Genomic DNA, 225,612 nt, shown 5'->3' on the forward strand with positions numbered 1-225,612 from the left:
GGCATTGATATTGTGAAGGAAGAATTGGTCCGGCCCCTCATAGGCTTTGAGGACCTGTTCGAGAGAAGACATTGTCTGACAAAAATCAGGCAGGGACCCGCCGGCATTTCTTTCCAGTCGGCTGGAACATCCCTGCATGAGTTTTGCTGAGAAACGATCAAGCGTTGAAGGGCTTCTGACGGATGCCTTGGCGTAGAGAGGCGATGAAGGACGTGGCAAGCTGCGATAAGAACCGGGGAGGCGCTAGCACCCTTTGATCCGGTTATTTCCGAATGGGGAAACCCACCTTTACAGTCTTCCAACTTTGCTTTCCCTCGGGAGGGCGAGGATTGGCGGATTGTTCAAAGGTATAATGACCTGAATACATAGGGTTCATTAAGCAAACCCGGGGAACTGAAACATCTCAGTACCCGGAGGAAAGGACATCAACCGAGACTCCCGTAGTAGTGGCGAGCGAACCGGGACCAGGCCAGTGCTCTTGTGATATAAAGCCGAACGATCTGGAAAGGTCGGCCATAGCGGGTGAAAGCCCCGTAGGCGTCAAATAGCAAGAGACTCGAGTAGGGCGGGACACGTGAAATCCTGTCTGAACATGGGGGGACCACCCTCCAAGCCTAAGTACTCCTCTACGACCGATAGTGAACAAGTACCGTGAGGGAAAGGTGAAAAGCACCCCGACAAGGGGAGTGAAACAGATCCTGAAATCGGAAGCCTACAAGCAGTCGGAGCCCCCAAGCGGGGTGACGGCGTACCTTTTGTATAATGGGTCAGCGACTTCATGTGTCGAGCAAGCTTAAGCCGTTAGGTGTAGGCGCAGCGAAAGCGAGTCTGAACAGGGCGCTAAGTTCGACGTATGACGACCCGAAACTAGGTGATCTATCCATGAGCAGGATGAAGGTAAGGTAACACTTACTGGAGGTCCGAACCCGTGAATGTTGAAAAATTCTGGGATGACTTGTGGATAGGGGTGAAAGGCCAATCAAACCTAGACATAGCTGGTTCTCCGCGAAATCTATTTAGGTAGAGCGTCCGACGAATTCCTCAGGGGGTAGAGCACTGGATGGTTGCGGGCTGCGCGAGTGGTACCAATACTAACCAAACTCCGAATACCTGAGAGAACTATCGGGCAGACACACGGCGGGTGCTAACGTCCGTCGTGAAAAGGGAAACAACCCTAACCATCATCTAAGGCCCCCAAGTACTGGCTAAGTGGGAAACGATGTGGGATTGCTTTGACAATCAGGAGGTTGGCTTAGAAGCAGCCATCCTTTAAAGAAAGCGTAACAGCTCACTGATCAAGCGATCCTGCGCGGAAAATGTAACGGGGCTCAAGCCAGTCGCCGAAGATATGGGTTCACGTAAGTGAGCGGTAGCGGAGCGTTCCGTAAGCCGGTGAAGGACAGGCGTGAGCCTGGCTGGAGGTATCGGAAGTGAGAATGCTGACATGAGTAACGATAAGGAGTGTGAGAGACACTCCCGCCGAAAGACCAAGGGTTCCTGCGTAAAGCTAATCTGCGCAGGGTTAGTCGGCCCCTAAGGCGAGGCTGAAAAGCGTAGTCGATGGGAAGCAGGTAAATATTCCTGCACCAGCCAGAAGTGACGGATGGCGTAACTTGTCAGGGCTTATTGGATTGTCCTGGCAGGGAAGTTGTCCCTGGAAATAACTCTGGCAGAGACCGTACCCGAAACCGACACAGGTGGTCAGGTAGAGCATACCAAGGCGCTTGAGAGAACTGTGCTGAAGGAACTCGGCAAATTGCACGCGTAACTTCGGAATAAGCGTGACTCTGCTTAGGGCAACCTTTGCAGAGTGGCACAAGCCAGGGGGTAGCGACTGTTTAGCAAAAACACAGGGCTCTGCGAAGCAGCAATGCGACGTATAGGGTCTGACGCCTGCCCGGTGCCTGAAGGTTAAAGGGAGTTGTGAAAGCGACGAACTGAAGCCCAGGTAAACGGCGGCCGTAACTATAACGGTCCTAAGGTAGCGAAATTCCTTGTCGGGTAAGTTCCGACCTGCACGAATGGCGTAACGACTTCCCCACTGTCTCCAGCACAGGCTCAGTGAAATTGAATTCCCCGTGAAGATGCGGGGTTCCCGCGGTCAGACGGAAAGACCCTATGAACCTTTACTATAGCTTCGCCTTGGCGTTAGCGACCGTATGTGTAGGATAGGTGGGAGGCTATGAAACCGGGGCGCCAGCTCTGGTGGAGCCATCCTTGAAATACCACCCTTACTGTCGTTGACGTCTAACCGAGGGCCGTTATCCGGTCCCGGGACATGGCGTGGTGGGTAGTTTGACTGGGGCGGTCGCCTCCTAAAGTGTAACGGAGGCGCGCGATGGTGGGCTCAGACCGGTCGGAAATCGGTCGTCGAGTGCAATGGCATAAGCCCGCCTGACTGCGAGACTGACAAGTCGAGCAGAGACGAAAGTCGGCCATAGTGATCCGGTGGTCCCGCGTGGAAGGGCCATCGCTCAACGGATAAAAGGTACTCTAGGGATAACAGGCTGATTTTGCCCAAGAGTCCATATCGACGGCAAAGTTTGGCACCTCGATGTCGGCTCATCACATCCTGGGGCTGGAGCAGGTCCCAAGGGTTCGGCTGTTCGCCGATTAAAGTGGTACGTGAGCTGGGTTCAGAACGTCGTGAGACAGTTTGGTCCCTATCTGCCGTGGGTGTTCGAAGCTTGAGAGGATCTGTCCCTAGTACGAGAGGACCGGGATGGACATACCTCTGGTGGACCTGTCATGACGCCAGTTGTGCAGCAGGGTAGCTAAGTATGGAATAGATAACCGCTGAAAGCATCTAAGCGGGAAACTAACCTCAAAACAAGGCTTCGCTGAGGATCGTGGAAGACTACCACGTTGATAGGCCAGGTGTGGAAGCGCGGCGACGCGTGAAGCTTACTGGTACTAATAATCCGATCGGCTTGATCGTTTCTCAGCAAAACTCATTCGATTTTTCGAATACGACAATGTCTTCTCGTCACAATCTACATATCCGCTTGGTTGACCTGGTGGTTATGTCGGAGGTTCCCCACCCGATCCCATCCCGAACTCGGTCGTTAAGCCCTCCAGAGCCAATGGTACTATGTCTCAAGGCATGGGAGAGTAGGTCGCCGCCGGGTCTACCAAGCGGATATGTGGATTGTGACGTGTTTTCCGGGCTAACGCGCTTTGCGCTGCTTGAGCCTGGGTCTTCTCGAACATCTTCCTTCACAAAGCCGCTCTTGCCGCGGGATGGAGCAGCCCGGTAGCTCGTCAGGCTCATAACCTGAAGGTCGCAGGTTCAAATCCTGCTCCCGCACCCAAGATCTCAAAGCCCCGTCAGCCCCGCTGCGGGGCTTTTTGATGTCTGGAGCGCCGCTCTGAGGCGGCCCTAGCCGGGGGCCCGTGCCCGGAAATCGCCCGGGCGCAGGCCGTGCCGGCGGAATTTGTCGTAGAGGGTCTTCCGCGGGATCCGCAGGGCGTCGGTCATGGCGACGATGTCCCCGGCGTACCGATGCAGCGCCTCCTCCAGCACCGCCTTCTCGAACCGCTCAAGCCTGTCGACCAGGCCGGATGCCGTTTCCTCGGCCGATCCAGGGACAGTCGGTGCGTCGATATCCAGGGCGACCTGATCGGCGAAATGCGCCAGTTCCCGCACATTGCCCGGCCAGTCGTGCTCCAGAAGCGTTCGGCGCACGGCAGTGCTCATCGGCGGCGGCGTGCGCTGACGATCTCCCGACGCGCGGGCCAGGAAGTGGGCGAACAGCAACGGTATATCCTCGCGACGTTCCCGCAGCGGCGGCACGCGCAGCTTCAGGACATTGAGCCGGTAGTACAGGTCCTCCCGGAACTGGCCGCGTTCGACCGCGAGTTTCAGGTCTACCTTGGACGACGCGAGGATCCGCAGATCCAGCTGGCGCGGCCCTGGTCCGCCCAGAGGCTGGATCTCCCGCTCTTCCACAACCCGCAACAGAGCGACCTGGGCGGGCATCGGCATGCTCTCGATCTCGTCGAGGAACAGGGTGCCGCGATGGCTTTGTTCGACCAGACCGACCCGCCGCCTGACCGCGCCGGGAAAGGCACCGGGCTCGTGGCCGAACATCTCGCTCTCGATCAGGCCGGCCGGCAGGGCGCCGCAGTTCACCGGAACGAACGCATGCACCCGCCGCCGGCCGCTGTTGTGCAGGGCCCGGGCGACGACCTCCTTGCCGACGCCCGTCTCGCCCTCGATCAGGACATCCATTCCGGCGTCCGCGACCTGTTCGATGACGGTCCGCAAGCGGGCGATGGTCGGACTGGACCCGAGCAGGGGCAGGTCGGGGGTCACCCGGCCGACCTCTGCCGCCAGGGCGCGGTTGTCGAGCACCAGACCCCGCTTCTCCAGCGCCCGGTTAAGGCTGTCGGCCAGGCGGCCGAAGTCGAACGGCTTGGCCACAAAATCATAGGCACCGTTGCGCAGCGCATCGACGGCGTCGGCGATGTCGCCGTGGCCGGTGATCATGACGACCGGCAGCCCCTCGTCGAGCCCCTGAAGCCGCGCCAGCAAACCCCGACCATCCATACCGGGCATGCGCAGATCGGAGACGACCACGCCCGCATAGTCGGCACCGAGAACCTTCAGCGCGGCTTCGGCCGAGGCAAAGGCCTGGACGTCCAGATCCTCGAGCTGGAGCCGCTCCAGCAGCGCGCCCCTGAAATCATCGTCGTCGTCGATCAGGGTGACGCATCGGGGGCGGGAGAAGTTCACGCGGCGGCCTTCAGGGAAATCACGAACCGGGCCCCGGACTTGGCCGGACGCAGGCTCAGTTCACCGCCGAACCCGGCGACTATATCTCGGCAGATGACGAGGCCGAGGCCCAGTCCTGCGGACTTGGTGGTGACGAAGGGCGTGAACAGGGTCGCGGCGATGGCCGGATCGACGCCGGGGCCATTGTCGCCGATGACGATCTCGACCCGCCGTAACTTGCGCGCCACGGAGATGGTCAGCCGGGGCGCCGGCGTGCCCGCGTCGGTCATGGCCTCGAATGCGTTCTGGATCAGGTTGACGATGACCTGCTCCAGCCGGATCGGCTCGGCCTGAACCTGCAGATCGGTCGACCCGGTGCGGACGAGTTCGATGTCGCCCTCACGCAGCCGGCCTCCGATCAGCAACAGCGCGCCGTCGATTGCGGCGGCGGGTGAGACGGCGGCCACGCCCTGGGTGCTCTTGCGCGAGAAGGCGCGAAGTTCGTCGGTGATGGCGCCGATGCGGCCGGTCAGTTCGGCCACGCGGCCGAGGCAGCGTCGTGCGGCCTCGGGATCGTCGCGGTCCAGATAGGCCGCCGCGGTGTCGGCGTGGGTGCGGATGGCGGCGACCGGCTGGTTGATCTCGTGCGCGACGCCGGCGGCGATCTGGCCGAGTGTGGCCAGCTTGTTGGCCTGAACCAGTTCTTCCCGGAGCACCTCCCGGCTGGCCTCGGCGCGGCGGCGTTCGTCGATCTCGCGGTTCAGCTGGCCGTTGGCGGCGCGCAACTCCCGGGTGCGTTCATCGATCCGGCGCTCCAGCTCGGCACGGGCCTGTTCCTCGGCCTCGGCGCGCGCCATCGCCTGCTGTCGCCGACGCAGCAGGACGCCGGCACCCACGGCGAGCAGGGTGACGAGGAGGCCTGCGACGGCCCGTGCGCTGAGCACATTCGCGACGATGGCGCCGCCGATCGGGTCGAGCAGATGCAGGGTCCAGCCCGGGGTATCGGTTCCGGTATGGGCGAGGATCCATTCGCTCGAGGGTCCGCCGGCGGCGGCCCGGACGATCCGGTGCGTGCCGGTCGCCCCGCTTACGAAGGGCAGGGGGGCGAGCGCCTGTCCCGTCAGGGTCTGGTCGTCGAGGATGGCTTCGCGCTCGGCGTCGGTCAGGTCGCGGCTGCGGCGGAACCGCCATTCCGGTACGCTGGTGATCAGGACAACGCCACGGGAATCCGTGACATAGGCGGGCTCACCCGAGCCGCGCCAGTCGGCTTCGAGCGCATCGAACTCGACCTTCACCACCACGACGCCGATCGGTGATGCGGCCGTGCCGATGCGACGGGCGAGGTACAGGCCGGGACGTCCGCTGACGGTGCCGAGGGCGAAGAACTCCGCCTGTCCGTTCAGCATCGCGCCTCTGAAATAGGGGCGGAAGGCGTAGTCGGAGCCGACGAAGCTGGTCGGCTGACGCCAGTTGCTAGCCGCGCGGGCGACGCCGTCCTGGTCGAGGACATAGATGGCGGCGGCGCGGGTCTGGGCGGCGAGTGTTTCCAGCTTGGCGCTGACGGCGTCGGCGGACTGGCGCCCGGTGCCGCCGACGAGGCCTGCGACTTCGGGATCCCGGGACAGAACGACGGGAAGGGAGCGGTGCTTCTCCAACTCGCTCCGGAGGACGGCGGCGTGCAGGGCGGCGGCGGCGTCGGCCTGGCGCGCGAGGTCGGCCCGGGCGTCGCGCCGGGCCAGTTCTCCGGCGGCTGTCATGGCCAGGGCGCAGGCGATCACCCAGCACAGCATGAGGACCAGCCACGGCCGGGAGGACCGGGTGGAAACAAGATTGCGGAGCCGATCAAACGGTGACGCTAACATCGGCAAAGCATGCGGAATTCCGCACGAAAATACCAGATCAGTGGCCGGATTTCCGGACAAGACCTTCGCGTTCTGAGGGTAAAATCAGGAAAAACAGTCGCTTGAACCCGTTCGGCGACGGTTTGTCTGCCGGGCCAATCGCGGCCAAACTGGGGCCTTGAGACGCGGCGTCAAACCGTGCGGAAACAGCGCCATGAGCGCAGGGGGAGGTCGAGTGCAGCTTTCGAGCGATCAAGGTCATGCGTCTGGCGCACATCGCGCCTGGTACCGGCAGATGTATGTCCAGGTTCTGGGCGCGATCCTGCTCGGCGGGCTGATCGGTCACTTCTGGCCGGCCTTCGGCGAGAGCCTGAAGCCGCTGGGCGACGCCTTCATCAAGCTGGTGAAGATGGTCATCGCCCCGGTGATCTTCCTGACCATCGTCACGGGCATTGCCGGCATGCGGGACCTCGGCCGCGTCGGCCGGGTCGCCGCCAAGGCCTTCGCCTATTTCCTCGTCTTCTCGACCCTGGCCCTGATCGTCGGTCTGGTGGTCGGCAATGTGGTCCAGCCCGGCCGGGGCCTGAACATCGATCCCGCGAGCCTCGATCCCGCCTCCGTCGCCCAGTACTCGACCGCCGCTCACGAGACGACCATCATCGGCTTCCTGATGAGCGTGATCCCCGACACGATAGTCAGCGCCTTCTCGACCGGCAACATCCTGCAGGTCCTGTTCGTCTCGGTGCTGTTCGGCATTGCCCTGGCCTCCATCGGTGACGTCGGCAAGCCGGTCCTGACCTTCCTCGAGTCGGTCAGCGCCGCCTTCTTCAAACTGGTCGCGATCGTGATGAAGGCCGCGCCGATCGGCGCCTTCGGTGCCTTCGCCTTCACGATCGGGGCCTATGGTATAGCCTCCGTCGTCAATCTGATCGCCCTCGTCGCCACCTTCTACCTGACGGCTGCGATCTTTGTGATCGGGGTGCTAGGCGCGGTCGGGATCGCCAACGGCTTCTCGATCTTCAAACTGATGCGATACCTCAAGGAGGAGCTGCTGCTGGTGCTCGGCACCTCCTCTTCGGAAGCGGCTCTACCCAGCCTGCTGGAAAAGATGGAACGCGCCGGGGCGTCGAAGTCGGTGGTCGGACTGGTCGTGCCCACCGGCTATTCGTTCAATCTGGACGGCACCAACATCTATATGACGATGGCGGCCCTGTTCATCGCCCAGGCGCTGAATATCGAGCTCAGCCTGCAGGACCAGATCCTGCTCTTGCTGGTCGCGATGCTGAGCTCCAAGGGGGCGGCGGGCATCACGGGTGCCGGCTTCATCACCCTGGCGGCGACGCTGGCCGTCGTGCCGACCGTGCCGATCGCCGGCATGGCCCTCATCCTCGGCATCGACCGCTTCATGAGCGAGTGCCGGGCCCTGACCAACTTCATCGGCAACGCCGTGGCGACCCTCGTTGTGGCGCGCTGGGAGGGCGAGCTTGATCGCGACGCCCTGCGCGAGGCGCTGGATGGCTCGCCGCGTCCGCTCGCCGCCGAACCCGATCCGGCTGCCGGACCCGGCGATGATCTCGTGGTCGCTCGCGACTAGACCAAGGAACCAGGCGTCGAAACAGGCGCCGGACAATCAGAGAGGGAGGCTAACATGAGGAACTTCAGACGCACCGCGCTTCTGGGCGCAACCGCCCTGCTGGCCTTGCTGGCGAGCCAGGCCCAGGCCCAGACACCGTATGTCGCGGCCGCACCCCAGGAGGCCGACAGCAGCGTCGATGACATCGTCGTCGTCGGTTCGCGCGGCCGGCCCCGCACCGATGTCGAGCGTCCGGTGCCGGTCGATGTCGTCGGCGCGGAGGAACTGTTGTCGACGGGCCAGACGGACCTGGGCCAGCAACTTCAATTCACTTCGCCGTCCTTCAACTCGACCAAATTCGGGATCAACGGCGCGACCAATTTCGCCGATCCGGCGTCGCTGCGTGGCCTCTCGCCGGACCAGGTGCTGCTGCTGATCAACGGGCATCGCCGCCACCAGTTCTCCGGCCTGAACCTGAACGTCTCGCCTGGCCTGGGCACGGTCGTATCGGATCTGAACAGTATCCCCTCCGCCGCCGTCGAACGGATCGAGGTGCTGCGGGACGGCGCTGCAGCCCAGTACGGCTCCGACGCTATTGCCGGCATCGTCAATATCCAGCTGCGCCGCGGTTTTGGTGAAACGAACGTCAGCGGCACCCTGGGCATCAACGGCGAAGGCGATGGTTTCACCCGCAAGATCGCCCTGAACCAGGGACTGCCGCTGGGCAGCGACGGCGGCTTCTTCAACTATACGCTGGAGTATTTCTCCACAGATCCGACGAACCGTTCGGACCCTTATACGGGCATTCTGTATCCAGCGACGCCGGCCACTTATGGCGTGACCGGTCCCACGGCCGCCTTCCCCTACACCACCGCCAACCCGCGGGTGGATCGTGGCGTCTATCCAACGACGCCGTTCGTCATAGGAACCTACGGGTCCAACGAGAACGAGACCCAACAGGCGTTCATCAACTCCGAACTCCCCCTGTCGGGTGGCGGGACCCTCTATGCCTTCGGCGGCTATTCACAAAAGGACGTGATCGCGGCGGGCTTCTTCCGCGCACCGGCGACCTTCGCCAACTCCAACCTGTCGATCTATCCGGACGGATACATCCCGGTCCTGCCCGGCCAGGCCATCGACTATTCGGGGGTCGGCGGCATCAAGGGAGAACGGGCCGGCTGGGACCTGGATCTGTCCTACAGCTTTGGCCACAACCATCTGGACCAGTGGGCCAACAATACGACCAACGCCTCTCTGGGGGCCGCCAGTCCGCGTGACTTCTACGTCGGGCGCACGGCCTTCGAGCAACAGATCGTCGATTTCACCGCGGCGCGCGACTTCGGGCCGGTCGGCTTCCTGCAGAACCTGAACGTCGCTGTGGGGGCCCAGTGGCGCGAGGACCGGTTCGAGGTGTCGCGCGGCTCACCGGAATCATACGCGGTGGGTCCGCTGGCGATCACGGGCAAGAGCCCAGGATCTAACGGTCGTCCCGGCTATGCGCCCGCCGACGAGATCGACATCACCCGCACCAACGTGGGTGCCTTCATCGACGTCGAGGCCGACGTCAGTGAGGCCCTGCTGATCGCCACAGCCCTGCGCTACGAGGAATACAGCGACTTCGGGGGCAGTCTCGCCGGCAAGTTGGCGGCCCGTTACAAGTTTAACGACGAACTGGCCGTGCGCGGCTCTTACAACCGGGGCTTCCGGGCGCCGTCTCTCGCCCAGATCGGCAACCGGGTCACGACCTCGACCGTCCAGAACAATCTGATTTTGCAGACGCAGCAGATTTCCAGCGACAATCCCCGGCTGGCGACGCTGGGCATTGAAGATCCGATCGCCGAGACGTCCGACAGCTTCAGCATCGGCCTGACCGGGAACTACCCCGACGTTCTGGGAGGTCAGGTTTCCTTCACGCTCGATGCCTTCGCCATCGACATCGAGAACCGCATCGCCATCAACGACGGTCTTTTGACCGCCAGCTTCCCGGCCGTGGCGGCCCTGTTCCCCGGCGTGCGCGAGATCCGTTTCTTCACCAACCAGATCGACACCGAGACTCGCGGCATCGACGCGGTCGTCACCTATCGCACCTCGATCGGATCGGACGATCTGCGGATCACTCTGTCCGGCACCAATGCGAGCACCGAAGTGGTCTCGCAGCGCGCTACGCCGCCGCAGATTCTGGTCGGTGCATCGGCTGCGAACCAGAGCCGCCTGCTGCTGGGAGAGACCGCCATCGAATTGATCGAGGTGGCCCAGCCGCGCGTGAAGATCCTGTTGTCCGGCAACTACACCCACGGGCCCTGGACCTTTGGCGCCAATGCGACCCATTTCGGTACGGTTGAAGCCAACAGCAATGGCCTGAACGCCGCAGACGGCAATGTGGCCTGCAACACCGTGAACCGCTGCGTCCAGACGTTCGAGGCCAGGCAGCTGGTCGACCTCAACGTGACCTATGCGTTCGACAACGGCGTCACCCTGACGGCGGGCGCGAACAACGTCTTCGACGTCTATCCCGACAAGTGGAACAATCTGGCGGACGGCAATGTCGGTCAGGCCGCGTCCTATTCCGATGGCCAGACGCCCTACACCCGCAACGCCGGACAGTTCGGTTTCAACGGCGCCTACTACTACGTCACAGCCCGTGCATCATTCTGAGCGACGGCACCAGGGCAAGGCGGTGGCGACGCTTGTCGTCACGCGGCGGGAAAGCGAACTCGACCGTGACGCCCTGCGAGAAGCCCCGGCCGGTTCACCCCGGGTGCCGGACCCGAAGATGATGCGGTGCTCGCCGCCGACTGACCTTGCCGTGCCTGAAAACAAAAAAGACTTTGGGAGAATGAGATGAACTCGACGAAGACCGCGATGCTGGCGACCACCGCCGCAGCCGCCCTGCTGACCTTCGCCCCTGCCGTCTGGGCCCAGACGACGCAGCAAAACCCTGCGCCGGTACCCTCGACGACCCAGCTGTCGCAGGCGGCCCAGTCAATCGCCGATCAGGCCAGCCAGAACGGCGAAGACGCCTCGTCGGTCGACGACATCGTCGTCGTCGGCTCCCAGATCCGGGGTGCCGACGTCACCGCCGCCCTGCCGGTTACGGTGCTGAGCGAGGAACAGATCCTGGCCACCGGCGCGGTCAACGGCGACGACCTGCTGCGGTCCATCCCCCAGATGGGCGACGTGCTGTTCAGCGCCGCCAACAACGCCCAGACCTCCAACGCGGCGCGGGGCGACGTCAACTCGGTCAACCTGCGCTCGCTGGGCGTCGGCAACACCCTGGTCCTGCTGAACGGCCGCCGCATCGTCCAGCACCCGACCAGCCAGGGCACGACCGATACGGGGACCGTGCCGGTGCTCAGCTATAACTCCAACGCCATCCCGGTCTCGGGGCTGGAACGTCTGGAAGTCCTGCTGGACGGCGCGGCCGCCATCTATGGTGCCGACGCCGTGGCCGGCGTCGTCAATACGGTGCTGCAGGACGACTTCGACGGCCTGAAAATGAACGCCCAGTACGGCGGGGCCGAGGGCACCAACCTGCGCGAGTTCAACATCGGCGTCTTCGCCGGCAAGGATTTCGAGCGCGGCAACATCTCGGGCTTCTTCGACTACACCAACCGCACCGCCCTGAGGGCAGAGGACCAGCAGTTCACCGCGACCGACAATCTCCGCTCGCTGTTCGAAAACGATCCGGCCTTCTCGTCCAGCCTGACGCCGGACGCCCGCAACACGCGCGGGGCATGGGCCAACCTCGCGGTGGTCGGCGCAACGACGGCGATCCGTCGCGGCACGACCTCCCTGACCACGGCGGCGGGAGCCTTCCACATCCAGCCCACGGCCCTGACCGGCTGTCTGGTTCCCACCGGCGACATCTGCCTGGGGTCGGGGGCCCTGAACTTCAACGGCGTCCAGCGCGACCTGCGCTTTGACACCGCGCCTGGCACCACGATCCTGCCCGACACCCAGCGCCTGAACCTGTTCCTGACCGGCCACTATGACATCAGCGACAGTGTCACGGCCTTCGGAGAACTGGGCTACTACAGCGCCGACACCCAGCGCATCCAGCCGCCGGTGATCAACCTGAACACCCTGACCATTCCGGCCCAGAACTACTGGAACCCGTTCGGTCCGGTGACCTTCGCCGACGGTCGGGTGAACCCGAACCGCATCTCGGGACTGACCAATGTTCCGACCACGGGTCTGGCCATTACCCTGAACCAGTATCGCTTCGTCGATGCCGGCTACCAGACGGTCGATGTCGCCAACTATCAGGCCCGGGCCCTGGCCGGACTGCGGGGCGAGTGGCGCGGCTGGGACTGGGAAACGGCCCTGGTCTATTCGGAGGCCGAGGCAGTCGATGAATCCGATGCGGTCAATACCACGGCGCTTCAGGCCTCGCTCGCCCTGTCCACGACGGACGCTTACAATCCGTTCAACGGCGGCTGCGTGAACCAGACCAGCTTCGGTGACTGCACCCCCAGTTCCCGCACCGCACTCGACGCCATCACCTTCCGGCTGAAGCGTGAATCGCGCACCACCCTGTCCATGTTCGACTTCAAGGTCTCGCGCCCGGACCTGTTCAGCCTGCCGGCCGGCAACGTCGGCCTGGCCTTCGGCTTCGAGGCGCGCAACGAGACCCAGCGGGACAATCGTGACGCCAACCTGGACGGGTCCAACCCGTTCCGCGATTCCGTCACCGGCGCGGTCCAGCTGTCGAACGTCATCGCCGTCAGCCAGAACCCCGACACATCCGGCGAACGGACCGTCACATCGGCCTATATCGAGTTCGCGGTGCCGGTCGTGTCGCCGGAAATGAACATCCCGCTGGTTCATAATCTGGAGTTCCAGATCGCCGGCCGGGCCGAGCACTATTCGGACTTCGGCGATGTGGCCAAGCCCAAGGTCGCGGCTGCCTGGGACATCTTCGACGGTCTGCGCATCCGGGGCTCCTATTCGGAAGGTTTCCGCGCCCCCAACCTGGAACAGGTCAACACCGCCACCTACGGTCGCCTGTCCACCAACCCCGACTATATCCGCTGCGAGGCGGACCTGAGGGCCCGGCGCATCGCCACCTTCGGGGCCTGCTCGCGCTCGATCGGCGCCTCCCTGTTGGTCTCCGGCAACCCGGACCTGGAGCCGGAAGAGAGCCAGAACCAGTCCTATGGCGTGGTCTTCCAGCCGCAGTTCCTGCCGGAGGAGTGGGGCGACTTCACCTTCACGGTCGACCGCTGGCGCATCCAGCAGGAGAAGATCGTCGGCCTGTTCGGCGGCCCGAACGCGGTGGTCCTCGACTACGCCGAGCGCGTCCAGGGTCGTTCGAACCCTCTCGTGACGCGCGCTGCGGTCAACGCCGACGACATCGCCCTGTTCGCCGGTACGGGCCTGACGCCGGCGGGTGTGATCACATCGATCAGCGACCGGTTCGTCAACCTGCTGCCGCAGGACGTCGAGGGCATGGACATCGGGTTCAACTGGCGTCTGCGGAACACGCCACTGGGCAGCTTCCGGGTCAATATCGACGCCGCCAAACTGATCAAATTCGGTCGCGAGGCCGGTCCTGCCGTTGACGCCCTGTATGACGCACGCACGGCCGGGGTGATCAATGCCGCGACACCGCTGCCGGATTCCAGCGATCTGCTGGCCCGGAACGGGAGGCCGGAGTGGCGGCTGTCCGGGTCCCTGACCTGGAGACAGGGGCCGTGGCAGGTCGGGGCCTTCACCCAGTATATCTCGGCTGTTGACGAGACCGGCTTCCTTGACGCTGCCGGCAATCCCTGGGAGGTCGAAAGCCAGGTGACCGGCAACCTCTACCTCCAGTATGAATGGGAGGACACTGCGGGCCTGGACTCGAACGGCCGCCTCCGGGTGGGCGCGCGCAACATCACCAATGAGGCGCCGCCGCTGGCCTCCTCCGGCTATCTGGGCTCTCTCTACCGGCCCTACGGCCGCTACTGGTATGTCAGCTTCTCCAGCGAGTTCTGAGCCACTTGGACGGAGAGGGACGATGCGAAATCTAACGCTCCTCACCGTCGCAGGCCTGATCTGGACCGGGACGGGAGCCATGCCCGCCTCGGCCCAGGCCATTGCGCCGGAACGCGCGACCTGTCCCGCAGACCTGCCGGCAGGGACGACCTGTTCCTCGGGCCGGTCGGCAGACGGGGCCTGGTTCTGGATCGCCCGGCCGCGAGACTGGAACGGGACCCTGATCGTCCACGCCCATGGCGGCCCGCGCACGGCCGAGCCCCGGCGGGACGACCCGGTCGAGGATCTCGAGCGGTTCTCCGTCATGGTCAGCGAGGGCTACGCCTGGGCGGGATCGACCTATCGCCGGGGCGGCTACGGCGTCCGTATGGCCGCGCGCGACACCGATGATCTGCGTCAGATCTTTCGGGATTCGTTCGGCAAGCCGAAACGCACCCTCCTTCACGGCCAGTCCTGGGGCGGAAACGTCGCGGCCAAGGCGGCGGAGCTCTATGCCGTCTCGGCGAACGGCGAGCGCAACTATGATGGTGTCATCCTGACCAGCGGCCTGCTGGCCGGCGGCACGCGCGGATACAGCTTCCGGGCCGACCTGCGCGCCGTCTATCAGTTCTACTGCCGCAACCACCCGCGCCCGACCGAGACGCAGTATCCGCTCTGGCAGGGCCTTCCCAAGGGCGCTTCGATGCCCCGCGCCGACATCGCCGCGCGGGTCGAGGACTGCACGGGCCTCAGTCTCGCGCCCGAAGCCCGCACCGGCGCCCAGGCCGACGCGCTGAGGAACATCCTGTCGGTGGTCGGGGTGACGGCGGACAGCCTCGTCGCCCACCTGGCCTGGGGCACCAGCCTGTTCCAGGACATGGTCTGGAACCGCCTGGACGGGGCGAACCCCTTCTCCAACGCGGGCATGACCTATCAGGGGTCGGACGACGACGTCGCCCTGAACCAGGGCGTCGAGCGGTTCGAGGCCGATCCGGCGGCGGTCGCGGCCCTGGCCTATGACGCCGACCTGACCGGGAACATCGTCCTGCCGACCCTGACGCTGCACGCCCGCTACGACCCGACGGTCTTCGTGGGGCACGAGGCCGTCTACGCCCGCACGGTCGCCGAAGCCGGTCGGTCGGACCTGCTGAGCCAGGTCTTCACCACCGAGGCCCTGCACAGCCAGCTCAGCGTCCCCCAGTATGCCGCCATCCTGATCGCCATGACCCACTGGCTCGACACGGGCGAGAAGCCGGACGCGGAGGATGTGCTGGAGGCCTGCCGGTCGCGGGCGGAGGCCTACGGGCAACCGTGTCTGATCGACCCGGACTTCGTGCCGAGCCTGTAGCTGTCGCTCTCCCTCCGGGAGAGGGAGATCAGTTCCGGTTGTTCACCAGGTCATCGACTACCGACGGATCCGCCAGCGTCGACGTGTCCCCGAGCGACCCGAGGTCGTTCTCCGCGATCTTGCGCAGGATCCGTCGCATGATCTTGCCCGAGCGGGTCTTCGGCAGGCCGGGGGCCCACTGGATCACGTCGGGTGCCGCGATCGGCCCGATCTCGCGCCGCACCTGGGCGACGAGGGCCTTCTTCAGGTCGTCGGTCGGCTCGATCCCCTTGTTCAGGGTGACATAGGCGTAGATGCCCTGACCCTTGATGTCGTGCGGGAAGCCGACGACGGCGGCCTCGGCCACGTCCTCGTGCAGGACCAGGGCGCTCTCGACCTCGGCCGTGCCCATCCGGTGGCCTGAAACGTTGATCACGTCATCGACCCGCCCTGTGATCCAGTAGTAGCCGTCCTCGTCCCGACGGCAGCCGTCGCCGGTGAAATACTTGCCGGGATAGGTCGAGAAATAGGTCTCGAAGAACCGATGATGATCGCCCCAGACGGTCCGCATCTGACCCGGCCAGCTGTCGGTGATGCACAGGTTGCCGCTCGCAGCCCCCTCCAGCACCCCGCCCTCCGCATCCACCAGCTGCAGCTCCACCCCCGGCAACGGCCTGGTCGCGGACCCCGGTTTCAGGTCCGTCGCACCGGGCAGGGGGGCGATCAGGGCACCGCCCGTCTCGGTCTGCCACCATGTGTCGATGATCGGCAGGCGACCGTCGCCGACGACCTCGTGATACCAGCGCCAGGCCTCGGGGTTGATCGGCTCGCCCACGGTGCCGAGCAGGCGCAGGGATTTACGGCTCGACGCCTTCACCGGCGCGTCGCCGTCGCGCATCAGGGCGCGAAGGGCCGTCGGCGCGGTGTAGAAGATCTCGACCTGATGCTTGTCCACCACCTGCCAGAAGCGGCGGTTGTCCGGATAGTTGGGGACCCCCTCGAACATCAGGGTCGTCGCCGCGTTGCAGAGCGCGCCGTAGACGACGTAGCTGTGGCCCGTCACCCAGCCCACGTCGGCCGTGCACCAGAAGACCTCGCCCGGTCGATAGTCGAACACCAGTTCGTGGGTATAGCTGACCCAGAACAGATAGCCCCCGGTGGTGTGCAGCACCCCCTTCGGCTTACCGGTCGATCCTGAGGTGTAGAGGATGAACAGGGGGTCCTCGGCGTTCATCGGTTCGCACGGGCAGTCGTCGGAAACGGTCGCGACGGCGTCCTCGAACCGCACGTCGCGGCCCTCGACGATCGGCACATCCGCCCCGGTGTGCCCGATGACCAGAACCCGGTCGACCGCGACCTTGGTCAGGGCGACGTCGACATTGGCCTTCAGCGGGATACGCTTGCCGGCGCGCAGGCCTTCGTCGGCGGTGATGACGAACTTCGAGCCGCAGTCCTCGATCCGCCCGGCGATGCTGTCCGGCGAGAAGCCGCCGAACACCACCGAATGCACCGCCCCGATGCGCGCGCAGGCCAGCATGGCCACCGCCGCCGCCGGGATCATGGGCAGATAGATCGTCACCCGGTCGCCCTTCACGACGCCGAGGTCCTTGAGCACATTGGCCATCCGGCACACCTGACGATGCAGCTCCGCATAGGTCAGTCCGCCGGACTGCGCCGGGTCGTCGCCCTCCCACAGGATCGCCGTCTGGTCCGCCCGCTCGGCCAGGTGTCGGTCGATGCAGTTGTATGCGACGTTCAGCACTCCGTCGGCGAACCAGCGGATGCGGAAGTCGTCCTTTGCGAAGGACACGTCCTTGATGACCGTGGGTGCCGTGATCCAGTCCAGCCGCTTCGCCTGTTCCGCCCAGAACGCTTCGGGCGTCTCCCGCGCCGCGACCCGCGCGGCCTCATAGGCGGCGGCGTCCATATGGGCGCGTTGGGCCCATTCGGGGGACACGGGATACAGGTCAGGGTCGGTCATGGAAGTCTCCTGAGCCGGACCCTAGCGGGGCGGCGGGCGGCTCGCCAAGGTGGCAGGGAGCCAATCTCGAAGAATGGAGTTAACCTTGAGCATTCACCGGGGATCGACATGAGCCTGAACCACCTTCTGGTCGCCGCCGTGGTCGGCGCGATGTCCGTCTCCGCCTGCAGCCGTGAGGGCGAAGCACCCGCCGATCCGGTCAACCAGACCCCGCCCGAAGCCCGGCCCGCGCCACCGACCGCGCCCCCGATCGGTTACGCCTGCGAGAGCGGCCAGACGGTCACGGTCCAGTATCCGGACACGGCCACGGCCAGTGTGGCCTACAAGGGCCAGACCTACGCTATGCGTCTGGTCCCGTCCGGCTCTGGTGCCCGTTACTCCGGCTCGGGCCTGGAATGGTGGATCGCCACCCGCGAGGGCTCCGAGAGTGCGACCCTGAGCCGCCTCGGCCCGAATGAGGATGTCGGGATCGCCGTGCTGGAACGGTGCAGCCGCCCGTCCGCAAACCCCGCGCTTCCGGTCCCCGCCGGCCCGGGAACGCCCCGGCCCGCGCCGGGCGGTGTCCTGCCTGTCTCTGCGCCGTGCCGCGCCGCTCAACTGCGCCTGAACAGCGAAACGGGCGACGCGGGCGCGGGCAACCGGGTCAATTTCTTCGGCGTCACCAATGCCGGGACCGCGTCGTGCAGCGTGTCGGGCTATCCGGCGGTCAGCCTGCTGGAGGCACAGGGCCGGGTGCTGACGACGATCCGTTCCGACCAGAACCCGAACACGGCGACGCCGGTCAGTATCCCGGCCGGCGGAAAGGCCTTCTTCGACATCGCCTGGAACGTCGTGCCCAACGAGGCCGCCGGAGAGCGGGTCTGTCCGTCGGTGACGCGGGTGCGGGTCCTGATCCCGGGCGATTCTGCGGCCCTGGCCATCCCGCTGGCCTTCACACCCTGCGGCGGCCGGATTCGGGTCAACCCGTTCCGGGTCGGTGTCGAGCCAGGGCAGGCTCCGGAGCCTGTCCGCGCCGCGTCGTCGACCTGACGCCTTCCCCCGGCCGGGGGGAGGGGGTAAGACCCCGCCATGCAAACCACAGGCTTTCATGACCGCGTCGCGGCCGAGCTTTCCGACATCGACGCCCAGGGGCTGACCAAGCCCGAGCGGGTCATCGAATCGCGCCAGGGACCGGTCATCCAGGTCGGGGGCCGCAAGGTCCTCAACTTCTGCGCCAACAACTATCTGGGTCTCGGCGGCGATGACCGCGTGGTCGCGGCGGCCAATGCGGCGACCAAGGCCCGTGGCGCGGGAACCGCCTCGGTGAGGTTCATCTGCGGCACGCTCGACATCCACAAGGAGCTGGAACGGGCCATCGCCGACTATCTGGGGTTCGAGGACTCAATCCTGTTCGCCGCCGCTTTCGACGCCAACGGCGGCCTGTTCGAACCCCTCTTCGGGGCCGAGGACGCCATCGTTTCGGACGCCCTGAACCATGCCTCGATCATCGACGGGGTGCGGCTGTGCAAGGCCAGACGCTACCGGTTCGCGACCTCTGACATGGCCGATCTGGAGGCCCAGCTGAAACAGGCGCGAGCCGACGGCGTGCGCGACATCATCATCGCCACCGACGGCGCCTTCTCGATGGACGGCTATATCGCAAAGCTGGACCAGATCCGGGCGCTGGCTGACCAGTATGGGGCCCTCATCATGGTCGACGATTGCCACGCGACCGGCTTCCTGGGTCCGCAGGGGCGGGGCTCCTATGCCCACCACGGGGTCAAGGTCGACTTCGTCACCGGCACCTTCGGCAAGGCCCTGGGCGGCGCCATGGGCGGTTTCATCTGCGCCACGACGGCGGTGGTCCAGCTGCTGAAGCAGCGGGCGCGCCCCTATCTGTTCTCCAACGCCCTGGCCCCCTCGATCTGTGGGGCCTCGCTCGAAGCCATCCGCATCGCTCAAGGCGAAGAGGGCGACAGGCTCCGCGCCCAGCTGACCGCCAACGCCGCCCGCTTCCGGGGCGCGATGGCCGAGGCCGGCTTCGACCTCCTGCCCGGTGAACATCCGATCGTCCCGGTCATGCTGGGCGACGCCAAACTGGCCCAGACGATGGCGGCGCGGATGCTGGAGCTCGACGTCTATGTCATCGGCTTCAGCTTCCCGGTGGTGCCGCGCGGTGCGGCGCGGATCCGGACGCAGATGTCGGCGGCGCACACCTTCGACCATATCGATCAAGCGGTCGCGGCGTTCACCACGGCCGGCAAGGAATTGGGAGTGATCTAGGCTCCCTCTCCCGGCGGGAGAGGGCTTGAGCGCACGGCGGCGAAGCCGTCGTTCTGGCGCGAAAGGGTGAGGGGTTACGGTGGGAGCCGGTGAGGGGATACCCCTCACCCTTTCGCCTGAAGGCGCATCGCTTCGCTCTGCGAGGCTCAAGCCCTCTCCCGATGGGAGAGGGGGATCAGATTGCAGGAGTGATCAAATGACCGACACCATGAAGGCCCTGGCCAAGATGCGACCCGAGGTCGGCCTTGAGCTGATTGACGCGCCGATCCCCGTCGCCGGCCCGGAGGACGTTCTGATCCGCGTCCACCGCACGGCCGTCTGCGGCACGGACATCCACATCTGGAACTGGGACGAGTGGTCCCAGAAGAACGTCCCGACGCCGATGATCACCGGCCACGAGTTCTCCGGCGAGATCGTCGCCATCGGCTCGGACGTGAACCGGCCGCTGAAGATCGGCCAGCGCGTCTCGGCCGAGGGGCACGTCATCGACCTGAATTCCGAAGCCGCCCGCGCCGGCCATTTCCACCTCGACCCGCATACGCGCGGGATCGGCGTGAACCGCCAGGGGGCCTTCGCCGAGTTCGTGGTGGCACCGGCCTTCAACGTGATCGAGCTGCCCGACGACGTTTCCTGGGAGGTCGCCGCGATGCTCGACCCGTTCGGCAACGCTGTGCACACGGCGCAACAGTTCGACCTGTTGGGTGAGGATGTGCTGGTGACCGGCGCCGGCCCTATCGGGATGATGGCGGCGGCGGTGGCGCGGCATGCCGGGGCGCGGACGGTGGTCCTGACCGACATCAACGACTTCCGGCTGGAGCTGGCCCGGAAGGTCGCGCCTGGCGTGCGGACGGTGAATACGACGAAGGAAGACCTGCGGGACGTGATGAAGGAGCTGGGCCTCAAGGTCGGGTTCGACGTCGCGCTGGAGATGTCGGGCAGCCCCATCGCGTTCAAGCAGTGCGTCGACACATTGATCATGGGCGGGGGCATGGCCCTGCTGGGGATTCCGTCAAAACCGATGGAAACCGACTGGGGCGCGATCATCCTCAAGGCCCTGACCATCAAGGGCGTCTACGGTCGCGAGATGTTCACGACCTGGCGCAAGATGCTGGGCCTGCTGAAGGCCGGGCTGGACCTGGAGCCCCTGATCACGCACCGGCTGTCCTATGCCGATTACCGCGAAGGCTTCGACGCCATGAGGTCGGGTCAGTCGGGCAAGGTTATCCTGAACTGGGACAAGGCTGCCTGATGGGGGCGGCTTGAGCAGCGCTGTCGTTGACTTCCTGACCGGTGCCGGGACTGACGGCGCGGGTCGGGACATCTTCGACGTCCTTGCGATGGACGATTCGGCTATCGAGCAGGGGCATGACTTCATCCAGTGGCTGTTCCCGCTGAGGGAACGGTCCGGAGCCAATCCGAACGCGCCGGTACTTACGGATGACGAGGTCGAGGAGATTCGAGAGTCGCCGGCAGCACAGGCTTCGCTGGCGGCCGGGACTGACCGGCTGGCGGTCTTCTACCAGCGCAACGGCCATTGGCTGACGACGAGTGACCACAACCACCTGAGGATCACCCGGATCATCAAGTCGCTGCGCCTGCTGCGCGGCGACGAACTGGCCGACGCCTTCCGGACGTTCATCCTGGCGCGGGTGGAGGAGGCGGGTTCGCCGATCGGCAAGCCGACGCTGGGGTTCTGGGCCCGGGCCTAGGCTTTGGACCGTCCGGTTCCCCTTGACCCGGAGCAGTGGGCAGAGGACGGAGCGACATGAACTATCGCCACAGCTTCCACGCCGGAAACTTCGCCGACCTGGTCAAGCACGCGCTCGTCCTTTGGCTGCTGAAGACGCGGCAGGCAGCGGGGCCGGTGGTCGTACTGGACACCCATGCCGGGGCGGGTCTGTACGACCTGACCGGCGACGCGACGCGGTCGCGCGAGGCCGAGGCCGGGGTCGAGCGGCTGATGGCGGCGGCGGACCGTCCGACCCTGATCGAGGCGTTGGCGGCGGAGGTCGCGGCGCTGAACCCTGAGGGCGGGGTGCGCTTCTATCCGGGGTCGCCGGTGCTGGTGGCGCAAAGCCTGAACCCGGCCGACGCCTATGTCGGGTTCGAATTGCGGGAGGAGGTAGCCGGTCTGCTGCGCGAGAGCCTGTCCGGTTTCGCAAACGCCCGGGGCGAGATCGGCGACGGCTATGATCTGGTGCTGGCCGAGGCGCGTCAGGCGCGCGGGTCGCTGGTCCTGATCGACCCGCCGTTCGAGCGGCCCGACGACTATCTGCGCGCAGCGGACACGGCGGCGGCGATCGTGAAGGCGGACCCGACGGCCATGGTCGCGATCTGGACGCCGTTGAAGGATCTGGAGACGTTCGACGGCTTCCTGCGTCGGCTGGCGTCGGGGACGGGTGCGCCGACCCTGGTGGCCGAGGCGCGGCTCAGGCCGCTGACCAATCCGATGAAGATGAACGGCTGCGCCATGGTCGTGGTCAATCCGCCGGAGGGCGCGGATGCGGCGGCGGCGGAGATCTGCGGCTGGGTGGCGGGCAATCTGGGCGACGCGGGCGCGAAGGCCGAGGTTTGGCAGGCCTGATCCGGACTCCAAAACACCGTCCGAAGCGTCCGAAGCGTCCGAAGCGTCCGAAGCGGTCGGACAGTCGATGTTGGATGGCGATGTCAAAGACCAGCAACGGGCCGTCTAGCACCCCGCTGCGCCAGATCCGGACACAGGCCTATTCGATGACTTCGCCGGCCTCGTAGAGGTTGGGCTCGAACGTCGCGATGGCCATGATGGGCAACATGGCGGCGGAGACGGCGGCGTTTCGCGTCATCGCCTTCCAGTCCTCGACCGAGCGCCAGACGGCCTGGTTGGCCACCGCCTTGCCGTTCAGGCCGCGGTGCAGGGTGGCCGAGATGAAGCCGGGCAGGTTGACCTGGGCGCGGGTCAGTTCTGCCAGCATGTCGAGCAGTTCGTCCTGCTTCTCGGGCTGGACCTTGAACACATTGATCAGAACCACGGGGGCGATGTCGGCGTCCGGATCGGTCATGATCGCGGCTGTAGCGCCTTTGCCCTTGTCCCGCCATCGCGGACCGGTCCCTATGGCGTCATGAAACCCATCGCGATCCTCGAGACCGGCAAGCCGCCAGAGGCGCTGAAGGATGCGTTCGACGACTATCCGGCGCGGTTCCGGGCCCTGCTGGGCGAAGGCGTGGCGACGGTGCGGTTTGACGTCCAGGCCGGGCGGCTACCGGAGGACCCGGGTGAGTTTCAGGGTGCGATCATCACCGGGTCGTCGGCCGGGGTCTATGACGACCTGCCGTGGATCGCGCCCTTGAGCGACTGGCTCAGGGCGGCGCGGGGCCGGACGCGGCTGGTCGGCATCTGTTTCGGGCATCAGGTCATGGCGCACGCATTCGGCGGCCGCGTGGAGAAGTCGGACAAGGGCTGGGGCGTCGGCCTGCATCGCTATTCGGTGGTCGGGGAAGAGCCGTGGATGTTCCCGCGCGCAGCCTCGATCGCCATCCCGGTCTCGCATCAGGATCAGGTTCTGTTCCCGCCCGCCGATGCGCGTGTGATCGCCTCCAGTGAGTTCACACCCTACGCGGGCCTGGCCTGGGGGGACGCCCGGATGGGGGCCATGTCGTTCCAGTGCCACCCGGAATTCCAGCCTCAATACGCCGCGGCCCTGGTCGAGAGCCGCCGGGGGACGCGCATTCCCGAGGCGCTGGCCGACGAGGCCCTGGCCAGTCTGGCGAAGGCGAACGACCGGGCGGTGCTGACCGCCTGGATCCGGGCCTTCCTGATGCTCACCCCGCCGCCCGTTGAGGGCGAGGGGAGCGGGATCTAGCCTAAGGCCACTTCACCACCGGCGGCATCGAACTGAGGATCGACTCGACGTTGCCGCCGGTCTTGAGGCCGAACATCGTGCCGCGGTCGTAGAGCAGGTTGAACTCGACGTAGCGGCCGCGACGGACCAGCTGTTCCTCGCGCTCTTCGGACGTCCAGGCCTCGGTCATGCGGCGCTCGACCAGGGCGGCGTAGGTCTCGAGGAAGGTCTCGCCGACGTCGCGGGTGAAGGCGAAATCCTTCTCGTAGTCGCCGCTGTCATGGTGGTCGTAGAAGATCCCGCCCGTGCCGCGCGGCTCATTCCGGTGCGGCAGGAAAAAATAGTCATCGCACCAGGCCTTGAACTTCGCATGCCAGGTCGGGTCGTGGCGGTCGCAGGCGGCCTTCATTCCGGCGTGGAAGGCGACGGTGTCCGGGGCGTCCTGACGACGGTCGATGTCCAGAACCGGCGTCAGGTCGCCGCCGCCGCCGAACCAGCTTCTGGTCGTGGCGATGAAGCGTGTGTTCATGTGCACGGCCGGGACCCGCGGGCTGACCGGATGGCAGATCAGGCTGATGCCGGTGGCGAAGAAGCGGGGGTCTTCGGCGGCACCGGGCACCGTCTTGGCATAGTCGGCCGGGAACTCGCCGTGGACGGTGGAGACGTGGACGCCGACCTTTTCGAACAGCCGGCCGTGCATCAGGCCCATGACCCCGCCGCCGCCGGCTGGCCGGTCCCAGGGCGTCCGGACGAACCGGCCTGGCTCGCCGGGAAACAGATCGGCGGGGGCCGCAACCTCCAGCGCCTCGAAGCGAGCGTGGATGCGGTCGCGCAGGGCCTCGAACCAGGCGCGGGTCTCGACCTTCTTCAGGTCCAGCGGATCGGCTTCGGGGAGGGGGGCCTGGCTCATGGGCCGCGTTCAATCACGTCTGGCGCGCGAGGTCACGGGGGGTGGCGGTTGAACGTAGGCACCGCCAGCGGCGCTTTACTCGCCCCCCGGGGTCGGCCACGGTCCCCGCTCAACAGCGAGTATCCTCCATGCGCCTGATCCTGCCTGCCCTGATCGGCCTCGTCCTGGCCGCACCCGCGATGGCCCAGACGCCGGAGGCCGAGCGGACGATCATGGCCGCAGTGGTCGCCGGGCATGACCGTCACATCGATCTGCTGGAGCGGCTGGTCAATGTGAACTCGGGCACGCTGAATCTGGCGGGCGTGACGACGGTGGGCGAGATGGTCCGCGCCGAGCTGGAGCCCCTGGGCTTCGACGTGCGCTGGGTGGACATGGCCGCGACAGGGCGGGCCGGGCATCTGATCGCCACCCACGACGGCGGCGGGCGTAACGTCTTGCTGATCGGTCACCTCGACACGGTGTTCGAGGTGGACAGCCCGTTCCAGACCTTCGTGCGGGATGGCTCGCAGGCGACCGGGCCGGGCATCGGTGACGACAAGGGCGGTGTGGTGGTCATCATCGCCGCGCTCCGGGCCATGCAGGCGGCCGGAACGCTGGAGGGGTCGAACATCACCATCGTCCTGACCGGCGACGAGGAACGGCCGGGTTCGCCGCTGGCGGTTGCGCGGCGGGACCTGATCGAGGCGGGCCGGGTCGCCGACTTCGCCCTGGAGTTCGAGGGTCTGGCCATCGAGGACGGCGAGGAGTTCGGCACCATCGCGCGGCGCAGTTCGTCCAGCTGGACCCTGACCACCGGCGGCCGGACGGGGCATTCCAGCGGCGTGTTCGGGGAGACTCTGGGCTATGGCGCGATCTACGAGATGGCGCGCATCCTCGACACCTTCCGGCGCGAGTTGCCGGAGCCGAACCTGACCTACAACGTCGGGGTGATCGCGGGCGGGACGCCGGCAGAGATCGATGCGGACGGCTTCCGCGTCCAGGCCTCGGGTAAGACCAATATCGTGGCCGAGACGGCGATCGCGCGCGGCGACCTGCGCACCCTGACGCCGGAACAGGACGCCCGGGTCCGCGAGCGGATGGAGGGGATCGTCGATGATCACCTGGCGAAGACGACGGCGGAACTGGAGTTCGCGGAGGACGGCTATCCGCCGATGGCACCGACCCCGGGGAACACAGCCCTCCTGGAGCGGCTGAACGCCGTCAACCGCGACCTCGGCCTGCCGGAGATGGCACCGTACGACCCGGCCAGGCGCGGCGCGGCGGACTCAGGTTTCGTCGCTGCGGACGTGGATACGCTGGGCGGGCTCGGCACGGCCGGGTCGGGCGCCCATGCCGTGGGAGAAGCGATCAATCTCGACAGTCTGGTGCGCCAGTCGCAGCGCGCGGCGGTCCTGATCGGACGACTCAGTCTCGGCGAATAGACAGGGCGGCCGATCGCCGATTTCCCTCGGACCCCGGTGTCTGCCAGTCTGCGCCCGTCATCGTTTTCCGGAGGTCGCCATGTTCCGATCCTGTCTTCTCGCCGTGTCCGCGCTCGCCCTTTCCCTGCCGGCGGTGGCCCAGGACGGAGAGGCGAGGGCGCGCGAGATCCTGCGGACCACGCCTCTGATCGACGGCCACAACGACCTGCCGTGGGCGCTGCGGCAGGGCTATGGCAACGATCCGCACGCTGTCGATCTGTCGACCAACCTCGACGCCTCGACGGCGCTCCACACCGACATCCCGCGCCTGAGGGCCGGGGGCGTCGGTGGCCAGTTCTGGTCGGTCTATGTGCCGGCGACCCTGACCCCGACCGAGGCCGCGCGAGAGACCTTCGAACAGATCGACACTGTGCGCCGCATCGTCGCCGCCCATCCCGACGTGTTCGAGCTGGCGACGACCGCCGACGACGTCGAGCGCATCCACGCGGCCGGCAGGATCGCCTCCCTGATCGGCATGGAGGGCGGCTATTCGATCGATGATTCGCTCGGCCTGCTGCGCGAGTTTCATCAGGCGGGCGCGCGCTACATCACCCTGACCCATTCGAAGACGACGACCTGGGCCGACAGCGCCACCGACGCGCCGAGATGGGGCGGACTGTCGCCGTTCGGCGGGGACGTGGTCCGCGAGATGAACCGAATCGGCATGATGGTCGACCTGAGCCATGTCTCGGAGGAGACGATGATCGACGCCATGCGGGTGTCCCGGGCACCGGTGATCTTCTCCCACTCCTCGGCGCGGGCCGTAACCGGCCATCCCCGCAATGTGCCCGACAGCGTGCTCCGCGCCATGGAGGAAGACGGCGGGGTGGTGATGGTGACCTTCGTGCCGGGCTTCATCTCCGAGGCGGTCCGGAGCTGGAACGCGGACCGGGGGGCCGAGGCGGCGCGGCTGCTGGCGCTTAATCCGGGCGATCCGGCGGCGGTGACGGCGGGCACGGCGGCCTGGGACGCCGCTCACCCGCAACCGACAGCGGGCCTTGCGGACGTCATCGCCCACATTCAGCACGTCCGCGACGTGGCCGGGATCGGCCATGTGGGTATCGGCGGCGATTTCGACGGCGTCACCAGCCTGCCGGTCGACGTGCAGGGCGTGGACGCCTATCCGCGGATCCTCGCCGCCCTGATGGCGGCGGGCTGGACAGAGGCGGACATTCGCAAGCTGGCGGGCGAGAACGTGCTGCGGGTGATGAGGTCGGTCGAGGCGGTGGCCGCGTCGATGTCGGGCGAGCGGCCGAGCCTGGCGGTGATCGCGGCGGTCGGCGCGCCGGAGTAGGACTCAGCCGCGCGGCGCGGAATCGGCGCCGCCGGTCTGTCTCAGGGATTCGAACAGGCCGATTCCTGCGCTGACCGACAGGTTCAGCGAGCGGGCCTCCGGGCGGATGGGTATGAAGACGCGCGCGTCGGCGGCGGCGTGCACGAAGTCGGGCGCACCCGAACTCTCCGAGCCGAACAGCAATGTATCGTCGGGCTGGAAAGCGAAGTCGGTCAGGGGCGTCGCGCCCTTCGTTGTGAACAGGACCAGCCGCCCCACGTCCCGCCAGGACTGGAATGCCTCCCAGTTCGCATGGCGCGTCATGAGGGACAGCGGGCCGTAGTCGAGGGCCGCGCGCTTCATCGCCCGGTCGTCGAACAGGAAGCCCGTGGGCTCGATAATGTGCAGCCCGACCCCGAAACACGCCGACAGCCTGATGCAGGCGCCCACGTTCTGGGGAATGGCCGGTTGAAAAAGGGCGAGACGCATTCTAAGGCCCTCATACGCGCGGGCAGGGGTCTTGTCGCGGTCAGTTCTGCGAGTGGTTCTCAAGTAACCACAGCGACTTGCGGCGATGAGCCGCAAAGCCTGACCGGGTCGAAATCCCCCATCCGCGCTAAGGACATTTCCTCGCACGCGGGTCGCCACATGGCCGCCCGCGATCCGGGTTTTACAGAGGTGAGACGTGGCCGAATCGGTCGTGACGAACGAACATTCCGAAGGTGACGCCACCCGCCGGGACTTCATCCATATCGCGGCCGGTGCCGCAGCCGCCGGCGCGGGCGTGATGGTGGCGTGGCCGCTGGTCAACTCCATGAACCCGGCCGCCGACACCCTGGCCCTGTCGACCGTCGAGTTCGACACCTCCAAGGTCGCTGAGGGGATGCAGATCGTCATCACCTGGCAGGGCAAGCCGGTGTTCGTGCGCAACCGCACCGCCGCCGAGCTGCAGCGTGTGATCGCCGACAATGACGCCTCGGATCTCAAGGAGCCGCAGACGGACCAGGAACGCACCAAGGTCGGCCACGAACCGATGCTGATCGTGGTCGGGTCCTGCACACACCTCGGCTGTATCCCGACCTTCGGATCGGGCGATTTCGGCGGCTGGTTCTGCCCCTGCCACGGCTCGCACTATGATGCCTCGGGCCGCATCCGTAAGGGGCCGGCGCCGAAGAACCTCGTCGTGCCGGAATACGAATTCACCGCCGGCTCCACCATTCGGATCGGCTGAGAGCAAACAAGATGAGCGGACACGAATCCACCTACGTTCCCAAGACCAGTATCGAGAAGTGGCTCGACACCCGGCTTCCGATCGTGCGCTTCGGCGCTGACTATTTGTCGCTGCCGACGCCGAAGAACCTGAACTACTGGTATACGTTCGGCGCGATCCTGACCATTTGCCTGGTCACGCAGATCGCCACCGGCATCTTTCTGGCCATGCACTACCAGCCGAACACGGCGATGGCCTTCGCCTCGGTCGAACGCATCATGCGCGACGTCAACGGCGGCTGGCTGATCCGCTATGTGCACCAGACCGGTGCCTCGATGTTCTTCGTGGCCGTCTATATCCACATGCTGCGCGGCCTCTACTACGGCTCGTACAAGGCGCCGCGGGAGATGATCTGGATCCTGGGCTGCGTGATCTTCTTCCTGATGATCGCCACGGCCTTCCTGGGCTACGTCCTGCCGTGGGGCCAGATGTCCTACTGGGGGGCCGAGGTCATCACCAACCTGATCGGGGCGATCCCGGTCATCGGCGAGCCGGTGCTGATCTGGCTGCGCGGCGGTCCGGCCATCGACAATGCGACGCTGAACCGCTTCTTCTCGCTGCACTATCTGCTGCCGTTTGTGATCTTCGGCGTCGTGGTGCTGCATCTGTGGGCCCTGCACACGGCCGGCCAGAACAATCCGGTCGGGATCCTGATCCCCAAGGACCGCGAGGCCAAGGACACCATCCCGTTCCACCCCTACTATACGGTCAAGGACGGCTTCGCCCTGCTGGTGTTCCTGATGATGTTCTCGGTGTTCATCTTCTTCATGCCGCACGCCCTGGGTCACCCCGACAACTACATTCCTGCCAACCCGCTGGTGACGCCGTCTCACATCGTGCCGGAATGGTACATGCTGCCGTTCTACGCGATCCTGCGGGCCATCCCGGACAAGTTCGGGGGCGTCGTCGCCATGTTCGGCGCGATCGGCGTGCTGTTCATCCTGCCCTGGCTGGACACGTCCAAGGTGCGCTCGATGCGCTATCGCCCGACGATGAAGATCTTCTTCGTCATCTTCGTGGTGGTCGGTCTGATCCTGGGCTGGTGCGGCGCCCAGCTGCCGGACGCTCAGGTGGTTCCCGGCATGCCGAGCTTCACCCTGATCGACGGCCAGCTGAACAGCTATCTGTGGCTGACCCGTCTGGCCACGCTCTACTACTTCGCCTTCTTCTTCGTCATCATGCCCTTCGTGGGCCTGAAGGAGACGCCGCTGAAGATCCCCGCGTCGATCTCCGAACCGGTCCTGTCGGGGCCGGTCGCGATGAGCGGTGCCGTTCCTGCCGACGCCGAAAAGAAGGGCTGATCGCGATGTCCGCCAAGAAAATCACCATGGATATTCGCAAACTGGCTCTCTCGATCGCGGCCATCGCGGCGGTCGGTGCGGCCTCTCCGGCGCTGGCCGAGGGCAGTTCCCATCACCCGCGTTCGGGCGGCTTCACCTTCGACGGTCCGTTCGGCACCTTCGATCAGGGCCAACTGCAACGGGGCTACAAGGTCTATCGCGAGGTCTGCTCGGCCTGCCACAGCATGGACCTGATGCATTTCCGCACCCTCGGCGAGCGCGGTGGTCCCTTCTATGACCCGCACGCCGAGAACCCGGCTGCCAACCGCTACGTGCGGGCCCTGGCCGCCGAGATCGAGGTCGCGGATATCGACACCGAGACCGGCGAGGCGATCATGCGTCCCGCCACTGCGGCCGACAAATTCCCGAACCCCTATCCGAACCGTACGGCCGCGGGTGCCGCGAACGGCGGAGCGGCTCCGCCCGACCTGTCGGTCATGGCCAAGGCCCGCCACGGCGGCGCTGATTATATCTACTCCCTGCTGTCGGGCTATGAAGCGCCGCCAGCCGGACTGCGGATGACGGCGACCCAGCATTACAATCCGTATATGGCGGGCGACATGACCCCGTTCTGGGACGGCGATCCGGACCATGTCCCTGCCGGCGGCTTCATCGCCATGGCCGCGCCGCTGTCCAACGGCCAGGTCACCTATGACGACGGCACCGAGGCGACGGTCGACCAGATGTCCAAGGACGTCGCGGCCTTCATCGCCTGGGCGTCGGATCCCAAGGCGACCGAGCGGAAACAGTCGGGCGTGGGCGTCCTCGCCTTCCTCGCCATCTTCGCCGGCCTCACCTACGCCAGCTACCGTCGCATCTGGAAGGGCGTCGTCCACTAGGACCACGCCCCTGTTCGCGCCGAAGACATGAAGCCCGCCGGGTCCGCCCGGCGGGCTTTTTCATGCGTTGACAACAGAGCAAAAAAGGACTTTGTAATACAAAGCAAATGGGAGAACTGCTTATGTCCGTCGCTCGTCTGTTCGCCGCTTCGACTGCAGCCTTGGCTCTGACTCTCGCCTTACCGTCGCCGGGCCTTGCCCAGGCGCAGAATCCCGCGGGCACCCCGGCCCAGCGAGCCGCCATGGCGCGGCTGGACTTCATGGACGGCGAGTGGCGCGGCACGGCCGCGATCAACGGTCCCGGCGGTCGCACGACCCTGACCCAGACCGAACGGGTCGGGCCGCATCTGGGTGGCTCGATCCGCGTGGTCGAGGGGCGTGGCTACGCGGCCGATGGCACGACCCAGTTCAACGCCTTCGCCATCATCGGCTGGGACGAGCGGACACAGGCCTATACCTTCCACACCTACGCCCAGGGCTATCAGGGGGACTATCCGTTCGAGGCGACCGAGGACGGCTTCCGCTGGCAGACGCCGGCCGGACCGGGCGCGACCATCCAGTATGTCGCCACGATCAAGGACGGTCGCTGGCACGAGGTCGGCCACTTCGTCCGCGATGGCCAGCCGCCGCTGCCCTATATCGAGATGGACCTGCGCCGGATCGGCAACAGTGACTGGCCGGCCGCGGGGGCGGTGGCGCCGGAGTGAACCTTCTCCACCTGTGGGAGAAGGTGGCAGCCGAAGGCTGACGGATGAGGGGTCGTGCCGACGACGGAAGTGAGAGGGCCGGCGCCAGTCGTCGAGGTCAGCGAAATCCCTCATCCGACCTCGCTGTGCTCGGCCACCTTCTCCCGCAAGGGGAGAAGGAAGTCGCATCGACACCCATCCCTTCCCGACCTAACCTTCGACCAACAGTCATCCGAAGGTTCGTCCATGTGTCTGCATACCGCCGCTGCCGCGCTTCTCGCCGGTCTCGCCCTGTCGTCCGTGTCATTCGCCCAGGAGCCGACGTTCGACGGGGCCCGTCTGTCCGAACACATCCGCATCCTGTCCGCTGACGACTTCGAGGGACGCGGCATCGCGACCCCTGCCGAACAGAAGGTCATCGACTACCTGTCCGGCCAGTTCGAGGCAGCGGGGCTGGAGCCCGGCGGCGACAATGGCGGCTGGACCCAGGCCGTCGCCCTGAACCGGTTCACGGCGTCGGGGGTGCAGGCCCGGCTGACCGTCGGCGACTGGACCCAGCCGCTGGTCCAGGGCGAGCAGATCGTCGTCTCCAGCCGGCGTCCGCGCGAGAGCCACGTGATGCTGATGGACGCGCCGCTGGTCTTCGTCGGCTATGGCATCCATGCGCCGGAGCGGTCCTGGGACGACTTCAAGGGCCAGGACATGACCGGCAAGATCCTGGTCGTCCTGGTCAATGACGCGGACTTCGAGGATCCGGCGTTGAACACCTTCGGCGGCCGCGCCATGACCTACTACGGCCGCTGGACCTACAAGTACGAGGAGGCGGCCCGTCAGGGCGCGGCGGGCGTCATCATCGTTCACGAGACTGACCCGGCCTCCTACGGCTGGACCACGGTGAAGAACAGCTGGTCGGGTCCGAACTTCGATATCGTGCGGCAGAACGCCAATGAACGGGTGCCGATGGAGAGCTGGATCCAGCGCGACATCGCAGTCGAGTTGTTCCGGCAGGCCGGCCTCGACTTCGAGGCCCTGAAGGTCCAGGCGCGCAGCCGCGACTTCCAGCCGGTGACTCTCGCGGGCGCCGGGATGGACGTGATGTTCGACGTCGCCTCACAGGGGATCGAGACCCACAACATCCTCGGCCGCCTGCCGGGAACGACTCACGCGGACGAGACTTTCCTCTACACGGCTCACTGGGATCACATCGGGGTCGGGACGCCGGACGCGAACGGCGACGCCATCTTCAACGGCGCGATCGACAACGCCTCGGGCATCGCAGGTCTGATCGAGTTGGCCCGGGCCTATGCAGCCGGTGAGCGGCCGGACCGGTCCATCGTCTTCATCGGCTTCTCGGCTGAGGAGAGCGGCCTGCTGGGCTCGGAATACTATGCGGCCAACCCGATCTATCCGCTGGCGACCACGGTCGGCGGGGTGAACATGGACTCGGCCAATGTCTATGGGCGGACGGCCGGGTTCGGCATCGTCGGCTATGGCCAGTCGGACTTCGATGAGCGGATGGGTGCCCTCGCCGAGGCCCAGGGGAGGGCCGTCCAGCCGGACGCCAATGTCGCCGCCGGGATCTATTTCCGCTCGGACCATTTCCCGCTGGCCAAGCGCGGCGTGCCCATGGCCTACGCCAGGTCGGCCGGGGCCTTCGTCGATGAGCCGATCGCGGAGCGTGAGACGGCCCGCAGCGAATACGGGGCGAACCGCTATCACCAGGCCGACGACGAGTGGTCGGCTGACTGGGACTACGCCGGCCAGATCCAGGATCTGCAGGTCTACTGGTCGCTTGGCCAAGCCCTGGCCAACAGCCGCGACTGGCCGCAGTGGAAGGAAGGTTCGGAGTTTGGACCCGCGCGGGCGACGAGCGCGGCGGAGCGTGACTGAGCCGTTCATGACGAAACCGTAATGAGCCTCGCCACGGGCTCCGCCCTAATGTCCGCGTCGAAATGGCGAGGAGAGCCCTGATGTTGCGTGCGTTGTTCGGCGGTGCGACCGCTATGGCCGTGGTTTTGTCGGCGGGTCTCGCCTCGGCACAGGACTTCTCGGCCGAGCGGATCTCGCAGGATATCCGCCACATCTCGTCAGATGACTTCCAGGGCCGCTATCCGGGGACTGAAGGCGAGCGGATGACCCTGGCCTGGTTGCAGGCGCAGTATGAGGAAATGGGCCTGGAGCCGGGTGGGCCGAACGGACAGTGGCTGCAGGACGTGGTGCTGAAGCGCTTTACCCCCGTCGCCGGTGCCGCTTCGGCGAGTTGGACCGGTCCGGACGGGACGGTGCATCCGATGAGCGTCGGCACCGACATCCTGCTGCGGTCCGCGACCAATGATGGCAAGGCGGACGTGGCGAATGCCGGCCTGGTCTTCGCCGGCTACGGCATCAACGCGCCCGAGCGCGACTGGAACGACTACGGCGACATCGATGTGCGCGGCAAGGTCGTGGTCCTGTTGGGCGGCGAGCCGACGGCCGAGGCCGTCACCGCGCGTTTCAACGGCGCCTATTCGACCGCCTACAACAGCGGCGCTGCGAAAGCTGACGAAGCCTTCCGGCGCGGCGCCATCGGCGTGATCACCCTGGCCACGGTCCCCGCGACCGACGCCGGCTGGCTGCGCGGGGCCCAGTTCGCCGGCCGCGAGCGCATCCTGACCCCCGGAGCCGCGGATCTGGAGTTCTCCGGCGCCATCAACCACGACGTGGGTCTGGCCTGGGCCACGGCCGCGGGTCTGGACATAGCGACCCTGTCCACCGTGGACAGCGGATCGTTCAAGGCAGTGGCCCTGACCGGCGTGACCCTGTCGGTCGCCCAGGAAGAGACCTTCAACACCCTGACGACCCACAATCTGCTGGCCAGGATCCCGGGCACGGAGCGTCCGAACGAGACCATCATCTATTCGGCCCACTGGGATCACGTCGGCGTCGGCGCGGATCACGTCAGCCCGGTCTCGACCACCGAGGACAACATCTACAACGGCGCCTGGGACAACGCGTCCGGCACGGCCGGGATCGTCGAGATGGCGCGCCAGATCAAGGCGGCTCCGCGTCCGGAGCGCACCATCGTCTTCGCCCATATGGCCGCCGAGGAGATGGGTCTGCTGGGCTCCTACGGTTACGCCGCCAACCCGGTCTATCCGCTGGAGACGACCGTCGCCGACATCAACATCGACATGTTGCCCCTGTCAGGACCGACCCGCGACGTGGCCATCTTCGGCAAGGGCCAGAATACGCTGGAAGACGACCTGGCGGTGCTGGCGGCGGCCGAGGGTCGTGTGGTCACCGACGATCGCCAGCCGGAGCAGGGTTTCTACACCCGCTCGGACCATTTCCCGTTCGTCCGCATGGGCGTGCCGGCCCTGATGACCTGGCACGGCGTCGACTGGGACGAGGGCGGCGTGGCGGCCGGTCAGGCGGACTGGGACGCCAGGTTCGGCGCCGACTATCACCAGCCGTCGGACGAATGGTCGGCGGACTGGGACCTGCGTTCGGCGGTCGAGAACCTGACGCTGCTGTACCGGCTTGGGCTGCAACTGGCCAACGGCGACGAATGGCCCACCTGGAAGCCGACCTCGGAGTTCGGCGCGCGCCGGGCCGTCAGCGACGCGGCGCGGCAGTAGGGCGACTCCGGTCATCCCCGGACCGGATCCGGGCCGGGATGATGACCGGCCTGGCGTTGGCGGCGGCGCGGGAAAACAGTGTGCGTCCCCATGTCTTCAGGCTCGGAAGCATTTGAGGAACGGATGATGAAATCATGGCTGGGCCCTGAGGCATGGGCTGTGGGGCACCCGGGCAGACGGCACCCCGGGGCGTGGATACGGGTGTTCGCCCTCGTGGTCGTGTGTCTGGTCGCGGCCTGCGCGACCCCCGTCGCCTCCGTGTCAGCCGGCGCGGTTGTCGTCCCGCAGGACCCGGAACTGCGCCGTCTCGGTGAAGACTTCATCACCGCAGGCCGGGCGGACAGCCTCTCCATCGCGATCATCGACGGGGGGGAGATCCGGTTCCTCAACGTCGGCACGACTTCGACGTCCGTCGTTCGCCCACCGAACGAGAACACGGTCTATGAGATCGGGTCGATCAGCAAGGTTTTCACCTCGCTTCTGCTCGCTCATGCGCTGACCGAGGGCCGGGTCGATCTCCAGGACGACGTCCGGCGCTACCTGCCCGGACCCTATCCGAATCTTCAACGGGATGGATCGCCGGTTCGCCTCGTTCATCTCGCGGACACGAGCTCAGGGCTCCCGGACAATATTCCGGACCTCCAACCCTTTCTGGCGCAAGGCGGGGCGGAAGGTGCGCCGCTTCTGATTTCGGAGCGATGGAAGACCTATTCGACCGCCGATCTTCTCGTGGATCTGGAATCGGCCACCCTCGTCGATCGCCCCGGCGCGGCGTCGCGGCATTCGAACGTCGCCGCGAGCCTCCTCGGACACGTGCTGGAAACCGTCTACGGGGAGCCTTACGATCGCCTGATCCACCGCTACATCGAAACGCCCTACGGCATGGGCCGAGGCAGCGGAGGAGACCGCACGCGAGACCCGACGCCGGGCTTCAACGCAGACGGCCTGGCCATGCCGATGATCGAAGGGGCCTACATCCGCTCAGCCGGAGGCCTGCGGTACAGCAGCGCGGATATGGCGCGTTTCATTGAGGCCCTGCTGGAGTCGGACGAAGCCGCGATCAGACTGAGTCAGGAGCCGATCGCAGGCAGCGAGCATGCCATGGCGGGGTTCAACTGGTTCAGGTCGAGGTCCCCGAATGGCGGCCTCGTCCTGCGCGCCTCCGGGGGCACCTTCGGTTCGAGCAGCTACATCGAAATCCGGCCTCAGGAGGGTTACGGCCTCGTCCTCCTGACCAACCGGTCCGGCGCTGAAGGCGCCTTGTATGATCTTGCCGAGCAAGCCTGGCGGCAAGCCGCCCGTTTGCGCCCGTCGATTAACGCGCCCCCTGGCTGAGCGGAAAGGGGGACACACAACTCTTCCCGGCAAATGGTGTGTATCCTCACCTCGATCCGCCGCTTTGTCGGCCACGGCGGTGGGTGGAAGAGGATATCCAGCGGGTGGAGAAGATGGGGGTGTCCCCATTTCGGACGCCGTCAGTTGAACAGGAAATTCATCACGTCGCCGTCTTTGACGACATAGGCCTTGCCCTCGGCGCGCAGCTTGCCGGCCTCGCGGGCCTTCGCTTCGCCGCGAAGCGCAATGTAATCGTCGTAGGCGATGGTCTCCGCGCGGATGAAGCCCTTCTCGAAGTCGGTGTGGATGACGCCGGCGGCCTGGGGCGCGGTGTCGCCGATGTGGATGGTCCAGGCGCGGGCTTCCTTGGGTCCGACGGTGAAGTAGGACTGCAGGCCCAGTAGCGAATAGGCTTCGCGGATCAGGCGGTTCAGGCCCGGCTCGGCGAGGCCGAGGCTTTCCAGGAACTCGGCCTGCTCGGCGGCGTCGAGAACGGCCAGTTCGGAATCGATCTTGGCCGAGATGACGACCGAGTTGGCGTTGTCCTCGGCGGCGCGTTTGGCGACCAGGTCGGACAGCTCATTGCCCTTGTCGGCGGAGCCCTCGTCGACATTGGAGACGTAGAGGGCCGGCAGGGAGGTCAGCAGCTGGAGCATGTGCCAGGCCTTCTCGTCCTCCTTGGACACCTCGACGACGCGGGCGGGCTTGCCGGCGCGCAGCGGGGTCAGGGCCATATTGATCAGGCGCAGGGTCGTCTGGGCCTCCTTGTCGCCGCCCTTGGCCTTCTTCTCGACGTTGACGACCCGCTTCTCGAGGCTTTCAAGATCGGCCAGCATCAGTTCGGTCTCGATGATCTCGAGGTCACTGATCGGGTCGATGCGGTTCTCGACGTGGGTGATGTCGTCGTCGACGAAGCAGCGGGCCACGAAGGCCACGGCGTCGCAGTCGCGGATATTGGCCAGGAACTGGTTGCCCAGACCCTCGCCCTTCGACGCGCCACGCACCAGACCGGCGATGTCGACGAAGGTGATGCGCGAGGGGATGATCTCTTTCGAGCCCGCGATCTCGGCGAGGGCGTCCAGACGCGGCTCCGGCACGGCGACGTCGCCGGTGTTCGGCTCGATGGTGCAGAACGGATAGTTGGCCGCCTGGGCCGCCGCCGTCTTGGTCAGGGCGTTGAACAGGGTGGACTTGCCGACATTGGGCAGGCCGACGATCGCGACTTTCAGGGCCATGGGATTCCTCAGAGAAGGGGCGAGCCTTTAGACGGTTCGAACCGGTTTGTCAGGCTCGCCGCTCCGGAACCGGTCAGCCGTTGGGAAAGCCTTCGTTCGCCTCCGTCGGCTGGCCCACGCGCGCCGTGACCGTGATGTCCGGAGCCTTCTCGAATTTCAGGGTCAGTTCGACGGTGTCGCCCTCCACCAGGGGTTCCCTGACGCCGTTCAGCATGATGTGATTGCCCCCCGGGATGAAGTTGATCACCTGCCCTCCGGTAAGCGGCACGCCGCCCTCGATGGGCCGCATCATCATCATATTGCTCTCCATCTTCATCTCGTGGATCTGGACCAGGGGCGCGACAGGGCTCTCGATGGAGACCAGACGGTCATCCGCGGCGGCGACGAGGTTCAGGTAGCAGGCGGTGACCGGGCGGCCGTTGGGCGTCGGCCGGCAGACCTCGTCGCTGATGATGATCTGGGTGATCGTGTTCCCGTCGGCGTCCGTATAGGTGTTGCCGATGTTGGCGGGCTCGCCGCAGGCCGACAGGCTCAGCAGCGGCAGGACGGCGAGGGCGATGAGCCGGTTCATTCTTTGGGGTCCTTTCACGATAGGGGGGCGGGGTAGGGTCTCAAGGCGCGTAAGATCCGGTCCAGCACAAGGGCGGCGACCAGGCTGAGTCCGGTCAGGGGATACAGGATCGCGAGCGGGAGAACGATAGCCAGAACCGCGACCCTGGCGCGCGGGCCGTGTGGCGCGACGGGAGCGGCCGGAGCCGTTCCCGGGCTTTCGACGCCGGCCATCACAGGGCGAACCGGAGGCCGACGAAGGCGGAAGCAGTCGCGGCGGCGAGCAGCAGCGCGAAGGCCGCGGGCAGGAAGGCCATTGAGCGCGCTGTCGACCAGGATCCGGCCTGCTGACGGGTCACGGGGGGAGACCGGGATTTACTCCTGCCTGGTCGCCTGCGCCGCCTGGCGCGGGCTGAACTTGGGCGCTGGGGCCAGGCGCAGGACCTCGCCCTGATAGCGCTCATCTTCGCCCTTGATCGCGAAGGGCAGGGCATCGGCGCAAGCGTTCAGCAGGCCTTCGAGCCACGGCTGTTCGGCCTTGTGGAAGTCGCTCAGGACGTGCCCGTGGACCAGCGACGGCTCACCCGGATGGCCGACACCCATACGCGCGCGGCGGAAGTCGGCGCCGAGCTGGCTGATCAGGCTACGCACGCCGTTCTGGCCCGCCGCCCCGCCGCCGGTTTTCATGCGGAACCGGCCCGGGGCCAGGTCGATCTCGTCGTGGAAGATGATGATGTCAGCAGGGGGTATCTTGTAGAAGCGCGCTGCCTCCCCGACCGCGTTGCCCGAGTTGTTCATGAAGGTCTGGGGCTTCATCAGCAGGATCTTCCGGCCCTCGACCTCGCCCTCGGAGATCACCGACTGGAACTTCGCCCGATCGGAGCCGAACCGCCACCGGCGCGCGATCTCGTCCACGGCCATGAAGCCGATGTTGTGGCGGTTCTTTTCGTATCTGGTGCCCGGATTGCCCAGGCCGGCGATGATGAGCATGGCGGTATCCGGAAATGAAAACGGCCCCGTCCGTCGCCGGAGGGGCCGCTTCCGAAGGAGTGGATCGGTCGATCAGCCTTCCGACGTCTCGCCCTCTTCCGTGGCGGGAACGTCATCAGCAGCAGCCTCGGCGGCGGCCTGCTCTTCAGCGATCGTCCCTTCGTCATGGGCGGCCGAGATGCCGGCCGACGAGGTCTTGATCGAGGCGATCACGAAGTCACGGTCCGTGATGGTCGGCTTGACGTCAGCGGGCACCTTGACATCCGACCAGCGGATGGTGTCGCCCAGCTTGTGACCGGCCAGGTCGACGACCAGGTCTTCCGGGATGTGGTTGGCGGGAACCTTGATCTCGACCGTGTGACGGACGATCTCGAGCGAGCCGCCCTGACGGAAGGCCTTGCACTGGTCTTCGTTGATGAAGTTGACTTGGACTTCGATCTTGACGTCGGCGTTCTCGTCGACGCGCATCAGGTCGAAGTGCAGCGGGCGGTCCGACACGGGGTCGAACTGCACGTCCTTGGCGATGACCGGCTGGCTCTCGTCGCCGTACTTCAGCGTGACCAGGTGGCCCAGCAGCTTGCCGGTGTACAGGTTCTTGCGGAAGTCCTTCTCGTTGACCGAGATGGCGACGGGGGCCTTGCCGCCGCCGTACAGGATGCCCGGAACGGCACCCGAGCGACGGGCTGCGCGCGCGCCGCCGGTGCCGGTGTTCTCACGGACATCCACGTTCAGAATGATCTCGGCCATCTGGCTCGCCTCAACAACAAAAACGCCTGCGCCGACATTGCGGCCCGCGCGGCGGGGTCATGGACCCTCGAATTCAAGAGCGCGGGTCATTACACGCAAGAGCCCGCGTGTGCAACCGCGTCTGAACGGTGGACTCAGTTAGGCGCGGGCGAGGTCGCCGCAAGCGAGGCCGTCGTCGCCTCGACAGCGACGCCTGTGGGGGCCGGGGTGATGCCTGCGGTGGCGATCGTCGGGTCGATGGGGACGGGAATCGTCGCCGCCGTAGTGCAGGTCGCAAGGTCGCGGACGATGTGGCGGCCGACGCAGAACATGTCCTCGTAGCTGGGGCGCGAGGCGGCCAGGCACTGGAAAAGGTTCAGCTTGGACATGTCCAGGCAGAACTGGGCGTTATTCTCGATCGACAGGGCCTCGGTGTTGGTGCGGGCGTCGTCGCCGGCCGCACCCATGGCCGCCAGGGCCGCGATGGCCAGGGCGTTGACGACGGCGGGGGTGTAGGGCGGCGCATGGGTCGCGGCGGGCAGGTTGAGACCGGTTCCGCTATTGGCCGCGGTGAACAGCCGCGCGGATTCTTCCGCCGAAGGCAGCATCTGTCCGGCCGAGATAGTCTTGGCGGTCTCCAGTCGGACTTCGCGATTCGGGATCGGTGTAACGGCCCAGCGGCGGCGCGGATCGTTCCGCTCCTGGATCGTATAGGCGTCCTGCTCGATCGCGTCGGCGACGCCCGTCAGGGCGGCGATGTCCTGACCCAGGGTCGAGATGATCAGACCGGCGGCCACGTCGGCACCCGGCAGGTTGGCGGCGTAGGCGGGGTCGCGGATGATGTTGGCGATGACGTCGGCCCGCTGCTGCGGATCATTGGCGAAGGTGCGCACGCCCGCAACGAACTCCGGCGACTGCAGCGCGAGGATCGAGGCGTAGGCGATCATGCCGCGCGACAGGGTGGCCGGGTCATAGGCCGCGCCTTTGCGCATGGCGGCCTGGATGGACTCCGCGTCAGGGAAGCCGGCCTGGATCGTGCCGACGTCGCGGATGAAGGTGACATAGATCGATGCTGCCTGAGCCACGCCCTCGTTCAGGGTCACTGCCGGCGGCGGCGGCGGTGGCGGCGGCGGCGGGGGCGGGGGGACGACAGGTTCGGGCGTGCTGCACGAGGCCAGGATGGCGGCGGCAGCGGCAGCGGCGATAGCGAGGCCGCGACGCGGAAGGGCCAGGCGCATGGTGATTTTCCCCACAAGAATGCAGCGGCGCTCTCCCGGCACCGCAGTCATGACGCCTTATAAGCCTTCCCGAGGGTTTTCCGACCGTTAATCCCCGACCGATCGTTCAACTCTCCGGCGCCCCAAGGCCAGGCTAGCCGTTCGGGCCGGCGTTCAATCTCTGGGTCGGGGACTGCCCGGGCGGGGGGGCGACCGGGGCAGTCCGGGGTGCGGTCGCCGGCGTCGGTGCGGCCTGCAGCGGAGTCGGAACGATCGTCGGCTCCGGAGGCGTCGAGGGCTGAAGCGGCTCCGGCGTGATCGCGGGCGAGCGCGACGGTGCGGGGCTGCTGCGGCCGCTCTGGGTCGGGTTGCCCACGGTGATGATCGCGGCCGGCAGGGCGGCACCCCGCGCACAGGTCGACAGGTCACGGATGACATGGCGACCCAGGCAGAACATGTCCTCATAGGTCGGGCGGGCGGCGGCCAGACACTGGAACAGGTTCAGCTTGGAACTGGCCAGACAGTCCTGGCTGGCGCGGTCGTACTGCAGGGCGTCGGTGTTGGCCCGCGCGTTGTCCCCGGCGGCCCCCAGGGCTGCGAGGGCGGCCATAGCGATGGCGTTGGTCACCGAGGGGGCATAGGGTGCGCGCCGCGTGCGTCCGGCCGTCACGCCCAGGCCCGATCCGCTGTTGGAGGCGGCGTAGAGGCGGGCGGTCTCGGAGCCCGACGGCGCGACAGGTCGGGACAGGTCCTTGATCGCCTGAAGCCGGCCCTCGCGGTCCGCCGGCGTGGCGCGGCCCCAGCCGTTCCGCTGATCGCCCGCATACTGGATGTTGTAGGCGTCGCTCTCGACCGAATCCGCGGCCGAACTGAGCGCGACGATGTCGGCTTCCAGCACCGACATGACCAGGCTGGCGGCGGCTTCCGCGCCGGGAAGGGTCGAGGCGTATTCGGGACTGGCGACGATGCGGTCGATGATCTGGCGCCGTGCCGAGGGCTCGGCCCCGGCCTGACGGACGCCTGAAACGAACTCGGGGGACTGCAGCGCCAGGATGGAGGCGTAGGCGACCAGACCTCGCGAAATCTGGTTGGCGTCGTAGGAGGCGCCGCGACGCAGCGCCGCCTGCACCGCTGCGGGGCTCGCGAAGCCGGCCTGGATCGTCGCCATGTCGCGGGTGAAGGTCAGATAGACCGCCGCCGACCGGGCGACGCTGTCGTTCAGGGTGACGGGAGGCGGCAGGCGGGCGGCGATGGCCGCGGCCTCCTGTGCCGCCGCGATCGATGCGACACGCATTTCCTCGGCCTGCAGTTCCGCCCGGCTGGGACCGCAACTCGTCAGCAGTCCCGCGACGGCGAGGGCGGCAAGGGTCCGGCCCTGGCTAAGGAAGGAAAGGCGCATTGGAAGTCCCCGAAATCTTGCTTTGACTGAAACTTCCAGTCCGGCGGTTTTGAGGCAAGGCGAGCGACGTTTTCGTGATCAATCGAACAGTTTGGAGACGGATTCCTCGTTGGCGATCCGACGGATGGCCTCGCCGATCAGGGGCGCGACCGGGACCGTGCGGATCTTGGAGCAGGACAGCACCTCGTGCGGCTGCTCGATTGAATCGGTGATGACCAGTTCCTTGAGCGGCCCGTCGGTGACGCGCTGGACCGCCGGGCCCGAGAGGACGCCGTGGCTGATGTAGGCGGAGACCTCTGTTGCGCCGGCCGCGATCAGGGCCTTGGCGGCGTTGACCAGGGTGCCGCCTGAATCGACGATGTCGTCGAACAGGATGCACTCGCGGCCCGCGACGTCGCCGATGATGTTCATGACCTCGCTCTCGCCCGCCCTCGGACGGCGCTTGTCGACGATGGCCAGGTCGACGTTGAGGCGCTCGGCCAGCGACCGGGCGCGCACCACGCCGCCGACATCGGGCGACACGATCATCAGATTGCCGCGCGGGTAGCGATCCCTGATGTCCTGGGCGAGCACGGGGGTGGCGACCAGATTGTCGGTCGGGATGTCGAAGAAGCCCTGAATCTGGCCGGCGTGAAGGTCCATGGTGAGGACCCGGTCGGCACCGGCGCGGGTGATCATGTTGGCGACCAGCTTGGCCGAGATCGGCGTCCGGCCTCCGGTCTTCCGGTCCTGCCGGGCATAGCCGAAATACGGCATGACCGCCGTGATCCGCCTCGCCGAGGCCCGAACCAGGGCGTCGATGCAGATCAACAGCTCCATAAGGTTGTCGTTGGCCGGATAGGAGGTCGACTGGATGACGAAGACGTCTTCGCCCCGGACGTTTTCCTCGATGACCGCGAACACCTCGTTGTCGGCGAAGCGTTTCACCTGGGCCTTGGTGAGGGGCATATCGAGGTGATCGGCGATGGCCTGGGCCAACGACCGGTTCGAGTTGCCAGCGAGCAGCTTCATCCGGTCATCCTTTCGCCGTCATCGGGCCGCCAATGACGTCAGTTCCGTCTTGCGCGCTCTTTAGCAGCGCGCCGGCCCGTATCAAGCCGTGATTGCCTTATCCGGCGCATGGCGCGTTGCGAACGCCGATGTTAGAGAACGCGATCTTGAGACCCGGCGAGCCTTAAGGCCCCGTCCGGGCGGCGTGTGATGAGGTTCCAGGTTGCCGACTTCCTTCCAGTCTTCGTCCGTTTCACGCCCGGTCGGCGTTGTCCTGATCGCCCTGGCGGCGGTGTTGACGCTGTCGGCGTGCAACGGCGGTCAGAATCGTCCGCGCCTTGCCTATGAGGAGCGGCCGGTCGAACTACTCTACAACACCGGCTACGAGCGTCTGCAGCGCAGCCGCTGGGCCGATGCGGTCGACTATTTCCAGGAAGTGGAGCGCCAGCACCCCTATTCGGAATGGTCGCGTCGCGCGATCCTGATGCAGATCTACGCCTACTACCAGAACGGCAATTACGAGGAATCGATCGCCGCTTCGGACCGGTTTATCCAGCTGTTCCCGGGCAGTCCGTCTGCCGCCTACGCCTTCTACATGCGCGCCACCTGCCACTTCGAGCAGATCGTGGACGTGGGCCGCGACCAGAACCAGGCCGAACAGGCCCTGGCCGGTCTGCGCGACGTGGCCCGCCGCTATCCGGGCTCGTCCTACGCCACCGACGCGACCGTGAAGATCGACATGGTCAACGATCAGCTGGCCGGCAAGGAAATGAACATCGGCCGCTACTACCAGCGCGCCAACCAGCCGCTGGCCGCCATCGGCCGCTACAAGGCCGTCATCGACAACGAGGCCTTCCAGCGCACCTCCCACACGCCCGAAGCCCTGTACCGTCTGGTCGAGGTCTATATGACGCTCGGTCTCAAGGACGAGGCGGAACGCAACGGCGCCGTGCTCGGCTTCAACTATCCGGGCAGCCCCTGGTACGCCGAGGCCTATGCCCTGCTGACCGAGGACGGCCGCCAACCTGAGACGGCCCCGACCGGTGAGCGGGAAAGCTGGCTGCGCCGGATCATTCCGGGCTGACCGTTCCCGGAGTGTTCTGGTCTAGACTGTCGGCGATGACGAATCGTTGCGCCAAATGCTGACCAGTCTTTCGATCCGCGACGTGGTGCTGGTCGACGTCCTCGATCTGGAGGTCGACGAGGGCCTGACCGTGCTGACCGGCGAGACCGGGGCCGGCAAGTCGATCATCCTCGACGCCCTGGGTCTTGCGCTCGGCGGACGAGGGGAGGCGGGCCTGGTCCGCTCCGGCGCCAGACAGGCCGTGGCCACCGCCGTCTTCACTGCGCCTGACGACGCTGACCTGATCGAATTGATTCAGGAGAAGGGCTTCGACGTGCCCCCGGGCGAAGCGCTGATCCTGCGTCGCGTCCTGTCCGCGGATGGCCGCAGCCGGGCCTGGGTCAACGACCAGCCGGCGGGGGTCGCGGCCCTGCGCGAAATCGGCGCGCGTCTGGTCGAGGTGCATGGCCAGCATGAAACCGTCGGCCTGCTGGACTGGAAGACCCATCGCGGATTGCTGGACGCCTATGGCGGTCTGGCACCGCAATTGGGCGGGGTCGCCGCCGCGTCTGAACGGCTGAAGGCCGCCGAGGCGAAGCTGGACGGCCTGCGCGCCGCCGCCGCCGATGCCGCCGCCCGGGCGGAAGAGATCGCACTGAACCTCTCCGACCTCGACGCGCTGGATCCGCGCGAGGACGAGGAGACGGAACTGGCCGGCGAACGCGCCGTCCTGGGCGCGGCGGAAAAGGCCGTGGCGGATCTCGCCGATGCCCGCGCCAATCTCGGCGGCGACAAGCTGAGCCAGAAACTGTCCGCCGCCCTCCGCGCCGTCGAACATGCGCGCCAGCGGGCGACCCAGGCGGGTGTCGAGGCCGATCATCCGGTGCTCGTCCGCCTGACATCCGCCGCCGAAGCCATCGACCGCACCATGGTCGAGGCCGCCGAAGCCATCGCCGAGGTCGACGCCGCCGCCAACGCCTTCGACTTCGAACCCGGCCGGCTGGACAAGGCCGAGGAGCGGCTGTTCGCCCTGCGCGCCGCCGCCCGCAAGCTCAACACCACCGTCCACGCCTTGCCGGCCCTGCGCATCTCGCTGCGAGAACAGCTGCGGCTGATCGAGGACGGAGCGGAGGCGATCACCAACGCCGCGCGCGACGCCGCCGTGGCGCGCGAAACCTATGACGTCGCGGCCAGCCTCCTGAGCTCCGGCCGCGAGGCCGCCGCCGATCGGCTGGCCAGGGCGGTGATGGAGGAACTCGGCCCGCTGAAACTGGACCGCGCCCGCTTCCGCGTGGCTCTGGAGCCCGTCGCCGAGGGGCGTCGGGGCCCGCTGGGCGTCGAAACCGCAAGGTTCGAGATCGCCACCAACGCGGGCACGCCCTTCGGCCCCCTGGACGCCATTGCCTCGGGCGGCGAACTGGCCCGTTTCGCCCTGGCCATGAAGGCGGCGCTGGCGGGGCGCGAAGACCAGCGCCAGCCGGTCATGATCTTCGACGAGGTCGATCAGGGTGTCGGCGGCGCTGTGGCCGAGGCCGTCGGCCAGCGACTGAAGCGCCTCTCCAACGGCGCCCAGGTTCTGGTCGTGACCCACAGCCCCCAGGTCGCCGCGCGCGGCCACGCCCACTGGAAGGTCCGCAAGGCAGACGCCGCCGGCGTTACCACCACCACTGTCGACACCCTCGACGATAGGGCACGCCGTGAGGAGATCGCCCGGATGCTGTCGGGCGCGACCATCACAGACGAGGCGCGGGCGGCGGCGCGGGCCTTGATCGGATGACCCCTAGGCGCACGTCGAGCGTGTGTTAGGGTTTGCGCATGCTGGGGAGTTGTCATGTCCTACGCCGCCGCCTTCGCTGCCCTCGCCCTGATCGGAACGACCCAGCAGACGGTGCCGCCGCCGACGGACGAATCCCGCGTGGGCGATATCGAGGTCGTCGGCGGCCGGTCGTTGCGAGAGGCGATCGATGTCTTCACCGACACCGTCGTCGCACCGCCCCGGGAGCAGAACCCGGCCCGCTGGCGTGACTTCGTCTGTGTTGGTGCCATCAACCTGCAGCGCGATGCCGCGCAGGCAATCATCGACCGGGTCTCACAGGTCGCGCTCGACATCGGTTTGGAGATCGGGGAGCCGGGCTGCAGCGCCAACATCCTGATCGTCGGAACGGACGACGGTCCGGCGATGGCGACGGCCATGGTCGACTACCGTCCGGCGATCTTCCGGCCCGGCTATTCAGGCGCGGCCCGCAGTTCGCTTCAGCTTGCCCGTTTCCAGCGGAACGAGGCACCCGTCCGCTGGTGGCATGTCGCCCTGCCCGTGATCGCCGACACCGGCGCAATCGCCGTCCGCATGCCGGGTGAGGGTCCGCCCTTCATCCCCGGCGGGAGCCGGCTCAGGACCGAGGTCCGCAATGATCTCGGCCGCGCCATCATCATCGTCGATTTCGCCCGCGCCGGCAGGGTGACCTTCGAGCAGTTGTCCGACTACGTCGCCATGGCCGCCTTCGCCCAGATCGACCCCGACGCCGACATGAGGGCCTTCCCGAGCGTTCTGAACGTCTTCAACGATCCGGGCGCAGCAGCGGGCCTGACCGACTGGGACATGGCCTGGCTGACCGGCCTCTACACTGCCGAACTGAACCGGCGCAGTCCCAGCCATACGGCGAGCGCGATCGGCAACATTATGGCGCGGGATCTTCAGATCCCGGCGACCGGCCGGGGTGATTAGGCCCGGATCGGCGGGGGTCTGAAGCTCGCCAGCGAGGCTCCCAGGCTACCGCGCGCAGACCTTCGACGGCGCCGGAGTCTCTTCGTTGGCGATCCAGCAGGCGCGGTCGCGAGGATCGCGACGATAGGTGCCCCCGATGGAGACGCGCTCATCGGGGCCGAACACCTCGAACAGCCCGCCTTCGCCGTCCGAGATCACCATGCGCAGGGCGATGTCCGGGCCATCCAGCTGGAAGCTGCCGTCGCCGAACAGCGAGGTGAAGGTGCAGTTCGTTTCCGGGTCGGTCCCGACCTGACAGCGGACCTGGCGCGCGCGGCCGGGGCTGTCCTCGGCGCTGATCGGCACGGGGGTGTAGGCGGCGGCCTGGGTCGGCGACTTGGCCGAGGTCGGGGCGGATGCCGGCGCGACCGGCGCAGCAGGCTTGGCGGCCGGGGTTGTCGCGGGCGGCTCGACCTCCGCCGCCTTGGCGGAAGGTGCGTCGGCCGAACCCTTGGCCTCGCTGCAGCCGGTTACGGTGAGGGCCGCGAAGGCGGCGGCCGCCAGAATTGCCAGACGCATGTGGTGTCTCCCTGATCCCATCTAACGAGTCGACGCCCACTGTTCCCGAAGCGTGGCCGTGGGTCCAGAGCGCGAAACACCATCGAGGGCTTTCGTCAGACGCCCAGGATCCAGCCTTCTTCGTCCTGCACCTGGGCGATCAGGGCCTCGTCGGTTCCCTTTTTCGGTCCGAAGGCGGTCGACAGTTCGCCGCGCTCGTCCATCAGGGCGAGATGCTCTGCGGTGGTGCGGACCTGGGCCTGATCCTTGAACTCGCCCTCGGCGGCGATGGTCGGCCACATCGAGGGCCAGACCTCGGCGACCAGGACCGACAGGGGTTCCACATCGGCGGGGTCCAGCGTCCGCCAGCCGGTGCCCAGCGGCCAGACGGCGCCCGACGGCCCCAGGCTCTCCAGCAGGCGACGCACCATCGGAATGCCGACCAGGGTCTGGCCGCCCACGGCGCCGGCCCCATGCATCTGCCAGTTCGACTTGGGCTGCAGCTTGCCCTTGCGCACGGCGTTCTCGGTCGCGCGGAATTCAGGGATGTCGCCGGTCCCTTGCGGCGGCTTGGTCGTGGTCAGCCAGCGTTGCGCCTGTTTGGCCGGCGCGCCCCACAGGGGCCAGGCCTCGTCGGTCATCAGCCGGTTCATCTTGGCCGCGACCTGATAGCGGTTGTTGGTGTTGTCTTCCTTGTCGACGATGTTGGAGGCGATGAATTTCCACATCGCGGACCACGCCGGCGTCTCGGTCAGCTTCAGGCGCGCGGCCGTTCCGACCGGGTAACCCAGCGAGAAGTCGAAGCCGACGAAGACCCGGTCGCCGCGCTTCCTGTGGTCCGCCAGGATGGACTTCAGCAGGGCCTCGCCCTCGGCCCGCGTCGCGACATTGTGGGTCTCGGTATAAAGGCGGAAGCGCACGTCGCGCTTGGCCACGCCGATCCAGACCGAGTTCTCGCCCAGCTTCTTGCCTTCGGCGGCGGTCCAGTCGGCAATGACATAGGCGTCGAACAGGCGGGCCACGGCGGGCTCCTTTGGGATACGCGAACGGAAGGATTGGGGCTTCTACCTCTCCTCCCCGTTGCGCAGCAATGGGGGCCATTCGTCTCCTCCCTGTTCGCCGCTTGGCGAATGGGGAGGTGGATCCGGAGCGAAGCGGAGGAGACGGAGGGGTTCTTTCCGCGCGAAGAACCCCTCCGTCAGCTCGCAAGGGCTCGCTGCCACCTCCCCATGCGCAAGCGCGCACGGGGAGGAGACCGGCGATCAGCCTTTCAGCAGCGCCTCGATGTGCGACAGCCAGCGGCGGCCCAGCCTCATGGCCTCGGGCGGCGACCCGGCGTGGCCCGGCGCCATGGCGTTCCACAGGGCCAGTTCGAACTCCGGATAGCGGGCGTCGGCAAACAGCAGCCTCAGGGTCACCAGCTCCGCGTCCGGGGCCATGATGTCCAGTGCCTTGCGCGCTTCGCCGCGGCGGACGCGCGCCACGACATGGCCGTCGACGATGACCTCGCCGCCCTCGACCTCGTCGAAACTGTAGACCAGCCCGTGCGCACCACGGTCCCACAGGACGGCGATCTGGCCGCCCTGGAAATCCAGGCCGGCGGCGCGGCCCTCGTTCGCCGAAATCGCCTCGGCCTCGGCGACGGCGCCCAGGGACTTCAGCATCGCCCGACGCAGCCGACGCTCCGGCTCCATCCACCAGTTCAGCGTCAGGGCGGCGGTGGTCAGGGCGGCGGCGGCCAGCGACACCAGCAGGATGACGCGCAAAGCCTCACCCATTTTCGGCCTCGCCCATCAGTCGGCGAGCTCGATCACGACCGGCACGTGGTCGGACGGCTTCTCCATGTCGCGGACGTCGCGATGGGTCTCGACACCGACGAACCGGTCTGCGGCCTGGGGCGACAGCAGGTGGAAATCGATGCGGATTCCGTTGTCCCTCTGCCAGGCGCCGGCCTGGTAGTCCCAGAAGGTGAAGGTCCCCGGCGGCTGGCGGCCCAGTTCCCCGGCCTCATACAGCCCCAGCCCTTTCAGCGCCCGGAAAGCGGCGCGGCTCCCGGGCTGGAACAGGGCGTCGTTGACCCAGGCGGACGGGGTCTTCGCGTCCTCTGGCGTGGGGATGACATTGTAGTCGCCGCACAGGGTGAAGGGCTCTTCCAGCGCCAGCAGGTCCCGCGCATGGGCGTTCAGCCGCGCCATCCAGCGCATCTTGAACTCGAACTTTTCGGTCCCGACCGGATTGCCGTTGGGCAGGTAGATGCCGCCGACGCGAACGGGTCGGGGCGCCTCGATCACCGCCTCGATGTAGCGGGCCTGGTCTTCCGCATCCTCGGTCAGCAGGTCCTGGCCGGGCAGGCCGCGTCGCACGTCCGAGACCGGAAACTTCGAGAGCAGGGCGACGCCGTTGTACGACTTCTGGCCATAGACCTCGACGTTGTAGCCCAGGCTTTCGAACGGCTCCCTCGGGAATTTCTCGTCGACCGTCTTGATCTCCTGGAAGCAGACGACGTCCGGCTGCGCCGCCTCCAGCCATGCGAGCACGGTCGGCAGGCGGGCGTTGACCGAGTTGACGTTCCAGGTGGCGATACGCATCGGCCGGACGCTAAGCGGCGTCGCCCGGCCCGGCAAGCGCCGCGCGCCAGCCGGGCCGATCTAAAAAGGCCCGGCAAGTAATCTGTCTTACTGAGGCGCTGCCGCAGCCGCCGTGGTCAGCCGGCAACCGCCGCCGATCCGCTGGGCCTGTTCGCAGGGATAGACGTTCAGCGGCTCGAACCGGGGCGAGAAGATCACGACATAGCCGCCGCCGGCACCGCATTTGGCTTCATAGACCCGGTTGCCTCCGGCGGAGCCCATGTAGCGGCTGCCGGTCACGTCGCATTCCGAAGCCGGGCTGCCGACCAGACGCGCCTTCAGCGTCGCGGCCGCCTCCTCGGGTGTCGAGAAGCGGCAGGTCGAGTTCTGGCTGGCGATGATCGCGCATTCGGTGGTGGCCCAGCCCGTCGCTGTCTTCTCGATCCGGTAGCCGTCCAGACCGGCGCAACCGATCTCGTAGATCAGGGTGTTCTCGGCCGTGCGTCCGAGCGGGACGCCCTCATCCACGGTGCAGGCGATCCCGGCTTCGGCGGCGTAGCCGGCCAGGGCGCGGGCGACGTCCTTGTTCTGGGCGATGACGCACTGGACGCCGACTTCGGCATTGGGATTGGCCGCGCGATCCGCCTCGGCCTGTCCTGCCAGCAACACGCAATCACGGGCCTCAGGGGGAATAGAGTTGACCAGGATATAGCCCGGCCCTGCGGCGCAGGCCGCCTCATAGGTCACGCGTTGCCTGTCGGTGGTCTGGCCGATCACATTGGCCTCGACGACGCGGCAGGTCAGGCCGGCGGCGTTGGCGATGCGCTGGGCCGCCATGGCCGCGGCGGGCCCCGAGGTCGCCAGCGGCGCGGTGGCGCGGGGCGCGCCCTCAGAAGGCGCAGGCGTGGCACCGGGGTCCTGGGGCATGCCCGATGATCCCGTATCCTGAGCGGAGGCGGGGAGGGCGGTCAGCGTCGACAGGGCGACAGCGAGGGCGGCTCCGAACGCTGCGATGGGGGAAAACTTTGACACGGCTACTGCTCCTGATCGGCAGGCCGAGCGTTGGTCCGGCGCTCGGGATTGGTCAAGCCTCCTGAGGCCGGAATTCCGAACCGGCGGGCTTCGGCCCGCCGGTTCGGGTCTCGATTACTGCGGCGTCGCCGGCGGGACTTCTGCAGCCGGGGCTTCCGGCACGATGGTCAGACGGCAGCCGCCGCCGATGCGCTGGGCGGTTTCGCAGGGATAGACCTGCTGCACGGCGTACTGTGGGTTGAAGCGCACGATCAGGCCGTTGCCGGCGCCACATTTGGCTTCATAGAAGGCACCGTTGGCATTCGCGCCCATGTAGCGGCCCTCGGTCACCTCACAGGGCGCGGCCTCGCTGCCGGCCAGACGGGCCTTCAGGGTCGCCGCAGCCTCGGTGGGCGTGGTGTAGCGGCAGGCCGCGTTCTGCGTCGATATGACCGCGCATTCCGTCGTCTTCCAGCCGGTCGCTGCCTTCTCGATCCAGTAGCCGTCGGCGCCGTTGCAGCCGATCTCGTAGATCAGATTGCCTTCGCTCGACTTGCCGATGGAGGCACCCTGGTCGACGGAGCAGGAGACGCCGGCCTCGCGCGCATAGGCCGAGAGGACCCGCATGACGTCCGTGTTCTGGGGCAGGACGCACTGGGTGCCGACGGCGGCGAGCGGATCGCGGGCGCGGTCGATCTCAGCCTGTCCGGCCAGCAGGACGCAGTCGACGGCCTGGGGTGGAGCCGAGCCGATCAGGATATAGCCCGGTCCGGTGGCGCAGGCCGCTTCATAAGTCGCCGCCTGTTCGGCCGTCAGACCCAGGAGATTGGCCTGGATCACCTGGCAGGCGACGCCGGCGGCGGAGGCGATCTGCTGGGCCGCAGCGGCATTCGCTTCCGGGGTCGGGGCGGCCGGGGCTTGCTGCTGCTGCCGACGCGGCGATCGCGAGGGAGTCACGCGCGCCGTCGGGGCCGTGACGACCGGCTCGGTCGGCGCGGTGCCGTATCCCGTGCCCCTGTCGTTCGGGTCCTGGGCCGAGGCGGGCGATGCGATCGCCACGACCATCAGTGCGGCTCCGCCGATGGCGGCCAAGGTTTTCATGAACATGGCGGTCTCCCTGAACTGTCCCGAAAGCCTTGGCGGGCCACCGGGACGAGGTCAAGGCGGACACGCCCGCCGGGCGGTCTCCGGCGCCGGCCTCTAGGGCTGGGTCGGCGGGACTTCGGCAGCCGGGGCTTCCGGCACGATGGTCAGGCGGCAGCCGCCGCCGATGCGCTGGGCGATTTCGCAGGGATAGACCTGCTGTACGGCGTACTGCGGGTCGAAACGCACGATCACGCCGTTGCCCGCGCCGCATTTGGCTTCCCAGAAGCCACCGTTGGCGTTCGCGCCCATGTAGCGGGCCTGTATCACGTCGCAGGCGGCGGCTTCGGCATTCGCGGCGAAGCGGGCCTTGAGCGAGGCGGCCTGCTCCTGGGCGGTCGAGAACTGGCAGGCCAGCGTGGCGTCCAAAACCTGGGCGCATTCGGTGGTCTTGAACCCGCCGGTGGCCAGACGCTGAAGGACGTATCCGTCGACCCCGTCGCAGCCGACCTCGTAAAGCTCCTCGCCGCCGATCTGCTTGCCCGTGGGGCCGCCCTGGTTCGGCACGCAGGGCAGGTTGGCCTGGCGGCCGTAGTCCACCATAACCCGCATTACGTCGGTGTTCTGGGGCATCACGCAGGTAATCTCAGTGGCTCCGGAGGGATCGGCCGGGGCGGCCGGGGCACCGGCAGCGGCTGCGCGCTGTCGGGCCAGGGCGTCAGCCAGCAGCACGCAATCAAATGTCTGGGGCGGCGTCGAGGCGATCAGAATATAGCCGGGTCCCACCGCACAAGCGGTCTCATAGACCCGCGACTCTGCGGACATGACCGACAACAGGTTGGCCTGGCTCACCTGGCAAGCCAGGCCTGCCGAAGCGGCCAGTGTCTGGGCGGCGGCGAGGGTTTCTTCTGCCGTCGGGGCCGCGGCCTCCGCCCGGTTGCTGCGGTTCGGCTGGCGCCGGTCGCCAAAGGTGCGACGGTTCTGGTCCTGAATGGCGCGGCCGTCGGCACCGGGCGCCATGGTGTTCTGGGCCTGGGCCGGGCTGCCGGTCAGTGCGACCAGGGCGACCACCGCGCCGAGCGCGGCCATGAAGGTGGACTTGAACACGAGGGGGCTCCTGGATCGCTTTGACTTCCGTGCGAAGCCTTGGCGACGGCACGGGGCGAGGTCAAGACCGACATGCGGCCGAAGCTGGACGCCGCCGTCGGCTTGCGACTATGTTGGGCGCGTTGCGATTGGAGACGGACTTGGCGGACGGCGTTATCACCAGCGAAGGCGAGACCGGGACCGGCGGCGAGGGTCTGCGGGGCCTGACCTATCCGCTGGGCGCGCCACCGGCCCCCGGGGAGGCGATACAGGCGGCACCCGGCGTGCTCTGGCTGCGTCTGCCCCTGCCGATGCAGCTCAACCACATCAATGTTTACGCGATCGAGGACGGCGACGGCTGGGCCGTGGTCGATACCGGCATCCGCACCCCGGACTCCATCGCGGGCTGGGAGGCGGCCCTGACCGGCCCCCTGGGCGGCAAGCCGGTCACCCGCGTCATCTGCACCCACATGCATCCCGACCACATCGGCCTGGCGGGCTGGCTGTGTCAGCGGTTCGACGCGCCCTTGCTGATGACCCAGCTGGAATACGTCACCGGTCGGATGCTGGTCGCCGACAACGGCCCGGCGCCCGAGGCCGGTGCGATCTTCTGGCGCGCCGCCGGTTGGGACGAGGATCGTATCGAACGCTATCGTCAGACCTACGGCATGTTCTCCAAGGGCGTGGCCCCCATGCCCGCCGACTACCGGCGCCTGACCGGGGGCCAGGTCCTGTCCATCGGCGACGAGGACTGGACCATCGTCATCGGCAACGGCCACAGTCCCGAGCATGCCTGCCTGTGGCGCCGGTCGGACAATGTCTTGATCTCCGGCGACCAGATTCTGCCGCGGATCTCGTCGAACATCTCGGTCTGGCCCACCGAGCCCCTGGCCGATCCGCTGCATGACTGGATGACCTCGCTGGACAGGCTTGGCGACCTGCTGCCGGCCGAGACCCTCGTCCTGCCCGGCCATGGAGAGCCGTTCACCGGTGTTCTGCCGCGCATCGAGGCCCTGAAACGGGGCCACACCGTGTCGCTGAAACGGCTGGAGCGGACGCTGCGCGAGCCGAAGCGGGCCATCGACGTCTTCGCCTCCCTGTTCGCTCGACCGGTCGGGGACAGCCTGCTGGGCATGGCCACGGGCGAGGCCATCGCCCACCTCAACTATCTGGCCGGTCAGGGCCGCGTGCGCCGCGAACGCGACGCCGACGGCGTCGACTGGTGGAGCCTCACCCAAACGGAGACCGCATGAGCGACCCCATCCGCAGCGAACTGTCCAACGGCGTCCTGACCGTCACCTTTGCCCGGGCAGAGAAGAAGAACGCCATCACCCAGGCGATGTACGCCTTGCTGGCCGAGGCGACCAACCGCGCCCGCACCGACGACGCCGTCCGCGTCCTGTTGTTCAAGGCCGAGGGCGACAGCTTCTCGGCGGGCAACGACATCGCCGACTTCATCGCCATCGGTGCCCAGGGCGGCGGCGGGCAGGTCGTGGATGCGCCGGTGTTCCAGTTCCTGAAATCTCTCGTCGAGATGGACAAGCCCGTGGTTGCCGCCGTGCGCGGCCGGGCCGTCGGCATCGGCCTGACCCTGCTGCTCCATTGCGACATGGTCGTCGTGGCCGAGGATGCGCTTCTGTCGGCGCCCTTCATCAACCTGGCCCTGGCACCCGAGGCGGCCTCGTCCCTGCTGCTGCCGCTGGCCGTCGGCCACCAGCGCGCGTTCGAGATCTTCGCCCTGGGCGAGCCCATCGACGGCAGGACGGCCCTGGCCTGGGGCCTCGCCAGCCGCGCCGTTCCCGCCGCCGAGGTTGATGAGGTCGCCGACGGCCTGGCCGCGAAACTGGTCGCCCGCGCGCCCAATTCGCTGCGCAAGACCAAGCGGTTGATGCGTGACGCCGAGGCCCTGTGGGCCCTGATGCTGCGGGAGGGAGAGGCCTTCGGCTCCCAGATGTCCAGCCCCGAAGCCATGGAGGCCTTCATGGCCTTCACCCAGAAGCGGGCGCCGAGCTTCGGCTAGAGCATGATCGCTTGAGACAGAACCGCTTCGCGGTTCTGGCGAAGGCGTGAATCATGCTTTCGCTCATATCTGGAGCCCGATTCACCGCATCGGCGGAGTCCCGTAGCGATTCCTCCTCTACGGATCAGGCTCCAGGGCGGGTCTCGCGACCCTGTGAGGCGTGGATCGGGTCGAGACAGGCGGGTCCGTCCCTTGGCTCCCGGCTGTGGCCTCCGACAACCAGAGCAGGATCAGCCAGGACGTGGTTTTCTGGCAGGCGCGTTGAAAGCCGCTCTGGTCATTGGCTTTTCTTCCGGCTTTGACCGAACCGGGTCAGCGCTGGAATGGCCAGAAAGATGATCCACTGGTTCATCGGCAACACCGTTCCAAGACGCGTCAAGCCGTAGAAGACGAAGAGCGCTGCAAAGCCAAGCTGGAGGCCGGACAGGATCGCCTCAAGGGCCGGATCATGGCGCTGGGCCAACACCCACAGGCCGCCAGCCAGAACCACCAGGACCATTGTGATCATATGCCATAGGACTGCTGCAAATGCCGCCAGAAATGGATCACTCAACGCCGCCTGCAGCGGGTCGTGAACTTCGGGGCCGCCTCCGAACACATGAAGCAGAGTGGTCAGCCCCATCAGGGCGGCAGCAAGACGAGTCCAGATCATTTCATTCTCCATACGCTTGCGTATGGGCTAGGCGGTCCGCTTGCGCCTGTCAATACGCTACCGTATGGTAATGGCATGACGCCACGCTCCGGCCATCGTCTGACTCCTGAAGATTGGCTGATGGCCGGTTTTCGGGCCTTGGCGCGTCTCGGGCCCACTGCCCTGAAGGCAGAGGCCCTGGCGCGCGACCTCGGTGCCACAAAGGGGTCCTTCTACTGGCACTTTACGGATTTACCCGATTATCTGACCCGCTTGATCCGGCTCTGGGAAAAACGTGCTTTTGACAGCGTCATCGCGCAGCTCGACCCGGCAGCCCCGCCTCGATCGCGGCTGGAACAGTTGTGCTTTATGGCTGTCGGATTTCGTGATCCGTCCTATGGAGGTGCTGCACTGGAACCCGCGCTGCGCGCCTGGGGGCTGGGGTCACCGGATGTGGCGCGGGCCATTGCCCGAATGGATGCACGCCGCATTGCCTACCTCGGCAGCCTGTGCCGAGACGCAGGAATTGAAGACCCGGATGCGCCGTGTGCGCTCTATGCCATGACCATCGGGTTGGAGGTCCTTGACAAGAAAGACGCGCAAGGGAGCATGCGTTTGCTGCTGGCGGGCCTTTGAGGTTGGGCATGGTTCGTCCTGAGCCGCCTGAGCCACCCGCGTCTCTCTTCCTTCATTGGCCTGTAGAGAAGCGGGGACCCGGGCGGACGACGGATGCTTGCCTTGATCCCGCCGCCCATTGCCCCTAGGTGCGCGCGCCATGAGCGCCGAGCCCATCTTGTCGAACAGCCTCCGCATCACGCCGGAAACCGACGCCGACCGTGACGAGGTCGACGCCCTGGTGATGGCTGTCTTCGGCCCGGGGCGGTTCGCCAAAACCGCCGAGCGTATCCGCGAGACCGCGCATCTGGCCGCTGCCTTTACGGCCCGGGAAGGCGGCCGGCTGATCGGCTCGGTGCGCCTGTGGTCGATTACAGTGGACGGCCTCGACGCCCTGTTCCTCGGTCCCATCGCTGTGGCGAAGGCTGCGCGCAGCGGCGGCCTCGGGGCCGATTTGGTCGGCGTCTGTATCGGCGAGGCGCAGGGCCGGGACGTCGCCGGCGTCCTGCTGGTCGGCGACCCTCCGTATTTCCAGCGCTTCGGCTTCCAGTCTGCGCCTGACGTCCGCCTGCCCGGGCCGGCCGACCCGCGCCGGGTCCTGTGGCTATCGATCACCAGCGCCGCTCCGTCGGGTCTCGCCCTTCCGGCCTAGCTGTTGAGGCTCCACATCTAGGCGGCGAAGCTCACGACGTGGATCTGGTCTGCCCGCGCTCTGGCCTGCATCAGGTCATACGCCGCCTGCATTCGCATCAGAGTATCGGCCTTCAGGCCGAAGCCCTTCTCGAACCGGATGGCCATTTCTGCCGACAGGCCTGCGCGCTCGTTCAACAGACCACTCATCGCCTGACGCGTGACGCCGAGCCGTTCCGCCAGGTCCGTGACGCTGATCCCGCGCGGCTCGATGATCTCGGCGCGTAGCCAGGCTCCGGGATGAACCGCGAAGCTGGAGTGAAGGGTGATGGCCATCAATGCGCGTTCCCTCGGAAGGTCGTTGCGGGCCATGTATACCATGACCCGCCCATTCTTTCGTCATCCTCCGGCAAGCCGCCCCTTGGCGGCGCAGACCGGGGGACCCAGCGGCGCCGAAGGCGATCTGTTCAAGCGCGACGTCGGAAAACGGCTCAACCTAGCGACCGTTTCGCGCTCGCGCGCGCCTCCCCCGGTCCGATCTTCGATCGGCCGGAGGATGACGAGGCGTCCCCCGGTCTCCGCTTCGCTGCGCCGGAGGATGACGAAAGGGAGGTGTAACGGAAGTTCGGACCGCATCGTCGCCGCCGGAGTTTTCCATCTGGACCCCGGACCTAGTTTATCCTCGGGCCGGCATTGCCGGACCCGTGGGCAGGGGTGCACGGTGAGATGAATGAGCGCTTCCGAACCATCCCAGGGTCTCGCCGGAGTAACGGCCGCGGCGAAGCAGGCCCCCGGTCGCGGCCTGCCGCCGGTGCATCTGTGGCATCCCGACCATTGCGGAGACATCGATATCGTCATCCGCGCTGACGGCACCTGGATGCACGAAAACTCGCCTATCGGCCGGGCCGAGCTGGTGCGGCTGTTCTCCACCGTCCTGCGCCGTGACCCGGACGGCTACCATCTGGTCACGCCGGTCGAGAAGATGCGGATCGAGGTTGAGGACCTGCCGTTCCGCGCCGTGACGATGCAGCGTGACGGCGACGACCTGGTCTTCACCACCGACGTCGGCGACGAGACGCGCGCCGGCCCCGACCACCCTATCGTCGTCCAGACCGACCCGGCGACCGGCGAGCCCGCGCCCCGCGTCCACGTCCGCGCCGGCCTCGAAGCCCGCATCGTCCGCACCGTCTTCTACGACCTGGTCGAGATGGCCGAGGAACGCGACGGCCGGCTGCAGGTCCAGTCCGGTGGAGTCTGGTTCCCGCTCGGCCCGCCTGGAGCCGGCGTCGAATGAGCCATGCGACGCTGAGGGACCGGCTGGCCGAAAAACTGGCGCCGGTAGAGAGCTGGCGGGCGGAGACGCGCGCCGTCCGCTCCGACTTCGACCTCAACCCCGGTGCCTCGCGCTGGACGCCCGGCCCGCTCAAGCCCGCCGCTGTCCTGATCCCGATCATTGCCAATCGGGAAGGGGCCTGCGTCCTCCTGACCCGCCGCGCTGACAGCCTGAGCAAACACACCGGACAGGTCGCCTTCCCCGGCGGCCGGCTGGATCCGGGTGAGAACGCCGTCGAGGCCGCCCTGCGCGAGGCGAGGGAGGAGATTGATCTCGATCCCGCCGCCGTCACCGTGCTGGGTCTGTCCGACGCCTATGAGACCGGTACCGGCTATCTGATCACTCCGGTGATCGGCTGGATCGACGCCCTGCCGCCCCTGACCGCCTCGCCCGCCGAGGTGGCCGAAATCTTCCAGGCCCCCTGGGACTTCCTGATGGACCCGGTCAACCACAGCCGCGACCATCTCGAGGCCCCCGCCGGTGTCAAACGGTGGTTCTGGGCCATGACCTGGAACGAGCAGTATATCTGGGGCGCGACGGCCGGGATCATCCGGGGCCTGCGCGCGCGCCTCTACGGCGACGAGCCGAACCTGCCCGCCGCGGCGGCCGAGGACGCGGCATGACCCGGCTGGAGAAACAGCCCTGGCTGACCAGCCCCGCCACGGTCGCCGTGTTCGACGCGCTGGAGGCGGCGGGCGGCCCCGACTGCGCGCGCTTCGTCGGCGGCTCGGTGCGCAACGCCCTGGTCGGAAGACCGGTCGATGACTTCGACATCGCTACCCGGCTCAAGCCGCAGGACTCCATGGCCGCGCTGAAGAAGGCCGGGATCAAGGTCGTGCCCACCGGCCTCGCCCACGGCACGGTCACGGCCGTCTCCGGGAAGAAGCCCTACGAGATCACCACCCTGCGTCGCGACGTCGAGACCGACGGCCGTCGGGCCGTGGTCGCCTTCACCGACGACTGGGCCGAGGACGCCGCGCGTCGCGACTTCCGCCTGAATGCCCTCTACGCCGACCGCACGGGCGCGATCTTCGATCCGACCGGGCAGGGGGTGGCAGACGCCCTCGCCGGTCGCGTCGTTTTCGTCGGCGATCCGAAGACCCGGATCGAGGAGGACTATCTCCGCATCCTGCGATTCTTCCGCTTCTTCGCCTGGTACGGCCACGCAGAGCCCGACGCCGAAGGTCTCGCCGCCTGCGCCGCCCATGCCGATGGGTTGGCGCGGCTCTCGGCCGAGCGGGTGTCGAAGGAATTGGTGAAGCTTCTCGCCGCGCCCGACCCCCGCCCGGCCGTCCATGCGATGCGCGACGCCGGGGTATTGAACCGCCTGTTCCCGGCCATCGATGATCTCGGGGCCTTCGACGCCATCTGCGAGGCCGGCGACGACGCGGTCCTGCGCCTGTCAGCCCTGCTGCCGGACGATCCTCCCGCCGTGGCCGGAATCGCGCGGGGCCTGCGTCTGCCCAGGGCCGTGGAGATGCGTCTGGCCGCCGCTGCCGAAGGACCGCTCGATCCGGCGACGGGCGAGCGTGAACTGCGCGCCCTGACCTACCGCCTCGGCAAGGAGGCCGTCCGTGACCGCATCCGGCGCGGCGGGGCGATCCGGCCCGGCACGGACACCGCGACGCCGCTGGCCCTGATCGAGACCTGGCCGGTGCCTCGCCTGCCGGTCGGCGGCCGGGATCTCGCCCGGCTGGGCGTCGAACCCGGCCCGGAGCACGGTCGCATCCTGAAAGCCTTCGAGGCCGGGTGGATCGCCGACGACTTCCCCGCCGACGGCCATCAGCAACGGCTTACCCGCCTGCTGACGCATCCCGGACGAAGCGGGTGATGATCGGCCGGTGGTCCGATCCGGTGGGCAGTCCCAGCCTCCGCTCCACCAGCGCGAGATCGGGCGTGCGATAGACCTGATCGATGGTGATGCCGGCGAAGGCGGGCAGCCGCGTCGGCCAGGTCCCCGGCCAGCCCGGGGCCGGGATCAGCCCGCCGTCGGCCTTGATGATCCTGCCGATCCGGCCGCTCGAAACGCTGTTGAAATCCCCCGCGGCGATCACCGGTCCCTTGATCGACCGCGCCCACGCCGACAGCCCCTCCGCCTGACGGATCTGCTCCCACTGGATCTGATAGGGCCAGGGCCGGGTCATGTGCACGCCCGCGATCGTGACCGGGCCGAGCGGTGTTTCCGCCAAGGCGCCCACCACGTGGAGCGCGGGGACTCTCAGCCGAATGTCCCGCAAGGGCCGCCGCGAGGCGATCATCGACAGGGCGGGCCCGCTGGGTCGATCCAGCCGTCCGGTGGCGACGCGGTTCGGATAGCCGGCCAGCACCCGGTCGATGGCCGCCATCGGCGCATCGCCGACCTCGACCAGCACCACGACGTCGGCATCCGCCGCCGCGATGGACGTCGCGATCGCCTCCACATCCGTGTTCAGCGCGTGCAGGTTGGCGGAATAGAGGGTGAAGTCCGGCGATCCGCCCTCAGGCTCTCCGCGCGGCGCCGCCCACTGGCGAGATCCTGACGCCAGAACGAGCAGGCAGACAATCACCGCCGCTGCGAACAGCCTGCGCCCCCGCAAAAGTCCCGCGGCCGCCAGCCCGACAACCGCCGCGATCAGCGCCGGTCCGGTGAACTGCGCCAGGATATCGACCCACCGGTGCCCGACCCCGCTCAGACCCGCCAGCGCGATCCCGAGCGGGCCCAGCAGCGCCAGCCCAAGTGCCACGGCCGCGACCAACCGTGCATGCGAAAGGACTCTGTCAGTCACGAAGACTTGCTATCCATGGTGAACACGGGTCGATGTGGCGCGTTGACCGGTCGCTTGGAGGGCGAAATGGCGAAGCGATCCATCGGGGATATCGAGAAGATCTGGTCCAATGTCGAGGGCGTCAAGAAACTGTCCGACCGGGCTGTCGGCTTCGGTCCCTTCGGCATCGGTCTGGACGGCCTGCTGACCTGGATCCCGATCGTGGGCACGGTCTACAGCGTCGGTGCCGGCGGCTGGCTGCTGATCCAGGCGGCGCGGGCCCGGGCCACGCCCGGCACCCTGCTGCGGATGATCGGCTATCTCGGCGTCGACAGCGCCACCACCCTGGTGGGCGAGGCGGTGCCCTTCGCCCCCGATGTGGTCGACTTCTTCTTCCCCGGACACCTGATGGCGGCCAGGGCGCTGCAGAAGGACATCGAGTCGACGCACTGGGTCGAGGCGAATGAGCGCGACGCCCGCGCTTCCGGCGACCACGACCGGCACGTCGCCACGATGAGGGCCGATCCGGCAAAACGGCGTGTCGTCTATCTGCACGACTGAAGCCCCTGTTTCGCTTGACGGATCGGTCGGGGCCAGCCCTAGTCCCGACGATCGAGACCGCCCCGGACGCCCTGAATGACCCCGATGCTGACGCGAGACGAACTGGCCGTGGCGCTCGGCAACGCGGGCGGCGGCGACCGGGCCGCGTTCAGGATCGTTTATGAAGCGACCTCCGCGAAGCTATTGGGCGTGTGCCTGCGTATCTTGGCTGACCGCCAATTGGCCGAGGACGTCTTGCAGGACACCTATCTCACCGTCTGGAGGAAGGCTTCGACCTTCGACCCCGCGCGCGCGAGCCCGATCACCTGGCTGGTGACCATCGCGCGCAACCGGTCGATCGATCGTCTGAGGTCGGCCGCGCCGATGCGCCGTACCGCCCCGGTCGAGGACGCTCACGACCTGGCGGACTCCGCCCCCCTGGCCTCGGACGTGATCGAGACGGCCGATGAAGTGGGCCGTCTGAACGCCTGTCTCGACACCCTCGAGGACAAGGTTCGCAACGTGATCCGCACCGCCTTCATGGAAGGCGTGACCTATGACGCCCTGGCCAGCCGCGAGAACGTGCCTCTGGGCACGATGAAGAGCTGGATCCGCCGGGGGCTGCTGAGGCTGAGGAGCTGCCTCGAATCATGACCGATCTTCCCCAAGACGAAGACCGTGCCCTGGCCGGCGAACTGGCCCTGCGCGTCCTGTCGCCCGCCGAGGAGCGCGCAGCCCGGGCCCGCGAGGCATCCGATCCCGCCTTCGCCGCCGATGTCGAGGTCTGGAACGAGCACCTGGCCGGATTCAGCGCCGGGATTTCGCCCGTCCAGCCCTCTGTCCTTGTCTGGCCTCGCATCGAGGCCGGCATCGCCGCGCCTGCCGCCGCCCCCTCTGCGGCCAACGACAACCGCGCCGGCTTCTGGCGGGCCTGGGCCGTCGGCTCGACCGGCCTGCTGGCCGCCAGCCTCGTCGCCGTCGCCATCCTGGTCGCGCGCCCGGCCCCCGCGCCCATCGTGCAGCCGGCTCCGGCCGGCGGCGTGACCCGCGTCGCCAACATCGCCATGACCGAGGGCGGGGCACCCGTCGTCGCCCTGGCCTACGACAGTGCGACCGGCAATCTGTTCATCGCCCCCACCCAGGCCATGGATGGCGTCAGCGCGGTGCCGCACCTGTGGCTGGTCAAGCCGGGCGATGCGGGGGTCCAGCTGATCGGCGCCATCGACGGTTCGGCCGCGTCGCATCACCACCTGACCGACGTCCTGGCCTCCACGGCGGGTCAGGCGGTCGCCGTCGCGATCTCCATGGAAACGCCGGGCCACACCCCCGCCGGCGACAAGCCCGACGGTCCCGTCGTCGCCAGCGGCGAGCTTCAGTCTCTCTGAACCGCATCCGGCGGCCCCGGCCGTCCGTAGTGTCTTCTGACCGGGTCGCATCGGCACCGCCTTGCGCGATGCCGTGGGTCCTGACAGCCGCGATCTGGTCAGCGGGGAGGCCTCCCGGCCCCTCCATTGGTCTCCCCGCACGCCCGTTTCCGGTGATACCCATCAACGGATCGACCCAGGACCCCAATGAATTCAAGGGCCGGCTCTATTTAGAGCCTTTGAACGCGCGGGCCTCGGGGGCGCCCGCACACTGATCTCCGCATTCCAACGGAGATCGAAATGCCTTCGAACCACAGTGCGCGACTGGACCTGCCCTATCTGGCGGCCGGTCAGCAGCAGAAACACGTCACCGTCAACGAGGCCCTGACCCGGCTCGACGTCCTGGCCCAGACAGCGGTGGTCAGCCGCACGGCCGCGGCCCAGCCCATCGACCCTGACGACGGCACCCTCTACATCCTGCCCGCAACCCCGACCGGCCCTGTCTGGTCGGGGTGGTCAGAGGGCGATCTGGCCCGGGCGGAGCTCGGCGGCTGGACGCGCGTGCCGGCCCCGACGGGGACGCTGGCCGTGGTCCTGGACGAGGGCACCCTCGTCATGCGCGGCGAGGATGGCTGGAGCCCGTTCCCGGGCCGGCTTCAGGACATCAGCCGGTTCGGCCTGAACACCACTGGGGATGCCGACAACCCTTTCGCGGCCAGGCTGAACAAGGCGCTGTGGACGGCCCTGTCCACCGGCGACGGCGGCGACGGCGACCTGCGTTTCACCTTCAACAAGGACGGCCCCGCCGACGTCCTCTCGCTGATGTTCCAGAGCGGCTACGGCGGCCGGGCCGAGCTGGGCCTGATCGGCGACGACGACCTGCGTCTGAAGGTCAGCCCTGACGGCTCGGCCTGGAACGAGGCCCTCCGCATCGACAAGGATGACGCCCGCGTCTGGTTCGCCCACGGCGCGACCCGGGCCGAGACCGTCCGTCTGACGACCGGCGGAGCCTTCACCCCGCCCGCCTGGGCCCGGCTGCTCATCGTCACGGCGTTGGGGGGCGGAGGCGGCGGAGGCGCGGGCGCGTCCGGAACCAGCGGAGTCCGTCAGGGCGGAGGCGGCGGGGGCGGCGGCGGCCTGTCCCGGGCCATCTGGCGCGTCGAGGATCTGCCCGGCGATCTGGCGATCACGATCGGCGCGGACGGTGCATCCGGGGCATCGGGCGGCGACACCCGGATCACGTCGTCCGGCGTCACCCTGCTGACCGCGCGCGGCGGCGGCGCGGGCCAGTCCGGCGCCTCGGGCGGGGCGGGGGGCGCGGCCGGTCCCGGCGTGAGCGGCGGCAATAGCGGCGGCGCGGCCTCGGCGACCGCGACGGCGGGTGCGGGCCAGAGCCTGATCTGCGCCGGAGCCCCGGGTGGTGGCGGCGGCGGTGGCGGGCTCGACGCATCGAACGTGGCGCGGGCCGGCGGTACGGGTGGCTCCGGCGGGGTGCTGGCCTGCCCCGGCCACGGCGGCGCGGGCGGGGTCTCGGCGGCCGGTGCGGCCGGATCGGCCCCCGCCTCGATCCTCGGAGCCGCCGGAGGCGGGGGCGGCGGTGCAGGCGCGGCGACCTCTGGCGCGGGCCTCACGGGCGGCGCGGGCGGCAACTACGGCGCGGGCGGGGGAGGCGGCGGCGCAGGCGTTTCTGCCGGTGGCGCGGGCGGATCCGGGTCCGGCGGGATCGTCCAGATCCTGATCCAGGGATGAGGCCGATGCCGCGCCCCGACGTCGATCCCCTCTTCGACGGCCCCGCCCTCGACGGCCTCAGCCCGCTTCTGGATATCGACGCGCTGGATTTCCCGCGTCGCCTGTCCCGCGACGAAGGCCGTCGCGCCGCCGGGCCCGACTGGTTCTGGACCCATCCCACCCTCGACGAGGACTCCCACAATGATTGAGAACAACCCCCAAACGCCGTCCCAGCTCCCAGCTCCACCCCTGGCCGAGGGGCGATGGCTGTGGCGCCGGCTCTATGTCTTCGCCGCCAGCTTTGCCCTGTGGCGATCCCTGTCCGCCGTTGTCCACCGGACCGAGCCCGCCGCCCTCCCGGCCGTGGCTTCCGGCCTGATGTCTCTGCTGGCCCTGACCCTGGTCCTCTATCTGGTCGCGCCGACGGCCCAGCAGCTGGTCGCCCTGCTGGTCAATCTGCGCCTGCGCCTTGCCGACGGAGGGCCGCGATGAGCTTTCGTCTGTCCGCTCGCTCCCGCGCCCGGCTCAAGGGCGTCCATCCTGCCCTGACCGGGGTCATCGAGGCGGCCATTCTGATCACGCCGGTCGACTTCATGGTCACGGAGGGCCTGCGCACGAAGGAGCGGCAGGCGGCCCTCGTCCGCGCCGGTGCCAGCCGCACCCTGAGCTCGCGCCACATCACCGGCCATGCGGTCGACGTCGCGGCGAGGGTCGACGGCGCGATCCGCTGGGATTGGCCGCTCTATCCGCGCATCGCCGAGGCCATCAAGGCGGCGGCTCAGGCCAGGGGCGTGGCTCTGGTCTGGGGCGGTGACTGGCCGCGCCTGCGTGACGGTCCGCATTTCGAGCTGGATCGGAGGGTGTTTCCATGAGGCCTCCGGTCCTCGGAACCCTGACACCGCCGGGTTGGCTGGCGATCGGCATCGCTGCCGTCGCGGCGGCCGCCGTTGTCCTCGGCGGCCTCGGCTTCCGCTGGGATCCGTTCGACCTCGGTCGCCGACGCCTCGACCGCGCCGAAGCGTCCGCCGCCACGGCTGTCGAGGAGGCCGCCGCGCGGTCGGCCGAGGCCCACGGCCAGGCCGGTCAGGTCGCCCGCCTCGACGCCGCCGTTCAATCCGCCGTGACGCTGGACCGCGTCACCATCCGATCCATCCAGACTGCGAGAACCGCCGATGACGCCTCTCTTCCGCTGCCGGCCGATCGCGTTGATCGCCTGCGCGACCATGACCGCGAGCTGTGCCGGATCGCCGCCGACCTCATCGGTTGCCGCGCCCCGCCTGACCCTGCCGACGATCGCGAGCCGGCCGTGTGAGTTGCACCGCCTGCCGGACGCTCCGACCGTGGGTGATCTGGAGGCCGGCTATATGACCCGCGGCCGCCAGATCGCCGACTGCGATGCGGCCCGACGGCTGGCTGTGGAGACACTTCTGGCCGAACGCACCGCCGGGGAGAGGGCGCGAACGCCGTGAAGACGCTCCGATGTTGCACTGTCTTGCACTCTGGTTTGGCCGAAACAGTGCAACGCACCCGGCATTTCCTGCCGGGTGCCCGGCATTTCCTGCCGGACGGCCCCTGAAACGGCAAAATCTGCCGGGCAAGAGGCGTGGTTAAGGCAAGGTACCATTGTAATTTCAATGCGTTGCCTCGTTGTCGGAATTGCGACGGCTGGCCCGCCGATTGCTTCTGAGGCTCCTGAGCAAAATGCTCTCGACGGTCAAAATGACGGTCGAACACCTTGAAACAAGGACTTTCGTCATGGCGCTGAACAGCGTGAACACGAACTCGGGCGCCCTCGTCGCCCTGCAGAACCTGCAATCCACGAACGCCGAACTGGCGACCACCCAGAGCCGCATCAACACCGGCAAGAAGGTCAACTCCGCCAAGGACAACGGTGCTGTCTGGGCTATCGCCCAGGGCCAGCGTTCGGAAGTCACCGCCCTGGGCGCCGTCAAGGACAGCCTGGCGCGCGGCTCCTCGGCCGTCGACGTTTCGATTGCCGCGGGCGAATCGGTCTCCGATCTGCTCCTGCAACTGAAGGAAAAGGCCCTGTCCGCGACCGACAGGTCGCTGACGACTGCTGCTCGCAGCGCCCTGAACGAAGACTTCAAGGCGATCCGCGACCAGATCACGACCGTGGTCACCAACGCCAAGTTCAACGGTGTGAACCTGCTGGACAACTCGACCGGCACCGGCGGCTACAAGGCCCTGTCGAACACGGCCGGCTCCACCATCAAGGTGGCGGGTGAGAACCTGTCGCTGGGCGGGGCCAACGTGACCGTGGCCGCGGCCACCACCATCGGCACCTCGACCCTGGCCACCACGGCCCTGGGTCTGGTGAATACCTCGATCAACAACGTGTCGGCCTCCCTGGCGCGTCTGGGAACCGGTGCCAAGGCGCTCGATACCCATGCGACGTTCGTCGGCAAGCTGTCGGACGCGCTGGAAAACGGCATCGGCAACCTGGTCGATGCGGATCTGGCCAAGGAAAGCGCACGACTGCAGTCGCTGCAAACCAAGCAACAGCTGGGTGTGCAGGCTCTGTCGATCGCCAACCAGTCGTCTTCGATCCTGCTCGGCCTGTTCCGATAAGCATAGATGGAAGGGCGGGGTCTCGGCCCCGCCCGACCGTTCCCAGGGACGCCGGAGAAGCGGCGTGAGGAGCCATGGACACCAATGCAAAACCGCTAAGCGTAAGCGTCACTCCGGTGGTCGCCGTCCCGGCCGTCGTGGAACCGGCTGTCGCCGTCCCGCCCGTCGCGGTCTCGGTCGATACGGGCGAGACCTCGGATCGGAACCCCGCCTCGCAACAGGCTGAGGACACCGCCCGGTACCGCCTGATCATCGAGGAAGGCCCCACCAAAGGGACCTTCATCTACAAGACCCTGGACGGCGCGACCGGCGAGGTCGTCCGCCAGTTCCCGCGAGAGCAGGTCCTGCGAATGGCGGAAAGCGGCGGCTACTCCGCCGGGGGATTGATCGACACCAGCGCCTGATTCTTCGGACGCCGGACCAGCCTTCTGAACCGCTCGGCCCAGCCCGACGCGGTTAATCGTCGTGGTTTACCGCCGTTAACCATACGGTGACTGTTGCAGTCCTAGCCTGCCGGCAACATCCCGGGGCTAGAAGACCTATGACGACGAACAGCGTTCACACCAATGCCGCCGCCGCCGTCGCGCTGCAGAACCTGTCCCGGACCAACGACAACCTGACCGGAGTCCAGAATCGGATCTCGACCGGGCTGAAGGTCCAGGGGGCCAAGGACAACGCCGCCGTCTGGGCCATCGCCCAGGGCCAGCGCGCCGACCTCGGTGCCCTCTCCGCCGTCAAGCAGAGCCTCGACCGCGCCACCTCCATCGCCGACGTCGCCATGGCGGCGGGCGAATCGATCTCCGACCTGCTGAACCAGCTGAAGGAGAAGGTCGTCGCGGCCAAGGACGCGTCGCTGAAGACCCAGTCGCGCCAGCTGCTGGACGCCGACTTCAAGGCCCTTCTGCGCGCCATCAAGTCATCGGTTGACAACGCCTCCTTCGACGGCGGCAACATCCTGAACGGCACCCTGACCAACGGTCTGAGGTTCCTGGCCAACGCCGGCGCGACCCAGTTCATCACCCTGTCGGGCAAGAACCTCTCGCTGAGCGGCGCGATCATTTCGCTGAGCCTGACCGACAGCCTGCTGACGGTGACCGGCTCGACCACGGCCCTGACCAAGCTCGACGCCTCGATCAACAACCTGAACAAGTCGCTGGGCGACGTCGGTGCCCAGGCCAAGCAGATTTCGGCCCACAACACCTTCGTGTTGAAGCTCTCCGATACGATCGAATCGGGCATCGGAAATCTGGTTGATGCCGACCTGGCCAAGGAAAGCGCGCGCCTGCAGGCCTTGCAGGTGCAACAGCAGTTGGGGGCCCAGGCTCTGTCCATCGCCAATCAGGCGCCGCAGATCATCCTCAGCCTGTTCCAGGGCGGTTAAAAGCGGCCGCCGGGCGGGTGGCCGATCACGACGTGTGGTGGGCGACGGCGCGGCGAATGCGCCCTGTCTCCGAACCCGTACAACGCCAGAAGGGACTGGATAAGCGACTTCGGGAAGATCATGGCCTCGCTCCTGTCTGACAGGATCACAACACGATTCGCATTCCATCGTTCCCTGCGCGGACGTTAATCTCGCATTGAGCCCGCTCGACTACCCTTGCACGAGGAGGATCGAGTGGCGGTCAACAACAGCTATCTGATGGGTTTGTATGGCGGTTCCTACGACCCCTCGAGATCGGCTGCCCTGTCGAACCTCATCACGAAAAAAGCCCAGCCGACTGCGCCCTGGAGCACTTCGGCCCAGGCGACCGCGCCCAAACCTGACGCCCTGGTCCGCGCCGCGCTCGGCGGCCGCGCCTTTGTCAACGAGGACGCTGCCCAGCTCGACGTGAAGGGCGCCTCGGCTGACTACAGGAAGCTGTTCGCCCTCTATCAAGGGCTGGAGACATTGAACGCCCTGGCCAACCGCGCCTCGGTGAAAGGTCTGACCTCCACCGATCTGGCCCTGACCCAGAAGCGGTTCGCCGCGGGCCTCGCCGAAATCAGTTCCTACATCGGCAAGGCCGACTTCGACGCCCTGCGCCTGGTGCAGGGGACCTCGTCCTCGACGTCGAAGACCACGGCCGCTGTTCCCCGCGACAGTTCCAACTCCATCACCGGGCCGGTCCATGAGGGCTCCCTGGATGCTCCGGTAAAGGCGTTCGAAGGCGACACGAAGTTCAACATCACCATCAAGGTGCCGGCGGGCCTCGGCACCCAGACCACGGCCGTCCCGATCGACCTCAGCCAGATGGGAGCGACGCCGCGGACGATGGACAGCGTCACCGGCTTCATCAACGGCAAGCTCGAGGCCGCAGGCTTCCAGACCCGTATCGGCCGCGACCAGATCAAGGCGACGCCCCAGACCGTTCAGGTCGCGGGCAAGCCCGTGACCCTGCCGGCCGGTCCCGATCGATGGGCGCTGGCGATCCGGGGAACGTCTGCGGAAACCGTCGGTTTCACCGCTGCAGAGACATCCGACGCCGTCTATGTCGTCCAGTCCGCAGGCTCCCCCGCGACGACCGTGACGACCACGACCAATGGCGTGACGACGACAAAGACGACGGTCGCGGCCAAGACGACCAACCAGATCCTCAAGTTCCAGAGCGACGGCGGCACGGCCGCCCAGCCTGCCGGCGGCAATGTCGGCGAGACCCAATGGGTCAATGGCCGCATCTCGCAGGAGAAGATGCCCGAAGGCGTCTCCGCCGTGCGAGCCAGCGCCGTCGGTCCCGACGGCTCTCTCTGGATCGTCGGCGACGTGACCACAGGCGGGACCCACCAGCCGATCAAGGGCGTCCAGGACGTCGCCCTGATGAAGTATGACTCCGCCGGACGGCTGGTCGCGACACGCACCCTGGGCGCATCCTCGTCGGCCAGCGGCTATGCGATCGCAATCGACGACAATGGCGACGTCGCCGTCGCCGGATCAGTCACCGGCGCCCTGAACACCTCGACCACGGACGCCGGCAAGGCCGGAGAAGTCGACAACGTCGCTGACAGTTTCGTCACCGTCTTCAACAAGGACGGCGAGGAGCAATGGACCCAGCGTCGCGGCGCCCGCGCAGCCGACGAGGCGACCAGCGTCTCCTTCGGCGACGCCGGACTGGTCTATGTCGGCGGCCGGTCGAAATCGGCCCTTCCCGGCGCGGTCGCGGTCGGCGGCTGGGACGGCTATGTCCAGGCCTTCAAGGCGGGTGAGCCCTATCCGACGGCCGGCATCGTCGCCACGGCCGTGGGCCAGACCCAGTTCGGCACAGGCAGTGACGATAGCGTTGACGCCATGACCATCGACGGCTCCAGCCTTTACACCGCCGGAGTCGAGGACGGTCGCGCCGTGGTGCGCCGCTTCAGCCTGGATTCGGCCGGTGTGCCGACCCTGACCTCGACGCGCGATCTCGGCGTCATCTCGGGCGACATCGCCGGCATCGCGGTCGCCAACGGCAAGGTCATCCTGACCGGGACCAGCCGCGACAGCGGGCTCAGCGCCGGAACGACCACCACGACCCATTCGGGCGGCAAGGACGTCTTCGTCGCCGCCATCTCGACCGATCTGACCGCCGCCGGGACCGACCGTCTCAGCTGGTACGGCGACGCGGGCGAGGATACGGCCGCCGATGTGAAGGTCCATGACGGCAAGGTCTGGATCACCGGCATCGCCGACCGCGACCCTGCGGCCAAGGAAACCGACCCGACCAGGGCCTATCTGACCCGGCTCGACCCCCTGACCGGGGCGGTCGAATACACCCGTACCTGGTCCGGCGACGGTGACCAGGCCAGGCCCATGACCCTGGCGGTCGCCTCCGGCGGCGCCAGTGTGCTGGACCGGCTGGGCCTGCCCCAGGGCGAGATCGACCAGAGCGATTCCAAAAAGCTGATCGACGCCACCGCCCTGCGGGTCGGCGACCGCTTCTACATCAGCCCCGCCAACGGCGGCCGGGCCGCGGCCGTGACCATCGACGCCAAGGACACCCTCGCCACCCTGGCCCGCAAGATCAGCGTGGCTTCGGGCGGCAAGCTGAAGGTCACCGTCGCCTCCGAGGGCGGCGCAGTCACCGGCAAGGACGGCGAGACCACCACCACGACCGGCGGCGTCCAGCGCCTGTCGATCGTGGCCAAGGACGGCAAGACCGGTGCCGTCCTGAGCTCCGGCGAGACGGGCCGGGACGCCCTTCTGGGACTCGGCCTCTCGGCGGGCTACGTCGGCCTCGCCGCGGCTGACAAGTCTGTGAAGACTTTCGGCCTTGGCCTGCCCGGCAACCTGACCCTCAACAACGCCGCCTCGATCACGGCGGCCGGCGAGAAGGTCCAGGGCGCGCTCAAGGTCATCCGCGACGCCTATCGCGGACTGGCCCCGCAGGATGCGAGCGCGTCCGGCTCCGGACCCGTGCCCGCCTATCTGACCAACCAGCTCGCCAACTACCGGGCCGCGCTCGCCCGCCTCGGCGGATAGCCGGGGGCCGTTTTCGCTTGGCGGTTGACGCCACGGGGCGGGGCGGGGTTATTGAGGCCTTCAAGGCCCGATGCCCCGCGAGCTCCGCTTCATGCAATTTCCGACAGACAATCGCGTCATCATCGCCATCGGCGTAGGCCTTGCGGTCCTGGCCGCGGTCGTGCTGGCCCTGGTCTTCGGCGGCAGCCACGAACCGGCCGCGCCCAAGGCCCCCGGGACCGAGGAAGGCCCCGGCGGACTGCAGGTCGATCTGGCAGATGCGCCTACGCTGGAGCCGACACGCGAACTGCGTTGCTTCGTCGATGGTCAGTTCGTCGGCATGGCGACCCTGGCCGACTGTGCCCGTCGTAACGGTCTGGCGACCGACGCCCTCGACGTGGGGCTGGACGAGAGTGGCAACCTCGCCGCCGCCCCCACCGCCTCCTTCTCTCCGCCCCCGACCCTGCCGACGGCGGTCGAGACGGCGGATGTCGGCGTGACCGATCCCTATGACACCGGCGTCCCCGGCAAGCCCGAGGCGCAGGTCCCGCAGCCCGAACCCCGCGTGGAACGCGCTTCCGGAACGCCCTGCCTTCGTTACACCGGTTCTGACTGGCGTGAGCTGGGCCGCATGAGCCTCAACCAGTGCGTCCAGGCGCTCTATGCCGGCACCTGCGTCCGTCCCGGCGACGCCCAGTACGGCCGCCACGGCAATCTGACCCTGCGTCTGGTTCCGAGGCGCGTCGAGCAGTCCAACGACAACTCGCGCTTCCGCATCCTCGCCGATCAGGATCGCAGCTGCCAGTTCCCGAGCCTGAACGGATGATCCGTCCCATCCTGATCGCATCGATCCTGGCGATCCCGGTCATCGCCGGATGCACGGGGCAGGTGAAGGCCCCGACCGACGTCGGCGTCTGCTACGCCATCGAAACCCCGGACGGAGAGCCGGTCTTCAACGTCGTCGCGCGCGACCAGGTGCAGATCGAAATGTGCGCCGCGCGTCTGGAAGAGATGCGGCTCCGGTTCCGCAGCATGGGCAGCACGCGTCAGGAGATCACCGGTGCCTACCAGGGCCAGTTCGTCTTCGTCGATCGTCGCGGGGTCTCTTTCGGCCGGACGCTGGAAGGGTCGCGATTCTTCGCCCTGGCCAGAACCGGCGACGGTCGTCTGGCGGTGCCCGGTGCCATCGAGCGGGACGTCACAGAACTGGGCGTGGTGGTCGAGGAACGCGCCGCGCCTTCGTTCCCGGGACAGTAGAACAAACTCGGAACACGTGTTAACGGTTCCGCAGGCCCAGCCTGCGGGCCGAGAATTTCAGGCCCCGGTCGCGAATGGCGGCCCGGAGCGATCAGGGAAAGAATTTCATCATGGCGGGAAGCGTCAACAAGGTCATCCTCATCGGCAATCTGGGTCGTGATCCCGAGATTCGCTCCATGCCGAACGGCGACCGTATCGCCAACTTCTCGCTGGCGACCTCCGAAACCTGGCGCGACAAGTCGTCGGGCGAGCGCAAGGAAAAGACCGAGTGGCACCGGGTCTCGATCTTCAATGACAACATCGTCAAGGTCGTTGAAAACTATGTGAAAAAGGGCTCGACAGTCTATGTCGAAGGCTCGCTGCAGACCCGCAAATGGACCGACAAGGACGGCGTCGAAAAGTACACGACCGAGGTCATCGTCGGCCGCTTCAACGGCCAGTTGACCATGCTGGGCGGCCGTGACGGCGGGGGCGCTTCGCAAGGCGGCGGTCAGGGTTCGGGCGGTCGCGGCAATGACGACGACTACTCCTCGGGCTTCTCCACCGGCGGCGCCAACAAGCCTTCCGGCCCGCGCGAGAGCTACGACCTGAACGACGACATTCCGTTCTAGCAGGGGCCGTTCCGGACAGAGACCGGTTCACCACGATCGAAACGTCGGCTCATGCATTGTGAGCCGACGTTTTTGTTTGGGCATGCGATAGGCCGTCCGTGCCCGTAACTCCCGACAAGCCTCACAGCCCCCTGACCCTGCTGGAGATCGGCGCGATCGCCGCCATCGTGGTGATCTGGGGCGCGAACAACGCCGCGGCCAAGGTGGCGACGGAGGTCATGCCGCCGCTTCTGGTCGGGACCCTGCGCTTCGCCATCGCCGCGATCTGCCTGATCCCCTTCGTGCGGCCGCCCTTCCCCAACTGGAAAAGCCTGCTGCTGATCGTCATCCTGGGCGGCCCCTTGCACTACGGCCTTCTCTACCTCGGCTTCTCCCTGGCGGAGGACCTCAGTCCAGTCTCGGTGGCGTCACAGCTCTGGATCCCCTTCACCAGCCTGTTCGCCTTCCTGCTGCTGGGGGAGCGTCTGTCGATCCACGCCATGGTCGGCATGGCCGTGTCACTGATCGGCGTCGCCTGGATGTCCGCCGATCCTCATGCCCTGCACGACTGGCCCGCGATCCTCGTGATCGTCGGAGCCACCGCCTGCTGGGGGATCACCACGGTAATCGCGCGTCGCACGACGTCAATTCCGCCGCTGAAGATGCAGGGCCTCCTGGCCTTCGTGGCCCTGCCGACGCTCGCGTTCGGCTCAGCCATGTTCGAGACCGGTCAGGTCGAGGCTGTCCGGGCCGCGACCCCGCTGATCTGGGTCTGTATGCTGTGGGCCGGGATCATCTCGTCGGTCTTTGCCACCAGTATGGTGTTCTGGCTGGTTCAGAAACGCGAAGCCGGACGGGTGACGCCCTATTTCCTCGCCACGCCCGTGGTCTCGATCGCCATCGGATGGGGTTTCCTCGGCGATGTCCTGACGCTCCAGATTCTGACCGGGGCGGCCCTGACCATGGGCGGCGTGGCTGTGGTCGCGCTCGCGGAGCGGGGCCTGCGGGCAGGCGCGGCGAAGGCCTAGAGCAGGATCGGCTGAGGAGGAATCGCTTCGCGATTCCGCTGATGCCGTGACTCCTGCTCCAGATACCAGCGAGAGCCTGATTCACGCTTTCGACAGAAGCGCGAAGCGCTTCCGTCTCAAACGATCAGGCTCTAGCCCGCCGCCATCACGCCACAGGCTACCCGGTCGCCGGCGCCGCCGATCGGCTGGCTGACATGGTCATCGACCTTGGCGTGGATGACGATGGCCGAGCCGTCCGCATCCCACAGCCACTGACCCGGGCCTTCATCGGCGATCCGGGCGCGGCTGGTGAACAGCTCCGCCGAGACCGCGCCGTCGGGCGCCGCGAAGATGTTGGGCAGATCCCCGTCATCGGGCCCTTCTGCGTTCATCAGGCCGTGCGGGGCCTTCGGTTCGCCGTGGTTCACATGGGCTCCGGCCGAGGTGAAGGGCGCGGCGCATTCGCCGACGGCGTGGATATGCACCCCGTGCCAGCCCGGCGTCAGGCCGGTCGCCTCGATCCGGATCAGCAGGCCCGTCGCGCCCTGCGTCAGCACGGCCCGGCCGATTCGTGCGCCCGAAGCGTTGACGAGGGTCGCTTCACCGAAATCACCCGGGGGCGCCCGCATCATCGGGTGATCGCCGTAATCGTTGGTGGTCACGCTCACGCAGGCTCCGAGCGGCGCAGCGAGGAGGGCGGCGGCGAGGGCGATGGTGCGCATCGATTTGGTCCTTTCACGGATGGGCCGCGAGCCTGCGAAAAGGGACGCGAAACTTTGCCTCTCAGGCCCTCGGGTGATAGAAATCATTATAGCGGATCACGTTCCGATTCCGGCCAGCTAAAGCCCAAAATCCTTGACCGACGACAGCTACGAAAACGCCGCACCGCCCCCGGTCGGCGGCTCGGACATTTCCATCATCTCGATCGAGGCCGAGCTGAAACGCTCCTACCTCGACTACGCCATGAGCGTGATCGTCAGCCGCGCGCTGCCGGACGCCCGCGACGGCCTGAAGCCGGTGCACAGGCGCATCCTCTACTCGATGCACGACCTGAACATGACGCCGGAGCGGTCCTATTCGAAGTGCGCCCGCGTCGTCGGCGACGTCCTCGGCCGCTTCCACCCGCACGGCGACGCCTCGGTCTATATGGCCCTGGTCCGGATGGCCCAGCCCTTCTCGATGGGTCTGATGCTGATCGACGGCCAGGGCAATTTCGGCTCGGTCGACGGCGATATGCCGGCCTCGATGCGATACACCGAGGCCCGCATGGCCCCGGCCGCCAGCGCCCTGCTGGCCGATATCGACAAGGACACCGTCGATTTCCAGCCGAACTATGACGAGAAGGAGCTGGAGCCCGTCGTCCTGCCGGCGCGGATCCCGAACCTGCTGGTCAACGGCGCGGGCGGCATCGCCGTCGGCATGGCGACCAACATCCCGCCGCATAATCTGGGCGAGATCGTCGATGCGGCCGTGGCCTTGCTGGACGATCCGGACATCTCCGACGACGCCATCCTTGATATCGTGCCGGGCCCCGACTTCCCCACGGGCGGCGAGATCCTGGGCCGCACGGCGCCTCGCAACGCCCTGCGCGAGGGCCGCGGCTCGGTCATCGTCCGCGGGGTCGCCTCGGTCGAGACCATCCGCAAGGACCGTGAAGCGATCGTGGTCACGGAGCTGCCGTTCCAGGTCAACAAACAGACCCTGATCGAGCGCATCGCGGAGATGGTCCGCGAGAAACGCCTCGAAGGCATCTCCGACGTCCGCGACGAATCGGACCGCCAGGGCATGCGGATCGTCATCGAGCTGAAGCGCGATGCGTCCGGCGACGTGATCCTGAACCAGCTGTGGCGCTACACCGCCATGCAGTCGTCGTTCGGCGTCAACATGCTGGCCCTGAACCACGGCCGCCCGGAACAGATGGGCCTGCGCAAGATGCTCGAGGTCTTCCTCGAGTTCCGCGAGGAGGTCGTGGTCCGCCGCGTCAAGTTCGAGCTGGCCAAGGCCCGCGACCGCGGCCACGTCCTGGTCGGTCTGGCCGTGGCCGTGGCCAATATCGACGAGGTCATCCACATCATCCGCTCGTCGGCCGATCCGGCGGAGGCGCGCGAGCGGCTGCAGGCCAGGGCCTGGCCGGTCGGCGACATGATCGCCCTGGTCGAGCTGATCGCAGACCCGCGCTCGGTGCTGATCGATGGCGACAGCCTGAAGCTGACCGACGAACAGGCCCGCGCCATCCTGGGCCTGACGCTCAGCCGCCTGACCGGCCTCGGCCGCGACGACATCTTCGGCGAGGCCCGCGGCCTGGCCGACACCATCCAGGGCCACCTGACGATCCTGTCGGACCGCAAGAACATCATCGCCATCATCCGCGAGGATCTTCTGAAAGTGAGGGACGAATTCGCCGTCCCGCGCCGCACGACCATCGGCGAGGGCGACTTCGAGCTGGAAGACGAGGACCTGATCCCGCGTGAGGACATGGTCGTCACCGTGACCCACGGCGGCTACGTCAAGCGGGTCGCCCTGAACGCCTATCGGACCCAGCATCGCGGCGGCAAGGGCAAGTCCGGCATGACGATGAAGGACGAGGACGCCGTCGTCGGCGTCTTCTCCGCCTCGACCCACACGCCCGTCCTGTTCTTCGCCACCAACGGCAAGGCCTACAAGCTGAAGGTCTGGCGCCTGCCGCTCGGCGCCCCGACGTCGCGCGGCAAGGCCTTCGTCAATCTGCTGCCGATCGAGCCGGGCGATTCGATCATGAACGTCCTGCCGTTGCCCGAGGACGAGACGACCTGGGGCGACTACGACATCATGTTCGCCACCCGTTCGGGCGACGTGCGCCGGAACAAACTGTCGGACTTCGCCACGGTCAATCGCGCCGGCAAGATCGCCATGAAGCTGGAAGACGGCGACCACATGGTCGGCGTGGCCTTGTGCACGGCCGAGGACGACGTCCTGCTGACCACCGCCGGCGGCCGCGCGATCCGCTTCAAGGCCGACGACGTCCGCGTCTTCAAGGGCCGGGATTCGACCGGCGTGCGCGGCGTCCGCCTCCAGGGCGACGACGCGGTGATCTCCATGGCCGTTCTGGGTCGTGTCGACGCCACGCCGGACGAACGCGCCGCCTACGTCAAACACGCCAACGCGATGCGCCGCGCCACCGACGGTGAGGACGACACGGCCGTGGTCGAGGTCGATGATGAAGCCGAAGGCTCGGGCGACGCCGCCCTGTCCGTCGAACGCATCGCCGAACTGGGCGCCGCCGAACAGTTCATCCTGACCGTCACCGAGACCGGCTTCGGCAAGCGCTCTTCGGCCTACGAGTATCGCCGCACAGGTCGGGGCGGGCAGGGGCTGACGGCTCACGGCCTCGGCGGTCGTGCCGGCACGCGCCTCGCGGCCGCCTTCCCGGTCGAGGACACTGACGACCTGCTGCTGGTCACCTCCAGCGGCCAGATGATCCGCACCCGCGTGGGTCAGGTCCGCATCGTCGGCCGCTCCAGCCAGGGTGTGACCATTTTCCGCACGGCGGATGGCGAAAAGGTCGTGTCCGTCGAACGACTGGCCGACAGCGGCGGGGACGAACCCGAGGTCGAGGGTGACGGCGAGGACTGATCCCTCTCCCGGAGGGAGAGGGCTTGAGGCTCGCAGAGCGCAGCGATGCGCCCTGGCCGAAAGGGTGAGGGGTTACGCCCATACCGGTTCGCACCGTAACCCCTCACCCTTTCGCGCAAGTCTGATCGCCTTGCGGCTCTCAGGCGCTCAAGCCCTCTCCCCCCGGGAGAGGGCAGCATGACGACCGACTTCCTCATCGACGGCCTTCCCCCGACCGAGGCCGACCTCCGCTACCTCGCCATCGTCAACTACGGCGCCTACACCTCCTTCCGCTTGGAGGATGGCGGCGTGCGCGGTCTCGATCTGCACCTCGCCCGACTGGACGCCTCGGCGATCGAACTGTTCGGAGAACCGGTGGGCGAGGCCCGTCTGCGCGACCTGATTCGCATCGCGGTCGTCGACCGGCGGGACGCCTGGCTCCGCGTCAGCCTGTTCGCTCCGGAGATCCTGCCCCGCAGCCCCTCGGCGAAGGTCCGACCAAGGGTCATGACGACGGCCTCCGCCCCGCCGGCTCCGCTCGCGACCTCGGTGCGCGCCCAGCTCCGGACCTATGTCCGCACCGACGCCCACATCAAGCACACGGCCATCTTTCCCCTCATCCACGCCCGCCGGCTGGCGCGACAGGCCGGCTTCGACGACGTCCTGTTCGCCGACGCCGACGGCCTTATCTCCGAAGGGGCCACCTGGAATATCGGCTTCCTCGCGGGCGAAACGGTCATCTGGCCCGAGGCGCCCATGCTGGACGGGGTGGCCCAGAGTCTGATCCGGGCGAACCTCCGGCAGGTCGGCATGAGCGGATCGACCCGGCCTGTCTTCGTCCGCGATCTCGACGCCTTCGACGGCGCCTTCCTCTGCAACAGCGCCACCCCCGCCTGTCCGCTCACGGCCATCGGCGACCAGGTGTTCGGCGTCGCGCCGGAGCGGATCGAACGGCTCGCACTCGCCTGGTCGTCGAACGCACCTCAGCCGATCTAGGCCGGACCCGCGACGCCTGCTAATCAGGCCTTGCGGCGGGGAGAACAGGCATGCGGATCGGGCTCTACCCGGGGACCTTCGACCCCGTCACCAACGGCCATATGGACATCATCGGCCGGGCTGTGAAGCTGGTCGACAGGCTGGTCATCGGCGTCGCCCGGAACGACGACAAGGGCCCGATGTTCTCGACCGCCGAACGCGTCGAGATGGTCAAGGCCGAGGTCGCCCGGCTCGACGCGGACATCGAGGTCCGTCCCTTCTCGACCCTGCTGATGCATTTCGCCGAGCATCTGGACGCCAACGTCATCGTGCGCGGCCTGCGCGCCGTCGCGGACTTCGAGTACGAGTTCCAGATGACGGCCATGAACCAGCGCCTCAATGACGACATCGAGACCGTGTTCCTGATGGCCGATCCGCGCCACCAGGCCATCGCCTCCCGACTGGTCAAGGAAATCGCCCGGCTGGACGGAAACATCGACAGCTTCGTCAGCCCCGCCGTCGCCGCCGCCGTGCGCGACCGCGTCAAACGCTAGAACCGGACTATCAGTTGAAGATCACGCCCTACGTCCTCGCCGCCGCCCTGTCGGCCCTCGCGCCCGTCGCCTCGATGGCCCAGACGGCTCCGGTCCCCGCCGCTGACGACTGGCGCACGATCGCGTCGGAGAATCTGCTGGTCATCGATACGTCGAAGGGCCGGATCCTGGTCGAGCTTGAGCCGCGCGCCACGCCGCGTCATGTCGAGCGCCTCCGCACCCTGGCCGATCAGGGCTTCTACGACGGACTGAAGTTCCATCGCGTCATCACCGGCTTCATGGCCCAGACGGGCGATCCTCTGGGCACCGGCGCGGGCGGTTCGGAGCTGCCGGACATCGCCGCAGAGTTCACCTTCCGCCGCGGCCGTGACGCCCGGTTCGCCCCGATCGAGGGCGGCGCTCCGGCGGGCATTGTGGGCCTGGTCGGCTCCCTGCCGGTGGTGACCCAGCCGGACGCCCAGATGATGGTGACCGCCGACTTCAAGACCGACGCGAGCGGCCTGTTCTGCACCGGCGTCGCCGGCATGGCCCGCTCCGGCTCGCCCGACAGCGCCAACAGCCAGTTCTATCTGATGATGGCGACCAATCCGGTGCTGAACGGAAACTACACGGCCTTCGGTCGAATCGTGTCGGGGCTGGAGGTCGTCAGCCTGCTCAAGGCCGGTCCGGAGAGCGCCGACGGCGCGGTGACCGACAATCCGGACACCATGACCCGTGTCCGCACCGCCGCTTCGATGCCGGAGGGTCAGCGTCCGGCCGTGCGCGTGCTGGAGGCGCGCTCAGCCGCGTTCCGGGCCCATGTCGAAGAGGTTCGCGCGGCGCGCGGGGCTCAGTTTACGGTTTGCGACGTGCAGCCGGTGGCGGAAATTTCCGGGGGATGAAGATGCGATTGACGGCTCTGGCGATCGGTCTTGTTCTGGCGGGCGCGTCCGCGGCAACGGCGCAGGAAACAGCGGTGACCGCTCCGTCACAGTCGGCCTCCGCTCCGACGGACTGGCGCACGGTGCCCGCCGACAACCTGATGATCATCGACACCAATCGGGGGCGGATTCTGGTGGAGCTGGCGCCGGAGGCCGCGCCTTTGCACGTCGAGCGCATGCGGCTTCTGACCCGCCGGTCCTTCTTTGACGGCATCGTCTTCCACCGTGTCATCGACGGCTTCATGGCCCAGACCGGCGATCCGCTCGGCAACGGAGAGGGCCAAAGCCCTTACCCCGACATCAAGGGTGAGTTCACCTTCCGCCGGGGACCGGAGACGCCCTTCACCCCGGTCGCCTCTCCGGCCGGCGCCATGCTGGGCTTCCTCAACAGTTTGCCGATCCAGACCCAACCGACCGCGTTGATGGCCACGACCGGCGACGGCAAGGTCCACGGCTGGGGCGCCTACTGCCCCGGCGTCGCGGGCATGGCGCGAGACGATGCCCCGGATAGCGCCAACAGCCAGTTCTTCCTGATGCGCCAGCCCTATCCGGCGCTGGACAAGCGCTACACCGTCTGGGGCAATGTCGTTTCGGGCCTCGACATCGTGCGGGCCATCAAGGTCGGCGACGGTGACAATGGCGCAGTTACCGACGCGCCCGATCGCATGATCCGGGTCCGCATCGCCTCGGACCTGCCCGAGGCCGAGCGGCCGGTGGTTCAGGTGCTGGACACGGCCTCGGCCGCCTTCCGGACCCTGGCCGACGGTGTGCGAACGGGCCGCGGGGCGGACTTCTCGATCTGCGACATCGTTCTTCCGGTTCAGGTCTCCGGCGCAGCAGTCCCGGCGGTTTGACCCCCGCGTCCCCGGCCGCGACGCCGTCGCGGGGGCTTCCGGGCCTCGCGCATCTGCTGCAGCAACAGGCCTTCGCGCAGGCCCCGGTCGGCGACCCGCACGCGCTCGCTCGGCCATGCGCGCTGCACGGCGTCCAGGATCGCAGCCCCCGCCAGAACCAGGTCGGCCCGGTCCGGCCCGATGCAGGCTTCCGCCGCCCGACCCTTCGGACCCAGGGCCTTCAGCTTGTCGGCAGCCGCGTCGCATTCCGTCCGCGTCATCCACAGGCCGTCGACCCGGTCGCGCTGGTAGCGCCGCAGGTTCAGATGCACGCCCGCCAGACTGGTGATCGCCCCCGACGTACCGACCAGATGCCCCCGGCCCGTGGCGAACAGCCGCCGGAATTCCGCGTCGTCGAACTCACCGACCGCCAGGGCCGCGCCCATGTCGCCGACCATGGCCTCGTACCAGGCCTCGCCTGACCCCTCCGGCTCCGGGTGCCGCTCGGCGAGGGTGACGACGCCCAGCGGCGCAGACATCCAGGCAACGGTCTTCATATCCGCGCCCGATTTCCTCAGCCAGGACAGTTCGGTAGATCCCCCGCCGACGTCGATGACCAGCACGGCTTCGGCCCCTGGGTCGAACAGGTTGAGGCATCCCTCGACCGACAGCCGGGCCTCCTCGGCTGGATCGATGATGCGCAGCTTCAGGCCCGTCCCGCGTCGGACGCGGTCGATGAATTCCTCGCCGTTCTCCGCCTGACGGCAGGCCTGGGTCGCGACGGCGCTCAAACGGGCAGAGTCCACACCGCGCCGCACGACCCGCTCGGCGCACAGGGCCAGGGCGTCATAGGCCCGGTCCATTGCGGCGTCGCCGAGACGACCGGTCCGCGACAGGCCTTCGCCGAGGCGAACGATGCGGCTGAAGCTGTCGACCACGCGAAAGCTGGTCCGCGCCGGACGCGCGATCAGCAGGCGACAATTGTTGGTCCCCAGATCGAGAGCACCGAACACGGGACCGTCGCGATCCGACGAATCCCGCATCGACGCCCGTTGGACCCGGGACCGCTCGTCGCGCCTTCGCGGCGCGCCGTCGGGTTCCGGCATGGGCCGAACTTTCATGTGGGCGCAACCGAACCGGGCACCCGTCCGGATCAACCTAGCCCCGCCGACCCGTCCGCGCCAAGCCTATCTGACGCGAAGATGAACGACGCGAACGGCATCCCGCTCAGGCGCAGGGTCCTATCCGTGCATCATGACCCGGTCCCTGACTGCCAAATTCGGCCTCGGCCAGATCGTGCGTCACCGCGAGGCATCCTTTCGTGGCGTGGTCGTCGATGTCGACGCCACCTATGCGGGACCGGCCGGTGAGCCGGGGCCGGTCGACCGCGACCAGCCCTTCTATCGCGTCCTGGCCATGGGCGAGGGCGCGGGCTTGCTGATCTACGCCGCCGAGAATGTGCTGGAGCAAGACCCCGACGTCGCGCCCCTGTCGGCGGCTGATCAGGCCCATTGGTTCACCATGGACCACAACGGTCACATTGCGCCCCGGGCGCAGCCGATTCACTGATCCGGCCTGATCCGGGCGTTGGCTCTTGGCCGCCGGGGTTATAGACTGGCGCTTCAAGGAGCGCGTGATGGCTGATTTCGAACATGTCTTTCAAACCCCGCCCGAAGGCGCGGATGCGGACTGGACGATTTCGCAGAATTGGCGCGCCTATACCCAGGTCGAGCATGACACATGGGACACCCTCTACGCCCGCCAGATGGAGATCCTGCCGGGCCGTGCCTCCGACGCCTTCCTGAAGGGGTTGACGGCGCTGGACCTGAACACCGGCGGCATCCCCGACTTCGGCCTCATGAACCCGAAGCTGAAGGCCCTGACCGGCTGGACCGTCGTCTGCGTGCCGGGCCTCGTGCCCGACGACGTCTTCTTCGATCACCTGGCCAACCGCCGCTTCCCGTCGGGCCAGTTCATCCGCAAGCCCGACCAGCTGGACTACCTCCAGGAGCCGGACATCTTCCACGACGTGTTCGGCCACGTCCCCATGCTGACCGACCCGAATTTCGCCGACTACATGCAGGCCTATGGCAAGGGCGGCCAGCGGGCGCAGGGCCTCGGCATGCTGAAAAACCTGGCCCGCCTCTACTGGTACACGGTCGAGTTCGGCCTGATGGACGAGGGCTCGGGCCTGCGCATCTACGGTGCCGGCATCGTCTCTTCGGCATCGGAAAGCGTCTTCGCCCTGGACGACCCGTCGCCGAACCGCATCGCCTTCGACCTGGAGCGGATCATGCGGACCGACTACCGCATCGACGACTTCCAGCAGGTCTATTTCGTCATCCCCTCGATCGAGGCCCTCAACGACGCGACGCTCGAGGACTTCGGACCCATCTACGACCGTCTGAAGGGCGCGTCGGAGATCGGTATCGAGGCGATCCAGCCCTATGACCGGGTGATCACCCGCGGTACGCAGGCCTATGCCCACAAGGGCGGGAGATTCGCGGCATGAAGCGCACGACCACCATCCTTCTCGTCGCCGGCCTGGCCGTCGCCACGGCCGCCTGCACCGAGTCGAGGCGGGCCCGGAATGCCGCCACCTTCAGTGACCAGCCGGCGGACATCACCTGCTGGACCTATGGCACCGAGACCTTCGCCGGGCAGTCGACCGGCAAGGTCGAGTACAATGACGGCGGCCGCATTGCCTTCGTCGACGCCGCCAACGGCCGCTACACCACGATCGACGGCGAGTGCCGCGTGGTCTATCGGGCCGAGGGCGAGGAGGCTGCGACCGCGCCTGCGCCTGCGCCTGAAACTGCGCCGGTCCCGCCGCGAGAGCCCACCAGCATACCCGCTCAATAAATCACCGTGCACCCCGGCGAAGGCCGGGGTGCACGGATGAATTTCAGTCCTCCGCGATCAGGCTCTTCGCCCTGGTATCCCGCATCAGGACATAGGTGATCAGCGACAGACCGATCATCCCGGTGACGTACCAGAAATACAGGCTCTCGCGCCCGTCCAGCTTGAACCAGAGCGCGACGTATTCAGCCGTGCCGCCGAACACCGCATTGGCGATGGCGTAGGGCAGGGCGACGCCCAGGGCGCGGATGTGTGCGGGGAACAACTCGGCCTTCACCACGGCGTTGATGGCCGTATAGCCGGACACGATCACCAGGGCCGCCAGCGACAGGGCGAAGGCCGCGAACGCATCGGTGGTGACGGCCAGGGTGCTCATGATCGGCACAGTGCAGAACAGGCCCAGCACCCCGAAGGCGATCATCACGGGCTTGCGCCCGATCCGGTCCGACAGGGCCCCGACCAGCGGCTGGATCAGCATGAAGATCAGCAGGGCCGCAGCGCTGATCTCGGTCGCCTGGGCCTTGGAGAAGCCCGAGGTGTTGGTCAGGAATTTCTGCAGATAGGTGGTGTAGGTATAGAAGGCGAGAGTCCCCCCGGCGGTCAGGCCGATGACGATCAGCGCCTCCTTCGGGTGACGCAGCACCAGCTCCAGGGCGCTTGATTTCGGCGCCGACCGCGTCTCCTCCGACTGGAAGGCGCGGGTCTCGTCCAGCCCGCGACGCAGCCAGAAGACGACGACCGCCAGCGCGGCCCCGACGAAGAACGGGATGCGCCACGCCCATGCTGTCAGCGCCTCCTCGCCCAGTGTCCGCTGCAGGACGATCAGCAATGCCAGGGCGAGAAGCTGCCCCGAGATCAGCGTCACATACTGGAAGCTGGACCAGAAGCCGCGATGCTTCGCCGTGGCCATCTCCGACAGATAGGTGGCGCTGGATCCGTATTCGCCGCCGACGCTCAAGCCCTGCATCATCCGCGCGATCAGCAACAGGGCGGGGGCCGCGATACCGATGGTCGCATGGCCGGGTGTGCAGGCGATCAGCAGCGACCCCGCGCACATCAGGCTGACCGACAGGGTCAGGCCCGCCTTGCGCCCCTTGCGGTCCGCATAGACGCCCATGACCCAGGCCCCGACGGGTCGCATCAGGAAGCCGACGGCGAAGATGGCCGCAGTGGCGAGAAGCTGCGCTGTCGAGTCGCCCTTGGGGAAGAAGACCGGGGCGAAATAGACGGTGAAGGCCGCATAGGCGAACCAGTCGAACCATTCGACCAGATTGCCGGCCGATCCGCCGATGATGTTCTTCAGGCGACGGGCGGGCGTCATAGGAACCTGCATCATGCGGCTGTTTCCATGGGCCGGCGGACGGCCAGGGCGACGCCGACCGTCCAGGCGGCAAGAGCGATCTCGAGCACCCGCTGGGCTCCGCCGTAGAATTCGAACCCGGGGTGGATCAGCCAGATGGCGCCGGCGGCGGGCGCCCCGCAGACGATGGCCAGATGGAACAGGTCGCGCCCTCTGGGCCAGGACTTCGCCGCCAGTCCGACCAGGCCCAGTCCGGCCAGCCCGCACAGATAGCCGATGCCTCCCAGCACCTCATGCAGGACCGCGGCCGGGCTCGGGCTCGCCAGCGAGCATTGGAAATCGCAGGGAAAGACGCCGCCGAACATCAGGCCGAGCCCGTTCAGCGCGCTCAGGCCGAAGCCGATCATCGCCAGCGGGCCGCGTGGAAACAGCGGAATACACATCAGCCAGAAGGCGGCCAGCAGGACGCCCGAGGCCATGAAGGCATAGCTGACGCCCGGCCCCGTACTCGCGCCGGTCGCGCCGAGTTCGCTGATGTACTGGCGCAGATGGTCGTAGCCCGGATAGGCGAAACCGGCCGAGATCGCAGCTACCGCGAGGATGGCCAGGCTCAGGATTGCAAAGGCGAAGGCGAGTTGGCGCAAGATCACTTTTCCCCGAAGTCTGCGGCACCATCCTTCAAGGATTTGCCCATCCTGACCAGAGGCACGGGCACCCCGCCGCGATCGTCTTCGAACCGTTCGATCTCGCGATAACCGGCGGCCAGATACAGCGGCTCGCCGCCGAGGGTGGCGATCAGTTCGACCCGGTCATAGCCCTCGGCGTGGGCGGCCGCCTCGCACAGATTCAGGATCATCCGCCCGATGCCGCGCCGGACGAAGTCGGGATGGGTGTACATGGCCCGCACCCGCGCCGCGTCGACGCCTGGCGTCAGAAGCGCGGGCTCCCGGCCCGGTGTGTGGTCACCGCCATAGGCGGTGATCCTCCGGCTCCATCCCCCGCACGCCGCCGCGACCCCATCCGCCTCGATGATGAAATAGGTGCGGTCGGTCACCAGTTGGCTGTCCACGCCCATGATCATCCGGCTGGCCGCGATCTGGTCAGGCGTCAGGAAGTCCGCCAGCGGCCCCGAGATGGCCGCGTCCATCAGCCCATGCAGGGCCGGGATGTCGGCCTCGGTGGCGATACGGTGCGTCAGGCTCATCGCCCCGACAGCGCCGGCCAGGCGATCCAGGTGCCGACGGCGTAGCAGACGCCATAGACCAGCACGATCAGCGAGCTCCACAACACGAACGGCAGGACGCCGCCCGGGTTGACGATCAGGACCGGGATCAGCACCAGACCTCGCAGCAGATAGACCGCCGAGATCAGCACCAGGGCCGTCCGCATCAGCGGCAGGCGCGGAATCAGTCCTGCTCCGGCGAAGGCGTAGGCTGCCCACACCGCCAGCACGGTCGCGATCCCGATGGTGACCAGGGTCGGCGTCAGCGCGCCCTGTTCGGCCATCCGGGCCATCCCCTCGCCGGCACCGAAGAACCGGTACCAGGACGGCCCGCCCGCGATCACCGCCAGATGCAACAGCGACGCCGCGGCGCTCAGACCGCCACCGACAATCAGGACGGGGTTCTGCATTTTCGGTTCCGGTCAGGTCCGTTGGAAGGGATAGAAGTCGCCGCCCAGCCCGAGCAGGGTCGTCAGTTCGTCCAGTGCGCCCCGGCTCTCCTCGATCAGGGCCGGGTCGGCGAGGTCGGCGGGTGCCAGGGTGTCCCGGTACCAGCGGCCGGCCCAGGCGGCCAGACGCCCATGCAGGTCCCCGGTCAGTCGCATCGCCGGGTTTGTCGCCGCCAGCTCCGCCTCGTTCAGCGCCACCCGCAGCCTCAGGCACGCGGGCCCGCCGCCGTTCCGCATCGACTGGCGCACATCGACATATTCCACCCGCCCGATCGGCCCGTTGGAGGCGACCAGCCCCTGCGCCACCGCATGCGCCCGCGCATTGTCGCGCGTCTCGGTCGGACAGATCAGGGTCAGCCGATCCTCGCCGGGCAGGGAGACCAGCATCGAGTTGAACAGATACGACGAGATGGCGTCGGCCAGCGGCAGGTCCGCCGAGGACACCTCCACGAACACCGGCTCGAACCCGGTCGCCGCCGCCCGGATCGCGGCATGGGTCCCGGCCGTGTCCTCGAACGCCAGCTCATGGTGGAACAGGGTGTCCAGCGCTCCGACGCAGACCACGTCGTTGTGGAAGGTGCCGCCCGCGATCGCCGCCCGCGACTGCTGCGCCAGCACCGCGCCCGAGGCTCCATGCCGCCGCGCCACGGCCTCCGACGCCTGCCGCGTCTGCCGGGCAGGGTAGGGCCCGTCCCAGTGCTCGAACGCGTCCCGCCCCCAGACCAGCAGGTTCACCCCCGGCGCCCCATGATCGGCGCACAGCCGCACATGGTTCGCCGCCCCCTCGTCGGACAGATGGCCGACAGCGGGCAGGGCGTCGTGCACCGCGAACCGCGCCGGATCGGGGAACAGGGCGTCCAGCGCCCGTTTCGTCTGCGCATGCTCCAGCGAGCGATGCAGATTGGTGTGCAGGTTGGCCGGGGTGAAATGGACCCGCCCGTCGGCAGCGTCCGCGCCCGGCGTCACCGTCGCCGCATTGGCGGCCCACATCGGGCTGGCCGAACAGGCGGCGGCGGCGAAGGCGGGCGCGTCCTTCCACGCCTGCTCCAGCACCCGCGCGTCGGTGCCGGTGAAGCCCAGCGAGCGCAGGAAGGGGATATCGGGCCGCTCGTGCGGGGGCAGCACGAACTGCGGCAGGCCGAGGTCGGCGAGCCGCATCATCTTGTCGAGGCCCTGCAGGACGGCGGCCCGGGGGTTCGACGCCTCACCCTTGTTGAGTCCGGAGGCCAGGTTGCCGGGGCTCAGACCCGCATAGGAATGGGTCGGTCCGATCAGCCCGTCGGCATTGGCCTCGATCGCGACAGTCAACGCAGCCCCCTGATTTCGCCTTCGATGTTCTTCACCGCCCCGGCCTCGAAACTGGCCACCGGATAGGCGCAGTAGTCGGCGGCATAGTAGGCCGACGGCCGGTGGTTGCCCGACGCTCCGAGCCCGCCGAACGGCATGTCGCCCGCGGCGCCGGTGGTCGGCCGGTTGAAGTTGACCACCCCCGCCCGGATGCGCCGGATGAACCGGTCCCAGTTCGCCGGATCGTCCGACACCAGCCCCGCCGACAGCCCGTATCGCGTCGCATTGGCCGCCGCGATCGCCGCCTCGAACGAGGCCACGCGGGTCACCGACAGGAAGGGCGCGAACATCTCCTCGTCCGGCACATCGACCCCGGTCACGTCGAGGATCGCCGGCTTCACGAAGGCGCCCGGCAGGTTGTCGACCGGACCCGACGCCCGGATCACCCGCGCGCCCAGATCGATCCGCTGTTGCAAGGCCGCCAGGGCCTGCTCCGCCGCCCGCTGCGAGATCAGCGGCCCGGCATAGGGTTCCGGCGTCGAATCCCACGGCGCAAAGATCAGCCGTTCGACCAGGGCTTTGACCGCCTCGACGATCGCATCGCCCTGCGACCCCTCCGGCAAGATCAGCCGCCGCGCGCAGGAACACCGCTGCCCGGTCGTCACGAAGGCCGACTGCACCACGATGCCGGCCACGGCCTCCGCATCCGCCGCATCCCAGACCACCAGCGGATTGTTGCCGCCCAGCTCCAGGGCCAGAATCACATGCGGATCGTCGGCGAATTTCTTGCGGAAATGCGCCCCCGCCGCGCCCGAGCCGGTGAACATCAGGGCGTCGATCGGCTGGTCCAGCAGGGCCGCCCCCACGTCGCGCCCGCCCTGCACCAGGTTGAACACCCCGGCCGGCAGGTCGGCCTCCTCGAGGCATTCGGAGATCAACTGCCCGGCGTGCGGCGTCTCCTCCGACGGCTTGAACACCACGGTGTCCCCCGCCAGCAGGGCCGGCACGATATGGCCGTTCGGCAGATGGCCCGGGAAGTTGAACGGCCCCAGCACCGCCGCGACCCCATGCGGCCGATGCCGCAAGGTCGCCGTCCCGAACGCGGTTTCCGCCGTCCGCTCGCCCGTCCGTTCGTCATAGGCGCGGATCGAGAGATCGACCTTCCCCGCCATCGATCCCAGCTCGGCGGTGGTCTCCCAAGACGCCTTGCCGGTCTCGCGCGAGATCGCCTCGGCAAAGCCCGGTGCCCGCGCCTTCAGCGCCGCCTGATAGCGTTTCATCGCCGCGACCCGCTCGTCACGTGGCCGGTCGGCCCAGTCCGGGAAGGCTGCCCGCGCCGCCTCGACGGCCGCCCCGACCTGGGCACCCGACGCCTCGTTGCCGCGCCAGACCCGCGCCTCCGTCGCCGGGTCGAACGAGGCGAAGCCGTCGCCGGCGCCCTCGGCCCAGGCGCCGTTCAGATACAGTTTGCCGTCGGTCATGATTTTACCCTCACGATGTCGCCAGCGCGCACCTTCAGCGCCGCCGCCGTCTCTGCCGTCACGCGGACCGTGTCGCCCTCGATCGCTGCCCGCGCCCGCACGGCCCGGAAGGCCTCGACGCTGTCGGTCGAGACCAGGGCCGGCAGTTCGGCCTCGAACTCCTCCGACACCACGACCGACTGTCTCCGCGCGTCCCGCACCGTGCGGATATGATCCCTCGGACAGGTCACCGTCGGCCCCGCATCAAAGATATCCACCAGCCCGTTCGGCCGGAACCCTTCGCTTTCCAGCAGGGCCATCGCCGCCACGCCCTGCGGATGCACTTTGCCGATCACCGCCCGGGCCGGTTCGGGCAACAGGTCGACATAGATCGGATGGCGCGGTGCCAGGTCGAGGATGAATTGCTTGTCCGTCGATCCCGTCATCATGTCGGCCTGGTCGAACGGCATGGGGAAGAATTTATGCGCCACATGGTCCCAGAAGGGGCAGGCCCCGTCGGGTGTGAACACCCCGCGGAGTTCGGCCAGAATCGTCTCTGCGAACAGCTCCGGCTGGGCCCCGATCAACATATAGCGCGACTGGCTCAGCAACCGCCCGGCACCGCCCTTGCGCCGATCCGCCTTCAGGAACAGCGACCCGACCTCGGTCCAGCCCTTGCATTCGTGGACCAGGGTCAGGGTCTGGTGGTCCAGCCGGATGCCCAGGGACGGCGACTGGGCCGGAGTGTTGGAGATGCGGAACGAGAAGAACGGCCGCTTCATCCCGACCGTCGCCTTGACGCTGGCGATGCCGTCAACGTCGCCGGTGTCGGTCTCCTCCATCATCAGGGTGAACCAGCGGTCGGGCACGGGAATGGCACCGGTGAAGCTGTCACGGCTGACATCCAGCCGGTCCGACAGCTGGTCGGGATCTTCGGGCAGGCTGGTGAAGCCCGGACCCGACAGTATGGCCAGTTCCAGCAGGTGATCGAGGTCGGCGGGCCCGGCGGGACGGACGACGAGCATCTTAAATCCTCCCCCGTCTGGGGTGGAGGAAGGATCGCATGTGATCCGACGACGGGACCGCGAAGCGGTGGAGGGGGCTGGCCGCGGACACCGAGCGCGCGGTGAGCCCCCTCCGTCTCTCCGCTGCGCTCCGAGCCACCTCCCCCGACGGGGGAGGATTAGTTCTCGACAGCCTCATCACATCGTCTCCAAACGCAACTGCTTCAACTTCAGCGCATCGATCTCGCCGGAGGCGATCTTGCACAGCATCAGGGTCGACAGCTGCGCCCGCTCGACGAAACTGTCGGGCCAGGCGAACTCCTCGGATGAATGGATCAGCCCGCCGCGCACACCGAGGGTGTCGATGTTCGGCAGGCCGGCCGCATGCAGGTTGTTGCCCTCGCACACCCCGCCCGACGGCGACCACGCTATGGCCTGGCCCAGCAGGGCACCGGTCTCGCGCACCGCTTCGAACAGGGCGGTCTGGGAGGCATCCATCGGCTTGGGTGCCCGCGTCATCCCGCCGTGAAGGTCCAGCGTCAGCCCCCCGAACGGCGGCGTCGAAACGATCTCGCCGATCGCATCGGTGATCCAGGCCGAGGCCTGCGTATCCGGCACACGCACATTGAACCGCACCACGGCATTGTCGGCCACGACGTTCAACGCCCCGCCGCCGGAGATGCGCGCGACATTGACCGTCACCCCCTCGCGCCGCCCGTTCAGTCCATGCAGGGCCGCCGCGATCATGGCCGCTCCGGCCACGGCGTTGGCGCCCTCGTGGAAGGCGCGACCGGCATGGGCCGCCTTGCCGGTGACGATCAGGTGGTAATTGCCGCTGCCCTTGCGTGCCCCCGCCAGCGTCCCGTCCGCCAGCGCCGGTTCATAGGTCATGCCGACATGCCCGCGCGCGCCGAGCTCGGCCAGCAGCGGCGCCGAGGCCGGCGAGCCGATCTCCTCGTCGGGCGACAACAGGACGGTCCAGCCGACCCGTTCGCGCCCGGGGTGGGTCTCGAAGGCCGCCAGCGCGCCCAGCATGACGGAGATTCCGCCCTTCATGTCGGCGATGCCCGGCCCGTTCAGCGCGCCATCGGGACGCGTGACGACGCTCTGGAACGCGCTGTCGGCCGGATAGACGGTGTCATAATGGCCGGTCAGCACGACCTGGATCGGCGCCTCCGGTCGCGCGACGATCTTCAGTGCGTCCGCCTGCGCCTGCGGTCGCACCGTCCCGTCATCGCTGACCGTGGAGAAGCCCCGGGTCGGGATGCGCTCGCCCTCTGCCGGCAGTCGCGCCGCCACCGCTTCCAGCAGAGCGAGGGTCGCATTCAGACCTTCTGCATGATCGCTGCCGGAGTTGACGTTCGCCCATCGAACCGCGCGGTCGATCAGATCGGCCTCGCCCCGCCCGACCAGGTCGAGGGCGGCCTGATCCTGTGGGAGAATCCGCATGCCGGGTCTTCTAGCCGGGGCAGAGAGAAAGGTGAAGTCATGGGTGTTCCCTCTCCCGGCGGGAGAGGGCTTGAGGCTCGCAGAGCGTAGCGATGCGTCTTGGCCGAAAGGGTGAGGGGCACCCCCTCACCGGTGAGCGCCAGCCCCTCACCCTTTCGCGTTTCCAATCGCTGGCGCTCCTGGACGCTCAAGCCCTCTCCCGCCGGGAGAGGGTTCAGCCCCCCAGACCCATCAACACATCCGCCCAGGACCCCAACGATTTCAATGCCCGGGCCGATTTAGAGCCTTTATGTGCGCCCCCTCCCGAACCGCGCGTACACTGTGTCCGTCCCGTCGCGTGGGGAAGGCGTCCTGGGCCCAGGACCCGGACGTGCGACGGGGTCGATCGCGGGGCATGCCGGGGCGAAACCCCGGGTCCGGCGGCGCACTGGGTGCCGTCGCCCGTCGTGGGCTTCAAGCGGGTTGAGGACGAACCGGACTGACCAGGACCTCGGGAAGAGGAACCCGAGGTTGCCGGTGGAATAAGCTTCCCACCCCCGCACGCTTGCGAAAACCGGTCGAGCGGAGCCGAGGCGACCACGCCGAAACTCTACACACAGGCTGACGTCGGCGACGGCGTCCGCCACGGTCCCGGGCGAGATCGCCCACGGCTCCGCCGCTTCCCCGCCCCGTTCACAGCGGAAGAGCGATGAATCACGTCTCCTCCCCGTCCGAAGGATGGGGAGGTGGCAGCGAGCCTTTTCGCGAGCTGACGGAGGGGGCGACACGGCGATTGGAGTGAGGGCGGCCGGTGTTCGTCCGGTGAAACCCGGTCGCCCCCTCTGTCACGCCCCCAAACGGGGCCGCGCCACCTCGTCAGTGTCGCCGGGCGGCGAACAGGGAGGAGACAGGATCGAATCGACGATATTGCGCACCCCGCCGCCATCATGTAAAACGTGCTTGTCATTTTGGAGGAAAGACATATGAGCGACTGGCTGAAGGCGATGAACCCCGCGAGCCCGATCACGACCGAGGCGGAGGCCGAACGCGCGGCCAGGGCCAGCGCGATCGCGATCTTCATCGGCGTGGTGGTCGGACTGGTCAGCCTGGCCTGGACGATTGCCAATCCGGCCACGATGCAGGACGCCGTCGCGACGGCATCCCAGGGAGACGCGGCGGCCGAGGCCATGGCCAACGCCTCGCTTCAGGCCGGTCTCTGGATGGCGGGCGGGCTGGTCGCCGTCCAGTTGATCCTCGGCGTCGTCCAGTGGCGCAATCCGGGCAAGTTTATCGCCGTCCTGTTCATCGTCCTGATCGCCCTCGGCATAGCCATGTCGCTCGCCTCGCCCCTGATGACGGCCTCCATGCCGAACGTGCCGGTCACGCCCCTGTGGCAGATCGGCCTTTCGGTCGTGATCATGGTCGTCCAGCTCGTGCTCCACATCACCGGCCTCAAGGGTATCAAACAGCGGGACCGGATCCAGATGGAGCAGTCGCGCTAATCCGCGTCCGCTGAACTGTTGGGCCGTCGGTCCTCGGCTCCGGTTCCCGGAACCTGGGACTGGCGGCGCCAGCGGATGGACAGGGTCGCGTCGCCCTGTCCACCGAACTCGGAGCTGATGGCCAGGTTCCTGCGCACCTGCCATTCGACGTTGACCGCCGCCCCGCCTTCGCCGCCGCCGATGATCTCCAGATAGACGTCGTCGGTGATGTAGCGCCCGCCCGCTACGGTCAGGGCCGAGGCCTCGCCGCCGAAGGACAGTCGGTCCAGCCCGGCCAGTTCCCTCAGGTTGCCGATCACATCGAACCCGCCGCCGCCCGCCAGGGAGGCGACACCCGCCGCCAGCTGGGCCGCCTCGAACGGCGACAGCTGCGATGCCGACCGGCCGAACAGGACCTGCGAAAGGATTTCGTCCTGGGGCAGGGCCGGGGCCGAGGTCAGCAGGATCTCGGGCCGCGCCGCCGTCCCGGTGACCCGGATCGTCGCGGTCAGGGCCGGGTCCTCGCGTACCGCCGACAGGTTCAGGCGGATGCGCGCCGGATCAGTGGACAGGGAGACCGAGCCCCGGTCGTCGAAGACGAACCGCTTGCCCGCGAAATCATAGTCGCCGCGCACGACGGCCGCCCCTCCGGTCAGAACCGGCTGGGAGACGGTACCGCGCACGCGGGCGTTGACGCTGAGCAGGACGTTCAGGCCTCGACCCGCCACCCGGACGATGCCGCCGCGCGAGCGCAGACGGATGTTCATGCCGATCTGGGGCCCCCGGCTGGGGCCGTCCTCGGCCTCGACCGGATCGCCGCCGGGGCGGTTGATCTCGACCACATCCATACCGACGATGCCACTGGAACCCGGCGGATTGGCCTCGATCCGCGCCTCGTCGATGTTGATCTCCCCTGCCAGGGTGATATTGCCGTCGGCCGCCCGGACGACGGTCAAGGGACCCGAGGCGCGACCCTCGGCGATCTCGTTGTCGATGATCCTGAACCGGGTCAGGGCCAGTTCGAAATTGGACCCCGAGCCTTCCCGCAGGCCGATGCGGCCGTCGCCGGAGACCGTCCCGCCGGCACCGTCGTTGGCCGTGAAGGTCTGGATCAGGGCGGTCGTGTCATCGAACCGGCTGGCCAGGGTGATGGCGTCGAGCGTCAGGCCGATGCCGTTGTCGCGGAAGCGGCCGTTCTGCAGGTTCAGTCGGCCGGTGATCAGCGGCGCTGCGAGCGTGCCGTTCAACAGGGCGCGGCCATCCACCTGACCGGCCAGGGTCCGTTCGCCGCCGAAGAAGACGTCCCAGATCGGCTGGATCTGCCCCCGGACCATGACCTCGCCGGACATGGGTCGGGTCCGGGCGATGGCCAGACGCAGCGGCGCGGCCGAAGCCTCGACCGGCAGGGTGATGTCGGCGGTGGCGCGGACGGCGTCGGTTCCGGCCGCATTGGCCTGGATGCGCAGGATGTCATTGACCAGAGTCGCATTCACCGCGCCGTCGACCGACAGTCCCCGGGGCGCATCCACGCTGCGGAGCTGGGCCAGTGTGACGTTGGCGGACCCCGACAGGTCGTCGCCGGCCCCGCGCAGGGAGACTCGGCCTGTGACCCGGCCCCGCAGATCCGGCGCAATGGAACCCAGTTCGACACTGGTCAGGTCGGCCTGGACCACGACGGCATCCGAGTCCTGACGCAGTTCGCCGAGCAGGATGCCGCCTCCGATCGACAGGTCGACCCGGGCCACGCGGCCGTCTCCGGCCAGGGCGACCACGGCGGGATTGCGCGTCGAGAAGGCGACGTCGCGCACCCTGCCTGATCCGCTCAGCGTGACGCTCTGCGCCTCACCCTGCCGCGAATAGACGCCCGACCCGTCGAAGGAGACCGGCGTGCCGCCCCCGACATCGGCCTTCAGGGTGAAAGGCAGTCGGTTCAAGGTGCCGCGTCCGTCCAGCTCCAGCGAACGGATCACATAGGTCGAACCGGCGAGGCGAACGTTGGAGCCCGTGACGTCGAGGATGGCGGTGTCGTCGCCCGCCCCCTCGGTCAGACGAATGCGACCGTCCGCCGTTCCGGAGGCCAGGAAGGCACCGGGGCGGGCCGTGAATGTCAGGTCCGCGCTCGACGGCGTGTTGTTGGCCAGGGAAATGGCCCCCTGGGCCGTTATACCGCCGGCATTCAGGTCGACATCGGTCAGGCGGATGCGATTGCCGCCGAGGAAGAAGGTCCCGGCCGCTCTCGCCGGCCCGTAGTTCGATCCGGCCGTCATCACGATGCGACCATCGGAGGCATCCGCGCCCTGCCGGAAACTCAACACCATGTCGGCCTCGGTCAGGGTCAGGGGACCGGCCGCGAGACTGCCGAAGGCGGCGGTCAGGTCGACGCGTGGCTGGGCGAGGGTGCCGGTCAGGGCACCCTCGCCCGTCATCGCCCCATCGATGGCGACGGGTCCGACGCCGAAGGGGCCCTGCGCGTTCCAGTTCAGGGCAAGACGCAGCCTGCCCTGCGGCTCGATCAGGCCTCGGGCCGAGGCTGTGCCCGCCGCTCCGGTCAGGACGCCCTGTTCGACGGCGATGCGGCCGTCGTCGAGATTGCCGGCCAGTTGCAGCCGGGGCGTCGCACCCAGAAGGCGATCCAGTTCGGCCATGCCGGTGGTCAGGCGTCCGCCTCGACCGTCGAAGGTCAGGATCCAGGGCGCGCCGCTGCGGGCTGAGGACGCCTGGATCGGCCCGCCGAAGGTTCCCCGGGCACCGGTCCGGATGCGGCTGACGTCAGTGATATCGGCACGCCCCCGGAAGCCCAGCCCGCCGGTCAATCCGCGCCCGCCCGAACCGGTCACGGTGAGGGCCTGACCACGCACATCGACCTTCTGAAGCAGGATGGCCCCGTCGGCGAGCCGAGCGGCCTCGAATGACAGGCGCGGCGTCGCGCCGAGCAGGGCTCCGACGATGCCCAGGCTGCGGCCCCCCGCGACGGCCAGGTCACCGGTCAGGCCGATACGGCCGTTGTCGGCGGAAATGTCGAGCGGGCCCGCGATCGTCCGGGCCGCGTAGCTGGCGAGGTCGGCGTCCGCGAGGCGGAGATTCCCGTCCAGTGTCCAGCGTGCGGCGTCGCCCGTGAAGACGCCGGTGTAGGTGGCCGCCCCGCCGCTCGTCGCGCCGACGAGCCGGGTCACCGATTCGGTCGAGACCGTCAGCGCCACGCCGTCCGGCGCGCTGCGGTCGCCGAGGCGGATCATGCCCCGGGCGCTTGATTGAAGGTTCTCCGATGTCAGCCGCCAGGCCATGCCCTGAAGGGCCTCGTCGCTCGCGTCCGGCACGGAGGCGAAGCCGAAGCGGGCCGTGCGACCGATCCGCGCCACGAACGGCGCCAGCAGGTCCGAGCCGCTGAAGTCGAAATAGCCCGAGATTCGCGACCCCTCCGGGCCATAGCGGCCGCGAACGGTGAGGGGAGTGAAGTCGCCGGTCCGGACTGTGGCGTTGACGATGTCGCCGTTGATCAGGGCCGAGGCGAAGAAGGGTTCATCCGGCGAATAGCCGAGGGATCCGGCCAGCGGCCCGCCCTGGGCCTCGCTCGCCCGCAGGGTCAGGCGCAGATCCTCGGGCTTGGCGCCGAGCGTGGCGGCGACCCGCAGGAAGTCGCCCGGTCTGTTCAGGCTGTAGGCGGCGACGTTCGCGACCTTGTCTCCGGCGCGCGGGACCAGGGCGTCGCCGGTCAGCCGCCAGCGACCATACTCCTGCGAGAACCCTTCCAGCAGTTCGATGTCGGCGGTGAACCTGTCGATATCGACGCTGATCGGCATCGGCTGTGGGGGCTTGCCGTCCGGCGGGTCCAGCTCCGGCCGACGCAACAGCCGGATCGTCTTCGCCGTGATGTCCGTGGCGTGGAATCGGCGAGTGACCAGTGGCCAGTAGCTCCAGTCCACGCGGACATCGCGGGCCTCCAGCCAGACGCCCTTCTCATCGGTGATGGTGACGCGAGCCAGGGTGAAGTCGTCGAACAGGTCGCCTTGCAGACCCTCCACATTGATCCGGCCATACCGGGAGATTTTCTTGCCGGCGACAAAGCTGGTGACCAGGTCCCGCCCCGGTCCGGACACCAGATACATACGGCCGCCGAAGACCAGAACCAGGGTCAGGACAAGCAGGCCCATGAGAGCGAACCCGCCGAAGAAGGCGATGGCCTGAAGTCGGGTGCGGCGCCGCTTCTCAGCCTTGGCCGGGGCTTCGACGGTCGTTTCCGGCGCAACCGCTTCGACTGCTCGCTTCTTGCGCGGGGTCGGCGGGCGACGAGGGGGCTCGGGGGTCGGATCGTTCAAAACGCCTGACCGATGCTGAAATAGACCTGGAAGCCTGCGTCGCCTTCGCGCTTGTCCAGCGGGAAGGCGATGTCGGCGCGGATCGGGCCGAAGGACAGATTGTAGCGGGCGCCGATGCCGACGGCGTAGCGCAGATTCGAGAAGTCGGGCGTTTCCTCGAAACCGATGGCGCCGGCGTCCACGAAGCCGACGACGCCAAATCCCTTGCCCAGGTCGTGACGGACCTCGGCCGAGAACTCGAACAGGGAGATGCCGCCGCGCGGTGTGTTGTCGGGAAGGCGCGGACCGACACCCTGATACTCATAGCCGCGCACCGAACCGCCGCCGCCGGAATAGAACAGCCGGTCCGAAGGCACGCTGAGTTCGCTGCCGCCGATGATCGATCCCAGCCGCGTGCGGCCGGCGAGGACGGTGCGGGCGTTGTCCTGCACCGGCAAATAGGCCGTAAGCTGGGCCTCGGTGCGCAGGAACAGGACGGCGTCCTCGCCCGTGACTGCGGTGGGCTGGACGTTCAGCGTCATGCGCCAGCCGTTTGTGGGGTTCAGCGGGTCGTTCGACTCGTCGATATAGGCGCTTCCGCGGCCGGTCAGGATGGCGAGATCGCGGTCGAAGCTGATCGGCGCCTGGGTGACGGGATCGAACCGGTTCTCGCTATATCGACCGGCATCCAGACCGACGCCGTAGCTGTAATACGAGGTCTTGCCGATTCGCTGGCGCAGGTCGGCGGACAGGACAGCGGCGGTCCGGCGATAGGCGTCGGTGTCCTCGTTCACCACGGCGGCGGACAGGGCCAGGGCCTCGCCCGGCGTCCGCCAGTGCGGCAGGCTGAGGTCGGCGCCGATGCGACTGTCGATATTGGCGATCCGGGCCTGGAACCGCAGGGTGTCAGCGCGTCCGAAGCGGTTGTACCAGGTCCAAAGTCCCTCCACGCCCGAGCCATCGGCGGTGGAGAAGGTGGCACCCGCCTCAAGGATGCGGCGCGGCCGGTCTGTCAGGGTGATCACCACCGGACGGTTGCCTTCCGGCGTCGTCTGGTCAGCCGCCGTCAGGGCCACCGCGACTCCGTCATAGACCCCGGTCTCCAACAACCGCCGCTCGAGTTCGGCGACCAGTTCGGGATCATAGCGCTGGCCCTCGTTCCAGGGCGCGAGACCCGTGACCCAGTCCGGATTCGTCGGCCCCCTCGTCTCGACCCGCACGCCGTCGAGGCGAACCAGGGGCCCCGAGTTGATACTGAAGGTCGGAGCGACAGTCAGTGCGGCGTGGTCGACGACAACGCGGCGCGGTTCCGTCACGGCGTCGGGGTAGCCGTCCCGCGCCAGGCGGGCGATGATCCGGCCTTCACCGGCGATGACGTCGGCGGCCCGGCCTGGATTTCCGGGTTCCAGCCCGATCTCCGCCTGGGCAGTGCGGATGACTTCGGGTTGCGGTTCGGGTGCGACCCATCGGATCGCCGGATCCGTGAGCACGAAACGCGGGCCTGGCATGATCTCGACGATCGCCACCGGATTGTCCTCGCCTTCGACGACATCCGCCAGAACAGGCTGGTAGTAGCCTTCAGACCGCAAGAGGGCCTCGGCCGAGGCCATGGCGGCTCTGGCCCGTCGACGGGCGTCGAAGCCGTTTGTAGGCGGCCCGTCGGTCTCGCCGATGGCACGGACCAGGGCCGCGCGCAGTTCGACATCGAATTCGCCGCGAATCTGGGCGCGCGGATCAGCGGAAGCCGCGCCCGCGATGCCCGGAGCACCCAAGCCCAGCACCGCCGAGACGAGCACGGCAGAGATTCGGGGAAAGGAAGAAGACCTCGACTTCAATATGCAACCCTGTTCGGCGACCTGTTCCGGACCGGACCAGGCTCGCCAGAGGCCCCCCTCAATCAGCGAATCGGGACGACCTGGGGGCCGATCAATAGAACAGGGTTTCGCTCTCTGGCTTAACTGTCTCCTCCGAAGAGCGCTGTTCGGGCGGCAGGGTTGAGGTCGGCGGAACGTCGGTCGGCACCGTGGTGTCTGCGGCGGCGACGCCTTGATCGGTCGCCGCTGGCACCACGGGCGCCTCGATCGGCGGCGGTGCGGTCTCGGCCTGCCGGGACGCGGGGTCTTCGCAGCCGGCGACAGCCAGGCCGGCGACGCCCAGGGCCGCGAGCAACATCAAACGCTTCATTTCAAATCTCCCCCGGAGTGCGGCGTAAAAACGCGCCGTGAACAGGCCGGTTCCATAGCCTGTCCGTCGTTCCCGGTCACGCCGGATCAACGGCGTTGTGGCAACCAATCCTTCGTCTATTGGCGCGACACTCCGCTGAACGGGAGAGGGCTCAAGAATGACGGCGAACGGCTATGCCATGATCGCCCAGGTGCGTTTCCGCGAACTGAGGACGCGGATCGGCCTGGCGGCGTTCATCGCTGTGACCGCCTGGTTCCTGACGCACACCTTCTGGCCAGCCGTCTGGTTCGGGGCCGTCGTGGCGACGCAGGCGCTGGACTGGATCGTGTTTCGGCCATTGCGCCAGCGTCCCGACGTCGAGCCGTCGCGGGGCTACAAGATCGCCATGTGCGCCACAGCTTCGGTCAATGTGATCGTCTATTCCGGTATCGCCGCCTATCTGTGGGCCGCCGGCGGGGATGTGGGCCGGCTGTTCGCCACCGTCCAGGTCGCGGGCGGCCTGCTGCACGTCAGCCTGCACATGCACCACGTGCGGCCGCTGCTGTTCTCGGCGGTCATTCCCCACAGCCTATATTTCCTCGGCATGCCCATCGTCGGGGCGCTCGTCGACGGCAAGCCGCAGGAAATGCTGATCGCCATAGGGGGGCTCCTGTACATGATGCACCTGGTGGTCGCTGTGCGGCAGAGTTCCATGACCACGACGGCCCTGCAGACCGCGAACGCCGAGGCCCGTATGGAACGCCAGAAGGCCGAGGTCGCGAGCGCCGCCAAGTCCGACTTCCTCGCCGTGATCAGCCACGAGATTCGCACGCCCATGAACGCCGTCATCTCGGCGGCCAACCTGCTGCGCCGGACTCGGCTGGACCGGGAGCAACGCGAACATGTGTCGATGCTGCTGGACGCTGGCGACGTGCTGGTCGGCCTGCTGAACGACGTGCTCGACCTGTCCAAGATCGAGGCGGGCAAGATGACGCTGGAATCCTCGGTGATGGACCTGCGCGAGAAACTGGGATCGCTGGGCCGGCTCTGGGGGCCCAAGGCCGAGGCCAACGGCGTGCGCCTGAAGATCGAGATCGAGCCCGGCGTTCCCGACTGTGTCCGGACCGATCCCCTGCGTCTGCAGCAGATGCTGTTCAACCTGCTGTCCAACGCGGTGAAGTTCACCGATGAGGGTTCGATCGTCGTTTCGATCGACTGGCGTGCGGAAGACAACCGCTTGATCATCGCGGTGGCCGACACCGGCGTCGGCATTCCGACGGACCGGCTGGCGACCATCTTCGACAGTTTCGAGCAGGCCGACGCCGGCACGACGCGGAAATACGGCGGCACCGGTCTGGGCCTAGCGATCAGCCGTCGCCTTGCCGAAATCATGGGCGGTCGGCTGACCGCCGAGAGCGTCGAGGGCGAGGGGTCGACCTTCGTCCTGAGTTTGCCGATGCAGGCCGTGGCCAAGCCGGCACCCGAGACGCGCCGTCGCGTGGCCGAACAGACGGGGCTGCGGGGCAAGGTCATCCTGGCGGCGGACGACCACGCGGTGAACCGCCGCATCCTGTCCCTGTTGCTGGAGCCGCACGGCTGCACGATCCTGCTGGTCGAGAACGGGGCAGAGGCGGTGGAGGCGGCGAAGACCCAGCGGTTCGACGCCATCCTGATGGACATGCAGATGCCGGTGATGGACGGGCTGGAGGCCTCTGCGCAGATCCGGGCCGGCGGCCTGAACCGACGCACGCCGCTGATCGCCCTGACCGCCAATGCCATGGATGTGCACCGCGCCGCCTGGGATGCGACCGGCGTCCACGCCTTCCTGACCAAGCCGATAGACCCTGCGCTGTTGGCTGCGACCCTCGCCGAGGCCTGCGCCGAGGCCGTCGACGAGGACGAAGCCCGGATAGCCTAGCCCCAGCGAGCGAGGGCATCCGCCAGGGAGATCGCGCCCGCGGGCTCGATCTGTGCGACCTGACCATCGAAACGAGGGGCTGGAGAGGGTTGGGGCGGTGACCCGGCGAGGGTCTGGCGCGCCTTGTTGTGCGGATGATCGGCAGCCTCAGCGAACGTCAGGACCGGCGTGACGCAGGCTTCGGTTCCAGCGAAATGCGCGGCCCATTCGTCCCGGTTTCGAGTGGCGAACAGGGCTCCGAATGTCGCTTCGAGCGTGAGCCAGCCGCTGACCGGGAACTGCGGCGCTTCGGCGGGGTCGAGATCCAGTCCGGCGAGCAGGGCGGCGTAGAAACGCGGCTCCAGCGCGCCGACCGCGACGAACCTGCCATCGGCGCAGGCGTAGCAGCGGTAGAAGGGCGCGGCTCCGTCCAGCAGGTTCGAGCCACGGTCGCCCGACCAGTGACCGCTCGCCGTCATCGAGAAGAACAGTGAGGAGAGCAGCGCCGTGCCGTCGGTCATGGCGGCGTCGACGACCCGCCCCTGGCCGGTGGTCCGCGATTCGATGATGGCGGCGAGGACCCCCGTGACAAGCAGCATGGCCCCGCCGCCATAGTCTCCGACGAGGTTCAGCGGCGGCACGGGCGGGGAACCTGCCTCGCCCATGGCGTGGAGCGCGCCGGTCAGGCCGATGTAGTTGATGTCGTGGCCGACGGTCCGGGCCAATGGCCCGGTCTGGCCCCAGCCGGTGACGCGGCCGAAGACGAGTCTCGGGTTGCGCGCGGCGCAGTCCTCGGGCCCGAGGCCGAGGCGTTCCAGTACGCCGGGGCGGAAGCCCTCGATCACGGCGTCGGCGCCGGCGATCAGGTCGAGGACGCGGTCGCGGTCGCCGGGTGACTTCAGATCGACCACGACGGCGTTGCGGGCCCGGTGCATGACGTCGTTGCCGACATCGCCGAAGGCCCCGGCCTCCGCGCGGCATAGGCGCAGGACGTCGGCCCCCAGGTCGGCCAGGACCATGCCGGCGAAGGTCACGGGACCGAGGCCGTCGAACTCGATGATACGGACGCCGGAAAGAGGTTTCATCCTCGCTTGCTAGCGGCAGCTGGGAGCCCGGTCGAGTTCACGCAAGGGAAGCGGCAGAGGCTTTCTCGGGCCGTTGACGGCGGAGAAACGATGGTACGTCCTCTCGGGCTCGAACCGAGGACCCTCTGATTAAAAGTCAGATGCTCTAACCAACTGAGCTAAGGACGCACATCGTGGTCGCAGAACGGCTGGGCCGTTTCGCGGTTGCGCCTTCTGGTTCATCGCGCCGGTCGGGTCAAGGGCTGTAGGCCGTCTTCCTTTTCTGATGATGTCTTTTGGCTTCGTGGACTCCGGTCCCGCGCCCGGTATTGTGCGCCATCAAAAGGGGATGGACGGGCATGCGCGGTTTCGGATTCATGGCGGCTTCTGTCGCGCTCATCGGCCTTGCGGGCTGCAACCAGACCGAGGGCAAGGCGGACGCCGCCCCGGCCGTGGCGCAGGCCGCGCCGCAGCCCAGCCAGATGATGCAGGAGACCTTCGTCGACTGCACCTGGGGCGAGACCCAGGGCTCCGGGCTGTCGGTCTGGAGCTATGCCTGTCCGCAGGCCGGCAATACCCACATGGTCCATGACGCGAGCCTGCCGGGCTTCGCGCTCGAAGGGACCTATGACGGCCAGACGTCGCGCAGCCCGACGATTATCGTGTTCAAGAAGGCCGCCGACGCGCCGATCGACGCCGTCCTGGCCGAGATCCGGACCAAGTCGCCGGGGCCGCACACGGCCCAGTGCGTGCTGGCGCGCCCGACCTATGACGGCGTCGCCGAAGGCATCTACCACCTCGTTCCGCCGGCTCCGGTCAAGGCGCAATGGGAGGCCTTCTCCTCCGGCGAGGGCGACGCGGAGCCGATGGAGCCGCCGTGCGGCGATCTGGGCGAGCAGATGTCGGGTGACCACGTCTTCTATGTGCTGGACGGCGACCCGACGACGGTGCTGTGGGTCAACTTCGGCAGCGAGATCCAGCCGTTCGAGGCCGCCTCGATTCGCCCGCTGAACGCGGGCTAGGCTCTGGTGCAGTGGCGTGGCCTCCTCCTGTCGATCTCGGTACTCGTCCTGCTGGGCGGCTGTTCGGCCGCGCGGCAGGTCGGGGCGGGGTTCGGCGATGCGGCGACCCAGCCGCTGGTCGATCTGAACGTGCGTCGGGACCAGATCCCGACCGTCCTGCTACAGGCCCAGGCCAATCCGTATGACCGGCGCAATCTCAGCCAGTGCACGACCATCGGTGCCGAGGTGGCGCGGCTGGACGAGGCGCTGGGGCCGGACCGCGACGAGCCGACTGCGCCGGACAGCCCGACCCTGAACGAACGGGCCCAGGACGCTTTGGCCGAGGCCATGCTGGACGCGATCAGGAACGCGGCGACGGACTTCATTCCGTATCGCAGCTGGGTTCGGCAACTGACCGGGGCCCAGGCGCGCTCGAAGACGGTTCAGGACGCGGTCGAGGCGGGGCGGCTGAGGCGGGCCTTCCTGAAGGGACTGGGCATGCGGGCCAACTGTTCGCCGCCGGCTTCCCCCGCCTGGTTCCGGCCGACGGGGCGGTCGCAACGGTAGTCTTGTTCCTCCCCCGCTGGGGGAGGGGGACCGCGAAGCGGTGGAGGGGGCTAACCCCAGACGCTGTCGCTTGCGTCGGGTCCCCTCCGTCACGGCGCGAAGATGCGCCGCGCCACCTCCCCCAATGGGGGAGGATGGATCGCCGTCAGCGGCCACCCGGACGGCGCTTCTCGCTTCGGTCTCCTCTGATCTGCACCGTGCCGTCCTTCGCAAAAGCCTCGAACGACGGCTTGTCGATGTTGCGGAACTCGCCGGTCCGGTCCCAGTCCCAGTCGAAGGAGATGCGCTCGCCCTTGTGCGCGAACTTGCCGGACCAGTGGGCGAAGAAGGAATATTTGTCGCCGCCGATGATGACGACGTGGCGATGCAGCGCCGTCTCGTTGCCCTCGTCGCGGGGCGGTTCTTCCAGATAGGTGTTGTAGGCGTGGAAGCCGGACTTCTCGATGCGCATGATCAGTTCGACGTACGCCGGGCGTGGAAGTCGCGGCGGAAGGCTTCGAAGCGGCCGTGCTGGATGGCGTCGCGCATGGCGGCGGTCAGGGCCTGGAAGAAGGCGATATTGTGCCAACTGAGCAGGATCTTGCCGAGGATTTCGTCGGCCCGGATCAGGTGATGCAGATAGGCCTTTGAATATCGCGAGGATGGGCCGTCGATCGTGGGGTCCAGCGGATCCTGATCCTCGGCGAAGCGGGCGTTCTTGAGGTTCATCGGCCCGTCCCAGGTCCAGGCCTGGCCGTGGCGGCCGGCCCGTGTGGGCAGGACGCAGTCGAACATGTCGACGCCGCGCCAGACCGCCTCCACCAGATCGATCGGCTTGCCGACGCCCATCAGATAGCGGGGGCGGTCGGCGGGCAGCATGTCGGGGGCGTAGTCGAGGACCTCGCACATGGCCGTGTGGCCCTCACCCACCGCAAGCCCGCCGATGGCGTAGCCGTCGAAGCCGATCTCCTGGAGCTGGTCCGACGACTGCCGGCGCAGGTCCTCGAACGTCGAACCCTGCTGGATGCCGAACAGGGCCTGGGTTTCGCGGGTTCCGAAGGCGGCTTTCGATCGGGCTCCCCAGCGGACAGAGAGTTCCATCGCGGCCTTCGCGGCGGGTTTCTCGGCCGGCCAGGCCACGCACTGGTCGAGCTGCATCGAGATGTCGGCACCGATGCGGTCGGCCTGGATCTCGATCGACCGCTCGGGCGACAGGACGTGTTTGGAGCCGTCGATATGGCTGGCGAAGGTGACGGCGTCTTCCTTGACCTTCGAGATACCGGCCAGGGACATGACCTGGAAGCCGCCCGAGTCGGTCAGGATCGGCCTGTCCCAGCCCATGAATCTGTGGAGGCCGCCGAGCCGCTCCATCCGCTCGGGGCCGGGGCGCAGCATCAGGTGATAGGTGTTGCCCAGGATGATGTCGGCGCCGGTCGCCTTCACCTGATCCACCGTCATCGCCTTGACCGTGGCGGCGGTGCCGACCGGCATGAAGGCGGGCGTGCGGATGTCGCCGCGCGGGGTCTTCAGGACCCCGGTGCGGGCGCGGCCTTCGGTGGCGGAAATGTCGAACGGGAAGGGCAAGGGCGGGTTCTCGATGAGGGGAGGCGCGTCTTAGAGCGGGGGCGTGGCCTTGGGAAGGCGGGGTTCCGGACTTGAAAACACCGTCCGAAGCGTCCGGAGCGTCCGGGTCGGCGGGACTCTGAAATTGGAGTCCACATAGTCCACAGAGTCTACATCCGGGGATGGGGTCTGGGGCGGCGATGTCAAAGATCGGGCGCAGTGTCGCACGGTTTTGAGGGGCGCCTGCGATAAAGGCTCTCGTCAGGGCCGGACGTTGTTTTGAAAGGCGGATTCGGGGGATCCGCTGATGGGTATGGGGCCATTCCTTCTCCCCTTGCGGGAGAAGGTGGCAGCCGAAGGCTGACGGATGAGGGGTCACCCGGACCCTCGGAGTATTGGCGACAGGGATGATGTCTGACGTCGGTGTCACCCCTCACCCGACCGCGCCAGAACGACGGCTGTGCCGCCGTGCGCGATCTCCCTCTCCCGCAAGGGGAGAGGGACGCTAGGGGCGTGGCGGCCGGACCGGTGCCAGTTTCCGGCGCTGTCGCGACAGCGCCAGGGGCGTGCCGTCGGCGGCCCAGGCGGTGGCGTCGTCGACGGTCCAGCCGGAGCCGAAGTCGAGCATGCGGAACTCGAAGAAGGCCCAGCCGTCGGGGCAGTGTTCAGGCGTCGGGTCGGTCAGGATGTCGTAGCGGAGATCGACCGTGGCCATGCCCAGCGGCCTGTCCAGCGCGGTCCAGACCGGGGGGTAGAGGGCGTCCAGAAGGTAACACAGGCCGATGGCGTCGAGCGGTCCGCCGTCCCGGATCTTCATCCAGCAGCGCTCGATGATCGGGCGGCCCGGGACCGGCTGAAGGATGTGGGGGCCGGTCTCGAAGCGATAGTCGACGTGCTGGGAAAAGTGCGGGGCCATGGGGCCCTTGAGGTCGCGGCCGGTCTGGAGCGCGCCGAGCGGGGGCGGGGCGGCAAGCGGCGTCATGGTCAGACCGGGAACATCGTCGCCGAAGGTGGCGCTGGCGTGGTTGGTCAGGCGGTCATGACCCTCATTGTCCTTCTGGGTGACGTCGACCTGGGCGAAGGCGGCGCTGCGACCGCCACGCAGCAGGCGCGGCGTGAAATGGATCGGGTGACCGAAGCGGGCCGGGGTCATGTACTGGACCGACAGACTGCGCAGGGGAGCGGTGAGGCCGAGGCCGGTCTGCATCGAGGAGGCGCACAGGGCAGCGAGCAGACCGCCGAACGGAAAGCCGGTCTCGGGCGGAGCGTTGAGCCGGCTGTTGGAAAAGTCGCCATGCAGGTCGGCCGACAGCACGCCGTCCGCGTCGGGCGTGAGGGTCAGGGCTTCAGCGATCGTCTGTTCGGGCATGCGCGCGTCGTAGCTCGTGAAAAGAACGGGTGGCAAACATCTTGCCGCAACCTGGAAAGAACGGGCGGCGGACAAGCCGCCGCCAGAACGCCTGGAAAGAACGGGCGGCGGACAAGCCGCCGCCCGGGCAGTCGGGAATGCAGGAACGCAGCGAGGGCTGCTCGCCGTGTCCGTAGCGAAACAAGACTGACTTACTGCGTTCCTTTTGGCAACCCTCTTGCCAAACCTCTGACGCAGGGTCACTTTCCTTTTCTTGGTAGGGCGTCATTTTTTCGGAAAACCGCCCACACTTTTCCGGACGACGCCTATGGGACGCACCGCAGACTACTCAAAGCAAAGCTGTTCGATCGCTGCGACGCTGGAAGTCATCGGCGATCCGTGGACACTGCTGGTCATTCGCGACGCCTTCCAGGGCGTGAAACGGTTCGAACAGTGGCAGGAGCGGCTGGGCGTCGCCCGCAACGTGCTCGCCGCGCGGCTGAAGACCCTGGTGCAGCACGGGGTTCTGGAGCCGAAGCTCTATTCCGAACGACCGCCCCGGAACGAATATGTCCTGACGGCCAAGGGCCTGGCCCTGTCCGACGTGTTGATCGTCATGCACGGCTGGGGCTCCCAGCACCTGTATGGCGAGGCCGATTCCGGCGTCAGCTTCACCCACAAGACCTGCGGGGCCGAGCTGAAACCTCGCGTCGCCTGCGGCGGTTGCGGCGAGATCGTGAAGCGGCGGGACACCGAAATCCATTTCCACGCCAACCGGCCGACGGTCGCCGAAATCATGCCCAAGGAAGCCGCGACGGAAGAGGCGGCGTGAGCCAGCCGCCGGTCACCCTGATCGGCAATCCGGTCTCGCCCTATGTGCGCAAGATACTGGCGATCTGCGCGGTCAAGGGGATCGAGGTCGCCGTCGATCCGATCACCCCGTTCCGGGGCGACGAGACCTTTTCGAAGATCAGCCCGCTGAGGCGCATCCCGGTGTGGATCGAGGGCGATCTGACGCTGTGCGACTCCAGTATCATCGCCCAGTATATCGAGGACACGCGGCCCACGCCGTCGCTCCTGCCGGCCGATCCGAAGGACCGGGCGAGGGCGCGCTGGATCGAGGAATACGCCGACACCCGACTGTTCGACGTGCTGGGCTGGAAGCTGTTCTTCCAGCTGGCGATCAAGCCCCGGGTGCTGAAGGAAGAGACCGACAGCGATCTGGTCGAGCGGGCCCGGACGGTCGAGATCCCCGAGACGTTCGACTATCTCGAGACGGTGATGCCGGAGCGCGGCTTCCTGTTCGGGGACGCGGCGGGACTGGCGGATTTCAGCCTGGCACCGGCGTTTCTGAACGCACGGGTGGTCGGGGTCGAGGTGGATGCAGTGCGCTGGCCCAGGTTGGCCGGATGGCTGGGGCGGGTCGAGACCGAAACCCCGATGAAGGCGCTCAACGACGTGGCGATGGCCTTCATGACGACGAAGGTGGCGGACCAGCCGGGGATGATGGCCGAGCACGGCATTGTCCTGGCGGAACGGTCGCACGACGGCGGGCGGGCCATGCGCGGGCCGATGTCGCCGACCTAGCCTTTGAAAACGTCCGCGTGTCGGGTGATCAGGGGGACGACGATGTCCTCTTCGTCCTCCAGATGGCGGGCCAGCGCCGGCCGGCCTTGTCCAGCAGGGCGATGCCCGCGCCGATACGGCGATCCGCCCTCCATGGCCGGATATCTTTGCTCAACAGCATTCAAGGTCTCGGCACCGGCTCCGGGCCAGACCAGTCGAAACCCAGATATGTCGTCTCGTCGCGGGGGCTCCCATAACCAAGGAATACACGACCATCCAGGCTTCGGATCGTCACTTGCCGAAGTCCCTGTTCTCTGGCGAGACGATGGCCTGACCGAAAGAACTCCCGCCGCGACAAAGCTTCGTTGGCACCCCCGGGGCGAGGGATCCAAGCGAATAGACGGGTGCCGCGGACCACGCGGAAGCTGCTTACACCCAGAATTCTGCTCAGTTGTGCGTCTACCTGACCCAGGTCACTGGGCGCGGACACCCAGCACCATCGATAGAAGGTGCGGCCTTGATCTGGAACACGAACCCAAGTCGCAGCCATTATCACGGCAACCTGACCCCTCTCCTCGCCTCGGCGCAAGATTCTCACGCTCGCGTCAATCACGCCGGGAAGTCGGAGCGCGTCCAGTTCCGCCTGCGGCGCGGCCTGGAAACCATCCGACTCCGAAAGTTGCCAAGTCGCCCTGTGATCACCGTCGGGCCCCATGCAATAACGATCAAACATGGCGACGGGATCAGGTTCACCAATCGGCGCGGACCCCGACTGCAGAAGTATGGCGGCCAACAGTTGCGGATAACCATTTCGCATCATCGGCCGCCCTGAGACTGGATAAGTATTGTCCCGACCTAGCCTGGAGCGCCGACTTGGCAGAGTGTCCCGTCGCTATCGAGACAAGAGCTGACGCATTCACCGAGGAGATACTCGTCGCCTCCGTAGTTGTCGATGCAAGAGCCGTAGCAAGCGTTGCAGGTCGGGCTGCCGGCCCAGGCGTTGATCGGGGTCAGGGCGATCAGGGTCAGGGACGCGACGGAAGCGGCGATCAATTTAAGCTTCAACATTTCATATCCTCCTGGCGGACAAGCCCGCACGCAACCCTCGCTCGAAATGGGGGGGGTCAATGAGGGGGTCTCGAAGCCAAATCCCCGGCCGATGATCGAGAACAAGCCTGTGGCAAGGGGTTTTCATAGTCGAAACATGGCGCTACCGGAGCCAAAACACTCCGTATCCGAGCAATCTTTGGTTGATTTGGAAGTCATGCTCTCAAGCAGATGTGATCGGCCGACTGGCTCCGCCGCCGAAGGTGCCCGCGTGTCGGGTGATCAGCGGGATGACGATGTCTTCCTCGTCCTCCAGATGACGTAGGAGCGGCGGCGAGATCTGCTCAAGAAGGTCAGACAGGCGGGCGGCCGTGTCGGCGGCCTCGGGCGATCGGTTCGTGACTCCCTGGTGAAAGGCGAGGCCGGTCTGGAACAGGGTCTCGAGCTGGCCGTGGATGACGTCATGGTCGCGATCCAGAAGATCGATGCCGGCGCCGATGCGGGGCTCCACCTGACGCATGGTCGGAAAATAGTGGTGGGTCTCGATATCGTGGTGGCCATCCAGGTGCTGGAGGAACGCCTGCAGCGTGGGGATGAGCCGGCGGTGCAGGTCGGGCAGGGCGATCTGACCCGCGCGCCACTGGCCGGTCAGGGCGTCCATCTGCGCGACCTCGCGGCGGAAGCCGGAGTGCATCTGCAGCCAGAAGCGGGCCATGGCGGTGACTTCATTGCCGTGCCAGCGGTCGCGGGGGAGGCTGTCGAGCAGGTAGCGGTACGGTTCGGGCAGGCCCTCACGGGTCGAGAGGTCGTCAGACAACGCAGGCGGTCGTGGTCGCGATGAAGCCGCCGCCCAGCAGGCGGTCGGGATCGGCGGGGTCGTACAGGGCGCAGGCCTGGCCGGGGGCGACACCCTCTTCGCCGGTCTCGAAGACGATCGAGATCGCGCCGTCCTGCAGCGTCAGCCGGGCGGGCGACGGCGGGCGGGTCGAGCGGACCCGGGCGAGGACCGGCGCGTTCGCGGCGGCGGCGGCTTCGATGGAGGGTTCGTCACCCAGCCAGTTGGTCTCGCCCAGCGTCAGGGAGGCGGTCAGCAGGGCCTCGCGCGGGCCGACGATGACGCGGCGGTTCTCGGGGTCCAGCTTCGTCACGAACAGGGGCTCGCCGACGGCGACGTTCAGGCCGCGGCGCTGGCCGATGGTGTAGTCGGTGATACCGGCGTGGGTGCCGAGGACCCGGCCGTCCATGTGCACGATCTCCCCGGCCTCGCGGCCCTGGGGGCGCAGTCGGTCGATCAGGGTGCGGTAGTCGCCCGACGGGACGAAACAGATGTCCTGGCTGTCGGGCTTGGACGCGATCTTGAGGCCCAGCGACTGGGCGACGCCGCGCACGGCGGGCTTTTCCAGACCGGCGAGCGGGAAGCGCAGATAGTCGAGCTGGTCGCGGGTGGTGGCGAACAGGAAATAGGACTGGTCGCGCGAGGGGTCGATCGCCTTGCGCATCTGGGTCTGGCCGTCAGGGGTGACGGCGCGGCCGACGTAGTGGCCGGTGGCCATGGCGGCGGCGCCCAGGTCCCGGGCGACATCCAGCAGGTCGCGGAACTTGACCGTCTGATTGCAGCGGATGCAGGGGACCGGGGTGCGGCCCTGCAGATAGTCGTCGGCGAACTGGTCGATCACCGCGTCGCGGAAGCGGCTCTCGTAGTCGAGGACATAGTGGGGGATGCCCAGCATCCCGGCGGCCAGACGGGCGTCGTGGATGTCCTGACCGGCGCAGCAGGCCCCCTTCTTCTTCAGGGCCGCGCCGTGGTCGTAGAGCTGCAGGGTGACGCCGACGACATCATAACCGGCCTTGTGCAGCAGGGCGGCGACGACGGTGGAATCCACCCCGCCCGACATGGCCGCGACAACCCGCGACCCGACCGGCAGGCCGACCGCCAGACGCGCGCTCTCGACCGCCGCCTCCAGCTCGGCCGGAGACGACAGGGGGGCGATGTCGGGGATCGCGCAAACGGGCTCGCCCAGGAGCAGGGATGGGAGCGTCATGGCGCGCATATAGAGCCGATGGGGGACGATTTCGAGGCCGGAGCCTCGCTCGTCTCAGATCAGCGAGATCAGGGCACAGAGGCGGGCTTCGGTTTCTGACAGGAACCAGCCCCTGTGAACGAACAGCCGCCCGGCCCGATAGTCATCGTGAACGCGGGTTTTCAGCCGGCCGACCGGGCTGTCGTCGGTGGGGACGAGATCGGCGCGGAGGGTCGCGGCGTCGCTCGGGTGCACGGCCAGCCAGGCCCGGCCGATGTCAGAAGCACCGGCCGCGTCGATGGCGGCGATGCCGGGGGTGCGGGCGTGCGTGGCTCCAGCTGCGGAAGCCACGGCGATCCCGGCCAGGGCCTGAAGCAGGCCGCGTTTGCTGAGCATGGTCATCAGGCGATCCCCGTCGTGGTCTTCAAATGATCGGCCAGTCGAATGGCCAGGGCGGTCAGGGTCAGGGTCGGATTGACCAGGCCCGAGGTCGGGAAGACCGAACTGCCGGCGACATAGAGGTTCGGCGTGTCGTGCACCCTGCAATCGACATCGACGACGCCCTGGGCCGGGTCGGTCGCCATCCGGGTCGTTCCCATGTGGTGCCGTGAGGGGCGGAGGCCCTCGACGATGGCGTCGCTCTCGATCGGCCAGCACAGCCGGCCCAACCCTTGGGCTCCGAGCGCGCGGGCGAAGCCCGCCGCTGACCCGGACAGGCTGTCCCAATCCTCCTGGGTGTAGCGCCAGTCAAGGCGGGCGCGGGGCTGGCCCAGGGCGTCGGTCTGATCCGAGAGGGTGATGCGGCTATCGCGGTTGGGCGCCTCTTCGGACATGAAGAAATAGTCGAGCCGTCGGGCGGAGGGGCCTTCGATGGCCGTAGCCATCTGATCGACGGCGGCCAGGATCGTGCCCGGGGCCGCCGCGGCCTTGGGCTGGATAGCCAGGGTCAGGGTGCAGTTGCCGATCCCCAGATCCTGCTGCGCCTCCGGGCTGAGCACGAAGACAGCGTGGGGCCGGTCGCGCTGCTGGCTGTCGTAGAGGGACAGGTCGGCGTCGGTGGTGAAGGAGACCTCGGCCTCGCCGCGTGGATCGCTCTCACCCGTCGAGAGGGTGCAGTGGCCCTGGAAGCAGCGGCCGACCCAGTCCGAGCCGTTGCCGACGCCCTCGGGACGGTCCGCGCGGGAGGCCAGCATCAGGCGGGCGTTCTCGATCCCGCCGGTGGCCAGGATATAGACCGGCGACCTGGCGATGTGCCGTGTCCCCGTCAGGCAGCGGAGTTCCAGCCGGTCCACGGCACCGTCATCGCCGAGACGGATGGCGGTGCAGTTGATGTGGGTGTGGACGTGGATGTTGGCGGACTGGCCGGGGGCGTCACGGAAGGCGGCGAACTGGCCGGGGTCGACGCGGCCGGACACGGGGCTGTAGGCGCGGGGCGACGAGCGCAGGGGGGCGGAATGATCGGTCACGGGCGCCGGCGATGCCGGCGGCAGTCCGTCATCCTCGGGGAAGCGCGGCAGTTTCAGCCGGTCGCAGGCGCGGTCGTAGAAGGGCTTCAGCTCGTGCCGGCCGAACGGCCAGCCGCTGAGCGCCAACCACGGGCGGGCCGCGAAGTCGACCGCGTCCAGCGGGCCGCACTTTCCGCCCCAGACGTGCCCGGACCCGCCCAGGGCCCGGAGGCGGGACTGGGCCAGATAGTCGTTGATCGGCAGGTCGGGATTGCCGGGGCCGGACATCGTGCCGGGCCCCTGGTAAAGCGCCTGGATCTCTTCATCGGGGTCGGGGCCACCGCTTTCGAGGATCACGACCCGGGTCGAGGTCCCGGCGAATTCATGGGCGAGGGTCAGGCCCGCCATGCCGCCGCCGATGATGACGATATCGGCTTCGATCTGGCTGGCGTCAGGCAAGGTTCGAGCGTCGGTGACAGGCATGGCCTTCTCCGTTGACGAGGGTTTGGGGAAATCAGGAAGGAATCAGGCGCGGGCACCGCGGGCCGTCAGATAGTCCACGATGTCCGCCCGGCCGGCCCTCCGGGCCATGCCGAGCGGCGATCGTCGTTCGGGCGGCCGGCCGGCGCGGGGAGCGCCGACCGCGAGATTGACGTCGGCCCCGGCCTCCACCAGCCGGCGGATCACCGGCAGGTGTCCGAAGCGGGCGGCGTTAATCAGGGCGGTCTCGTCGCCCGGAACCGCAGCGTCGACCGTGGCTCCCGCCGACAGCAGGCGGTCGACGACGGACAGATTGCCGGCGGCGGCGGCGGCGATCAGCGGACTGCCGTCGCCCCGCACGGCGATGTCGGGATCGGCTCCTGCGCCCAGCAGCAGGCCGACCATGGCCATGTCACCGTTGTCGGCGGCAACGATCAGGGCGGCACCGTCGCCGAGGCTGGTCTGGTCGGGATCGGCGCCGGCCTCAAGCAGCAGGCGGACCAGGGCCAGCTGGCCATCACGCACTGCCAGGAGGAGGGGGAAGCCTTCGCCGCGGACCTCGCCGCTGACATCGGCGCCGGCGCGGATCAGGGCGGCGGCGCGCGGGTTGTCGCCCTGCCGGATCGCTTGGACCAAGGGCCGGGAGCCGACCGATGCGCGGGCAGGGGTGTCCGAGGGCCCGGCGGGCTGGGCCGCCCAGGCAGTGACCCCGCCGCCCGCCGCCAGGCCGGCGGCCAGTATCAGGCCGAGCGCGCGCCGCAGGCCGCTGGGCCGCAGGTTCAGCCGGGCGATGCGGTGACGCAGCGCCGAGACCCCGCCCGCCGGCCAGTGGCATCCCAGGGGCAGGGGTGCGGCCTCCATCTGAACTTTCAGCATCGCCTCGGCGTACAGGCGCCGCGCACCGGGGAAGCGGGCCACGACGGTCTCGTCGCAGGCCAGCTCCTGATCGATCCGCATCAGCCGGGCACCGAGATGCACCAGGGGATGGAACCAGAACAGCGCCTGCAGGCCCGAGGCGACGAGGTTGATCTGGGCGTCACCGCCGGTCAGGTGAGCGCGCTCGTGGGCGACGACGATCGTCTGTTCCTCGGGGCTGAAACGCTCCACGAAATCGCCCGGCAGGATCACGCGGGGCAGGAAGGCTCCGACCAGGGCCGGGCCGACCCCGGGACGCGTCGCATGATAGACCCGTCCATCGCTGCGGTGCTCGACGCGCAGGGGACCGATGCCGGAGAGGAAGCGCCCCTGACGCAGGACCAGCAGACCCGCGAAGACCATCACGCCCAGCAACCAGACCACGCTCAGGGGAACGGCGAAATCGCTCGGGTTCGGGATCGCCGCGGGTCGTGTCGGTGTCATCTCGACCACGGCGATCCGCACGGCCGCCAGCGGAGACGGGGCCGCGACCGGGGCGTCCGTGATCCGGGCCGGCGCGGACAGGGTCGGTTCCGGGGCGTGGGGCGGCCCTGGAAGGAGGACGGCCAGGGCGACGACGGGGACCAACAGCCACAGGCCGTAGGCCGCGCGGGCGCCGAACAGCGCACGAACCGGCCGGCGCAGCAGCATCACCGCCACCAGGCCGACTGTGAGGGCGACGACGATTTCGACACCCTGCTCCAGGAGCTCACCGGCCATCGTCGATCTCCGCGATCAGACGTTTCAGTTCGGCAACGTCGTCAGGGCTCAGCCTCTCGCGCTGGGAGAAGTGCGCCACCATCGGAGCCAGCCGCCCGTCGAAAAGACGGTCGATCAGCCCCCGGCTCTCCGTGTGGACATAGTCGTTACGGGCGATCAGCGGCCGATAGAGGTAACGCCGCCCCTGGGCCTCCGCCGCCACGGCACCCTTGGTCAGCAACCGGTTCAGCAGGCTTTTGACCGTGGCGGGCGTCCACCCCTGATCCTCGGACACCCGGGCCATGACCTGCTCGGCCGACAGCGGACTGTCGCGCCAGAGGGCCTCCATGATCAGACTTTCAGCAGAGCTAATTCGCATTCGATTGCACCTGTAATCGTCAAGATTGATCACATGTGTAATCGATGCTGTCAACGCGATGCCGGGCCGGTTCCCATGAATTCGCGGTAAGGGTCCGGGTGGCTCAAACGATGACGGCCGCCCCCGTCGCCGGGAGCGGCCGTCGCTTCGTTCGGGGGAGAAAATCTTAAGAGCGGTAGTTCTGGATCCGCGTCGTGCGCAGGCCCTGCATGCCCCATTTGTCGATCGCCTTCTGCCAGGCGAGGAATTCCTCGGCCGTCAGACGGTAGCGCAGAAGCGCGTCGTCCAGGCTGAGCAGGCCGCCGCGAACGGCCGCGACCACTTCCGCCTTGCGTCGGATGACCCACCGGTCGGTATTCTCGGGCGGCAGGTCACGCATCGTCAGCGGCGTGCCCGTCGGACCGACGACATACTGTTCGCCCTGCTTGTTCACTCGTCGCTCTTGCAACATGGGCTTTTGCCTCATTCACCACCACCAATTGATCGTGAAGTTAGCGTGGCGCCGCTAAGGCCGGGTTTAGCGTCGTGGTGAAGGAATGGATAAAATCCGATCCGTCCCCGAACGCCGTTTTGGCCTGATGTTGAGTAAATCTTCATCTAGTTGAACGCCGTGTTACCTGAAGATCAGCGTTTGATGCTGATGAGCTCTGCCAACATCTCATCTGCGGTGGTGATGATCTTGGACGAGGCGGAATAGGCGCGCTGCGTGGTGATCAGTCCCGTGAACTCCAATGACAGGTCGACCGTGGAGGCCTCCAGCTGGGACGCTCCGATGAGGCCCGCGCCGCCGCTGCCGGGGGCTTTCAGGTTGAAGGTGCCTGAGCCCTGGCTGACCCGATAGGCGTTGGCGTTGACGCTGGCCAGGCTGTCGGGGCTGGTGAAGGTGGCCAGGGCGACCTGGGCGACGCGACGGGTGACGCCGTTGTCGAAGATGGCGGTGACATAGCCCTCGTCGTCGATCTCGATGTTCGACAGGTTGCCGAAGGCCGTGCCGTTGGTGGTCACCGCCTGGACGATCGAGTCCGAGTCGTACTGGGTCAGGCCGCCGGCCGAGGCCGACAGGTCGAAGCTGATCGTCTGGTCGTCGATACCGAGCGAGTCTTTCCACTGCGGGGCCACGGCGGTGCCCACGGTAGCCGGGTCGGAGGCGCCCAGGGTCACCGTGGCGGCGGACGGATCGGCGAACAGCATCGTACCCGGCGCGGCGAGTTCCGCGGCCTTCATGCCGTCAACGTCAAGACGCCCGTCCTGCGTGAACAGGACGATGCCCGACTTCAGGATACCGTTGGCAGGAACGGAGCCGTTCTCGATGTCCGAGGCGGGGATCACGTGGACCTCGGCGCGCCATTCGTTGGGGTTGGCGGTCTTGAGGAACGAATAGGCGATGGAGCGCTGGCCGCCCTTGGAGTCCGAGGCGGGAACGGTGATCTGGAAGTCGGGTTTGAAGCCCGTTCCGGTCTCGGCGTCATAGACGGACATCGAGTTGTTGGTGGCGCCGGGCGCGATCAGATAGGTCGCGATGTCAGGCGAAACCGTTTGGCTGGACTTCAGATTGGCGTTCAACTGGGCGCGGGTGGTGGCCTCGGCCGTACCGCCGACCGAGCCGACGTTGATGGACTTCAGCTTGTTCAGGTCCGACGGGTCGCGCACGATTCCGCCCTCGGAGTCGACCGGCCAGCCTTGCAGATAGAGGCTGGCGGTGTTCTTCAGATAACCGAACTCGTCGACGCGGAAGGCGCCGGCGCGGGTGAACAGGCGGGCGTCGGTGGGGTCCAGGCCCTCGGATTTTTCTGTCGCGACGAAGAAGCCCGGACCGGCGATGCCCAGGTCCGTCGAGGAGGTCGTGCGCTGAAGCTGACCGGCCTGGGAGATGTAGTTGCGGGTCGAGCCTAGGACTCCGCCGGCGGAGTAGCCGGCACCCTGATTCTGGGCGTTGATCACGGTCGAGAATTCGACGGCCGTGCGCTTGTAGCCGACGGTGTTCACGTTCGCGATGTTCTGCGAGATGGCGGCCAAAGCTGCGGAGTTGGCGTTCAGACCGGACACGCCGGCCAGAAGGGCAGAGTTGATGCTCACGACGTGGGCTCCTTAGGAAAGCAACTTGAGGGGGTTCAGGGCGGAGGCGATACGGGCGGCGAGGCTGGCCTCGCCGTCGTCAGCGCCATTGATGGCAGCGTCTGCGGCGACGTGATCCTGCAGTCCGAAGACGCTGGAGACAGGCACGATCGAGTTGCCGATGGTGAGGTAGGGGACGCCGTCGGACATCTCGACGCCGGTGACGCGGCCGCGGGTCAGGACCTGGGAGTCGACGGTGTTCGTACCGTTCCTGGCGATGACCTTCAGCGAGTAAACGCCGCCGTCCGGCAGCTGTCCCCCGGCTGTTGTCTTGCCGTTCCAGACGAAATCGTGGGTTCCGGTGGTGCGGTCCGGCGCAGGGCCGGTCCAGACGACCTTGCCGGTCGAGTCCAGGACCTGGAGGGTCGCTTCCGACGCCGCCGCTCCGAGTTCGTAGGCCCAGGTGGCCGAGCCTTCGTCCAGCTTGGTGACAGCCCAGGCCGCCGTGGCGTCCTTGCCGATATAGTTGGATGCACCGCCCAGACCGCCGCCCTGCTGGGCCTCCAGCAGGCTGGTGAGCAGGTCGTTGGTCAGAAGCTGCTGCTCGACGCCCGTCATCTGGGTCAACTGAGCCGTGAACTCGTTCGAATCGAGCGGCGAAAGCGGGTCCTGGTTCTTCAGCTGGGCGGTCAGCAACTGCAGGAAGGTCTCGAAGTTCGAGACCAGGCTGGCGCGGCTGGTACCGGTGCGACTGACGGCTTCGTTGGCGGTGATCGCGTCGACCATCGGGTCAGACCTTCATATCGACGCGGTCAGGCGTCAGGGCGAGAGGGATCCAGGCGGCTGGCGTCGCCATACGGTCGGCGTCAGCCTCGAGGCGCGAGGCGGCACCGAAGGCGCGGGCATTGCGCGGGTCGGGCCGGCGATCGAACGCCGAGCCGCCCTGTTGACCGGCCGAGGTGTCGCGCTCGGCAAACGACAGGGCATCATCGGCGACCGTGAAACCGGCGTCCTGAAGCTGGCGTCGCAGTTCGTCGGCCCGACCGCGGAGCTCGGTCGCGGCCAACGGATTGTCGAAGGCCATACGGGCGACCAGCTTGCCGTCGGCGTCGATGTCGAGGCTGACGTCGACCTGGCCGAGGCCTTCGGGCGTCAGCGCCATCTCGAACCGGGTCGAGCGGCCTTCCAGCTTGCGCACGATCTGGGCGGCGATCTGGGCCGTTGTTTCGATAGAGGCGTGGGAGAGGGTGGAGAGTGCCGCAGACACGGCCGTCTCGGCAGGTCGCGCCTCCGTGGACTGGGTCGTCGTACCGAGCGGGGTCATCGCGGCTGTGTCGGCGCTGACGAGGACCGGAACCACGGCGGGTGCGACGGCCGGAGCGGGGCGGGCCGAGGCGGTCGGGATCGCGGCCGCACCGGCGGCGTCGGCAGCGTCCGGCGAGGGCGTAGCGTCCTGATCAGAGGCCGGTGCGGCCCGGGCTTCGGCGCGGGCGGGCTGGGTACGCTCGATCACGTCACGGATACGGGGCGTATCGACCGGGGCGGGGCGACCCTCGAGCGTTGCGTCAGGGGCTGCGACCGGGGCGTCTTCGGCCGGGGCGGCGTCGCCGGAGGCCGAGGCGTCCGTTGTGGGTCTGGCAGGGCGCGGAGCCTGCGGTGCCACGGCAGCAGCGACGGGAGCGGCAGAAGGGGTTGGCGGCGCGGCGGGCGTCGATGCCGGAGCCGGCGCGGCGGCCCTGGCCTGCTCCGTCTCAAGGCCGGCGAGATCCGGCACATCGGCCGGCGTGGGTGCCGGGGCCGTTCCGACCGCTGTGTCGGCGGGGTCGGTCGGCATGGGCGCGGGAGGGGCGATGTCGTCGGACGCGGCAGGCGGCTGCTCCGCCAGGGGGGCAGGAGCGGCTTCCGTCCTGGTCGCCTCGCCGGGGACAGGAGGCGCGGCGATCGCTAGCGGGACCGGGGCGGCGGTGATCGCGTCGTTCGTTCCGGGAATGGCATCGGTGACGGCTTCGGGAGCGGCTTCGGGAGCGGCGTCGGCAACGGCTTCTGCAACCGGCCCGGCTTCCATCCCAGTCTTCGGGGCGGCGGGAGCAGTCGCTCTGGCGGGGATGTCCGACGGGGCGGTCTCGTCCAGGATCGCGGCGAAGTCGGCGTCCGGGGCCACACCGCCACGCTTTGAAGCGGCGGCTTGGCCCGTGGAGGGCGCGGCAGGAATGGCGAGGCTGGGCGCGGACATGGGGCGGCAGGCAATTCAGGACTGGAGGACGGGGGCGCCTGCTGCGCCGGAACATTCGGATGAGCCGTCGCAAGGGCCGGGCCAAGCCTCACCGAAAGGGTCAGAGATCTGTAATTGATAGAAAAATACTCCGGATGGTGCCGGCGTCGGCAAGGTGATGACGACCATTCTTGCCGCGCAAAAGTCGCTTTTTGCCCGGCGCCTTTCCAAGACCTTTCCGGGTGGGGACCTTGCTTCCACGGCGTTGGCCCGATGTTTGCGACCTGAATTGGCATGAGCCAGTCGCGTCCAGTGATGTCCAAAAAAATCAAGGTGTTGCTCGCGCCGCATGCGCGCACGGCTGGGCAAGACACGCAACCTGCCGGGCAGGGCTTGCCGGGCGGAGGGTCAATCGGATGAGCCTGAACACCATCCTGAACATCGCCAACTCGGGCCTGCAGACGGCCCAGACGCAGTTGCGCGTGGTCTCGGACAACGTCTCCAACGTCAACACGCCCGGATACGTCCGCAAGATCGCAGACCAGGTATCGCTGACGACCCAGGGCGTCGGGTCCGGCGTCGAGGTGGCGCGCGTCCGCATCGCCACCGACCGGTTCCTGCAGGCTGCGTCGCTGAACGCCGGCGCCGATGCCAGCCGTCAGGGCGTGCGCTATGAGTTGTACGACCGCATCCAGTCGCTGTTCGGCGACCCGGGCGGGGACACCGGGTTCTTCTCCCAGATCGACGACGTCTTCTCGGCCTTTGCCGTGGCGGCCGAGGACGCGGTGTCGGCGCCGCGGCGCCAGGACGCCCTGTTCAAGTCCCAGGCGATCTTCGACGAGGCGGGCCGGATATCCGGCCAGATCCAGGCGGTGCGCGAGGACGCCGACGGCCGGATCCGGAGCGCCATCGAGAGGGCCAACGGTCTGCTGCAACAGATCGAGACGCTCAATGCCGATATCGCCAGGGCCACCGTACTGGACGGCGACGCCTCCGGTGCCCAGACACAGCAGGCGCGGCTGGTCGACGAACTGTCCAGCCTGATGGACGTACAGGTGTCGCAGCGGTCGGTGGGCGGGGTGTCGATCCGCACCGGAGCCGGCATCCTTCTGGCCGGGGCCGGCGCAGCGACGCTGCAGTATGATCGCGCGGGGACGGTCAATGCCGAAACCAGCTTCAACGAGATCTGGGTGACCGAACCGGGCGGGAGCAAGCGCGCCTTCGCCGAAGGATTGAAAAGCGGCGAGATAAAGGGGCTGCTGGAACTGCGCGACGTCGACGCGCCGCAGACGGCCGAGCGGCTGGCCGAACTGGTCACCCACGTCGCCGACGAACTGAACCGGGCGCACAACGCCAACTCGGCGGTGCCACCGCCCGTGACCCTGACCGGCAAGAACGTAGGGCAGGACCTGACGACGGCCCTGACGGGGTTTACGGGCGGGACGACGATCGCGGTCGTCAATCCGACGACGGGCGCGATCGCCACACGTGCGGACATCGTCTTCTCGGGTGCGACCTTCACCATCAACGGCGGCGCGGCCACGCCGATCGCCAATTTCCTGACCAGCCTCAACACGACGCTGGGCGCAGCGGCGACGGCGAGCTTCGCCGGCGGCAAGCTGAGCATCACCGCAGCCGGCTCCAATGGTGTCGCCATCGCCGACAGCGCGACGACGCCGAGCGCGAAGGCCGGGCGGGGCTTCTCCCACTATTTCGGGATGAACGACCTGATCTCGACCGAGCGGCCGGCGCTCTACGACATGGGGATGACGGCGACGTCCGCCCACGGCTTCACCGCGGGCGAGACCCTGAGCTTCCGCTTCACTGCCGAGAGCGGCTCCAGGGTGCGCGACATTCAGGTGTCGGTACCGGCCGGCGGGACGGTGGGCGATCTGCTGACCGCGCTGAACAGCACAGTGACCGGGGTAGGCCGCTACGGCAGCTTCGCTCTGGATGCGTCCGGCGAGATGAAGTTCACGCCGCTGGGCGATCCGGCACCGCGCATGAGTGTGCTGGAAGACACCACGACCCAGGTTCCCTCCGGCGTTTCGGCCTCTGAGTTGTTCGGCCTGGGCGGCGGGGTGCGGGCGTCGCGCGCGGACGGCTTCAAGGTGCGGACCGACATTCAGCAAAGCCCGTCGAGACTGGCGCTGGCACAGCTGAACCTGTCTGCCACGGCGGGGACGGCGGCGCTCAGTTCGGGCGACGGACGTGGGGCTCTGACCCTCGCCGATGCGGGTCAGAGGACAGTGAGGTTCTCGGCCGCCGGGGACAGCCCGGGCGGCAATCTGTCGGTCTCGCGCTATGCATCCGAGCTGTCCGGCGAGATCGGCGGCAAGGCCCAGGCGGCCAAGAGCCGTCAGGCGAGCGCCCAGGCGTTGGCCACCGAGGCCGACGCGCGTCAGTCCAACCATGAAGGCGTGAACCTGGATGAAGAACTGGTACTCATGACGACCTATCAGCAGGCCTTCAACGCCTCGGCCCGGATGATCCAGGCCGCCAAGGACATGTACGACACGCTTCTGGGGATGATCTGATGAGCCGGGTTTCGACGAACGGAAACTATCAGTCGGCGCTGCTGAACCTGATGCAGGCGCAGCAGGCCCAGAACGACGCGGGCGAAAAGGTCCAGACACGCAAGAACGCCACCGACATGGAGGGCTTTGGCCGCGGGTCCGAGACCCTGACGGCGTTAAAGGGCGCTGCGGCGCGGGTGCAGGGTTTCCTCGACACCGGCGAGGCCGTCGCCGCGCGGCTGGAGGCCCAGGACCTGGCCCTCAACCAGGTGGCCGATGCGCTGGGCGCGGCCCGCCAGGCGATCGGAAGCGTTCTGGCCTCGGATTCGCTGGCGACCCTGATGCTGGACCTCGAAGGTCAGTTTCAATCGGTGTCCAACGGGCTGAACTATCGCCACCAGGGCGGCTATCTGTTCGCGGGTGCCGACACGACCAATGCCCCGGTCGGGGTGTCGAGCCTGACCGACCTCGCCGCCGCACCGACCGTGGCCTCGACCCTGGGCAACGACCAGATCAAACAGGTGTCGCGCATAGCCGAGAACACCTCGGTGGAGACCGGCTACCTCGCTGACGGTTTCAACTTTACCGAGGCGGACGGGGTCACCCAGAGCCACATCTTCCAGATCTTCCGGGACATCAAGGCTTACAATGACAACCCGGCGACGGGACCGCTGACCGGTAAGCCGACCGAGGCGCAGAAGACCTTCCTGACCACCCAGCTCCAGCGGCTGGCCAGCGCCTCGACCGCGACCATCGATGCGGCGGCGAAGAATGGATCGCTGGCCAATCGGCTGGACCAGATCAAGACCAGCCATGAGGCGCAGCAGCTGTCGCTGGAGAGGCTGGTGTCCAGCCGCACGGACGCCGACCCGCTGAAGGCCGTGACGGATTTGCAATTGTCGCAGGTGGCGGTGCAGGCCTCGGCCCAGGTGGTCTCGCAGCTCAGCGAAGTCTCGTTATTGAATTTCCTGAGATAAGTCGGAGACCCGACTCCCATAACGCTACGCTGGACGGCGTTCCCGATGCCAGCGCCGGGGTGCGCGAGCGGGCGGCTCTGGTGCGGGATCTGAAGGCCGTGCGCGAACTTCCGGGAGGCCGCAGAACGGCTGTTGCCGAACGACTACGTCCCGTCCTTCATCCGGTCTGGACGCGGCGTTCGAGCATGGGCGATTCGCCCGGTCTCGTCTAAGGGTGGTCCTATGAGGACGGCCGATTTCCACATCGAGGACGCCAGGGGCGGGGCAACCGTGCTCAAGCTGACGGGCGACTGGACGACCATGGGGATCAACCAGGCCGCCATCCGCCTGGGCGACAGCCTGGAAGGGGTCAGTATCGAACACGTCGATCTGAGCGAACTGGGCCGGTTCGACACGGCCGGGGCCCTGGCCCTGGTGCAGGCGTCCAATTTCGCCATGCCCGCCAAAGCCTTCGACACACGGCCGGAGGCGGGTCGCATCTATGCCATGGTCGAGGCGCTGGAACGCCAGAGCGCCGAACCGCCGAAACGCACCGCATCGCTGGTGCGCATCTTCTCCAAGATCGGCCATGGCGTGCACGACGCCGCAGCCGAGATTCTGCTGTCGATGGCCTTCCTCGGCCGGTTGATGGGGGCGGCGGGCTCGGCCTTCCGTCATCCCGTCGCCATCCGCTGGCCGGCCTGGGTCAGCCAGGCGGAGCGATCGGGCCTGGACGCCCTGCCGATCGTCGCGGTGACGAACTTCTTCATCGGCTCCGTCATCGCCTTCCTCGGGGCCAATCTGTTGACCCAGTTCGGGGCCGGGGTCTTCACGGTCCAACTGGTCGCCGTGGCCGTGCTGCGGGAACTGGCGGTCCTGATCACCGCCATCCTTCTGGCCGGCCGGTCCGCCTCGTCGTTCGCGGCCGAGATCGGTTCGATGCGGATGAACCAGGAAGTCGACGCGATGCAGGTCATGGGCGTCAATCCGTTCCAGGCCCTGGTCATCCCGAGGCTGGCGGCCATGCTGGTGATGATGCCGCTGCTGACCTTCATCGGCATGGTGTCGGGCTTCCTCGGCGGACTGCTGGTGGTGTGGAGCCAGCTCGACTACGGCCCGGCCTTTTTCATTCAGCGCGTCAGCGAAGACCCGAACATGGGAACCCACCTCATGGTCGGTCTGGTCAAGGCACCGGTTTTCGCCGTGGTGATCGCTGCCATCGGCTGCCGTCAGGGCATGGCGGTGGCCGGTGACGTGGAGAGCCTGGGCCGACGGGTGACGGCGGCGGTGGTGCAGGCGATCTTCGCGATTATCGCCCTCGACGCCGTCTTCGCCCTGATCTTCCTGGAGCTGAACCTGTGAAGGCGACCCGGACGACAGGAAACGCGGCCACTGACGCCACCAGCGCGAAGAAGCCGGAGAACCTCATCGAGGTGCGCGGCCTGCTGAGCCAGTTCGGCGATCAGGTGATCCATCGCGACCTCGATCTGGACGTCGTGCGGGGCGAGGTGCTGGGCGTGGTCGGCGGGTCCGGCACCGGCAAGACGGTGCTGCTGAACTCCATCATCGGCCTCAAGGAGCCCGAGGGCGGGACCATCCGCATGTTCGGCCACGACACCGGCGACCTGACGTCGGCCCAGAGCGCCGACATCGAGCGGCGCACGGGCGTGCTGTTTCAGCAGGGGGCGCTGTTCTCGTCGCTGACCGTCCTCGAGAATGTCTCGTCGCCGATGGTTGAGCACACGAAGCTGCCCAAGGACACGATCCGCGAGCTGGCCGAGATGAAGATCGCCATGGTCGGCCTCAAACCCGAGAGCCACCACCAGAAACCGGCCGAGCTGTCGGGCGGGATGAAGAAGCGCGTCGGCCTGGCCCGTGCCCTGTCGCTGGATCCGGAGCTGATCTTCCTGGACGAACCGACCGCCGGGCTGGACCCGATCGGGGCGGCGGCGTTCGACGAGCTGATCAGGAAGCTGTCGGACGACCTGGGTCTGACCGTCTTCATGATCACCCACGATCTCGATAGCCTCTACGCCATCTGCGACAAGGTGGCGGTGCTGGCGGACAAGCGGGTGATTGAAAAGACCACGGTGCAGGAGCTGGAGAAATCCGACCACCCGTGGATCAAGGAATATTTCCTGGGGCCGCGAGGGCGTGCCGCCACCAAGGCTGCCTAGAGGACCGAGATGGAACGAGACGCACATTACGCCGCCGTCGGCATAGCCACCGTCGCCCTGCTGGCGGCGCTGGCGGTGTTCGCCATCTGGCTGGCCAGGCTGCAGTTCAACGACGACTACGACATCTACGACATCGTCTTCTACGGACCGGTGCGCGGGCTGTCTGAAGGCGGCGAGGTGCATTTCAACGGCATTCGCGTCGGAGAGGTCACCGACCTGAATCTGGATCCTGAAAAGGGCGACCAGGTCATCGCACGGGTCCGGCTGGACGCCACGACGCCGGTGCGGGTCACCTCGCGCGCCCAGCTCGAGCCGCAGGGCATCACGGGTCTGAACTACATCCAGATCACGGCCGGTACGGATGGCAGCGCCCTGTTGAAGACCCAGTATCCGGACAATGTCGTGCCGGTGATCCAGTCGCAGCCGTCGCCGATCGCTGAATTGCTGTCGGGCTCGGGCACGGTGCTGGCCCAGACTGTGGATGCGCTGAACCGGATCAATCGTGTCCTGTCCGACGACAATATCCGCAGCTTCTCGACCAGTCTGAAGAACGTCGAGGCGATCTCGACCGAGTTCGAGGCCCGCAAGGGGATGCTCGAGGACCTGGAGAAGGCGCTGGAGAACGCAAATGCCGCGGTCGCGGAATACCAGGCCCTGGGTGCCGACGCTCGCCGCCTGATCAACGAGGACGGCCGGGAGGCGGTCGGGAACATCAACGCCGCCACAGCAGATGCGCGCGACGCGATCGCCTCGATCAACCGCACGGCCAACGCCATCGAGGGACCGGCCGGAGAACTCGTGACGACCGGTGTGCCGCAGCTGCTGGAAGCGATCCAGGGCCTGCAGGACGCGACGGAATCCCTGCAGGGACTGGTGGATGACGTCCGGTCCAGCCCGCGTGACTTCATCTCCCGCCCGCCGTCCCAGGAATTGGAGGTCCAGCCGTGATCCGCACCCTCGCTCTCGCGGCCGTCGCCGCCCTTTCCCTGTCCGGGTGCGCGCTGCTGTCCACGCCGGACCCGGTGCAGCTCTATCGCTTCGGCGACGCCGGAGGGGCTTTGACGACCTCCGCCGCCTCGCCCGTTCAGGTCAAGCTGAGGACCCTGGAAATGCCCCAGGCGGCCGAGGGCGACCGGCTGCTGGGGGTGACCGGGTCGCAGGCCGCCTATATCGGCGGCGCGCGGTGGGTGTCGCCGGCGTTGATGCTGTATGGCGACGCGCTGGAGGCGTCGTTCGCTTCGCAGGCGCGGGCGGTGCGGCTTATCGGGCGAGGCGAGCTGACGCCGACGACGCGGCTGCTGGATATCGACGTCCGTGTGTTCGAGACGCGCTATGAGTATGCGGAGGGGATGCCGACGGTGGTGATCACGGCGCGGGCGCGCCTGCTGCGCTTCCCCGAACGGACCGTGGTGTCGGAGCAAGCCTTCACCGTCAGCCAGCCTGCAAGCGAGAATCGGGTGTCCGCGATCGTCGAGGCCTATGATGTGGCGACGCGGGACCTGAACACGCAGATCGTTGTCTGGACCGACGCCAACGCGGCGATCAATTAGTCGGCCCTGGATTCAGGCGGCGAGAGCGGCTGTCGGCCGAGCCGGAGCCGAGCGGGCGTCGAGTTCGGCGCGGCGGCCCTGGGCGGCAGAAAGCTCGCGACCGGCGGCCTCGATCCGGTCGGTCAGGGCGGACGTGGCGTTCGTCAGGCGGACCCGGTCCGGTGTGACCTTCTTCGGTCGTTTGCCCGCGAGACCGAGGGCATCCTGCCAATCGGCGCGCCAGACTTCCACGCCGTCACAGACCTGTTTGAGCACGGCAGGCGTCCGGCAGTCGGCATTCTGGGCCGCGCGAAGCAGGGGCAGGCGGCCGATGGCGGTGGCTCGAATGGCTTCGAGCGCGGCCAGCCGGGTTTCCAGCGGATGAGGCAGTGACGTGACGGGCGCCGGCGCGTGGACGTGTTCCGGCTCAGGGTCACTCTGAAGTTCGGCCTCAGGCTCGGGCGTGGTTTCGGGCTCTGGCTCGGCGGAGGATTCGGCCGTGATCTCCGATGGTTCGGAGACCCCGACGGGTCCGGCGATTTCCGTCGGGACGGCGACTTCGGATGGCGCGACCGCTTCTGAAAAGACCGGCGCGGGGAGGTCCCGTTCGGCCTCGGGTTCATCGTCGGAGGTCGCGGCCTCCGGGCGCTCGTCGGCCCCGTTTTCGGCGTGGGCCTGCAGCGCTTCGGCGTCGGCCTGGGCCTCGACCGTTTCGTGAGCCGCTTCGACAGCGGCGGGCGCGGCGATCGCCTCGACCGGGGCGATGGTTTCGGCGACCGGCGCGACAGCCTCGTCGGCCAGCCAGCCGCGGGCGGCACCGATGTGAGCGTCCAGTTCCGCGATGGCGTCGCGTGTCTCGGACCAGAGGCTTTCCAGCGCTGTCTCCTTGCGGGCGAGGGCGGCAGCGCGGTCGCCGATTTCGGTGGCGGATTGGGTGACGGCGGACGCGGCGGACGCGTAGCCGGCGCGGAAGGTCTTCAGCCGCTTGTTCCGGCTGTCGAACAGGCCGGCGAGGCCTCCGCGGGGAACCAGTCGGGCGGGGTCGAGGCCGGCGACCCGGTCGCGGACGTGGCCCAGCAGCAGGCTGCATTCGCCGAGGTCGCCGTTGCGTGTCTCGGCCAGGGCACGCTCATTCAGCGAGGCGAGGGTGGCGCGTGCGGTCTCGCCGAACGCAGCGCAAGTCTCGGGCTCGTCGACAATGGTGTAGCGGATCGTGGCCACGCGTGCGGGATCCGGCTTCGGCGCGCCGCCCGGCGGACTGATCGACCCCGCAATACCCATGTCACCCTCCACCATCCGGCCTCTTCGTGCCGGTCGGCGAGAACTATGCCGCAGCTTTGAGGGATTGGGAAACGGTGTCGTAGGCCCGGTTTTTGCCGGCACGGCGTCGAGCGCCCCGGCGTCAGTGCCCAAACGAACGAGCCGGGATGCTGAGATGAGCTGGCTTGTCCGGTTTGCCGAGCCAAGGACCAGAGAATCTGCTTGACGATTTAATTCGGAATAAATAAATCCGAATTATGAAAACGAACAGCACCCTCGAAGCTGCACTGCACATCATGCTGCTCCTCGCCGCCTTGCCGAAGGGCAGAGAGGTTGCCGCCGGAGACCTCGCCGCTTTTCATGAGTTGTCGCCGACGACCACAGCCAAAGTGCTGCAGCAACTGTCTGGCAAAGGCCTCGTTTCGGGATCGGCCGGTCGCTACGGTGGCTATCGCCTGGCGCGGTTGGCGACCGCGATCAGCGTCTATGACGTGGCCGATGCGATAGACGGGGTGGAGCCGCGTTTTCAATGCCATGAGATTCGACGGAAGGGGCCTTGCTCCGGCGTAGCTGGCCTCTACTCGCCTCAATGCGTGATTGCCCGCACCATGCATGGGGCGCAGCAGGCCTGGCGTGACAGCCTTGCCGCGACCTCGATTGCCGACCTCATGGGTATCGCAGCCACAGAAGCGCCGGACGCGGTGTTGGCCATGACAGGCGACTGGATCGCCGATCATTCCCGAAATCAGAGCAAAGGAACCATCTTGTGAGCGATCGCGAAATCAATGCGAGGATTCTCCGCCAGCACATGATCGCTGAAGCGGCGCACGACCTCGACGGCACGTTGGCGACGGTGCATCCCGACGCCCTGTTCGAGGATCAGCCTGTTGGGCTGGTGCTCAACGGGCGTAGCGCGGTGGCCAGACACTACGAGCTCTGGTGGAACGCATTCGGCCTGCAGACAGACGGAGGCAGCTTGCATTGGGTCGCTGACGACCTGGTTATCGGCGAAGCCGATTTCGTGGGTGCCCATACAGGCAATTTTCTTGGAATAGCTCCGACCGGCAGGACGATCCGTTTTCCTTTCATGGTCGTTGTGCGCTTCCGGGACGGACTCCTGTCTGGAGAAAAATTCTTCTACGATCTTAACAACATAATGGCTCAGATCGGCGAACCGAGCTTCGCCACCTCTGAATGACCGCCATGGCTTCGCCGGCACCGCAGTTCGATATCCTGGGCATCTGGCCGGAAGGTCGCAAGGCAATGATGGCGGTGGATGTCGTCTGTGACGAAGAAGCGGTTCCGGAACGACTTCTGGAATTGGTCAGGCTCTGGTGCTCGGTTCGGAACGGCTGCGGGTTCTGCGTAGCGATGCACCGGAGCGCCGCCATCGTTTGTGGTGTGGAGTTGGACTCCGTGGATCGCTTGGCAAACGGCGAACTGCCCAGGGCACTTTCGGCCGGCGAGTTGGCGGCGCTTCGGTTGGCTGGTGCATTGACAGGCGCAATCGACGCGCGGACCGTGACCGAGGCGGCCCGCGAAGTGGGCGAGCACTTTTCACCCCGACAGGTCGCGGTCCTGATCTACGTCATTGCCGCGATCAACGCATGGAACCGCATTGCGATCGCTGGTGGTTTCGCGGCCTGATCTCCCTTGCGGTTCGGCCGGTCAGCCGACGCCGGGGGCGATCGTGTAGCTGGCCTCGGTCTTGCTCTCGACTTCCTCGAGCGTGACACCGTCGGCCAGTTCGATCAGCTCAAGGCCCGCGCCGTCCGGTTTCACGTCGAAGACGGCGAGGTCGGTGATGATGCGGCTGACCACGCCCGTGCCGGTCAGCGGCAGGGTGCAGGCCTTCAGAACCTTGGACTGGCCGTGTTTGTTGGCGTGTTCCATGACGACCACGACGCGCTTGACGCCCGCGACCAGATCCATGGCACCGCCCATTCCCTTCACCAGCTTTCCCGGGATCATCCAGTTGGCGATGTCGCCGTTCTGGGCCACCTCCATCGCGCCCAGGATGGACAGGTTGATGTGGCCGCCCCGGATCATGGCGAAGCTGTCGGCCGACGAGAAATAGCTGCTCTCGGGGATCTCGGTGATGGTCTGTTTGCCGGCGTTGATCAGGTCCGCATCGACCTCGTCCTCATAGGGGAAGGGCCCCATGCCGAGCATGCCGTTTTCGGACTGCAAGGTGACCTCGATCCCGACCGGGATGTAGTTGGCCACCAGCGTCGGGATACCGATGCCGAGGTTCACATAGAAGCCGTCCTGAAGTTCGCGGGCGGCGCGGGCGGCGAGCTGGTCGCGGGTGCGGGGCATCTCAGATTACTCCGAAGGGGATTGGGGCAGGGGGCTGACGCCCCGGTCGGCGAAGACGCGTTTGGCGACGCGCAGGGCATTGGTGGCGGCGGGGAAGCCGGCATAGACCGCGACCTGCATCAGGGCCTCGACGATCTCGCGCGGTGTGATCCCGACCGAGAGAGCGCCGTTGATGTGGCCCTTCAGCTGGTCGACCGGATGGCCGAGGCCGGCGAGGATGCCGAGGGTGACGAACTGGCGGCTCTTCGGATCGAGGCCCGGTCGGCTCATCATCTCGCCGTAGCCGAACTCCACCATCATGTCGGCGAAATCGGGGGCGATGGGAGCCATGCCCTTGCGCAGGGCCGCTTCGAGCCCCGGATCCAGGGTCGCCATATAGACCGCGCCGCGTTCGGCGCGTTCGGCGTCAGGCATCTGCATGCTGGCGCACGGTGCGCTGTTCGATGCGCTTTTCGAAGGTGCCGAGGATCAACCGGTCGACATAGATGCCGGGGGTGTGGATGTGGTCGGGATCCAGGGTGCCGGTCGGGACGATGTGTTCGACCTCGACGACGCACATCTTGCCGGCCGTGGCCATCATCGGGTTGAAGTTGCGCGCGGTCTTGCGGAACACCAGATTGCCGGCCGCATCCGCCTTCCACGCCTTGATGATGGCCAGGTCGGCGACGAGCCCGGTTTCCATGACGTAATCGCGACCGTCGAAGTTGCGGACCTCCTTGCCCTCGGCGACCAGGGTGCCGACGCCGGTGGCGGTGAAGAAGGCCGGGATGCCGGCGCCGCCTGCACGAATGCGCTCGGCCAGGGTGCCCTGCGGGTTGAACTCCAGCTGCAGCTCGCCGGCCAGATACTGGCGCTCGAACTCCTTGTTTTCGCCGACGTAGGAAGAGATCATCCTGGAGATCTGTCGCGTCTCCAGAAGCTGGCCCAGGCCGAAGCCGTCGACGCCGGCGTTGTTGGAGATCACGGTCAGACCCTTGACGCCGATGTCGCGCAGACCGGCGATCAGGTTCTCGGGGATGCCGCAAAGGCCGAAGCCGCCGGACATGACGGTCATGCCGTCAAACGTCAGGCCCTCGAGCGCCGCAGCGGCGTCGGTGAAGATCTTGCGCATCGCTTCCTCATTTATTTCACCGATAGATGAATATCGGTGGCTTTCACGCTCCATACGGCGGTCGGGGCGCGGGGGCAAGGTAGCGAGGTGCGGCGTCGAGCGCCAACGGTAAGCGGGCCTGGGGGCACCCTGACGATTTCCGACGCGCGTCTTGCGCGTGGTTGTGGTCAGCGGATCAATGATCTTTGATGGGCCGGGGGGCGAGGGGCTCCGGGGGAAGCTGTAATGCGGATCATTCTGGCGCTGGGCGCACTGGCGATCATCGGCCTGTCGGGTTGCGCTGAGGATCCCTACGGCTATGGCGGCTACGGGCCGGGACCCGCCTATGGCGGCGGGAGCTACGACAGCGGAAGCTATGGCGGTGGCAATGGCGCGCCGGACCCGAGCGCGCGAGCCAACTTCGGCGAAGAGTATCTGGAATCCGGGTTCGACGACGATCCCTATACGGTTCAGGTGACATCCGGCGGCGAGCTGGATGCGTCGAGCCTGGGGGGAGAGTGCGTGGGCATGATTTCCCGGGCACCGGACTTCCAGCTGACCTATGACGCCGGCAGCCTGCCGTTGACGTTCGGGGTGTCGAGTTACCAGGATGCGACCCTGGTCATCAACGGTCCGGACGGCAGCTGGTACTGCGACGACGATTCCGGCGGCGGGACCGATCCGGAAGTCAGCTTCTATCGGCCGCAGTCGGGTGTTTACGACGTCTGGGTCGGCGCGTTCGGCGGTAACGGCGGAGACGCCGAACTGTTCATCACCGAGCTGAACTGAGCGCCAACCAGTCTGACCTGTCCTGACGATTGCCTCCTCGGTCGTTGCTATATGGCGGGCGATGATATCTTCTCAGGTCAAGGACCGGAGGGGTCCTGCGGGACGGAAACCATGCGCAACTCACTCATACTCAGCGTAGCCGGGATTGTTCTTCTGGCGGCAGGTGCGGCGGCGGCCGAGCCGCAAGGACGCTATCGCCAGCAGGGGGTCGACCCGAGCGCCAGCGCAACCTATGGTGAGGAGTATCTGGATTCTGGGTTCACCCCCGATCCGTTTCGGGTGTCGGTCTATTCCGGTGGCAACGTCGATGCCTCCAACGTGTCGTCGGGCTGCGTCGGGATGGTGTCGCAGGCCCCGGATTTCCAGCTGACCTATGAGGGCGGCAGCCTGCCGCTGAGTTTCGGCGTCAACAGCCGCAGCGATACGACCCTGCTGATTAACGGGCCGGACGGATCCTGGAGCTGCGACGATGATTCGGGCGGCAGCAACAATCCGCTGGTGACCTACCGCCGGCCGCAGTCGGGCGTCTATGACGTCTGGGTCGGGGCTTTCGGCGGCAATGGCGGATCGGCTGACCTGACGATCACGGAGCTGGGCGGCGACTATTACAACGGTGGCGATTACAACGGCGATTACAACGGCGATTACAACAGCAGGGATCGCAACGGCGGCAGTCGCGGGATGTATGACAACGGCGGCAGCTACAGCCGCGGCGATCGGTTCTCGGGCGGGGATGCGCCAGACTCGTCGTTGCCCGCGAACTTCGGCGAGCTGAACCTGAGGGCCGGGTTCAACGGCGATCCCCGCCAGGTGCAGATCTATTCGGGCGGTAGCATCGACGCTTCCAGCCTCGGCGGCCAGTGCGTCGGGCAGATCTCCCAAGCGCCCGACTTCCAGCTGACCTATGAGGCCGGCAACCTGCCGCTGACGTTCGGCGTAACGGCCGGGGGCGACACGACCCTGGTGATCAATGGACCGGATGGGCGCTGGTATTGCGACGACGATTCCGGCGGCCAGGCCGATCCCGAAGTGACGTTCCGCCGTCCGCAATCGGGCGTCTATGACGTCTGGGTCGGGGCCTATGGCGGCAACAGCGTCTCGGGCCAGCTGTTCGTCACCGAACTGGGGCGTTAGCCTTCCTGCTCGTGCGTGGCGCGTGCGGCATGGCGACGTCGCCAATAGCCGCGCTATAAGCAAGACCTGAGTTTCCCGGTCGAGGTGGGGCGTTTGCGCGCGGGTATAAATGCAGTGACGGCGGCCCTGGTTGTCGGGGTCCTGATCGGACTGGCGTTGACGCCGGACGGTCGCGGCTGGCTGCGCCGTCCGACCCTGATGCTGGGCGGAGCGGCCAGCGCCTCAGCCGGCCCCCCGACGACGACGGTTTCGCCCGCAGCCCTGCCGGTTGCTTCGATGGCGCCCGTCCTGACGCCTCTGGCCGTGCGGGCCGCGAGCGGACGTCTGAGAATCGGGGTGTTCGGAGATTCCATGGCTGACGGCCTGTGGACCGGCCTCTATCGCGAGATGCGCGACCAGCCGGGCGTGACGGTGACCAAGTTCAGTGAGGTCTCCACGGGTCTGAGCCGCTACGACTACGTCGACATCCAGGCCAAGACGGCTCGCCAGATCGCCGAGCAGCCAATCGACGCGGCGGTGATCCTGTTCGGCACCAACGACGCCCAGGGCATCAGCGTCGACGGAGAGATCCACGACTTCGGCACCGACGGCTGGAAGGCCGCCTATGCGAAGCGGGTCGACGATCTGGTGGCGATGCTGCGGGGCCAGAACGTCGCCGTCTACTGGGTCGGGTTGCCGACGATGAAGCGCGCCAGTTTCGACGCCAGGATGATGCTGATCAACGCGGTCGTGTCGGCGCGGATGCAGGCCCTCGGGGTGCCCTGGCTCGAAACCGGGAGCATTACGCAGAACGCGGAGGGCGAATACGACGCCTATCTGCCGGAGACCGGCACCGGCCGGCGGCGGCTGATGCGGGCGAACGACGGGATCCATATGTCGATGGCCGGCTATCTGCGCATAACCGAGCCGGTCGCCGCGCGGCTGAAGCGGGACGCGGGGCTGTCGAGCCCGGTCGCAGAACCGGCGGCGTGATCCGGGCTCTGGCCCTGGTTGCCGGACTGGCGCTGGCGGGATCGGCCGTGGCGCAGGAACGCCCTTATACGCCTATGCCTTCGCCGGTCAGCGCGACCTGCCCCGGCGGGCTGTGTCAGCCCGAGGGGCTGATCGCGGTCTTCGCCGCCTTCAGCCAGCGCCGGCCGGTGAACATCGTCCAGTTCGGCGACAGCCACACGGCGGGCGGCGACATCACCCGGTCGCTGTTGTGGCGGCTGCAGACGCGGTTCCAGGGCGTGCCGATCCGGCTTCATGCTCATGGCGTGGTCGGGGCGACGCTGAGCGGGATGGCCGGGCGCGAACACCTGTTCAACGACGGCGAGGCGGGGCCGGATCTGGTCATCATCGCCTATGGTACCAACGAGGGGTTCGACGAACTGCTCGACCCGCGCGCCTATGAGCGGCTGCTGCGGGGCCAGATCGAGCGGGTGCTGGAGACGTCGCCGGGAACGGCCATCCTGATCCTGGGCGCGCCCGAGGCAATGCGCGGAGACGGAGGCGGGCGCTGCCCCGGCGATACGGATCATCGCTGGAAGGCACCCGAAATGTTGTCGGTGGTGCGGGACGTGCAGCATCGGGTCGCGGCGTCGACGGGCGTCGCGTTCTGGGACTGGAGGGGCCGTATGGGAGGAGACTGTTCGGCCTTCGCCCTGACCCGGGGGGAGACACCCCTGATGCGCGGCGACCATGTGCATTTCACCGGGACGGGCGGCGACTGGATCGGGTCCTTGCTGGCCGCCGATGTTCTGGCCGCATACGACCGACGCCGGGGGGGGTGGTAGGGTGCTGTTCCCGACGCTGGCGTTCGGCGTGTTCTTCCTGTTCGTCTATTTCACCGCCTGGTCGCTGGACCGCGACAACGGGCGGCGGAAGCTGTTCCTGTTGCTGGCCAGCTGGTTCTTCTACGCCCAGTGGGACTGGCGGTTCGTCGCCCTGCTGATTGCCTCCGCCATCCTGAACTGGGGCGTCGCGGTTCTGATCGCACGGTCCGACGAGGGTGGGCGCAGGAAGTGGCTGATCGCGCTGGGCGTCGCCTGCAACCTGCTGATCCTCGGCTTCTTCAAATATTACGGCTTCTTCGTCGAACAGGCGGGCGACCTGCTGACGCGGTTCGGGTGGGAGCGGGACTTGCCGCTGCTGCAGATCGTGTTGCCGGTGGGAATTTCCTTCTTCACCTTCCAGGGCATTTCCTATGTCGTGGATGTGCATCGCGGGAAGACGCCGGTGGCGAAGTCGCTGCTCGACGTCATGCTGTTGATGAGTTTCTTCCCGCATCTGGTCGCCGGACCCATCGTACGGGCGTCGGACCTGTTGCCCCAATTCGACCGCGCGCCACGGCTGACGCGGGAGATGGCGACGCACGGACTGCTGCTGATCTGCTGGGGGTTGTTCAAGAAGACGGTGATCGCGTCGGAACTGTCGGTGCGACTGGTCGATCCGGTCTTCTTCGATCCGGCGGCCTATGGGACGCTGGACCTGATGGCGGCGGTCTATGGCTATGCGGTCCAGATCTATTGCGACTTCTCGGCCTATTCGGACATGGCGATCGGGATCGCGGCCCTGTTGGGCTATTCCTTCCCGCGCAATTTCGACCAACCGTATCGGGCCAGTTCGATGCAGGACTTCTGGCGGCGGTGGCATATCAGCTTGTCGAGCTGGCTGAGGGACTACCTCTATGTGCCGCTGGGCGGCGGCAAGAAGGGGCTGGTCCGGTCGTGCCTGAACGTCTTCATCACCATGCTGCTGGGCGGGCTGTGGCATGGGGCGGCCTGGACGTTCGTGGCCTGGGGCGCGCTGCACGGCGGAGTGCAGGTGGTCGAGCGCCTGGGTCGGGAGGTGATCGGAGAGGGCAGGGGACCGCCGGCCTGGCTGGGGGTGCTGGTCACCTTCCACATCGTTTGTCTGGGCTGGATCCTGTTCCGGGCGGAGACCTTCCCGATGGCGGTGGAAGTTCTGAAAGGACTGGGTCGTTTCGAGCCCGCCACCCTGGTGACGCCCTTCCTTCTGACCCTGATCGTCGGCGGCCTCGCCATGCACTGGCTGCCGCCCCGGGCGGCCGAGGGGATCGCGACCTGGCTGAAGCCTGCGCCTTCCGTGACGATGGGTCTGCTGGTCGGCGCGGCCATCCTGCTGGTCGAGGCGGTGCGCCCGGACGGCGTGGCCCCCTTCATCTATTTCCAGTTCTGAGGGGGGCGACATGAGCGACCATCCCGAGGATCCTGAAATCCCGCTGGCGCCCTTCCCGAGGGCGATCCCGGCCAATCCCTTTCCGCCGCTGGAGGGTGATACGGAGCCTTACCTGGACGATCCCGCCGAGGACGTCGGGCAGCATCCGCTCATTCCCGATTCAGGGAGCGACTGGATAGAAACGGCGGACGCGCATGACCGGGCGACCGCGCCGGAGCCGGTCAATCCGCTGTTGGCGCTGGGTCGGTTCGCCTTCCCGCCGGGAGAGCCGCCGGACGAGGAAGGCGTCGCCGCGCGCGAACGCCGCTGGACCAGCCGGATCATCGTGCTGGCGACCGTCTTCCTGCTGACCTTCAACGCCGTCTCGATCCAGAACTGGTCGCGCCAGCAGGCACCGGGCTGGGTGACGACGACGGCGCGGCGTCTGGCCGATGTCTGGGCGGAACAGATCGCCCAGCTGGGCGCGGATCAGCCGAGACAGGCCGTGCGGGACGGCTACGAGGCGGCGCGGGATGCGGAGTGGGCGGGACGCCCGGACTCTAGAGGAAGCCCAGGCCCCGGGTGACCATGTTCCGGAGGTTCGGGAAGATCAGGTCGAGGTTGGTTTCCGACACCCCCATCCAGCGGCCGAAGGTGGCGGCGTACTGATCCACCGAGGTGGTGGGTATTATGTAGGACGAGGTCATATCCGGGTTGCGGAAGGCCGAGCCCTCATCCCTGCCGATGGTCGGGAACTGGCCATAGATGTCGCCACCCCTGACCGCCCCGCCCATCACCAGATGGTGACCGCCCCAGGCGTGGTCGGTGCCGTCGCCGTTGGTGTTGAAGGTCCGCGAGAAGTCCGAGGCGGTGAAAGTCGTGACGGCCTCGCGCATGTTCACGCCGCCGATGTTGCCGAGCGCCTCGTCGAAATAGGCGAGGGCGGAGGCGACCTTCGACAGGTTGTTGGGTTGGGCTGTGTTCTGGACATCGTGGTTGTCCCAGCCGCCGATGCTGACGAAGAAGACCTGGCGCTTCAAGCCCAGGGTCGGGGCGGCAGCGATCATCCGGGCGACGGTCTGGAGCTGGACCGTCAGGGAGTTGGTCTCGGTCGCCCCGCTGATCGGGTTGCGATAGGTGGGCACCGCCATCACTCCGGTGACGGCGGACGAGGCGAAGGTGGTGTTCAGGGCCGTCGCCGCGCTGATGGAACGGTCGGTTGTGGTGGCATAGTCGGCGGCGAACAGGCTGGCGGTTGAAGTGTCCCGGATAACCTCTCGCACACGGCCGGGCGCGACGGTTGAGCCGAACAGGCTGGTTCCCGACTGGCCATTGATGACGACGGCCGGCTGGGCCCCCGTGCTTATCTGGTACTGGACGACGTCATTGCCCGACAGGAAGACGGCGTTGCCGGCCGTGGAGACGGCGCTGAACAGGGCGTTCGTGCCGTTCATGCCCGTGAGAAGGTCGCTGAACGCACCGCCCCAACCCAGCTGCGCGCCCTCAGTGCGGCCTGCCTGCCAGGTGGACTGCTGGTCGTTGTGCGAGAAGAGGTTGGTCGGCAGGGTGACGCTGCGCGCCTCGAACTGGGCTCGGGTGACCGGGCGGACCAGGGTGCCGATGTTGGCGACGACGGCCATGCGACCGGCGTCGAACAAGGTCTTCACAGGGCCCATGAAGGGGTGCAAGGCGAAGGTCCGGGTCCCGCCTGCGCCGACGGGAACGGTCTGAATGGTGCGTGGGACGATGGGCAGGACCCCGCCCCAGGCGTCGGGCGAGGCCGCAGTCGCCACGCGTCCGGTCAGCGGATTGGTCGCCCCAATCGCCGTAGGGGCTGTCCCGACCGGCATCAGGGCGATGGGATCGGCGCCGGTGTTGCGGGCGGTGAAATAGCGGGTCCAGGAATCCCGGTCGGTCGCCAGCACCATGTTGTTCGCATCATTGCCGCCGAACATGAAGACGCAGACGAGGGCCTTGTAGTCGGGCGCGCTCTGGCTAACGGCGGCTCCGGCGGCGGCGAGCTGGGCCGCGAACGGCGCCGCAGCGCCCAGGATGGACAGGCCGCCGCCGACACGCAGCAACTGACGGCGGGTGTGGATTCCGTGGCTCATCGCTGCACCAGATACTCAGGCGAAACCATCGTCATGTAGACCGCGAGCTTGGCCCGGTTGAGTTTGGCTGTGGCGATGGTCGCCGCGTTGTTGGCGGTGGGCGCGGGGATCACAATGCTGTTCACGCTCTCGATCAGGCGTGCGCGCAGGGTGGGGCTCATCTGTCCATAGAGAAGCATCCGATCCATGCGGTCGACCAGGGCGTCGGCGTCCTCGGCGAGGGTGATCTCGTTGACATAGGCCGAGCGGACATCCGAGCCGGAGCCGATGCCCGTGCCGATCGTGGTCTGCATCGTGTTGGCGTAGCCTGCGACCGTGACCTCGTCGACGATCTGGAACTCAGGCGCGGTCAGGCCCTGGGCCCCCAGGCGGGTGTTGGGCGGGACATAGCCCGGCCGGTAGAAGTTGAAGACCGAGGGCGAACTGAGCGCCGACTGACCCAGGGAGGTGTTCGCGCTGGTCGAAGTGATCAGATAGTTGCCGCTGATCGAGGTGGCCCCGAAGGCGCGCATCCAGTTGGTCAGGCGAATGATCGGCTCGCGCACCTTGCCGAAGCTCGGGGTGGCGGCGAGGGACGTACTGCGCGCCTCTGGATCCATCAGGATCGCCCGGATGACGGCCTTGAGGTCGCCGCGCACGCCCGAGCCGTTGTTGATGAACACCGCCGAGCAACGCCCGACATAGGCCGGTGTCGGGTTGGAGGTGACCAGCCGCTGGATGATGCGGTGGCACATGAACGGTGGAACGTTCGCGTGGTTGAAGATGGTGTCGAGCGCGACCGTCAGGTCGTTTGCGCTTGCGGCACCGGCCGGGATCGTGGTCCCAAGGAAGGTCTTGGCCGAGATCGAATGAAAGTTCGCATAGAAGATCATCGGCCGCACCGAGGCGTCGACGTTGCGCGACCCACCAGCGAAGGTGGTGTTCGTCGGCGCCGGGCTGTACCAGCTGTAACCGGTGAACACCTTGGCGAGGTTGGAGACGTCGTCCGCAGTGTAGGTCGGGATGGTTGCGCCGGCGCCGTCCCGGCGTGGCGTGCCGTCGTTGTTCATCTGGTAGGTGCCGATGGACATGAGCTGGAGGACTTCGCGGGCGAAGTTCTCATCCGGCGTGCGGCCTGACGTCGTGTCTTCCTTCTGATTCGCCAGATGAGTGAGGTAGCGACCCATCATCGGGTGCAGCGACACCTGCTCCAGCAGTGTGCGGTAGTTGCCGAAGGCGTTGGTGCCCAGCATGTCGTAGTAGGAGGCCGCACCGCGGACATCGATCGCGCTGTCCAGCAGGGAGATGACGAAGATCTCCGACAGGGCCAGCTTCATCCGTTCGCGCAGCTGGGCCGGGCTGGTTGCGGCGTAGAGCCAGTAGCTTTCGTAGAACTGGTTTGCGCTGAGCGTGGCCGTGGGATTGGTCAGCCGGATCTGGGCCAGGCGATTGTCCACATATGCCATATGGGACGACGAGACCGCGTTGAGCTGGCCTTCCAGATAGGCACCATAGCCCTTGGCAATGACCGTCTGGATTTCGTCGTCGGTCGGTCCGAACGTGACCTGGGTCAGGAAACGCGCCGCCGATTTGGCCGTGACCGAGTCATTCTCGGCCGGCGTCGTACTTTCGCGGGCGTCGCCAAAGACGGAGAACGCCCCACCATCGCCGCACGAGGCCAGCCCGACCAGCAGCAGCGCGGACAATGCGCCGGCTCGCAGGCTCTTCCATACAAATTCGGGCAAGAACGGTCCCCCGACCAGCGTCACAACATTGAAAGTAAAGCGACGATTTCTGACTGGACTACACTGACACGGTGAATTGTTCCCATATAGCGCCTTCACGTCTTCGTGCACAGCCTTGGGGGTTAACGGGCCTCTCGCCAAAGGCTGGCAGCCTGTCCTACAGATGCGGGAACAAGCGTTTGGGGGAACCGACCTATGCTGATGCGTATCGTGCTGAGCGCCGTAGTGGCGCTGTCCGTGGCCAATACGTCGTGGGCCCAGACGGCGACGCCTGCACCCGCGATCGCACAGGCTGCTCCGCTGGCGGAGGACGTCGAGGCCGAAACGCCGAAGTGGGACGTGCAGAACCCGCCGGGGCCGGCCAACGATGCCGCCATCGACGTCACCGAAGGCACCTGGATGGCGCTGGACGTCAGCCCGGATGGCCGTGAGATCGTCTTCGACCTACTCGGCGACATCTATGTCATGCCGATCGGCGGCGGCGAGGCCCGGGCCATCGCTTCAGGAGTCGCCTGGGACATGCAGCCGAAATACTCCCCGGACGGGACGAAGATCGCCTTCACCTCGGACCGCGACGGCGGCGACAACATCTGGGTCATGGACCGAGACGGCTCGAACCCTGCCCAGGTGTCGGACGAGAGCTTCCGCCTGCTGAACTCGCCCGACTGGTCGCCGGACGGTGAGTTCATCGTGGCGAGGAAACACTTCACCTCGGCCCGGTCCCTGGGGGCCGGCGAGATGTGGATGTATCACCGCTCGGGCGGCGGCGGGGTGCAACTGACCGAACGGCGGACGCAGCAGAAGGACTCGGGCGAACCCGCCTTCTCGCCCGATGGCCGCTATCTGTATTTCTCGGACGACAACACGCCGGGCGAGACCTTCCAGTACTCCAAGGACGTCAACACCGAGATCTATGTGATCCAGCGGCTGGACCGCGAAACGGGCGAGGTCGGGGAGTTCCTGGGCGGACCGGGCGGGTCGATCCGGCCGACGCCGTCGCCAGACGGCAGGAGCCTGGCCTTCATCCGGCGGGTTCGCTACCAGTCGACCCTGTTCGTGATGGACATCGAGAGCGGGCGCGAAACGGCAATCTACTCCGGTCTCGACCGCGACATGCAGGAGACCTGGGCCGTCCACGGCGTCTATCCGGCCATGAGCTGGACGCCGGACAATTCGGCGATCGTCTTCTGGGCCGGCGGCCAGATCCGTCGCATCGACGTGGCCTCGCGCGAGGTCGCTGACATCCCGTTCCACGTCGCCGACACCCGTCGCGTCGAGGAGGCCGTTCGCTTCCCCGTTGAGGTCGCGCCCGACACATTCGATGTGAAGATGATCCGCTGGGCGCGGACGTCGCCGGACGGGTCGCGCGTGGTCTTTGAGGCGCTGGGCAATCTGTGGATCAAGGATCTGCCCAATGGGACGCCGCGTCGCCTGACGCGCCAGACCGACCATTTCGAGCTCTATCCCAACTGGTCGCGGGACGGCCGGTCGATCGTCTACACGACCTGGGACGACGAGGCGCTGGGGACCCTTCGCGTGATCCCGGCCGGCGGCGGCGAGGGGCGGGTCGTGACCACCAACCCGGGCCACTACATCGAGCCGACCTTCTCTCCGGACGGACGGACGATCGTCTATCGCAAAGTGGCCGACGGCACCCTGACATCCGGCCTGTGGAGCCGCGAGCCCGGCATCTATCGTATCCCGACGGCGGGAGGCGATCCGACCTTCGTCACCGACGACGGAGCCGCGCCCCAGTTCGGGGCCTCGAACGACCGCATCTACTTCACCGGCCGGGTCGAGCGGAACTCCGCGCTGAAGTCGGTTGACCTCAACGGCCACGACGAGCGGGTTCATCTGACCTCGGAATGGGCGGCGGACTACGTCCTCTCGCCCGACGAGCGCTGGATCGCCTGGACCGAGCGCTTCAACGCCTTCGTGGCCCCGTTCACGCGGACCGGGCGGCCGGTGACCCTGTCGTCGGACGGCAAGGCGCTGCCGCAGACGCGGTTCACCCGCGATGCGGGCGACTGGCTGACCTGGTCGGGAGACAGCAACAGCCTGAGCTGGTCGCTTGGGCCGCAGCTGTTCAGCCGGGAGCTGAACCAGGGCTTCGCCTTCGTCGAGGGCGCGCCGGACGAACTGCCCAAACCGCCGGAGACGGGCATCAACCTGGGCTTCCAGCAGGCGGCCGACCGCCCTGAAGGGCGTCTGGCCCTGACCGGTGCCCGGATCGTCACCATGAACGGCGACCGTGTCATCGAGGACGGGGTCATCGTCACCAACGGCAACCGCATCGAGGCCATCGGCGCGCGCGGCGAAGTCACCGTTCCGGCCGGAGCCGTAGTCGTGGACGTGGCAGGCAAGACGATCATCCCCGGCATCATCGACGCGCACTGGCACGGCTCGATGGGGTCGGACGAAATCATTCCGCAGCAGAGCTGGGTGAACTATGCGGCGCTGGCCTTCGGTGTGACCACGATCCACGATCCGTCGAACGACACGTCGGAGATATTTGCCCATTCGGAGTTGGCCCGGGCCGGCCGGGTGGTCGGTCCCCGGATCTTCTCGACGGGCACGATCCTGTACGGCGCGAACACTAACTTCACGGCGGTGGTCAACAATCTGGACGACGCCCTGTCGACCCTGCGGCGGATGCAGGCCGTCGGGGCCTGGAGCGTCAAGAGTTACAACCAGCCGCGCCGCGACCAGCGCCAGCAGATCATCGAGGCCGCGCGCCAGCTGGGCATGAACGTCGTACCGGAGGGCGGGTCCCTGTTTCAGCACAACATGACGATGATCGTAGACGGCCACACCACGATCGAGCACTCGATCCCGCTGGCCCGGATGTATGACGACGTCCATGACCTGTGGCGTCAGTCGGACACGGCCTACAACCCGACCCTCGTCGTGTCCTATGGCGGATCGTCCGGCGAGAACTACTGGTATCAGGAGAGCGAGGTCTGGAACCACCCGATCCTGACGCAGTACGTGCCGCGTCGTCTGCTCGACGCGCGCGCCCGCCGTCCGGTGACCCAGCCGGCCAATGAGTGGAACCACATCCAGATCGCCGAACAGGCCAAGGCGCTGAACGACCTCGGCGTCGTCGTCGAGATCGGCGCCCACGGTCAGCGCGAAGGTCTGGGGGCACACTGGGAGATGTGGATGCTGGCCCAGGGCGGCTTTACGCCCATGGAGGCGCTGAGGGCCGGGACCCTCAACGGCGCACGGGCCCTGGGTCTGGATCGCGACATCGGCTCGCTGGAGGTGGGCAAGCTGGCCGATCTTGTGGTGCTGGACTCCAACCCGCTGGAGAACATCCGCAACAGCACCTCGATCCGCTACACCCTCGCCAACGGGCGGCTGTATGACGACCAAATGAACGAGGTCGGGCTGCGGACCCGGGCGCGTGCGCCCTTCTGGTTCGAGAACGAGGGCGACCAGGGCTTCGCGGTCGGGGCGACCGACGCCGAAGGACATGGGCACGGCGGGGACTGACCCGCAAACGGCTCGTAGCCAGGGACGATTGAGGTGGGCGCGCTGAGGCGGCGAACGTTGGCGGTCGACTAGAGATACGGCCCCCACATGAAGGCGACTGTCCCGATGACGCCCAGAGCCGTATAGGCGGCGGCCGCGACCACCACGAGGGCAGCGAGGATCTTCAGAGCGCCGCCGCTGCTGCGCTGAGCTGCGAAGTAAAGTTCGAGCAGTGTCAGGGGGATCAGGTAGCTGCCGAAGGTCATGAGGCTGTCGATCGGGCCGCTCATGTCTTTCGTCAGGCCTCCGGGCCCCTGGTTGACGATGACCCAGCCCATCAGACCCACGCGCAGGAACCAGACGCCGCTGACCACCATGAAGGTCCGCATCGCCCACATCCGGTGCTGGTCGAAGCGTCGCTTGATCGCATTGCGCCAGGCGAACCCGGCAAAAATCAGGATGAGTACCGCGTCAATCAGGATGGCGACGTTGGAGATAACCGAGAGATAGGTGCCGCGCACCAGGGCAAGCCAGATGCCGCTCAAGGCCATGAAGCCCGCGATGACCAGGAAGGTCCGGCCGGTCCAGCGGTGCAGGCCGGGCAATCTGCGGCGGATCACGGGGATCAGCTGCATCAGCCCTCCCAGTGTCACCACGGCGGCCAGCAGGACATGGGCGGCGAACACCAGATTGCCCGTGTCGTCGCCCTCGATATAGCCGTCGATCAAGGGCTTGTCGTTCCAGCCGGCGAAGTCGCCCGTGGCGGTCCGCACCCCGTAGAAGGCGATGATGAAGCCGATGAAGGCCGTCTGACCGACGGCGGCTACGATGAACCAGAGCATGCCCGACCAGCGCAGCGCTTTCGAGGCGAGGCCGCGCGCGGGCGGCGGTGAAACAGTCGTCGACATGAAATCTCCCGAGGCCTCCGATCGAGGTCGTCGGCAAAAGTGCGGGCGCCGCCGCGCGGGGTCTCGCCGATTTGGAATTCGGCGAGAGATTTTTCGCCATACCGATCGTGACGGCGGCTGGACAGGCCCGGGCGTCCCGGTCATGAATTGGAGGCAGCCCGGGGAGGACTGATGTCCACGACAGCAGCATTCGCCCGGTCAACGGCCCTCGGCGCGCGCGATCTCCGGCCACGGAGGCCGGGCCGGCTCAAGACCTATGCCGTAATCGCGGCGACGTCTTTCTTCAGCTACATCCTCGGCCGGCTGCCGGGCGGGGACGCCTCGACGGTCTTCGCGGCCGTCGGCGCAGGGGCGTGCGGCTGGGCGTGGCTTTTGACCCGGGCCCTGTTCGATCCGCTCCCACGCGACGCCTGGTGGCCGCGGATCGTTGCCTTTATCGTGGCGGCGAGCGGCGCGTCGGCCGTGATGGTGCCGGACGGCGTGACCTCCCGGGTGGCCGAGAACCTTTATACGGTCAGCGGATCGGCGGCCCTGTTGCTTACCTTCGTCGAGCCGTTCCATAACTATCGGCGAGAACTGGCGAGCGCCGAGAAGCGGTTCCGCCTCACCTTCCTCGCGCTCTACGCCGTGCTGGTCGGGGCCTCCGTTCTGGGACTTCGGGCCTCGGCCGAGGCGGACCCGCACTGGGACAATCTGGTCAGGGGCGCCTGTGCAGTCGCCGGGCTCGGTGCGGCGATGGCGGCGGCCTGGTTCCGTCTACGGCATCCGCTGACGGAGCCGGCGCCGGTCCGTCGTGCGGCAACGGCAGAGGACGCGCGTTTGGCCGGGCGGCTGATCCGGTTGCTGAAGGAGGAGGAAATCGACAGCGATCCCGACCTGCGGATCGGCGACGTCGCGGCCCGGCTGGGGGAGCCCGAATACCGGGTGTCGCAATGCATCAGCGCGGCGATGGGATTCCCGAACTTCAACCGACTGATCAATCACCACCGGATCGAGCGGGCGAAGGCGCGACTGGCGGACGTCACCGATGACACCTCGATCCTCGAGATCGCCTTCGACTGCGGCTTCGGCTCGATCGGACCGTTCAACCGGGCCTTCAGGGATCAGGTGGGAACGACACCCCGCGCCTTCCGCACGGCGAGCCGCAATCGCATCGTGATCGAAAAGCGAAAGAATGGTGGGTGATATTGGGTTCGAACCCACGACCCGCTGACTATGAGCTACTTTTTATCCCGTTCAGTGCGATCTGGAATCATCTCCAAAGCCTTGTCTTTAAACATTTAGTTGTCCATTTTCGTCCGGACGTTTCCGGGCTATGTCCCTCAATCTGAGTAGGCTGCGGGTCGCAGAAACAGGGAGTCGAGGTCTGCTTCGCCCTTCAGCCAGGCCTAGGACAGGGGCGGGCGCTGATAGGGGGCGACCGGTTCTGCGCCAATCAGGACGATCTCGCCTTCGAACGCGGAAGCCGTCAACAGGGACGCGACGGACCCACCCGCCTGTCCGGCTCCGACGATGACGACCTTCATGGTGGCGGCCCTATTCCGCGTCCGGTTGCAGGTCGGGGCGGGTCTCGGCGAAGGCGGGCAGGGCCAGGCAGGCGGCCTCGATCGCCGCAAGTCGGGGCCAGCGCAGTTCCACGCCAAAGCGCCTGGCGTTGGCCATCTGGGGCACCAGGCAGATGTCGGCCAGGGTGGGCGTTTCCCCGAACGCATAAGGTCGAGACTGGTCGGCGACGAGCGTCTCCAGCGCGTCGAAGCCGTTGCCGATCACGTTCCGGGCCCAGCCGTCGGTATCGTCCGGCGACTGGCCACGCGCCTGAAGGGCCTTCAGCACACGCAGGTTCTGCACCGGGTGAATGTCGCAGGCGATGACCTGCGCAAAGGCGCGAACCCTGGCGCGTGTGACGGTGTCGGAGGGTAGCAGGGCCGGATCGGGATACTGCTCGTCCAGATATTCGCAAATGGCCAGCGACTGGGTCAGGACCACGCCGTCGTCCAGGATCAGACTCGGCAGCAGCCCCTGGGGATTGACGGCCAGATACTCGGGCGACAGCTGCTCGCCCTTGCGCAGGTGCTGATAGCGGTTCTCGACGGTCAGACCCTTGAGATGCAGCGCGATGCGGACCCGCCAGGCCGCCGAGGAACGGAAATAGCCGTGCAGGATCATGGTCAGGGTCTCAGTGGGCGGACGGGCCGACGGTGACCGTGAGCGTGCCCAGCCCGTCGATCGCGCCGACCAGGATATCGCCCTGAACCACGGGCCCGACCCCTGCCGGTGTGCCTGTATAGATCAGGTCACCGGGCTCGAGGCGATAGAATCTGGACAGGTGGGCGATCACCTCTCGCACCGACCAGATCATGTCGGCCAGGTCGCCGGTCTGCCTTGTCACGCCATTGACGGTCAGGGTGATGGCACCCTTCGATTCATCGAACCCGGCCGCCGGATGGATCGGCCCCAGCGGCTTGGATTGCTCGACGTTCTTGCTGGCATCCCAGGGGCGGCCGGCGTCGCGGGCCATGAACTGCAGGTCGCGGCGGGTCATGTCGAGGCCGACGGCGTAACCATAGACCAGGTCCAGCGCATCTGCCTCGGAGACCTCGCGGCCCGACTTGCCGATGGCGATGACCAGCTCGATCTCGTGCTGATAGTCGGACGTGGATTGGGGGTAGGCGATGATGCTGCCGTCCGGGACCACCGTCTCGGCCCAGCTCGTGAAGAAGAATGGCGGTTCGCGGTCGGGATCCTTGCCCATTTCGCGGGCGTGAGCGGCATAGTTGCGGCCGATGCAGAAAAGTCGACGGACAGGGTAGCTTTCGCCGTTGGTGGTCGGTGCCAGAACGGTGGGGGCCGGCTCGAAGGTCAAGGTCACGCGTTTTCTTCCCTGTAGAGGTTCAGCTTTTCCTGGCAGGCCCGGTCGGAGTAGCCGAACAGAACGACAGTGTCTTCGGCCTTGAATCGAAGCGCCGTCCACGACGGCACGACCAGCACGTCGCGCGGGGCCAGGGCCATGGGCTTGTCGTCCAGAGACGCCGTGCCGGACCCCTCGACGACGACATAGATGCTTGCGATCGGTCGATCGGCGGGTTTTCGTCTCGAACCCGGCAGCAGGCAATCGGTGCCAATGCTGTTACCCGCAACGATACCCAGGCAGGGCAGTCCCGATCACGAAGGGAGAAGTGTAGATCAACTCGTTGAAAACACGAGATACGATTGGTGGGTGATGTTGGGTTCGAACCAACGACCCGCTGATTAAGAGTCGCCGGGCCTTTACCTTTCCCCAGCTTTCACTAGTTTGCAGACAGGTCCGCAAGTCCCTGTGGATCAAGGCCCTTGCGCCCCTTGGGCTTCCGGGAGCCTTCACCTGCTTTCAGTTTTTTGTGCCCCCGGTGTGCCCCGAGGGTAGGGGGTGTGATGGCAGCGACGACTTTGACCGACCGGGAGGTGAGCGCCGCCAAGGCGGAGACCGGTCAGCGCCTAGAGCTATGGGACGCGAAGGCTCCGGGTCTGTGCCTGCGGGTGACGGATCGCGGGTTGAAGACGTGGGTTGTCCGCTATCGCACATTAGACGGACGTCAGCCGCGCTTCACGCTCGGAACCTACCCTGCAATGAAGCTTGCCGAGGCGAGGGACGCGGCGACCGATGCGAAGCGCGCGGCCCGTGACGGGAAAGACCCGGCCGCCATGCGGAAGGCGGCGATCAGCGCTGCCAAGGCCGAACCCCTCCGCACTGTGGACGACCTGGCCCAAGCCTATTTCAAGGCCGTCGAGTCCGGCAGGTTCAAGGCGACGAAGCGCGGGAAGAAGGCCGCAACGATCACGGCCGAGCGTCGCCTGTGGCGTTTCAGGCTCAAGCCTGCTGTGGGCTCCACCCGGATTGATGACCTCTCGCGGCGTCAGGTCAAAGCCGCACTGGAGAAGATCGCCGAAACCGCTCCCATCCAGTCCAACCGCGCACGCGCGTTGCTCCGCGTCATGTTCTCCTATGCGATCAGTGAGGAGCGGGTGACGGTCAACCCTGTGGCCGGCGTCGCCGCGCAAGGGACCGAGAGGGCGCGCGACCGCGTTCTGACAGATGCCGAAATCACTGCGGTCCTGCGGGGGATGGCCGATCCGTCCGCGTTGCAGATCGAACGAGAAGGCCAGCCGTCTGCTGACGTGCACGTAAGCCGGTCTGTCGCCCTGGCATTGCGTGTCGCGCTCCTCACCCTTCAGCGCCGGGGCGAGGTCGCCGGGATGAGGGTTGACGAGCTGCGGCTAGATGAAGGGTCATGGACCCTTAGCGGCGACAGGACGAAAAACGGTGTGCCCCATTTCGTGCCCCTCGTTCCGGAGGCGGTTGCGGCGATCCGGGAGGCCTTGGCTCTGCGAACCGACGCGGCGTCGCCCTTCGTCTTCCTGTCGCCCTGGAAGAAGCTAACGACCCCTGTCGCCGCTGGGTCCCTGACGCACGCCTTAGTGGACATCTACGCTGGGCTAGGCATCGAGGGCGCCACGATGCACGACCTGAGGCGAACGGGCGCAACGGTCATGGCGTCGGAGCGGCTGAAGGTCTCGCCGGTCGTTATCTCCCGCATCCTGAACCATACGCTGTCGTCTGGCGGGGCCGCGATCACGGCGAAGCACTACAGCCTTTACGACTACGCTGCGGAGAAGCGGGCCGCGCTGGAAGCATGGGCCGGGTTGCTGGCTACGCTTGCGGCGTAGGGGCCGACTTCGGGGCGTCTCGCACCGGGATACAGCCTCCGCCATCCGGGGCCACCCCGCAGAACTGATCCTCGCCCGTGATGAGGTTTTCCCGGTAGATACCCACGCCGACCAGTGCCGTTGAGCGCGAGGTGTGGGACCATGCGAAAATCAGGGCAGCGACCGCGACGCAGGCCGAGGCGGCAATGACAGCGATGTTAGCGGGGCGGGTCATGGGGCCTCTGTCAGCATTGCGAGGGGCGAAGGCTTGGCGCGCAGCAGATCAACGCCAGCGGCAGCATCGGTCACGGGTCCGCACCAATCCCAGCGCCGACCCGTCCAAGGAACAGCCAGCCCGCTTTCAATCAACATGGCGCCCACGTCCTGACCGTCCGTCCGGCGGATCGTGCCGAGAGTCCGGCCGTATCGGTCGCGGCCCGTGCGATCGATCACAGGGGGGAGCGCGGCCCAGCTCGCAGCCTCGACTTCCAGAGCGAACGTCGCCTCTCTCGATAAGCGAGCCTCCGCCCAGCACCGGGAGCGGGGCATGGTTTCGGGCGCGTCTATGTTGGCGATGCGGATCGTTTCGCCATTCAGTTCGAACGTGTCGCCGTCGATGACGCGGACGGATGCCGGCTCCGGATAAACGGGGACTGCAGCAGGGGCTGAAGTGCAGGCGGTTATGAGGACAGCAGCGAGTGGGGCGAGGCGCATAGCCTGACCATAACACCACACGCCGTTCTGAGAAGTGTTCGCGGTACGTTCGCAGACATGTCTGGGGGTGCCGATTATGATCGCCTGTCATGACCAGAATCATCTACTCGCCGCCCGATGAGGTCCTTGATGCCCTTGTCGGAGGATTGACGCGCGCCTGGGCCGCCTACGATCAAGCGCTGTACAGGGCCACATTCGATCTCTCGATGATGCGAAGAACGCTGGTCACGCTGCGCCCCTTGGCGAGCGAGTTGGGCTCCGAACCTCTTCAGCCAATCGCTGGTTTCGAACTCTTGAAGATGAAGGACGAGCGGACGCGCGCCAGTTTTGTCCGCACTGCGTTCAAGCGGGCCGGCGCTACGCATCAGCAGCGAGAGGACCTGAACAAGATCTTGAAAGAGGCCGGACCAGCAGCGGCTATGCGGCACCAGGTCGCCCACTCGACAACGACATGGGACCACGAAGGCCGTATCCGGCTCCACTCGCTCAAGGCTGACGCGGAGAGGGATCAGCAGGACGAGCGTCTTCGGGCCGACCTAGCAGCGGGGAACATCAAGCACGAGACTTACGCCAAGAAAAAGCGCGAGCTCAACGAACGTCTATTCCGCCCGCCGAGCCTTGAACCAGCTGCTGTCGTAGCGGCGGCAACTCTCTTGCGCGAAACGACGCGGGCACTGCAGCTGCTGACCATCGCCGTCGTTGGGATGGCATATGTCTCGACAATGGCCCCTGGCCCGGATGGCCGGATCCCGCCTTGGACACCAGGGCCAGATCCGACCTGATTTCCGGAAAAGTGGTCCGACCAGAGAGTGATGAGGAGGTCGGGCACATGGCGACATTAAGCAGGCGGATACTACTGGGTTGGGCCTACAAAGCGGGCGTGCTGTAGGTCAGAAGCCCTGAGCCATCCTCCGCTCTCACAATGGTTTGCCAGCCGAGGTTCAGGGGGGCACCCAAACCCTGAAGTTCGGCGTCGAGATCGTGTAGCAGCACGACGATATCGCCTGTCGTTATGGAGTTCCCGAACGGCTTTCCGTCGTCGGCGTGGGACACACTGCAACCTCGCCAATCGACCCGGACAGCTTCAGGGTTCGAGATGTTGAAAGTCCCGCCATGAGCGATGGCGTTCCTCAGAACGCGAGAGAAGTTTAGAACCGGCGGCCAATCCCGATGATTCACGCCTTGTTGTCTCATCCAATCAAGAAATGGATCGACCGCCATAGAAAACGCGCCACAGAACAACACGTGGGCCAGCTCTCCCAATCCGAAATCGAAGTAGCTTGCTTTGCGTCTTGGGTTCTGGCGGGGCCTAGCGCCAAATTGCACCTCCGCTGCAATGCGGTTCTGGACCGCATTGACCATCACACCCGCGACTTCGATCGCGACGTCAAACCCGACCGTGTTTCCTTGAAATGAGACCCAGATTTCCCCCTGACGGTCAGGGCGTGGGTTAATCGCGGCCAAATAGGTAGCACACTGCCAAGCCTGTCGGTGAAACCGGTTCTCACCCAGCCGAAACATGAAATGCTCGGCCCGAAATTGGTCGGTGTGGGTCATGCCTAAATCAACCATCGCTTCTAGCCGCGTATCCACGCTGTCAGGTCTCGCTTCGGCTATCCAGCCATCATGCCGCTGGCGCAGATCGCCTCTGCATCCCCTGAGCCATGCTTATCGGATAAGGCGGCGCCAGCAATAGGCGTCCACAGAAGAAAAGAACAAATCGCGAACGCCTTCTTGCGCCCGCTGCCGTAGCGGAGTCACAAGCGCCCCGGGTCGGCAAACCGGAGAGTACGAATGGATGGCCGATCCCTGCCCGCTGGCGAACACGCTGGCGATCTGACCCTGCCGAAAAGGCTCGCTTTCGGGTTCGCCGATCTTCATCCGGCCGTTGGCGTCCTGGCCATGTGCCGGACATGCCACGCTTCGCGCCACTTCTCGGCCTGCAACCTTCCGGCCGCTGTGCGAGACCAGCATTTCCGGGTGATCGAGCCGCGCCTGCGCTGCACCGACACCGGAAGGGACAAACGACAGCCACCGTGCGGCGGGCGCATGGAGATCCAGATCGTCACCCCGAACGCCGGTCATGCGGTGCTGCGCGAGAGGGCCTAGCCGTGGTCTTCAGCCGAACGCGCGGCATCATTCGCGACTATGGCGACGCCAAGGGACACCTCGGGTCGATGGTCAAAGACCGGTTGGCAGGCTCGCTCTACAGCTGGCTCTGCTGCGGCTGCGATCGCATGGAGCCCGCTGACCTTGCCGAATGGCTGGCCCGATGCGGGCCTCGATATTCAATGCTGAACCAGATCGACATCTGTCGCCGCTGCGGCGCCCCAAGCTTCCTGATGTGGAGTCGAGGTTCGGGGACGCCCTTCCTGCCCATGAAGGTCGAGTGGCTGTGGATGTCGCGGGAAATCAGCACCGACCCGGAGGCCTGGTGGGAGATCAGGTGGATGGAGCCCTGACTGCAAAAAGCCCCCGGCGCGAGCCGAGGGCCAAGGTTGGAACAGGGATAACGGAGGGGCGCATATTGCCGGGCCACCCCTCGCACCAGCCTGCTCTGACTCCACAACCGCCGATCCGCGTGTCAGGTTCCGGCCATGTGCAACCTCTACCGCTCGCGCTCCGGCCCCGGCGACATCCTCGCCATTACGCGTGCGATGCGCAGCGACGTTGGCAATCTGGAGCCGCGCGACACCTACCCAGACTACCCGGCTCCGATCGTTCGGCACGACGACAACGGAGAGCGGATTCTGACACTCGCACGTTGGGGCCTTCCGTCATCCAAGAAGGCGCTATTCGACGCCGCGACGAAGCGGGCGGACAAGCTGCGGGCCAAGGGCAAGGACGTCGATTTTCCCAAGCTCCTGGAGCTGGAGCCGGACAGTGGCACGACCAACGTTCGCAACACGAACAGCAGCCACTGGAAGCCGTGGCTCTCCCCCGCCAACCGCTGCTTGGTCCCTTTCACCGCCTTCAGCGAACCGGGCCGCGAGAACGGCGTCTATAAGCCGGTGTGGTTCTCCCTGCCGGGCGACAACCCGCTGGCCTTCTTCGCGGGCGTCCACGTTCGCGACTGGACCAGTGTTCGCAAGATCAAGACCGGCGTCGAGACCGCCGACGTCTTCGCTTTCCTGACGACCGAACCGAGCGAGCCGGTGAAGTCGGTCCACCCCAAAGCCATGCCTGTGATCCTGACGACCGAGGAGGAGCGCGACGTCTGGATGCGCGCTCCGTGGGATGAGGCAAAGGCGCTTCAGCGGGCGTTGCCGGACGGGACACTGATTGTCCTGGACCAAGCGGCATGAGAGAGCGCGGCTGCTTCGGGTTCATCCTGATGGGGATCTTAGCCATAGGCACCGCCGCTCAACTCGGCTTCATCGCTTGGCCCTGACATGACCTGGCGCACCCGCCCTGATGGCTCGATCGACCTGGCAGTGATCACTGGCTTCCAGATCGCCACGACAGACGGCGCCATTGCCGTTCGGCTAGACCTGTCTCGGTCTCAGGATCAGCTCGCCGGGAGGACTGAGGGCGATGTGGAGCAGGTGGTGATGACGCCAGCGGTCGCGGCCGGTCTTATCGCCGCGCTGCAGGAGCAGTTGGACCAGACGACGCCGTTGCACTAGCGGAAGTGCGCAAGATAGGCTGTGTGAATGGCCGGCAGACAAACCCCCGCGAGCGGCGATGGCCTACTTGCGAGGCTAAGCGCGCTAACAAATGAGATGCCCTCTGACTCTGAGCTGCGCCGTTTGCTTGGCAGCTTGGACGATCCAGCGAACGACGAACTGTCCAAAGATCGGTACACCGCCCTCGTAGCCGGCGGAGCAGTCGATGAAGGTCTACGGCTGGCTATTGAGCGACGGACTGGCTCAGCCCCAAAGGGCTTCGCAAACCGGATTGATCGGGCTCTGGACCTAGCGCTCGTCAGCGCCGAGCAGACGGTTGAGCTCCAGAAAATCCGGCAGATCAGAAACGTCTTCGCCCATGCACTGACGCCGACAGGCTTCAGCCATCCCGCCGTCAAGGAAGCCACATCAGGCCTATGGGTGCACCCCGTCACCAGTTGGGCAGGATACTTTGCTCCCGCGTTTGCTCCTCGCCATCAGTTTGCGATCGTGTGCAGCGAGTTCTACCGACACCTGGTCAGTCAGATGTAGCTGCATGGAAGAGCACACAGCCAAAGCCAGAAGGTCACTTCGGTCTGTCAGAATAGTCACGGAGGCGTCGCATCAGCGTAGAATCTCCCGCGCTTCCGAGCCGCCAAGCCCTTGGTCCGAAACTGCCGACCGTCAGGCGAAATTGATGGACCTGGGCATCGATTGTCCGGTGTCCGTGGCTCGAACCGGCTGGCGCTATGTCGGGGGTGAACCGGTCATCAAGCAGCGCGCTACCGAACTGCGGGTTCACGACCGGGGCCGGCTGATTTCCCATGTTCAGGCTTGGGAGTTTCGTACCGAGCCGTTCGCGCTGGAAAGGTTTGATTTCTTCTCGCTGATGGATGCTGAGAGCGACGAGGCGCAACGGCTCGCTGAGGTCGTTCTCTCGTGTTGGGTCTCTCCGTTCGAAGACCTCACAGACTACGGCAACCTGCTGCTCATCGATTTCGCTTGGAGCCCGCCCGACGCGAGGCGTCCGATTTGGGCTCTCACACTCGAGGCTTCGCTACCTTTCCTCTTTAGGACGAGCGCCGGCATGTTCGCCCAGGCCTTTCCGACCCAATACGCGGGTAATCTACCCGGACCCTGTCCGGCGAGAGTTGGCTTCCGCCGAAGGCAAGCCGCCATGCTGCGCCACTACGACAGACTTCTAGGCCTGCGGGCGCTGCCCGGATGGGCAGGATCAAAGGGCTGGATCTGGCGGATGCTGAACACGGCCGTGCTAGACCCCGAGGCCAACTGCGACGGCTACGAAGATTACGCCTCGGATGATGACGACGACTGAGACCGCAGCGAACGGGCCTCCAGCATCCGGACTTGCCGGCTGTGTCGGCCTTGTCATTCGGGCAAGGGGCTGGCCGACCAAATCGCGGGCCAGTGAGATCGGGGGCGTGCGCTCGGTAACTCGCGGGTGTGGCTACTGGCAGTAGCTACGATAACCTGAAATGGCGCTCTCGAAATCCGACTGTCCGTTCCGAAGGCGTCGAAACTCTGACGAGCAATCGTCGTTGGCCTGGCTGTTGGCCAAGCAAGTGGAGTAGCGACGAAGATAGGTTGCTTGACCATCAACAGCCTGATTGTAACTGTCGATCGCGTACTGGCACTGTTGGGCGTTTTGCATGGGCGCTGATCCGCCGCACAAGATCAGCGTGGCCATCGCGAGATATTTCAGCATCGCCGTTCCTAGGTCGTGGAACACCAGCCTACACGTTAGCGAACAGCGATCAATCAATAGGCCTAAGGTCGCACAAGCAGCCGGGCACCGGGGCTGTCCCCGTTCAGTATCTCAACGCCAAGGACTGCAAATCCTTTGACGATCCGGGCCGCCGTGCTGGCACGCAGATCACCGCCCGTCTCAAACTTGTTGATGGTGGTGGGACTGACCCCGAGGCGGGACGCGAGTTCCTGCGTCGTCAGCATCAGCAGCGCGCGGCCCGCTCGGCAGGCCTCTGGCGTCAGTTTGGGATGGTCATCGCTCATGAATAACTGATACCACCATAACAGTATGGTTGCAACGAACGCCCCAATCTGTTATCACCGTATCAGTTTCAGCAATCCGCTGAAGCGGTCGGGGCGGCTATCCCGGAAAGAACCGCCGCCCCCTTTCCGAAGAAAGGCTCACGCGAATGAGCACACTGACAGATAGGCCCGCCATCATTGACCCTCAAGACGAAGCCACCGAGGCGGCGTTGAATGAGGTCTTCTTCCGCCTCCGCGACAACATGAAGCCCAAGGGCGTCGCCAAGGCCAAGGCCGCACTGGAGGCCTACGCGGTCAAGCTAGAGACGTGGGAAGGTTGCCGCCTGCCGCCGAACGTGACGCCGCTCCGTGGCTTCCAGAGCCGCAGGGAGCAGGCCCGCACCAGCGAAGCCCAGCGGACGGAGCGCCTTGTCCGCGCCGCCGCCCTCCGTGCCGTGATCGGGAGGGCCTTCTAATGACCAAGGGCACCACGAAGCGGGGGTTCATCCCCCCGCAGCCCGCAGACGCGCTGTCCTCCCTGGACTTCGCCGCCGCGTCTCAGGCCTTCAATCGCGCCCTGGCCCTCTCGCCGTGCAACGAGGCCGAGGCCAGCGCAGCCGGTGACGTGATCGCCGAACTAGCCGACCGCCTGCTGGGCGTCCCGGCCAGCTCCCCGGCTGACATCGCAGAGAAGGTGTCCGCCTATGCGTGGCTTCACAACCATGCGGCCCGGCCCCTCTCCAACCCCGAGGCCCAGCGCCACATCGCCCAACGCGGCGACGACGCAGCCAAAGGGTTGCTGGCGATCTATCTGGACCTCGCCCACAGTCGCGCCGACTACATCGCGCAGGCCTATCATCCCGAGTGGGATCAGATCCTCGCGCGATACGATGCGGCAAACGCCGTCTGGTCGGCTGAAGACGATCCGACCGAGGAACAGGTCGCAGCGTGGCGCACCTCGCGGGAAGCGCTGCTATCCACCCGCGCCCCGAACGCAAAGGCTCTGGCCTGCAAGCTCGCTCGCCTGATCGAGGACCAGTTCACCGATGCAGTAGGCGACAGCTCTACGAACCCCGCCACGATCTCCCGGATGCTGGCGGATGACCCGGTGGAATCGGCCGTGGCCTCTGCCTATCAGGACGCCTTGGCGCTGGCGGGTGATAGCGGGCCTCTCTTGATGGCCCGCCCTGACCCGTTCGACGCGGAGGCGTGGCTTGCCGAGGTTGAGGCCGCGACCGGCGCGCACATTGTGTCCAACGGTATGAGCCTGATCTTCACGGCAAGCCGGGGCGGTGCTGACCTTCCCGGAGCTATCGCGGCGAACGAGGCGCTGTCCTTCTTCCATGGACAGAAGGTCTCAAGCTACCTGCTGCGCCACCGCTACCACGCACCGCCAGCCTACGTCCCCTCACCGCCGACGCCTCCCGAGGAAATCCGGGCGCTGTTCCTGCACGGCTACCTGAACACCTTCCCCCAGGACGAACGCGACGCGATCAACGCCCGCCTCGCGCCGGCCAGCCCGTCGCCCGCATTGCAGGACGTGATTAGCGCGGTGACGGCGGCCCTAACCGCGTTCGAGGAGGTCTGCGACTGCACCGATCCTGTGAAGGCTAGGGAAGAGGGCCGGGAGGTCACCGACGCTGACGAGGCCACATACGCCACGGCGCGGGACAACTACGACGCCGCCCTTCGCGCGCTGATCGACTATCGCCCCGCCTCATTGCGCGACTTGGCGGCGAAGGCTGCGGCACTGGCAGAGGAAGAAACGGCAGCGGCCCGCTACGACCTGGGCCACGCCTACCGCCTCGACGCTGAACACCTCGCCAGCATGACGGGAGGCGTCGCGTGATCGGCACAGCTCAGGCCTTCGACGCTCGCGGGTTCCTCCGGGAGTTCGAGGCGATCGGCGGGAAGGTTATCAGCGACGGCCAGTCCTTCGCCGTCATCTACCCGGCCGAGACCGACATCATCCCCACAGCCCTGATCGATTGGGGCGCTATCATCGCGGAGGCGCACGACAGGGCGATCTACGGGGCCTAGCCAGCCTCCATGACTCGATGAACCTAGGGCCGCTTCCTTCACCGGGGCGGCCCCTTTTTTATCGTGCGGGAAAACTAAGGGCGGCCCGGTCACTCGGGCCGCCCTTTCCTCGTCCGCGCCCTAGGTGCACCGACGCAGTCGAAGCTCTCAAGCCAACGTCTCGCCCTGGCAGGGGAGCCCCCACCTTTAGGGACTCGCAAAACTCGGGATCAGTCGTCGCGTCCCACGATAGCGGCGATGGCCTCAAGGAAAGCGCCGGGGTCGCAACGGCGAAGCTGATCGATCGCGGCCTTCATTTCTTCCGGCTCCATCGCCTCGATTTCTTCCAAGCTAGGCGAGGTCATGCAGCGTTCTCCGACAGAGTTTCACGAGGGCTCGCACAGTCGCCCTCGCCTTGATGGTCTCGCCCGTCCAGCGTCCTGAGGCGTAGTTGCCGTTCGCTTCTCCCTTCGGCGCGCCGGGGCTGCGGCCCCCGTGCATCCGGCATCGCTTCCGCCCCCTGACGGCCGGCGACTGGCATGGCGACCCCGCTCGGGTCTTCGCTCCACACCGGCTGGCCCGGCGCAAACGGGAGACGAGCGGTTCCGGGTGCATGGGGTTGATCGTGGTTTCCGAGGGGCACACCCCCTCCGCCCCCCTCGTTGACGACGGTTTGGGTTCTGGCGTCCACATAGACATAGCGCACCTCGACTTGTTGCTTTCCGCCCGTCCGCAGCTTGGCGAGGGCTTCGACCTGGGCCGTAAACGTCCGCATGGTCTGGTTCATCATTCGGCTGTAGTCGGACAGCGAGTCCCGCATCGTGGCGTTGTGCAGGTTGGCTGACATGAGCATTGCGGCCTCGTGGGCAGCGAGCATCTGGAGCGCCAAGGTCGCTTCTAGGGTGGACTTGGGTCCAATGGACGCGATGAAGGAGACCGCGTTGTTGTTGCGTTTCTGTGAGGCTTCGGCCTCCTCCTGATTGGTCACCGGCCTTTGCGCGGCAATCTGCCCCGCTCCTGTCATCAGGCGCTCGACCACTGCATAGGAATCGACGCCAAGGGACTCCAGCATTTGGACCCCCCAGCCTTCGCCGTCGTCGTGGGGAACCGTAAGTCCGATGCTGTTCGGTCCCTGAAAGATCACCTCAGGGGTAGGGGGCCTGATCCTGTCCGGGCGCTTGGCCCTGGCCTCCTTGGCAACAGCGATGCTGGCGGCTTCATCAGCCGTGGGCTGGCGCTTCGTCGGGGTCTTAGCGACGGCTTTGGCCTTGGTCATTGTGCAGTCCCTCTCTGTGTCGCTCTGAACCGCTGCATTTCGAGGACGCGGCCCGGCATGTCGCCTTGCATCCGGCGAGCCCGAAGCAAGGTCACGCCCTGTTCAACCGGAACCGGCGCTTCAGCCATCGCCCGGAACTGCGGCCACATGGTCAGCACCTGGGCCTCACCCGGAACCTTGTTCAGCATCATCGACTGAGCGAGGGCGGCGGCGACGGCAGGGCTGGCACGCTGTAGCCGGGCCTCCGCAACGCGGTGATCCATGTAGGTCTTTTGAGCCCAGCCACGGACGCCCGTCGCGATCAGGGCGTTTCGCATCTCGATATTGCCCATCTCCGAAATCGTATCATCCACAAGGCGGCGCTGGTCTGGCGTCAGGGGGACGACGACCCCGGAGTTATCCATCAACGACCCGTCGCGAACCGTGCGGCGCAGATCGCCCAGCACGCCCAACGACTCCCGAGCTCTGACGAGGGGGTGAAGCTTGGCGCTGCCGTCCTGTGTGAAGAACGAGGCCTTCACGTAGCCCCGCTCTGACGGGTCCATGTGGTTCAGGTAGGCCATAGCCCCCGCGTCGTTGGCCTCATTGGCGAACTGACGGAACGTGCCGAGGCGTTGGGTCAGGTCGCCGTCGCTCTGGCTCACCTGATCCCAGAACTCTTTCTGCGAGGTCGAGCCCCGGTTGATGTCCCGGACGAACCGGCGGGCGAGGAACATGTCCTCTGGCCCGGCAGCGGTTCGAGGGGCGCCGGTCGCGGCCTCATAGGCGGCGTTCGTGCCCTGGAGTGCGTAGCGGCCGAGCGTCCCGCCAAACCCGGTGATGATGTGATCGACCACGGCGGGCGAGACGTTGAGCGTCTTTCCGATCAGGCGGCCAAGCTGGGAGGTGTAGGCGTTGAATTGCTGCGCCGGATCCACAGTCCCCCGGAGGTGATCGGGGATGATCGGGCGGCCGAGGCCATCCCGGTTTCCTGCAATCTGGAGCGGGACGTTGACGGCGGGCAGCTCATACGGCGGGATGATCGTGTTCTTCACGTCCGACAGGAAGCGCTCGCCAGCGGTCGGGTCTTTCAGGATCAGGCCTTCATATCCCCGCTCGAGAATGTTGGAGATCGTCGCTAGTTCGAAAGGCTTGGGAACGAACGTCCAGCGTCCGTCCATTTTGAAGACCCAATGGGTAGCCCGCAGTTGGTCGCCGATCTCCTGATATTCGGGATCATCCTGATAGAGCATCCGCAGGCCGAGACCGACCGCACCCAACATCGAGACCTTGGCCCACGCCTTCCAAGCGTGGTTGATCGCCGCCTGTTGGGCAGGGGTTGCAGCTTCGCCGCCGAACAGGGGGGCCAATGTCCTTTGCAGGTTGCCGCCCGCCGACAGGACGCGAGCCGTCTTGTCGAGGCCTTGGATAGCGGCGTTGAGGAAGGTGACCAGCCGGGCCGCTGCGATCATCTTCGATCCGCGCCGGCCGAAGTCCAGATAGTCCCGCGAGGTGTAGCCCGCTTCAACCATCGCCTCGTAATCGTCCATGCCCTGGCGCTTGGCTTGCTCAAACGAGCGGCGGAACACGCCGAGCCGGGTCGATGTTTCCGAGAGGTCAGTCGCCTCCGCCAGTCCGCGCCACGAGGCGAAGCGACGAACCTGCATCCCCTTGAGCTGAAGGTTCTGCAGTTGGGCGCGGGCCTCCGCATCGTTCTGGGGGAAGGGCTTGGCGGTCGCGGCCACGTTCTGCCCGCCCCGCAGCCCGCCGACCGTTGCATAGCGCTTGGCCCATTGGTCTTGCGACAGCTCGGACTTGCCGCCCCTGATCGTATCCACAACCGGCCGGAACCCAACATCTGTGTTGATCCACGTCGCCACCTGATCGCGGATGAGGTTGGCGGCCATGAACTCCGGCGAGAGGGTGATGCCCATGCGCAGCATCTGCGTAGGGGCTGCGACCAGATCCACGAACGCATTGCGCTGATCGCGGGTCAGGCCGGTGATGCCGTCGAACAACTCCTTGCCGAACGCCCCATCCGGCAGCAGCAGCGGGGTCTTCTTGCCGTCGCGCCAGACGAACACGACCTGTTCCCCCTTCTTCGGGGAGAAGGAGCCGCGACGGAACAGGGTCACGCTCTCGCCTTGGGAATCGTCGGCGATCTTCTGGATGGTCGAGAGGTCGCGGCCGGTCAGCCCGAGGTCTTCGGCCGTCTTGTTCAGGACCGTTGCGGCGTCCGTGGTCCACGCTTCCACCTGATCCGGCGGGAGGCGTTCAACGATAGCGCCGGCGCCCGGCCCCGCTTGGTCCGCCAGATCGTCCAGCGTCTTGAGAACATTGTTTCGTTTGATGATGGCGTTCAGCTCGTAGGAGCGGCGCATCATGGTCGAGAGCGGCGACAGATTATCCCGCGTCGAACCCTCGAAAGCCTTCACCCCGCCCGCAAACTGGAGCGCACCGCGGGGCTTGCCAGCGCCGCCCGGTCCCTTGTCCGACACGTCCCGCATGAGGGGCACATAGTCAGGGTGATTGTTCAGGCCGTTGCGGTAGGACTCCTCCGAGATCATCCCGGACTGCCATTCTTTGCGCCACAGGTTGCCGAGCCAGTCATAGACCGTGCCCGCAGCTTGCGCCCAGGTCGGGTGCTTCGCGTCCACATCGGCGATCACCTGTTCATGGAAGGCGCGGGTATTGCGATCCGGCGGACGGGGCAGTTCGCCAGCGGAGAAGCGGTCCCACTCGTGCACCATGCGGCGCGAGATCAGGTAGGCGTCGAACTCCGCCAGATCGTCCAACTTGAACTGACCCTGCCTTGTCAGGTTGGCCGGGTTGTTGAGGTCCGACAGGCCGACGATGTCGATGTCCGCCACCTTCAGCGCGTCGGCCAGCGACGGGCCTTCCGGGTCGAGCCCCTGATAGGGCGTCACGCCATAGACGATGTCGCTATGCCCGGCGGCGTAGGCTTCGCGAGAGAGGCGGGCCAGCGCATAGGGGTTCTTCGCTCGGGTGAGGTTCAGCTTGCGGCCGGTGTTCTCGTTGTAGATGGCCGCCAGCTTATCGACGGCCTGCGACAGCGGGTGCAGATCGTCAATGAACGAGGTGTAGAGGCTGTTCGCCAGCCGACCGATCGTGGACTTTGGCCCCTGCTCCCGGAACTCCCGGACCAGATCGGAGATCGGCCCCTTGCGTCCGGTGTAGGCAAGCGAGCCCTTGGCTACCGCGATGCTGTCTGACTGCAGCAAGCCCTGATAGGCGGACTGGATGGCCTTTAGGTTCTGACCCACAGCCGGGGCGTCCTGGGCAAGCGCCCGCTCGAACGCATCGTAGAAGTTGGGGGCGGCGCGGCGGGCCTGTTCCGGGTTGGTCAGATACCAGCGGCCGAACTCTGCGAAGCCCTCCTGCCGGATCGCATTGCGGGCAGCGCCGGGATAGGCCAGCGGCTCAAGCTCTTTCGCATGGGCGAGGAGCGCGGCCTGTAGGGTCGGGTTGTTGCGCTGATATTCGAGGGCGTGGGTCGCCTCGTGGGCCAGCACGTCCAACTCCTGAACGGCCTTGGTCCGGACGACAGCCGAGCCGGTGTCATATTGTCCTTCAGCCCGAGGCATGACCCGCCCTTGGCGGGCCGTGAGACCCAGCGCATTGCGAAGATCGCGAGCCAGCCCCGACACGGTCTGGCCCTCATAGGCGACGCCCTGACCCCGAGGCACCGGGCCGGGGCGGGGGGCTTCGCGGAGGCCGTTGATGTCCTGACCGCGCGACGGGACAGGGGAGCCGATTTGTGAGCCGTAGGCGGACAAGTCCACCGGGAGACGCCCAGACGGCGCGGCGCTGGCTCCCAAGCCTAGGCGGCCCTCTGGCGGGGCAAATGGAGCGGAAGTGAACGCCGAGGGGGCGGGCATCCCATCGGAGGGCGCGGGGGAGAAGGGTTGAACGGGAGCGGAGACGCCGGCTGCATCATTCACAGGGCGACCGAAGGCGGCCAGATCGGGACCGGCGGAGAAGGGCGCACGGGCTTGGTAGCCCATCCCCTCAGGGCCGCGCATCGGTTGAGACAGTTCGCGGCGGGCGACGGTGAAGACCGGGCTACCGTCCGGGGTTTCCCATCCGCCGCGCGACTCAATCGCCCGTGGCGAGCGGGTGACATCAAAGCCCCGGCGCCCAAGCGCCTCATACATGCGGGCCGCATCTGCGCTGACAATGCCGTCCGAGCGCATCGACCCGCCACCGTCTGCGATATCGTCGGCGGCCCGGCGGTAGACGTCCAGTCCGAGGCCACGGCCCCGCATGTCCTGCGGAAGGGCGGTGCTTTCAATCCGCACGTCCTGGCCTTGGCGTTCTCCCCACAACATCGGGCGATCTTGCAGGCGGCCGGTCTCGAACACACGGTAGCCGTTCGGGGTGTCCTCCGCCCTGAACATGGGTCGCCCTGCCTCAGGGGCGGAGCCACGAGAAAGGCTGAAGTCGGGAGCCTCGTTCAGCATGGGATCGAAACCGGGCAGGGCCTCCCGAGTGGGAGCCCCATACGAGGACAGGTCCGGCCCGCCTTCGGCTGCTCTACCGAAGGACGAGAGGTCCGGGCCGCTGCGACGCGGCGCGGTGAGGGCGTCAGGCCGTGCGGCCCCCGTCAGATCTTGGTTGGCAAGGCCGTAGTAGTCAGGGCGATTGCCGAGCGGCTGCACGGGTCCGGCAGGTTGTCCCTCGCGCGCGGGCGCGTATTGGTCGCGAAACTCCGGGGTGATCGGGGTTTCAGGGGTTAACGGGGCGACAGGCCCGCCCCTTGCGGACGAGGCAGCGCCGCCGCTGAACGAGGCGTCGAAGTTGGCGAGGATTTCCGCCACGGTGCGCGGGCGAGCGTTTCGGCCCCGGCCTTCGTAGAAGATCGATCGATTGGCGCGGGCGGCATCGGGGAAGAGCGCAGCGGCCGCCGCATTGGGGTCGGCCGTCATGAGCTGGCGAGCGCGGCCCTCCCCGAGGAAGTGGCCTGCGTAAAGCTCCCCGTCCGTGGGTTCCCGGCCCAGCACACCCCGGAGGGCGCGAGCGTTGTCCGCCGTCAGCAGGGCGGCAGCGCGGGCGTTCAGCGCCGGATCGGTCCGCATCGCGAGGACAGAGGCGGGGCTGGCTTGGATGCGGGCCGCAGCGTCCGGCATCCCGAGGGCCGGGCCATGCTGGCGAAGGGTGTTCAGCCAGGTATCGTCCGTGAACTGGAACAGGCCAGTTGCCGAGGACGTGCCCGCCCGTGCCGAGGGGTTAAAGGCGCTTTCGCGGGAAGCAAGGTTGGTCAGGTAGGACGGCGAGACGCCGTAGCGCGTCGAGGTATCGGCGATGATCGCAGCAATGGCAGGCGGCGCGACCGGCGCAGCCGGGCCTCGCGTGCGCGCGCGTACTGCCGCCGAAACTGCCGGTGCATCCGGGAACGCCGCATCTACAGCGGCTCCGGTCATTCGCGGACGGGGGCTGATAGCTTCGGCGACCCGAGTGGCTACAGGAGCGATCCGTTCGCCTGCCGCTCGGACAGCGCCGGGGATGCGGGGCGCGACCTCGAACCCGCCCTGGATCACGCCACCGAGGGCGCCTGCCGTCGCCGTCTGCCACGGGCTGTATTTCTCCTGAAGGTGGCCCGCCATGTCAGCGCCCTGAGTGACCACATCACCCGCTGCGTTGACGCCAACGCCGCCGATGATGCGCCCAAGGGCCGTCCTTCCGGGCGAGATCATGTTGACCGGGTCAGCCATCGCGCCGACCAGCGCACCGGTCACGTTCGTCGCCCCCGCAGCCAGTTGGCCGGGCAGGCCGCCCCGCGCCTGACGCCAGCCGTCCGCGTCGGCCTGCTGTTGATAGCTCGTGCGGCGCTCGCGTTCGTCAGCCCGCATCTGCTGGCCGATGCTGGAATAGTTCAGGGCCTCACCCGTGCCGGGGTCGCGCACCGTCAGGGGCTTGTCTTCCCACTCCGGGAGAAGGCCGCCCCGCCAGACCGGCCGGGCGTCAGTCGTCGCTCGCGCTATGGCGATCAGGGAGTTTCTGCGGGCCGCATCCTCTACAACGGAGGTGAAGCGCTCCCCGAGGCTGCGCTGACTCGGGCCAGCCATCGAGCCGTCACCGAGCTGCGACGGGCCAACGGGACCGCTGAACGAAGACAGATCGGGGCCGCCCTGCGAGAAGGACGACAGGTCCGGGCCTGCCGAGCCGTAGGCCGACAGGTCGGGGCGTCTCTGGCGCTGGGTGATCGGCAAGGCGCTACTGCGTCCGCGTCATGACCCGACCATCGGCCGGGTTGATGTAGCGCCCGCCGACCGGCACGTTTGCCTGAAGGTCCGCAGCGTCCCGAGGCTGGTAGGGTTGACCGCCTGCACCGCCGCCGGGTTGCTGCTGTGGCGCGGTCTGGGGCTGGCCGCTGTAGGGCGACGGAGCCCCGCCCGGAGCGCCGGGCATCATGCCAGGCATCCCGAACATAGCGTATGGATTGGCCGCCTGCGGGATCGCGGTTTGCCGGTCGAGGATCGCCTGTTCGGCCTCGTTCAGCGGCTGACCGCTCATCGCCTTTTGCATCACTATCGCGATGACGTTCGACTCTGTCGGCATGGGGACCGGATCGCGCGGGGTGGCAGCGACGCGGCCGGACGTGCCCTGGAACTCCGACGAGTATTGATACTTGGGGTCCATCGGGCCGCCGGGGCGAGGCGCGAGACCCTGCGGGTTCTGAGGGTCCTGCATGAAGCCCTGAGGCGTAGGCAGCGGGGCGTCATAGGCGGATTGGAACTCGCCTCCACCCTTCATGCCGCGCACATAATCCCCATCAACGCCGGGGTAGATGTCGTTCGAGTTCTGATCGAACCCGTAAGCGGCCCCCATCTGCGGAGCCACCCGAGCCGCCGACCGTAGCGGGCCGGGGAGCGACGAGGCGAGGTCGTTCCGATAGCCGTTGTCCCGGTAGGCGTCGGCTTGAGCGGTGAAGGAAGACACATCGCCGCCGCGCGCCGCCCGCGCCGCGATAAGGCGTTGCATCCCGGCAAGGTTCTGTTCCCGCATCCCCGGCGAGCTGTCACTGAGCAGGCCGCCGAACGTGGACCCGAACGCGTCCGCTTCGCGGCGCCCCTCAAGTTCTGCACGCCGCGTCGGCTCGCCGTTGTAGGTCGCGGCGAAATCATGGATCCGGTCAAGGATGCCATAGCCCCGCTCCTGCGGGAAAGCTTGCGCCATCACGTCCTGTGACACCGGTTGGACTGACGCCGATCCACCGAAAAGCCCGCGTCGCGTCCGCTTCGGGGGGCCTTCCATCCGGCGTATCAGATCGCCGATCACGTCAGCCTGTGGGCCTGACATGTTCAGATCGCGGGTGATTTCGCGGGGGGTTCTCTTGGGGGAAACGATCATGTCCTGTGTCCTCAACCGACCATTCGGCCGCCGAACAGGCCCCGGCGAGCGGGACGGCGAGTTGGCGAAGCGGCTGCGCGAGCCGAGCGGATTTGTGCGGCGGCCTGGTCCCGCGTCTGGCCCATGATGCCCGACAGGTCCGGCCCACCCGGAACGGGGTCGAAATCCAAGGGGTTGGTATCCGGGGCCATGTCGGGGAGGCCTTGGAGGAACGAGCCCTCCCCGCCCGCCTGCTGCTGTGGCGACTTGATGCCGAGGGCGTTGTAATCGACCATCATCGGGCCGCCCGGCTCCTGAGAGACCGCGCCGGGGTGAGTGAACGCCACCTCTTGAGCCATCGGCCCAACATAGCGTTCGCCCGAAGGATCGCCCTTGTAGCCGAACTCGTAGAGGTTATCGCCGGACGGGCCTTGGCCCATCGGCGTGATGTCCTCCTTCAGGCGGACGTCCGAGATGCCGGCGGCCGTCGCTCCGGCTTGGATCAGCTTCATCAGATTGGCCTCGAAGCCCATCGAACTGCTACTGCCGGTCCCGACCGAGCTTGACCCGTTGAACAGGTTGAGCGGCAGACCGCCGGTCAGCTGGTTCTGGATGCTCATGAGGTCGTAGGGGGCGGCCCGGTATTGCCGCTCGATTTCCCGCTGCTGCTGACCGAAGTCGTTCTGCAGTTGAAGGTTCGCACGGGTGTTCGTCCCCTGGGATGAGGTCAGGTCCCCAATCAGGCCAGCGGCCTGCAACGCTCGTTGGAGCGCCGCGTCCTGCTGCGAGGCGTTGAACTGGAAGCCGTTGTTCAGCGACCCCGCGTTGAACTGCGACATGTTGTTGAAGGCGTTGGCCCCGAACTGCCCCGCCGTGTCGGCGCGGCCCGCGTAATCCAGTGCGGCCGTGTTGCCAGCGTTCGCTCCAAACTGGCCCGCCGTGTCGGCCCGACCCGCGTAGTCGAGAGCCGACGCGTTGCGCGCCCCGGCATTGTAGAGAGCCGACTGGTTGTAGGCGCTGGCCCCGAACTGCGAAGCCGTGTTGCTCGCGTCCATGTTTGCCAGAAGCCCGGCCTGTTGAAGCTGGGCTTCCGTCTGGCGACGCTGGGCGTCCAGTTGCGCCTTCGTCATATTCATTTTGTTGACTTCGCCAGCGTTGAAAACGTTCGTTGACGTCTCCCGCGCGAGGTCGGTTTGAGCCAGGCCGGTCGAGCGGTCGTAGCCGCCGCTGCGTAGATTGGCGTCTGTCGTCGCGCGCCCTCTGGAAAGCTCGCCTTCGGTCAGGGCGGACAGGACGGCGTTGTTCGAGTTCCGCATCCCCCCGTTTGCGGCCTGTTGGGCGGATTGACGGGCGCGAGTGACTCCGGCGTTGGCGTCGTAGTCCGCAAGGGTCGTGTTCACGACGCTGTCGAGATACGGGTTCATGTAGCCGTTCAAATCGACGTCGGTCAGATTCCTGTTTTGGGCCTGCGCCGCGTTCGCCATGAAGGTCGGCGCAATGCTGACCGGGCCTGCCTGCGCTGCCGTGTAGCCCTGCGACATGTAGCCGTTTGCCGCCGCGGGGCTGGATGCCGTGTAGCCGTTCGAGGCGGCCTCTCCTGCGGCGTTGTAGCCCGTGGCCCCGGCGAGCGAGGTTTGCGCCGTGTTGGCTCCAGCCCGCGCCGTTCCAAACGCCAGCGCCGACGCCAGGTCGAAACCGTCGCCCGTCGCAGCGGGGGGCGTGTAGCCGTCGCCAGATCCACCGTTGACCTGACGACCGTCCGAGTAGCCTTTGCTGCCTCCGCCCATATAGGCGGTAGGCTGGCCGAGGTTTGCGGCCCCGCCGAACGATTGCTGCTGGAGCGGCGAGGCCCCCGGAACGAGCGAATAGGGATCGACGCCGCTCAACTGCTGGATGCGGCCCGCTTGATCCTGAACGAGGCTGGTCGCCCACTCCGGGTTCGTCGGAGTCGTGACGTTCGTTGACTTCTCTTTGCTCTTCTTCGCTCCGATGCTCATGCTGCGGCTCTTTCCTGATTGGCCGGGCTCACCGGATCGATAAGTGGTTTGACGAGGACGACGCGCGCGGCGCGATATCCTGACGGGGCCAGCTTCCGCTCCCACCCCAAGCGACCGCCAGTAACGATGGCGAACTCACAGCCCCAGCCGCGCGCCTCCGCTTCAATCTGCGGAGTCAGGACGTTGACGATCTCGTCGCCATCGCCGCCGGCCTGCCAGACTTCGATCAGACGGTGACCGCCCTCAGACCAGCCGAGGGTCGTAACGAGGGCCGAGGCCTTGCCGGGCCACAGTTGCGCGCGGTCCTGCTCGACCGCAGCAACCACGTCATCCCAGGTATCGATCGGCTGACGAGCCAGCGACGCCTCAATGAAGGGGCGGCAGCGGTGCAGCTCTGACAGGATCACAGCGCGGACCTCGGGGGCGATCAATGCAGAACCCCCAGCTTGGCTTCGTCCTTGGCGAGGGCGATTTGCACCTGTTCTGCAAGGCTCCCCGGAAGGGACGGGACGGACAGGGCGCGAGTGTCGGCGGCAATAGAGCGAACCGCGTTGATGCCGGTGTCGATCAGGGCGAGGCGCGTATCCCCGGCGAGAAGGCCGCCGAAGTGCAGGGCGAGGGTTGCGCTATCAACGGTCATGGCGACCGAAGCGCCGCAGGAGAACCCGCCGACCGCCACGGTAAGGCGTTCGGTCAGGTCGATTCCTTCGGGCGCCAGACCGCTCCCGATCCGCAGCGATTCCCAGAGATAGGCCCCGAGGCTCGCCGACATGGCGGGCCACATGGGGTCGTTGTCCTCCTGCCGGATCAGACGATAGCCCTCAGGCCGAAACACCTCGACCGCTGCCAGCGGAAGTTCGCCAGCGTGAGCCTGTCCACAGAGCGCCCATGCGATGAACGAGGCGGCCTCGCTGAGACCGATGACCCGATCAACGCGGGTCGGGCTTTCGAACTCGGCCGCCATCGCGTCGGCCATGCGGCAACCGACTTCCTCCCCGAACATGGCGAACACCATCTTGAGGAAGGCAGGCTGGCGGAATCCGCCCAGCTTTTCGAAGTCGCTGGCGCTGACTTCCGCCCCACTGAGAACTCCGTAGCTCATGCTGCCGCCGTGAGGACAGGGCCGGTCGCGCCGACCGGGAAGGGGGCGGCCGGGAGGGGTTGGGCTTGGTCAGGCTCGACGGCTGGCGGGTCGCCCTGGCAGATGTCGCGAAGGGCGTCGGCCGAGATCATCCGCAGATTTACGATGCGGGCGGTTTGGATCGGGTCGCCATAGTTGACGGTGATTGACAGGCCGTCGCGCGCATAGGCGAGGTCCACCCCGGAGGATCCAGTGTCGTCATCGCGGACGGCGAGGTTTTGCAGGGCGTTCCAGTGATCCGGGCTGGACAGGCACTTCCCGGCCGCCTGGGTCAGGGTGCGCTGGACGAAGGCCCGAAGGACCGGATAGGCCAGCGCTTCCGAGGCCGTCAGGGTCAGGGTTTCGCCAGCGCCGATGACGTGCACGCGCTGAAGGGTGAAGGTGTCGAGGACCGCCCGGACGTGGGCGTAATCGTCTTGGTTCGTGGCCCAGACCACGAGGGCCAGCCCGAGGTCATCGTCCGAAGGGGCTTCCGGGATCGGCAGCGCCGCGACACATCGATCCCAACGCTCTGCGCCGGCCTCGCCGAACTGCGACAGGAAACCTTGGCGAATGGTCTTCGGATCGGGGCGGAAAGCTTCGGTCATGGTGGCAGATTAGGGCCGCCGGCCGGGCCAATCTTGTATAAGAAACGCCCGCCACCACTCTGTTTCCGCCCTGTTTCATCAAGCGGCTTGCGACCTCAGATTGGCGTGCAGCGTGCGAATGAAATCCTCGTGCGCCCGAGCCGTGAAGGCGGCTTTCGACGCGCCCGTGTAGTTCTGCCAGCGCTCCCACCATTCGACGTCTGACGCGCGATAGAGGCCGGGCCATTGCACGGACGTCGTCTCGCCCTGAACGCGCGGCGCATGGCCTATCCACAGATATGACGGGCAGGCGGCTTCTGGCGGGTTCGGCCTATCATCGCCCCCGAACCTCACCAGCCGCGAAGCGGGGAAGACAAGCCTGCTCACAGGCCCCTCCGTAGGCCGTAGGTTCGCTGCCTCCGGTAGGACTCAACCGCTGCCTTCGACGCCAGACAGCCGGGCGCCCCCGGTTCCGGCCCTAGGTGGTCAGCCCAGATGCCATCATGGTTGCGGCCCCATGCGTTGAGCGCGTCCAGCCACATCTCATCGGACCATTCGGCCGGCGGAACATTGTGGGCCGCGACAACCGCCTCGCAACGGTCGAAACACTCCAGCACCCGCGCCAGATATTCGACAGCCGACCGAAGGCGGTAAGACACCTCTCCGATTGACCCGAGAAGTTCGCTGACAGTCGGAAGAAACTTCAGCTTTCGACGGGTGATTTTGCACGCCTCCGCCAACAGGTAGGGGCCAACACGTTCATCCTGCACGTCATGCAGAAGGGTGGCGAAATACCCCTCCCGAACTTCCTTGCCCGTGTTGGGGTAGCCTTCCAGCAACAGGCCAAGCGTCATGCGGGCTGAGGCCTGATCGACCGGGGCGTTGAGTGCCGTCGCCAACGTGTCGTAGAGCGCCTGAACTTCGGCGCGGGGCCTTTGCTCCGCCAGCCACTCCCTCGCCCTGGCGAGAACGAACGGACTACCCGTCTCCCAGAGGGTATCACGTTGCGTCGGACCCTTTACCTCGTAGGCCCCTTCAATGAGCCGGAAAGGGGCCTCCAACACGTCGCGGCTGTTGGCCAGCGCGTCTCCGATCTTGGCGGCGCGGGAGGTCGCGGCGGAGGGGGGCTGTGGCGCCCGCACGGATACGGCCGTCACGCTGCCAACCCTTCCATTGCGATATCGAGATAGCTTCCGCCTCCGCCTGTGCGCGGGGCGTCGTCTCGGACGTAGTTGCCCTCCGCCACCTTGCGGAGGTTGGCCGGGCTCAAGAGCCAGTCGAACGTCGCTTTCCAGCCGCGATCATTCTTGCCCTGTAGGTGCGGCGAGCAGCGGATCAGATCGAGGATAGTCGCCCAGCCTTCAAGTCCGCCATGTTCAGCAAGCCGAAGCGTCAGCTTGGCGGCGCGGTCAGTATCCAGCTTACGGGGTTTCGCTAGACCTAGATCGTCCGCCAGATTGAGGAAATCCGCGAAGGCCTGTTGCGTTGGCGTCGGTTCGCCCGGCGAAACGACAAGAGCCTTTTCCTCTCCTATCCCTTCACTATCCCTATCCTCTCCCTTCTCTCTCTCTTCGGAGCCTAAATCGTTCCTTGACGGACTCCCCGAAGGAGCCTGATCGCCTCCTTGTAGGACGATGCCCATTGCCAACGCCGATCCGGGGACCAGCCTTTCAAGGCAGATTGCGGCCTGTCGGCGCAGAGAAGCGAACTCTTCCGGCTGATAGACGAAGCTTTCATGGCGCGCCGCCTGGGCCTTGGCCGAACGGTCCTGATATTTGAGGCGTTCGACCCACGCCCGCAGCGCCTTCTCTGCGACCACGGGGTGATAGAGCCTGCCGTCATCGCACTCGACCCAGCCCCGCAGGACCATAGGGGCCAGCGTGGGCCACTCGCTGAGGTGGACGCCGGCCATGCGCGCGACCAATCGCGGATCAGAGGGAATCGAGGCGGCCGGAACCTGACTCCAAGCCCGCATCCACAGCAGAAGCGCGGCCTTGAACTCGTCGCCCGTGGTTAGGGCTACGGTTTCGCTGTCCAGCACCCGCTGCACGTCCATCGGCATGAAGCCGAGGCCCCGCAGATCGCAGCTTGGGGGGGTGAGGGGGGCGCTCATGCGCCACCCCCTGCCGCAACAGCCTCTACCGCCAGCCGCGCGAAAGCCTCGCCGTGCTGAACGGGGACCGGGCATCCGGCCTTTCCGGGCATCCAGACCCCGGCGAAGCGGTCGAACGAACGAACGTCTATGACGCGCGCGCCGTCGCGTTCCGTGGTGAGGGTCAGGCGGATTTGACGGTCGGGGCCGACGTCGATTGTTCCAATGGTGCGGTCGGTCATTGGGCCTCCCGCTTGGCGATGGCCTCGGAAAGTTCGGTCGGGGTCGCGATGCGCCACCGGATGACCTTTGACCGGCGCGATTCCCCCAGGCCCTTCTCACCCGATGCAATCAGGCGCCCGGCCTTGTGGAGCTGGCAGATTCGCGCGCGGACGGACGTCAGGAGAAGGCGGCCCTCACGGGACAGCTTCTCATGGACTTCTTCGGGAGTGTGGGGTCCGGTCAGGTAGATTTCCCAGATCCGATCAATCATCGTTGGAGCCGGCTTCGTGGCATCGATCGCGGCAGCAACGGCGGTATGAGCCGAGCCGGTGCGGGCGCGCGGGGTCATGGTCTCAGGATCGAACACGCTCATGCCGAGACCGCCTGCGCCGGAAGGGACTGGACGAGCGCCGACAGATGGACGGCCCGGGTGTGATAGACGTTCGCCAGTGCGCGGCAGGCGATAGCCGTGGCGCCGGTGTGGTCGCGGGCCTCGGCCAGTATCCGGTCAGTCGCTCTGGAGGTTTCGAGCAGAGCGCGGATCGCCTCGTCTCGGCTGACGAGACCCGGCGCGGCGAGATCGCGGCGTTGAAGTTTCGCGATTTTGGGGCTAACCTGCGTCCTGCCTGCCAGCATGACTACATTGGAAAGCCCGGCCGTTGTCGCGACGGCTGGGTTTTTTGCGTCGGTCATGGCTATGCGGCGGCCTCCGCATTGCGGGACTCTAGCCATGACGCGATGTCAGCGGCGCGATAGCCGATCCGGCGCGGGCTGATGCGAATAGCCTTGGGGCCTTCGCCGTTGCGCTGCTGACGCCAGCGGGTCGTCTCGCTGATCCCGACAAGCTGACAATACTGCGAAGGCGAGATGATCCGATCTGGGTCACTCAGGGTCGCGGTCGCGTTCAAGCGCTCTCTCCTTAAGTCACACATTCGGCCAGCGGGATGCAGAACCGAAGCGATATGACTTACATGCGCCCGTTCGAAATGTGTTGCAACGCATAGAGCGTCGGATTACGGGTGATGAAACCTCCTGCAATCAAAAAGGCTGGATATGTCCACAGAAGAGAGCCCCGGCGCTGCCAAACGGATGCGCAAAGAGGCGAGCATCACGGTTCGGCTGACCCGCGAGACGAAAGAATCAATGGAGGCCGAAGCTGCCCGTCAGGGCCGGTCTCTCTCCCAGGTCGCGGAGCGCTGGCTGGACGCAGCGAGGGACGGACGCGCGGATCTACAGGGGAGGCTTGGCGGCGGCGGCGTAGCCGAAGCCCTGCTGCTCATGGCCGACTTCGCCGCGCTTGTTCGAGCGGAGGTAGGCGACCCGCAGAAAGACATGGCAGCCCGCGACGCATTGATTGACGGTTGGGTTGATCTAAGTCGCCGCGCTCTTCCGTTCACCCCGGCGAGCCCGGATGCCATCGCGGCGGCAATGGCTCGGATCAGCGCCGAGGCCATGCTGACAGCGATGCAGGACGCCATTCTTGCGGAACCAGACAACGGCGCGCTGTGCGAGTGGTATATCTCCGCCAGAACCGAGCCGGGCGCCGGCACCACTGACGCCCCACTGAAGCTGTTCAACCTAATCGTAGAATATCGACGCGGGCTTTCGGATGACGCCTCTATCGCCGCGTTGATCCACCTGTTGCGTTCGGCCCCTCCGGTCGCCCAGGGCCTGTCGCCCAGCCCGGACTCGCTGGCCTCCGCTATCGAGGACGCGTGGACGAAAAGGGACCGGGCGCTCGCACCCCGGACAGAGGCGCGACGGCGCGGAGCGGAGCTGATCCGGATGTTGGTTCCGGCCTCCGCCGTCTAGCCGCCAGCCCATCCCAAAGCAGGGCCGCCCGAGAGATCGGAGCGGCCCTTTTCTTTGCCCGCAATCAGGGCCGGTTCTGTCACTGTGTGCCCCATACGTGCCCCAGCATGGCGCGTGCCCCTGCCGTGCGCGGTTACTCGGCGGCTTAGTGGGTTGTCTCCAAAGGGAAAACAATGGTGGGTGATGTAGGGTTCGAACCTACGACCCGCTGATTAAGAGTCAGCTGCTCTACCAACTGAGCTAATCACCCATACCATCGTCGCGCCGTCGTCGGGGACGTCCGGCGGAGGGGGCGGAAATAGAGACATCGGCCCGGGGATGCAAGGGATTTCAGCCGGGTGTTTCGGTTCGCCGCAGGGCGGTCTAGCATCCCGGCGGAATCGGTCCGGCAAGGACCATCGGGGGAGTTAAGCGAATGGCGTTCTGGAACCGGCGCAAGTCGATCGATGCGATGCACCAGGCATCGGACGGACCCAGGCTGAAGGCGACCCTCAGCTGGCCGCACCTGCTGGCGCTGGGCGTCGGGGCCATCGTCGGCACCGGCATCCTGACCCTGATCGGGGTCGGGGCGGGGCTGGCTGGCCCGGCGGTGATGATCAGCTTCGCCCTGGCGGGACTGGTCTGCGCCTGCGCGGCCCTGGCCTATGCCGAGCTGTCGACCATGATGCCGCAGGCCGGCAGCGCCTATACCTACTCCTATGCCGTGCTGGGCGAGTTGATCGCCTGGATCGTGGGCTGGAGCCTGATCCTCGAATATTCGCTGGTCGTCTCGGCCGTAGCCGTGGGCTGGTCGGGATACGCCGTGGGCTTCCTGACGGGTCTGGGCATAGACCTGCCGACCGCCCTGACGGTGGGGCCCCATGTCGCGGGCGGGCTGGTCAACCTGCCGGCCGTCGCGATCATCGGCGTGGTCACGGGCTTGTTGCTGCTGGGCACGCGTGAGAGCGCGACGTTGAACGCCATCCTGGTGGTCATCAAGGTCGTGGCCTTGATCGCCTTCGTGGCCATCGCCTTGCCGGCCTTCGATGCGGCCAACTTCACCCCATTCATGCCGAATGGCTTCGGCTCGCCCGCCCTGCCGTTCGGAGAGTTGATCACCGGACAGCCGGCTGTGCAGACCGGGGTCATGGCGGCGGCGGCGATCATCTTCTTCGCCTTCTACGGCTTCGACGCCATCTCGACGGCGGCTGAAGAGACCAAGAAGCCCGAGCGCGATCTGGCCATCGGTATCGTCGGCTCGATGCTGATCTGCACGGTTCTGTATCTGGTCGTGGCGGCCGCGGCGATCGGCGCGCGGCCGGTGGCGAGCTTCGCGGCCAGCCCCGAGCCTCTGGCCCTGATCCTGCGCGAGATGGGGCAGGGGACGGCGGCGCAGTGGATCGCGGCCTCGGCCGTCATCGCGCTTCCCACCGTCCTGCTGGCCTTCCTGTTCGGACAGAGCCGCATCTTCCTGGGCATGGCACGGGATGGCCTGCTGCCGAATTCGCTGGCGAAGATCTCCAGCCGGGGCGTGCCGGCGGTGGTGACCGTGTTCACCGCCATCGTGGTGGCGGCCCTTGCGGGTGTCATGCGGCTGGATGAGCTGGCGTCGCTGGCCAATGCGGGCACCCTGGCGGCGTTCGCGGCAGTCGGAGTCTGCCTGATCGTGCTGAGGCTGCGCGATCCGAACCGGGTACGGAAGTTCCGGGCACCACTGTGGTGGCTGGTGGGAGCGATCACCATTGTGGGCTGTGTTCTGTTCTTCTTCAGCCTGCAGCCGCGGACGCAGTTCTGGTTTGTGATCTGGAACGCGGTCGGTCTGGTGATCTACTTCCTGTGGTCGGCGCGGAACGCCCGACTGGCGAAGAACCCCGACCAGGCGGCCTGATGTCCCGCCGCGACCTGTCCGGTGCCGTCGACTTCTCGGTGCTGGACAGCGTCACGGGCGGCGACGACGGTGTGGCGGAGGAGGTCCTCGGCCTGTTCGTGCAGCAGGCCGAAATGTGGTCCCAGATGCTGGACGCCCGGATCGAGGGCTGGCGCGACGCCGTGCACACGATCCGGGGCGCGGCGGCAGGGATCGGGGCGGGCGCTCTTGCCGCGGTCTGCGCGCAGGCGGAGGCCGCCGATAGGGACGTGGTCCCGGCCCGGCTGGACTTCGTCCGCGACGCTCTCAACGAGGCCCTGGCTGACGTCGCGGCCTGGCGTCACGAGTTGATGCTGAGGTCGCTGAAGGGTTAGGGCGCGACGCCGTCGACGATGTAGACGCGCGAGGTCGAGGCGGCTTCGCGGATCTTCAGCGCGGCCTGGTACTCGGGCGAGGCGCGCCAGGCGATGGCGGTGTCGCGATCAGGGAATTCCAGAACGACGACGCGGGCGGCCGGGGCCTCTCCGGCGATGGCCGAGCCCGCGCCGCCACGCACGATATAGCGACCGCCGTAGGCCGCGACGGTGGGGGCGGCGAGGCTGGCGTATTCGGCGTAGGCCTCCGCGTCAGAGACCACGATTTCGTGGATTTCAAAGGCCTTGGACGTCATGGCGGGCTCCGGATCAGCTGCGGGTGCGGTCGTAGGTCGAGAACTCGTGGGCGATGCAGCGGTCGATCAGCAGGCGCCAGACCGGCTCGGCGATGTCGGGCGACAGGTGGTGGGCCTCGGCGCTGGTCAGGACCTTGGAGACGACGTCCTCAATGCGGGCGTCGTCGTGGACGGCGTCGCGGTCCGGCTTGATGCGGGCGGCGGCGTCCATGTAGCGCTGGCGCTCGGCGAGCAGGGCGACGAGGGCGCGGTCGAGAGCGTCGACGCCCTGACGGACCTCGGTCATCGACTGGCAGGCTGCGGGATCCACTCGTGCATCCACGGCCACGATCTGCGGATGGTGTTCAGCCGACAAAGGCGCGCTCCAGAACATAGTCGCCGGGCTCAGCGTTCGAGCCCTCCTTCATGCCGAAGCCTTCGAGCAGCGCGGCGGTTTCCTTGATCATGGCCATGGAGCCGCACAGCATCACGCGGTCGCGCTCGGGCGAGAAGCCGTGGGGCAGGCCGAGGTCGTTGAAGATCGCGCCCGAGGCAATCCGGTCGGTGATGCGGCCGGGCGTTTCGAACTTCTCCCGCGTCACGGTCGGGTAGTAGGTCAGCTGGGCCCTGGCCTCGTCGCCGATCAGGGGATCCTCGTGGATGCCCGTGGTCAGGAGGTCCCGGTAGGACAGGTCGGCGACGTTGCGGACCGTGTGGCAGACGATGACGCGGCCAAAGCGGCTGTAGGTGTCGGGATCGCGGGCGACGCTGAGCCAGGGGGCCAGGCCCGTCCCGGTCCCGATCAGCCACAGGGTCTGCCCGCCGGTCAGGGCGTCCAGCACGAGAGTCCCGGTCGGCTTCTTGCCCATCAGGACGGTGTCGCCCGGCTTGATGTTGACCAGGCGCGAGGTCAGGGGACCGTCGGGCACGGCGATGGAGAGGAACTCCAGCTGCTCGTCCCAGGCGGGGCTGGCGATCGAATAGGCGCGCAAGACGGGCTTGCCGCCGTCGGCACCCGGCAGGCCGATCATGACGAACTCGCCGGAGCGGAAGCGGAAATCCTCGGGCCGGGCCACGCGGAAGCTGAACAGCTGGTCGGTCCAGTGATGGACCCACTGCACCTCAAGCTCGTGGAAGGCGGAGGGCTTGGGCGGCGGCGGGGACAGGGCGGCGTCGGTCATTGCGGGGTCTATTAGGCGGTTGGAGGGGCTGGCGAAAGGTCGCGGGGTGTCGCGCTTCATCTTCCTTCTCCCGGCAGGAGAAGGTGGCTCGCGCAGCGAGACGGATGAGGGTCGGGTCTCGCCGGTGAGGCCCGACCCTCGCCTTGTCGCCCTAGCCGATCGGTACGCTCCCGGAGGCTCAAACCCTCCCCCGGCGAGAGAGAGAAGCAAGGGGATGACGCGGCTGAGTTCTGCGACTAGCGTCCGCGCCCATGCGCATAGTTCTTCTTGTTTCCGCCCTCGCCCTGACCGCCGGATCGGCCATGGCGCAGTCCGCAAACCCCGCCGTGCTGACGCCGGAGCGGGTGTTCGCCAACCCCAGCCTGAACGGCCCGGTCGCCCAGGGGGTCAGCCTTTCGCCCGACGGCGAACTGGTCGCCTTCCTGCGGGCGCGTGAGGACGATGTCTCGGTGCTCGACCTGTGGGCGGCGCCGACCGGAGCGGGCGAGCCGTTCAAGCTGATCGACGCGCGGGCCCTGGTGCCTGACGCCGGCGAACTGTCCGAGGCCGAGAAGGCGCGGCGCGAGCGGATGCGGATCTCGCAGCGCGGCGTGGTCGAGTATTCGTGGGACGAACAGGGGCGCTACATCCTCGCGCCGCTGGAAGGCGACATCTTCCTGGCCAGCCGGGAGGGCGGAGACATCCGTCGTCTGACCGAGACGGAAGCCGACGAGATTGACGCCAAGGTGTCGCCGGAGGGGAACTATGTCTCCTTTGTGCGCGACCAGGACCTTGTGGTGCTGAACCTGGCCTCGGGCGACGAGACCGAGGTGACCACGGACGGGGACGGTCTGATCACCTGGGCAACGGCCGAGTTCATCGCCCAGGAAGAGATGGATCGCGACACCGGCTACTGGTGGAGCCCGGACGAGAGATTCATCGCCCTGCAGCGGACGGACGAGTCGACCGTCGATGTCGTGCCACGCCTCGACATCACCGGCGGCGGTGCCAGCGTGGTCGAGCAGCGCTATCCCCGCGCCGGACGGCCGAACGCCGTGGTCGAACTGTATGTGCAGGACGTGGCGGCGAACCGGCGGGTCAAGGTCGACCTGGGCGCGAACACCGACATCTATCTGGCGCGCGTGAACTGGTCGAAGGACGGCGGAACCCTGTATGTCCAGCGCCAGTCGCGGGATCAGAAGACGTTGGACCTGCTGGCCGTCGATCCGTCGACCGGCGCGTCGCGCGTGATCTCGACCCAGCGGTCGGACGCCTGGGTTTCGCTGAACAACGACTTCAAGGCCCTGAAGGACGGGACCTTCATCTGGTCGTCGCAGGAGAGCGGCTGGCGGCATCTGTATCTGTACGGGGCCGACGGTCGCCAGATCCGCCCGATCACCCGCGGCGACTATGCGATCAAGGGCCTGAGCGGCGTCAACGCCGAGACGGGAGACGTCTATTTCACCGCCTCGATGCGCGACGGCGAGGAATATCCGATCGAGCAGCAGTTGTTCCGGGCCAGCCTGAACAGCACCGTCGATCCGGTGGCGGTGACGCCGCAGGGCGGATGGTGGTCCGCCAGCATGAACCGGACCGGCACGGCCTATGTCGGCAACTACACCGACCTGACCACGCCGATGCGGTCGGGCCTGTATCAGGCGGACGGAACCTTCGTGCGCTGGATCGAGGAGAATGCGCTGGACGCGGATCATCCGTTCGCCCCCTACGTTTCGCGCCGTCCGGTGACGGAGTTCGGCACCCTGGAGAGCCACGGCGAGACCCTGGTCTGGCAGATGTCGAAGCCGGTCGATTTCGATCCCTCGCGGACCTGGCCGGTGGTGATGCAGGTCTATGGCGGGCCGGGCGGCGGCGGGGTCAAACGCGGCTGGCTGCCGGCGACCACTCAACTGTTGACCGAGGCTGGGTATATCGTCTTCCGCCTCGACAATCGCGGGGAGGGCGACCGGTCGGCGGCGTTCAAGGAGGCCCTGTATCTGAAGATGGGCCAGCCTGAGATCGAAGATCAGGTTCTTGGTGCCAACTATCTGAGATCGTTGCCTTACGTCGATGATGTTCGGATCGCCATGATGGGCTGGTCCTATGGCGGGTTCATGAGCCTGATGGCGCTGACCGAGCCCGAGATGGGGCTGGCGTCGGCCATCGCCGGGGCGCCGCCGACGGAGTGGAGCCTCTATGACACCCACTACACCGAGCGGTTCATGTCGACGCCGGAAGCGAACACGGAAGGCTATGCCGCCTCGGACGCCATTCCGCGCCTCGACAATCTCACCGGTCGCCTTTTGCTGATGCACGGCATGGCCGACGACAACGTCATTCTCGAGAACTCGACGCGCGTCATCGACGCGCTTCAGGCGAAATCCATTCCGTTCGAACTGATGCTCTATCCGGGGCAGCGGCATGGCGTTCGGGGCAACGAAAGGCAGCTGCAGCAATGGCGCACGTATCTCGACTTCCTCGATCGCACGATCGGATCGCGGGCGCCCTTGGCGGACTGATCCTCGCCGGGTTCGCGGCGCCGGCGTTCGCGCAGGACACGGCGCCGATCCTGGCCGCGCAGGCGGCGGAGGCGGAGGCGCAGTGCGCCGGCCTGACGCCGCTCGACGGCGGCGAAGCCGGGGTCGCGGCGGGGCTGGTGATCTCAGCGTGTCAGCGGGACGCGATGACCTCGCATGCGGTGATCCGCTGGGCGCCCACGGCGGATGCGGTCGCCTACGGCGCCAGCGAGGCGGCGGGCCTGCCGATCCTGCTGAAGGACAATATCGAGACGGCGAACATGCCGACCACCGCAGGGTCGCTGGCGCTGGCGAACAATGCGCCGGGCCGGGATGCGCCCCTGGTGACGCGGCTGCGCGAGGCCGGGTTCTTCATCCTCGGCAAGACCAATCTGTCGGAGTGGGCCAACATCCGTTCGACCCGTTCGATCAGCGGCTGGAGCGCGGTCGGAGGGCTGACGCCCAACCCCTATGACGCGACGCGGACGGCCTGCGGTTCGTCGTCGGGCAGCGCCGTGGCTGTGGCTGTCGGCCTGGCCCCCGTGGCCATCGGGACAGAGACGAACGGCTCCATCGTCTGCCCGGCTTCGGTCAACGGCGTCGTCGGGTTCAAGCCGACCGTGGGTCTGGTCAGCCGCACCCATATCGTGCCGATCAGCCATTCGCAGGACACCGCCGGACCGATCGCCACGACGGTGCATGACGCGGCCCTCGTCCTGACCGCCATCGCCGGATCGGACCCGCTGGATGCGGCGACCGCCGAGGCGGATGCGCGCAAGGTCGACTATGTCGCCGCCCTCGATGCGGACTCCCTGCGCGGCGCGCGGATCGGGGTGCTGCGGTTCATGGCGAACAACTTCTCGGACGACACCAGGGCGGCGTTCGAGCGGTCGCTGCAGGCCATGCGCGACGCCGGCGCCGAGCTGGTCGAGATCACCGAGGGGCCGGACATGCGGGCCATCGGCGGGGCGCAGCTGACCGTTCTGCTGACCGAGCTGAAGGTCGATCTGAACGCCTATCTGGCCTCGACCGACCCGGAACAGGTGCCGACGCGGACCCTGGCCGAGATCATCGCCTTCAACGCCGCCGAACCGCGCGAGACCGTTCTGTTCGGCCAGGAATTGTTCGAACGCGCTGAGGCGACCGGGGGGCTGGAAGATCCGGCCTATGTGACGGCGCGGGAAACCTCGCTGAGGCTTTCGGGCGTCGAGGGGATCGACCGGATGATGGCGGAGAACCGGGTCGTGGCCCTGGTCTCGCCGACCACTTCGCGGGCCTGGACCAACGACCGGGACGACGAGGATAACGGGCAGGGATCGGCCAGCACGCTCGCCGCCGTGGCCGGCTATCCGCACCTGACCGTCCCTATGGGGATGGATCGCGGCATGCCGGTCGGGATCAGCTTCATGGCCGGCCAGTGGCAGGACGCGACGGTGCTGTCGCTGGGCTATGCCTTCGAGCAGAAGACGATGGCGCGGGTGGCGCCGGGCGAACGGGTCCGCGCCGGTCAGGACGCACAGTGATGATCCGGCGCGGAACGCTTCTCGGTCTGACCCTGGCTGCCCTGACGCTGGCGGGGTGCGCTACGCCCAATGGCGACGGCAGCTGGGACCTGGGCGAAGACGTTCCCCGATACCAGCCGCCGACCGTGGCCGCCCTGATCGCTGATCCGACGCTGGCCCCCGGGGCTCTGAACGCCTCGATGGCGCTGATCGCCTCGACCGGGGTCGGGTCAGATCAGCCGATCAATGCGGTGATCACGGTCAGCGATCTCGGAGGGATGGAGCCGGGCGTTTTCGCGCCGGGCCCCCTGTCCGGCGTGCCGATCCTGCTCAAGGACAATATCGAGACGGCCGACATGCCGACGACCGCCGGCTCGATGGCGCTGCTCGGCAACGCGCCGGGGCGGGACGCGCCTCTGGTCGCGCGGCTGCGGGAGGCAGGCGCGGTCATCCTGGGCAAGACCAACCTGTCGGAGTGGGCCAACATTCGCTCGTCGGCTTCGGTGTCGGGGTGGAGCGCGGTGGGCGGACTGACGCGCAATCCGCATGCGCTGGATCGCAACACCTGCGGCTCATCGTCCGGATCGGGTGCGGCGGTGGCTGCGGGACTGGCCCCGGCGGCGATCGGGACGGAGACGGACGGGTCGATCGTCTGTCCGGCCGCGATCAACGGCATCGTCGGCTTCAAGCCCACGGTCGGCATGGTCAGCCGCACCCATATCGTGCCGATCAGCCATTCGCAGGACACGGCAGGGCCGATGACCCGCACGGTCGAGGACGCGGCCATCCTGCTGTCGGTCATCGCCGGCAGCGATCCCGCCGACCCGGCGACGGCCGAGGCGGATGCGCGGAAGACCGACTTCCGGGCGGCCCTCGACGCCGGTTCGCTGCGCGGTGCCCGGATCGGGGTAGCGCGGTTCCTGACCGGCTATTCGCCCGGCACGGACGTGGTGTTCGAACAAACGCTGCAGGCTCTGCGCGAGGCCGGGGCGGTGCTGGTCGAGATCACCGAAGGGCCCGACATGGAGGCCATCGGCGAGGCCGAGACGACGGTGCTGCACCATGAGCTGAAGGCCGACCTGAACGCCTATCTGGCCTCGACTGATCCGGCGCAGGTGCGCACCCGGACCCTGGCCGACGTTATCGCCTTCAACGAAGCGACGCCGCGCGAGATGGCCCTGTTCGGGCAGGAGACCTTCATCAGGGCCGAGGCGACGCGGGGTCTGGACGATCCCGGGTACATCGCAGCGCGCGCGACCTCGCTGAGACTGGCGGGGGTCGACGGGATCGACCGGCTTCTGGCGGAGAACAGGGTCGTCGCCCTGATCGCGCCGACCGTGGGGCCGGCCTGGTCGATCGATGTGGTCAATGGCGACCACTATCTGGGTGCCGCGTCGACGCTGCCGGCCGTCGCGGGCTATCCGCATCTGACCGTGCCGATGGGGTTCGTGCAGGGGCTGCCGGTGGGGCTGAGCTTCATCGGGGCGAAGTGGGACGATGCGCGCATCCTGTCCCTGGGCTACGCCTTCGAACAGGCGACCCGGGCCTACCGGCCGGCGACCCTGCGCCGCTCCATAGACGAACTGCCGGAGTTCTCATCGGTGCTCGCCCCGTTCGTTGCGGAGCCCTGATCGGCGGCCGACGCCGAGCCCCCTGTCCGGCTGTCCTATCCAGCCCTGCGCCGGCGCCCGGTCACCACCACGTCGACGGCACGGTCGCGGCGGATGCGGGCGATGCGGCTGTCGAGCGCCTGGGTGACGTCGCCGACCGTGACCGTGGTGATCACGCGGTAGTGGTTCGAGGTAAACCCGGTCCCGGGCAGGGACGGGGCGCCTTCGGTTGAGAGGTCGGCGGGATTCAGCAGGCCGTGGCGGGCCCGGACCGCCAGCAGTTTGCCGGCGACCTCGGCGTCGTTCGTCATCAGGGACAGAAGGGGCAGGCCGACGGTGTTCAGGTTGACGGTCGCGTCCTTGGGCAGGATGACGACATAGGGGGCCAGACTGTCGAGGTCGGCGCGGGGCACGCCGGCGGCGACGATCAGGCTGTCGTCGGTCAGGGGGCCGGCGACGCGGACGACCGAGGCGATGCGGATCAGGGACGCCGGATCGATGTTGAGCGAGGCTCCGATGGCCTGGAACAGGGCGATGGGGGCGGCCTCGCCGGAGTTCAGGGCGTTGAGGTTGAAGCGGGACTGCTCGTCCTCGATGGCCAGGGCGAAGCGGCCGCCGGGAACGGAGATGGCCTGCTGGCCCAGCTGCGCCCAGGGTTCGGAGAGGTTGTCGGTACCGGCGGCGACCAGGGCGTCACGGCGCAGGATGGTGACGGCCGATAGTTCGCCCGCGCGGGCGTAGGCGTTGGCCTGGGCCGCGTCGCGCAGACGGGTGGAGCGCTGGACCTCGATGTCCTGGGTCGAGACCATGATCAGGACCGCGACGCTGGCCACGGCGAGGACGAGCAGGACGTTGAGAAGGATCATGCCCTCGCGTCGGGTGAGCCGGGGCCTCATGGCGCGACGACCGGCGGAGCCGGCTCCATCAGCGGGATGGAGGCGACGCGACGCAGGGTAGCGGTCGGCTGGCCATCGACACCGGTCAGGCTCAGGTCGAGCGCCACGGCGGTGACGCCGTCGTCAGGGGCGGGGCTGGTCGACAGGAGCCGGCCGTCGGGGCCGATCAGGGGAAGGGCGGGCTGCTGAGGCTGGGGCCAGGCATCGAGCCAGTCGCCGCGACGACGGTGGAAGGTCCAGCGAACGGTCGAGACCCGGGTCAGCAGGGTCTGGACCCGCTCGCCCCCCGCGCCGGTGACCGTGCGGGTCAGGGTGTCGCCGTCGAGGTCGTAACGGACGTTGACGATGCCGCCGGTGATGTCGGCCTTCTGCAGCGACAGGGAGGTCGCGCCGCCGCCCAGCGAGCCGGTGATCTGGTCGAGGTCCGAGGAGACGACCAGCATGGCGCGCTGGATCTCCGCCATCCGGCCGAGGCGGGTATCGGTCGCGTCCTGGGTCCGCAGGACGCTGTTCAGCAGGGTGAAGCCGGCGACGCCGATCAGGGCGAACAGGGCCATGGCGATCAGCACCTCGATCAGGGTGAAACCTTTGCGACGGCGCTTCGCTTCGTCCGCACGCGTGGTATCTGCGGCGCGGAACGGGAGGCGCGACGATGCTGAAGGTCTGGAGAACGCGAGAGGGCGAAGGCGGCCGGGCTGCGGGCGCATTTCAGTTCGAGCGGCTGACGGTGAAGGTGACGCGCTGGCGCGTGGTCCTGGCCGGCGTCGGGGCCGGAGCATATGCGCTGGGCCTGATCGCCATGGCGCCGTCCGAGATCATCGTGGCGAAATCCTCAAACGGAGAGCGGCAGGCGGTCGGGACCGTCTGGGCCGGCGAACGGGCCTTGCCAGGCGGGTTCGGCGCGCGCTGGGCGGTGATGCCCTTTTCTTCGATCCTGCATCTGTCGGGAGCTTTGAGGCTGGGTCTGCGGGGGCCGGACACCGCGGCCGCGGGCCAGGTGCTCGCACGGCCCGGGCGGGTGCTGGTGCGCGACCTGGAGGGGACGGCGTCCCTGCGGATCCTGAACGCCGTGGCACCGGGCCTGCCGTTCGCCTGCTCGTCCGTGCTCAGGCTGGACGTGGCGGAGTTGTCGCTGCGCGGGTCGCCGGAGGGGACGGGGACGATGACGAGCGGCCCGGCCGCATGCGCGCCGACGATGGGCGGGCCTGCGACGCCCATCCCGGGGCTGAACGGGACGATCTCGGCGGACGGGGCCGGGACGACCGTGGCCTTTGCGCGGGCGGACTCGGCGGCCGAGGTCATGAAGGCACGCGTGCAGCCGGACGGCGGACTGACGGCCTCGATCGAGCCCGGCGGCGTCGGCCTGATCCCCGGCGTCGGGGCACCGGTGTCGATCGAGACCACGCTGTAGGCGGCCCGGGTCACAGCCCGGCGAGGTTGTTGAGGTTCACGATCGGCATGAGGATGGCGAGGACCATCAGCAGGACGATGCCGCCCATCACCAGAAGCACGCCGGGCTCGACCAGCGAGACGAGGGCCTGGACGAGGGAGTCCAGCTCCTGCTCCAGATCCTGGGCGGCGCGTTCGAGGCCGTGGCCCAGCTTGCCGGACTGTTCGCCGGCCGCGACGATGGCCAGGAGAAGCGGCGGGAAGATCTCGGCCTCGGCCATGGCGCGGCGCAGGGACGATCCCTCGCGAACACGGGCGGCGACCAGGAAGGCGCGCTCGCGGGCGAAGCGATTGGGGGTGACGGCGGCCGACGCCTGAAGCGCCTCGACCAGGGGCACGTCGGAGCGGACGAGGGTGGCCAGCGAACCGGCGAACCGGGCGGCGTTCAGGTGCTGGACGAAGCCGGCAAAGGGCGGGGTCTTCAGCAGGAATTCGGCGAAGCGGCGGGCGTTCGCGGGCACGGCCAGCCAGCGGTTCCAGGCGATCCCGGCGATGACGAGCGCGATCAGTACATAGACGCCGAAGGTCTGGACGAAGGCCGACAGTGCGATCAGGGCCCTCGTCAGGAAAGGCAGTTCGGCGCCGCGCGAGACGAACACCTTCACGATGTCCGGCACGACGTAGATCATCATCAGGGTGATCATCAGCAGGGACACGCCGGCCAGCAGGGCCGGATAGAGCAGGGCCAGCTGGACCTTGCGGCGCGCCTTTTCCTGATTGCCGACGAACTCGGTCAGATGGGCCAGCACGGTCGAGAGCTTGCCTGACTGTTCACCCGCGGCGATCGAGGCGCGGTAGAATTCCGGGAAGACCCTGGGGTGACGGGCGAGGGCGGCGGCGAAGCTGCGGCCTTCCAGAATGGCGGAGCGGACGTCGGTCAGGACGACGCCGACGGGCTGGCCCTCGGTCTGCTGGGCGGCGATGCGCAGCGCCTCCTCGATGCGGATGTCCGAGCCGATCAGGGTCGAGAGCTGGCGGGTGACGGCCGACAGGGTTTTGGAGCTGATGCCCTGCTGGAAGATGACGATGCCCTTGGACAGGTCGGTCTTGCGACGCTCTCCGGCGAGGGCGACGGCGGTGGGCAGCAGGCCCCGGTCGCGGACCAGCTGGCGTGCGCCGACGTCGGAGGCGGCCTCGATGGTGCCCTTGTGCGGCTTGCCCTCCGCGTCGACCGCCTGGAAGGCGAAGACGGGCATCAGACGTCTTCCCGCACCACGCGGGCGACTTCCTGCACGGAGGTCTCGCCGGCCAGGGCCTTGGCGGCACCGTCTTCCAGAAGGCCCGGACCGCGCTGGCGGGCGAGTCGGATCAGGTCGGCCTCGGCCGCGCCGTCGTGGATGGCCTGCTGCATCTCGCCGTCGATCTCGATGACCTCATAGACGCCGAGCCGGCCCTTGAAGCCTTCGCCCCGGCACTCGGGGCAGCCGACGGGGCGGAAGATGCGGGCCCCGACCGGGACCACGCCGCCGGTCATCTCGCTGTCGGCCTGTGTGGCTTCGGCGGGCGACTTGCAGTGGGGGCAGAGGCGGCGGACCAGACGCTGGGCGATCAGGCCCGACAGCATGGGGGCCAGCAGATAGCGTTCGACACCCATGTCGATCAGCCGGGTGACGCTGCCCACCGCCGTATTGGTGTGCAGGGTCGACAGCATCAGGTGGCCGGTCATGGAGGCGCGGACGGCGACCTCGGCCGTTTCGTGGTCGCGGATCTCGCCGACCATGATGACGTCCGGGTCCTGACGCAGGATCGCGCGCAGGCCCCGGGCGAAGGTCAGGTCGATGCGGGCATTGACCTGCATCTGGCCGATGCCGTCGAGCGCGTATTCGATCGGGTCCTCGACCGTCATGATGTTGCGGCGGCGGTCGTTCAGGCGCGTCAGGGCCGAATAGAGGGTCGTGGTCTTGCCGGAGCCCGTCGGACCGGTGACCAGGATGACGCCGTGAGGTCGGGTGATCATCCGCTCGAAGGTCTCGAGGTCGCGGTCGCTCATGCCCAGCTGGGCGAGATCGAGCGAGGTCGAGCCCCGGTCGAGCAGGCGCAGGACCACCCGCTCGCCGTGCTGGGACGGGATGGTCGAGACGCGGACGTCGACGTCGAGACCGCCGATGCGCAGGGTCACGCGGCCGTCGTGGGGTACGCGTTTTTCGGCGATGTCCAGCCGGGCCATGACCTTGATGCGGCTGACCAGGAGCGGGGCGAGGGCGCGGGCGGGCTGAAGCACCTCGCGCAGGACGCCGTCGATGCGGAAGCGGACGACCAGCCGCTTTTCCTCGGCCTCGATATGGATGTCCGACGCGCCGTCGCGGATGGCCTGAAGCAGCAGGGCGTTGATCAGACGCACGACTGGCGCGTCGTCGCGGCTGTCCAGCAGGTCGTCGACGGCGGCGGCGTCCTCGGCCAGGGCGGCGAGGTCGTCCTCGGAGGCGGCATAGTCGGCTGCGGGCGCGGCCTCGCCTCCGGTCTGTTCGCGCAGGATGGCGTCGAAACGGTCGTCATCCACAGCCTCGAAGGCGATGTCGGCGCCGTTGACGCGCCGGACTTCCAGCAGGGTCTCAAGCGTCGCAGAGCGGCGGTGCAGGCAGACGGGGCGGTCGCCCTCCTCTCCTGACGGCCGCAGGATCATGGCTCCGCGCCGACGGGCGAAACCGTAGGCGAGGCTGGCGGCAGGGGCGGAGGCGGTGTCTTCGGCGAGGCTCATGGTTGAACTACGCGCAGGGTGACGTCGACGACGCCTTCGGAGGCACCGCGCCGGATGTTCACGGAGGACAGGGTCGCGCCGGAGGCTTCCAGAGCCGCCAGCCAGGGGATGACGGCGTCGTAGCGGGCGCCGGTTACGTTGACCTCGGCTGACCCGTCGGCGCCTGTGACGGTGGGGACGATGCCGAAGGTCGCGGCCTGGACCGGGATGGCCTCCTGCAGCGGGCCCGACAGGGCGGCTGTCGAAGTCGAAACGGCACCGCCGGCCGCGCGGACATCGACCATGACCTGCTCATAGGCGGTGATCCGGCCGATGGCCGTGGCGCGGGCATCAAGCAGGGGGCGCAGGCCGGCCAGCCAGACGATGGCGATTACCAGAACGCCGCCGAGGACGGCGATCATCACCTGTTCCCGGCGCGATCGGGACGCCATCCAGGCAGCGGCGGTGTCGAGGGCGGGCGACCTCATCCGGCGCCTCCCGGCGTGATCTGAATCGTGGCGTTGAGGCCGTTGGTGGCCTGGGTCGCATCGACGGCGGCGGGCGCGCCGGTCGCGGTCAGGCCCGAGGCGTTCAGGGCGGCGACGGCCCGGTCCAGGCTGGCGATGTCGGAGACCGCGACGCCGAGATCGAGCGAGCCGGGGGCGTAGGCGGCCGAGTTGAAGGCCACGGCGCCCGCGCCCGGCAGGGCGCCCGAGGTCTGGGCCAGCAGGCGGGTGAAGGGACGGACGCCGCCGCCGGCCGAGGGCAGGATGCGGTCGGTGGCGGCGATCAGATCGTCCTCGGCCGCGATCTGGGGCGCGACGGCCTGGAGCAGGGCGCGGACCTCCGCCTCCTTCTTCTCCGCCATGGTGTGCAACATGACGGTGTCGATCCCGAGGATGGCGATGTGGGCAAGGACGCCGATCCCGGCGACCAGGGCGAGGGTGCGGGCCGCGCTCTGGCCGCTGGAGCGGGTAGCGGCCCAGGTCCCCTGGCGCAGGTCGAGCGGCGGCAGGACCGCGACCGTCTCTCCCATCGCGCCGAGCAGGCCGGCCTCGTGCTCGACGCCGTGGGCCAGGGCCTGGGGAAGGGGATCGCCGACGGAATGGAGGCGGGGCTTGCCGGCGGCGTTCCAGGCCGCGTCGATGGCCGACAGGGGCAGGGCGAACCCCGCGCCGTTGTCGGTGCGGACGAGGGCGCGGTCAGCCTCGGCCTTGACCACCCATGCGCCCGGTGCCGGCAGGGGCAGGGTCAGGGCGTCCGGCAGGAGGATCGACGAGTCGAGCTCTGCCTCGGTCAGCAGGGCGATCCACGACTGCATCCGGGCGTGGCGGACGACCCCGGCGATGTGGCGGCGTGGGGTGATCTCCGTGCCGAGGGCGAAATGCAGGGTGGCCAGCGGTTCGCCGACAGCGTCCTCGAGCGCATAGGCCAGGTTCGACAGGCGCTGGGCTCGCGTCGGGAAGGGCAGATCGACCGTCAGGGTCAGGACGTCTTCCGAGGGGACCAGAACCGTCGTCGGACCGGCATAGGACCGATCGACTGCTATGATTCTGTCATCGACGATGCGCCATAAGCCTCGGCTCGGCAGGTTCGATCTGGCGGGTCGACCGAGCATTGGCGGGACTCAATAGAATGGCGTGGTCGGAGGCGTTGACCCGGTCTATAGCAGCGAAAACAAGCCTGTCGCCACTGGCTGCGCCGTCGAGAAAAAGTGTCATGATTACTTTGTCCCAGCGTCACAAGCTTTGTCGTCGTCTTGATGCGCGGCGTGCCGGGCTGACTCTGGTCGAGATGATCGTGGTTCTGGCCATCATCGCGGTGGTCGCCGTGCTGATCGTGCCGAACGTGATCGGCCGCCCGGACGAGGCGCGCGTGACAGTGGCCAAGACCGACCTCAAGACCATTGCCACCGCCCTGCGCATGTACCGGCTCGACAACGGCGACTATCCGACGACGCAGCAGGGACTGGCCGCGCTGGCAGGACGACCGACATCACCGCCGGAGCCGCGCGCCTATCCGGCCGAACCCTATCTGACCGAGGTGCCCACCGATCCGTGGGGCAAGGCGTATGTCTACCGCAGCCCCGGCCTGACCGGCCCCTATGACCTGTTGTCCTTTGGCAAGGACGGCGAGGAGGGCGGCGAGAAGCTGGACGCCGACCTGAACGAACGAACGCGCTGATGAGGGCTGTCGGGGGACACAGTCTGAAGCGTCGGTCGGGCATGACCCTGGTCGAGATTCTCGTGGTCCTGGTCATTGTCGGGGTGATGGCGGGCGTCGTCACCCTGGGCGTCGGTGCCGCCGATCGGGGCATGGGCGTCGAGACCGAGGCCAACCGGCTGGCCGACCGGCTGAGACTGGCCGCCGACGACGTGATGGTGACCCGCCGGCCCCTGTCCCTCGCCTTCGACGGCGAGGGCTATGTTTTCGTGCGCAGCGATGCCGGTGCAGCGGGCGTGGTGGATGCGCTGGCCGAGAGGCACGCCCTGCCGGACGGCGTCCGGATGGTCGGACTGGGCGTATCTTCGCCCGTGTCGATCGACCCTGACGGCGCGCAGCCGGTTGCGGCTTTCGGCCTGGCCAAGGGGGACAGGCGCTGGCGTGTGACTTTCGACGGACTGAACGCCTTGGCCGAGCCGGTCGCCGAAGAGGCGCCGGTATGAGGCGCGACGGATATTCCCTGATGGAGGCGCTGGTCGCCCTGTTCATCCTGGCCATCGCCACGGTCGGGCTGACGCGCGCGACACAGGCCCATGTCGACGGCGTGCGCGGGCTCGAACAGCGGGTCGTGGCCCAGTGGGTGGCGGAGAACCGGCTGGTTGAACTCAACCTGGAAGGCCCCGTGCAGACGCCGGACGTCTCGGTGGTTCGCATGATGGACCGCGACTGGGACGTGCGGGTCGCGCGCCGGAACACCGACGATCCGGATCTGGTCGCCGTGGATGTGGCCGTGTCGCCTGCGGGCGGTCGCGAGGCCGTACGGCTGTCGGGCTTCGTTGACCGGGGAGCGACGGCATGACGCCGGAGCGCAGGGACGAAATCGCGCTGAGGCTGGTCAGCGTCGTGGTCACGGGATCGCTGGCCCTGGCGCTGGCGGGACTGACATGGCGGCTGACCGGCTGGGACGACGGGCGTGACCAGGTGGCCGTGGCGGACAGTCTTGTGCCGCTCGGCGGGGGCGCTGCGCCTGGCGCGGACACCGACGTGGCGCGGATCGTGTCGCTGGCCCCGTTCGGCGGCGCAACGGCGGCGGGAGGCCTGTCGGCCTCGACCCTGGGTCTGGTGCTGAAGGGCATCCTGATGGCCTCGCCGCCCAGCGCCTCGACGGCCCTGATCGCGGTCGGTGAGGGACCGGCGGCCATCTATGGGGTGGGCCAGACGCCGGTGGGCGATGCGGTCATCGAGTCCATAGAGGTTGATCATGTGATCCTGTCCTCCGGCGGCGCTCGCCAGCGACTGGACTTCCCCGCACCGGTCGCGATCGATCCTGCCACCGTTTCCGGCGCGACGCCGGGCGCCGGAATCACTGTGACTCCCGTCCAGCCGGTGCAAACGGCGGCGGCACCGGCGATGTCTTCGCCCGTGGCCGGCGCGGCCGCAGCGGCTCAGCCCGCGCCCCGCGTCGCCGATCCGGGCGCGACCCCCGATGTCGCCGCTGCAGCCGGCGCTGCAGGCGTGACTGCGACGGCGTCCGGCTATCGCATAGGCCCCAATCCGTCGCCCGAACTGCGCCGCTTCGGCCTGCAGCCCGGCGATGTGATCGAGACGTTGAACGGCCAGGCGGTCGGCGATGCGGGCTCGGATCAGCAGCTTTTCGAACGCGCCCGGTCCGCCGGACAGGCGCGCGTGGTGGTCGTCCGTGACGGACGCCGTCTGACCCTCAACTTTCCCCTTCGCTAGGAGCCCGGCGTGACGAAGTTTCTCCGCCTGACAACAACCAGCGTGCTGGCCCTCAGCCTCGCCGCCGGCCCCGTGGGATCGGCCTCGTTCGCGCAGACCGTCGCGCCCGCGCCGGTCGCCATGCAGGACGTGGTCATCAACATGCGCGGCGCCGACATCAAGGACGTCGCCGAACAGGTCAGCCGTATCACCGGCCGGACGCTCGTTCTGGACCCGCAGGTGCAGGGCCAGGTCAACGTCGTCTCGGCCGAGCCGCTGAGCCGCAACGGGGTATGGGAGCTCTTCCTGTCGGTGCTGCGGACCTCGGGCTTTGCCGCCGTGCGCAGCGGCAATGTCTGGCGCGTCGTTCCCCAGGCCACCGTGGTCCAGAGCGGTGCCTCGGAGACCGGCGTGGCCAGTTCCAATCAGCAGATCGTGACCCGCCTGATCCGCTTGCGGAACCTGCCCAGCGACCAGGCCGTGCGGGCGTTGCGTCCCCTGGTGTCCTCCTTCGGTGCCATCGAGGCCCTGACGGAGCCGAACGGCGTCGTGGTCACCGACTATGCCGAGAACATCCGCCGGGTGCAGCAACTGGCCGCGACGCTCGATGAGGGCGGCGGGACATCGTTCGACAGTATCGCACTGCGCTACGCCTCGGCGACCGAGGTGGCGGCGTCGGTCAGCGCCCTGCTGGGCTCGGACGCCGGCGGCCCGCGCGTGACGGCGGACGAGCGCTCCAATGTGCTGCTGATCCGGGGTGACGCGGCCGACCTGGCGCAGGCCCGGTCGATCGTAGAGGCCCTGGACACGCCCGGCGGAGCGACGCCCGTGACGCGTGTCGTGCGCCTGCGGAACTCCGATGCCGAGTCGATCACCGATATCGTGCGCGGCCTGCTGGGCGGCGAACCGTCGGCGACCAACCCGGTGGCGCGGTCGCTACGCAACACGACGGGACTGGCGAGCCTGAGTGCCTCGAACCGCGACACGGCGGCCATGGCGGCCAGCGCGATCTCGTCGTCGGGCGATGGCGCGGCGGCTTCATTGCCCGCATCCGGTTCGCCGGCCCGCGCCGAAGGCTTCACCCTGGAAGGTGTGACGGTTCAGGCCTCGCCCGAGTTGAACGCCGTGGTCATGCGCGGCCCGCCCGCGACGGTGGACATGCTGGAAGACGTGATCAGCCAGCTCGACCTGCGTCGCGCCCAGGTGAAAATCGAGGTGGCCATCGTCGAGATCACCGGCGAGCTGGGCGAACAGATCGGGGTGCAGCTGGGCCTGGGCGGAGCGGTTCCGGACGATGGTGTCATCGGCGGCACGGGCTTCTCCAATGCGGGCTCGGACCTGGGCACTGTGCTGTCGGCTCTGGGCTATCCGGCCGGGCGTCTGCTGGGCGCGGGCCTGTCGCTGGCTGCCGGGTCTGAAGGCGATTTCGGCCTGCTGCTGCAGGCCGTGGGCACCAATAACGCGGCGAATCTGCTGTCCTCGCCCAGCATCACGGTGCTGGACAACGAGGCCGCGGAGATCGTGGTCGGCCAGAACGTTCCGTTCCGCACCGGCAGTTTCGCCACCGACGGGAACTCGACCAACCCCTTCACCACAATCAGCCGCGAGGACGTGGGTCTGACCCTGAGGGTCGTGCCGCGCGTGCATGAGGGCGGGGTGGTGCGGCTGGAGGTGTCGCAGGAGATTTCTTCACTGGTCCCGACCGCCGTGATCGGCGCGGCCGACCTGATCACCAATCGCCGCAGTCTGCAGACCTCGGCCCTGGCCGACGACGGCGAGACCATCGTGCTGGGCGGTCTGGTCACAGACGACCGCCAGACGGCCAACAGCAGCGTGCCGGGCCTGGGCAGCCTGCCGCTGATCGGCGCCGCCTTCCGGTCGCGCCGCGACAGCCAGACGCGACGGACCCTGTTCATCTTCCTGAAGCCGACGATCCTGCGTGACAGCGCCTCGGTCGCGGCCGATGCGCGGGAAGCCTACGACCGGCTGCGCCGTTCGGAGCCTGTGCGGATCGATCCGACGCGGCCGGAAGCCATCGGCCGCGATCCCCGGCTGGTTCCGGAAGTGGGTGAGGTTTTCTAGCTTCGGGGGTCGTTGAACCGGGGGATAACGAGGTCGGGGTCGGCCTCGACGCCTTCCGGCGGGTGCGCGGCGGACGGACGCTGGTCGGTCAGCCGCAGCAAGGGCGCGGCGATCTGTGCGCGCTCTTCCGCGCGGCGATAGACGGTCTGGCCGCCGAACAGGGCCGCGGCGCCCGCCAGCGCTCCGCCGAAGAAGATCAGCAGGGCGGTGAAGGCCCCGTCCCACCAGCGGTCCTTGCCATAGACGGCAGTCGGCGCAGCAGTGGTCGCGGCGGGAATAGGGGGTCTGGCCGTGGCCGGCTCCGCCAGGGTCATCAGGCTTCCGCCGCGCGCCAGCATCATGGGCACATTGGCGCGTGGGACGACGGCATAGGCTCCGGGACCTGTTCGCATCATAGCGATGTCCTGATCCAGCAGGGCCGAGCCGAAGTCCTTCAGCAGGGCGTCCGAGGAATACCAGCCGTCGGCGCGGAAGGTGACGACGCCGTCCACTGCGGGATCGATCGTGACGTCCCAGGCGAGGGCCCCGCCGACAATGTCCTGCGCCGCCTCCGCGACGGGGGTGTCGGTGAAGCTGAAGACATAGAACTGCAGCGGCTCAGCGGCGGCCGGGATCGAGGCGGTCGCAGGGGCCTGGGCGAGCGCCGGGGCGGCGACCAGCAGCAAGGCCAGAAGGGCGGGGCGGAGCAGACGCATCGGAAGTCTCGATACCATGCCGGTCTCATGCGGACATAGGACGACAGGACGATGAAATCGCTCGCCGCCTCGTCTAGGGTGACGGCGCACCCCGCAGTGCGATTCAGGAGACCCCCGTGGTCCAGATTCCCGGTGCCGCCCGGCGCGCAGCCGCCTTCCGCCGAATGCGCGATGCCCGCTCCAGCGAGGTGGCGGAGGACTATGTCGAACTGGTCGGCGATCTGATCGCCGAGACGGGGTCGGCGCGGTTGACGGATCTGGCGGACTGCCTCGGGGTGGCCCCGGCGACGGCCGCCAAGGCCCTGCAGCGTCTGCAGCGCGATGGACTGGTGGAGACAAGGCCCTATCGCTCGATCACCCTGACGCCTGCGGGCGAGACGATGGCGGCCGCGTCGCGTGAGCGGCACCGGATCGTGCATGCGTTCCTGATCGCGCTCGGCGTCACCGGAGAGACCGCCGAGGCTGATGCCGAGGGGATCGAGCACCACGTCAGCCCCGAGACCCTCGCCCTGTTCGAAGGCATGACGAAGCGGCTGCGCGACGCCGGCTGATTTCGCTCGCACCCGGCGGCAAATTGTCGCGTATAGAGATTCAGCCTCGGCTGAATTCCCGCCGGGCACGGGAACAGCGATGACCGCTCCGATTGAAGACGACTACAATCGCTCCCTGCCGGAGGCTTACCGGACCATTCCGGTGTGGACCCAGGGCAGTGTGGCGCGGCCGTGGTGGAGGCGGATGCTGGCCTTCTCCGGCCCCGGCTTCATGGTTGCGGTCGGCTATATGGACCCCGGCAACTGGGGCACCGATCTCGCGGGCGGCAGCCAGTTCGGTTACGCCCTGCTGTGGGTCATCCTGGCGTCCAATCTGATGGCGATGTTCCTGCAAGTCCTCTGCGCGAAGCTGGGACTGGTGCGGGGCCAGGACCTGGCACAGGCCTGCCGTGACTCCTATTCCAGACCGACGTCGATCGCGCTCTGGCTGCTGTGCGAGATTGCGATCATCGCCTGCGACCTGGCCGAACTGGTCGGAGCGGCGGTGGCGCTGAACCTGTTGTTCGGCATCCCGCTGATGTGGGGCGTCCTGATCACCGGGTTCGACGTGCTGATCCTGCTGATGCTGGTCAATTTCGGGTTCCGCTGGCTGGAAGCCATCGTCATCGCCCTGGTCACGACCATCGGCGTCTGTTTCGCCTGGTCGATCTTTCTGGCCCAGCCTGACTGGGCGGCCGCTGCGCACGGCGCCTTCGTACCGAGCCTTCCGGGCGGCGGAGCGCTGCTGATCTCACTGGGCATCCTCGGTGCGACGGTGATGCCGCATAACCTCTATCTGCATTCGTCGATCGTGCAGACGCGGGCGCACGGGCGGGGAATCGCCGACCTGAGGGCGGCCATCGGGCACAACACGGTCGACACGATTGTGGCCCTCGGTGCCGCCTTTTTCGTCAACGCAGCGATCCTGGTGCTGGCGGCGGCGGTGTTCTGGAAGGCGGGTGTCGAGGTCGACGATCTGCGTCAGGCGCACGAACTGCTGAAACCCGCCCTCGGCGGAGCGGCGGCGACGGCCTTCGCGGTGGCCCTGCTCTGCTCGGGCCAGTCCTCGACCATCACCGGCACCCTGGCGGGTCAGATCGTGATGGAGGGCTTTCTCAAGATCCGCATCAAGCCGTGGATCCGGCGGCTGGTCACGCGGAGTATCGCCATCGTTCCGGCCCTGGTGATCGTCTCGGCGACCGGCGGTCGGGACACGGTCCAACTGCTGGTGATCAGCCAGGTGGTGCTGTCGATGCAGCTGCCGTTCGCCATCTTCCCCCTGATGATGCTGACTTCCGACAAGGCGAAGATGGGCCAGTTCGCCAACGGGCGGGTGGTGCAGGTCATCGGCTATTCGATCTGCGCGGTGATCGCCTCGCTGAACGTCTATCTGCTGTGGAGCGTGATCGGGCCGATGTGGTTGAGCCTTCTGGCTGCGGTGATGACCGGCTTCGCGGCCTGGGTGCGGCTCGGCTATCGGCCGCCCGCTATTTGAGGAAGGCGCTCGCTCGAACCGCCCCGGTGGCGAGGTCGATGTGGAAGCTCAGGCCCTGGAAGCTGTCAGCGAGTAACGTCCCGTCCTCCAGCCGCATGGTGATGAAGGCGTCCTGACCCTCGCCCTTCTGCGGGTGGGCGATCCAGCGACGGCGCCCGGTCGAATGCAGGCGGACGACGGCGCCGCGCTCGTCTTCGGGCGCGGACAGGCCGTGAAGGACCAGGCGGTCGCCGTCAGGCAGTTCGATCTGCATCATGGCAGAGGGATCGGGTCGGAGAAGCTCTCGGCCGGGATCAGTTCGAGGAGCTGGACCTGCCGGCCGCCGCCGGGTTGGTCGAAGGCGGGGGCGGCGATGCCGACCTTCATCAGGGTGCCCGCGGGGACCGTGACGACGGAGTAGAACTCGGCGGTGTTGGCGGGCGGCAGGGCCATGGCCTCGCGTACGTTTTGCGAAGACGTCGGCTGAACCGGCGACAGCCAGGCCCCGAGGCGGTTCGCGCCGCCCCCGTACGCCCGGTAGAAGGTCATGACGCGGTCGGTGCGGACCTCCTCGACCGGTCCGGCCCAGGCCTCGACGAGGACGGCCGGAGCGGGGGCGGCATAGGTCGTGGGCGCAGCCACGGTGGAACAGCCTGCCAGGCCCAGCGTCAGGGCGGCCAGGAGCATCATGACCGGCGTCAGCAGCCAGTCGCGCGTCGCCGCCCTGAAGTTCGTCATCGTCGTCTCCTTTTCCGCCAGCAGGCTACACCGGCGTCGGCGTCAGCGGCTAGTAGACGTCCCGGCGATAGCGGCCGGTTTCGACGAGGTCGCGCAGGGCCTCGACGCCGAGGACAGCTTCCAGCGCCGCGTTCACCCCTCCGGCCATGCCTTCGAGGCTGCCGCAGACGTAGAGGGCAGCGCCGCGCCCGACCCAGTGGCGAACGGCTTCGGCCTCGGCCCCGATCACCGCCTGGACGTAGCGACCGTCGTCGGCATCACGGGAGAAGGTGCGATCGAGTCGGGTCAGGGTTCCGTCGGCCAGCCAGCCCTGCAGCTCGGCGTCATGGAAGCTGTCATGGGCGGCAGTACGCTCGCCGAACATCAGCCAGGTGCTGCCGGTCGCCTGCTCGGCGGCGCGGGCCTTGAGGTGCGACCGAAGCCCGGCGAGGCCCGTTCCGTTGCCGATCAGGATCATCGGCGTGGCGGCGTCGGGGCCGTGGAAGGCGCGGTTGGCGCGGATACGCATCGGGGCGACTTCCCCAATTTGCAGCGTCCCGGTCAGCCAGCCGGAGCCGAGGCCGGGTGTTCCGTCAGGACGGCGCATCAGGCGGACAAGGAACTCGGCGCGACCGTCAGCAGGCAAGGAGGCGACGGAGTATTCGCGGGGGGCGAGGCGCCCCTCGGGCGAGGGGACCCCGACCTCGGCGATGTCGCCGGCGACCCATTGCAGAACGCCGTCGACGGGCTCGAACGCCAGATGCCATGCCCCTTCGCCGGGGCTGCCGGGGTTCAACAGCCGCCGCTCGACCAGCCGCCAGTCGGCATAGGCGGGCGGGGCCCAGTCCGGCACGGCCAAGCTGCCGGTCAGTCGGCCGAGTTCGGCCTGCCAGTGACGGATCGCGGCGGCGTCGCCGTTGTCGACCTCGACCGCGTCGAACAGGGGCCGCGCACCCGCGGCGTGCAGCCAGCCGTCCAGCGCCCGGCCGAACCCGCAGAACTCTGTATAGGTGTGGTCGCCGAGGGACAGCAGACCATAGCTGACGCCCGCCAGATCGGTCTGGCCCGTCATGACCTTGCGGACGAAGCCGGAGGCGCTGTCGGGTGCGTCGCCCTCGCCGGTGGTCGAGGCGATGAACAGGACGCGCGCTGCGGTCGTCAGGTCAGCGGGCTCGATGTCGGCGAAGGCCTTCACCCGGGCCGGCTGGCCCGCGTCGGCGAAGGCCTTTCGCGTCATCCCGGCCAGTTCATCGCCGAAGCCGGTCTGGCTGGCGACGGCGATCAGCGTGGCGCCCGCCGGGGTGGCGGCGGCCGTCTTCCTGCGAAACCGCCAGACGGTCCAGCCCGTGAAGACCAGCCAGACGAAGACGGTCGCGACCGCGCACAGCCAGCGGACGGGGTCGTCGCTCACGCGGCTTCGTCCTCATCCATCATGGCGACGAAGGCGGGGGTCAGGTGTTCGATGACGCCGTCGGTTGTGCGGACCACCATCTGGGCGGCGAGGCCGTAAGCCTCGGCGAGGCCGGGACCTTCGTCCGGACCCATCACGGTCAGGGCGGTGGCCCAGGCGTCGGCGATCATGGCGCTGGCATGGAAGACGGTGACCGAGGTCACGCCGTTGGCGATCGGCCGGCCGGTCTTGCCGTCGAGGGTGTGGGGATAGACGCGGCCCTCATGTTCGAAGGCGCGGTGCCAGTCGCCGGAGGTGGCGACGGCGATGTCCACCAGCGCGGCGACGGTGCGCGAGGACGGCGCGCCCGGCGGCTCCTCCAGCCCGATCCACCACGGCTGGCCGTCGGGCTTCACGCCCGCACCGCGCATCTCCCCGCCGATCTCGACGAGGTGGGAGGTCGCGCCGAGCCGGGTCAGGGCATCACAGACGCGGTCCACGGCATGACCCTTGGCGATGCCGGAGAAGTCCAGTTTCATTCCGCCGGGCTGCATCGCCCCGCGCGCGTCGTGGTTCAGCCGCAGCTTCTGCCAGCCGCTGACGGTCAGGGCCTGTGCGATTTCCTCGTCGGAGGGGGTCGCCGGGCCGGTGCGTGGTCCGGGCGGGCCGAAGCCCCACAGGTCGACGAGGGCCCCCAGGGTCGGATCGACCGCGCCGTCGGTGTCGTCGGCGAGATTCATCGAGGCCTCGAGCACGGTCCAGAACATCTGGGACAGGGCCCAGACGCCGGCCGGCGCGGCGTTGAAACGGGAGACCTCGCTGGACCGGTCCCACGGGCTGAAGACGGCAATGATCGCATCCAGCTCGGTCCGGACGGCGGCCGTCAGGGTCGCGTCATCGATCTCGGCCGGAGCGACGGCGCGGACGGACCAGGTCGTGCCCATGGTCTCGCCGCCCAGCCGCCGGACCTCATCGCCAGGGGGCCGGGACGGCGGAGTGTTCATCGGCGGGATCAGGACACGGGTCGCCCCCCGCTCGTCCGCCTGGCGGAAATCGAGCGGCGGCGGCGCGCCGCGCGATCCGCCCAGGGTCAGGGCAGGACCTGCAGGACTGCGGTGTACTGGGCCGAAGCGACCGGCGGACCGTTGCGGCCGCCGCCGGCCGGAGCCGACGCATCGCGCCACGAGGTATTGACCCAGTACAGTCCGGCTTCCGGCCAGGTGATGGAGACCTTCCCTTCAGAGTCGGTCTTCACGGTCAGTTCCTCCGGGTTGTCGCGGTACTGCAGGCCGCCGCGCGCCACGATGACGTCGGCGTTGGCCCAGGGCTGGCCGTCCCTGAGGAACTGGAAGGTCCCGGCTTCGCCGGCGACCAGGTCGTTGGGGTGAGTGACCGGCACCATTTCGATGCCGACGCCAGCAGGAGCGAAGACCGTCTCGGTCGGATTGCCCAGCGTGACGAAGGTCTCCAGGCGGTTGGCGCTGAACGCTGAGACGACGTCGGTGGCGCCGGCCGGGATGTTGGCAGCCATCTCGGCCTCCGGACCGCGCCAGCGCCCGGGGGTTCCGTTCAGCATCCAGGCCGCATTCATGCCCGCCGAGGCGTTGGCGATCTTCCAGGTGCCCGGCTTGTTGATCTCGACGTCGAATGTGGTGCGATAGGCACCCTGCATCAGGTTGGCGGCGCTACCGGCCGAGCCGTCGGGCGCGGTGATCGACAGGGTCTGGGGCGACAGGCGCAGCGGCGCGTGGTCGGCGATGAAGACGCCGTTCGAGGCACCGGCATCGAAGGCGACCCAGGCGGAGTCACCCGACAGGACGGTCGAGGACGGCATCAGCCAGCCGCGGTGAGCCTGGGCGGACATGGGGGCGGACACGGCGGCCAGGACGGCCAGGGCGGGGAGGATAAACTTCTTCATGGCGGCTGATCCTTAGCGCGTGACGGCGACGCGCACGGCGCCCAGTTCGGAGGTCCCGGCGGCGGAGGCGGTGTTGGCGGCCCCGCCCCAGGTGAAGGGCACGCGGACAATCTCGCGGCCGCCCTGTTCGCGGGCCGCTTCGACGACGACGACATACTGGCCGGCCGGTAGAGCGGACATGCGGGCGGCCGGTGCGGTGATGGTCTGGCGGCCCGGTGCCCGGGTGGGGCCGGTCACGCCGTCGATCGGCAGTGTGGTCGCGCGACCACCCTTGCGCCACCAGGTGCGGATGTCCTTCAGATACTGTTCGCCGTCGCCGTCGCCGCGGGCCGTCGCACCGGCTTCGTACCACAGGGCGATGGTGTGCATCGGCACCTGATCGGCCGCGCGCTCGATCCACATCGCGACATAGGGGCGATGGTAGGCGGCGGTGGCGACGGTCGGCACCTCCACCGTCACAGTCAGGTCGGCGGCGACGGCCGGGGCGGCGATCGAGGCGGCACCGGCGGCGAGGATCAGGGTCAGGGGGCGGATACGCGATGACATGGGGGAGAACTCGTCAGTGAATGAAGATGAGCGCGATAATGACCGGGATGGCGACGCCCAGCCCGACCAGGGGCCAGGTCGAGGCGCGGGTCCGGGCGTGGAGCCAGAGCAGGGTCAGGCCGGTGACGGTGAAGATGATGCAGGCGACCGCGAAGACGTCGATGAACCAATACCAGACCGGGCCGGTGTCCCGACCCTTGTGGAGGTCGTTGACATAGGCGACCCAGCCGCGCGTCGTGGTCTCGCGCAGGGCCTCGCCCGTGGCGCGGTCGATGGTGACCCAGCCGTCGGAGCCGGGCCCCTTGAGAGCGATATAGATTTCATCAGGCGCGGTCTCCGTCGGCTTGCCCGCGACCGGGACGTCCAGTTCGGAGGAGACCCAGCGGGCGATGGCGTCCGGAACCGCATCGGTCGTCTCGTCCGGGAAGTCTGACAGCCGTTCCAGCAAGGGCGCGGGCAGGGTCGCCGTCAGCTCAGTGGTCACCGGTTCGGCGGGAATCTGGGCCGCATGGTTCAGGGTGATGCCGGTGACGGCGAACAGCAGCATCCCGGCCAGCGAAAGCCCCGCCGAGATCCAGTGCCAGCGGTGCAGTTCCTTCAGCCAGAAGGCGCGGGCACCGTTCATCGCGCGCCCGCGCGGCACGGACTTGGCGGCAGGTTTTTCGGCGGCGTCGGTCACGCACGGCCTGTGCCAAAGCTGAGAATGATTTGCAAGTGCCTCGACCCGGGTTCGCTCGTCGTAGCCCGCCGGCCATGACGAGGTCGAGGCCGGCGGCAAACTGCAATTCGTCATGGGCGCTGGGCCGAACCGCACCCGGGGGCGGAGGAGCCGAGGCGCGACCGTATTCGATGTCGGCGGAGTGAGGGCGCTCAACGTCGCACAAAACTTTTTGTTCGACGCTGAAATCCTGATCTGGTCAGCCCCGGTGGGCCCCCGGTCCCTGTGAACGCGCCCTGGTTCACGGCGGGTGTAAAGTTCGAAATCACGGTTCGCGGAGGCGGCGAGCGTTGGATTTCGTCCGTTTCGTCCGTTTCGTCAGGGTGTTTTTCGTCCGGACGGACGGACGAACCCCGCGGCAGCCCGTTCGCTTCGGTCGACAGCACCAGCCGGTCGCTCTGGCGTTTCGTCAGCCGCTCGGCGGTCGGAAGCTTTCAGTCTGACCCCTGCTGACAAGACAGGGTCGTTGCTGTCACCTTGGGGGCAACGGACACCCTGGGGGTGGTTCCGATGCGGTCGACAACGACCCGCCCGGGAGGGGACAGACGATGACGGACTCGACCATCGAGACGCCGGCGGATCCCGATCACACGGTCGACCGCGACGACCGGCTGGTGATCCTTGCCTCGTCGGTCGGGACCGTGATCGAATGGTACGACTTCTATCTGTACGGATCGCTGGCCGCGATCATCACGGCCCAGTTCTTCTCGGGTGTGAACGAGACGACGGGCTATATCTTCGCCCTGATGGCCTTCGCTGCGGGGTTCGCGGTGCGACCGTTCGGGGCCATCGTCTTCGGGCGGCTGGGCGACCTGTGGGGGAGGAAGAACACCTTCCTCGTGACCATGCTGCTGATGGGGCTGTCGACCTTCGTCGTCGGTCTCTTGCCCAACTACGCCGCCATCGGCATCGCCGCGCCGATCATCCTGGTGCTCATGCGGCTGATCCAGGGTCTGGCCCTGGGCGGCGAATACGGCGGGGCCGCCACCTATGTCGCCGAGCACGCCCCGCCGGGAAAGCGCGGTTTCTACACCTCTTTCATCCAGATCACGGCCACGGCAGGCCTGATGATCTCCCTGCTGGTGATCCTCGGCGTCCGGTTCGCGGTGGGCGAGGAAGCCTTCCTCGACTGGGGCTGGCGCATCCCCTTCCTGCTCTCGATCCTGATGCTGGGCGTGTCGCTGCTGATCCGGCTGAAGCTGGCCGAGAGCCCCGCCTTCGCCAGGATGAAGGCCGAAGGCAAGGGATCGCCGACGCCGTTGAAGGACAGCTTCGGCAAATGGCCCAATCTGAAGCTGGTGCTGATCGCGCTGGTCGGTCTGGCGGCCGGTCAGGCCGTGGTCTGGTACACAGGCCAGTTCTACGCCCTGTTCTTCCTGGAGCGGGTGCTGAAGGTCGACGGCGCTCTCGTCAGTATGATGATCGCGGCGGCCTTGCTTCTGGCGACGCCCTTCTTCGTCTTCTGGGGCTGGCTGTCCGACAAGGTCGGCAGGAAGCCGATCATCCTGGCCGGCTGCCTGATCGCGGCCCTGACCTACTTCCCGCTGTTCCACGCCCTGACCGGCGCGGCCAACCCGCAACTGGCGGCGGCCACAGCCTCGGCGCCGGTTTCGGTCTATGCGGACCCCGCCGACTGCTCGCTCCAGTTCGATCCGATCGGCAAGACGGTGTTCAACACCTCTTGCGACCTGGCCAAGTCCTGGCTGGCCAAGGCGGGCGTCACCTATGACAACGTCACCGCTCCGGCCGGGACGGTCGCCGAGGTCCGCATCGGCGGGACGACCGTCGAGAGCTTCCGGGGCGAAGCCCTTTCGAGCGCCGACTTCAAGACGGCAAAAGCCGATTGGGACAAGGGCCTGGGCGAAGCGCTCGCCGCCGCCGGCTATCCGGCCAAGGCCGACAGCGCCCTGGTGAACAAGCCGCTGGTCATCGCAATCCTGTTCGTGCTCGTCTTCTATGTGACCATGGTCTACGGGCCGATCGCGGCGGCGCTCGTGGAGATGTTCCCGACCCATATCCGCTACACCTCGATGTCGCTGCCCTATCACATCGGCAACGGCTGGTTCGGCGGCTTCCTGCCGACCACGGCCTTCGCCATGGTCGCCGCCACGGGCAACATCTACTACGGCCTCTGGTACCCGATCGTCATTGCCGTCGCGACAGCGGTGCTGGGCTTCCTGCTGGTCAAGGAAGGCAAGGACGTGGACATCCACGCCTGAGCCCCGGGCCGATGACGGGCGGATGTCAGCCGCCCGTGGGTGCGCTGCCGGTCCACTGGCCCGATCCCGCTGCGACCTATTGGTCGCCGCCGGTACAAAAAGGGACGAATCGAACGCACAGGATTGCCTTCCTTTGCGTTAACCTATTGGTTGTCGCGGGGCGAACCGATGAACAACCTTGAGCAACTCACGACCCGAGAACGGCAGTGCCTGGTGGGTGTCGCGCAGCACCGCCAGTCGAAAGAGATCGCACGCGATCTCGGCATCTCCTCAAAGACAGTCGATAAGCATATCGAGACTGCGTGCAAGCGGCTGGGCGTCGGCTCACGCCGTGACGCCGCGCTTCTGTTGCTCAACGCCGGACTACGGAATGAACCCGTAGGGGAACCGTCCCGAGTAGCCGAAACGGCCTCCAGCGATGCCTTCTTTCATACGAAAGGAGACCCCATTGACCCTCACACTTCCGAAATGGACCTGGGACTATCTCGAGACCGTCTTCGAGGACCTGGCGCAGACTCCGGCGGAGAAGGCCGGCGTCCTGCACCTGGTCTCCGTGACCCGGGAGATGAGCCCTTATCTCTCGAAGCTCGATCTGCTGCGCGAGATTATCTGCATCGCGCTCGTACTGTTGCCCGAGCACGATCGGCCGCCGAACATGGCCAATCTTCGATCGTCGAGTACCGCCGCGTCGGGCGGGACCTGTTGATGGTGATCGCCTTGACGTGCGGCATCGCCTTTCTGCTCGCGGGAGCCATCGGCGCGATGCTGATGATCCAGCACCTTCTGCAAACGGCGGATCCGGCCCAGCGCCTGGGCTGACCCGACTTCTCGAAAGCAAAGCCCACCACAACCCCCGCCCGGCGGGAGAAGGAGCCCCCATGCAACGACGCGAATATGGACAGAAGCTGGCGACGGCCCTCTTCGAGGCCGAGGACGCCATCGATGCGGCCCTGGAAAAGGCCGCCCACCTGATCGCCGCGATGTCTTCGGTTCGCCGCGAGAACGGTCTGTCGGCCGTGCTCGGCAGCCACGCCATGACCGGCGTCACCGGGTCGGTGCGTGCGCTGGGTGAAGCCCGGGAGCAGATCGTCTCGGCCCACCATGCACTTCAGACCGCTGCTCCGCAGGTCGGACTCGGCAATGTCGTGATGCAGGGCACGGGCGTCGGCAAGCCTGGCGAGTCGATGCCGCGTCCGACGGGTCTCAAAGTCGCCGCCTGATGCTATGCTCGCGGTGCGCCCCGGCGGCGCGTCGCGAGCGTCCGCATGTTCACAGACGATGTCCTGTTCCTGGCCACGGCCGCCCAGATCGGCGGGGTGATCCTGAACATCCTCGTGTGCGGCGCGGCCATCTGGAAAGGTGCGCATACGGAGCGGGTCGCAGCCATTTCGATCGTGGTCGCCTCAATCCTCTCGCCCCTGGTCCAGAACTGGACCGACTGGACGTCGCCGCAGTGGAACATCCTGATCATCGACGCCGCGAATCTCGGGGTGTTTCTCTATCTGCTCGTCAGGACCCACCGGGTCTGGCTCCTTTTCGGATGTGCGTTCCAACTCCTGGCCGTCCTGAGCCATCTCGGCATGCTGATCGACCCGAGCATCATGTCGTGGGCCTATATCTCCACTCTGTACCTGATGTTTTACGGCCTGATGATCGCCCTGGCGGTCGGAATCTGGGAGGGGCGGCGGCGCGATGCGCGCGCGCGGGTTGCGTCTTCCGAGCAGAATGTTCTAGCTTCCCACAAATGAGCTCCTCGACGCCTAATCCGATCGACATCGCCGTGGGCCAGCGTGTTCGCGCCATGCGCGAGCTTCGCGGCCTGACTCAAACCGACCTGGCCAAGGCCACGGGCGTGACCTTCCAGCAGATACAGAAATACGAACGGGGCACGAACCGCGTGTCGGCCTCGCGTCTGATGCTCATTTCGCATGCGCTCGGACAGCCGGTGAGCGCCTTCTTCGAAGCGGAGGAGCCGGGTGCCAACGATGGTCTGGGCCTGTTCGCCGTCAGCGGATCTAAGGCCCTGCTTGAGGCCTACGGGCGAATCGAAACTCCGGATCAGCGCCGCATTGTCGTCGCGCTGGCGCGTTCGCTCGCCGGCGAGCCGTCCGCCTGACCCGGCCACGCGCTTCCCTGACCTGTCTCGCCCGCAACGCCGGCAAGGTCGTCACCCACACCGATTTGCTGACCGCCATCTGGGGCTGACCCATGCGGATGACCTGCAGTACCTGCGGGTTGTCATCGGGTAGTTGTGCCACAAGATCGAGCCTGATCCGGCACATCCGGCCCTGCTGCTGACCGAGGCAGGAGTGGGATATCGGCTCGACGGCTGATTCCTGCGGCTCGTTTCGGAAGGATGTGTCTGAGCAGAGGCATGAACGGACGGGGTGGGGCTGTCGTCAGATCATCTCAAGAATACCGCGGCTTCCGCGAACCTCGACCCGGCCGCCAACTACGGTCGATTGCGCTGCCAGGCGCGACAGAATGCCTGCGGCCTCACGGTCTCCGGCCAGGGTCGGGAAGCCCCGCGTGGCCTGGTCTTCGGAGCCGTTCAATCCGACTTCGTTGAGGACAAGAGGGGTGAGTTCGACCCGGATGGGCCGGTCGCCGTCGATGGTGATCGAGGCGATGACGCCCTGCCATGCAGGGGGCGGATAGGCACCCTGCGGCTTCTCGGTCTGGAAGATGAAGTTGCCGAGGCCGAAGATGAGGGGGCGACCGCAGTGTGTCGCCATGCCCTGCAGCACAGGTGAACCGTGGCCTGCAAATACCGTCGCGCCCGCATCGATGCAGCGCCTGGCGAAGGCCTGTTGCCAGCCGGGGACCTGACTGTTGTCCGGTTCCCAGTCGTGATTGTGATGGCAGGCGATGACAGCGTCTGAGCTGGATGCGGCCTGTCGGATCGCGGTCAGGATCCGCGCCTCGTCCTCCGCGAGTGGTTCGCCCGTCGCATCGCGCCGTAGCTCGTTGACGCCCGGATGCCCGGGAGCAGCGGCCCCGCCCGGGCGAACCTTGCCCGTGGCGAAGCCGATCGCCGAGACCTTGCCGGCGGGCGTCTCGACGGTGGCGGGTGCGGTCGCCCGAGTCAGGTCCGCGCCGCTGCCCGTCGTGCGAAGACGCGCCGCCTCAATGGCGTCCAGAGTGTCCAGTATGCCTCCGCTCCCGAGGTCGAAAGCGTGGTTGTTCGCCGTCGTGAGCAGGTCGACACCGGCGTCCTTCAGGGTCCCCAGAATGTCCGGCCCCGCCGCGTGCAGGGTCAGCAGCTCCCGCGTGGGAGCCTCGGCGCGGGGGCCCCGGATGACCGTCTCCAGATTGGTGAAGACGGCGTCGGCCCCCTCCAGCACGCCGACCACGCCGGCGCGTCCGGGCCATTCAGCCGGCATTGGCGCATGTTCGATCAGGGCCTGACCGAGAAGGTCGATGCGCAGACTCGCGGCACCTCGTGTGGCCCGGTGCCCAGACAGGGTCACCATTGCGCCGATGCCCGAGACGAATTGCCGCCGATCCATCATCCTGTACGCCTCCGGACCCGACCATACGTTTCGCGGATCGAAGGTTGATAGACCATGCGCCCAGCGCATGGTGTGATACGAAATCGCCATATTATTGCGGATACGGCGGACCCGCTGCGACTGTTGACGAGGGGGCCGATCCGCGATCGAGGACCGGCACGGACAAGGGGACCATGACCATGGTGACGACGACTTCCATCCGGACACTGTGTTTGACCGGCTCGGCGCTGGCCGCGCTGACGCTGGGCCTGCTGGCATCGCCGGCCGCGGCCCAGACGCCCGCGACACCACAGGACGATACGTCGTCGGTCGACGAGATTATCGTGACCGGGTCACGCATCCAGCGTCGCGACGCCGACTCTGTCGGGCCGCTGCTGACACTGACCGCCGAGGACATCAAGAACTCCGGTGCCGTATCGGTCGGCGACCTGCTGCAGCGTCTGCCGTCCGCCGGCGTCAGCCTGAACAGCAACGGGACGCAAGGGACCTCCTATGGCGCGTCCTCGATCAACCTGCGCTACCTCGGCGGGGCCGAGGGGAGCGGCAACCGGGTGCTGGTGCTTGTCGACGGGCACCGCTGGGTCGACGGCGTAGGCCAGCGCGGCTTCCGCGACTTCGTCGATCTAAACACCATTCCGCTGGGCATGATCGACGGGATCGAGGTGCTGAAGGACGGCGCCTCGGCCATTTACGGGGCCGATGCGATCGCCGGGGTGGTCAACATCCGCACCATCCGCGACTTCGACGGTCTGCGCCTGAACACCCGTGCGGGCATCACGTCCGAGGGCGACGGCGAGCAGTATTCGGCCGTCGCCAACTGGGGCCGCCGGTTCGAGAACAGTTCGGTGGTCCTGTCGGCCAGCTATGCGCGTGAAGACGAGATCCTCACTTCGGACCGCGATCTCACGACGCTGAGCCTCGTACCCCTGGCCGCGCCGGGCACCAGTCCGCGCGGTCTGTTCATCCTGCCCGGCCTGTCCAACAACGCCTATTTCGGCACCCCGACCGGCTTCGGGGCGGCGGCGACGCCGGTGACCCAGATCACCCTCGGCGGCTACGGTGCGGGAACTCTGGCGGACAACAGCTTCCGGACAGCGACACTGGCAGAGGACTTCTACAACACCCAGGCCCAGGGCATCTATTCGGCGGGGCCGAGCGAGCGGTACGGCCTGTACGGGCGGGTCCGCGCCGACCTGTCTGAAAATGTCTCGTTCCACCTCGAGGGGCTCTACAACCGGCGTCAGTCGAACCAACTGTTCTCGCCGGTGCTTCTGGATATCGGCGGCACGGCCGGGACCATCCGGGGCTTCTCGGTTGCCAACAACCATCCGTTCAACCCGTTCGGCACGGCCAACGGCGTGCCGACGGCCAATGCGCTCGCCTTCGCTGCGACCTCGGCCTGGCGGGTGCGCAAGGTGATGACGGACATCGGCAACCGCGACAACATCCAGGACGTCGAGACCTGGCGCATCGCCGCCGGGGCGGAGGGTACGTTTAGCGGCCTGGGTCGCGACTGGTCCTGGGATCTGAACGGTAGCTGGTCGAGGAATGAAATCCAGTCCTCGGCCCTGAATGGGGTCAACTACGAGCGGCTCTTCCGGGGGCTGGGCGATCCGGCCAACTGCCTGGCCTCGGCCGGGTGCGTACCGATCAACCTGTTCGGCCCCATGACGGCCGATATGGCCAACTCCATCCGCTTCACCACACGGGAGTCCAACTCGACCGAGCTGTTCGACCTGACCTACAATATCACGGGTGAACTGTTCCGGCTGCCGGCCGGGCCGCTGTCGGTGGCGGCGGGTTACGAGTATCGCCAGAACAAGGCGACCGACACGCCGGACGCCTACGCCAACTCCACGCCAGTCTTCCTGTCGAACGTCTACACCACGACGACGGCCCAGACGCGGGTGCCGACGGTCGGCGAATACAATCTGCACGAAGGCTATGTGGAGTTCGCCATTCCGCTGCTGGCCGACATGCCGCTGGCGCACAGCCTCGATCTGAGCCTGGCGGCTCGCTATTCGAACTATGACACCGTCGGCGACGCGACGACGATCAAGGCCGGTGTCGGTTGGCGTCCGGTGGAACAATTGCTGTTGCGCGGCACCTATTCCCAGGGCTTCCGGGCGCCGTCGATCCTGGAACTGTTCCAGGGCGGGCGCGAGGTCAGCGTCCAGGCGATCGATCCCTGCAACGGCGGCGCGGCGGCGCGCCCGACGCTGCCGGGCTGCGCCGGAATCCCCGCCAACTACAACCAGGCCAACTTCAACCTGAACGGCCTGATCCCGGGCGTCACCTCGGGCAACCGAAACCTGCAGCCGGAGACGGCGGACACCTACAGCGCCGGTTTCGCCTTCCAGCCGGAGGCTATTCCGGGCTTCACGCTGACGGTCGACTGGTACGACATCAAGATCAAGGACGCGATCGCGGCCCAGGCAGCGGCGCAGATCCTCGGACTGTGCGCAGCCCGGGGCGGGGTATACTGCGGTCTGGTCATCCGCGATCCGTCGACGGGTGCCGTCAGCCGCCTGATCCAGGGCTCGCAGAACCTGTCGGAGATCCGGACCTCAGGCATTGACGCGACGGCGCGCTACGAGTTCGAAACCGGCATCGGCCAGTTTGCCGCCGTGCTGGACGCCTCCTACCTGGACGAGTTCACGACGGTCAGCCCGGACCCGGCCGGCGGCGCGGACATCCTCGATGAGCGGGCCGGCAAGGGCGACCGGGCACGCTCGACCTATCCGCACTGGAAGGGACAGAGCTCGCTGCGCTGGAACAACGGGTCGTGGAGCGCCCTCTGGCGCGGCCGCTATATCGGCGAGAGCACCGACATCGTGAACACCGTCAAGGACGCGACGACCGACGCCATCTTCTACAACGATCTGGAGGCTAGCTACGCCTTCAACATGTACGATGCGACGGTCTCAGTCGGGGTGAACAACCTGTTCGACGAACAGCCGCCCGCTTCCTATGCAAACGCGCCGATCAACTACGACATCTACACCTATGATGCCCGGGGTCGCAGCGCCTACGTTCGCGTCGGATTGCAGTTCTAGGATCCAGGTTCCGGCATGACGGACGTGAATGGCCCATCCCCGACCGCGCGACGGGGATGGCTGGACCGGGTGGAGCGGCTGGGCAACGCCTTGCCCGACCCGGTCTTCATCCTGGCGGGATGTGTCGGCGTGCTGGTCATCGTGTCCGTCATCGCAGCGGGCGCCGGCTGGAGCGCGGTCAATCCGGCGACGGGCGAGCGGCTTGTCACACAGAGTCTGCTGTCGCCGGAGAACGTCGCCAAACTGCTGGTCGACATGCCGGAAACGCTGACGCGATTCCCGCCGCTGGGGCTGGTGCTGGTCGTCATGCTGGGCGCGGCGGTGGCCGAGCGATCGGGGCTGTTCGCGGCGCTGCTGGGCGGAGGCGTTCGTCGGTTGCCGACGCGGTTCCTGAGCCCTGCGGTCTTCGTCATCGGCCTTTTCTCGCACCATGCGGCGGACGCGGCCTATGTGGTTCTGATCCCCCTGACGGCACTGGTGTTCGCGAGGGCGGGGCGGCATCCCCTGGCGGGCGTGGCGATCGCCTATGCGGGCATCTCGGGAGCCTTCGCGGGGAATATCATCCCCGGCCAGTTCGACCTGCTGATGCTGGGCATTACGGCGCCGGCCGCGCAGCTGATCGACCCGGGTTATGGCGTGAATCCGCTGGGGAACTGGTGGTTCACCCTGGCCATCGGTGTCCTGTTCACCCCCATCGCCTGGTTCGTGACGGACCGGATCATCGAGCCGCGCCTCGGCAAATGGTCAGGGCAGTTTCCGGAAGGCGTGGCCGAGACCGACGACATGGGCGTGCTCGATGCGCGCCAGCGAAAAGGCCTGATGCTGGCCGGTATGGTGGCGCTGGCGATAGTGGGCCTGTTCGCTGCATTGACGCTGTGGCCCGGAGCGCCGCTGATCGATGCGGAGGCGGTCGGGCCGAAGCGGCTGGCACCCTTCTACGGAGCCCTGGTTGCGGCTTTCATGCTGTTGTTCCTCGGCTGCGGCTGGGCCTATGGCGCGGCAGCCGGGACGGTCACCAGCCACCGGACCCTCGTCCGGATGATGGGAGAGGGGATGCGCGACATCGCTCCCTATATCGTGCTGGCCTTCTTCGCCGCCCACTTCGTCGCCATGTTCTCCTGGTCGAACCTGGGGCCCGTACTGGCTGTGAAGGGCGCCGAGGCGCTGACCGCCCTGTCCATGCCCAAGCCGCTTTTGCTGGTGTCCCTGCTGGGCATTTCGTCCGGTCTGGATCTGGTCATCGGTTCGGCCTCGGCCAAATGGAGCGCGATGGCGCCGGTCGTTGTGCCGATGATGATGCTGCTGGGCGTCTCGCCTGAGATGACCACGGCCGCTTTCCGGATGGGCGACTCGATCTTCAACATCGTCACGCCGCTGGCCAGCAACTTCCCGCTGGTGCTTATCATAAGCCAGAGGTGGAAGCCCGATTTCGGCATCGGATCGATGATCGCCCTGATGCTGCCCTACAGTATCGCCTTCGGTCTGGCAGGGATCGCGCTGGTGACGCTTTGGGTGTCGCTGTCCCTGCCGGTCGGTCCGGGCGCGCCGGCAACCTACAGGTTGCCGCCGATCGCCATTGCCGCGCCGGCGATCCCATGAGCGCCGTCCCCCATTCGAGGCCAGGCGACGACATCGTGGTCCTGCGCGATATCATGGCTGCGATGCGCGACGGTGTGCGTCTGGCGGCCGACATCTATCTGCCGGTCGGTCCGGGTCCGTTCAGCGTCATCCTTGAGCGGACGCCTTACGACAAGCGGGGCACGAACCACGCTGACCGCACGGCCGCCGATCCGACCCTTCGTTCCAAGCCCGAGGTCGCCGCCGATTTTGCGCGCGCGGGATACGGCTACGTCCTGCAGGATTGCCGGGGGCGTTCGGCCTCCGAAGGCGTCTTCTCCAAATATCTGAACGAGGCCGACGACGGCTACGACACCCTCAGCTGGATCGCGGATCAGCCCTGGTGTGACGGGCGGATCGGTATGACGGGCCTGTCCTATTCTGCCCATGTCCAGGCGGCCGTGGCGGCGCTGGGGCATCCCGCTCTGGCAGCGATGTTCATGGATTCCGGAGGCTTCTCCAGCGGCTACCACAGCGGCATCCGTCAGGGCGGTGCCTTCGAGCTGAAGCAGCTGACATGGGCCTACAAGCACGCGCTTCAGGCGCCTGCGACCTCCGTCGATCCCGCGCGGCGCGCTGCGCTGGAGGCCGAGGACATCGGCGCGTGGATGCGGGTGAACCCCTGGCTGCGCGGCTATTCGCCGCTGGTCGCCGCGCCGGAATACGAAGACTTCATAGTGCGGCTATGGGCGCGCGAGACCTTCGGACCCTTCTGGACCCAGCCCGACCTGTGCGCCTCCGCCCACTACGCGCGGTTCACGGACGCGCCAATGGTGTTCATGAGCAGCTGGTACGATCCCTATGCGCTGGCGGCGACCGAGAATTTCGCCGCGCTCAGCCGGATGAAGGCTGGGCCGGTGCGTCTGGTGATGGGGCCGTGGACCCATGGGCAGCGCTCCGTGACATGGGCCGGAGACGCTGACTTTGGACCGGAAGCCACCCTGGACGGCCACGTGGCGGACGACTACCTGCGCCTGCGGCTGGACTGGTTCGACCGATATCTGCGCCGGGATCCGGCCGCGTCCGATCCGCTCCTGTCGCCGGTCAGGCTGTTCATCATGGGCGGAGGCAGCGGTCGTCGGACGGCCGAGGGTCGGCTCGATCACGGCGGGCGCTGGCGCGACGAGCCGGACTGGCCGCCGCCCGAGGCGGAAGCCACGACCTTCCACCTGTCCAGCGACGGGGGACTGTCGCGCGTCGTTCCCGAGACCGGGCAACGCACCTGGCGGCACGATCCGGGCAATCCCGTACCCACGATCGGCGGCGCCATTGCCTCGGGCGCGCCCCTGATGGTGGCAGGCGGATTCGACCAACGGGAGCGCTTCAATCTCTACGGCGGTTCTGTGCCGGGCAGGGCGCTCGTCGACCGCGACGACGTGATCACCTTCCAGACCGAAGTCCTGACCGAAGCCGTGGAGGTTACCGGTCCCGTGTCGGCGCGGCTGTGGATTTCGGCCAGCGCGCTGGATTGCGACGTCATGATCAAGCTGGTCGATGTCTATCCGCCCAATGCCGACTACGCCGATGGCTATGCGCTGAACTTGACCCATGGCGTGCTGCGCCTACGCTTCCGTGACGGGTTCGAGGCCGCGCACCCGATGCGGCCGGGGGAAGTGTATGGCATCGACATCAAGGCCTTCCCGACTTCGAATCTGTTCGTGGCCGGCCATCGGATCCGGCTGGACGTATCGGCGAGCAACTTCCCGCATTTCGACGTCAACCCGGGCACGGGCATTCCGGCCGGAGAACCGAGCGAGCCCGTCATCGCGATCTGCGCTGTGCACTTTGGGCCCGATACGCCGTCGCATGTGGTTCTGCCCATCCGGTCCGGCGCCTAGGGTCAGGCCATGACGCCGGACGCCGACGGCCGTCAGACGATCCGCCTCAGGGCGCTCCGGATCTTCCACGCGATCGTCCGGCTGGGCTCCGTGACAAGCGCCGCCCGCTCGCAGGACCTGAGCCAGCCGGCCGCGAGCCGGTTGCTGGCGCAGCTCGAGCGTGACGTGGGATTCGAACTGTTCCACCGCGACCGGGGACGGCTTCTGCTGACGGCCGACGGCCTGTTGCTCCACCAGGAGGTGGAACGTGCGCTCGATAACGTCGACCGCGTCCAGTCGCTGGCCCGCGACATTTCGGACTTCCGGGTCGGTCACCTGCGCCTTGTCGCACCGCCCAGCATTCTGGAAGCGATCCTGCCGGACATGATCCAGCGCTTTCTGGAACAATACCCGCAGGTGCATCTGTCGATCGACTCCCACGGGGTCGAGGTCGCCAAGGCGATGATCGCGTCGCGGGCGGTGAACGCCGGGTTCGTCAAATTGCCGCACAATCGGGCGGATCTTCGGACCGAGACAGTGCTGGTCAGCGAGAGCGCCTGCGTCCTGCCGTCCAGTCATCCGCTGGCGTCACAGGAGACGATCGCGGCGGCGGACATGCGCGGCATCCCGCTGATCCTGCTGGGTCAGGGGCAACGGTTTCGCGCCCAGGTCGAGGCCGCCTTCGCGGACGCAGGCGTGGTGCCGCGGGTGAAGGTCGAGACCCATACGATCGCCTCGGCCTGTGCGCTCGCGTCGCGCGGCGTAGGCGTAGCCATCGTCAATGAGCGGCTGGCGAAGGCCTATGTCCGGGACGGCACGGTCCTCAGGAGATTCACGCCCGGTATTCGCCATGAGTACGGCTTCGCGACCTCCGCCAACTCTGGGCCGGATCGCCTCGCTGATGCCTTTCTCGGTGTCGTCCGGGCCAATCTGCCGAAGCAGGATCATGCTCAGGACCCATTCATGTGATACAGAAACCCGCCGATCCGTCAGCCCCGCACGGGTGAAAGGATCCCGGCGCTATCGCGTGCGACGACCCAGGTCGACAGGGTGCTGGCGACATAGGGCCTGGCCAGGATGGTCGAGACGGTCTGAAGCTTCGCCTCGGCTCGCTCGGGCGTCAGGGTCAGCAGGACATAACCCTTGGCCGTCTGGTCGCAGAACACGACCTCCTCGTTATTCGCAGACAGAAGCGGCCCCAGCGGCAGGGGCGCGACCGCGTCGCCGGGCGACGGGCTGGAGATCGCCGAGGTTCCGAACTCGACCGCGCGACGGTCCCCGGCCGCGTCCTTCAGGTCGTTGACCCAGTAGGCGTGGCTGTCGCCGGCCAGGACGATCGGCTGGACGCCCGCCTCCTTGAAGGCCGCATAGAGACGCTCGCGCCCGGCCGGATAGCCGTCCCAGCTGTCGAGGCTGAAGGGCACGCCCAGCCTGTAGAGCTGGATCATCTGGCGAAGCCCGGCGCGGACCTCCTCCGGCAGACCGCCGATCATGCCCTCGATCTGGGCTTCCGACGCGATCTTCGTGACGTCCGGACCCATAACCCGGGCCATCACGACCTGATTACCGAGCACCTGCCACGGTTTGTTCGCCGACTTCGACGCCGCCAGCACGCCCTTCAGCCAGTTGCGTTGCGCATCGCCCAGCAGGTCTCGGTCCGGGGCGTTCAGCGTCGCATTGAAGGCGACGAGGTCGGGCACGCCGCCGACCATCGGCATGTCTGTGGCGTAGTCGAGTTGCTTGTTGCGGGCCATCAGGCGTGTCTCGACCATGGCCAGGGTCGCCAGGTCGCCGAACTCGAAGCTGCGGTTGATGGCGTCCAGACCCAGTCCGGCGCGCGGCTCACGGATCGGCATCCATTCGTAGTAGGCGCGCAGGGCGATGGCCTTGCGGGCGGCGTAGTCGCCCTCGGTCGCATCGGTGTGGTTTTCGGCGCCCATGGACCAGGCGTCGTTGGCGACCTCATGGTCGTCCCAGACGCAGATGAAGGCGGCGCGGGCATGGGCGGCCTGCAGGTCCGGATCCGATTTGTACTGGGCGTGACGCAGTCGATAGTCCTCGAGCGTCAGAATCTCATGCGGCGGCTGCGGGATGCGGCTCAGGGCCGCGCCGGTGGACAGGCCGTAGTCGTCGGGCGCTGCACCGTATTCGTAGATATAGTCGCCCAGGTGCACGACGGCGTCGAGGCGCGGCTCTTTCGAGAGGGCGTCATAGGCGTTGAACAGGCCGCCCGGGTAGAGCTGGCAGGAGGCCACGCCCAGGACGACATCGGCGATCGCGCCGACGGGCAGGGTGCGCACCCGGCCGACGGGCGAGACCACGTCCCCGGCGATGAAGCGGTAGAAATACTCTGAGCCGGCCTCCAGCCCCTGGCCGTCGAGGTCATGTTTGACGGTGAAGTCGCGGGTGGCACGGGCGCACAGGCCGGACGAGGTGCGGACCTTGTCGGCGAAGCCGGCGTCGCGCGCGATCTCCAGCGTCACGTCGATGTCGGCGCCCGAGGCGTCTGCGGGGGTTACCCGGGTCCAGAAGATCGCGCCGGTCGGCGTCGGATCGCCGGAGGCGACCCCGTGCAGGAAGGCGATCGCCGGGGCCTGGGTCGGGGCGGCGAAGGCGGGCGCTGCAACGGAGCCGGCCCCGATCAGGCCCAGAAGACTGCGGCGGTCGATGCTCATGGCGGGCTCCGGCGGAAACAGGAAACGGCACCCCGGCGAACCGGGGCGCCGTCGAGACAGGCGTAGTCTAGTACCGGACGCTGACGGTCGCGCCGTAGGTCCGGGGCTCGCCGGCGATGAAGGTGGGCAGGCCCAGGCTGTCGCCGGTGTTGCCGGCGTCCTTGATGAACGCTTCGTCCAGCAGGTTGTCGCCGAACGCCTCGATCGACCAGTTGGCGTCGGTCGGGACATAGCGAACGCGCAGGTTCAGCAGGCCGTAGCTGTCCTGGAACTCGTCGACGATCCGGTCCGGCACGAAGCCGGTGGTCTGCAGGTTGGTCCGGTCGTTGTTGTCGTCGAAGAAGACCTGCGACTGCCAGCTGTAGGTCGGCTGGATTTCGAAGGCGCCGCCCGTGACAGGCACGATCACCAGGGCACCGACCGAGACGCGGTGGTCGGGCGACAGACGGAAGCGATTGCCGTCGCGGGCACCCGTCGTGAATCGCGCGTGGTTGTAGCCGTAGGTGGCGAACAGATCGAGCCAGTCGGCGGCGGCGTAGTTGACCTGACCCTCGAAGCCGTAGGCCTCGGCCTCACCCGCGTTGGTGGTGATGAACTGGGTGCCGACCTGTTCCGTCGTCTGGAAATTCTCGTACTGGTAGGCATAGACGGCACCGTCCACCCGCAGGCGGCGGTCCATCATCGCCGACTTGAAGCCGACCTCGTAGCTGTCCACCGTCTCGGCCGGGACCTCGGTGAAGATCGGCGCGCCGAAGGGCGTGGACGGCACGGTCACGGCCAGCACCGCCGGACGGCGGCCGCGGGCGTAGGTGGCGTAGAGGCTGGCGTCGTCTGACACGGCGTAGCGGCCGGTCAGACGATAGGTCAGGCCGTCGTCTTCCAGGTCACGGGCCGTCACCCCGCCGTTGCCGGCCGTGGGCTGGAAGGTCAGGCCGAACAGCGGGAAGGCGGCGGACGCGGGCGCGTTGGCGGCACCCGGCGTGGCCAGCTGGACCACCAGGCCGTTGGTGAAGGCCCCGAGCCCGGCGGCCTGGGCCAGGGCGGCCGGTGTGCCGACCCTGATCAGGGCGTTGATCTGGCCCTGCAGCTGCTGCACTGCCAGCAGGCCGCCGGCGATGGAGCGGCCGTTCAGGACCGAGGAGCCGAACTCCGTGGTCTTCTCATCAGAGGTGTAGCGAATGCCGGCGGCGAACTCGAGCCGGTCGGTGGGCTTCCAGGTCAGGTCGCCGAAGACGTCGAACGACTGCAGCTCGGTGCTGGTAGCGGCCGTCTCGATGTGGCTGGCCTTCAGGTTGTTCGCGATGCCGGCGCGGGCCGCGGTCGGGATGCCGAGGCCGGCCAGCAGCGGCTGCAGGAAGGCCTGCGACGCATAGACCGAGCGGGGCAGGGCGGTCGGCAGGACGGCCAGCGGCGTGCCGTCCAGGATGCCTGCCAGCTGGGCCAGGGCCAGACGCTCGTCGATCTCGATCGGCGAGGACGACTGGTTTTCTTCGCGGAAGTAGCTGGCCCCGACGAAGCCCGAGAAGGCGCCGCCGTTGTCCCAGTTCACGCGGAGCTCCTGGCTCCACTGCTCGCCGTCGGAGATGCCGATGCCGGTCAGGATCGGCAGGGAGATGCCGTCCGGATCAAAGGTCTCGGCCGTCTCGAAGGTGCGGTAGGCGCTGACCGAGTTCAGGGTCAGGCTGTCCGACAGGTCATAACGGACCAGACCGGTGACGCCCCAGACTTCGCGGTCGATGCCCAGCTCGCTGCCGCCCGGGATGGTCGAACCCGGGGTCAGGGCGGCGCCGGAACCGGCCTGGCGGTCCGTGCTCAGGACCGCGCCTGTGTTCGGATCCTGCGGGTTGTAATAGATCGAACGGAAGCTGACGCCCGAAGGATTGTCCTGCTGGTAGTTGGCGATCACGTCGAAGCGCAGGGCGTCCGAAGGCTCGAAGGCCGCCAGGGCGCGGAAGGCCTGGGTGTCGACGCCATTGTAGTCACGGCCGCCGAGACGGTTGTCGACATAGCCGTCGCGGGTCTTCAGTCGGGTGGCGAAGCGGACCGCGGCCGTGTCGCCGAGCGGCGCGTTCAGCATCAGCTCGACCATGCGGTAGTCGTAGTTGCCGATGGCGGCGCGGCCTTCGGCCTCGATGCCGTCGATGTCGGCCTTGTTCTGGATCACGTTGATCGCGCCGATCAGGGCGCCGCGTCCGTACAGGGTCGACTGCGGGCCCTTGGAGACCTCGACACGCTGGACGTCGAACAGTTCGACGAAGGCACCGGGCGCGCGCGAGATGGAGACGCCGTCCTGGTAGATCGACACGCGCGGCTCGTCCGAGGCACCGGTCGAATCCGAGGTCAGGCCGCGGATCACGAAGCCCGGATTGTTCGGCGACTGGTTCTGTACCAGCAGGCCAGGGACAAAGGCCGACAGTTCCTCGAAGTCCTGAACGCCGAGCCCGTCCAGGAACTCGCCGCTGTAGGCGGTCAAGGCGAACGGAACCTCGATCGGATCCTGGGCGCGCAGCTGGGCGGTGACGATCACCTCTTCCAGCTGGGACGTCTGGTTGTCTGACACCTGGGCATTGGCCGAGGTGGCGAGCGCGCACGCGGCGGCGCAGCCCATGAGAATGGTCCAGGTGTGAGTGCGATTGAACATGAGCAGCCCCTGTTTCTGTCACGCCTCTAGCCTCGCTTGGCAGCGCCTGTGCGACGGGGCGGTGATGCGCCTGTGACGCTTGGGCCGTGGACGGAAGAGTCGGCGATCTGCGGCGGAGTTGGTCAGGAGTAGCGCGGTGCTGTTCGTCCGTGAATCAGGCCCCGGATCCAAACGAGAGCATGATTCAGAGACAGGTCAGCCGTCTTCATCGACGCCTGCAACTACGGGCGACGCCGGACGACCTTGAAGGGCCTGCCCCCTGCGAGTTCATCCGCAAACTGAGGAAAAAAGCTGTGGGCGATTCAGGGTTGACCCGATCCGCCAGAGGCTGGGACCAAACACCTGGAACACATGGTTAACCCCGGCTGTTTAGCCTGCGTCAGTTATCGCCCGGCTATGTGAGAGCCTCGCGGACGCAAGGAGGGCATCCATGCCGTTGAAGCTGTCTTTGAAGCCGGGGGAGAAGTTCGTTCTGAACGGAGCCGTCGTGCAGAACGGCGATCGTCGCGGCGTGCTGATCCTGCAGAACAAGGCATCCGTCCTGCGCGAGAAGGACATCATGCAGCTGGAGGAAGTCACCACGCCTGCCAAGCGCATCTATTTCCCGGTCATGATGATGTACCTGGACGAAAGCTCCGCATCCAAGGTCTATGACGAGTTCGTCACCCGCCTGACCGAGTTCATGAGTGCGACGCGAAATCCCGAAATCATGGCCGAATGCGTCTCGACGTCGAAACACGTGATGGCGCGCGAGTATTACAAGGCTCTGATGAGCGCGCGGAAGATCGTCGACTACGAGGAAAGCCTGATCTGATGTTGAAGGCTTACGCCCAGGCTTCGAACCGCACGGAGACTCCGCGCGAGATGGAGTATCGCCTGTTCGGCCAGGTTACGCGCGCCCTGATGCACGCCGCGACGGTCGACAAAAGCGACGTGAAGACCCGCATCGACGCCCTCGACTGGAACCGGCGTCTCTGGTCCGTCCTGGCCACCGACTGCTCCGACAGCGACAATCAGCTGAACAATCCTCTCAAGGCCCAGATCATCTCGATCAGTCTGTTCGTTGGACGCCATTCCTCGGCCGTCATGCGCGGCGAGGAGGATTTTGAGCCGCTGATCGACATCAATCGTTCGATCATGCAGGGCCTGGCCCCGCAGGGTTCGCCGGCGGCTTAAGCCCCGTTCGGGTGGGCAAAGTACGGCGCTGACCGGCGAGAAATTGCCGAGCGCCGGAACTGCCGGATAATTTTCCCAATCCTTTCAATCTGATCGGCCCGGCGCGGTCCTTGCGAGACCGCGCGCAGGACCAGAACCGGTTCAACGGCCAGAAGGCCGCTCCCCCGACCAGAATGGAAGGACTCTACCCATGGCCAACTCGGTCAACACCAACCTTGGCGCGATGATCGCGCTGCAAAACCTGAACGCCACCAACGTCGAACTGTCGGCGACCCAATCCCGGATCAACACCGGCAAGAAGGTCGCCAACGCCAAGGACAACGGGGCCATCTGGGCGATCGCCCAGGGCCAACGGGCCGATATCGGCGCCCTGGGGGCGGTCAAATCCTCGCTCGACCGCGGCGTATCGGCGGTGGACGTGGGACTGGCGGCCGGCGAGAGCATCTCTGATCTCTTGCTGCAACTGAAGGAGAAGGCACTGGCGGCGACGGACCGGTCGCTGCAGACGGCATCGAGGGCCGCCCTGAACGAGGACTTCAAGGCCATCCGCGACCAGATCAACACCGTTGCCAATAACGCCGACTTCAACGGGATCAACCTTTTGAAGACCGGCGCGACCGGCTTCGCTGCTCTGGCCAACGCGGCGGGCTCGGCCACGTTGACAGTCGCCCCCGAGGTGCTGGCGCTGGGGTCGACGAGCGTCACCGTCACGACGACCACGACCATCGGCACCTCGACCCTGGCCACCACGGCCCTGGGTCTGGTGAACGCCTCGATCAACAACGTCTCGGCCGCTCTTGCGCGTCTGGGTACGAAGTCGAAGGCCCTGGATACCCATCGCACCTTCGTCGGGAAACTGACGGACTCGCTGGAATCCGGTGTCGGCAATCTGGTGGACGCCGATCTGGCGAAAGAAAGCGCCAAGCTCCAGTCGCTGCAGACGAAGCAGCAACTGGGCGTCCAGGCGCTGGGCATCGCCAACCAGGGCCCGCAAGTTCTCCTGTCGCTGTTCAGGAACTAGGTGCAGGACGCCCGGGGTTCGCCCCGGGCGTCTTTCTTTGTGGGGCACTATCGCTCGCTGCTTGAGCGCGTTGGCCGGGGCACTATCGCTCGACGCGCGGCGTCTCGCTGCTTGAGCGCGGACGCGACGACTCTTTAACCTTTAGGTAACTGAATTCGCGAACCTTGGCCTCTTTCAATCTGGAGATGTCCGATTCTGAACGCTCTCGCCGTCGCCTTCGCCCTCGTTGCCGCGGTGCCCCTCCAGACCGATGAAGCGCTCGATCGCTATTCGCTCGAACTGACCGTGATCCATGCAGGCGTGCAGACCGTGGGGGCGCGCACAGTGCTGGTCGAGGACAGTTCCGCCAATGTCACCGTACAGGACGCGGTCGGCCTGTTCGAGATGAACGCCCAGCTGTCGCCGGTGCAAGGCGACGGCGACGACGACACCCTGGCCCTGACGGTCTCGATCATTGACGGCGACGCTCAACCCTTCGAACAGAACCTGACCCTCAAACGCGGCGGCGACTTCACCATCGAGGTCGGTCAGGAAGGCCCCGATGGCGTCATGTTCGAAGGCGTGAAGATCCTTCTGACGCCGCTGGCCGCCGATGATTGACGAGCAGCCAGACACCCCCCAACTTGTAGGTCCTGTTCAACAGTCGAAAGGAGGTGATCAAGTGATCTCATTGTCCCAAACCCGTACGGTGACCGAAGCCTGGTCCTGTCGCGAGGTCCGGGCCTGATGACTTCCTTTGCGCGCCAACGCCCCTTGGGCGGCTTGAGCGCAGAGTCAGGCTGAGTATCGGTCAGGCCGTCACGCGGTCAGACAATGAGGCCTGCCGGAGCGATCCGGCGGGCCTTTTTGTTGGTGATCAGGCGAACAACCCCTGGATCCACTGCCAGGCTTCGAGGAACCAGCCGGCGCTGGCGAGGAACAGGCTGGAAATCAGCGCCCAGGCCGCCCAGACGAAGACGCAGAAGCCGGCGACGCCGAACCAGGCCGCGCCGATCAGGAGGCCGTCGCGCTGCATCAGGCCGAAGCCGAACAGGGCCACGAACAGCGACGGGAACAGATTTCCGCCGAAGAGCGGAAGCATGACGATGATGCTCAGCAGCGTCGTGACCAGGCCGATCAGGACCTCGGCCACCTCGCTGCTCATGATGCCGAGGCGCGGCCTCGACAGTTTCTCGACGAACAGAAGCGGCTTGCGCACCTTGTCGATGGTGGCGCGGTAGTTGTCGCGCGGCAGGCTGGACCTCAGCGCCCATTTCGGCATCCACAGCTGGTCGCGGCGGATCAGCAGCTGCAGGCAGATCAGCAGCATGGGGGCACCCAGGATCGTGGTCGAGCCGGGGATGGGGGACGCGATGGCGTTGATCAGGCCGAAGAAAACCATCAGGGCGCCGAAGCCGCGCTCTCCAAAGGCATTCACCAGCTCGCCGAGATAGAGTTTCGGATCGTCCTTGGCCCCGATGTCGTCGAGCACCCGCGAGAAGGGCCTGTGGTCGCTCTGATAGTCGTAGTCTGGCATCAGGAACGGGCTCGGCGGGGGATGACGACGATCTAGGCGCGACCATGCCGCGTCGCCACTTAACATTCTTACAGAACTACAAAACCTGACCGAACCAGTCGAATCCGGCGCGGAAACCGGCGAGGACGAGATGCCAGGCGATGAACAGGACGGCGGCCGTCACGCCGGTCATGACCCAGCCCAGCAAAACCGCCAGGCCGTCCCTCTGCATGACGCCCAGTGCGAAGAAGCCGATGGCCACGGCCGGGATCAGGTTTCCGCCGAAGACCGGCAGGACGAGAATGGCGGCCAGGGCCAGACAGGCCAGGCCGATCAGGCCCTGACCCAGTCGGCCGGTCAGGACATACAGCCGCGGCCGTGACAGAGCCTCCGAGAAGCGGATGATCTTCATCAGGCGGCCGCTGAGGGTCTTGAAGGTCTCGCGTTTCACCGAGGCGTGGGCGAGCCATTTGGGCAGCCAGAGGCGATCCCGGCCCCAGGCGAGTTCGGCCGACAGGAACAGCAACGGCGCGCCGGTCAGGGTGGTGCCGCCGGGCGGCCAGGGCAGCATGTTGACGATGGCGAACAGCAGCATGACCGCGCCGAACGCTCGCTCGCCG

General features: G+C 67.2%; 217 protein-coding genes, 3 tRNA genes, 2 rRNA genes and 2 pseudogenes (1 of these 224 cut by a window edge). 118 read left to right on the plus strand and 106 right to left on the minus strand.

What is annotated here, in order from left to right:
• Positions 1–155 precede the first annotated feature (155 nt).
• The 3 genes from ACW18A_RS03135 (at position 156) to ACW18A_RS03145 (ending at position 3,311) form a co-directional block, all read left to right on the plus strand.
• Positions 156–2,938, plus strand: a 23S ribosomal RNA gene (locus ACW18A_RS03135).
• Between the two features lie 75 nt (positions 2,939–3,013).
• Positions 3,014–3,128: ribosomal RNA gene (gene rrf / locus ACW18A_RS03140) — 5S ribosomal RNA — on the plus strand.
• Between the two features lie 106 nt (positions 3,129–3,234).
• Positions 3,235–3,311 (plus strand) — tRNA-Met (locus ACW18A_RS03145).
• A 68-nt stretch (positions 3,312–3,379) separates the two neighbouring features.
• Here ACW18A_RS03145 and ACW18A_RS03150 read toward each other — a convergent pair.
• Positions 3,380–4,735, minus strand: coding sequence for a sigma-54-dependent transcriptional regulator (locus ACW18A_RS03150; RefSeq protein ID WP_492023352.1), 1,356 nt, complete (start codon positions 4,733–4,735; stop codon positions 3,380–3,382).
• A complete protein-coding gene (locus tag ACW18A_RS03155) occupies positions 4,732–6,504 on the minus strand; it encodes a sensor histidine kinase (RefSeq protein ID WP_492023353.1) in 1,773 nt (590 codons plus the stop codon). The genes ACW18A_RS03150 and ACW18A_RS03155 overlap by 4 nt, the downstream gene beginning before the upstream one ends.
• A gap of 346 nt (positions 6,505–6,850) precedes the next feature.
• Here ACW18A_RS03155 and ACW18A_RS03160 point away from each other — a divergent pair, with 346 nt between their 5' ends.
• The 4 genes from ACW18A_RS03160 (at position 6,851) to ACW18A_RS03175 (ending at position 15,431) form a co-directional block, all read left to right on the plus strand.
• The gene (locus ACW18A_RS03160; protein WP_492024327.1) at positions 6,851–8,149 is read left to right on the plus strand and encodes a dicarboxylate/amino acid:cation symporter; all 1,299 of its coding nucleotides are present in this window, start codon (positions 6,851–6,853) and stop codon (positions 8,147–8,149) included.
• 54 nt (positions 8,150–8,203) lie between these two features.
• Positions 8,204–10,783 carry a TonB-dependent receptor plug domain-containing protein gene (locus tag ACW18A_RS03165; protein ID WP_492023354.1) on the plus strand — a complete coding sequence of 860 codons (2,580 nt, stop codon included), beginning with the start codon at positions 8,204–8,206 and terminating at the stop codon, positions 10,781–10,783.
• A 186-nt stretch (positions 10,784–10,969) separates the two neighbouring features.
• A complete protein-coding gene (locus ACW18A_RS03170) occupies positions 10,970–14,104 on the plus strand; it encodes a TonB-dependent receptor domain-containing protein (RefSeq protein ID WP_492023355.1) in 3,135 nt (1,044 codons plus the stop codon).
• 22 nt (positions 14,105–14,126) lie between these two features.
• Complete coding sequence (locus ACW18A_RS03175) at positions 14,127–15,431, plus strand: alpha/beta hydrolase family protein (RefSeq protein WP_492023356.1); 1,305 nt, start codon at positions 14,127–14,129, stop codon at positions 15,429–15,431.
• A gap of 28 nt (positions 15,432–15,459) precedes the next feature.
• On the opposite strand, the gene acs is transcribed toward ACW18A_RS03175, so the two are convergent.
• The gene (gene acs / locus ACW18A_RS03180; RefSeq protein ID WP_492023357.1) at positions 15,460–17,391 is read right to left on the minus strand and encodes an acetate--CoA ligase; all 1,932 of its coding nucleotides are present in this window, start codon (positions 17,389–17,391) and stop codon (positions 15,460–15,462) included.
• Positions 17,392–17,499: 108 nt separating this feature from the next.
• Here acs and ACW18A_RS03185 point away from each other — a divergent pair, with 108 nt between their 5' ends.
• The 5 genes from ACW18A_RS03185 to rlmJ all read left to right on the plus strand — a co-directional run bounded on the left by ACW18A_RS03185 (position 17,500) and on the right by rlmJ (position 22,237).
• Positions 17,500–18,420: a DUF4232 domain-containing protein gene (locus ACW18A_RS03185; protein ID WP_492023358.1), complete on the plus strand. Its 921-nt coding sequence runs from the start codon at positions 17,500–17,502 to the stop codon at positions 18,418–18,420.
• Positions 18,421–18,459: 39 nt separating this feature from the next.
• Positions 18,460–19,653, plus strand: coding sequence for a glycine C-acetyltransferase (locus ACW18A_RS03190; protein WP_492023359.1), 1,194 nt, complete (start codon positions 18,460–18,462; stop codon positions 19,651–19,653).
• 196 nt (positions 19,654–19,849) lie between these two features.
• Positions 19,850–20,902, plus strand: coding sequence for an L-threonine 3-dehydrogenase (gene tdh, locus ACW18A_RS03195; protein ID WP_492023360.1), 1,053 nt, complete (start codon positions 19,850–19,852; stop codon positions 20,900–20,902).
• 10 nt (positions 20,903–20,912) lie between these two features.
• Positions 20,913–21,362 carry an opioid growth factor receptor-related protein gene (locus tag ACW18A_RS03200; RefSeq protein WP_492023361.1) on the plus strand — a complete coding sequence of 150 codons (450 nt, stop codon included), beginning with the start codon at positions 20,913–20,915 and terminating at the stop codon, positions 21,360–21,362.
• Positions 21,363–21,418: 56 nt separating this feature from the next.
• Complete coding sequence (gene rlmJ / locus ACW18A_RS03205; protein WP_492023362.1) at positions 21,419–22,237, plus strand: 23S rRNA (adenine(2030)-N(6))-methyltransferase RlmJ; 819 nt, start codon at positions 21,419–21,421, stop codon at positions 22,235–22,237.
• A 139-nt stretch (positions 22,238–22,376) separates the two neighbouring features.
• Here rlmJ and ACW18A_RS03210 read toward each other — a convergent pair whose 3' ends face one another.
• Positions 22,377–22,691, minus strand: coding sequence for an antibiotic biosynthesis monooxygenase family protein (locus tag ACW18A_RS03210; protein WP_492023363.1), 315 nt, complete (start codon positions 22,689–22,691; stop codon positions 22,377–22,379).
• 60 nt (positions 22,692–22,751) lie between these two features.
• Between ACW18A_RS03210 and ACW18A_RS03215 the strand changes: the two genes are divergently transcribed.
• Positions 22,752–23,492 (plus strand): type 1 glutamine amidotransferase, encoded by a 741-nt coding sequence (locus ACW18A_RS03215; protein WP_492023364.1) that lies wholly within the window; start codon positions 22,752–22,754, stop codon positions 23,490–23,492.
• Position 23,493: 1 nt separating this feature from the next.
• On the opposite strand, the gene hemF is transcribed toward ACW18A_RS03215, so the two are convergent.
• Positions 23,494–24,381 (minus strand): oxygen-dependent coproporphyrinogen oxidase, encoded by an 888-nt coding sequence (gene hemF, locus ACW18A_RS03220; RefSeq protein ID WP_492023365.1) that lies wholly within the window; start codon positions 24,379–24,381, stop codon positions 23,494–23,496.
• Between the two features lie 128 nt (positions 24,382–24,509).
• Here hemF and ACW18A_RS03225 point away from each other — a divergent pair, with 128 nt between their 5' ends.
• Both ACW18A_RS03225 and ACW18A_RS03230 read left to right on the plus strand, forming a co-directional pair.
• Entirely contained in the window at positions 24,510–25,802 is a 1,293-nt protein-coding gene (locus ACW18A_RS03225) for a M20/M25/M40 family metallo-hydrolase (RefSeq protein ID WP_492023366.1), read from the plus strand.
• 79 nt (positions 25,803–25,881) lie between these two features.
• A complete protein-coding gene (locus ACW18A_RS03230; protein ID WP_492023367.1) occupies positions 25,882–27,135 on the plus strand; it encodes a dipeptidase in 1,254 nt (417 codons plus the stop codon).
• Positions 27,136–27,138: 3 nt separating this feature from the next.
• Here the strand turns inward: ACW18A_RS03230 and ACW18A_RS03235 are convergent, their stop codons facing one another.
• Positions 27,139–27,603: a tRNA (cytidine(34)-2'-O)-methyltransferase gene (locus ACW18A_RS03235; RefSeq protein WP_492023368.1), complete on the minus strand. Its 465-nt coding sequence runs from the start codon at positions 27,601–27,603 to the stop codon at positions 27,139–27,141.
• A gap of 196 nt (positions 27,604–27,799) precedes the next feature.
• On the opposite strand from ACW18A_RS03235, the gene petA reads away from it, so the two are divergent.
• From petA to ACW18A_RS03270, 7 genes are all read left to right on the plus strand, one after another.
• On the plus strand, positions 27,800–28,345 hold the full coding sequence (petA, locus tag ACW18A_RS03240; RefSeq protein ID WP_492023369.1) for a ubiquinol-cytochrome c reductase iron-sulfur subunit: 546 nt from the start codon (positions 27,800–27,802) through the stop codon (positions 28,343–28,345).
• Between the two features lie 11 nt (positions 28,346–28,356).
• Positions 28,357–29,685: a cytochrome b gene (locus ACW18A_RS03245; protein ID WP_492023370.1), complete on the plus strand. Its 1,329-nt coding sequence runs from the start codon at positions 28,357–28,359 to the stop codon at positions 29,683–29,685.
• 5 nt (positions 29,686–29,690) lie between these two features.
• Positions 29,691–30,563, plus strand: a complete 873-nt coding sequence (locus ACW18A_RS03250; RefSeq protein WP_492023371.1) for a cytochrome c1 — start codon at positions 29,691–29,693, stop codon at positions 30,561–30,563.
• Between the two features lie 122 nt (positions 30,564–30,685).
• Positions 30,686–31,270 carry a DUF1579 domain-containing protein gene (locus ACW18A_RS03255; RefSeq protein WP_492023372.1) on the plus strand — a complete coding sequence of 195 codons (585 nt, stop codon included), beginning with the start codon at positions 30,686–30,688 and terminating at the stop codon, positions 31,268–31,270.
• Between the two features lie 225 nt (positions 31,271–31,495).
• Positions 31,496–33,139: a M28 family metallopeptidase gene (locus ACW18A_RS03260; protein ID WP_492023373.1), complete on the plus strand. Its 1,644-nt coding sequence runs from the start codon at positions 31,496–31,498 to the stop codon at positions 33,137–33,139.
• A gap of 80 nt (positions 33,140–33,219) precedes the next feature.
• A complete protein-coding gene (locus ACW18A_RS03265; RefSeq protein WP_492023374.1) occupies positions 33,220–34,866 on the plus strand; it encodes a M28 family peptidase in 1,647 nt (548 codons plus the stop codon).
• 201 nt (positions 34,867–35,067) lie between these two features.
• Positions 35,068–36,201 carry a serine hydrolase domain-containing protein gene (locus ACW18A_RS03270; RefSeq protein WP_492023375.1) on the plus strand — a complete coding sequence of 378 codons (1,134 nt, stop codon included), beginning with the start codon at positions 35,068–35,070 and terminating at the stop codon, positions 36,199–36,201.
• A 140-nt stretch (positions 36,202–36,341) separates the two neighbouring features.
• On the opposite strand, the gene ychF is transcribed toward ACW18A_RS03270, so the two are convergent.
• The 7 genes from ychF to ACW18A_RS03305 form a co-directional block, all read right to left on the minus strand.
• The gene (ychF, locus tag ACW18A_RS03275; protein WP_492023376.1) at positions 36,342–37,436 is read right to left on the minus strand and encodes a redox-regulated ATPase YchF; all 1,095 of its coding nucleotides are present in this window, start codon (positions 37,434–37,436) and stop codon (positions 36,342–36,344) included.
• Between the two features lie 73 nt (positions 37,437–37,509).
• Entirely contained in the window at positions 37,510–38,007 is a 498-nt protein-coding gene (locus ACW18A_RS03280; protein WP_492023377.1) for a copper chaperone PCu(A)C, read from the minus strand.
• A gap of 353 nt (positions 38,008–38,360) precedes the next feature.
• A complete protein-coding gene (pth, locus tag ACW18A_RS03285) occupies positions 38,361–38,975 on the minus strand; it encodes an aminoacyl-tRNA hydrolase (RefSeq protein WP_492023378.1) in 615 nt (204 codons plus the stop codon).
• Positions 38,976–39,047: 72 nt separating this feature from the next.
• On the minus strand, positions 39,048–39,722 hold the full coding sequence (locus tag ACW18A_RS03290; protein ID WP_492023379.1) for a 50S ribosomal protein L25/general stress protein Ctc: 675 nt from the start codon (positions 39,720–39,722) through the stop codon (positions 39,048–39,050).
• Positions 39,723–39,856: 134 nt separating this feature from the next.
• Complete coding sequence (locus tag ACW18A_RS03295; protein ID WP_492023380.1) at positions 39,857–40,939, minus strand: hypothetical protein; 1,083 nt, start codon at positions 40,937–40,939, stop codon at positions 39,857–39,859.
• 133 nt (positions 40,940–41,072) lie between these two features.
• Positions 41,073–42,317, minus strand: a complete 1,245-nt coding sequence (locus tag ACW18A_RS03300; RefSeq protein WP_492023381.1) for a hypothetical protein — start codon at positions 42,315–42,317, stop codon at positions 41,073–41,075.
• Positions 42,318–42,395: 78 nt separating this feature from the next.
• Positions 42,396–43,328: a ribose-phosphate pyrophosphokinase gene (locus ACW18A_RS03305; RefSeq protein WP_492023382.1), complete on the minus strand. Its 933-nt coding sequence runs from the start codon at positions 43,326–43,328 to the stop codon at positions 42,396–42,398.
• Positions 43,329–43,530: 202 nt separating this feature from the next.
• On the opposite strand from ACW18A_RS03305, the gene ACW18A_RS03310 reads away from it, so the two are divergent.
• From ACW18A_RS03310 to ACW18A_RS03320, 3 genes are read left to right on the plus strand one after another with little or no spacing between them, the layout of a single operon-like run.
• A complete protein-coding gene (locus ACW18A_RS03310; RefSeq protein WP_492023383.1) occupies positions 43,531–44,391 on the plus strand; it encodes an outer membrane protein assembly factor BamD in 861 nt (286 codons plus the stop codon).
• Positions 44,392–44,446: 55 nt separating this feature from the next.
• Positions 44,447–46,147: a DNA repair protein RecN gene (gene recN / locus ACW18A_RS03315; protein ID WP_492023384.1), complete on the plus strand. Its 1,701-nt coding sequence runs from the start codon at positions 44,447–44,449 to the stop codon at positions 46,145–46,147.
• A 54-nt stretch (positions 46,148–46,201) separates the two neighbouring features.
• Positions 46,202–47,095, plus strand: a complete 894-nt coding sequence (locus tag ACW18A_RS03320; protein WP_492023385.1) for a hypothetical protein — start codon at positions 46,202–46,204, stop codon at positions 47,093–47,095.
• A gap of 45 nt (positions 47,096–47,140) precedes the next feature.
• On the opposite strand, the gene ACW18A_RS03325 is transcribed toward ACW18A_RS03320, so the two are convergent.
• The 7 genes from ACW18A_RS03325 to ACW18A_RS03355 all read right to left on the minus strand — a co-directional run bounded on the left by ACW18A_RS03325 (position 47,141) and on the right by ACW18A_RS03355 (position 53,400).
• Positions 47,141–47,653, minus strand: coding sequence for a hypothetical protein (locus ACW18A_RS03325; RefSeq protein ID WP_492023386.1), 513 nt, complete (start codon positions 47,651–47,653; stop codon positions 47,141–47,143).
• A 95-nt stretch (positions 47,654–47,748) separates the two neighbouring features.
• Complete coding sequence (locus ACW18A_RS03330) at positions 47,749–48,654, minus strand: cobalamin biosynthesis protein CbiG (RefSeq protein WP_492023387.1); 906 nt, start codon at positions 48,652–48,654, stop codon at positions 47,749–47,751.
• Between the two features lie 240 nt (positions 48,655–48,894).
• Complete coding sequence (locus tag ACW18A_RS03335) at positions 48,895–49,410, minus strand: hypothetical protein (RefSeq protein ID WP_492023388.1); 516 nt, start codon at positions 49,408–49,410, stop codon at positions 48,895–48,897.
• A gap of 15 nt (positions 49,411–49,425) precedes the next feature.
• On the minus strand, positions 49,426–50,220 hold the full coding sequence (gene xth, locus ACW18A_RS03340; protein ID WP_492023389.1) for an exodeoxyribonuclease III: 795 nt from the start codon (positions 50,218–50,220) through the stop codon (positions 49,426–49,428).
• A gap of 87 nt (positions 50,221–50,307) precedes the next feature.
• Complete coding sequence (locus tag ACW18A_RS03345; RefSeq protein ID WP_492023390.1) at positions 50,308–51,231, minus strand: hypothetical protein; 924 nt, start codon at positions 51,229–51,231, stop codon at positions 50,308–50,310.
• Positions 51,232–51,345: 114 nt separating this feature from the next.
• A complete protein-coding gene (locus ACW18A_RS03350; protein WP_492023391.1) occupies positions 51,346–52,317 on the minus strand; it encodes a hypothetical protein in 972 nt (323 codons plus the stop codon).
• 93 nt (positions 52,318–52,410) lie between these two features.
• Positions 52,411–53,400, minus strand: a complete 990-nt coding sequence (locus ACW18A_RS03355) for a hypothetical protein (RefSeq protein WP_492023392.1) — start codon at positions 53,398–53,400, stop codon at positions 52,411–52,413.
• Between the two features lie 140 nt (positions 53,401–53,540).
• Between ACW18A_RS03355 and ACW18A_RS03360 the strand changes: the two genes are divergently transcribed.
• Both ACW18A_RS03360 and ACW18A_RS03365 read left to right on the plus strand, forming a co-directional pair.
• Positions 53,541–54,632 (plus strand): MBL fold metallo-hydrolase, encoded by a 1,092-nt coding sequence (locus ACW18A_RS03360; RefSeq protein ID WP_492023393.1) that lies wholly within the window; start codon positions 53,541–53,543, stop codon positions 54,630–54,632.
• The gene (locus ACW18A_RS03365; protein WP_492023394.1) at positions 54,629–55,399 is read left to right on the plus strand and encodes an enoyl-CoA hydratase; all 771 of its coding nucleotides are present in this window, start codon (positions 54,629–54,631) and stop codon (positions 55,397–55,399) included. Before ACW18A_RS03360 ends, ACW18A_RS03365 begins: the two co-directional genes overlap by 4 nt.
• 277 nt (positions 55,400–55,676) lie before the next feature.
• Here the strand turns inward: ACW18A_RS03365 and ACW18A_RS03370 are convergent, their stop codons facing one another.
• Positions 55,677–56,051 carry a hypothetical protein gene (locus ACW18A_RS03370; RefSeq protein WP_492023395.1) on the minus strand — a complete coding sequence of 125 codons (375 nt, stop codon included), beginning with the start codon at positions 56,049–56,051 and terminating at the stop codon, positions 55,677–55,679.
• 75 nt (positions 56,052–56,126) lie between these two features.
• Here ACW18A_RS03370 and ACW18A_RS03375 point away from each other — a divergent pair, with 75 nt between their 5' ends.
• Entirely contained in the window at positions 56,127–56,666 is a 540-nt protein-coding gene (locus ACW18A_RS03375; RefSeq protein ID WP_492023396.1) for a TetR/AcrR family transcriptional regulator, read from the plus strand.
• 139 nt (positions 56,667–56,805) lie between these two features.
• A complete protein-coding gene (locus ACW18A_RS03380) occupies positions 56,806–57,297 on the plus strand; it encodes a GNAT family N-acetyltransferase (protein WP_492023397.1) in 492 nt (163 codons plus the stop codon).
• Between the two features lie 17 nt (positions 57,298–57,314).
• On the opposite strand, the gene ACW18A_RS03385 is transcribed toward ACW18A_RS03380, so the two are convergent.
• The gene (locus ACW18A_RS03385; protein ID WP_492023398.1) at positions 57,315–57,611 is read right to left on the minus strand and encodes a HigA family addiction module antitoxin; all 297 of its coding nucleotides are present in this window, start codon (positions 57,609–57,611) and stop codon (positions 57,315–57,317) included.
• A 394-nt stretch (positions 57,612–58,005) separates the two neighbouring features.
• Here ACW18A_RS03385 and ACW18A_RS03390 point away from each other — a divergent pair, with 394 nt between their 5' ends.
• From ACW18A_RS03390 to ACW18A_RS03400, 3 genes are read left to right on the plus strand one after another with little or no spacing between them, the layout of a single operon-like run.
• Entirely contained in the window at positions 58,006–58,569 is a 564-nt protein-coding gene (locus ACW18A_RS03390; RefSeq protein WP_492023399.1) for a DUF1285 domain-containing protein, read from the plus strand.
• Entirely contained in the window at positions 58,566–59,231 is a 666-nt protein-coding gene (locus ACW18A_RS03395; protein WP_492023400.1) for a CoA pyrophosphatase, read from the plus strand. The genes ACW18A_RS03390 and ACW18A_RS03395 overlap by 4 nt, the downstream gene beginning before the upstream one ends.
• Entirely contained in the window at positions 59,228–60,439 is a 1,212-nt protein-coding gene (locus tag ACW18A_RS03400; protein ID WP_492023401.1) for a CCA tRNA nucleotidyltransferase, read from the plus strand. The genes ACW18A_RS03395 and ACW18A_RS03400 overlap by 4 nt, the downstream gene beginning before the upstream one ends.
• On the opposite strand, the gene ACW18A_RS03405 is transcribed toward ACW18A_RS03400, so the two are convergent.
• A complete protein-coding gene (locus ACW18A_RS03405) occupies positions 60,402–61,373 on the minus strand; it encodes an endonuclease/exonuclease/phosphatase family protein (protein WP_492023402.1) in 972 nt (323 codons plus the stop codon). The two genes, ACW18A_RS03400 and ACW18A_RS03405, sit on opposite strands and share 38 nt — an antisense overlap.
• 66 nt (positions 61,374–61,439) lie before the next feature.
• Here ACW18A_RS03405 and ACW18A_RS03410 point away from each other — a divergent pair, with 66 nt between their 5' ends.
• The 17 genes from ACW18A_RS03410 (at position 61,440) to ACW18A_RS03490 (ending at position 74,859) form a co-directional block, all read left to right on the plus strand.
• Complete coding sequence (locus ACW18A_RS03410; protein ID WP_492023403.1) at positions 61,440–61,913, plus strand: DUF4112 domain-containing protein; 474 nt, start codon at positions 61,440–61,442, stop codon at positions 61,911–61,913.
• Between the two features lie 75 nt (positions 61,914–61,988).
• Entirely contained in the window at positions 61,989–62,546 is a 558-nt protein-coding gene (locus tag ACW18A_RS03415; protein WP_492023404.1) for a sigma-70 family RNA polymerase sigma factor, read from the plus strand.
• The gene (locus tag ACW18A_RS03420; RefSeq protein WP_492023405.1) at positions 62,543–63,277 is read left to right on the plus strand and encodes an anti-sigma factor; all 735 of its coding nucleotides are present in this window, start codon (positions 62,543–62,545) and stop codon (positions 63,275–63,277) included. The genes ACW18A_RS03415 and ACW18A_RS03420 overlap by 4 nt, the downstream gene beginning before the upstream one ends.
• 279 nt (positions 63,278–63,556) lie before the next feature.
• Complete coding sequence (locus tag ACW18A_RS03425; RefSeq protein ID WP_492023406.1) at positions 63,557–65,005, plus strand: DUF2793 domain-containing protein; 1,449 nt, start codon at positions 63,557–63,559, stop codon at positions 65,003–65,005.
• Between the two features lie 5 nt (positions 65,006–65,010).
• Positions 65,011–65,193 carry a hypothetical protein gene (locus tag ACW18A_RS03430; RefSeq protein WP_492023407.1) on the plus strand — a complete coding sequence of 61 codons (183 nt, stop codon included), beginning with the start codon at positions 65,011–65,013 and terminating at the stop codon, positions 65,191–65,193.
• Positions 65,186–65,476: a hypothetical protein gene (locus tag ACW18A_RS03435; protein ID WP_492023408.1), complete on the plus strand. Its 291-nt coding sequence runs from the start codon at positions 65,186–65,188 to the stop codon at positions 65,474–65,476. Before ACW18A_RS03430 ends, ACW18A_RS03435 begins: the two co-directional genes overlap by 8 nt.
• The gene (locus ACW18A_RS03440) at positions 65,473–65,856 is read left to right on the plus strand and encodes a M15 family metallopeptidase (RefSeq protein WP_492023409.1); all 384 of its coding nucleotides are present in this window, start codon (positions 65,473–65,475) and stop codon (positions 65,854–65,856) included. The genes ACW18A_RS03435 and ACW18A_RS03440 overlap by 4 nt, the downstream gene beginning before the upstream one ends.
• Positions 65,853–66,296 carry a hypothetical protein gene (locus tag ACW18A_RS03445; RefSeq protein ID WP_492023410.1) on the plus strand — a complete coding sequence of 148 codons (444 nt, stop codon included), beginning with the start codon at positions 65,853–65,855 and terminating at the stop codon, positions 66,294–66,296. The genes ACW18A_RS03440 and ACW18A_RS03445 overlap by 4 nt, the downstream gene beginning before the upstream one ends.
• Before the next feature lies 1 nt (position 66,297).
• Complete coding sequence (locus tag ACW18A_RS03450; protein WP_492023411.1) at positions 66,298–66,453, plus strand: hypothetical protein; 156 nt, start codon at positions 66,298–66,300, stop codon at positions 66,451–66,453.
• Between the two features lie 286 nt (positions 66,454–66,739).
• Positions 66,740–67,573, plus strand: coding sequence for a flagellin (locus tag ACW18A_RS03455; RefSeq protein ID WP_492023412.1), 834 nt, complete (start codon positions 66,740–66,742; stop codon positions 67,571–67,573).
• Positions 67,574–67,647: 74 nt separating this feature from the next.
• Entirely contained in the window at positions 67,648–67,977 is a 330-nt protein-coding gene (locus tag ACW18A_RS03460; protein WP_492023413.1) for a flagellar protein FlaG, read from the plus strand.
• Positions 67,978–68,114: 137 nt separating this feature from the next.
• The gene (locus tag ACW18A_RS03465; RefSeq protein WP_492023414.1) at positions 68,115–68,954 is read left to right on the plus strand and encodes a flagellin; all 840 of its coding nucleotides are present in this window, start codon (positions 68,115–68,117) and stop codon (positions 68,952–68,954) included.
• 234 nt (positions 68,955–69,188) lie between these two features.
• Entirely contained in the window at positions 69,189–72,005 is a 2,817-nt protein-coding gene (locus ACW18A_RS03470; RefSeq protein ID WP_492023415.1) for an NHL repeat-containing protein, read from the plus strand.
• Between the two features lie 91 nt (positions 72,006–72,096).
• Entirely contained in the window at positions 72,097–72,810 is a 714-nt protein-coding gene (locus ACW18A_RS03475) for a hypothetical protein (RefSeq protein ID WP_492023416.1), read from the plus strand.
• The gene (locus tag ACW18A_RS03480) at positions 72,807–73,241 is read left to right on the plus strand and encodes a hypothetical protein (protein WP_492023417.1); all 435 of its coding nucleotides are present in this window, start codon (positions 72,807–72,809) and stop codon (positions 73,239–73,241) included. The genes ACW18A_RS03475 and ACW18A_RS03480 overlap by 4 nt, the downstream gene beginning before the upstream one ends.
• 110 nt (positions 73,242–73,351) lie before the next feature.
• Positions 73,352–73,852 (plus strand): single-stranded DNA-binding protein, encoded by a 501-nt coding sequence (gene ssb / locus ACW18A_RS03485; RefSeq protein ID WP_492023418.1) that lies wholly within the window; start codon positions 73,352–73,354, stop codon positions 73,850–73,852.
• Between the two features lie 98 nt (positions 73,853–73,950).
• Complete coding sequence (locus ACW18A_RS03490) at positions 73,951–74,859, plus strand: DMT family transporter (protein ID WP_492023419.1); 909 nt, start codon at positions 73,951–73,953, stop codon at positions 74,857–74,859.
• 131 nt (positions 74,860–74,990) lie between these two features.
• Here the strand turns inward: ACW18A_RS03490 and ACW18A_RS03495 are convergent, their stop codons facing one another.
• Positions 74,991–75,560 (minus strand): superoxide dismutase family protein, encoded by a 570-nt coding sequence (locus ACW18A_RS03495; protein WP_492023420.1) that lies wholly within the window; start codon positions 75,558–75,560, stop codon positions 74,991–74,993.
• 133 nt (positions 75,561–75,693) lie between these two features.
• Between ACW18A_RS03495 and gyrA the strand changes: the two genes are divergently transcribed.
• The 5 genes from gyrA (at position 75,694) to ACW18A_RS03520 (ending at position 81,732) form a co-directional block, all read left to right on the plus strand.
• Complete coding sequence (gene gyrA / locus ACW18A_RS03500; RefSeq protein WP_492023421.1) at positions 75,694–78,450, plus strand: DNA gyrase subunit A; 2,757 nt, start codon at positions 75,694–75,696, stop codon at positions 78,448–78,450.
• 177 nt (positions 78,451–78,627) lie between these two features.
• Positions 78,628–79,425, plus strand: a complete 798-nt coding sequence (locus tag ACW18A_RS03505) for an aminotransferase class IV (protein WP_492023422.1) — start codon at positions 78,628–78,630, stop codon at positions 79,423–79,425.
• Positions 79,426–79,475: 50 nt separating this feature from the next.
• The gene (coaD, locus tag ACW18A_RS03510) at positions 79,476–79,958 is read left to right on the plus strand and encodes a pantetheine-phosphate adenylyltransferase (protein ID WP_492023423.1); all 483 of its coding nucleotides are present in this window, start codon (positions 79,476–79,478) and stop codon (positions 79,956–79,958) included.
• 14 nt (positions 79,959–79,972) lie between these two features.
• A complete protein-coding gene (locus ACW18A_RS03515; protein WP_492023424.1) occupies positions 79,973–80,839 on the plus strand; it encodes a peptidylprolyl isomerase in 867 nt (288 codons plus the stop codon).
• Positions 80,836–81,732: a peptidylprolyl isomerase gene (locus ACW18A_RS03520; RefSeq protein WP_492023425.1), complete on the plus strand. Its 897-nt coding sequence runs from the start codon at positions 80,836–80,838 to the stop codon at positions 81,730–81,732. The genes ACW18A_RS03515 and ACW18A_RS03520 overlap by 4 nt, the downstream gene beginning before the upstream one ends.
• Here ACW18A_RS03520 and ACW18A_RS03525 read toward each other — a convergent pair.
• Positions 81,699–82,817 (minus strand): Ppx/GppA phosphatase family protein, encoded by a 1,119-nt coding sequence (locus tag ACW18A_RS03525; RefSeq protein ID WP_492023426.1) that lies wholly within the window; start codon positions 82,815–82,817, stop codon positions 81,699–81,701. The two genes, ACW18A_RS03520 and ACW18A_RS03525, sit on opposite strands and share 34 nt — an antisense overlap.
• 148 nt (positions 82,818–82,965) lie before the next feature.
• Here ACW18A_RS03525 and hspQ point away from each other — a divergent pair, with 148 nt between their 5' ends.
• The 3 genes from hspQ to ACW18A_RS03540 all read left to right on the plus strand — a co-directional run bounded on the left by hspQ (position 82,966) and on the right by ACW18A_RS03540 (position 84,573).
• On the plus strand, positions 82,966–83,280 hold the full coding sequence (hspQ, locus tag ACW18A_RS03530; RefSeq protein WP_492023427.1) for a heat shock protein HspQ: 315 nt from the start codon (positions 82,966–82,968) through the stop codon (positions 83,278–83,280).
• Positions 83,281–83,347: 67 nt separating this feature from the next.
• Complete coding sequence (gene phhA / locus ACW18A_RS03535) at positions 83,348–84,223, plus strand: phenylalanine 4-monooxygenase (protein ID WP_492023428.1); 876 nt, start codon at positions 83,348–83,350, stop codon at positions 84,221–84,223.
• Positions 84,220–84,573 carry a hypothetical protein gene (locus tag ACW18A_RS03540; RefSeq protein ID WP_492023429.1) on the plus strand — a complete coding sequence of 118 codons (354 nt, stop codon included), beginning with the start codon at positions 84,220–84,222 and terminating at the stop codon, positions 84,571–84,573. The genes phhA and ACW18A_RS03540 overlap by 4 nt, the downstream gene beginning before the upstream one ends.
• Positions 84,574–84,616: 43 nt before the next feature.
• On the opposite strand, the gene ACW18A_RS03545 is transcribed toward ACW18A_RS03540, so the two are convergent.
• The 8 genes from ACW18A_RS03545 to ACW18A_RS03580 form a co-directional block, all read right to left on the minus strand.
• Positions 84,617–85,906: an MFS transporter gene (locus ACW18A_RS03545; protein WP_492023430.1), complete on the minus strand. Its 1,290-nt coding sequence runs from the start codon at positions 85,904–85,906 to the stop codon at positions 84,617–84,619.
• Positions 85,903–86,514, minus strand: a complete 612-nt coding sequence (locus tag ACW18A_RS03550) for a DUF998 domain-containing protein (protein WP_492023431.1) — start codon at positions 86,512–86,514, stop codon at positions 85,903–85,905. Before ACW18A_RS03550 ends, ACW18A_RS03545 begins: the two co-directional genes overlap by 4 nt.
• A gap of 2 nt (positions 86,515–86,516) precedes the next feature.
• Positions 86,517–87,074 (minus strand): GNAT family N-acetyltransferase, encoded by a 558-nt coding sequence (locus ACW18A_RS03555; RefSeq protein ID WP_492023432.1) that lies wholly within the window; start codon positions 87,072–87,074, stop codon positions 86,517–86,519.
• A complete protein-coding gene (locus ACW18A_RS03560) occupies positions 87,071–87,502 on the minus strand; it encodes a hypothetical protein (protein ID WP_492023433.1) in 432 nt (143 codons plus the stop codon). The genes ACW18A_RS03555 and ACW18A_RS03560 overlap by 4 nt, the downstream gene beginning before the upstream one ends.
• Before the next feature lie 12 nt (positions 87,503–87,514).
• Positions 87,515–88,849: an N-succinylarginine dihydrolase gene (gene astB / locus ACW18A_RS03565; protein ID WP_492023434.1), complete on the minus strand. Its 1,335-nt coding sequence runs from the start codon at positions 88,847–88,849 to the stop codon at positions 87,515–87,517.
• A complete protein-coding gene (gene astD, locus ACW18A_RS03570; RefSeq protein ID WP_492023435.1) occupies positions 88,846–90,309 on the minus strand; it encodes a succinylglutamate-semialdehyde dehydrogenase in 1,464 nt (487 codons plus the stop codon). The genes astB and astD overlap by 4 nt, the downstream gene beginning before the upstream one ends.
• On the minus strand, positions 90,306–91,313 hold the full coding sequence (locus tag ACW18A_RS03575) for an arginine N-succinyltransferase (protein ID WP_492023436.1): 1,008 nt from the start codon (positions 91,311–91,313) through the stop codon (positions 90,306–90,308). The genes astD and ACW18A_RS03575 overlap by 4 nt, the downstream gene beginning before the upstream one ends.
• Positions 91,314–91,490: 177 nt before the next feature.
• Positions 91,491–92,741, minus strand: coding sequence for a hydrolase (locus ACW18A_RS03580; RefSeq protein WP_492023437.1), 1,251 nt, complete (start codon positions 92,739–92,741; stop codon positions 91,491–91,493).
• Between the two features lie 962 nt (positions 92,742–93,703).
• On the opposite strand from ACW18A_RS03580, the gene ACW18A_RS03585 reads away from it, so the two are divergent.
• Positions 93,704–94,222, plus strand: coding sequence for a hypothetical protein (locus ACW18A_RS03585; RefSeq protein ID WP_492023438.1), 519 nt, complete (start codon positions 93,704–93,706; stop codon positions 94,220–94,222).
• Here the strand turns inward: ACW18A_RS03585 and ACW18A_RS03590 are convergent.
• The 3 genes from ACW18A_RS03590 to ACW18A_RS03600 all read right to left on the minus strand — a co-directional run bounded on the left by ACW18A_RS03590 (position 94,219) and on the right by ACW18A_RS03600 (position 100,680).
• Positions 94,219–98,517, minus strand: coding sequence for a translocation/assembly module TamB domain-containing protein (locus tag ACW18A_RS03590; protein ID WP_492023439.1), 4,299 nt, complete (start codon positions 98,515–98,517; stop codon positions 94,219–94,221). The two genes, ACW18A_RS03585 and ACW18A_RS03590, sit on opposite strands and share 4 nt — an antisense overlap.
• Positions 98,514–100,292 carry an autotransporter assembly complex protein TamA gene (locus tag ACW18A_RS03595; RefSeq protein WP_492023440.1) on the minus strand — a complete coding sequence of 593 codons (1,779 nt, stop codon included), beginning with the start codon at positions 100,290–100,292 and terminating at the stop codon, positions 98,514–98,516. Before ACW18A_RS03595 ends, ACW18A_RS03590 begins: the two co-directional genes overlap by 4 nt.
• A 130-nt stretch (positions 100,293–100,422) precedes the next feature.
• Positions 100,423–100,680 (minus strand): hypothetical protein, encoded by a 258-nt coding sequence (locus ACW18A_RS03600; RefSeq protein WP_492023441.1) that lies wholly within the window; start codon positions 100,678–100,680, stop codon positions 100,423–100,425.
• A gap of 157 nt (positions 100,681–100,837) precedes the next feature.
• Between ACW18A_RS03600 and ACW18A_RS03605 the strand changes: the two genes are divergently transcribed.
• Positions 100,838–102,577 carry an ATP-binding protein gene (locus ACW18A_RS03605; RefSeq protein WP_492023442.1) on the plus strand — a complete coding sequence of 580 codons (1,740 nt, stop codon included), beginning with the start codon at positions 100,838–100,840 and terminating at the stop codon, positions 102,575–102,577.
• On the opposite strand, the gene ACW18A_RS03610 is transcribed toward ACW18A_RS03605, so the two are convergent.
• Together ACW18A_RS03610 and ACW18A_RS03615 are read right to left on the minus strand one after the other, a co-directional pair.
• The gene (locus ACW18A_RS03610) at positions 102,574–103,641 is read right to left on the minus strand and encodes a CaiB/BaiF CoA transferase family protein (RefSeq protein ID WP_492023443.1); all 1,068 of its coding nucleotides are present in this window, start codon (positions 103,639–103,641) and stop codon (positions 102,574–102,576) included. The genes ACW18A_RS03605 and ACW18A_RS03610 overlap by 4 nt on opposite strands.
• 91 nt (positions 103,642–103,732) lie before the next feature.
• A tRNA-Lys gene (locus ACW18A_RS03615) sits at positions 103,733–103,809 on the minus strand.
• Positions 103,810–103,979: 170 nt separating this feature from the next.
• On the opposite strand from ACW18A_RS03615, the gene ACW18A_RS03620 reads away from it, so the two are divergent.
• Positions 103,980–104,642: a hypothetical protein gene (locus tag ACW18A_RS03620; protein ID WP_492023444.1), complete on the plus strand. Its 663-nt coding sequence runs from the start codon at positions 103,980–103,982 to the stop codon at positions 104,640–104,642.
• Between the two features lie 6 nt (positions 104,643–104,648).
• Entirely contained in the window at positions 104,649–105,188 is a 540-nt protein-coding gene (locus tag ACW18A_RS03625) for a hypothetical protein (RefSeq protein ID WP_492023445.1), read from the plus strand.
• A 145-nt stretch (positions 105,189–105,333) separates the two neighbouring features.
• Here ACW18A_RS03625 and ACW18A_RS03630 read toward each other — a convergent pair whose 3' ends face one another.
• From ACW18A_RS03630 to ACW18A_RS03640, 3 genes are all read right to left on the minus strand, one after another.
• Positions 105,334–105,639: a hypothetical protein gene (locus ACW18A_RS03630; protein WP_492023446.1), complete on the minus strand. Its 306-nt coding sequence runs from the start codon at positions 105,637–105,639 to the stop codon at positions 105,334–105,336.
• A 2-nt stretch (positions 105,640–105,641) separates the two neighbouring features.
• Positions 105,642–106,751, minus strand: coding sequence for a tRNA guanosine(34) transglycosylase Tgt (gene tgt, locus ACW18A_RS03635; protein ID WP_492023447.1), 1,110 nt, complete (start codon positions 106,749–106,751; stop codon positions 105,642–105,644).
• Positions 106,752–107,235: 484 nt separating this feature from the next.
• Positions 107,236–108,099: an acyl-CoA thioesterase gene (locus ACW18A_RS03640; RefSeq protein WP_492023448.1), complete on the minus strand. Its 864-nt coding sequence runs from the start codon at positions 108,097–108,099 to the stop codon at positions 107,236–107,238.
• 307 nt (positions 108,100–108,406) lie between these two features.
• On the opposite strand from ACW18A_RS03640, the gene ACW18A_RS03645 reads away from it, so the two are divergent.
• Both ACW18A_RS03645 and ACW18A_RS03650 read left to right on the plus strand, forming a co-directional pair.
• Entirely contained in the window at positions 108,407–108,910 is a 504-nt protein-coding gene (locus ACW18A_RS03645) for a winged helix-turn-helix transcriptional regulator (RefSeq protein WP_492023449.1), read from the plus strand.
• The gene (locus ACW18A_RS03650) at positions 108,907–109,665 is read left to right on the plus strand and encodes a glutathione S-transferase family protein (protein WP_492023450.1); all 759 of its coding nucleotides are present in this window, start codon (positions 108,907–108,909) and stop codon (positions 109,663–109,665) included. Before ACW18A_RS03645 ends, ACW18A_RS03650 begins: the two co-directional genes overlap by 4 nt.
• A gap of 834 nt (positions 109,666–110,499) precedes the next feature.
• Here the strand turns inward: ACW18A_RS03650 and ACW18A_RS03655 are convergent.
• The 11 genes from ACW18A_RS03655 to ACW18A_RS03705 all read right to left on the minus strand — a co-directional run bounded on the left by ACW18A_RS03655 (position 110,500) and on the right by ACW18A_RS03705 (position 120,918).
• Positions 110,500–110,712 carry a hypothetical protein gene (locus ACW18A_RS03655; protein ID WP_492023451.1) on the minus strand — a complete coding sequence of 71 codons (213 nt, stop codon included), beginning with the start codon at positions 110,710–110,712 and terminating at the stop codon, positions 110,500–110,502.
• 202 nt (positions 110,713–110,914) lie between these two features.
• Positions 110,915–111,508 (minus strand): hemerythrin domain-containing protein, encoded by a 594-nt coding sequence (locus ACW18A_RS03660; RefSeq protein ID WP_492023452.1) that lies wholly within the window; start codon positions 111,506–111,508, stop codon positions 110,915–110,917.
• The gene (gene mnmA, locus ACW18A_RS03665; protein ID WP_492023453.1) at positions 111,501–112,742 is read right to left on the minus strand and encodes a tRNA 2-thiouridine(34) synthase MnmA; all 1,242 of its coding nucleotides are present in this window, start codon (positions 112,740–112,742) and stop codon (positions 111,501–111,503) included. Before mnmA ends, ACW18A_RS03660 begins: the two co-directional genes overlap by 8 nt.
• Before the next feature lie 45 nt (positions 112,743–112,787).
• Positions 112,788–113,114: a hypothetical protein gene (locus ACW18A_RS03670; protein ID WP_492023454.1), complete on the minus strand. Its 327-nt coding sequence runs from the start codon at positions 113,112–113,114 to the stop codon at positions 112,788–112,790.
• Positions 113,114–114,640 (minus strand): GMC oxidoreductase, encoded by a 1,527-nt coding sequence (locus ACW18A_RS03675; protein ID WP_492023455.1) that lies wholly within the window; start codon positions 114,638–114,640, stop codon positions 113,114–113,116. The genes ACW18A_RS03670 and ACW18A_RS03675 overlap by 1 nt, the downstream gene beginning before the upstream one ends.
• Positions 114,641–114,682: 42 nt before the next feature.
• A complete protein-coding gene (locus ACW18A_RS03680) occupies positions 114,683–116,272 on the minus strand; it encodes a M56 family metallopeptidase (protein WP_492023456.1) in 1,590 nt (529 codons plus the stop codon).
• On the minus strand, positions 116,262–116,630 hold the full coding sequence (locus tag ACW18A_RS03685; RefSeq protein ID WP_492023457.1) for a BlaI/MecI/CopY family transcriptional regulator: 369 nt from the start codon (positions 116,628–116,630) through the stop codon (positions 116,262–116,264). Before ACW18A_RS03685 ends, ACW18A_RS03680 begins: the two co-directional genes overlap by 11 nt.
• A gap of 166 nt (positions 116,631–116,796) precedes the next feature.
• A complete protein-coding gene (gene sciP, locus ACW18A_RS03690; RefSeq protein WP_271085516.1) occupies positions 116,797–117,081 on the minus strand; it encodes a CtrA inhibitor SciP in 285 nt (94 codons plus the stop codon).
• Positions 117,082–117,254: 173 nt separating this feature from the next.
• Positions 117,255–118,706 (minus strand): flagellar hook-basal body complex protein, encoded by a 1,452-nt coding sequence (locus ACW18A_RS03695; protein ID WP_492023458.1) that lies wholly within the window; start codon positions 118,704–118,706, stop codon positions 117,255–117,257.
• A 12-nt stretch (positions 118,707–118,718) separates the two neighbouring features.
• Positions 118,719–119,471 (minus strand): flagellar hook assembly protein FlgD, encoded by a 753-nt coding sequence (locus ACW18A_RS03700; RefSeq protein WP_492023459.1) that lies wholly within the window; start codon positions 119,469–119,471, stop codon positions 118,719–118,721.
• A 4-nt stretch (positions 119,472–119,475) separates the two neighbouring features.
• Entirely contained in the window at positions 119,476–120,918 is a 1,443-nt protein-coding gene (locus ACW18A_RS03705) for a flagellar hook-length control protein FliK (protein ID WP_492023460.1), read from the minus strand.
• Between the two features lie 395 nt (positions 120,919–121,313).
• Between ACW18A_RS03705 and flgK the strand changes: the two genes are divergently transcribed.
• The 6 genes from flgK (at position 121,314) to ACW18A_RS03735 (ending at position 128,096) form a co-directional block, all read left to right on the plus strand.
• Entirely contained in the window at positions 121,314–123,434 is a 2,121-nt protein-coding gene (flgK, locus tag ACW18A_RS03710) for a flagellar hook-associated protein FlgK (protein ID WP_492023461.1), read from the plus strand.
• The gene (locus tag ACW18A_RS03715; protein WP_492023462.1) at positions 123,434–124,390 is read left to right on the plus strand and encodes a flagellin; all 957 of its coding nucleotides are present in this window, start codon (positions 123,434–123,436) and stop codon (positions 124,388–124,390) included. Before flgK ends, ACW18A_RS03715 begins: the two co-directional genes overlap by 1 nt.
• Before the next feature lie 222 nt (positions 124,391–124,612).
• A complete protein-coding gene (locus ACW18A_RS03720; RefSeq protein ID WP_492023463.1) occupies positions 124,613–125,731 on the plus strand; it encodes an MlaE family ABC transporter permease in 1,119 nt (372 codons plus the stop codon).
• Positions 125,728–126,546 (plus strand): ABC transporter ATP-binding protein, encoded by an 819-nt coding sequence (locus tag ACW18A_RS03725; protein ID WP_492023464.1) that lies wholly within the window; start codon positions 125,728–125,730, stop codon positions 126,544–126,546. Before ACW18A_RS03720 ends, ACW18A_RS03725 begins: the two co-directional genes overlap by 4 nt.
• A 9-nt stretch (positions 126,547–126,555) precedes the next feature.
• Complete coding sequence (locus tag ACW18A_RS03730) at positions 126,556–127,494, plus strand: MlaD family protein (RefSeq protein WP_492023465.1); 939 nt, start codon at positions 126,556–126,558, stop codon at positions 127,492–127,494.
• On the plus strand, positions 127,491–128,096 hold the full coding sequence (locus tag ACW18A_RS03735) for an ABC-type transport auxiliary lipoprotein family protein (protein WP_492023466.1): 606 nt from the start codon (positions 127,491–127,493) through the stop codon (positions 128,094–128,096). Before ACW18A_RS03730 ends, ACW18A_RS03735 begins: the two co-directional genes overlap by 4 nt.
• A 12-nt stretch (positions 128,097–128,108) precedes the next feature.
• On the opposite strand, the gene ACW18A_RS03740 is transcribed toward ACW18A_RS03735, so the two are convergent.
• A complete protein-coding gene (locus ACW18A_RS03740; RefSeq protein WP_492023467.1) occupies positions 128,109–129,356 on the minus strand; it encodes a toxic anion resistance protein in 1,248 nt (415 codons plus the stop codon).
• Positions 129,357–129,592: 236 nt separating this feature from the next.
• Between ACW18A_RS03740 and ACW18A_RS03745 the strand changes: the two genes are divergently transcribed.
• Genes ACW18A_RS03745 through ACW18A_RS03755 form a run of 3 tightly spaced genes read left to right on the plus strand, consistent with a single transcriptional unit; the run spans position 129,593 to position 130,982 of the window.
• Entirely contained in the window at positions 129,593–130,105 is a 513-nt protein-coding gene (locus ACW18A_RS03745) for an RrF2 family transcriptional regulator (protein WP_492023468.1), read from the plus strand.
• Entirely contained in the window at positions 130,102–130,533 is a 432-nt protein-coding gene (locus ACW18A_RS03750) for an ester cyclase (protein WP_492023469.1), read from the plus strand. The genes ACW18A_RS03745 and ACW18A_RS03750 overlap by 4 nt, the downstream gene beginning before the upstream one ends.
• Positions 130,530–130,982: a carboxymuconolactone decarboxylase family protein gene (locus ACW18A_RS03755; RefSeq protein WP_492023470.1), complete on the plus strand. Its 453-nt coding sequence runs from the start codon at positions 130,530–130,532 to the stop codon at positions 130,980–130,982. Before ACW18A_RS03750 ends, ACW18A_RS03755 begins: the two co-directional genes overlap by 4 nt.
• 21 nt (positions 130,983–131,003) lie before the next feature.
• On the opposite strand, the gene ACW18A_RS03760 is transcribed toward ACW18A_RS03755, so the two are convergent.
• The 3 genes from ACW18A_RS03760 to ACW18A_RS03770 are packed head-to-tail and all read right to left on the minus strand — an operon-like array spanning position 131,004 to position 132,765.
• On the minus strand, positions 131,004–131,654 hold the full coding sequence (locus ACW18A_RS03760; RefSeq protein WP_492023471.1) for a 3-oxoacid CoA-transferase subunit B: 651 nt from the start codon (positions 131,652–131,654) through the stop codon (positions 131,004–131,006).
• A 6-nt stretch (positions 131,655–131,660) separates the two neighbouring features.
• Positions 131,661–132,074: a carboxymuconolactone decarboxylase family protein gene (locus ACW18A_RS03765; protein ID WP_492023472.1), complete on the minus strand. Its 414-nt coding sequence runs from the start codon at positions 132,072–132,074 to the stop codon at positions 131,661–131,663.
• A complete protein-coding gene (locus tag ACW18A_RS03770) occupies positions 132,061–132,765 on the minus strand; it encodes a CoA transferase subunit A (protein WP_492023473.1) in 705 nt (234 codons plus the stop codon). The genes ACW18A_RS03765 and ACW18A_RS03770 overlap by 14 nt, the downstream gene beginning before the upstream one ends.
• Positions 132,766–132,990: 225 nt before the next feature.
• On the opposite strand from ACW18A_RS03770, the gene ACW18A_RS03775 reads away from it, so the two are divergent.
• The 6 genes from ACW18A_RS03775 (at position 132,991) to ACW18A_RS03800 (ending at position 138,412) form a co-directional block, all read left to right on the plus strand.
• Positions 132,991–133,533 (plus strand): peptidase S1, encoded by a 543-nt coding sequence (locus ACW18A_RS03775; protein ID WP_492023474.1) that lies wholly within the window; start codon positions 132,991–132,993, stop codon positions 133,531–133,533.
• Positions 133,534–133,644: 111 nt separating this feature from the next.
• Positions 133,645–134,667, plus strand: a complete 1,023-nt coding sequence (locus ACW18A_RS03780; protein WP_492023475.1) for a peptidase — start codon at positions 133,645–133,647, stop codon at positions 134,665–134,667.
• 93 nt (positions 134,668–134,760) lie between these two features.
• Complete coding sequence (locus ACW18A_RS03785; protein ID WP_492023476.1) at positions 134,761–135,639, plus strand: SGNH/GDSL hydrolase family protein; 879 nt, start codon at positions 134,761–134,763, stop codon at positions 135,637–135,639.
• The gene (locus ACW18A_RS03790) at positions 135,636–136,442 is read left to right on the plus strand and encodes a GDSL-type esterase/lipase family protein (RefSeq protein WP_492023477.1); all 807 of its coding nucleotides are present in this window, start codon (positions 135,636–135,638) and stop codon (positions 136,440–136,442) included. Before ACW18A_RS03785 ends, ACW18A_RS03790 begins: the two co-directional genes overlap by 4 nt.
• 1 nt (position 136,443) lies before the next feature.
• Positions 136,444–137,847 (plus strand): MBOAT family O-acyltransferase, encoded by a 1,404-nt coding sequence (locus tag ACW18A_RS03795; RefSeq protein WP_492023478.1) that lies wholly within the window; start codon positions 136,444–136,446, stop codon positions 137,845–137,847.
• Between the two features lie 10 nt (positions 137,848–137,857).
• A complete protein-coding gene (locus ACW18A_RS03800) occupies positions 137,858–138,412 on the plus strand; it encodes a hypothetical protein (protein ID WP_492023479.1) in 555 nt (184 codons plus the stop codon).
• Here the strand turns inward: ACW18A_RS03800 and ACW18A_RS03805 are convergent.
• Both ACW18A_RS03805 and ACW18A_RS03810 read right to left on the minus strand, forming a co-directional pair.
• Entirely contained in the window at positions 138,387–139,937 is a 1,551-nt protein-coding gene (locus ACW18A_RS03805) for a DUF1501 domain-containing protein (RefSeq protein ID WP_492023480.1), read from the minus strand. The two genes, ACW18A_RS03800 and ACW18A_RS03805, sit on opposite strands and share 26 nt — an antisense overlap.
• Positions 139,934–141,661 carry a DUF1800 domain-containing protein gene (locus ACW18A_RS03810; RefSeq protein ID WP_492023481.1) on the minus strand — a complete coding sequence of 576 codons (1,728 nt, stop codon included), beginning with the start codon at positions 141,659–141,661 and terminating at the stop codon, positions 139,934–139,936. Before ACW18A_RS03810 ends, ACW18A_RS03805 begins: the two co-directional genes overlap by 4 nt.
• Before the next feature lie 195 nt (positions 141,662–141,856).
• Between ACW18A_RS03810 and ACW18A_RS03815 the strand changes: the two genes are divergently transcribed.
• Positions 141,857–145,156 carry an amidohydrolase family protein gene (locus ACW18A_RS03815; protein WP_492023482.1) on the plus strand — a complete coding sequence of 1,100 codons (3,300 nt, stop codon included), beginning with the start codon at positions 141,857–141,859 and terminating at the stop codon, positions 145,154–145,156.
• Positions 145,157–145,224: 68 nt separating this feature from the next.
• Here the strand turns inward: ACW18A_RS03815 and ACW18A_RS03820 are convergent, their stop codons facing one another.
• Positions 145,225–146,043, minus strand: a complete 819-nt coding sequence (locus tag ACW18A_RS03820) for a DUF2306 domain-containing protein (protein ID WP_492023483.1) — start codon at positions 146,041–146,043, stop codon at positions 145,225–145,227.
• A gap of 171 nt (positions 146,044–146,214) precedes the next feature.
• On the opposite strand from ACW18A_RS03820, the gene ACW18A_RS03825 reads away from it, so the two are divergent.
• A complete protein-coding gene (locus ACW18A_RS03825) occupies positions 146,215–147,228 on the plus strand; it encodes a helix-turn-helix domain-containing protein (RefSeq protein ID WP_492023484.1) in 1,014 nt (337 codons plus the stop codon).
• A 206-nt stretch (positions 147,229–147,434) separates the two neighbouring features.
• Here the strand turns inward: ACW18A_RS03825 and ACW18A_RS03830 are convergent.
• The 4 genes and pseudogenes from ACW18A_RS03830 to ACW18A_RS03845 form a co-directional block, all read right to left on the minus strand.
• Positions 147,435–147,569 (minus strand): annotated as a pseudogene (locus ACW18A_RS03830) (FAD-dependent oxidoreductase); the annotation flags it as partial.
• Positions 147,570–147,579: 10 nt separating this feature from the next.
• Entirely contained in the window at positions 147,580–148,209 is a 630-nt protein-coding gene (gene maiA / locus ACW18A_RS03835) for a maleylacetoacetate isomerase (protein WP_492023485.1), read from the minus strand.
• Between the two features lie 10 nt (positions 148,210–148,219).
• Complete coding sequence (locus tag ACW18A_RS03840; RefSeq protein ID WP_492023486.1) at positions 148,220–148,912, minus strand: fumarylacetoacetate hydrolase family protein; 693 nt, start codon at positions 148,910–148,912, stop codon at positions 148,220–148,222.
• Positions 148,909–149,052: a hypothetical protein gene (locus ACW18A_RS03845; RefSeq protein WP_492023487.1), complete on the minus strand. Its 144-nt coding sequence runs from the start codon at positions 149,050–149,052 to the stop codon at positions 148,909–148,911. Before ACW18A_RS03845 ends, ACW18A_RS03840 begins: the two co-directional genes overlap by 4 nt.
• 402 nt (positions 149,053–149,454) lie before the next feature.
• On the opposite strand from ACW18A_RS03845, the gene ACW18A_RS03850 reads away from it, so the two are divergent.
• Positions 149,455–150,747 (plus strand): tyrosine-type recombinase/integrase, encoded by a 1,293-nt coding sequence (locus tag ACW18A_RS03850; protein WP_492023488.1) that lies wholly within the window; start codon positions 149,455–149,457, stop codon positions 150,745–150,747.
• Here the strand turns inward: ACW18A_RS03850 and ACW18A_RS03855 are convergent.
• Together ACW18A_RS03855 and ACW18A_RS03860 are read right to left on the minus strand one after the other, a co-directional pair.
• On the minus strand, positions 150,731–150,961 hold the full coding sequence (locus ACW18A_RS03855) for a hypothetical protein (protein WP_492023489.1): 231 nt from the start codon (positions 150,959–150,961) through the stop codon (positions 150,731–150,733). The genes ACW18A_RS03850 and ACW18A_RS03855 overlap by 17 nt on opposite strands.
• Positions 150,958–151,440 carry a thermonuclease family protein gene (locus ACW18A_RS03860; protein WP_492023490.1) on the minus strand — a complete coding sequence of 161 codons (483 nt, stop codon included), beginning with the start codon at positions 151,438–151,440 and terminating at the stop codon, positions 150,958–150,960. The genes ACW18A_RS03855 and ACW18A_RS03860 overlap by 4 nt, the downstream gene beginning before the upstream one ends.
• Before the next feature lie 89 nt (positions 151,441–151,529).
• Between ACW18A_RS03860 and ACW18A_RS03865 the strand changes: the two genes are divergently transcribed.
• On the plus strand, positions 151,530–152,222 hold the full coding sequence (locus ACW18A_RS03865) for a hypothetical protein (RefSeq protein WP_492023491.1): 693 nt from the start codon (positions 151,530–151,532) through the stop codon (positions 152,220–152,222).
• A gap of 85 nt (positions 152,223–152,307) precedes the next feature.
• Here ACW18A_RS03865 and ACW18A_RS03870 read toward each other — a convergent pair whose 3' ends face one another.
• Positions 152,308–152,997, minus strand: coding sequence for a hypothetical protein (locus ACW18A_RS03870; protein ID WP_492023492.1), 690 nt, complete (start codon positions 152,995–152,997; stop codon positions 152,308–152,310).
• 237 nt (positions 152,998–153,234) lie between these two features.
• Between ACW18A_RS03870 and ACW18A_RS03875 the strand changes: the two genes are divergently transcribed.
• The 5 genes from ACW18A_RS03875 (at position 153,235) to ACW18A_RS03895 (ending at position 156,381) form a co-directional block, all read left to right on the plus strand.
• Complete coding sequence (locus ACW18A_RS03875) at positions 153,235–153,549, plus strand: hypothetical protein (RefSeq protein WP_492023493.1); 315 nt, start codon at positions 153,235–153,237, stop codon at positions 153,547–153,549.
• Positions 153,550–153,551: 2 nt separating this feature from the next.
• Positions 153,552–153,902, plus strand: a complete 351-nt coding sequence (locus tag ACW18A_RS03880; protein ID WP_492023494.1) for a hypothetical protein — start codon at positions 153,552–153,554, stop codon at positions 153,900–153,902.
• 135 nt (positions 153,903–154,037) lie between these two features.
• A complete protein-coding gene (locus ACW18A_RS03885; RefSeq protein ID WP_492023495.1) occupies positions 154,038–154,745 on the plus strand; it encodes an SOS response-associated peptidase in 708 nt (235 codons plus the stop codon).
• An 87-nt stretch (positions 154,746–154,832) separates the two neighbouring features.
• The gene (locus ACW18A_RS03890) at positions 154,833–155,066 is read left to right on the plus strand and encodes a hypothetical protein (RefSeq protein ID WP_492023496.1); all 234 of its coding nucleotides are present in this window, start codon (positions 154,833–154,835) and stop codon (positions 155,064–155,066) included.
• A 676-nt stretch (positions 155,067–155,742) separates the two neighbouring features.
• Positions 155,743–156,381, plus strand: a complete 639-nt coding sequence (locus tag ACW18A_RS03895) for a hypothetical protein (RefSeq protein ID WP_492023497.1) — start codon at positions 155,743–155,745, stop codon at positions 156,379–156,381.
• Positions 156,382–156,513: 132 nt separating this feature from the next.
• On the opposite strand, the gene ACW18A_RS03900 is transcribed toward ACW18A_RS03895, so the two are convergent.
• Positions 156,514–156,771 (minus strand): hypothetical protein, encoded by a 258-nt coding sequence (locus ACW18A_RS03900; RefSeq protein WP_492023498.1) that lies wholly within the window; start codon positions 156,769–156,771, stop codon positions 156,514–156,516.
• A 62-nt stretch (positions 156,772–156,833) separates the two neighbouring features.
• Complete coding sequence (locus ACW18A_RS03905) at positions 156,834–157,076, minus strand: helix-turn-helix transcriptional regulator (protein WP_492023499.1); 243 nt, start codon at positions 157,074–157,076, stop codon at positions 156,834–156,836.
• Positions 157,077–157,222: 146 nt separating this feature from the next.
• Here ACW18A_RS03905 and ACW18A_RS03910 point away from each other — a divergent pair, with 146 nt between their 5' ends.
• The 3 genes from ACW18A_RS03910 to ACW18A_RS03920 are packed head-to-tail and all read left to right on the plus strand — an operon-like array spanning position 157,223 to position 159,095.
• The gene (locus tag ACW18A_RS03910; protein ID WP_492023500.1) at positions 157,223–157,531 is read left to right on the plus strand and encodes a hypothetical protein; all 309 of its coding nucleotides are present in this window, start codon (positions 157,223–157,225) and stop codon (positions 157,529–157,531) included.
• Positions 157,531–158,904 carry a hypothetical protein gene (locus ACW18A_RS03915; RefSeq protein ID WP_492023501.1) on the plus strand — a complete coding sequence of 458 codons (1,374 nt, stop codon included), beginning with the start codon at positions 157,531–157,533 and terminating at the stop codon, positions 158,902–158,904. The genes ACW18A_RS03910 and ACW18A_RS03915 overlap by 1 nt, the downstream gene beginning before the upstream one ends.
• Entirely contained in the window at positions 158,901–159,095 is a 195-nt protein-coding gene (locus tag ACW18A_RS03920) for a hypothetical protein (RefSeq protein WP_492023502.1), read from the plus strand. Before ACW18A_RS03915 ends, ACW18A_RS03920 begins: the two co-directional genes overlap by 4 nt.
• Positions 159,096–159,304: 209 nt before the next feature.
• Here the strand turns inward: ACW18A_RS03920 and ACW18A_RS03925 are convergent, their stop codons facing one another.
• The 15 genes from ACW18A_RS03925 to ACW18A_RS03995 all read right to left on the minus strand — a co-directional run bounded on the left by ACW18A_RS03925 (position 159,305) and on the right by ACW18A_RS03995 (position 174,605).
• Positions 159,305–159,439: a hypothetical protein gene (locus ACW18A_RS03925; RefSeq protein ID WP_492023503.1), complete on the minus strand. Its 135-nt coding sequence runs from the start codon at positions 159,437–159,439 to the stop codon at positions 159,305–159,307.
• Positions 159,426–159,773 carry an HGGxSTG domain-containing protein gene (locus ACW18A_RS03930; protein ID WP_492023504.1) on the minus strand — a complete coding sequence of 116 codons (348 nt, stop codon included), beginning with the start codon at positions 159,771–159,773 and terminating at the stop codon, positions 159,426–159,428. The genes ACW18A_RS03925 and ACW18A_RS03930 overlap by 14 nt, the downstream gene beginning before the upstream one ends.
• Positions 159,774–160,346: 573 nt before the next feature.
• Positions 160,347–166,559: an LPD38 domain-containing protein gene (locus tag ACW18A_RS03935; protein ID WP_492023505.1), complete on the minus strand. Its 6,213-nt coding sequence runs from the start codon at positions 166,557–166,559 to the stop codon at positions 160,347–160,349.
• A gap of 4 nt (positions 166,560–166,563) precedes the next feature.
• Positions 166,564–167,526: a hypothetical protein gene (locus tag ACW18A_RS03940; RefSeq protein ID WP_492023506.1), complete on the minus strand. Its 963-nt coding sequence runs from the start codon at positions 167,524–167,526 to the stop codon at positions 166,564–166,566.
• 185 nt (positions 167,527–167,711) lie between these two features.
• On the minus strand, positions 167,712–169,676 hold the full coding sequence (locus ACW18A_RS03945) for a tail fiber domain-containing protein (RefSeq protein ID WP_492023507.1): 1,965 nt from the start codon (positions 169,674–169,676) through the stop codon (positions 167,712–167,714).
• The gene (locus tag ACW18A_RS03950; protein WP_492023508.1) at positions 169,673–170,107 is read right to left on the minus strand and encodes a hypothetical protein; all 435 of its coding nucleotides are present in this window, start codon (positions 170,105–170,107) and stop codon (positions 169,673–169,675) included. Before ACW18A_RS03950 ends, ACW18A_RS03945 begins: the two co-directional genes overlap by 4 nt.
• Complete coding sequence (locus ACW18A_RS03955) at positions 170,104–170,778, minus strand: hypothetical protein (protein WP_492023509.1); 675 nt, start codon at positions 170,776–170,778, stop codon at positions 170,104–170,106. The genes ACW18A_RS03950 and ACW18A_RS03955 overlap by 4 nt, the downstream gene beginning before the upstream one ends.
• Entirely contained in the window at positions 170,775–171,404 is a 630-nt protein-coding gene (locus ACW18A_RS03960) for a hypothetical protein (RefSeq protein WP_492023510.1), read from the minus strand. Before ACW18A_RS03960 ends, ACW18A_RS03955 begins: the two co-directional genes overlap by 4 nt.
• Before the next feature lie 78 nt (positions 171,405–171,482).
• On the minus strand, positions 171,483–171,635 hold the full coding sequence (locus ACW18A_RS03965; protein WP_492023511.1) for a hypothetical protein: 153 nt from the start codon (positions 171,633–171,635) through the stop codon (positions 171,483–171,485).
• A 131-nt stretch (positions 171,636–171,766) separates the two neighbouring features.
• Positions 171,767–172,540 carry a hypothetical protein gene (locus tag ACW18A_RS03970; RefSeq protein ID WP_492023512.1) on the minus strand — a complete coding sequence of 258 codons (774 nt, stop codon included), beginning with the start codon at positions 172,538–172,540 and terminating at the stop codon, positions 171,767–171,769.
• Positions 172,537–173,496: a DUF1376 domain-containing protein gene (locus ACW18A_RS03975; RefSeq protein WP_492023513.1), complete on the minus strand. Its 960-nt coding sequence runs from the start codon at positions 173,494–173,496 to the stop codon at positions 172,537–172,539. The genes ACW18A_RS03970 and ACW18A_RS03975 overlap by 4 nt, the downstream gene beginning before the upstream one ends.
• Complete coding sequence (locus ACW18A_RS03980) at positions 173,493–173,717, minus strand: hypothetical protein (protein ID WP_492023514.1); 225 nt, start codon at positions 173,715–173,717, stop codon at positions 173,493–173,495. Before ACW18A_RS03980 ends, ACW18A_RS03975 begins: the two co-directional genes overlap by 4 nt.
• Positions 173,714–174,070, minus strand: coding sequence for a hypothetical protein (locus tag ACW18A_RS03985; RefSeq protein ID WP_492023515.1), 357 nt, complete (start codon positions 174,068–174,070; stop codon positions 173,714–173,716). The genes ACW18A_RS03980 and ACW18A_RS03985 overlap by 4 nt, the downstream gene beginning before the upstream one ends.
• Positions 174,067–174,390 (minus strand): hypothetical protein, encoded by a 324-nt coding sequence (locus ACW18A_RS03990; protein WP_492023516.1) that lies wholly within the window; start codon positions 174,388–174,390, stop codon positions 174,067–174,069. Before ACW18A_RS03990 ends, ACW18A_RS03985 begins: the two co-directional genes overlap by 4 nt.
• Before the next feature lie 2 nt (positions 174,391–174,392).
• Complete coding sequence (locus ACW18A_RS03995) at positions 174,393–174,605, minus strand: helix-turn-helix transcriptional regulator (protein ID WP_492023517.1); 213 nt, start codon at positions 174,603–174,605, stop codon at positions 174,393–174,395.
• 145 nt (positions 174,606–174,750) lie between these two features.
• On the opposite strand from ACW18A_RS03995, the gene ACW18A_RS04000 reads away from it, so the two are divergent.
• A complete protein-coding gene (locus ACW18A_RS04000) occupies positions 174,751–175,509 on the plus strand; it encodes a hypothetical protein (RefSeq protein ID WP_492023518.1) in 759 nt (252 codons plus the stop codon).
• 174 nt (positions 175,510–175,683) lie between these two features.
• On the opposite strand, the gene ACW18A_RS04005 is transcribed toward ACW18A_RS04000, so the two are convergent.
• Positions 175,684–175,759: transfer RNA gene (locus tag ACW18A_RS04005), tRNA-Lys, on the minus strand.
• A 165-nt stretch (positions 175,760–175,924) separates the two neighbouring features.
• On the opposite strand from ACW18A_RS04005, the gene ACW18A_RS04010 reads away from it, so the two are divergent.
• Both ACW18A_RS04010 and ACW18A_RS04015 read left to right on the plus strand, forming a co-directional pair.
• Complete coding sequence (locus ACW18A_RS04010) at positions 175,925–177,376, plus strand: amino acid permease (protein ID WP_492023519.1); 1,452 nt, start codon at positions 175,925–175,927, stop codon at positions 177,374–177,376.
• Positions 177,376–177,729, plus strand: coding sequence for an Hpt domain-containing protein (locus ACW18A_RS04015; RefSeq protein ID WP_492023520.1), 354 nt, complete (start codon positions 177,376–177,378; stop codon positions 177,727–177,729). The genes ACW18A_RS04010 and ACW18A_RS04015 overlap by 1 nt, the downstream gene beginning before the upstream one ends.
• On the opposite strand, the gene ACW18A_RS04020 is transcribed toward ACW18A_RS04015, so the two are convergent.
• The 3 genes from ACW18A_RS04020 to ACW18A_RS04030 are packed head-to-tail and all read right to left on the minus strand — an operon-like array spanning position 177,726 to position 179,185.
• Complete coding sequence (locus tag ACW18A_RS04020; protein WP_492023521.1) at positions 177,726–178,025, minus strand: DUF1330 domain-containing protein; 300 nt, start codon at positions 178,023–178,025, stop codon at positions 177,726–177,728. The two genes, ACW18A_RS04015 and ACW18A_RS04020, sit on opposite strands and share 4 nt — an antisense overlap.
• Positions 178,026–178,038: 13 nt before the next feature.
• Entirely contained in the window at positions 178,039–178,398 is a 360-nt protein-coding gene (locus ACW18A_RS04025; RefSeq protein ID WP_492023522.1) for a chorismate mutase, read from the minus strand.
• Positions 178,370–179,185, minus strand: a complete 816-nt coding sequence (locus tag ACW18A_RS04030) for a ferredoxin--NADP reductase (protein ID WP_492023523.1) — start codon at positions 179,183–179,185, stop codon at positions 178,370–178,372. Before ACW18A_RS04030 ends, ACW18A_RS04025 begins: the two co-directional genes overlap by 29 nt.
• A 251-nt stretch (positions 179,186–179,436) precedes the next feature.
• Between ACW18A_RS04030 and ACW18A_RS04035 the strand changes: the two genes are divergently transcribed.
• The 3 genes from ACW18A_RS04035 (at position 179,437) to ACW18A_RS04045 (ending at position 184,810) form a co-directional block, all read left to right on the plus strand.
• Positions 179,437–181,680, plus strand: a complete 2,244-nt coding sequence (locus tag ACW18A_RS04035) for a S9 family peptidase (protein WP_492023524.1) — start codon at positions 179,437–179,439, stop codon at positions 181,678–181,680.
• A complete protein-coding gene (locus tag ACW18A_RS04040; RefSeq protein ID WP_492023525.1) occupies positions 181,617–183,200 on the plus strand; it encodes an amidase in 1,584 nt (527 codons plus the stop codon). The genes ACW18A_RS04035 and ACW18A_RS04040 overlap by 64 nt, the downstream gene beginning before the upstream one ends.
• Positions 183,201–183,457: 257 nt before the next feature.
• Positions 183,458–184,810, plus strand: coding sequence for an amidase (locus ACW18A_RS04045; protein ID WP_492024328.1), 1,353 nt, complete (start codon positions 183,458–183,460; stop codon positions 184,808–184,810).
• Positions 184,811–184,845: 35 nt separating this feature from the next.
• On the opposite strand, the gene ACW18A_RS04050 is transcribed toward ACW18A_RS04045, so the two are convergent.
• Positions 184,846–185,655, minus strand: coding sequence for a type II secretion system minor pseudopilin (locus tag ACW18A_RS04050; RefSeq protein WP_492023526.1), 810 nt, complete (start codon positions 185,653–185,655; stop codon positions 184,846–184,848).
• Between the two features lie 26 nt (positions 185,656–185,681).
• Positions 185,682–186,392, minus strand: a complete 711-nt coding sequence (locus tag ACW18A_RS04055; protein WP_492023527.1) for a type II secretion system protein GspJ — start codon at positions 186,390–186,392, stop codon at positions 185,682–185,684.
• Here ACW18A_RS04055 and ACW18A_RS04060 point away from each other — a divergent pair.
• Complete coding sequence (locus ACW18A_RS04060) at positions 186,338–187,096, plus strand: hypothetical protein (protein WP_492023528.1); 759 nt, start codon at positions 186,338–186,340, stop codon at positions 187,094–187,096. The two genes, ACW18A_RS04055 and ACW18A_RS04060, sit on opposite strands and share 55 nt — an antisense overlap.
• Before the next feature lie 10 nt (positions 187,097–187,106).
• Here the strand turns inward: ACW18A_RS04060 and ACW18A_RS04065 are convergent, their stop codons facing one another.
• From ACW18A_RS04065 to gspL, 4 genes are read right to left on the minus strand one after another with little or no spacing between them, the layout of a single operon-like run.
• Positions 187,107–188,330: a type II secretion system F family protein gene (locus tag ACW18A_RS04065; RefSeq protein WP_492023529.1), complete on the minus strand. Its 1,224-nt coding sequence runs from the start codon at positions 188,328–188,330 to the stop codon at positions 187,107–187,109.
• Positions 188,330–189,832: a type II secretion system ATPase GspE gene (gene gspE / locus ACW18A_RS04070; protein ID WP_492023530.1), complete on the minus strand. Its 1,503-nt coding sequence runs from the start codon at positions 189,830–189,832 to the stop codon at positions 188,330–188,332. The genes ACW18A_RS04065 and gspE overlap by 1 nt, the downstream gene beginning before the upstream one ends.
• Positions 189,829–190,299, minus strand: coding sequence for a type II secretion system protein M (locus tag ACW18A_RS04075; protein WP_492023531.1), 471 nt, complete (start codon positions 190,297–190,299; stop codon positions 189,829–189,831). Before ACW18A_RS04075 ends, gspE begins: the two co-directional genes overlap by 4 nt.
• Positions 190,296–191,429 (minus strand): type II secretion system protein GspL, encoded by a 1,134-nt coding sequence (gene gspL, locus ACW18A_RS04080; protein ID WP_492023532.1) that lies wholly within the window; start codon positions 191,427–191,429, stop codon positions 190,296–190,298. The genes ACW18A_RS04075 and gspL overlap by 4 nt, the downstream gene beginning before the upstream one ends.
• Before the next feature lie 101 nt (positions 191,430–191,530).
• Here gspL and gspG point away from each other — a divergent pair, with 101 nt between their 5' ends.
• From gspG to gspD, 5 genes are read left to right on the plus strand one after another with little or no spacing between them, the layout of a single operon-like run.
• Positions 191,531–191,995: a type II secretion system major pseudopilin GspG gene (gene gspG / locus ACW18A_RS04085; RefSeq protein ID WP_492023533.1), complete on the plus strand. Its 465-nt coding sequence runs from the start codon at positions 191,531–191,533 to the stop codon at positions 191,993–191,995.
• A complete protein-coding gene (locus tag ACW18A_RS04090; RefSeq protein ID WP_492023534.1) occupies positions 191,995–192,477 on the plus strand; it encodes a prepilin-type N-terminal cleavage/methylation domain-containing protein in 483 nt (160 codons plus the stop codon). The genes gspG and ACW18A_RS04090 overlap by 1 nt, the downstream gene beginning before the upstream one ends.
• On the plus strand, positions 192,474–192,833 hold the full coding sequence (gene gspI / locus ACW18A_RS04095) for a type II secretion system minor pseudopilin GspI (protein WP_492023535.1): 360 nt from the start codon (positions 192,474–192,476) through the stop codon (positions 192,831–192,833). The genes ACW18A_RS04090 and gspI overlap by 4 nt, the downstream gene beginning before the upstream one ends.
• Entirely contained in the window at positions 192,830–193,714 is an 885-nt protein-coding gene (locus ACW18A_RS04100; protein ID WP_492023536.1) for a type II secretion system protein N, read from the plus strand. Before gspI ends, ACW18A_RS04100 begins: the two co-directional genes overlap by 4 nt.
• 9 nt (positions 193,715–193,723) lie before the next feature.
• Positions 193,724–195,775 (plus strand): type II secretion system secretin GspD, encoded by a 2,052-nt coding sequence (gspD, locus tag ACW18A_RS04105; protein ID WP_492023537.1) that lies wholly within the window; start codon positions 193,724–193,726, stop codon positions 195,773–195,775.
• On the opposite strand, the gene ACW18A_RS04110 is transcribed toward gspD, so the two are convergent.
• The gene (locus tag ACW18A_RS04110) at positions 195,772–196,470 is read right to left on the minus strand and encodes a hypothetical protein (protein WP_492023538.1); all 699 of its coding nucleotides are present in this window, start codon (positions 196,468–196,470) and stop codon (positions 195,772–195,774) included. The two genes, gspD and ACW18A_RS04110, sit on opposite strands and share 4 nt — an antisense overlap.
• A gap of 116 nt (positions 196,471–196,586) precedes the next feature.
• On the opposite strand from ACW18A_RS04110, the gene mntR reads away from it, so the two are divergent.
• The gene (mntR, locus tag ACW18A_RS04115) at positions 196,587–197,021 is read left to right on the plus strand and encodes a manganese-binding transcriptional regulator MntR (protein WP_492023539.1); all 435 of its coding nucleotides are present in this window, start codon (positions 196,587–196,589) and stop codon (positions 197,019–197,021) included.
• Between the two features lie 79 nt (positions 197,022–197,100).
• Positions 197,101–198,495: an Nramp family divalent metal transporter gene (locus tag ACW18A_RS04120; RefSeq protein ID WP_492023540.1), complete on the plus strand. Its 1,395-nt coding sequence runs from the start codon at positions 197,101–197,103 to the stop codon at positions 198,493–198,495.
• Here the strand turns inward: ACW18A_RS04120 and ACW18A_RS04125 are convergent.
• From ACW18A_RS04125 to ACW18A_RS04155, 7 genes are all read right to left on the minus strand, one after another.
• Positions 198,488–198,751 carry a DUF7957 family protein gene (locus ACW18A_RS04125; protein ID WP_492023541.1) on the minus strand — a complete coding sequence of 88 codons (264 nt, stop codon included), beginning with the start codon at positions 198,749–198,751 and terminating at the stop codon, positions 198,488–198,490. The two genes, ACW18A_RS04120 and ACW18A_RS04125, sit on opposite strands and share 8 nt — an antisense overlap.
• Positions 198,748–199,212, minus strand: a complete 465-nt coding sequence (locus tag ACW18A_RS04130; RefSeq protein WP_492023542.1) for a hypothetical protein — start codon at positions 199,210–199,212, stop codon at positions 198,748–198,750. Before ACW18A_RS04130 ends, ACW18A_RS04125 begins: the two co-directional genes overlap by 4 nt.
• A gap of 49 nt (positions 199,213–199,261) precedes the next feature.
• Positions 199,262–200,602, minus strand: a complete 1,341-nt coding sequence (locus ACW18A_RS04135) for a sulfite reductase subunit alpha (RefSeq protein ID WP_492023543.1) — start codon at positions 200,600–200,602, stop codon at positions 199,262–199,264.
• Complete coding sequence (locus ACW18A_RS04140; RefSeq protein ID WP_492023544.1) at positions 200,599–201,585, minus strand: FAD:protein FMN transferase; 987 nt, start codon at positions 201,583–201,585, stop codon at positions 200,599–200,601. The genes ACW18A_RS04135 and ACW18A_RS04140 overlap by 4 nt, the downstream gene beginning before the upstream one ends.
• 86 nt (positions 201,586–201,671) lie before the next feature.
• Positions 201,672–202,499, minus strand: coding sequence for a DUF4198 domain-containing protein (locus ACW18A_RS04145; protein WP_492023545.1), 828 nt, complete (start codon positions 202,497–202,499; stop codon positions 201,672–201,674).
• A gap of 12 nt (positions 202,500–202,511) precedes the next feature.
• Complete coding sequence (locus ACW18A_RS04150; protein ID WP_492023546.1) at positions 202,512–203,045, minus strand: DUF2271 domain-containing protein; 534 nt, start codon at positions 203,043–203,045, stop codon at positions 202,512–202,514.
• Between the two features lie 13 nt (positions 203,046–203,058).
• The gene (locus ACW18A_RS04155) at positions 203,059–203,724 is read right to left on the minus strand and encodes a PepSY-associated TM helix domain-containing protein (RefSeq protein ID WP_492023547.1); all 666 of its coding nucleotides are present in this window, start codon (positions 203,722–203,724) and stop codon (positions 203,059–203,061) included.
• Positions 203,725–204,311: 587 nt separating this feature from the next.
• Between ACW18A_RS04155 and ACW18A_RS04160 the strand changes: the two genes are divergently transcribed.
• The 6 genes and pseudogenes from ACW18A_RS04160 (at position 204,312) to ACW18A_RS04185 (ending at position 208,098) form a co-directional block, all read left to right on the plus strand.
• A complete protein-coding gene (locus tag ACW18A_RS04160) occupies positions 204,312–205,982 on the plus strand; it encodes an MFS transporter (RefSeq protein WP_492023548.1) in 1,671 nt (556 codons plus the stop codon).
• A 168-nt stretch (positions 205,983–206,150) separates the two neighbouring features.
• A pseudogene (locus ACW18A_RS04165) lies at positions 206,151–206,270 on the plus strand (LuxR C-terminal-related transcriptional regulator); the annotation flags it as partial.
• A gap of 160 nt (positions 206,271–206,430) precedes the next feature.
• Positions 206,431–206,688 carry a hypothetical protein gene (locus tag ACW18A_RS04170; RefSeq protein ID WP_492023549.1) on the plus strand — a complete coding sequence of 86 codons (258 nt, stop codon included), beginning with the start codon at positions 206,431–206,433 and terminating at the stop codon, positions 206,686–206,688.
• 172 nt (positions 206,689–206,860) lie between these two features.
• Entirely contained in the window at positions 206,861–207,202 is a 342-nt protein-coding gene (locus ACW18A_RS04175; RefSeq protein WP_492023550.1) for a hypothetical protein, read from the plus strand.
• A 45-nt stretch (positions 207,203–207,247) separates the two neighbouring features.
• The gene (locus ACW18A_RS04180; protein ID WP_492023551.1) at positions 207,248–207,730 is read left to right on the plus strand and encodes a hypothetical protein; all 483 of its coding nucleotides are present in this window, start codon (positions 207,248–207,250) and stop codon (positions 207,728–207,730) included.
• Positions 207,727–208,098: a helix-turn-helix domain-containing protein gene (locus ACW18A_RS04185; RefSeq protein WP_492023552.1), complete on the plus strand. Its 372-nt coding sequence runs from the start codon at positions 207,727–207,729 to the stop codon at positions 208,096–208,098. Before ACW18A_RS04180 ends, ACW18A_RS04185 begins: the two co-directional genes overlap by 4 nt.
• Before the next feature lie 283 nt (positions 208,099–208,381).
• Here ACW18A_RS04185 and ACW18A_RS04190 read toward each other — a convergent pair whose 3' ends face one another.
• The gene (locus tag ACW18A_RS04190) at positions 208,382–209,494 is read right to left on the minus strand and encodes a CapA family protein (RefSeq protein WP_492023553.1); all 1,113 of its coding nucleotides are present in this window, start codon (positions 209,492–209,494) and stop codon (positions 208,382–208,384) included.
• Positions 209,495–209,667: 173 nt separating this feature from the next.
• Between ACW18A_RS04190 and ACW18A_RS04195 the strand changes: the two genes are divergently transcribed.
• Genes ACW18A_RS04195 through ACW18A_RS04210 form a run of 4 tightly spaced genes read left to right on the plus strand, consistent with a single transcriptional unit; the run spans position 209,668 to position 216,953 of the window.
• A complete protein-coding gene (locus ACW18A_RS04195; protein WP_492023554.1) occupies positions 209,668–212,550 on the plus strand; it encodes a TonB-dependent receptor in 2,883 nt (960 codons plus the stop codon).
• A 15-nt stretch (positions 212,551–212,565) separates the two neighbouring features.
• Entirely contained in the window at positions 212,566–214,149 is a 1,584-nt protein-coding gene (locus tag ACW18A_RS04200) for an AbgT family transporter (protein WP_492023555.1), read from the plus strand.
• Complete coding sequence (locus ACW18A_RS04205; protein ID WP_492023556.1) at positions 214,146–216,005, plus strand: CocE/NonD family hydrolase; 1,860 nt, start codon at positions 214,146–214,148, stop codon at positions 216,003–216,005. The genes ACW18A_RS04200 and ACW18A_RS04205 overlap by 4 nt, the downstream gene beginning before the upstream one ends.
• A gap of 9 nt (positions 216,006–216,014) precedes the next feature.
• On the plus strand, positions 216,015–216,953 hold the full coding sequence (locus tag ACW18A_RS04210) for a LysR substrate-binding domain-containing protein (protein WP_492023557.1): 939 nt from the start codon (positions 216,015–216,017) through the stop codon (positions 216,951–216,953).
• Between the two features lie 20 nt (positions 216,954–216,973).
• On the opposite strand, the gene ACW18A_RS04215 is transcribed toward ACW18A_RS04210, so the two are convergent.
• Positions 216,974–218,659, minus strand: a complete 1,686-nt coding sequence (locus tag ACW18A_RS04215) for an alkaline phosphatase D family protein (RefSeq protein WP_492023558.1) — start codon at positions 218,657–218,659, stop codon at positions 216,974–216,976.
• 67 nt (positions 218,660–218,726) lie between these two features.
• Positions 218,727–221,300: a TonB-dependent receptor gene (locus ACW18A_RS04220; RefSeq protein ID WP_492023559.1), complete on the minus strand. Its 2,574-nt coding sequence runs from the start codon at positions 221,298–221,300 to the stop codon at positions 218,727–218,729.
• Positions 221,301–221,730: 430 nt separating this feature from the next.
• Here ACW18A_RS04220 and flbT point away from each other — a divergent pair, with 430 nt between their 5' ends.
• The 4 genes from flbT to ACW18A_RS04240 all read left to right on the plus strand — a co-directional run bounded on the left by flbT (position 221,731) and on the right by ACW18A_RS04240 (position 224,097).
• Positions 221,731–222,114: a flagellar biosynthesis repressor FlbT gene (gene flbT / locus ACW18A_RS04225; protein ID WP_492023560.1), complete on the plus strand. Its 384-nt coding sequence runs from the start codon at positions 221,731–221,733 to the stop codon at positions 222,112–222,114.
• Entirely contained in the window at positions 222,111–222,476 is a 366-nt protein-coding gene (flaF, locus tag ACW18A_RS04230; protein WP_492024329.1) for a flagellar biosynthesis regulator FlaF, read from the plus strand. Before flbT ends, flaF begins: the two co-directional genes overlap by 4 nt.
• Positions 222,477–222,666: 190 nt before the next feature.
• Positions 222,667–223,497, plus strand: a complete 831-nt coding sequence (locus ACW18A_RS04235) for a flagellin (protein WP_492023561.1) — start codon at positions 222,667–222,669, stop codon at positions 223,495–223,497.
• Positions 223,498–223,731: 234 nt separating this feature from the next.
• On the plus strand, positions 223,732–224,097 hold the full coding sequence (locus ACW18A_RS04240; RefSeq protein WP_492023562.1) for a hypothetical protein: 366 nt from the start codon (positions 223,732–223,734) through the stop codon (positions 224,095–224,097).
• Between the two features lie 256 nt (positions 224,098–224,353).
• Here ACW18A_RS04240 and ACW18A_RS04245 read toward each other — a convergent pair whose 3' ends face one another.
• Positions 224,354–225,013: an exopolysaccharide biosynthesis protein gene (locus ACW18A_RS04245; protein ID WP_492023563.1), complete on the minus strand. Its 660-nt coding sequence runs from the start codon at positions 225,011–225,013 to the stop codon at positions 224,354–224,356.
• A gap of 76 nt (positions 225,014–225,089) precedes the next feature.
• A protein-coding gene (locus tag ACW18A_RS04250; protein WP_492023564.1) for an exopolysaccharide biosynthesis protein crosses the window boundary here: on the minus strand, positions 225,090–225,612 show its 3' portion. The gene runs 113 nt beyond the window's last position; the window shows 523 of its 636 coding nt (coding positions 114–636); its start codon lies off the right edge, out of view; its stop codon occupies positions 225,090–225,092.

It is taken from the genome of Brevundimonas sp. AVps5 (assembly GCF_058681515.1).

Bases quoted from the DNA above. Each gene is read 5' to 3' on its own strand.
- ACW18A_RS03190 (WP_492023359.1), top strand. From the start codon at position 18,460: ATGCAAACCACAGGCTTTCATGACCGCGTCGCGGCCGAGCTTTCCGAC.
- ACW18A_RS03825 (WP_492023484.1), top strand. From the start codon at position 146,215: ATGTCCACGACAGCAGCATTCGCCCGGTCAACGGCCCTCGGCGCGCGC.
- ACW18A_RS03755 (WP_492023470.1), top strand. From the start codon at position 130,530: ATGACCGCCATGGCTTCGCCGGCACCGCAGTTCGATATCCTGGGCATC.
- ACW18A_RS04110 (WP_492023538.1), bottom strand. From the start codon at position 196,470: ATGCGTCTGCTCCGCCCCGCCCTTCTGGCCTTGCTGCTGGTCGCCGCC.
- ACW18A_RS03460 (WP_492023413.1), top strand. From the start codon at position 67,648: ATGGACACCAATGCAAAACCGCTAAGCGTAAGCGTCACTCCGGTGGTC.
- xth (WP_492023389.1), bottom strand. From the start codon at position 50,220: ATGCGTATCGCCACCTGGAACGTCAACTCGGTCAACGCCCGCCTGCCG.
- ACW18A_RS04055 (WP_492023527.1), bottom strand. From the start codon at position 186,392: ATGCGCCCGCAGCCCGGCCGCCTTCGCCCTCTCGCGTTCTCCAGACCT.
- ACW18A_RS03780 (WP_492023475.1), top strand. From the start codon at position 133,645: ATGCGCAACTCACTCATACTCAGCGTAGCCGGGATTGTTCTTCTGGCG.
- ACW18A_RS03875 (WP_492023493.1), top strand. From the start codon at position 153,235: ATGGATGGCCGATCCCTGCCCGCTGGCGAACACGCTGGCGATCTGACC.
- ACW18A_RS03255 (WP_492023372.1), top strand. From the start codon at position 30,686: ATGTCCGTCGCTCGTCTGTTCGCCGCTTCGACTGCAGCCTTGGCTCTG.
- ACW18A_RS03900 (WP_492023498.1), bottom strand. From the start codon at position 156,771: ATGCTGAAATATCTCGCGATGGCCACGCTGATCTTGTGCGGCGGATCA.
- recN (WP_492023384.1), top strand. From the start codon at position 44,447: ATGCTGACCAGTCTTTCGATCCGCGACGTGGTGCTGGTCGACGTCCTC.
- pth (WP_492023378.1), bottom strand. From the start codon at position 38,975: ATGCTCATCATCGCCGGCCTGGGCAATCCGGGCACCAGATACGAAAAG.
- ACW18A_RS03990 (WP_492023516.1), bottom strand. From the start codon at position 174,390: ATGACCGACGCAAAAAACCCAGCCGTCGCGACAACGGCCGGGCTTTCC.
- ACW18A_RS03250 (WP_492023371.1), top strand. From the start codon at position 29,691: ATGTCCGCCAAGAAAATCACCATGGATATTCGCAAACTGGCTCTCTCG.
- ACW18A_RS03845 (WP_492023487.1), bottom strand. From the start codon at position 149,052: ATGGCCCTGGCCCCGCGCGACGTGCTGGTCGTGCCGTCGTGGACGGCG.
- sciP (WP_271085516.1), bottom strand. From the start codon at position 117,081: ATGTTGCAAGAGCGACGAGTGAACAAGCAGGGCGAACAGTATGTCGTC.
- ACW18A_RS03850 (WP_492023488.1), top strand. From the start codon at position 149,455: ATGGCAGCGACGACTTTGACCGACCGGGAGGTGAGCGCCGCCAAGGCG.
- ACW18A_RS03885 (WP_492023495.1), top strand. From the start codon at position 154,038: ATGTGCAACCTCTACCGCTCGCGCTCCGGCCCCGGCGACATCCTCGCC.
- ACW18A_RS03265 (WP_492023374.1), top strand. From the start codon at position 33,220: ATGTTGCGTGCGTTGTTCGGCGGTGCGACCGCTATGGCCGTGGTTTTG.
- ACW18A_RS03925 (WP_492023503.1), bottom strand. From the start codon at position 159,439: ATGACCTCGCCTAGCTTGGAAGAAATCGAGGCGATGGAGCCGGAAGAA.
- astD (WP_492023435.1), bottom strand. From the start codon at position 90,309: ATGACCGACGGCAAACTGTATCTGAACGGCGCCTGGGCCGAGGGCGCC.
- ACW18A_RS03720 (WP_492023463.1), top strand. From the start codon at position 124,613: ATGAGGACGGCCGATTTCCACATCGAGGACGCCAGGGGCGGGGCAACC.
- ssb (WP_492023418.1), top strand. From the start codon at position 73,352: ATGGCGGGAAGCGTCAACAAGGTCATCCTCATCGGCAATCTGGGTCGT.
- ACW18A_RS03475 (WP_492023416.1), top strand. From the start codon at position 72,097: ATGCAATTTCCGACAGACAATCGCGTCATCATCGCCATCGGCGTAGGC.
- phhA (WP_492023428.1), top strand. From the start codon at position 83,348: ATGGCTGATTTCGAACATGTCTTTCAAACCCCGCCCGAAGGCGCGGAT.
- ACW18A_RS03730 (WP_492023465.1), top strand. From the start codon at position 126,556: ATGGAACGAGACGCACATTACGCCGCCGTCGGCATAGCCACCGTCGCC.
- ACW18A_RS03365 (WP_492023394.1), top strand. From the start codon at position 54,629: ATGAGCGACCCCATCCGCAGCGAACTGTCCAACGGCGTCCTGACCGTC.
- ACW18A_RS03370 (WP_492023395.1), bottom strand. From the start codon at position 56,051: ATGATCTGGACTCGTCTTGCTGCCGCCCTGATGGGGCTGACCACTCTG.
- ACW18A_RS03505 (WP_492023422.1), top strand. From the start codon at position 78,628: ATGACGACCGACTTCCTCATCGACGGCCTTCCCCCGACCGAGGCCGAC.
- ACW18A_RS03425 (WP_492023406.1), top strand. From the start codon at position 63,557: ATGCCTTCGAACCACAGTGCGCGACTGGACCTGCCCTATCTGGCGGCC.
- ACW18A_RS04195 (WP_492023554.1), top strand. From the start codon at position 209,668: ATGACCATGGTGACGACGACTTCCATCCGGACACTGTGTTTGACCGGC.
- ACW18A_RS03580 (WP_492023437.1), bottom strand. From the start codon at position 92,741: ATGCGGATTCTCCCACAGGATCAGGCCGCCCTCGACCTGGTCGGGCGG.
- ACW18A_RS03300 (WP_492023381.1), bottom strand. From the start codon at position 42,317: ATGCGCCTTTCCTTCCTTAGCCAGGGCCGGACCCTTGCCGCCCTCGCC.
- ACW18A_RS03870 (WP_492023492.1), bottom strand. From the start codon at position 152,997: ATGACCCACACCGACCAATTTCGGGCCGAGCATTTCATGTTTCGGCTG.
- ACW18A_RS03445 (WP_492023410.1), top strand. From the start codon at position 65,853: ATGAGGCCTCCGGTCCTCGGAACCCTGACACCGCCGGGTTGGCTGGCG.
- ACW18A_RS03705 (WP_492023460.1), bottom strand. From the start codon at position 120,918: ATGTCCGCGCCCAGCCTCGCCATTCCTGCCGCGCCCTCCACGGGCCAA.
- ACW18A_RS03280 (WP_492023377.1), bottom strand. From the start codon at position 38,007: ATGAACCGGCTCATCGCCCTCGCCGTCCTGCCGCTGCTGAGCCTGTCG.
- ACW18A_RS04045 (WP_492024328.1), top strand. From the start codon at position 183,458: ATGGAGCCGGGCGTTTTCGCGCCGGGCCCCCTGTCCGGCGTGCCGATC.
- ACW18A_RS04235 (WP_492023561.1), top strand. From the start codon at position 222,667: ATGGCCAACTCGGTCAACACCAACCTTGGCGCGATGATCGCGCTGCAA.
- ACW18A_RS03775 (WP_492023474.1), top strand. From the start codon at position 132,991: ATGCGGATCATTCTGGCGCTGGGCGCACTGGCGATCATCGGCCTGTCG.
- ACW18A_RS03910 (WP_492023500.1), top strand. From the start codon at position 157,223: ATGAGCACACTGACAGATAGGCCCGCCATCATTGACCCTCAAGACGAA.
- ACW18A_RS03800 (WP_492023479.1), top strand. From the start codon at position 137,858: ATGAGCGACCATCCCGAGGATCCTGAAATCCCGCTGGCGCCCTTCCCG.
- ACW18A_RS03230 (WP_492023367.1), top strand. From the start codon at position 25,882: ATGTTCCGATCCTGTCTTCTCGCCGTGTCCGCGCTCGCCCTTTCCCTG.
- ACW18A_RS03760 (WP_492023471.1), bottom strand. From the start codon at position 131,654: ATGCCCCGCACCCGCGACCAGCTCGCCGCCCGCGCCGCCCGCGAACTT.
- ACW18A_RS04050 (WP_492023526.1), bottom strand. From the start codon at position 185,655: ATGATCCTTCTCAACGTCCTGCTCGTCCTCGCCGTGGCCAGCGTCGCG.
- ACW18A_RS03805 (WP_492023480.1), bottom strand. From the start codon at position 139,937: ATGAGCCACGGAATCCACACCCGCCGTCAGTTGCTGCGTGTCGGCGGC.
- ACW18A_RS04060 (WP_492023528.1), top strand. From the start codon at position 186,338: ATGCTGAAGGTCTGGAGAACGCGAGAGGGCGAAGGCGGCCGGGCTGCG.
- ACW18A_RS03855 (WP_492023489.1), bottom strand. From the start codon at position 150,961: ATGACCCGCCCCGCTAACATCGCTGTCATTGCCGCCTCGGCCTGCGTC.
- ACW18A_RS04120 (WP_492023540.1), top strand. From the start codon at position 197,101: ATGACCGCTCCGATTGAAGACGACTACAATCGCTCCCTGCCGGAGGCT.
- ACW18A_RS03395 (WP_492023400.1), top strand. From the start codon at position 58,566: ATGAGCCATGCGACGCTGAGGGACCGGCTGGCCGAAAAACTGGCGCCG.
- ACW18A_RS03975 (WP_492023513.1), bottom strand. From the start codon at position 173,496: ATGAGCGCCCCCCTCACCCCCCCAAGCTGCGATCTGCGGGGCCTCGGC.
- ACW18A_RS04075 (WP_492023531.1), bottom strand. From the start codon at position 190,299: ATGAGGTCGCCCGCCCTCGACACCGCCGCTGCCTGGATGGCGTCCCGA.
- ACW18A_RS03385 (WP_492023398.1), bottom strand. From the start codon at position 57,611: ATGGCCATCACCCTTCACTCCAGCTTCGCGGTTCATCCCGGAGCCTGG.
- ACW18A_RS03715 (WP_492023462.1), top strand. From the start codon at position 123,434: ATGAGCCGGGTTTCGACGAACGGAAACTATCAGTCGGCGCTGCTGAAC.
- ACW18A_RS03685 (WP_492023457.1), bottom strand. From the start codon at position 116,630: ATGCGAATTAGCTCTGCTGAAAGTCTGATCATGGAGGCCCTCTGGCGC.
- ACW18A_RS03640 (WP_492023448.1), bottom strand. From the start codon at position 108,099: ATGCCCGAACAGACGATCGCTGAAGCCCTGACCCTCACGCCCGACGCG.
- ACW18A_RS04210 (WP_492023557.1), top strand. From the start codon at position 216,015: ATGACGCCGGACGCCGACGGCCGTCAGACGATCCGCCTCAGGGCGCTC.
- ACW18A_RS03905 (WP_492023499.1), bottom strand. From the start codon at position 157,076: ATGAGCGATGACCATCCCAAACTGACGCCAGAGGCCTGCCGAGCGGGC.
- ACW18A_RS04205 (WP_492023556.1), top strand. From the start codon at position 214,146: ATGAGCGCCGTCCCCCATTCGAGGCCAGGCGACGACATCGTGGTCCTG.
- ACW18A_RS04030 (WP_492023523.1), bottom strand. From the start codon at position 179,185: ATGACCGACGCCGCCCTGTCCCCGCCGCCGCCCAAGCCCTCCGCCTTC.
- flbT (WP_492023560.1), top strand. From the start codon at position 221,731: ATGCCGTTGAAGCTGTCTTTGAAGCCGGGGGAGAAGTTCGTTCTGAAC.
- ACW18A_RS04090 (WP_492023534.1), top strand. From the start codon at position 191,995: ATGAGGGCTGTCGGGGGACACAGTCTGAAGCGTCGGTCGGGCATGACC.
- ACW18A_RS04035 (WP_492023524.1), top strand. From the start codon at position 179,437: ATGCGCATAGTTCTTCTTGTTTCCGCCCTCGCCCTGACCGCCGGATCG.
- ACW18A_RS03165 (WP_492023354.1), top strand. From the start codon at position 8,204: ATGAGGAACTTCAGACGCACCGCGCTTCTGGGCGCAACCGCCCTGCTG.
- ACW18A_RS04065 (WP_492023529.1), bottom strand. From the start codon at position 188,330: ATGCCCGTCTTCGCCTTCCAGGCGGTCGACGCGGAGGGCAAGCCGCAC.
- ACW18A_RS03235 (WP_492023368.1), bottom strand. From the start codon at position 27,603: ATGCGTCTCGCCCTTTTTCAACCGGCCATTCCCCAGAACGTGGGCGCC.
- ACW18A_RS03820 (WP_492023483.1), bottom strand. From the start codon at position 146,043: ATGTCGACGACTGTTTCACCGCCGCCCGCGCGCGGCCTCGCCTCGAAA.
- ACW18A_RS03895 (WP_492023497.1), top strand. From the start codon at position 155,743: ATGGACCTGGGCATCGATTGTCCGGTGTCCGTGGCTCGAACCGGCTGG.
- ACW18A_RS04025 (WP_492023522.1), bottom strand. From the start codon at position 178,398: ATGTTCTGGAGCGCGCCTTTGTCGGCTGAACACCATCCGCAGATCGTG.
- ACW18A_RS03170 (WP_492023355.1), top strand. From the start codon at position 10,970: ATGAACTCGACGAAGACCGCGATGCTGGCGACCACCGCCGCAGCCGCC.
- ACW18A_RS04100 (WP_492023536.1), top strand. From the start codon at position 192,830: ATGACGCCGGAGCGCAGGGACGAAATCGCGCTGAGGCTGGTCAGCGTC.
- ACW18A_RS03930 (WP_492023504.1), bottom strand. From the start codon at position 159,773: ATGTCTATGTGGACGCCAGAACCCAAACCGTCGTCAACGAGGGGGGCG.
- ACW18A_RS03645 (WP_492023449.1), top strand. From the start codon at position 108,407: ATGGGACGCACCGCAGACTACTCAAAGCAAAGCTGTTCGATCGCTGCG.
- ACW18A_RS03305 (WP_492023382.1), bottom strand. From the start codon at position 43,328: ATGAAGCTGCTCGCTGGCAACTCGAACCGGTCGTTGGCCCAGGCCATC.
- ACW18A_RS03960 (WP_492023510.1), bottom strand. From the start codon at position 171,404: ATGACCGAAGCTTTCCGCCCCGATCCGAAGACCATTCGCCAAGGTTTC.
- ACW18A_RS03320 (WP_492023385.1), top strand. From the start codon at position 46,202: ATGTCCTACGCCGCCGCCTTCGCTGCCCTCGCCCTGATCGGAACGACC.
- ACW18A_RS04150 (WP_492023546.1), bottom strand. From the start codon at position 203,045: ATGTCATCGCGTATCCGCCCCCTGACCCTGATCCTCGCCGCCGGTGCC.
- ACW18A_RS03915 (WP_492023501.1), top strand. From the start codon at position 157,531: ATGACCAAGGGCACCACGAAGCGGGGGTTCATCCCCCCGCAGCCCGCA.
- gspE (WP_492023530.1), bottom strand. From the start codon at position 189,832: ATGAGCCTCGCCGAAGACACCGCCTCCGCCCCTGCCGCCAGCCTCGCC.
- ACW18A_RS03390 (WP_492023399.1), top strand. From the start codon at position 58,006: ATGAGCGCTTCCGAACCATCCCAGGGTCTCGCCGGAGTAACGGCCGCG.
- ACW18A_RS03245 (WP_492023370.1), top strand. From the start codon at position 28,357: ATGAGCGGACACGAATCCACCTACGTTCCCAAGACCAGTATCGAGAAG.
- ACW18A_RS03260 (WP_492023373.1), top strand. From the start codon at position 31,496: ATGTGTCTGCATACCGCCGCTGCCGCGCTTCTCGCCGGTCTCGCCCTG.
- ACW18A_RS03740 (WP_492023467.1), bottom strand. From the start codon at position 129,356: ATGGGTATTGCGGGGTCGATCAGTCCGCCGGGCGGCGCGCCGAAGCCG.
- ACW18A_RS03985 (WP_492023515.1), bottom strand. From the start codon at position 174,070: ATGAGCGTGTTCGATCCTGAGACCATGACCCCGCGCGCCCGCACCGGC.
- ACW18A_RS03175 (WP_492023356.1), top strand. From the start codon at position 14,127: ATGCGAAATCTAACGCTCCTCACCGTCGCAGGCCTGATCTGGACCGGG.
- ACW18A_RS03225 (WP_492023366.1), top strand. From the start codon at position 24,510: ATGCGCCTGATCCTGCCTGCCCTGATCGGCCTCGTCCTGGCCGCACCC.
- ACW18A_RS03540 (WP_492023429.1), top strand. From the start codon at position 84,220: ATGAAGCGCACGACCACCATCCTTCTCGTCGCCGGCCTGGCCGTCGCC.
- ACW18A_RS03480 (WP_492023417.1), top strand. From the start codon at position 72,807: ATGATCCGTCCCATCCTGATCGCATCGATCCTGGCGATCCCGGTCATC.
- ACW18A_RS03670 (WP_492023454.1), bottom strand. From the start codon at position 113,114: ATGACCATGCTCAGCAAACGCGGCCTGCTTCAGGCCCTGGCCGGGATC.
- ACW18A_RS03605 (WP_492023442.1), top strand. From the start codon at position 100,838: ATGACGGCGAACGGCTATGCCATGATCGCCCAGGTGCGTTTCCGCGAA.
- ACW18A_RS03290 (WP_492023379.1), bottom strand. From the start codon at position 39,722: ATGGCCGAGATCATTCTGAACGTGGATGTCCGTGAGAACACCGGCACC.
- mnmA (WP_492023453.1), bottom strand. From the start codon at position 112,742: ATGCGCGCCATGACGCTCCCATCCCTGCTCCTGGGCGAGCCCGTTTGC.
- ACW18A_RS03215 (WP_492023364.1), top strand. From the start codon at position 22,752: ATGAAACCCATCGCGATCCTCGAGACCGGCAAGCCGCCAGAGGCGCTG.
- gspG (WP_492023533.1), top strand. From the start codon at position 191,531: ATGATTACTTTGTCCCAGCGTCACAAGCTTTGTCGTCGTCTTGATGCG.
- ACW18A_RS04175 (WP_492023550.1), top strand. From the start codon at position 206,861: ATGCAACGACGCGAATATGGACAGAAGCTGGCGACGGCCCTCTTCGAG.
- ACW18A_RS03295 (WP_492023380.1), bottom strand. From the start codon at position 40,939: ATGCGCCTGGCCCTTCCGCGTCGCGGCCTCGCTATCGCCGCTGCCGCT.
- ychF (WP_492023376.1), bottom strand. From the start codon at position 37,436: ATGGCCCTGAAAGTCGCGATCGTCGGCCTGCCCAATGTCGGCAAGTCC.
- ACW18A_RS03560 (WP_492023433.1), bottom strand. From the start codon at position 87,502: ATGCAGAACCCCGTCCTGATTGTCGGTGGCGGTCTGAGCGCCGCGGCG.
- ACW18A_RS03520 (WP_492023425.1), top strand. From the start codon at position 80,836: ATGAAGATGCGATTGACGGCTCTGGCGATCGGTCTTGTTCTGGCGGGC.
- ACW18A_RS03745 (WP_492023468.1), top strand. From the start codon at position 129,593: ATGAAAACGAACAGCACCCTCGAAGCTGCACTGCACATCATGCTGCTC.
- ACW18A_RS03380 (WP_492023397.1), top strand. From the start codon at position 56,806: ATGAGCGCCGAGCCCATCTTGTCGAACAGCCTCCGCATCACGCCGGAA.
- ACW18A_RS04130 (WP_492023542.1), bottom strand. From the start codon at position 199,212: ATGACGAACTTCAGGGCGGCGACGCGCGACTGGCTGCTGACGCCGGTC.
- ACW18A_RS03865 (WP_492023491.1), top strand. From the start codon at position 151,530: ATGACCAGAATCATCTACTCGCCGCCCGATGAGGTCCTTGATGCCCTT.
- ACW18A_RS03610 (WP_492023443.1), bottom strand. From the start codon at position 103,641: ATGAAACCTCTTTCCGGCGTCCGTATCATCGAGTTCGACGGCCTCGGT.
- ACW18A_RS04015 (WP_492023520.1), top strand. From the start codon at position 177,376: ATGTCCCGCCGCGACCTGTCCGGTGCCGTCGACTTCTCGGTGCTGGAC.
- ACW18A_RS03765 (WP_492023472.1), bottom strand. From the start codon at position 132,074: ATGCAGATGCCTGACGCCGAACGCGCCGAACGCGGCGCGGTCTATATG.
- gspL (WP_492023532.1), bottom strand. From the start codon at position 191,429: ATGCTCGGTCGACCCGCCAGATCGAACCTGCCGAGCCGAGGCTTATGG.
- ACW18A_RS04215 (WP_492023558.1), bottom strand. From the start codon at position 218,659: ATGAGCATCGACCGCCGCAGTCTTCTGGGCCTGATCGGGGCCGGCTCC.
- ACW18A_RS03980 (WP_492023514.1), bottom strand. From the start codon at position 173,717: ATGACCGACCGCACCATTGGAACAATCGACGTCGGCCCCGACCGTCAA.
- ACW18A_RS03420 (WP_492023405.1), top strand. From the start codon at position 62,543: ATGACCGATCTTCCCCAAGACGAAGACCGTGCCCTGGCCGGCGAACTG.
- ACW18A_RS04145 (WP_492023545.1), bottom strand. From the start codon at position 202,499: ATGAAGAAGTTTATCCTCCCCGCCCTGGCCGTCCTGGCCGCCGTGTCC.
- ACW18A_RS04190 (WP_492023553.1), bottom strand. From the start codon at position 209,494: ATGATGGATCGGCGGCAATTCGTCTCGGGCATCGGCGCAATGGTGACC.
- tdh (WP_492023360.1), top strand. From the start codon at position 19,850: ATGACCGACACCATGAAGGCCCTGGCCAAGATGCGACCCGAGGTCGGC.
- ACW18A_RS04140 (WP_492023544.1), bottom strand. From the start codon at position 201,585: ATGAACACTCCGCCGTCCCGGCCCCCTGGCGATGAGGTCCGGCGGCTG.
- ACW18A_RS03375 (WP_492023396.1), top strand. From the start codon at position 56,127: ATGACGCCACGCTCCGGCCATCGTCTGACTCCTGAAGATTGGCTGATG.
- gspI (WP_492023535.1), top strand. From the start codon at position 192,474: ATGAGGCGCGACGGATATTCCCTGATGGAGGCGCTGGTCGCCCTGTTC.
- ACW18A_RS04160 (WP_492023548.1), top strand. From the start codon at position 204,312: ATGACGGACTCGACCATCGAGACGCCGGCGGATCCCGATCACACGGTC.
- ACW18A_RS03350 (WP_492023391.1), bottom strand. From the start codon at position 52,317: ATGTTCATGAAAACCTTGGCCGCCATCGGCGGAGCCGCACTGATGGTC.
- rlmJ (WP_492023362.1), top strand. From the start codon at position 21,419: ATGAACTATCGCCACAGCTTCCACGCCGGAAACTTCGCCGACCTGGTC.
- ACW18A_RS03440 (WP_492023409.1), top strand. From the start codon at position 65,473: ATGAGCTTTCGTCTGTCCGCTCGCTCCCGCGCCCGGCTCAAGGGCGTC.
- ACW18A_RS03620 (WP_492023444.1), top strand. From the start codon at position 103,980: ATGCGCGGTTTCGGATTCATGGCGGCTTCTGTCGCGCTCATCGGCCTT.
- ACW18A_RS03770 (WP_492023473.1), bottom strand. From the start codon at position 132,765: ATGCGCAAGATCTTCACCGACGCCGCTGCGGCGCTCGAGGGCCTGACG.
- ACW18A_RS03555 (WP_492023432.1), bottom strand. From the start codon at position 87,074: ATGAGCCTGACGCACCGTATCGCCACCGAGGCCGACATCCCGGCCCTG.
- ACW18A_RS04040 (WP_492023525.1), top strand. From the start codon at position 181,617: ATGGCGCACGTATCTCGACTTCCTCGATCGCACGATCGGATCGCGGGC.
- hemF (WP_492023365.1), bottom strand. From the start codon at position 24,381: ATGAGCCAGGCCCCCCTCCCCGAAGCCGATCCGCTGGACCTGAAGAAG.
- ACW18A_RS03495 (WP_492023420.1), bottom strand. From the start codon at position 75,560: ATGCGCACCATCGCCCTCGCCGCCGCCCTCCTCGCTGCGCCGCTCGGA.
- ACW18A_RS03890 (WP_492023496.1), top strand. From the start codon at position 154,833: ATGACCTGGCGCACCCGCCCTGATGGCTCGATCGACCTGGCAGTGATC.
- ACW18A_RS04000 (WP_492023518.1), top strand. From the start codon at position 174,751: ATGTCCACAGAAGAGAGCCCCGGCGCTGCCAAACGGATGCGCAAAGAG.
- acs (WP_492023357.1), bottom strand. From the start codon at position 17,391: ATGACCGACCCTGACCTGTATCCCGTGTCCCCCGAATGGGCCCAACGC.
- hspQ (WP_492023427.1), top strand. From the start codon at position 82,966: ATGACCCGGTCCCTGACTGCCAAATTCGGCCTCGGCCAGATCGTGCGT.
- ACW18A_RS04185 (WP_492023552.1), top strand. From the start codon at position 207,727: ATGAGCTCCTCGACGCCTAATCCGATCGACATCGCCGTGGGCCAGCGT.
- ACW18A_RS04020 (WP_492023521.1), bottom strand. From the start codon at position 178,025: ATGACGTCCAAGGCCTTTGAAATCCACGAAATCGTGGTCTCTGACGCG.
- ACW18A_RS03630 (WP_492023446.1), bottom strand. From the start codon at position 105,639: ATGCGCATCGAGAAGTCCGGCTTCCACGCCTACAACACCTATCTGGAA.
- ACW18A_RS03940 (WP_492023506.1), bottom strand. From the start codon at position 167,526: ATGGCGCAAGCTTTCCCGCAGGAGCGGGGCTATGGCATCCTTGACCGG.
- ACW18A_RS03860 (WP_492023490.1), bottom strand. From the start codon at position 151,440: ATGCGCCTCGCCCCACTCGCTGCTGTCCTCATAACCGCCTGCACTTCA.
- ACW18A_RS03430 (WP_492023407.1), top strand. From the start codon at position 65,011: ATGCCGCGCCCCGACGTCGATCCCCTCTTCGACGGCCCCGCCCTCGAC.
- ACW18A_RS03325 (WP_492023386.1), bottom strand. From the start codon at position 47,653: ATGCGTCTGGCAATTCTGGCGGCCGCCGCCTTCGCGGCCCTCACCGTA.
- ACW18A_RS03680 (WP_492023456.1), bottom strand. From the start codon at position 116,272: ATGGCCGGTGAGCTCCTGGAGCAGGGTGTCGAAATCGTCGTCGCCCTC.
- ACW18A_RS03210 (WP_492023363.1), bottom strand. From the start codon at position 22,691: ATGACCGATCCGGACGCCGACATCGCCCCCGTGGTTCTGATCAATGTG.
- ACW18A_RS04200 (WP_492023555.1), top strand. From the start codon at position 212,566: ATGACGGACGTGAATGGCCCATCCCCGACCGCGCGACGGGGATGGCTG.
- ACW18A_RS04180 (WP_492023551.1), top strand. From the start codon at position 207,248: ATGTTCACAGACGATGTCCTGTTCCTGGCCACGGCCGCCCAGATCGGC.
- ACW18A_RS03435 (WP_492023408.1), top strand. From the start codon at position 65,186: ATGATTGAGAACAACCCCCAAACGCCGTCCCAGCTCCCAGCTCCACCC.
- ACW18A_RS03585 (WP_492023438.1), top strand. From the start codon at position 93,704: ATGAGCGACTGGCTGAAGGCGATGAACCCCGCGAGCCCGATCACGACC.
- ACW18A_RS03185 (WP_492023358.1), top strand. From the start codon at position 17,500: ATGAGCCTGAACCACCTTCTGGTCGCCGCCGTGGTCGGCGCGATGTCC.
- ACW18A_RS04010 (WP_492023519.1), top strand. From the start codon at position 175,925: ATGGCGTTCTGGAACCGGCGCAAGTCGATCGATGCGATGCACCAGGCA.
- ACW18A_RS03415 (WP_492023404.1), top strand. From the start codon at position 61,989: ATGACCCCGATGCTGACGCGAGACGAACTGGCCGTGGCGCTCGGCAAC.
- ACW18A_RS03545 (WP_492023430.1), bottom strand. From the start codon at position 85,906: ATGATGCAGGTTCCTATGACGCCCGCCCGTCGCCTGAAGAACATCATC.
- ACW18A_RS03955 (WP_492023509.1), bottom strand. From the start codon at position 170,778: ATGAGCTACGGAGTTCTCAGTGGGGCGGAAGTCAGCGCCAGCGACTTC.
- ACW18A_RS03400 (WP_492023401.1), top strand. From the start codon at position 59,228: ATGACCCGGCTGGAGAAACAGCCCTGGCTGACCAGCCCCGCCACGGTC.
- ACW18A_RS03465 (WP_492023414.1), top strand. From the start codon at position 68,115: ATGACGACGAACAGCGTTCACACCAATGCCGCCGCCGCCGTCGCGCTG.
- ACW18A_RS03945 (WP_492023507.1), bottom strand. From the start codon at position 169,676: ATGAGCATCGGAGCGAAGAAGAGCAAAGAGAAGTCAACGAACGTCACG.
- ACW18A_RS03655 (WP_492023451.1), bottom strand. From the start codon at position 110,712: ATGTTGAAGCTTAAATTGATCGCCGCTTCCGTCGCGTCCCTGACCCTG.
- ACW18A_RS03815 (WP_492023482.1), top strand. From the start codon at position 141,857: ATGCTGATGCGTATCGTGCTGAGCGCCGTAGTGGCGCTGTCCGTGGCC.
- flgK (WP_492023461.1), top strand. From the start codon at position 121,314: ATGAGCCTGAACACCATCCTGAACATCGCCAACTCGGGCCTGCAGACG.
- ACW18A_RS03575 (WP_492023436.1), bottom strand. From the start codon at position 91,313: ATGCTCGTCGTCCGTCCCGCCGGGCCCGCCGACCTCGATCACCTGCTG.
- ACW18A_RS03155 (WP_492023353.1), bottom strand. From the start codon at position 6,504: ATGCTGTGCTGGGTGATCGCCTGCGCCCTGGCCATGACAGCCGCCGGA.
- ACW18A_RS03410 (WP_492023403.1), top strand. From the start codon at position 61,440: ATGGCGAAGCGATCCATCGGGGATATCGAGAAGATCTGGTCCAATGTC.
- ACW18A_RS03160 (WP_492024327.1), top strand. From the start codon at position 6,851: ATGTATGTCCAGGTTCTGGGCGCGATCCTGCTCGGCGGGCTGATCGGT.
- coaD (WP_492023423.1), top strand. From the start codon at position 79,476: ATGCGGATCGGGCTCTACCCGGGGACCTTCGACCCCGTCACCAACGGC.
- ACW18A_RS03455 (WP_492023412.1), top strand. From the start codon at position 66,740: ATGGCGCTGAACAGCGTGAACACGAACTCGGGCGCCCTCGTCGCCCTG.
- ACW18A_RS04220 (WP_492023559.1), bottom strand. From the start codon at position 221,300: ATGTTCAATCGCACTCACACCTGGACCATTCTCATGGGCTGCGCCGCC.
- maiA (WP_492023485.1), bottom strand. From the start codon at position 148,209: ATGATCCTGCACGGCTATTTCCGTTCCTCGGCGGCCTGGCGGGTCCGC.
- ACW18A_RS03600 (WP_492023441.1), bottom strand. From the start codon at position 100,680: ATGAAGCGTTTGATGTTGCTCGCGGCCCTGGGCGTCGCCGGCCTGGCT.
- ACW18A_RS04245 (WP_492023563.1), bottom strand. From the start codon at position 225,013: ATGCCAGACTACGACTATCAGAGCGACCACAGGCCCTTCTCGCGGGTG.
- ACW18A_RS03525 (WP_492023426.1), bottom strand. From the start codon at position 82,817: ATGCCGGAACCCGACGGCGCGCCGCGAAGGCGCGACGAGCGGTCCCGG.
- ACW18A_RS03675 (WP_492023455.1), bottom strand. From the start codon at position 114,640: ATGCCTGTCACCGACGCTCGAACCTTGCCTGACGCCAGCCAGATCGAA.
- ACW18A_RS03335 (WP_492023388.1), bottom strand. From the start codon at position 49,410: ATGGGTGAGGCTTTGCGCGTCATCCTGCTGGTGTCGCTGGCCGCCGCC.
- ACW18A_RS04125 (WP_492023541.1), bottom strand. From the start codon at position 198,751: ATGATGCAGATCGAACTGCCTGACGGCGACCGCCTGGTCCTTCACGGC.
- ACW18A_RS03700 (WP_492023459.1), bottom strand. From the start codon at position 119,471: ATGGTCGACGCGATCACCGCCAACGAAGCCGTCAGTCGCACCGGTACC.